Source organism: Microbispora sp. NPDC046933 (assembly GCF_040644635.1).
Taxonomy (GTDB): Bacteria; Actinomycetota; Actinomycetes; order Streptosporangiales; family Streptosporangiaceae; genus Microbispora.
Map to the genome: position 1 here is coordinate 1 of NZ_JBEYWW010000004.1, position 229,405 is coordinate 229,405.

The 229,405-nt window shown below is 71.8% G+C and carries 197 protein-coding genes and 1 pseudogene (1 of these 198 cut by a window edge); 88 read left to right on the forward strand and 110 right to left on the reverse strand.

The window, feature by feature from the left end:
• Positions 1-641 (reverse strand): LysR substrate-binding domain-containing protein (locus tag ABZ857_RS06390; protein WP_357038441.1); only part of this gene is annotated, 641 nt, incomplete at its 3' end.
• A gap of 70 nt (positions 642-711) precedes the next feature.
• Here ABZ857_RS06390 and ABZ857_RS06395 point away from each other — a divergent pair.
• Entirely contained in the window at positions 712-1,743 is a 1,032-nt protein-coding gene (locus ABZ857_RS06395; protein ID WP_357038444.1) for a putative sulfate exporter family transporter, read from the forward strand.
• A gap of 11 nt (positions 1,744-1,754) precedes the next feature.
• Here the strand turns inward: ABZ857_RS06395 and ABZ857_RS06400 are convergent, their stop codons facing one another.
• Together ABZ857_RS06400 and ppdK are read right to left on the reverse strand one after the other, a co-directional pair.
• On the reverse strand, positions 1,755-3,665 hold the full coding sequence (locus tag ABZ857_RS06400; RefSeq protein ID WP_357038447.1) for a M14 family zinc carboxypeptidase: 1,911 nt from the start codon (positions 3,663-3,665) through the stop codon (positions 1,755-1,757).
• A gap of 150 nt (positions 3,666-3,815) precedes the next feature.
• The gene (gene ppdK, locus ABZ857_RS06405; RefSeq protein ID WP_357038450.1) at positions 3,816-6,464 is read right to left on the reverse strand and encodes a pyruvate, phosphate dikinase; all 2,649 of its coding nucleotides are present in this window, start codon (positions 6,462-6,464) and stop codon (positions 3,816-3,818) included.
• 401 nt (positions 6,465-6,865) lie between these two features.
• On the opposite strand from ppdK, the gene ABZ857_RS06410 reads away from it, so the two are divergent.
• Positions 6,866-8,383, forward strand: a complete 1,518-nt coding sequence (locus ABZ857_RS06410) for an alpha/beta hydrolase (protein WP_357038453.1) — start codon at positions 6,866-6,868, stop codon at positions 8,381-8,383.
• 191 nt (positions 8,384-8,574) lie between these two features.
• Here the strand turns inward: ABZ857_RS06410 and ABZ857_RS06415 are convergent, their stop codons facing one another.
• From ABZ857_RS06415 to ABZ857_RS06435, 5 genes and pseudogenes are all read right to left on the reverse strand, one after another.
• On the reverse strand, positions 8,575-9,177 hold the full coding sequence (locus ABZ857_RS06415; RefSeq protein WP_357038456.1) for an ATP-dependent Clp protease proteolytic subunit: 603 nt from the start codon (positions 9,175-9,177) through the stop codon (positions 8,575-8,577).
• A gap of 142 nt (positions 9,178-9,319) precedes the next feature.
• Positions 9,320-9,433 (reverse strand): annotated as a pseudogene (locus tag ABZ857_RS06420) (AraC family transcriptional regulator); the annotation flags it as partial.
• A 1,891-nt stretch (positions 9,434-11,324) separates the two neighbouring features.
• On the reverse strand, positions 11,325-12,734 hold the full coding sequence (locus ABZ857_RS06425; RefSeq protein WP_357038459.1) for a family 43 glycosylhydrolase: 1,410 nt from the start codon (positions 12,732-12,734) through the stop codon (positions 11,325-11,327).
• 24 nt (positions 12,735-12,758) lie between these two features.
• Entirely contained in the window at positions 12,759-15,242 is a 2,484-nt protein-coding gene (locus ABZ857_RS06430) for a beta-L-arabinofuranosidase domain-containing protein (RefSeq protein ID WP_357038462.1), read from the reverse strand.
• Positions 15,243-15,345: 103 nt separating this feature from the next.
• Entirely contained in the window at positions 15,346-18,660 is a 3,315-nt protein-coding gene (locus tag ABZ857_RS06435; RefSeq protein ID WP_357038465.1) for a discoidin domain-containing protein, read from the reverse strand.
• Between the two features lie 221 nt (positions 18,661-18,881).
• On the opposite strand from ABZ857_RS06435, the gene ABZ857_RS06440 reads away from it, so the two are divergent.
• Positions 18,882-19,916: a LacI family DNA-binding transcriptional regulator gene (locus ABZ857_RS06440; protein WP_357038468.1), complete on the forward strand. Its 1,035-nt coding sequence runs from the start codon at positions 18,882-18,884 to the stop codon at positions 19,914-19,916.
• A gap of 67 nt (positions 19,917-19,983) precedes the next feature.
• On the opposite strand, the gene ABZ857_RS06445 is transcribed toward ABZ857_RS06440, so the two are convergent.
• The 4 genes from ABZ857_RS06445 to ABZ857_RS06460 are packed head-to-tail and all read right to left on the reverse strand — an operon-like array spanning position 19,984 to position 24,662.
• Positions 19,984-21,723, reverse strand: a complete 1,740-nt coding sequence (locus tag ABZ857_RS06445; RefSeq protein WP_357038471.1) for a beta-L-arabinofuranosidase domain-containing protein — start codon at positions 21,721-21,723, stop codon at positions 19,984-19,986.
• Positions 21,716-22,498: a carbohydrate ABC transporter permease gene (locus ABZ857_RS06450; RefSeq protein ID WP_357038474.1), complete on the reverse strand. Its 783-nt coding sequence runs from the start codon at positions 22,496-22,498 to the stop codon at positions 21,716-21,718. Before ABZ857_RS06450 ends, ABZ857_RS06445 begins: the two co-directional genes overlap by 8 nt.
• Positions 22,495-23,379: a sugar ABC transporter permease gene (locus ABZ857_RS06455; protein ID WP_357038476.1), complete on the reverse strand. Its 885-nt coding sequence runs from the start codon at positions 23,377-23,379 to the stop codon at positions 22,495-22,497. The genes ABZ857_RS06450 and ABZ857_RS06455 overlap by 4 nt, the downstream gene beginning before the upstream one ends.
• An 8-nt stretch (positions 23,380-23,387) precedes the next feature.
• Complete coding sequence (locus ABZ857_RS06460; RefSeq protein ID WP_357038479.1) at positions 23,388-24,662, reverse strand: sugar ABC transporter substrate-binding protein; 1,275 nt, start codon at positions 24,660-24,662, stop codon at positions 23,388-23,390.
• A gap of 203 nt (positions 24,663-24,865) precedes the next feature.
• Between ABZ857_RS06460 and ABZ857_RS06465 the strand changes: the two genes are divergently transcribed.
• Positions 24,866-25,873 (forward strand): LacI family DNA-binding transcriptional regulator, encoded by a 1,008-nt coding sequence (locus ABZ857_RS06465; protein WP_357038481.1) that lies wholly within the window; start codon positions 24,866-24,868, stop codon positions 25,871-25,873.
• A gap of 179 nt (positions 25,874-26,052) precedes the next feature.
• Positions 26,053-28,221, forward strand: a complete 2,169-nt coding sequence (locus tag ABZ857_RS06470; protein WP_357038484.1) for a DUF6055 domain-containing protein — start codon at positions 26,053-26,055, stop codon at positions 28,219-28,221.
• 106 nt (positions 28,222-28,327) lie between these two features.
• On the opposite strand, the gene ABZ857_RS06475 is transcribed toward ABZ857_RS06470, so the two are convergent.
• On the reverse strand, positions 28,328-29,713 hold the full coding sequence (locus ABZ857_RS06475; protein WP_357038487.1) for a glycine--tRNA ligase: 1,386 nt from the start codon (positions 29,711-29,713) through the stop codon (positions 28,328-28,330).
• 164 nt (positions 29,714-29,877) lie between these two features.
• Entirely contained in the window at positions 29,878-30,195 is a 318-nt protein-coding gene (locus tag ABZ857_RS06480; RefSeq protein WP_357038490.1) for an antibiotic biosynthesis monooxygenase, read from the reverse strand.
• Positions 30,196-30,316: 121 nt separating this feature from the next.
• On the opposite strand from ABZ857_RS06480, the gene ABZ857_RS06485 reads away from it, so the two are divergent.
• The 3 genes from ABZ857_RS06485 to ABZ857_RS06495 all read left to right on the forward strand — a co-directional run bounded on the left by ABZ857_RS06485 (position 30,317) and on the right by ABZ857_RS06495 (position 31,828).
• The gene (locus ABZ857_RS06485; protein ID WP_357038493.1) at positions 30,317-30,739 is read left to right on the forward strand and encodes a DUF6703 family protein; all 423 of its coding nucleotides are present in this window, start codon (positions 30,317-30,319) and stop codon (positions 30,737-30,739) included.
• A gap of 55 nt (positions 30,740-30,794) precedes the next feature.
• Entirely contained in the window at positions 30,795-31,202 is a 408-nt protein-coding gene (locus tag ABZ857_RS06490) for a transcriptional repressor (protein WP_357038496.1), read from the forward strand.
• A gap of 77 nt (positions 31,203-31,279) precedes the next feature.
• Positions 31,280-31,828: a CGNR zinc finger domain-containing protein gene (locus ABZ857_RS06495; protein ID WP_357038499.1), complete on the forward strand. Its 549-nt coding sequence runs from the start codon at positions 31,280-31,282 to the stop codon at positions 31,826-31,828.
• 95 nt (positions 31,829-31,923) lie between these two features.
• On the opposite strand, the gene ABZ857_RS06500 is transcribed toward ABZ857_RS06495, so the two are convergent.
• Together ABZ857_RS06500 and recO are read right to left on the reverse strand one after the other, a co-directional pair.
• Positions 31,924-32,736, reverse strand: a complete 813-nt coding sequence (locus ABZ857_RS06500) for an isoprenyl transferase (protein WP_357038502.1) — start codon at positions 32,734-32,736, stop codon at positions 31,924-31,926.
• 127 nt (positions 32,737-32,863) lie between these two features.
• The gene (recO, locus tag ABZ857_RS06505) at positions 32,864-33,631 is read right to left on the reverse strand and encodes a DNA repair protein RecO (RefSeq protein WP_357038505.1); all 768 of its coding nucleotides are present in this window, start codon (positions 33,629-33,631) and stop codon (positions 32,864-32,866) included.
• Between the two features lie 278 nt (positions 33,632-33,909).
• On the opposite strand from recO, the gene ABZ857_RS06510 reads away from it, so the two are divergent.
• The 3 genes from ABZ857_RS06510 to ABZ857_RS06520 are packed head-to-tail and all read left to right on the forward strand — an operon-like array spanning position 33,910 to position 39,654.
• Positions 33,910-35,499, forward strand: coding sequence for a CDP-alcohol phosphatidyltransferase family protein (locus tag ABZ857_RS06510; RefSeq protein ID WP_357038508.1), 1,590 nt, complete (start codon positions 33,910-33,912; stop codon positions 35,497-35,499).
• The gene (locus ABZ857_RS06515) at positions 35,496-36,206 is read left to right on the forward strand and encodes a DUF5941 domain-containing protein (RefSeq protein WP_357038511.1); all 711 of its coding nucleotides are present in this window, start codon (positions 35,496-35,498) and stop codon (positions 36,204-36,206) included. Before ABZ857_RS06510 ends, ABZ857_RS06515 begins: the two co-directional genes overlap by 4 nt.
• Before the next feature lie 43 nt (positions 36,207-36,249).
• Complete coding sequence (locus ABZ857_RS06520; protein WP_357038514.1) at positions 36,250-39,654, forward strand: BTAD domain-containing putative transcriptional regulator; 3,405 nt, start codon at positions 36,250-36,252, stop codon at positions 39,652-39,654.
• Between the two features lie 19 nt (positions 39,655-39,673).
• On the opposite strand, the gene ABZ857_RS06525 is transcribed toward ABZ857_RS06520, so the two are convergent.
• Entirely contained in the window at positions 39,674-40,168 is a 495-nt protein-coding gene (locus ABZ857_RS06525; protein WP_357038517.1) for an ATP-binding protein, read from the reverse strand.
• A gap of 224 nt (positions 40,169-40,392) precedes the next feature.
• Between ABZ857_RS06525 and ABZ857_RS06530 the strand changes: the two genes are divergently transcribed.
• Positions 40,393-41,292, forward strand: coding sequence for a helix-turn-helix transcriptional regulator (locus ABZ857_RS06530; RefSeq protein ID WP_357038520.1), 900 nt, complete (start codon positions 40,393-40,395; stop codon positions 41,290-41,292).
• 1 nt (position 41,293) lies between these two features.
• Here ABZ857_RS06530 and ABZ857_RS06535 read toward each other — a convergent pair whose 3' ends face one another.
• From ABZ857_RS06535 to ABZ857_RS06545, 3 genes are all read right to left on the reverse strand, one after another.
• Positions 41,294-42,202 (reverse strand): LysR substrate-binding domain-containing protein, encoded by a 909-nt coding sequence (locus tag ABZ857_RS06535; RefSeq protein WP_357038523.1) that lies wholly within the window; start codon positions 42,200-42,202, stop codon positions 41,294-41,296.
• Positions 42,203-42,272: 70 nt separating this feature from the next.
• Positions 42,273-43,001, reverse strand: coding sequence for an ABC transporter permease (locus tag ABZ857_RS06540; RefSeq protein WP_357038525.1), 729 nt, complete (start codon positions 42,999-43,001; stop codon positions 42,273-42,275).
• A complete protein-coding gene (locus ABZ857_RS06545; RefSeq protein WP_357038528.1) occupies positions 42,998-43,741 on the reverse strand; it encodes an ATP-binding cassette domain-containing protein in 744 nt (247 codons plus the stop codon). Before ABZ857_RS06545 ends, ABZ857_RS06540 begins: the two co-directional genes overlap by 4 nt.
• A 65-nt stretch (positions 43,742-43,806) precedes the next feature.
• Between ABZ857_RS06545 and ABZ857_RS06550 the strand changes: the two genes are divergently transcribed.
• A complete protein-coding gene (locus ABZ857_RS06550) occupies positions 43,807-44,535 on the forward strand; it encodes a TetR/AcrR family transcriptional regulator (RefSeq protein WP_357038531.1) in 729 nt (242 codons plus the stop codon).
• A 2-nt stretch (positions 44,536-44,537) separates the two neighbouring features.
• Here ABZ857_RS06550 and ABZ857_RS06555 read toward each other — a convergent pair whose 3' ends face one another.
• Both ABZ857_RS06555 and ABZ857_RS06560 read right to left on the reverse strand, forming a co-directional pair.
• On the reverse strand, positions 44,538-45,191 hold the full coding sequence (locus tag ABZ857_RS06555) for a hypothetical protein (protein ID WP_357038534.1): 654 nt from the start codon (positions 45,189-45,191) through the stop codon (positions 44,538-44,540).
• Positions 45,192-45,268: 77 nt separating this feature from the next.
• Entirely contained in the window at positions 45,269-45,964 is a 696-nt protein-coding gene (locus ABZ857_RS06560; protein ID WP_357038537.1) for a helix-turn-helix domain-containing protein, read from the reverse strand.
• Between the two features lie 100 nt (positions 45,965-46,064).
• On the opposite strand from ABZ857_RS06560, the gene ABZ857_RS06565 reads away from it, so the two are divergent.
• The 3 genes from ABZ857_RS06565 to ABZ857_RS06575 all read left to right on the forward strand — a co-directional run bounded on the left by ABZ857_RS06565 (position 46,065) and on the right by ABZ857_RS06575 (position 48,730).
• Positions 46,065-47,114 carry a DMT family transporter gene (locus ABZ857_RS06565; protein ID WP_357038540.1) on the forward strand — a complete coding sequence of 350 codons (1,050 nt, stop codon included), beginning with the start codon at positions 46,065-46,067 and terminating at the stop codon, positions 47,112-47,114.
• 28 nt (positions 47,115-47,142) lie between these two features.
• Positions 47,143-47,967: an MBL fold metallo-hydrolase gene (locus tag ABZ857_RS06570; RefSeq protein ID WP_357038543.1), complete on the forward strand. Its 825-nt coding sequence runs from the start codon at positions 47,143-47,145 to the stop codon at positions 47,965-47,967.
• A gap of 76 nt (positions 47,968-48,043) precedes the next feature.
• Positions 48,044-48,730: a DsbA family protein gene (locus ABZ857_RS06575; protein ID WP_357038546.1), complete on the forward strand. Its 687-nt coding sequence runs from the start codon at positions 48,044-48,046 to the stop codon at positions 48,728-48,730.
• Between the two features lie 467 nt (positions 48,731-49,197).
• On the opposite strand, the gene ABZ857_RS06580 is transcribed toward ABZ857_RS06575, so the two are convergent.
• Complete coding sequence (locus tag ABZ857_RS06580) at positions 49,198-49,653, reverse strand: hypothetical protein (RefSeq protein ID WP_357039386.1); 456 nt, start codon at positions 49,651-49,653, stop codon at positions 49,198-49,200.
• On the opposite strand from ABZ857_RS06580, the gene ABZ857_RS06585 reads away from it, so the two are divergent.
• From ABZ857_RS06585 to rocD, 4 genes are all read left to right on the forward strand, one after another.
• The gene (locus ABZ857_RS06585; protein ID WP_357039358.1) at positions 49,570-51,390 is read left to right on the forward strand and encodes a DUF222 domain-containing protein; all 1,821 of its coding nucleotides are present in this window, start codon (positions 49,570-49,572) and stop codon (positions 51,388-51,390) included. The genes ABZ857_RS06580 and ABZ857_RS06585 overlap by 84 nt on opposite strands.
• Before the next feature lie 141 nt (positions 51,391-51,531).
• A complete protein-coding gene (locus tag ABZ857_RS06590; RefSeq protein ID WP_357038548.1) occupies positions 51,532-51,981 on the forward strand; it encodes an Lrp/AsnC family transcriptional regulator in 450 nt (149 codons plus the stop codon).
• Positions 51,982-52,088: 107 nt separating this feature from the next.
• Positions 52,089-52,943: a dimethylargininase gene (gene ddaH, locus ABZ857_RS06595; protein ID WP_357038551.1), complete on the forward strand. Its 855-nt coding sequence runs from the start codon at positions 52,089-52,091 to the stop codon at positions 52,941-52,943.
• Entirely contained in the window at positions 52,940-54,154 is a 1,215-nt protein-coding gene (rocD, locus tag ABZ857_RS06600) for an ornithine--oxo-acid transaminase (protein WP_357038554.1), read from the forward strand. Before ddaH ends, rocD begins: the two co-directional genes overlap by 4 nt.
• Here rocD and ABZ857_RS06605 read toward each other — a convergent pair.
• The gene (locus tag ABZ857_RS06605) at positions 54,123-55,706 is read right to left on the reverse strand and encodes an alkaline phosphatase D family protein (protein WP_357038557.1); all 1,584 of its coding nucleotides are present in this window, start codon (positions 55,704-55,706) and stop codon (positions 54,123-54,125) included. The two genes, rocD and ABZ857_RS06605, sit on opposite strands and share 32 nt — an antisense overlap.
• 264 nt (positions 55,707-55,970) lie before the next feature.
• Between ABZ857_RS06605 and ABZ857_RS06610 the strand changes: the two genes are divergently transcribed.
• Entirely contained in the window at positions 55,971-57,308 is a 1,338-nt protein-coding gene (locus ABZ857_RS06610) for a Glu/Leu/Phe/Val dehydrogenase (RefSeq protein WP_357038560.1), read from the forward strand.
• Between the two features lie 87 nt (positions 57,309-57,395).
• Here the strand turns inward: ABZ857_RS06610 and ABZ857_RS06615 are convergent, their stop codons facing one another.
• The 4 genes from ABZ857_RS06615 to ABZ857_RS06630 form a co-directional block, all read right to left on the reverse strand.
• On the reverse strand, positions 57,396-58,112 hold the full coding sequence (locus tag ABZ857_RS06615; protein WP_357038563.1) for a hypothetical protein: 717 nt from the start codon (positions 58,110-58,112) through the stop codon (positions 57,396-57,398).
• Between the two features lie 104 nt (positions 58,113-58,216).
• Entirely contained in the window at positions 58,217-59,128 is a 912-nt protein-coding gene (locus tag ABZ857_RS06620) for a Gfo/Idh/MocA family oxidoreductase (RefSeq protein ID WP_357038566.1), read from the reverse strand.
• A 34-nt stretch (positions 59,129-59,162) separates the two neighbouring features.
• On the reverse strand, positions 59,163-60,092 hold the full coding sequence (locus tag ABZ857_RS06625; protein ID WP_357038569.1) for an NAD-dependent epimerase/dehydratase family protein: 930 nt from the start codon (positions 60,090-60,092) through the stop codon (positions 59,163-59,165).
• Positions 60,093-60,102: 10 nt separating this feature from the next.
• The gene (locus ABZ857_RS06630; RefSeq protein WP_357038572.1) at positions 60,103-60,450 is read right to left on the reverse strand and encodes a YrdB family protein; all 348 of its coding nucleotides are present in this window, start codon (positions 60,448-60,450) and stop codon (positions 60,103-60,105) included.
• A gap of 111 nt (positions 60,451-60,561) precedes the next feature.
• On the opposite strand from ABZ857_RS06630, the gene ABZ857_RS06635 reads away from it, so the two are divergent.
• On the forward strand, positions 60,562-61,260 hold the full coding sequence (locus ABZ857_RS06635; RefSeq protein WP_357038575.1) for a TetR/AcrR family transcriptional regulator: 699 nt from the start codon (positions 60,562-60,564) through the stop codon (positions 61,258-61,260).
• Positions 61,261-61,329: 69 nt separating this feature from the next.
• Here the strand turns inward: ABZ857_RS06635 and ABZ857_RS06640 are convergent, their stop codons facing one another.
• The 4 genes from ABZ857_RS06640 to leuA all read right to left on the reverse strand — a co-directional run bounded on the left by ABZ857_RS06640 (position 61,330) and on the right by leuA (position 67,448).
• A complete protein-coding gene (locus tag ABZ857_RS06640; RefSeq protein ID WP_357038578.1) occupies positions 61,330-61,869 on the reverse strand; it encodes a MarR family transcriptional regulator in 540 nt (179 codons plus the stop codon).
• A gap of 11 nt (positions 61,870-61,880) precedes the next feature.
• Positions 61,881-63,512 carry an FUSC family protein gene (locus ABZ857_RS06645; protein ID WP_357038580.1) on the reverse strand — a complete coding sequence of 544 codons (1,632 nt, stop codon included), beginning with the start codon at positions 63,510-63,512 and terminating at the stop codon, positions 61,881-61,883.
• A 130-nt stretch (positions 63,513-63,642) separates the two neighbouring features.
• On the reverse strand, positions 63,643-65,361 hold the full coding sequence (locus tag ABZ857_RS06650; protein ID WP_357038583.1) for a hypothetical protein: 1,719 nt from the start codon (positions 65,359-65,361) through the stop codon (positions 63,643-63,645).
• Positions 65,362-65,720: 359 nt separating this feature from the next.
• A complete protein-coding gene (gene leuA / locus ABZ857_RS06655; protein WP_357039361.1) occupies positions 65,721-67,448 on the reverse strand; it encodes a 2-isopropylmalate synthase in 1,728 nt (575 codons plus the stop codon).
• 274 nt (positions 67,449-67,722) lie between these two features.
• Here leuA and ABZ857_RS06660 point away from each other — a divergent pair, with 274 nt between their 5' ends.
• A complete protein-coding gene (locus ABZ857_RS06660; protein WP_357038586.1) occupies positions 67,723-67,968 on the forward strand; it encodes a DUF2630 family protein in 246 nt (81 codons plus the stop codon).
• Positions 67,969-68,043: 75 nt separating this feature from the next.
• Positions 68,044-69,096 carry a GNAT family N-acetyltransferase gene (locus ABZ857_RS06665; RefSeq protein WP_357038589.1) on the forward strand — a complete coding sequence of 351 codons (1,053 nt, stop codon included), beginning with the start codon at positions 68,044-68,046 and terminating at the stop codon, positions 69,094-69,096.
• Between the two features lie 15 nt (positions 69,097-69,111).
• On the opposite strand, the gene ABZ857_RS06670 is transcribed toward ABZ857_RS06665, so the two are convergent.
• Positions 69,112-69,750, reverse strand: coding sequence for a DUF1579 family protein (locus ABZ857_RS06670; protein WP_357038592.1), 639 nt, complete (start codon positions 69,748-69,750; stop codon positions 69,112-69,114).
• 212 nt (positions 69,751-69,962) lie between these two features.
• Between ABZ857_RS06670 and ABZ857_RS06675 the strand changes: the two genes are divergently transcribed.
• From ABZ857_RS06675 to ABZ857_RS06695, 5 genes are all read left to right on the forward strand, one after another.
• Positions 69,963-71,873 (forward strand): histidine kinase, encoded by a 1,911-nt coding sequence (locus tag ABZ857_RS06675; RefSeq protein WP_357038595.1) that lies wholly within the window; start codon positions 69,963-69,965, stop codon positions 71,871-71,873.
• Between the two features lie 58 nt (positions 71,874-71,931).
• Complete coding sequence (locus ABZ857_RS06680) at positions 71,932-72,537, forward strand: response regulator transcription factor (RefSeq protein WP_357038598.1); 606 nt, start codon at positions 71,932-71,934, stop codon at positions 72,535-72,537.
• Between the two features lie 210 nt (positions 72,538-72,747).
• Complete coding sequence (locus ABZ857_RS06685) at positions 72,748-73,152, forward strand: hypothetical protein (protein WP_357038601.1); 405 nt, start codon at positions 72,748-72,750, stop codon at positions 73,150-73,152.
• A 28-nt stretch (positions 73,153-73,180) separates the two neighbouring features.
• Complete coding sequence (locus ABZ857_RS06690; protein WP_357038604.1) at positions 73,181-74,017, forward strand: NAD(P)H-binding protein; 837 nt, start codon at positions 73,181-73,183, stop codon at positions 74,015-74,017.
• 233 nt (positions 74,018-74,250) lie between these two features.
• Positions 74,251-75,297, forward strand: a complete 1,047-nt coding sequence (locus ABZ857_RS06695; protein WP_357038607.1) for an alpha/beta hydrolase — start codon at positions 74,251-74,253, stop codon at positions 75,295-75,297.
• Positions 75,298-75,349: 52 nt separating this feature from the next.
• On the opposite strand, the gene ABZ857_RS06700 is transcribed toward ABZ857_RS06695, so the two are convergent.
• The 5 genes from ABZ857_RS06700 to ABZ857_RS06720 form a co-directional block, all read right to left on the reverse strand.
• Entirely contained in the window at positions 75,350-76,528 is a 1,179-nt protein-coding gene (locus ABZ857_RS06700) for a hypothetical protein (RefSeq protein WP_357038609.1), read from the reverse strand.
• A 161-nt stretch (positions 76,529-76,689) separates the two neighbouring features.
• Entirely contained in the window at positions 76,690-76,812 is a 123-nt protein-coding gene (locus ABZ857_RS06705) for a hypothetical protein (RefSeq protein WP_357038612.1), read from the reverse strand.
• 57 nt (positions 76,813-76,869) lie between these two features.
• Positions 76,870-77,967, reverse strand: a complete 1,098-nt coding sequence (locus tag ABZ857_RS06710; RefSeq protein WP_357038615.1) for a ThiF family adenylyltransferase — start codon at positions 77,965-77,967, stop codon at positions 76,870-76,872.
• A 198-nt stretch (positions 77,968-78,165) separates the two neighbouring features.
• Complete coding sequence (locus tag ABZ857_RS06715) at positions 78,166-79,017, reverse strand: SgcJ/EcaC family oxidoreductase (protein WP_357038618.1); 852 nt, start codon at positions 79,015-79,017, stop codon at positions 78,166-78,168.
• 46 nt (positions 79,018-79,063) lie between these two features.
• Positions 79,064-80,176: an RNA polymerase subunit sigma-70 gene (locus ABZ857_RS06720; RefSeq protein WP_357038621.1), complete on the reverse strand. Its 1,113-nt coding sequence runs from the start codon at positions 80,174-80,176 to the stop codon at positions 79,064-79,066.
• Between the two features lie 92 nt (positions 80,177-80,268).
• On the opposite strand from ABZ857_RS06720, the gene ABZ857_RS06725 reads away from it, so the two are divergent.
• The gene (locus tag ABZ857_RS06725; RefSeq protein WP_357038624.1) at positions 80,269-81,867 is read left to right on the forward strand and encodes an OmpA family protein; all 1,599 of its coding nucleotides are present in this window, start codon (positions 80,269-80,271) and stop codon (positions 81,865-81,867) included.
• Positions 81,868-82,164: 297 nt separating this feature from the next.
• Here ABZ857_RS06725 and urtE read toward each other — a convergent pair whose 3' ends face one another.
• From urtE to urtA, 5 genes are read right to left on the reverse strand one after another with little or no spacing between them, the layout of a single operon-like run.
• Positions 82,165-82,857: an urea ABC transporter ATP-binding subunit UrtE gene (gene urtE / locus ABZ857_RS06730; protein WP_357038627.1), complete on the reverse strand. Its 693-nt coding sequence runs from the start codon at positions 82,855-82,857 to the stop codon at positions 82,165-82,167.
• Entirely contained in the window at positions 82,844-83,605 is a 762-nt protein-coding gene (gene urtD / locus ABZ857_RS06735) for an urea ABC transporter ATP-binding protein UrtD (protein WP_357038630.1), read from the reverse strand. The genes urtE and urtD overlap by 14 nt, the downstream gene beginning before the upstream one ends.
• Positions 83,602-84,699 (reverse strand): urea ABC transporter permease subunit UrtC, encoded by a 1,098-nt coding sequence (gene urtC / locus ABZ857_RS06740; protein ID WP_357038633.1) that lies wholly within the window; start codon positions 84,697-84,699, stop codon positions 83,602-83,604. Before urtC ends, urtD begins: the two co-directional genes overlap by 4 nt.
• Positions 84,696-85,550 carry an urea ABC transporter permease subunit UrtB gene (urtB, locus tag ABZ857_RS06745; protein ID WP_357038636.1) on the reverse strand — a complete coding sequence of 285 codons (855 nt, stop codon included), beginning with the start codon at positions 85,548-85,550 and terminating at the stop codon, positions 84,696-84,698. Before urtB ends, urtC begins: the two co-directional genes overlap by 4 nt.
• A gap of 10 nt (positions 85,551-85,560) precedes the next feature.
• Positions 85,561-86,757: an urea ABC transporter substrate-binding protein gene (gene urtA / locus ABZ857_RS06750; protein WP_357038640.1), complete on the reverse strand. Its 1,197-nt coding sequence runs from the start codon at positions 86,755-86,757 to the stop codon at positions 85,561-85,563.
• A gap of 209 nt (positions 86,758-86,966) precedes the next feature.
• Between urtA and ABZ857_RS06755 the strand changes: the two genes are divergently transcribed.
• Genes ABZ857_RS06755 through ABZ857_RS06785 form a run of 7 tightly spaced genes read left to right on the forward strand, consistent with a single transcriptional unit; the run spans position 86,967 to position 92,255 of the window.
• The gene (locus ABZ857_RS06755; RefSeq protein WP_357038642.1) at positions 86,967-87,269 is read left to right on the forward strand and encodes an urease subunit gamma; all 303 of its coding nucleotides are present in this window, start codon (positions 86,967-86,969) and stop codon (positions 87,267-87,269) included.
• On the forward strand, positions 87,266-87,622 hold the full coding sequence (locus ABZ857_RS06760) for an urease subunit beta (protein ID WP_357038644.1): 357 nt from the start codon (positions 87,266-87,268) through the stop codon (positions 87,620-87,622). The genes ABZ857_RS06755 and ABZ857_RS06760 overlap by 4 nt, the downstream gene beginning before the upstream one ends.
• Positions 87,615-89,333 carry an urease subunit alpha gene (locus tag ABZ857_RS06765; protein WP_357038647.1) on the forward strand — a complete coding sequence of 573 codons (1,719 nt, stop codon included), beginning with the start codon at positions 87,615-87,617 and terminating at the stop codon, positions 89,331-89,333. Before ABZ857_RS06760 ends, ABZ857_RS06765 begins: the two co-directional genes overlap by 8 nt.
• A gap of 14 nt (positions 89,334-89,347) precedes the next feature.
• Positions 89,348-90,214: an urease accessory UreF family protein gene (locus tag ABZ857_RS06770; RefSeq protein WP_357038650.1), complete on the forward strand. Its 867-nt coding sequence runs from the start codon at positions 89,348-89,350 to the stop codon at positions 90,212-90,214.
• 43 nt (positions 90,215-90,257) lie between these two features.
• A complete protein-coding gene (gene ureG, locus ABZ857_RS06775; protein WP_357038653.1) occupies positions 90,258-90,983 on the forward strand; it encodes an urease accessory protein UreG in 726 nt (241 codons plus the stop codon).
• A gap of 5 nt (positions 90,984-90,988) precedes the next feature.
• Positions 90,989-91,762, forward strand: coding sequence for an urease accessory protein UreD (locus ABZ857_RS06780; RefSeq protein WP_357038655.1), 774 nt, complete (start codon positions 90,989-90,991; stop codon positions 91,760-91,762).
• A 10-nt stretch (positions 91,763-91,772) separates the two neighbouring features.
• A complete protein-coding gene (locus ABZ857_RS06785; protein ID WP_357038658.1) occupies positions 91,773-92,255 on the forward strand; it encodes a hypothetical protein in 483 nt (160 codons plus the stop codon).
• Between the two features lie 6 nt (positions 92,256-92,261).
• Here the strand turns inward: ABZ857_RS06785 and era are convergent, their stop codons facing one another.
• From era to ABZ857_RS06820, 7 genes are all read right to left on the reverse strand, one after another.
• A complete protein-coding gene (era, locus tag ABZ857_RS06790) occupies positions 92,262-93,173 on the reverse strand; it encodes a GTPase Era (RefSeq protein ID WP_357038661.1) in 912 nt (303 codons plus the stop codon).
• Between the two features lies 1 nt (position 93,174).
• The gene (locus ABZ857_RS06795; RefSeq protein ID WP_357038663.1) at positions 93,175-93,510 is read right to left on the reverse strand and encodes a cytidine deaminase; all 336 of its coding nucleotides are present in this window, start codon (positions 93,508-93,510) and stop codon (positions 93,175-93,177) included.
• A complete protein-coding gene (locus ABZ857_RS06800) occupies positions 93,507-94,166 on the reverse strand; it encodes a hypothetical protein (protein WP_357038666.1) in 660 nt (219 codons plus the stop codon). The genes ABZ857_RS06795 and ABZ857_RS06800 overlap by 4 nt, the downstream gene beginning before the upstream one ends.
• 291 nt (positions 94,167-94,457) lie before the next feature.
• Complete coding sequence (locus ABZ857_RS06805; RefSeq protein ID WP_357038669.1) at positions 94,458-95,753, reverse strand: hemolysin family protein; 1,296 nt, start codon at positions 95,751-95,753, stop codon at positions 94,458-94,460.
• A complete protein-coding gene (ybeY, locus tag ABZ857_RS06810; protein ID WP_079312172.1) occupies positions 95,750-96,223 on the reverse strand; it encodes an rRNA maturation RNase YbeY in 474 nt (157 codons plus the stop codon). Before ybeY ends, ABZ857_RS06805 begins: the two co-directional genes overlap by 4 nt.
• Positions 96,224-96,251: 28 nt before the next feature.
• Positions 96,252-97,274, reverse strand: a complete 1,023-nt coding sequence (locus ABZ857_RS06815) for a PhoH family protein (RefSeq protein WP_357038672.1) — start codon at positions 97,272-97,274, stop codon at positions 96,252-96,254.
• A 53-nt stretch (positions 97,275-97,327) separates the two neighbouring features.
• Entirely contained in the window at positions 97,328-97,672 is a 345-nt protein-coding gene (locus tag ABZ857_RS06820; protein ID WP_310738876.1) for a histidine triad nucleotide-binding protein, read from the reverse strand.
• Positions 97,673-97,917: 245 nt separating this feature from the next.
• Here ABZ857_RS06820 and ABZ857_RS06825 point away from each other — a divergent pair, with 245 nt between their 5' ends.
• The 3 genes from ABZ857_RS06825 to ABZ857_RS06835 all read left to right on the forward strand — a co-directional run bounded on the left by ABZ857_RS06825 (position 97,918) and on the right by ABZ857_RS06835 (position 100,414).
• Complete coding sequence (locus ABZ857_RS06825; protein ID WP_169945498.1) at positions 97,918-98,397, forward strand: SigE family RNA polymerase sigma factor; 480 nt, start codon at positions 97,918-97,920, stop codon at positions 98,395-98,397.
• Positions 98,394-99,062, forward strand: coding sequence for a hypothetical protein (locus ABZ857_RS06830; protein WP_357038675.1), 669 nt, complete (start codon positions 98,394-98,396; stop codon positions 99,060-99,062). The genes ABZ857_RS06825 and ABZ857_RS06830 overlap by 4 nt, the downstream gene beginning before the upstream one ends.
• 152 nt (positions 99,063-99,214) lie before the next feature.
• Complete coding sequence (locus ABZ857_RS06835) at positions 99,215-100,414, forward strand: lipase (RefSeq protein WP_357038678.1); 1,200 nt, start codon at positions 99,215-99,217, stop codon at positions 100,412-100,414.
• A 3-nt stretch (positions 100,415-100,417) separates the two neighbouring features.
• On the opposite strand, the gene ABZ857_RS06840 is transcribed toward ABZ857_RS06835, so the two are convergent.
• Genes ABZ857_RS06840 through hrcA form a run of 3 tightly spaced genes read right to left on the reverse strand, consistent with a single transcriptional unit; the run spans position 100,418 to position 103,312 of the window.
• On the reverse strand, positions 100,418-101,152 hold the full coding sequence (locus ABZ857_RS06840) for a 16S rRNA (uracil(1498)-N(3))-methyltransferase (protein WP_357038681.1): 735 nt from the start codon (positions 101,150-101,152) through the stop codon (positions 100,418-100,420).
• A 9-nt stretch (positions 101,153-101,161) separates the two neighbouring features.
• Complete coding sequence (dnaJ, locus tag ABZ857_RS06845; RefSeq protein ID WP_357038684.1) at positions 101,162-102,298, reverse strand: molecular chaperone DnaJ; 1,137 nt, start codon at positions 102,296-102,298, stop codon at positions 101,162-101,164.
• Entirely contained in the window at positions 102,299-103,312 is a 1,014-nt protein-coding gene (gene hrcA / locus ABZ857_RS06850; RefSeq protein ID WP_357038687.1) for a heat-inducible transcriptional repressor HrcA, read from the reverse strand.
• Between the two features lie 196 nt (positions 103,313-103,508).
• Between hrcA and ABZ857_RS06855 the strand changes: the two genes are divergently transcribed.
• Positions 103,509-104,156, forward strand: coding sequence for a hypothetical protein (locus ABZ857_RS06855; RefSeq protein ID WP_357038690.1), 648 nt, complete (start codon positions 103,509-103,511; stop codon positions 104,154-104,156).
• An 18-nt stretch (positions 104,157-104,174) separates the two neighbouring features.
• Positions 104,175-104,975, forward strand: coding sequence for a DUF3097 domain-containing protein (locus ABZ857_RS06860; protein ID WP_357038693.1), 801 nt, complete (start codon positions 104,175-104,177; stop codon positions 104,973-104,975).
• On the opposite strand, the gene hemW is transcribed toward ABZ857_RS06860, so the two are convergent.
• Entirely contained in the window at positions 104,972-106,192 is a 1,221-nt protein-coding gene (gene hemW, locus ABZ857_RS06865; RefSeq protein ID WP_357038696.1) for a radical SAM family heme chaperone HemW, read from the reverse strand. The genes ABZ857_RS06860 and hemW overlap by 4 nt on opposite strands.
• A 118-nt stretch (positions 106,193-106,310) precedes the next feature.
• Here hemW and ABZ857_RS06870 point away from each other — a divergent pair, with 118 nt between their 5' ends.
• Positions 106,311-107,567 (forward strand): glycoside hydrolase family 18 protein, encoded by a 1,257-nt coding sequence (locus ABZ857_RS06870; protein WP_357038699.1) that lies wholly within the window; start codon positions 106,311-106,313, stop codon positions 107,565-107,567.
• On the opposite strand, the gene ABZ857_RS06875 is transcribed toward ABZ857_RS06870, so the two are convergent.
• Positions 107,536-108,762, reverse strand: a complete 1,227-nt coding sequence (locus tag ABZ857_RS06875; protein ID WP_357038702.1) for a glycosyltransferase 87 family protein — start codon at positions 108,760-108,762, stop codon at positions 107,536-107,538. The two genes, ABZ857_RS06870 and ABZ857_RS06875, sit on opposite strands and share 32 nt — an antisense overlap.
• A 255-nt stretch (positions 108,763-109,017) precedes the next feature.
• Here ABZ857_RS06875 and ABZ857_RS06880 point away from each other — a divergent pair, with 255 nt between their 5' ends.
• The gene (locus ABZ857_RS06880; protein WP_357038704.1) at positions 109,018-109,317 is read left to right on the forward strand and encodes an MFS transporter; all 300 of its coding nucleotides are present in this window, start codon (positions 109,018-109,020) and stop codon (positions 109,315-109,317) included.
• Positions 109,318-109,712: 395 nt separating this feature from the next.
• Here the strand turns inward: ABZ857_RS06880 and lepA are convergent, their stop codons facing one another.
• Positions 109,713-111,536: a translation elongation factor 4 gene (lepA, locus tag ABZ857_RS06885; RefSeq protein WP_357038707.1), complete on the reverse strand. Its 1,824-nt coding sequence runs from the start codon at positions 111,534-111,536 to the stop codon at positions 109,713-109,715.
• A 119-nt stretch (positions 111,537-111,655) separates the two neighbouring features.
• Between lepA and ABZ857_RS06890 the strand changes: the two genes are divergently transcribed.
• Positions 111,656-112,729, forward strand: a complete 1,074-nt coding sequence (locus tag ABZ857_RS06890; RefSeq protein WP_357038711.1) for a hypothetical protein — start codon at positions 111,656-111,658, stop codon at positions 112,727-112,729.
• Positions 112,730-112,865: 136 nt separating this feature from the next.
• Entirely contained in the window at positions 112,866-113,138 is a 273-nt protein-coding gene (rpsT, locus tag ABZ857_RS06895; RefSeq protein ID WP_357038714.1) for a 30S ribosomal protein S20, read from the forward strand.
• Positions 113,139-113,207: 69 nt separating this feature from the next.
• Here rpsT and ABZ857_RS06900 read toward each other — a convergent pair whose 3' ends face one another.
• Positions 113,208-114,416 carry an MFS transporter gene (locus ABZ857_RS06900; RefSeq protein ID WP_357038717.1) on the reverse strand — a complete coding sequence of 403 codons (1,209 nt, stop codon included), beginning with the start codon at positions 114,414-114,416 and terminating at the stop codon, positions 113,208-113,210.
• A gap of 67 nt (positions 114,417-114,483) precedes the next feature.
• Between ABZ857_RS06900 and ABZ857_RS06905 the strand changes: the two genes are divergently transcribed.
• Positions 114,484-114,981 (forward strand): MarR family transcriptional regulator, encoded by a 498-nt coding sequence (locus tag ABZ857_RS06905; RefSeq protein WP_357038719.1) that lies wholly within the window; start codon positions 114,484-114,486, stop codon positions 114,979-114,981.
• Between the two features lie 129 nt (positions 114,982-115,110).
• On the opposite strand, the gene holA is transcribed toward ABZ857_RS06905, so the two are convergent.
• The 7 genes from holA to ABZ857_RS06940 all read right to left on the reverse strand — a co-directional run bounded on the left by holA (position 115,111) and on the right by ABZ857_RS06940 (position 127,600).
• Positions 115,111-116,076: a DNA polymerase III subunit delta gene (gene holA / locus ABZ857_RS06910; protein ID WP_357038722.1), complete on the reverse strand. Its 966-nt coding sequence runs from the start codon at positions 116,074-116,076 to the stop codon at positions 115,111-115,113.
• 113 nt (positions 116,077-116,189) lie between these two features.
• Complete coding sequence (locus tag ABZ857_RS06915; protein ID WP_357038725.1) at positions 116,190-118,616, reverse strand: ComEC/Rec2 family competence protein; 2,427 nt, start codon at positions 118,614-118,616, stop codon at positions 116,190-116,192.
• 233 nt (positions 118,617-118,849) lie between these two features.
• Positions 118,850-119,920 (reverse strand): ComEA family DNA-binding protein, encoded by a 1,071-nt coding sequence (locus ABZ857_RS06920; protein WP_357038728.1) that lies wholly within the window; start codon positions 119,918-119,920, stop codon positions 118,850-118,852.
• A gap of 215 nt (positions 119,921-120,135) precedes the next feature.
• On the reverse strand, positions 120,136-120,990 hold the full coding sequence (locus ABZ857_RS06925) for a DegV family protein (RefSeq protein WP_357038731.1): 855 nt from the start codon (positions 120,988-120,990) through the stop codon (positions 120,136-120,138).
• Positions 120,991-121,052: 62 nt separating this feature from the next.
• Positions 121,053-122,261, reverse strand: coding sequence for an imidazolonepropionase (gene hutI, locus ABZ857_RS06930; RefSeq protein ID WP_357018791.1), 1,209 nt, complete (start codon positions 122,259-122,261; stop codon positions 121,053-121,055).
• 452 nt (positions 122,262-122,713) lie between these two features.
• Positions 122,714-124,117: a GTPase HflX gene (hflX, locus tag ABZ857_RS06935; RefSeq protein WP_357038734.1), complete on the reverse strand. Its 1,404-nt coding sequence runs from the start codon at positions 124,115-124,117 to the stop codon at positions 122,714-122,716.
• A gap of 105 nt (positions 124,118-124,222) precedes the next feature.
• On the reverse strand, positions 124,223-127,600 hold the full coding sequence (locus tag ABZ857_RS06940) for a BTAD domain-containing putative transcriptional regulator (protein ID WP_357038738.1): 3,378 nt from the start codon (positions 127,598-127,600) through the stop codon (positions 124,223-124,225).
• A gap of 171 nt (positions 127,601-127,771) precedes the next feature.
• Here ABZ857_RS06940 and ABZ857_RS06945 point away from each other — a divergent pair, with 171 nt between their 5' ends.
• The gene (locus ABZ857_RS06945) at positions 127,772-129,136 is read left to right on the forward strand and encodes an FAD-binding oxidoreductase (protein WP_357038741.1); all 1,365 of its coding nucleotides are present in this window, start codon (positions 127,772-127,774) and stop codon (positions 129,134-129,136) included.
• 7 nt (positions 129,137-129,143) lie between these two features.
• On the opposite strand, the gene ABZ857_RS06950 is transcribed toward ABZ857_RS06945, so the two are convergent.
• Entirely contained in the window at positions 129,144-132,449 is a 3,306-nt protein-coding gene (locus ABZ857_RS06950; protein WP_357038744.1) for a BTAD domain-containing putative transcriptional regulator, read from the reverse strand.
• Positions 132,450-132,601: 152 nt separating this feature from the next.
• Between ABZ857_RS06950 and ABZ857_RS06955 the strand changes: the two genes are divergently transcribed.
• Positions 132,602-133,954, forward strand: coding sequence for an FAD-binding protein (locus ABZ857_RS06955; protein ID WP_357038747.1), 1,353 nt, complete (start codon positions 132,602-132,604; stop codon positions 133,952-133,954).
• Positions 133,955-133,960: 6 nt separating this feature from the next.
• Here the strand turns inward: ABZ857_RS06955 and ABZ857_RS06960 are convergent, their stop codons facing one another.
• On the reverse strand, positions 133,961-134,641 hold the full coding sequence (locus tag ABZ857_RS06960) for a DUF4097 family beta strand repeat-containing protein (protein ID WP_357038750.1): 681 nt from the start codon (positions 134,639-134,641) through the stop codon (positions 133,961-133,963).
• Positions 134,642-134,788: 147 nt separating this feature from the next.
• Between ABZ857_RS06960 and aceB the strand changes: the two genes are divergently transcribed.
• The 12 genes from aceB (at position 134,789) to ABZ857_RS07020 (ending at position 150,155) form a co-directional block, all read left to right on the forward strand.
• The gene (gene aceB, locus ABZ857_RS06965) at positions 134,789-136,378 is read left to right on the forward strand and encodes a malate synthase A (protein ID WP_357038751.1); all 1,590 of its coding nucleotides are present in this window, start codon (positions 134,789-134,791) and stop codon (positions 136,376-136,378) included.
• Between the two features lie 24 nt (positions 136,379-136,402).
• Positions 136,403-137,854, forward strand: a complete 1,452-nt coding sequence (locus tag ABZ857_RS06970) for an FAD-linked oxidase C-terminal domain-containing protein (protein WP_357038754.1) — start codon at positions 136,403-136,405, stop codon at positions 137,852-137,854.
• Positions 137,854-139,227 (forward strand): FAD-binding oxidoreductase, encoded by a 1,374-nt coding sequence (locus tag ABZ857_RS06975; RefSeq protein WP_357038757.1) that lies wholly within the window; start codon positions 137,854-137,856, stop codon positions 139,225-139,227. The genes ABZ857_RS06970 and ABZ857_RS06975 overlap by 1 nt, the downstream gene beginning before the upstream one ends.
• Positions 139,227-140,477: a heterodisulfide reductase-related iron-sulfur binding cluster gene (locus ABZ857_RS06980; protein WP_357038760.1), complete on the forward strand. Its 1,251-nt coding sequence runs from the start codon at positions 139,227-139,229 to the stop codon at positions 140,475-140,477. The genes ABZ857_RS06975 and ABZ857_RS06980 overlap by 1 nt, the downstream gene beginning before the upstream one ends.
• A gap of 34 nt (positions 140,478-140,511) precedes the next feature.
• Positions 140,512-141,240 (forward strand): IclR family transcriptional regulator, encoded by a 729-nt coding sequence (locus ABZ857_RS06985; RefSeq protein ID WP_357039365.1) that lies wholly within the window; start codon positions 140,512-140,514, stop codon positions 141,238-141,240.
• Between the two features lie 29 nt (positions 141,241-141,269).
• A complete protein-coding gene (locus tag ABZ857_RS06990; RefSeq protein ID WP_357038762.1) occupies positions 141,270-141,488 on the forward strand; it encodes a DUF2277 domain-containing protein in 219 nt (72 codons plus the stop codon).
• Between the two features lie 60 nt (positions 141,489-141,548).
• Positions 141,549-142,217 (forward strand): hypothetical protein, encoded by a 669-nt coding sequence (locus ABZ857_RS06995; RefSeq protein ID WP_357038765.1) that lies wholly within the window; start codon positions 141,549-141,551, stop codon positions 142,215-142,217.
• Positions 142,218-142,317: 100 nt separating this feature from the next.
• Positions 142,318-143,067 carry an RNA polymerase sigma factor gene (locus ABZ857_RS07000; protein ID WP_357038768.1) on the forward strand — a complete coding sequence of 250 codons (750 nt, stop codon included), beginning with the start codon at positions 142,318-142,320 and terminating at the stop codon, positions 143,065-143,067.
• Positions 143,067-144,095 carry a CU044_5270 family protein gene (locus tag ABZ857_RS07005; RefSeq protein WP_357038771.1) on the forward strand — a complete coding sequence of 343 codons (1,029 nt, stop codon included), beginning with the start codon at positions 143,067-143,069 and terminating at the stop codon, positions 144,093-144,095. The genes ABZ857_RS07000 and ABZ857_RS07005 overlap by 1 nt, the downstream gene beginning before the upstream one ends.
• A gap of 78 nt (positions 144,096-144,173) precedes the next feature.
• Entirely contained in the window at positions 144,174-145,583 is a 1,410-nt protein-coding gene (locus ABZ857_RS07010) for an SWIM zinc finger family protein (protein ID WP_357038774.1), read from the forward strand.
• Positions 145,580-148,558 carry a DUF6493 family protein gene (locus ABZ857_RS07015; RefSeq protein ID WP_357038777.1) on the forward strand — a complete coding sequence of 993 codons (2,979 nt, stop codon included), beginning with the start codon at positions 145,580-145,582 and terminating at the stop codon, positions 148,556-148,558. The genes ABZ857_RS07010 and ABZ857_RS07015 overlap by 4 nt, the downstream gene beginning before the upstream one ends.
• Positions 148,559-148,625: 67 nt before the next feature.
• Positions 148,626-150,155, forward strand: coding sequence for a hypothetical protein (locus tag ABZ857_RS07020; protein WP_357038780.1), 1,530 nt, complete (start codon positions 148,626-148,628; stop codon positions 150,153-150,155).
• 9 nt (positions 150,156-150,164) lie between these two features.
• On the opposite strand, the gene ABZ857_RS07025 is transcribed toward ABZ857_RS07020, so the two are convergent.
• From ABZ857_RS07025 to ABZ857_RS07065, 9 genes are all read right to left on the reverse strand, one after another.
• Positions 150,165-150,911: an HNH endonuclease family protein gene (locus tag ABZ857_RS07025; RefSeq protein WP_357038783.1), complete on the reverse strand. Its 747-nt coding sequence runs from the start codon at positions 150,909-150,911 to the stop codon at positions 150,165-150,167.
• 222 nt (positions 150,912-151,133) lie between these two features.
• A complete protein-coding gene (locus ABZ857_RS07030) occupies positions 151,134-152,087 on the reverse strand; it encodes an ABC transporter substrate-binding protein (protein WP_357038786.1) in 954 nt (317 codons plus the stop codon).
• Positions 152,088-152,095: 8 nt separating this feature from the next.
• Complete coding sequence (locus ABZ857_RS07035) at positions 152,096-152,275, reverse strand: helix-turn-helix domain-containing protein (protein WP_357038789.1); 180 nt, start codon at positions 152,273-152,275, stop codon at positions 152,096-152,098.
• Positions 152,276-152,416: 141 nt separating this feature from the next.
• A complete protein-coding gene (locus ABZ857_RS07040; protein WP_357038792.1) occupies positions 152,417-153,178 on the reverse strand; it encodes a glucose 1-dehydrogenase in 762 nt (253 codons plus the stop codon).
• Positions 153,179-153,247: 69 nt separating this feature from the next.
• Entirely contained in the window at positions 153,248-155,530 is a 2,283-nt protein-coding gene (locus ABZ857_RS07045; protein WP_357038795.1) for a tetratricopeptide repeat protein, read from the reverse strand.
• Between the two features lie 138 nt (positions 155,531-155,668).
• A complete protein-coding gene (locus ABZ857_RS07050) occupies positions 155,669-156,436 on the reverse strand; it encodes a hypothetical protein (protein ID WP_357038797.1) in 768 nt (255 codons plus the stop codon).
• Between the two features lie 72 nt (positions 156,437-156,508).
• The gene (gene dapF, locus ABZ857_RS07055; protein WP_357038800.1) at positions 156,509-157,321 is read right to left on the reverse strand and encodes a diaminopimelate epimerase; all 813 of its coding nucleotides are present in this window, start codon (positions 157,319-157,321) and stop codon (positions 156,509-156,511) included.
• Positions 157,322-157,330: 9 nt separating this feature from the next.
• Positions 157,331-158,242, reverse strand: coding sequence for a tRNA (adenosine(37)-N6)-dimethylallyltransferase MiaA (miaA, locus tag ABZ857_RS07060; protein WP_357038803.1), 912 nt, complete (start codon positions 158,240-158,242; stop codon positions 157,331-157,333).
• A 28-nt stretch (positions 158,243-158,270) separates the two neighbouring features.
• Positions 158,271-158,804 (reverse strand): methylated-DNA--[protein]-cysteine S-methyltransferase, encoded by a 534-nt coding sequence (locus tag ABZ857_RS07065; protein WP_357038805.1) that lies wholly within the window; start codon positions 158,802-158,804, stop codon positions 158,271-158,273.
• A 42-nt stretch (positions 158,805-158,846) separates the two neighbouring features.
• Between ABZ857_RS07065 and ABZ857_RS07070 the strand changes: the two genes are divergently transcribed.
• Positions 158,847-159,638 carry a class III extradiol dioxygenase subunit B-like domain-containing protein gene (locus ABZ857_RS07070; RefSeq protein ID WP_357038808.1) on the forward strand — a complete coding sequence of 264 codons (792 nt, stop codon included), beginning with the start codon at positions 158,847-158,849 and terminating at the stop codon, positions 159,636-159,638.
• Here ABZ857_RS07070 and ABZ857_RS07075 read toward each other — a convergent pair.
• The 3 genes from ABZ857_RS07075 to ABZ857_RS07085 form a co-directional block, all read right to left on the reverse strand.
• The gene (locus ABZ857_RS07075; RefSeq protein ID WP_357038810.1) at positions 159,611-160,561 is read right to left on the reverse strand and encodes a ribonuclease Z; all 951 of its coding nucleotides are present in this window, start codon (positions 160,559-160,561) and stop codon (positions 159,611-159,613) included. The two genes, ABZ857_RS07070 and ABZ857_RS07075, sit on opposite strands and share 28 nt — an antisense overlap.
• Before the next feature lie 71 nt (positions 160,562-160,632).
• Positions 160,633-161,109 carry an SRPBCC domain-containing protein gene (locus ABZ857_RS07080; RefSeq protein ID WP_357038813.1) on the reverse strand — a complete coding sequence of 159 codons (477 nt, stop codon included), beginning with the start codon at positions 161,107-161,109 and terminating at the stop codon, positions 160,633-160,635.
• Positions 161,106-161,444 carry a metalloregulator ArsR/SmtB family transcription factor gene (locus ABZ857_RS07085; protein ID WP_357038817.1) on the reverse strand — a complete coding sequence of 113 codons (339 nt, stop codon included), beginning with the start codon at positions 161,442-161,444 and terminating at the stop codon, positions 161,106-161,108. Before ABZ857_RS07085 ends, ABZ857_RS07080 begins: the two co-directional genes overlap by 4 nt.
• A 441-nt stretch (positions 161,445-161,885) precedes the next feature.
• Here ABZ857_RS07085 and ABZ857_RS07090 point away from each other — a divergent pair, with 441 nt between their 5' ends.
• On the forward strand, positions 161,886-162,797 hold the full coding sequence (locus ABZ857_RS07090) for a hypothetical protein (RefSeq protein WP_357038820.1): 912 nt from the start codon (positions 161,886-161,888) through the stop codon (positions 162,795-162,797).
• A 177-nt stretch (positions 162,798-162,974) separates the two neighbouring features.
• Here ABZ857_RS07090 and miaB read toward each other — a convergent pair whose 3' ends face one another.
• Positions 162,975-164,435: a tRNA (N6-isopentenyl adenosine(37)-C2)-methylthiotransferase MiaB gene (gene miaB / locus ABZ857_RS07095; protein WP_357039368.1), complete on the reverse strand. Its 1,461-nt coding sequence runs from the start codon at positions 164,433-164,435 to the stop codon at positions 162,975-162,977.
• 239 nt (positions 164,436-164,674) lie between these two features.
• Between miaB and ABZ857_RS07100 the strand changes: the two genes are divergently transcribed.
• The 3 genes from ABZ857_RS07100 (at position 164,675) to ABZ857_RS07110 (ending at position 168,241) form a co-directional block, all read left to right on the forward strand.
• Complete coding sequence (locus tag ABZ857_RS07100; protein ID WP_357038823.1) at positions 164,675-165,316, forward strand: Uma2 family endonuclease; 642 nt, start codon at positions 164,675-164,677, stop codon at positions 165,314-165,316.
• A gap of 164 nt (positions 165,317-165,480) precedes the next feature.
• Complete coding sequence (locus ABZ857_RS07105) at positions 165,481-167,631, forward strand: sensor histidine kinase (protein WP_357038826.1); 2,151 nt, start codon at positions 165,481-165,483, stop codon at positions 167,629-167,631.
• The gene (locus ABZ857_RS07110; protein ID WP_357038829.1) at positions 167,603-168,241 is read left to right on the forward strand and encodes a response regulator transcription factor; all 639 of its coding nucleotides are present in this window, start codon (positions 167,603-167,605) and stop codon (positions 168,239-168,241) included. The genes ABZ857_RS07105 and ABZ857_RS07110 overlap by 29 nt, the downstream gene beginning before the upstream one ends.
• 118 nt (positions 168,242-168,359) lie before the next feature.
• Here the strand turns inward: ABZ857_RS07110 and ABZ857_RS07115 are convergent, their stop codons facing one another.
• Positions 168,360-169,004, reverse strand: coding sequence for a hypothetical protein (locus ABZ857_RS07115; RefSeq protein WP_357038833.1), 645 nt, complete (start codon positions 169,002-169,004; stop codon positions 168,360-168,362).
• 172 nt (positions 169,005-169,176) lie between these two features.
• Between ABZ857_RS07115 and ABZ857_RS07120 the strand changes: the two genes are divergently transcribed.
• The 6 genes from ABZ857_RS07120 to ABZ857_RS07145 all read left to right on the forward strand — a co-directional run bounded on the left by ABZ857_RS07120 (position 169,177) and on the right by ABZ857_RS07145 (position 175,230).
• On the forward strand, positions 169,177-169,932 hold the full coding sequence (locus ABZ857_RS07120) for an amino acid ABC transporter ATP-binding protein (protein WP_357038836.1): 756 nt from the start codon (positions 169,177-169,179) through the stop codon (positions 169,930-169,932).
• A gap of 73 nt (positions 169,933-170,005) precedes the next feature.
• On the forward strand, positions 170,006-170,839 hold the full coding sequence (locus ABZ857_RS07125; protein WP_357038839.1) for a glutamate ABC transporter substrate-binding protein: 834 nt from the start codon (positions 170,006-170,008) through the stop codon (positions 170,837-170,839).
• 33 nt (positions 170,840-170,872) lie between these two features.
• A complete protein-coding gene (locus ABZ857_RS07130; RefSeq protein WP_079312030.1) occupies positions 170,873-171,544 on the forward strand; it encodes an amino acid ABC transporter permease in 672 nt (223 codons plus the stop codon).
• Positions 171,541-172,419 carry an amino acid ABC transporter permease gene (locus ABZ857_RS07135; RefSeq protein ID WP_357038842.1) on the forward strand — a complete coding sequence of 293 codons (879 nt, stop codon included), beginning with the start codon at positions 171,541-171,543 and terminating at the stop codon, positions 172,417-172,419. The genes ABZ857_RS07130 and ABZ857_RS07135 overlap by 4 nt, the downstream gene beginning before the upstream one ends.
• Before the next feature lie 79 nt (positions 172,420-172,498).
• The gene (locus ABZ857_RS07140) at positions 172,499-173,236 is read left to right on the forward strand and encodes a transporter substrate-binding domain-containing protein (protein ID WP_357038845.1); all 738 of its coding nucleotides are present in this window, start codon (positions 172,499-172,501) and stop codon (positions 173,234-173,236) included.
• A 53-nt stretch (positions 173,237-173,289) separates the two neighbouring features.
• Complete coding sequence (locus tag ABZ857_RS07145; RefSeq protein ID WP_357038847.1) at positions 173,290-175,230, forward strand: prolyl oligopeptidase family serine peptidase; 1,941 nt, start codon at positions 173,290-173,292, stop codon at positions 175,228-175,230.
• A gap of 10 nt (positions 175,231-175,240) precedes the next feature.
• Here ABZ857_RS07145 and ABZ857_RS07150 read toward each other — a convergent pair whose 3' ends face one another.
• Positions 175,241-175,906: a DUF305 domain-containing protein gene (locus tag ABZ857_RS07150; protein ID WP_357038850.1), complete on the reverse strand. Its 666-nt coding sequence runs from the start codon at positions 175,904-175,906 to the stop codon at positions 175,241-175,243.
• A gap of 289 nt (positions 175,907-176,195) precedes the next feature.
• On the opposite strand from ABZ857_RS07150, the gene ABZ857_RS07155 reads away from it, so the two are divergent.
• A complete protein-coding gene (locus tag ABZ857_RS07155) occupies positions 176,196-177,911 on the forward strand; it encodes a hypothetical protein (protein ID WP_357038853.1) in 1,716 nt (571 codons plus the stop codon).
• 337 nt (positions 177,912-178,248) lie between these two features.
• Here ABZ857_RS07155 and rny read toward each other — a convergent pair whose 3' ends face one another.
• From rny to recA, 3 genes are all read right to left on the reverse strand, one after another.
• Complete coding sequence (gene rny, locus ABZ857_RS07160; RefSeq protein WP_357038856.1) at positions 178,249-179,871, reverse strand: ribonuclease Y; 1,623 nt, start codon at positions 179,869-179,871, stop codon at positions 178,249-178,251.
• A gap of 280 nt (positions 179,872-180,151) precedes the next feature.
• Positions 180,152-180,775, reverse strand: coding sequence for a recombination regulator RecX (gene recX, locus ABZ857_RS07165; RefSeq protein ID WP_357039371.1), 624 nt, complete (start codon positions 180,773-180,775; stop codon positions 180,152-180,154).
• A 626-nt stretch (positions 180,776-181,401) separates the two neighbouring features.
• On the reverse strand, positions 181,402-182,502 hold the full coding sequence (gene recA / locus ABZ857_RS07170) for a recombinase RecA (RefSeq protein ID WP_357038859.1): 1,101 nt from the start codon (positions 182,500-182,502) through the stop codon (positions 181,402-181,404).
• A 332-nt stretch (positions 182,503-182,834) separates the two neighbouring features.
• Here recA and ABZ857_RS07175 point away from each other — a divergent pair, with 332 nt between their 5' ends.
• The gene (locus tag ABZ857_RS07175; RefSeq protein WP_357038862.1) at positions 182,835-183,110 is read left to right on the forward strand and encodes a hypothetical protein; all 276 of its coding nucleotides are present in this window, start codon (positions 182,835-182,837) and stop codon (positions 183,108-183,110) included.
• Between the two features lie 25 nt (positions 183,111-183,135).
• Here the strand turns inward: ABZ857_RS07175 and ABZ857_RS07180 are convergent, their stop codons facing one another.
• The 5 genes from ABZ857_RS07180 to ABZ857_RS07200 form a co-directional block, all read right to left on the reverse strand.
• On the reverse strand, positions 183,136-184,221 hold the full coding sequence (locus ABZ857_RS07180) for an ABC transporter permease (RefSeq protein ID WP_357038864.1): 1,086 nt from the start codon (positions 184,219-184,221) through the stop codon (positions 183,136-183,138).
• Entirely contained in the window at positions 184,218-185,096 is an 879-nt protein-coding gene (locus ABZ857_RS07185; RefSeq protein ID WP_357038867.1) for an ATP-binding cassette domain-containing protein, read from the reverse strand. The genes ABZ857_RS07180 and ABZ857_RS07185 overlap by 4 nt, the downstream gene beginning before the upstream one ends.
• Positions 185,089-185,397 (reverse strand): transcriptional regulator, encoded by a 309-nt coding sequence (locus ABZ857_RS07190; RefSeq protein WP_357038870.1) that lies wholly within the window; start codon positions 185,395-185,397, stop codon positions 185,089-185,091. Before ABZ857_RS07190 ends, ABZ857_RS07185 begins: the two co-directional genes overlap by 8 nt.
• Complete coding sequence (locus ABZ857_RS07195; RefSeq protein ID WP_357038873.1) at positions 185,394-185,825, reverse strand: hypothetical protein; 432 nt, start codon at positions 185,823-185,825, stop codon at positions 185,394-185,396. The genes ABZ857_RS07190 and ABZ857_RS07195 overlap by 4 nt, the downstream gene beginning before the upstream one ends.
• Before the next feature lie 204 nt (positions 185,826-186,029).
• Entirely contained in the window at positions 186,030-186,224 is a 195-nt protein-coding gene (locus tag ABZ857_RS07200; RefSeq protein WP_357038876.1) for a DUF3046 domain-containing protein, read from the reverse strand.
• 419 nt (positions 186,225-186,643) lie between these two features.
• Here ABZ857_RS07200 and ABZ857_RS07205 point away from each other — a divergent pair, with 419 nt between their 5' ends.
• A complete protein-coding gene (locus ABZ857_RS07205; RefSeq protein ID WP_357038879.1) occupies positions 186,644-191,833 on the forward strand; it encodes a DEAD/DEAH box helicase in 5,190 nt (1,729 codons plus the stop codon).
• 324 nt (positions 191,834-192,157) lie between these two features.
• On the opposite strand, the gene ABZ857_RS07210 is transcribed toward ABZ857_RS07205, so the two are convergent.
• Entirely contained in the window at positions 192,158-192,841 is a 684-nt protein-coding gene (locus ABZ857_RS07210) for a M15 family metallopeptidase (protein WP_357038882.1), read from the reverse strand.
• Positions 192,842-192,857: 16 nt separating this feature from the next.
• On the reverse strand, positions 192,858-194,030 hold the full coding sequence (locus ABZ857_RS07215) for an ROK family protein (protein ID WP_357038885.1): 1,173 nt from the start codon (positions 194,028-194,030) through the stop codon (positions 192,858-192,860).
• Positions 194,031-194,245: 215 nt separating this feature from the next.
• On the opposite strand from ABZ857_RS07215, the gene ABZ857_RS07220 reads away from it, so the two are divergent.
• The 4 genes from ABZ857_RS07220 to ABZ857_RS07235 all read left to right on the forward strand — a co-directional run bounded on the left by ABZ857_RS07220 (position 194,246) and on the right by ABZ857_RS07235 (position 199,060).
• Complete coding sequence (locus ABZ857_RS07220; RefSeq protein ID WP_357038888.1) at positions 194,246-195,577, forward strand: sugar ABC transporter substrate-binding protein; 1,332 nt, start codon at positions 194,246-194,248, stop codon at positions 195,575-195,577.
• Between the two features lie 3 nt (positions 195,578-195,580).
• Positions 195,581-196,600, forward strand: a complete 1,020-nt coding sequence (locus tag ABZ857_RS07225; protein ID WP_357038891.1) for a sugar ABC transporter permease — start codon at positions 195,581-195,583, stop codon at positions 196,598-196,600.
• Positions 196,597-197,448: a carbohydrate ABC transporter permease gene (locus ABZ857_RS07230; RefSeq protein ID WP_357038894.1), complete on the forward strand. Its 852-nt coding sequence runs from the start codon at positions 196,597-196,599 to the stop codon at positions 197,446-197,448. The genes ABZ857_RS07225 and ABZ857_RS07230 overlap by 4 nt, the downstream gene beginning before the upstream one ends.
• A 121-nt stretch (positions 197,449-197,569) precedes the next feature.
• Positions 197,570-199,060 carry a glycoside hydrolase family 3 N-terminal domain-containing protein gene (locus ABZ857_RS07235; RefSeq protein WP_357038897.1) on the forward strand — a complete coding sequence of 497 codons (1,491 nt, stop codon included), beginning with the start codon at positions 197,570-197,572 and terminating at the stop codon, positions 199,058-199,060.
• Between the two features lie 74 nt (positions 199,061-199,134).
• On the opposite strand, the gene ABZ857_RS07240 is transcribed toward ABZ857_RS07235, so the two are convergent.
• Positions 199,135-200,313, reverse strand: coding sequence for an ROK family transcriptional regulator (locus ABZ857_RS07240; protein WP_357038900.1), 1,179 nt, complete (start codon positions 200,311-200,313; stop codon positions 199,135-199,137).
• Between the two features lie 234 nt (positions 200,314-200,547).
• Here ABZ857_RS07240 and ABZ857_RS07245 point away from each other — a divergent pair, with 234 nt between their 5' ends.
• The 4 genes from ABZ857_RS07245 to ABZ857_RS07260 all read left to right on the forward strand — a co-directional run bounded on the left by ABZ857_RS07245 (position 200,548) and on the right by ABZ857_RS07260 (position 204,212).
• Positions 200,548-202,464 (forward strand): endonuclease/exonuclease/phosphatase family protein, encoded by a 1,917-nt coding sequence (locus ABZ857_RS07245; protein WP_357038902.1) that lies wholly within the window; start codon positions 200,548-200,550, stop codon positions 202,462-202,464.
• Positions 202,465-202,530: 66 nt separating this feature from the next.
• Positions 202,531-202,995, forward strand: a complete 465-nt coding sequence (locus tag ABZ857_RS07250) for an Rrf2 family transcriptional regulator (RefSeq protein ID WP_169979343.1) — start codon at positions 202,531-202,533, stop codon at positions 202,993-202,995.
• A 34-nt stretch (positions 202,996-203,029) separates the two neighbouring features.
• Complete coding sequence (locus ABZ857_RS07255; RefSeq protein ID WP_357038906.1) at positions 203,030-203,815, forward strand: DNA-formamidopyrimidine glycosylase family protein; 786 nt, start codon at positions 203,030-203,032, stop codon at positions 203,813-203,815.
• Positions 203,816-203,900: 85 nt separating this feature from the next.
• The gene (locus tag ABZ857_RS07260) at positions 203,901-204,212 is read left to right on the forward strand and encodes a glyoxalase/bleomycin resistance/dioxygenase family protein (RefSeq protein ID WP_357038909.1); all 312 of its coding nucleotides are present in this window, start codon (positions 203,901-203,903) and stop codon (positions 204,210-204,212) included.
• A 424-nt stretch (positions 204,213-204,636) separates the two neighbouring features.
• Here the strand turns inward: ABZ857_RS07260 and ABZ857_RS07265 are convergent, their stop codons facing one another.
• The 15 genes from ABZ857_RS07265 to ABZ857_RS07335 all read right to left on the reverse strand — a co-directional run bounded on the left by ABZ857_RS07265 (position 204,637) and on the right by ABZ857_RS07335 (position 220,642).
• The gene (locus tag ABZ857_RS07265) at positions 204,637-204,993 is read right to left on the reverse strand and encodes a helix-turn-helix transcriptional regulator (RefSeq protein ID WP_079311978.1); all 357 of its coding nucleotides are present in this window, start codon (positions 204,991-204,993) and stop codon (positions 204,637-204,639) included.
• Between the two features lie 253 nt (positions 204,994-205,246).
• A complete protein-coding gene (locus tag ABZ857_RS07270) occupies positions 205,247-205,741 on the reverse strand; it encodes a nicotinamide-nucleotide amidohydrolase family protein (RefSeq protein WP_357038913.1) in 495 nt (164 codons plus the stop codon).
• Complete coding sequence (pgsA, locus tag ABZ857_RS07275; protein WP_357038916.1) at positions 205,738-206,529, reverse strand: CDP-diacylglycerol--glycerol-3-phosphate 3-phosphatidyltransferase; 792 nt, start codon at positions 206,527-206,529, stop codon at positions 205,738-205,740. The genes ABZ857_RS07270 and pgsA overlap by 4 nt, the downstream gene beginning before the upstream one ends.
• Entirely contained in the window at positions 206,526-207,938 is a 1,413-nt protein-coding gene (gene rimO / locus ABZ857_RS07280; protein WP_357038919.1) for a 30S ribosomal protein S12 methylthiotransferase RimO, read from the reverse strand. Before rimO ends, pgsA begins: the two co-directional genes overlap by 4 nt.
• A gap of 30 nt (positions 207,939-207,968) precedes the next feature.
• Entirely contained in the window at positions 207,969-208,688 is a 720-nt protein-coding gene (locus tag ABZ857_RS07285; protein ID WP_357038922.1) for a helix-turn-helix domain-containing protein, read from the reverse strand.
• Between the two features lie 458 nt (positions 208,689-209,146).
• Positions 209,147-211,690, reverse strand: a complete 2,544-nt coding sequence (locus ABZ857_RS07290; protein ID WP_357038924.1) for a DNA translocase FtsK — start codon at positions 211,688-211,690, stop codon at positions 209,147-209,149.
• Between the two features lie 10 nt (positions 211,691-211,700).
• Complete coding sequence (locus ABZ857_RS07295; RefSeq protein ID WP_357038927.1) at positions 211,701-212,927, reverse strand: hypothetical protein; 1,227 nt, start codon at positions 212,925-212,927, stop codon at positions 211,701-211,703.
• Positions 212,924-213,535 (reverse strand): DUF6879 family protein, encoded by a 612-nt coding sequence (locus ABZ857_RS07300; protein ID WP_357038930.1) that lies wholly within the window; start codon positions 213,533-213,535, stop codon positions 212,924-212,926. The genes ABZ857_RS07295 and ABZ857_RS07300 overlap by 4 nt, the downstream gene beginning before the upstream one ends.
• Before the next feature lie 77 nt (positions 213,536-213,612).
• Positions 213,613-213,738, reverse strand: coding sequence for a hypothetical protein (locus ABZ857_RS07305; RefSeq protein WP_357038933.1), 126 nt, complete (start codon positions 213,736-213,738; stop codon positions 213,613-213,615).
• A 47-nt stretch (positions 213,739-213,785) separates the two neighbouring features.
• Entirely contained in the window at positions 213,786-214,910 is a 1,125-nt protein-coding gene (locus tag ABZ857_RS07310) for a ThiF family adenylyltransferase (RefSeq protein ID WP_357038936.1), read from the reverse strand.
• A 576-nt stretch (positions 214,911-215,486) separates the two neighbouring features.
• Positions 215,487-216,260, reverse strand: a complete 774-nt coding sequence (locus ABZ857_RS07315; protein ID WP_357038939.1) for an IclR family transcriptional regulator — start codon at positions 216,258-216,260, stop codon at positions 215,487-215,489.
• Between the two features lie 29 nt (positions 216,261-216,289).
• Complete coding sequence (locus tag ABZ857_RS07320) at positions 216,290-217,453, reverse strand: enolase C-terminal domain-like protein (RefSeq protein ID WP_357038942.1); 1,164 nt, start codon at positions 217,451-217,453, stop codon at positions 216,290-216,292.
• Positions 217,454-217,546: 93 nt separating this feature from the next.
• On the reverse strand, positions 217,547-218,836 hold the full coding sequence (locus ABZ857_RS07325) for a sugar ABC transporter substrate-binding protein (RefSeq protein WP_357038945.1): 1,290 nt from the start codon (positions 218,834-218,836) through the stop codon (positions 217,547-217,549).
• A 50-nt stretch (positions 218,837-218,886) separates the two neighbouring features.
• Positions 218,887-219,765 carry a carbohydrate ABC transporter permease gene (locus tag ABZ857_RS07330; RefSeq protein WP_357038948.1) on the reverse strand — a complete coding sequence of 293 codons (879 nt, stop codon included), beginning with the start codon at positions 219,763-219,765 and terminating at the stop codon, positions 218,887-218,889.
• A 19-nt stretch (positions 219,766-219,784) separates the two neighbouring features.
• On the reverse strand, positions 219,785-220,642 hold the full coding sequence (locus ABZ857_RS07335) for a sugar ABC transporter permease (protein ID WP_357039374.1): 858 nt from the start codon (positions 220,640-220,642) through the stop codon (positions 219,785-219,787).
• A 246-nt stretch (positions 220,643-220,888) separates the two neighbouring features.
• On the opposite strand from ABZ857_RS07335, the gene ABZ857_RS07340 reads away from it, so the two are divergent.
• Complete coding sequence (locus tag ABZ857_RS07340; protein ID WP_357038951.1) at positions 220,889-221,806, forward strand: 5-dehydro-4-deoxyglucarate dehydratase; 918 nt, start codon at positions 220,889-220,891, stop codon at positions 221,804-221,806.
• A gap of 49 nt (positions 221,807-221,855) precedes the next feature.
• The gene (locus ABZ857_RS07345) at positions 221,856-223,169 is read left to right on the forward strand and encodes a pectate lyase (protein WP_357038954.1); all 1,314 of its coding nucleotides are present in this window, start codon (positions 221,856-221,858) and stop codon (positions 223,167-223,169) included.
• A 66-nt stretch (positions 223,170-223,235) separates the two neighbouring features.
• Here the strand turns inward: ABZ857_RS07345 and ABZ857_RS07350 are convergent, their stop codons facing one another.
• The 3 genes from ABZ857_RS07350 to ABZ857_RS07360 form a co-directional block, all read right to left on the reverse strand.
• Positions 223,236-223,658, reverse strand: coding sequence for a nuclear transport factor 2 family protein (locus ABZ857_RS07350; RefSeq protein ID WP_357038957.1), 423 nt, complete (start codon positions 223,656-223,658; stop codon positions 223,236-223,238).
• A gap of 181 nt (positions 223,659-223,839) precedes the next feature.
• Positions 223,840-225,243: an aldehyde dehydrogenase (NADP(+)) gene (locus tag ABZ857_RS07355; protein WP_357038960.1), complete on the reverse strand. Its 1,404-nt coding sequence runs from the start codon at positions 225,241-225,243 to the stop codon at positions 223,840-223,842.
• A gap of 13 nt (positions 225,244-225,256) precedes the next feature.
• Positions 225,257-226,060, reverse strand: a complete 804-nt coding sequence (locus tag ABZ857_RS07360; protein ID WP_357038963.1) for an NAD(P)-dependent oxidoreductase — start codon at positions 226,058-226,060, stop codon at positions 225,257-225,259.
• A 281-nt stretch (positions 226,061-226,341) separates the two neighbouring features.
• On the opposite strand from ABZ857_RS07360, the gene ABZ857_RS07365 reads away from it, so the two are divergent.
• The 3 genes in view from ABZ857_RS07365 to ABZ857_RS07375 are tightly spaced (at most 8 nt apart) and all read left to right on the forward strand, a layout consistent with a single transcriptional unit that may run on beyond the window.
• A complete protein-coding gene (locus tag ABZ857_RS07365; RefSeq protein WP_357038965.1) occupies positions 226,342-227,244 on the forward strand; it encodes a 5-dehydro-4-deoxyglucarate dehydratase in 903 nt (300 codons plus the stop codon).
• 8 nt (positions 227,245-227,252) lie between these two features.
• Entirely contained in the window at positions 227,253-228,527 is a 1,275-nt protein-coding gene (locus ABZ857_RS07370; RefSeq protein WP_357038968.1) for a glucarate dehydratase family protein, read from the forward strand.
• Positions 228,524-229,405: the 5' portion of a hypothetical protein gene (locus ABZ857_RS07375; RefSeq protein WP_357038971.1), read on the forward strand. Its footprint extends 240 nt past the window's final position; the window shows 882 of its 1,122 coding nt (coding positions 1-882); the start codon lies at positions 228,524-228,526; its stop codon lies off the right edge, out of view. The genes ABZ857_RS07370 and ABZ857_RS07375 overlap by 4 nt, the downstream gene beginning before the upstream one ends.

The following is a 229,405-nucleotide window of genomic DNA, read 5'->3' on the forward strand; positions in this document are numbered from 1 at the left end:
GGGGGGGGGCGGGGGGGGGGGGGGGCCCCGGCCCGGGCCCGGCCCACCACCGGGGGGGCGGCGGCCGGGGGGGCGGGGGGGGGGGGCCCCCCGCCCCCCGCCCACGGGTGTGCCGGGGCCACCACGACGACGAGCCGGTCTTCGGCGACCGGCCAGGACGTCAGCTCCCGCGGCACGACGGGCGACTCGATGAAGCCCGCGTCGATCTCGCCGTCCAGCACCATCCGGCAGACCTCGCCGGAGTTGACCACGCGCAGCCCCACCTCGACGCCGGGCAGCGCGCGGCGCAGCGCCACCAGCCAGCCGGGCATCAGGTATTCCGCGATCGTCATGCTCGCGGCCACCCGTACGCGGGCGTCGCGCCGGGCGCGCAGGGCCTGCACCCCCGTGAGCAGGTCGTTCGCCGCCGCCAGCGCGGCGCGGGCCCAGTCCACGACGACCTGGCCCTGCGGGGTGAGACGCGAGCCCGTGGTCGAGCGGTGCAGCAGCGGCACCCCCAGCTCCCGTTCCAGCGTGTCGAGCCTGCGGCTGGCGGACGCCTGCGTGATGCCGTGCAGCTTCGCCGCCTTCCCGAGGCTGCCCTGCTCCGCGACCAGGAGCAGCAGTTCGAGGCTGGCCAGATCCGGCCACCGTGGGGTCATACGGCAACCGTATGAGGTCTTGCGAAATCGGTGGCTACCGGGGCATAAGGGACTTCGCGACGATCTCCGCATGCTTCCGTCTCTCACGCGGACCGCCGCTGCCCGTTCCACACTTCATTCCAGGCTTCCCGGACTGCTCGTGACGGCCGCCGGGGTGGCACTGGCCACCGCCGTCAACGCGCTCGTCCCCGCCGTCAGCCCGCTGATGGCGGCCCTCGTCCTCGGCGCCGTCACGACCAATCTGGGCGCGGGTTCACCCGCCCTGCGTCCCGGGTTCGAGTTCGCCGCCAGAGTGCCGTTGCGGCTCGGGATCGTCCTCCTCGGCGCGCAGCTCGCCCTTCCCGACGTCCTCGCCCTGGGACTCCCGGTGCTGCTGCTGGTCGTGGTGACGGTCGCCGTGACCTTCTTCGGCACGCAGTGGCTCGGCCGCAGGCTCGGGCTGGGGCGCGAGCTGTCCCTGCTCGTCGCGACCGGTTTCTCCATCTGCGGGGCGGCGGCCGTCGCCGCCATGGACGGTGTCACGGACGGCGACGAGGAGGACGTCATGACCGCGGTCGCCCTGGTGACGCTGTACGGCTCGCTCGCGATCGCCGTCCTGCCCGCGGCCGGGGGCCTCCTGCACCTGTCTCCGGAGGCGTTCGGCGTCTGGGCCGGCGCGAGCGTGCACGAGGTGGCCCAGGTCGTGGCCACTGCGCAGGCCGCGGGCGGGGCGCAGGCCGTGGGCGGGGCGGCGCTCACCAGCGCGGTGGTCGTCAAGCTGACCCGGGTGGTCCTGCTCGCCCCTCTCATCGCCGGGGTCACCCTCTGGCGCCGCCGTACGGCCGCTCCAAGCGAGGGCAGGAGGCCGCCCGTCGTGCCCCTCTTCGTGGCCGGTTTCCTCGCCATGGCGGCCCTGCGCAGCCTCGGCGTCCTGCCGCCCGCGTCGCTGGCGGCGCTGAGGACCGCGGAGACCCTGCTGTTCACCGCCGCGCTGTTCGGCATGGGAGCCGCGGTCCGCCTGCGCGCGCTGCTGCGCACCGGCCGCCGGGCCGTCGCGCTGGGCGCCCTCTCGACGGCCCTCGTCACGCTGGTCGCCCTCGCCGGTGTGACCGTGCTGGCGTGATCTGCGACGGATCAGGTCCTCGTGATCGTCACGTCGTCGACGCCTGCCTCGACGAGGCTGGCGGAGGCCAGGTCGGCCGCCTCGAACTGGATCCGCACGGTCTGGCCGGCCAGCCCGGTCAGCGACGCGGTGGCGACGCTCCACGCGCCGTCCCTGTCGGTGGCCGCGCCGAGCTGCTCGAAGACCGTGCTCGTCGTGCCGCCGATCACCTTCACCCGGAAGTAGTCGGCCGTGGAGGAGTTCGACCCGTGGGCGAGATACCAGGAGAACGACAGCGTGAGCGTCCCCGACGCCGGCAGCGTGATCGGCGGCGACGTGATCGTGGTCACTCCCCCGTCGACGTCGCCGTCCCCGGCGCTCGTCCCGGCGGCGGCTCCGGTGACCAGGTCGTAGCTCCCGCTGACCGTGGTGCCGAGCTGCTTGGCCCCGCTGGACGTGGTCGCGGCGGGGTCGGCGCGCTCCCACACGCCCGAGGTGGCCGTGTCGGCGCCCGCCGCGTTCGCCGTCCAGCCGGTCGCGGTCTCGAAGGTGTCGGAGTAGACGGTCGTGGGCGGCGTGCCGGTGCCGCAGTACGCGGACTCCTTGCCGATGACCCGGTAGACGCAGTCGGCGTTCTGCGTCAGCAGCAGCACGGCGGCCCGGTTGCGGGAGGTCTCCCGGTCGATCACCTCGTCGGGCGGGTAGAAGCCGGGGTTGCTCCCCGTGGGATACATCTCGAACGTGTACGTGAAGATCTTGTACGTGCCCCACATCCAGTCGTCGATCGAGCCGTCGGTGATGTAGAGGTCGCTCGCCTGCTCGGCGGTGTACCCGTTGGTGGCCGCCATGCTCCGGCCGAGCGCGGCGTGCGCGTCCCGGTCGTCCTGCGTCATGCCGGGGCCGGTGTCGGCCGTCGTGTACCCGTACGGCCACAGGACGAGCTCGCTGTAGGTGTGCCAGTCGATGGCCGCCCTGATCTGCTGGACGCCGCCGACCACGCGGCTGCGCACGAAGTCGGCCGCCGCCCTGACCTCGGGGGCCGACTCGGCGGCCGAGCCGCGGTAGGTCTCGCTGGACGGGGTGCCGGAGGAGCCGCCGCAGCAGCCCCACCGGTAGGCCCAGTTGCGGTTGAGGTCGGTGCCGACGCTGGAGGTGCCCGAGCTGGGCTGGCGGTTCTTGCGCCACGACCGGTAGGAGCCGGAGGCGATGTCGTACTCGCCGCCGTCGGGGTTGAGGTCGGGCAGGATCCAGATCTCCCGCGTGTTCACCAGGTCGGTGATCTGGGCGTCGCCGCCGTAGTTGTCGGTGAACAGGCGCAGCAGGTAGATCGCCATCTCGACGGTGAGGTGCTCGCGCGCGTGCTGGTGCGCGGTGAACAGCACCTCCGGCTCGCTCTCGTCGGTGGCCACGTTGTCGCTGATCTTGACGCCCATCAGGTCGCGGCCCTCGTACGAGCGGCCGTAGCTGAACCTGCGGGCGATCGTGGGATGGGCGGCGACGACCTGGTCGACCAGCGTGCTGAGCTCGGCGTAGTTGTGGTAGCCGGAGTCCCCCGAGGGGAAGTCGAAGGTCTGCGGGCCGCCGGCCTCGGCGGGAGGCGCCAGCTCGGTGACCGTGAACCCGAGCCTGCGGATGGCGTCGGCCTCCTGGAGCGTCGCGGTGACGACCAGGCTCCGGCCGTGCACCTCGTCCACGGCGGCCCCCGTGCGGGCCACCGCGCTGCGCTGCGCGACGGTGGCCGGGCCGTCCACCTGGTACTGCCTGGACGGCGACGGCTCCTGACCCGCCTGGCCCGCCTGTCCTGCCACCGAGGTCGTCAGCGACAGGGCCGGCGAAGCGGGGGCGGCACAGAGCAGCGCGGAGAAGACACAAAGCAGCGCGAAGACAGCACGGCGCAGCGCCGCGGCGATCCCCGGCGACGGCAGGCGGCGACGTCTTCTCACTCCACGCCCTCCCTTGCGGTAGGTACGTAGAGTGATCAGTCAGGCGGGCGGCTTCAACGGTCACCGGACCGTGTCGCGCGGCCCGGTGAACCACCCCCACTCCGACCTGGTCATTCCACAACAAGTCCGGATGTTCTGTGGAATTTCAACTCATCGCGTGTCGGACTCCGCACAGGTAAGCGCGGCGCGGCCCGCCTCCAGCCGGGCCACCGGAATGCGGAACGGCGAGCAGGAGACGTAGTCGAGGCCGATCTCGTGGCAGAAGTGGATCGAGTCCGGGTCGCCGCCGTGCTCGCCGCAGATGCCGAGCTTGAGGTCCGGCCGGGTGCGCCTGCCCTCCTCGACCGCGATCCGCATCAGCCGTCCGACGCCCTCCCGGTCGACGGACTCGAACGGCGAGACGCCGAAGACGCCGAGGTCGAGGTACTTGCCGAAGAAGGCGCTCTCCACGTCGTCTCGGGAGAAGCCCCACGTCATCTGGGTGAGGTCGTTGGTGCCGAACGAGAAGAACTCGGCGGCCTCGGCGATCTGCCCGGCCGTCAGCGCCGCCCTCGGCATCTCGATCATCGTGCCGATCGCCGCCTCCACGCCCGCCTCGGCGAGGATCCGCTCCGCCTCCTCCCTGACGATCTCCAGCTCCTGCACGGCGCCGACCAGCGGGATCATGATCTCCGCGCGGGCGCCCTCGACCCGCCGGGCCGCCGTGGCGATGGCCCGCACCTGCATGGCGAACAGGCCGGGGATCGTCAGGCCGAGCCGTACGCCGCGCAGGCCGAGCATCGGGTTCTGCTCGTGCAGCCGCTTGACCGCGTCGAGGAGCCTGCGATCCCGGTCGTCCGCCCCCTCTCCCGCCCGTTCTTCCGCAAGGGCCACCTTCACGGCCAGGTCGGTGAGGTCGGGCAGGAACTCGTGCAGCGGCGGGTCGATCAGCCGGATCGTCACCGGCAGCCCGCGCATCGCCTCGAATATGCCGGTGAAGTCGCCGGTCTGCAGCGGTTCGAGCGCGTCCAGCGCCGCCTGCCGCTCCTCCTCGGTCGTGGCCAGGATCAGGTCCTCCACGAGCCGCCGCCGCTCCCCCAGGAACATGTGCTCCGTACGGCACAGCCCGATGCCCTGGGCGCCGTGGCGGCGGGCGCGGGCGGCGTCCTCGGGGGTGTCGGCGTTGGCCCGTACGGCGAGCCGGCGGACGGAGTCGGCGTGGGTCATGATCCGGTCGACGGCCAGGACCAGCTCGTCCTCGGCGGGCTCGCCCTCGAAATACTCGGCGACCGGCGAGGCGGTGACGGGGACCTCACCGAGGTACACGGCGCCGGTGCTTCCGTCGATCGAGATCACGTCGCCCTCGTTCACGACGACCCCGCCGGGCGCGGTGAAGCGGCGGGCGTGCAGGTCGACGTCCAGCTCCTCGGCCCCGCACACGCAGGTCTTGCCCATGCCGCGGGCCACCACGGCGGCGTGGGAGGTCTTGCCGCCCCTGGAGGTGAGCACGCCTTGAGCCGCGATCATCCCGGCGAGGTCGTCGGGGTTGGTCTCCCGCCGCACGAGGATGACCGCCTCGCCCCGCCCGGCCAGCTCGACGGCCCGCTCGGAACTGAAGACGGCCCTGCCCGCGGCGGCGCCGGGCGAGGCGTTCATGCCGGTGGTCAGCCTGCGGTTGCCGGCCGTCGCGGCGAAGCGGGGGAACATGAGCTGGGCGAGCTGGTCGCCGGTCACCCGCGTGACCGCCTCGTCCATGTCGATCAGGCCCTCGTCCACGAGCTGGGTGGCGATGCAGAAGGCGGCGGCGGCCGTGCGCTTGCCGACCCGGGTCTGCAGCATCCACAGCTTGCCGCGCTCGATCGTGAACTCGATGTCGCACAGGTCGCGGTAGTGCCGCTCCAGCGTCGCCATGATGTCGAGAAGCTCCCGGTAGGCCGCCGGGTTGATGGTCTCCAGCTCCTGCAGGGGGACGGTGTTGCGGATGCCGGCGACGACGTCCTCTCCCTGGGCGTTGCGCAGGTAGTCGCCGTAGACCCCCTGGCGTCCCGAGCCGGGGTCGCGGGTGAAGGCGACCCCGGTGCCGGAGTCCGGGCCCATGTTGCCGAACACCATGGCGACGATGTTGACGGCGGTGCCGAGGTCGGCGGGGATGCGCTCCTGGCGGCGGTAGAGGATCGCGCGCGGGGCGTTCCAGGAGTCGAAGACCGCCCTGACGGCGAGGTCCATCTGCTCCCTGGGGTCGGCGGGGAAGTCGCGGCCCGCCCGCTCCCGGACGATGCCCTTGAAGGTCTCGACCAGCCGCTGGAGATCGGCGGCGTCGAGGTCGGTGTCGTCCCGCTCGCCCTTGAGGTCGTCCATCGCGTCCTCGAACAGCTCGCCGTCGATGCCCAGGACGGTCTTGCCGAACATCTGGATGAGCCTGCGGTAGGAGTCCCACGCGAAGCGGTCGTTGCCCGACTGCTTGGCCAGCCCGAGCACCGAGTCGTCGTTGAGGCCGATGTTGAGGACGGTCTCCATCATGCCGGGCATCGAGAACTTGGCCCCCGACCGGACGCTGACCAGCAGCGGGTCGTCCGGCTGGCCGAGGCGCTTGCCCATCCGCTCCTCGAGGGCGGCGAGGTGCTCGCCGATCTCCCCCTCCAGTCCCTCGGGCATGCCGCCGTGCCCCAGATAGTGGCGGCACGCCTCGGTGGTGATCGTGAAGCCGGGAGGCACGGGGAGCCCGATGTTGGTCATTTCCGCCAGATTGGCGCCCTTGCCACCGAGTAGGTCTTTGAGGTCCTTGTTGCCCTCGGTGAAGTCGTAAACGTACTTGGGCATGCGACGCTCCTTCGCCGACTTCAACAAAACCGCGGACGCGGCCCGCAACCGGACTGTACCTAGGAAAAGCAGCACCAAACCTCACCCTTCGCCACATATGACGTCTAAGCAGGTAGAAGGCATCACAGAGGTCTAATCCAATCAAAGAACCGCCATTTTTCCGATGGCCGCTCAGTGGTATAAACCAATTCGCCGCCAAGGACGACACGAAGGTCCCGAGCAGCAGGAGAGGAAATGGTTTAGACCATTGTCCGGTAAGGCGGAGTTCCGGTGAGTCGGCGGTGCGGTCGCGACGGCGTGCGATATAAACGAGACACCCTCCGAATACAGTCGAACACGGAGGGTTGCCAGTGTCGCGAGCGGTGTCGCGAGACGTATCGGTGCGAGGGGTATCGGCGCGAGTGGCGGCGACGCGGGTGATGGCGGCGCGGGTGATGGCGGCGCGAAGGGTCTGGCCGGTGATGGCGGCGGCGGTCGCCGGGCTCGGCGCGATGACGGCGGCCACCGGCTGCGGGGGCGCGCGGGTCACCCCGGAGGAGTACGCGTCGAGCACGCCCTCCCTGTCCTGGAAGGCGTGCGAGGAGACCGTCTCCTCCTCCGGCTTCGAGTGCGCCACGCTCCAGGTGCCCCTCGACTACGCCAAGCCGGAGGGCAAGAAGATCGGTATCGCCCTGGTCCGGCTGCGGGCCACCGACCAGAGCCGGCGGCTCGGCTCCCTGGTCTTCAACTTCGGCGGTCCCGGGGGATCCGGCATCACCACGCTCATCAACGCGGCCCACGCGTTCTCCACCCTGAACAGCCGCTACGACCTCGTCAGCTTCGACCCGCGCGGCGTGGAACGCAGCAGCGGCGTCCGCTGTCTCAACACCCCCCAGATGGACCAGTACATGAGCAGGGAGCCCAGCGAGGACGTCGCGACCGAGACCAAGCTCGTCAAGGGCTTCGCCCAGGCGTGCGAGCGCAACGCGGGCTGGATCCTGCCCTACGTCGGCACCGTCAACGCGGCACGCGACATGGAGTCGCTGCGCGCGGCCCTCGGCGACCCGCGCCTCAACTTCTTCGGCTTCTCCTACGGCACCCATCTCGGGGCGGTGTACGCCACGCAGTACCCGAAGAAGGTGGGGCGCATGGTGCTCGACTCCGCCGTCGACCCCTCGATCAGCATGCTCGACATGGCCAAGACGCAGGCCCTCGGCTTCCAGAAGGCGTACGAGGACTACCTGGCCGACTGCGCCAAGACGCGGACGAGCTGCCCGCTCGGCGCCGACGCGGCCGCCGCGAACGCCACCGTGCTGAAGCTCCTCGACACCCTGGCCCGCACGCCGGGGAAGGTCGGCTCGCGCACGGTCACCGATGACGTCGCCAGGGTGGGCATCACCCAGGCGCTCTACAGCAAGCTCACCTGGCCGCTGCTCACCGAGGCGCTGGACGAGGGCAGGAAGGGCAAGCTCGACGGCCTGCTCGCGCTGGCCGACCAGTACGGCGGGCGGCAGCCGAACGGCACCTACTCCACCCTGCAGTTCTCGCTGCCGGCGGTGCTGTGCGTCGACAGCACCGACCGGCCGTCGGTCGCCCAGGCCGAGGAGCTGGCCCGGCGGCTGCGGAAGCGGAGCCCGATCTTCGCGCCGACCGCGATCAGCGCGGGGTCGTGCAGCGTCTGGCCGGTGCGCGGGGACGACGCCGCCAGGCACGTCGACGCCACCGGCTCCGGCCCCATCCTGGTGGTCGGGGTGACGAACGACCCGGCCACGCCGTACCAGTGGGCGCCGCGGCTGGCCGACCAGTTGCGCACCGGCGTGCTGCTGACGCTGAACGGCGAGGGCCACGGCGCGTACGGCCAGAACCAGTGCATCGACGACAAGGTCGACGCGTACCTGCTGGAGGGGACGGTCCCGGCCAAGGGGACGCGCTGCGGCTGACGCCTACGTGGTCACAGCGTGACCACGATCCTGCCGTGGACGTTGCTGACACTCGGCGACCTGCGGGCAGCCAGTGCCCTGTGCTGACGCGGACGCGGCCGAAGTAACGGCATTCGTGACCCGGGACCTCGCTCACCTCCGGGCGGCCCGCGGGCGGTAGGCGCACGAGCCCGCCGCCGCGGACCCTACGCTCAAAGCGCCTGTCGCACGGCGCCCAGCCCGGCCACCACGTGGTCGACGATGCCGTACTCCCTGGCCTCCTCGGCGGTGAACCACCTGTCCCGGTCGGAGTCCGCCTCGATGCGTTCGAGCGGCTGACCGGTGTGGAAGGCGATGCGCTCGGCCAGGGTCTTCTTCGTGTGCCGCATCTGCTCGGCCTGGATCGCGATGTCGGCCGCCGTGCCGCCGATGCCGCCGAGCGGCTGGTGCATCATGATTCGCGCGTGCGGCAGGGCGTAGCGCTTGCCCGGCGCGCCGGCGCACAGCAGGAACTGCCCCATCGAGGCGGCCAGGCCCATGCCCACGGTCACGACGTCGTTCGGCACATACTGCATGACGTCGTAAATCGCCAGACCGGCCGACACGGAACCACCAGGGGAATTGATGTAAAGGCTGATGTCCCGCTCGGAGTCCTCCGCGGTCAGCAGCAGCAGTTGCGAGCAGATCCGGTTGGCGATGTCGTCGTCGACCTCCTGGCCGAGCACGACGATGCGCCGTTCCAGCAGCTTACGGCCAAGGTCTCCGGAGGCGAACCGGTCGGCGGCGGGGTCGCCGGAGCGCGCGTGGTAGTCCATCTGGTCTCCCTGTTCCGGTAGTCGGGTTATGCCGCGACATTAGTCCCGGAACCCGGGAAGAGGACTGCCTATTTCACTCTGAGCACATTTTCGCCATCAGCAAATTACGCTACAAGCATATTCGGCCATTAGCGCATTCACGTCAGGGCTCGGCCCGGAACGCACGGCGGTAGGCGCCCGGTGTCGTGCCCATGATGGTGAGGAAGCGCCGGCGGAGGTTGGTGGCCCAGGAGAGCCCGACGCGGCGGGCCCCAGCAGACCGGCGTGCGCCAGCAGGAAGGCGCAAACAGAGCACGCCTGCCTGTATGTGGTCCGCCGTGCAGGACGCCTCGGTCCGCGAACTCTTCCCCGGCATCCGTCTGTGTCCACTGTGGGCCGGGGACGACGGCGCGAAGGCCTTCGTGCTGGAGGTGACCCTCCGCTCCCTGAAGGGGGTGGCTTCTCGCTAGGCCGCTTCCGCAGCGTCGACCAGCGGGTTCCTTCCCGCTTGACGCTGATCGTCTTCACCCGGCCGCGCACCGGGCGGTGCTGATGCACCCGGACATGCCCGATGCCCTGCAGCCGGACGAACGTCGCCGTGGGGTGTTCGGGCTGGCAGTCCCACCGGCAGCCGTCCCAGTCCTTGGGCCAGGTCACCGTGTCGAACCAGCCGCGCCCCTTGAAGCGAGGGAATCCCGGTGTACGGCCCTCACGGACCCGGGTGAAGAACGCACGGAACGCCTTGTCCAACCGGCGCAGCGTGGCCTGCTGGGAGGAGGAGAACGACCACCGGCCCTGACCGCCAGGGTCATCGGCACGAATTTGCTTCAACTCGCCCGACTGATCACCGTACCGAACCCGCACCAGGGTGGTGCGCACCTGACGAGTCACAGGATCATTATCAGCACCGTCCATCCAACCATGCAGGTGAAAGGCATCCGCGATGAGCCCAGAGAGAAAACCAGTCAGGGACGGCATTCCACCCGTCGCCTGAAGGCGACGGTCCTCTGCCGAGGTTCTGATGGATGCGAACATCTGCTGGCAGGGAGTCGACGTCCGCGAGCCGGGTCCCGAAGAGGTTTTCGTGCTCTCCGGCGTCTTCAATGACGGCGAGCGGGACTACCCCGGCCGACTCCTTCATCCACGCCCCTGCGGGTTCCTCACACATCCCGCAGACGACGACGGGCTGCATGCTGTTCCTCTTCTATCCGGAGGGTTAGCATGTTCGCCGTGAAACGTTGACAATACTCGTCCTCATGCTGTGGTTGAAATCCGTGGTCGGCGCAGGCTGAAAGGTTGCCTCTCGTCGGGTGACGGGAGAAGGACACCGCCTCGCCATGCCACTGTGCGCGGCCCCAACCCACAGTGTGTCGATCTGGGCGGCGGGGACGGGTGAACGCCCCGGCCAGGACGGGGAGCACTCATCGCGGTCACGTCGTTCCGGGCTCAGTTGTAGTTTCTTCGCCACTAGTGAACCAGGACCAGGCGATGTAGCCGGTTATCGCCAACCCCGCGCCAACAAAAATGAGGGGGCCGATCCACTGTCCCGGCCCTTCGCCGTAATATGCTCGCCCGTCCACATAAGTCACCCGCAGACTGGCCCCTACTGGCGTTGATCTGTCGAGCCCGCCGATCGATACGTCAGGGATATCCTCACCTCCGTCCGAGGGAGAAAATGTTCCATACCATACACACCCGGCGTGAGCGCAGTCTCGTTGCTCCACCCGCAGTACGCCGGCTGAACCCTCCCCTTGGGCGACCTTCAGGCCAGTCACGAAGCTCTTGATGCCGAAAATTATGAAGCTCAAGCCGATAAGAAACCATAAGAGCAGGAGCAGAGCTGCCGCGAGGTTCCTTATGCCCTTCGCCATGCCCCTTAGTCCTCCACCTGAACCTGTACAGGTTCCAAGGCTTCGAGCATAGCTGGCTTGAAGTGACGGGGTTCCTGGGCGACGACGGAGATCCGGGGCCGACGCCCTAATTTCCGATAATCGTTTGACGGGTCCGTTTTCGTCTGTGCGCGCTGTTCTGGCCGGTCAGGTCCTGCGTGGCTGCCGGCGTACAAGCGGCGGAGACGACGACGGGCTCCACGCTGTTCCTCCTCTATCCGGAGGGTTAGGGGCGGACAAGCGAGCGCCTTCCGGGACCCCGGAAGGCGCTCGCCCGGCTCACGGCGCCAGCGCCTGGACCTCCAGCAGCCCGGTCGAGTAGCCGCTGCGCGAGGTGAAGTTCAGCCGGATCCGCGTGGTGGTGACCGGCGAGAACGTCACGGTGTTGAAGGTGTTGGCGGCCACTCCGCAGGCGCTCGCCCCGGGCACGTTCTGCCAGGCCGACCCGGTCCAGTACTGCACCGAGCAGGACGCCGGCAGGTCGATGCCCTGGTCGTCGTCGAACCAGTAGGCCCGCACCTGGTTCAGCGTGACCGCGCTCGGCCAGTCGTACTGCACCCACTGCGCGCCCTGCTGCGGCCAGTTGCCGTACACCGCGTGGGCCCGGTCGGCTGAACTGGCCGGGGTGTAGCCGTCGTTGATCGCCGCGAGGCTCTCCCAGGAGGACACGTACGACGTCGACGCGGTCGCGGTCAGCGCCTTGTTGGCCGAGGTGCCGCCGCCCCTGGTCTGGATCACCTTCTGGATCGTGCCGTCGGCGTTGAAGTACAGCTTGTCCACGGCGACGGACCGGCGGAAGTTGCCGCCGCCCGGAGCGTCGGCCGTGTGGTAGACCATGTACCACTGCCCGTTGAACTCCACCACCGCCGCGTGGCTCGTGGTGGAGCTCACCTGGTCGAGGATCACGCCCCGCTGCGTCCACGGCCCAAGCGGGTTGCTCGCGGTCGCGTACCGCTGGCAGGCGTAGCTGGACGAGGTGACGCAGCCGTTGGTGTCGTTGGCCGCGTAGACCATGTAGTAGACGCCGTTGCGCTTGAACATCCACGGCGCCTCCCAGTAGTTGGTGAGGCCCTGCGGCGTGACGACCGAGCCGTCCAGCTCGATCATGTTGGACTTGAGCTTGGCCGCCCGCACTCCCCAGTAGCCGCCCCAGTAGATGTACGCCTGCCCGTCGTCGTCGGTGAACACCGTGGGGTCGATGTTCAGCGGCGACGAGTTCGGGGTGCTGTCGCTGATCAGCGGGCCGCCCTTGGCGTCGTGGAACGGGCCGAGCGGGCTGTCGCCGACCGCCACCCCGATGTCCATCCATCCCGCGCCGTTGCCGTTGACCGGGACGTACCAGTAGTACTTCCCGTTGCGCGGCTCCACCTCCCCCGCCCAGGCGTCCGCGCCCGCCCAGGAGAAGTCGGCGATCGACAGCTTCGCCCCGTTGTCGGTCCAGGTGTTCGCGTCCGTCGACGAGAGCACGTGCCAGTCGCGCATGGAGAAGTTGGTCGCTCCCGGCGCCGCCTCGTCGTGCCCGGAGTAGATGTACATCGTGTTCCCCACCACGAGGGCGGCGGGATCGGCCGTGTAGATGGAGGTGATGATCGGGTTGGCGGCGTACGCGCCGCCTGCCAGGACCAGCACCAGCGCGGCCGCGATCGCGACCACCGACGACAGGCGCCGGCGCCATGGGCGTCGTGACATGTGAACTGCCTTTCCGCGAGGGGGTTACAGGCCGGTGGAGAAGAGGTCGGCGATCTCGGCGGCGCTCAGGGCGCGGCTGTGGATCCGCAGCGAGTCGACCGCGCCCCGCAGGTACGGATCGCCGGAGTACTGCGAGCGGCCGACCCAGTTCCGCGTGGTGGCGCCGAGGTCTGCGGGGCGCAGCGTCATCCCCGTGGCGCGGGCCCCCTGAACACCGTCGACGTACAGCGTTCCGGTTCCCCCGGCGGCGGTGACGGTGACATGGGTCCACCTCCCGGCCGGCAGGGCCGTGGGGGCGTCGAGGCGCTGCTCCCCGCCCGATCCGGTGGTGGTGACGGCGAAGCGGGCCGTCCCCGCCGAGCTGCGCGGGGTCAGGAACATGTAGGCCGTGGTGCCGGTGCCGAAGTCGAAGACCCTCGACCACGTGTCGGCCGCGTCCAGCCGGACCCAGAGGGCGACGGAGAAGGCCGTCGCGCCCGCGAGGATGCCGGAGGGCAGCGCCACGTGCTGCCCGCTCCCGCCGAGGCCGGCGGCGTTGCCCGTGCGTCCCGCCGCCCAGGTCGCGCCGCCCGCCAGCGTCGCCGTACGGCCGTTGCCGGTGGCGTCGGCGGCGGTCGTCCCCGAGGTCTCGTCGAAGCGGTAGTGGGCCACGAACGGCGGCGGCGCGGCGGCGACCCTCCAGTAGACCGTGTAGCGCTCCCCGTGCGTCTGGTGGAAGGGCCGCAGGCTCACCTGCCCTGTGCTCGCCGTCGCCGTGTAGCGCAGCGGCGTGCTGGTCGCCGTGATCGTGGCGGGGTCGAGCGCGGGCAGGGCGCCGAGGTTCGTCGTGCCGTACGCGCCCGCGAGCACGATCGGGCCGACCCTGACCGCCTGCACGGTCGCGTCGTCCGGCGCGGACTCGCGCGCCAGCGGGGTGGGCAGGCTCACGTCGACCACGTCCCCGCTGCTCCAGGTGCGGGTGAGGGCGGCGTACGTCCCGGGGGTGAGGGTCAGGGCCTGCGCCGCGCCGTTGACCCGGATCTGGGCTCCCGACGTCCAGGACGGAATGCGGACGCGGAACGTGGCGGCCCCGGAGCCGCTGACCGTCAGCCGGGTCGAGGGTGCCTCGGGGAACGTCGTCTCCTGCCTGATCGTCAGCCCGCGCTCGGCCCAGGTCAGCTCCGAGGGGATGAAGAGGTTGACGTAGAGGGTGTCGCCGGAGTGGAAGTAGACGCTGTCGCCATACTTGGTGTTGCTCTCCATCCCGGTGCCGTGGCAGCAGACGAAGCTGTCGTAGTCGTTGCTGTAGGTCTTGAGCCCGCCCGCCCGCAGCGGCACGTAGTAGCACTGGAAGCCGTGCGCCGAGTTCGGGTCCTGCGAGGCGAGGACGTGGTTGTAGAGCGTCCTTTCGTAGAAGTCCATCAGGTCGGCCCGCGACGGGTCGGTGAGGAACAGCTGCCTGGTGAGCTTGAGCATGTTGTAGGAGTTGCAGCACTCGCAGGTGGTGTCGGACAGCTCGCTCGCGATGCGGTCGGGCGCCTTGAAGTATTCGCCGTTGGAGTTGCCCCCGATGGCGTACGTGTGGTGGCGGGTGACGATGTCCCAGAACGCGACGGCGATGTCGCGGTAGCGGGTCGTGCCGGTCGCGTGGTACTCCCGGATCGCCCCGATCACCTTGGGGATCTGGGTGTTGGCGTGGTAGCCGTTCAGCGCGTCGGTCCCGGCCGCGAGCGGGTCGAAGACCTCGGCGTGGTCGAAGTACTGCGCGGTGGCGAGGTGGGCGGGGTCGCCGGTGAGCTGGTAGAGGTTGGTCAGCACCTCGTTCATGCCGCCGAACTCGGTGTCGAGCATGTTCTGCCGCTGGGTGTAGCCGAGCCGGTCGCAGCGCAGCTTGACCCAGGCGGCCATGCCGAGCAGGACGGTCAGCGCCTGGGCGTTGCCGGTGAGCAGGTGCGCGTCGAGCAGCCCCGCCATGATCTTGTGGAGCGTGTAGTAGGGGGCCCAGACCTGCTGGCGCGCCTCGACGCGGTCGATGAAGCTCTCGGGGAAGGCCGACAGGTAGCCGGCGTTGAACCCGGCGGTGGTCGCGCGGGCCTGGCATTTGGCCAGCTCGGCCACCAGGTAGTCGCTCTTCGTCGTGAACGACGCCGTGCCGGTGGAGGCGTACGCCTGGGACAGCGCGGACAGCAGGTGCCCGGTGGAGTGACCGCGCAGTTCGGTCGTCGGCGACTCCCAGCCGCCGCAGGGCGTGGCGGCCGACGCGAGGCCGACGTTGCGCCGGAAGGTGTGCAGCAGGCGGTCGGGATCGAGGAACGACAGGTAGCTGTGCGTGCGCCCGGCGTTGGCCGCGAACGGCCCGCCGAGCAGGCGCACGGCCGTGAGCGGGAACGCGTAGGCGGCGACGCCGATGTCGGCGCGGGGCGCCATGAACGAGGGGGCCGCCGCGGCGGGGCGGGCGGTCCCGAGGGCGCCGAGCGCGCCCGAGGCGAGCCCGGCCGCGCCGGCCGCGAGCAGGGTTCTGCGGGACACGCTTCTGGGAGGTTCTGGCATGGCTGTCCTGCCTTCCTTGGGCTCGTCTTCCGTCCGAGCAGGGGGGTGCGGGGGAGGCCGCTCGCCTCCCCCGCCTGACGCGTTACGAGCCGTACGCCTTGACTTCGAGCAGCCCGACGGAGTAGCCGGAGGCGCTCTGCAGCAGCACCCGCAGGCGGGTGGTGCTGACGGGGGTGAAGGTCACCGTGTTGTACTGGTTGGCCGCGACCGGATAGCCGCTCGCCCCGGCGACGTCCACGTAGGCGCTGCCGTTCCAGTACTGGAGCTTCCACGACGCCGGCAGGTCGATGCCCTGGTCGTCGTCGAAGAAGTAGACCTGTGCCCGGCCGGCCGTCACCGCCGACGGCCAGGTGAGGGCCGCCCACTGCTCACCCTGGTTGGGCCAGGTGCCCCAGCGCGGGTTGACCGTGTCGTTGGACGACGGCGGGTCGATCCCGTCGTTGATCGCGGCGACCGACTCCCACGACGAGGTGTACGACGCGGAGGGCGTGGCCGACAGGGCGAGGTTCGTGACCGGCGGCGGGTTGGTGCCGCCCCGGTTGTAGATCTTGATCTCGGTGAGCCCGCTCTTGGCTCCCGACGGGTTGGTCATCAGCACCCGCACCCGCTGCGCGGTCACGGGGCTGAACCTGACCAGGTTGTAGTTGCCCTGCGGGGTGGCGGGCGTCTTGGCCTGGCCGCTCACGGTGGTCCAGGTGCTGCCGTCGAGGTACTGGATCTGGTAGGCCGACGGCGGCCGGTAGGCCGTGCTCGCCGGGCGGCTGTCCTTGAAGTAGAGCCTGACCTCGTCGAACGTCTTGGCACTGCCGAAGTTCACCTCGTACCAGTCCTGGGCGTTGGGCGAGCCGGCCGCGCCCCAGAACGGCTCGTTGATGGGGAATCCGTCCACGGCGGAGGCCGTGGTGGTGCCCGAGCCGGTGTAGGAGGCCGACACGGTGGCGCCCTGGGCCAGGTTGGTGAGGTTCGCGGTGATGTCGGCCCCGGCCTTGGCCAGCTCGTCGACCACCCGCGCGTCGGTGTGGACGACCTGCTGTGGCGCCTTCATCCCGGCGACCGCCTGGTTGTACGACACGGTCCCGGTGGCGCCCCCGGTGAAGGTGACCGAGCCGGTCGCGGGGTCCCACACGAACGGCGCGAGCCGGTCCACGGTCACCGCCCGGGAGCCGTTGACGTAGATCGAGTAGCCCTGCGGCACCCCGGCGTAGCGGGTGACGCCGTCGGACGGGTCGTCCCAGACGATCGACAGGTCGGCGTCGCGGTAGCGGATGTTGTTGACGGCGAAGTGGGACCAGCCGATGTCGATCGGCGACAGCTCCACCTTCGCGTCGTCGCGCGGGCGCAGCCCGGCCACGTCCTCGATCAGCGTCCAGTTGGCGCTGCCGAGGATGTTGTGGTGGATCCACGACCGGTAGGTGATCGACGAGCCGTTCCAGTTGGCCCAGAACTCGTTGGCGTCGGGCCAGCGGGTGTCGCCGCCGACGTACTGCGCCCAGGCGTTCCAGTAGAGCAGCTTCTTGTAGTCGTCCTTCGTGATGTAGGAGGTCGGGTAGTTGCGGATGGCCGAGGAGAACAGCCGGAACTGCACGGTCGAGTTGATCGTGGAGAAGTTGTTGCTGCCGGGGTTGCCGGCCGCCGCCGCTGCCGCCTTGTCCTTCTGGTTGGCCGTGTAGAAGGGGAAGACCGGATACTCGGCCGGGTCGGCGAACAGCCGCAGCGCCTCCCGATAGGTCGCCGTGTTCGGCATCAGGCCCACGGCGTACGGATAGAAGTTGTTGATCTCCTTCCACGGGACGAGCGTGTTCGTCGCCACGTGGCGGTGCTCCAGCACCCGGTTCGCCGGGTCCCACAGCACGTTGACCACGGCGTTCTGCACGCGGGTGGCGAGCGCGCGCATCTCCGCCGCCTTCGTGGCGTTGCCGATCACGTCGTACGCCTTGGCGGCGGCCAGGGCCCCGCTGTAGACGTACGCCGACTCGGTGCGGTCGAGGTTGCCGCTGCGCCAGTGGAACGACACGGCGTCGGCGTCGTTGCCGGTGAGGGCGCCCCAGTCGTACTCGATGAGCCCGTTGCCGTCGTGGTCGTAGTAGGAGAGCTGACCCTTGGCGTCGCCCTCGGCGTACTTCGCGAGGTTGGCCGCGACGGCGGGCGGGCCGCCGTGGATCTGGTAGCTGCGCCAGGCCGCCTCACCGATGTACTGCGTGTAGCTGTTGGACCAGTTGGCCGGGTCGCCCGGATTGTCGAGGAACCTGCCGCCCTTGGACACCTGGCCTGCCGACAGCCAGTCGCCGTACGCGTAGAGCGGGGTGCGCAGATACTTCAGGTCGTCGATGTGCATCGGCTGGGTGAGCACGATGGCGTTGTTGTAGCCGAGCGCGCCCTCGACGGAGGTCGGGAACTGGTAGGTCTGGCCGGGCAGGTTCGCGTCGAGGTTGTTGAACCGCATCAGCCACCAGCGGTAGTAGTAGTTCTTCGTGATCGCCGGCTCGGGCGAGTCGAAGTAGGGGATGTTGTCCGCCCACCACCGGTTGTAGGCCCGCACGTGCGTGGCGAACGCGGTGGCGGCGTCGTAGCCCTTGTAGGCGTTGTATTCGCTCAGCGACTCGGGGATCTCGTCGGTGACGAAGCCCATGACGAGCTTCACGGTGACGGTGGCGCCGGCCGCGACCGTCACCGAGCGGTTCAGTCCCCCGCTGGAGACGGAGAACCCGTCGCCCGACAGCCGCGGGCGGATCGTCGTGAGGTTGTTGAAGGCGTTCACGGTGCCGGTCAGCTCGTTGCCGCTGCCCGAGGTGGCGTACGGCGAGGTGGCACGCAGTTGCAGGGTGGTGGAGGCGCTCCCGCCGTTGGTGATCGCCAGGTTGGCCACGGCGACGTTGTTGTCGGTGATGAACTTCGTCTGCTCGATCCGGACGCTGCCGCTGGTGTGGACGCTCTTCCAGTGGCTGGGGGCCTGCTTGCGCTGGGCGGTCTGCTCGGTGAACGTGCCCGGGGTGACGGCGACGGTGAAGGCGCTCTGGTCGTTGATGCTCTCGATGTAGGCGACCTTGCCGGCGAAGCCGAGCGTGCCGGGGGTGTGGGTCTTCATGAACAGGGCCCGGCCGCGCGTCATGAGGATGCCGCCGTCGGCGTCGGAGGGGTCGCTTCCGCCGGTGCGGCTGAGCAGCCGGTCGATCCAGAAGTCGGTGCCGGAGCTCTCGGAGTCGTAGACGGCCCGCAGCATGTTCCCCGTGCTGTAGCCGACAGGCGGCGTGGGGATGGCGGGACCGGTGAACGTGGGATAGCCGATGGTCTGGGCGGCGGAGGCGTCCTGCCTCGGCACCATGAGGGCGCCGATGACGAGGCAGAGCACCACCGCCACGGTCAGGGATCTGAACCGGGGATGGACGAACGCCGGCATCACGTCACCTCCTTCGGGGTGGTGGGGGGACGGTCACCCTGGGGCGGATGCCGCGCTTGAGCCCACGATCGACGCCGAAAAGGTTTTCGGCAACGTTAACTTTCGGTAACGAGATCATCGCGTACGCGGCATTGATGGCGGCGCGCTCACGCGCATATGGTCGGGGCGTGCGGGCGCCTTCTCCCGGCGCCTTTTCTGAAATGGCTTTCGAAAGGATTTCGGTGGGCCGACGTCGTTCCGGAATGGTGACGCTCACCGACGTCGCCGCCTGGGCCGGGGTCTCGGTGGCGACGGCTTCCAAGGCCCTGAACAACCGGGCCGAGGTCGCCGAGGAGACCCGCGCCCGGGTGCGGCGGGCCGCGGCCGAGCTGTCCTTCCGCCCCAACGCGCTCGCCCAGGGGCTGATCTCCGGCCGCACCCGCACCATCGGGCTGCTCACCGACGAGCTCGGCGGGCGCTTCTCCATGCCCGTGCTGCTCGGGGTGGAGAACGCGCTGGGCAACGAGGAGATGTCGGTGGTGCTCTGCGACGCGCGCGGCGACGCCATCCGGCGCCAGCACTACATCCGCACGCTCCTGGCCCGCCAGGTCGACGGGTTCGTCATCCTGGGCGAGAGCAACGACGTGCGGCCGTCCCTCACCCGGGACATCCCCGTGCCCGTGGTCTACGTCTACGGCGAGTCCAGCGATCCCGCCGACCTGTCGATCCTCGCCGACGACACGGGCGGGGCCCGGCTGGCCGCCGGTCACCTCATCGGGCTGCGCCGCCGCCACATCGCCCACATCACGGGCCCCGAGTCCTACCGGGCCGCCCGCGACCGGGCCGCCGCCCTGCGCTCGGCACTGGACGAGGCGGGCCTCGACCTGGCCGGCGGCGAGCCGTTCTTCGGGGAGTGGTCGCGCCGGTGGGGCCGTCACGCCACCCGGATGCTGATCACCGCGGCCCCCGAGGTGGACGCCATCTTCTGCGGCAACGACCAGATCGCCGACGGCGCCTGCGAGGCCCTGGCCGCCCTGGGACGGCGCATCCCCGACGACGTCGCGGTGGTGGGCTACGACAACTGGGAGGCGCTGGCGGCCGACTGCCGCCCGCCGCTGACGACCATCGACCTCAACCTGGAGCAGCTCGGCGCGGCGGCGGTCGAGCACCTGTCGGCCGCCCTCGACGGGCACCGAACGTCCGGCGTCGTCCGGCAGCCGGGGCGGCTGGTGGTTCGGGAGTCGACCGGTCCGCTCCCCCGCCACCCCGGCAACTGAAATTCCCGGAGAATTATCGCTCCGGGCTTATCCGAATTATCTTGGAAAAGGTTTTCGGATGAATCTTTCAGCGGGCCTCCGGCAGCCAGACGCGCATCGTCGCGGGCCCCCGGTTGCCCCAGCGGTGGTAGGGCACGAGCCACAGCACCATCGGCTCCCCCTGCTCCGTGCGGGCCTCCCCGTACGGCCAGCCGTCCTCCTCGGCGACGACGTGGCGGGCGGCGACCTCCAGGGACGGCCCGCGCTCCACCGGCGGCGTGGCGGTGCTGACCTCGATCTCCGACAGCAGCGGCGCGTCTCCGGGCGACTCCGCGCAGTAGACCAGGGGCCCGCGCTCGACCGCGACGCACCCGCGCACCGCGTCGACGTGCGGATCGGCGCGGACCCAGCGCGGGGCCATCGGGATGTCGAGACGGACCTCCTCGCCCTGCCGCCAGGAACGTTCCCACTCCTGAACCCCGCCGCCCGCCCAGCCCGGGACGCGCACCGTGATCCGGCGCGGGTCCGCCGGAGCCTCCTCGACGGTCAGCGTCACCGAGCCCGACCAGGGATATCCCGTGGAGACCCGCACCCGCAGCCCGTCGTGGCCGATGACCGACGGCGTGATGTGCTGGATCTGGATGCCCCGCTCGTCGGCGGTCGCGAGGTAGGCGGGCAGCGAGGCGAAGGTGCGGGCGAGGTTCGTGGGACAGCACGACACCTCGCGCCAGGGGGCGCGCAGCCCGCCCTCCGCACGCGGGCTGACCCCCTCGATCCTCTCCCCGGGCACCCGCACCTGCAGGGGGTTGGCGTAGAAGAACGACTTCCCGTCGAGCGCCGGCCCCGCGGCCACGACGTTGTAGAGCGTGCGCTCGGCCAGGTCGGCGTAGCGGGGGTCGCCGGTCGCCAGCAGCAGGCGGTGGGCCAGCATGACCGACGCCACCCCGGCGCAGGTCTCGTTGTAGGCGCGGTCGGGCGGCAGCTCGTAGTCGTCGCCGAACGCCTCCCCCGAGTGCCGCGAGCCCATGCCGCCGGTCAGGTACGTGCGCCGGGCGACCGTACGCTCCCACTGCCGCTCGACGGTCTCCAGCAGCTCCTTGTCGCCCGTCTCCACGGCCAGGTCCACGACCCCGCAGGCCAGGTAGAGCGCGCGTACGGCATGCCCGCGGAACACCTCGGCCCGCCGTACGGGCAGGTCGTCCTGGAAGTACGCGCGGCCGAACTCGATGTCGGCGAGCGCCGGCAGCCCCCGCCGCTCGACGAACCGGCGGGCCATCTCCAGGTAGCGCTCCGCGCCCGTCTCGCGATAGAGCTCGACCAGGGCCATCTCGATCTCCGGGTGTCCGCAGACGCCCGTGCCCTCCATGAACGTCGCGCAGACGTGGTCGGCGGCGCGGCGGACCACCTCCCACAGCTCGTCCTCGCCGTGCGTGCGCTTACGGGCGATCCCCGCCTGGATCAGGTGGCCGTAGCAGTACAGCTCGTGGCCCCACTCCAGGTCGGTGTACCGCGCGCCGGGCCACTTGGTGTTGAGGTAGCCGTCGGGCTCCTGCGCCGCGGCGACGACGCGGGTCAGTTCCTCGATCCGGGGATCGCCCGCCCAGGCCATCGCCTCCATCAGCTTGTAGACCTCGGAGTCGCTGAACTCGCGTCCGCGCCGCGGCTCGCCCGCGAAGTTGCCGATCCACCCCACCCGCTCCATCCACGTGTGGCAGTGGTCGATGATCGTCTGGGTCGGCTGCGACCCCCAGAACCCGGGGAGCAGGCGGACGTCCGGCAGCCCGAGGGGGCTGCGGGCGCCGGAGGACGGGACGACGGGACTAACCACGCAAGGCTCCTGACATGAATCCGCGGACGTAGTAGCGCTGCAGGACGAGGAAGAGCAGCAGGCAGGGCACCGCCATGACCATGACGCCGGCCTGCAGCATGCCGTAGTCGATCGCGCCGAAGGTCTTCTGCGTCATGCTGACGACGGCGACCGGCAGCGGGAAGCTCGATCCGTCGTTGAGCAGGATCAACGGCGCGAAGAAGTCGTTCCACGAGGCGAGGAACGCGAACAGGCCGACGGTGATCAGTCCGGGCCGCACCGCGGGCAGCAGGATGCCGATCAGCGCGCGCAACGAGCCACAGCCGTCGACCATCGCGGCCTCCTCCAGCTCCCGTGGTACGGCCTCGAAGGAGTTGCGCATCATGTAGGTGGCGAAGGGAAGCTGGAACATCACGAAGACCAGGGCCAGCCCGACCAGGGAGTTCTGCAGCCCGACGTACCCGAGCAGGACGTACAGCGGGATGAGGATGGTGGCGTACGGCACCATGAGGATCGCGAGCGTGGCCAGGAAGAGCAGGTTCTTGCCGGGGAAGCGGAACCGGGCGAACGCGTAGCCGCCGAGCGCCGAGACGACGACGGTGCCGACGACCGTGATCACGGACACCAGCAGGCTGTTGCCGAAGTAGCGCGGCAGGCCCTCGCCGAACCGCGCCATCTGCGCGTAGTTGCCGAGCGTGTAGCCGCCGTCCTGTCCCCGCAGCGAGGACCAGCCGCTCCACAGCAGCGGGAACAGGAACAGCACGGCCAGCGCCGACCGGGACGAGTAGTACCTCATCTCAGGACCTTCAGCTGGAGGGTGTTGAGCGCGACCAGGACGGCCAGCACCACGACGGAGATCGCGGCGGCGCCGCCGAGGTCGAACTTGAAGAACGCGTTGCGGTAGATGACCATCACCATCGAGACCGTGCTGTTGTCGGGCCCGCCGTTGGTGAAGATGAAGAACTGGTCGAAGGCGAGCAGCGACCCGGTGACGCTGAGGATCAGCATCAGCGCGAGGGTGGGGCGCAGCAGCGGCAGCGTGATCTTGGTGAACACCTGCCACCGGGACGCGCCGTCGGACCTGGCCGCCTCGTAGACCTCGACCGGGATGGACTGCAGACCGGTCAGCAGGATCAGCATGTTGAACCCGGCGAAGCGCCACAGCACCAGCATGATCGTGGAGGTCAGGGCCATGTTCGGCGTGCCGGTCCACTTCACGCCGAGGAACCCGAACGGGCCGACGTCGTTGTTGAGCATGCCGTAGAACAGCAGCGCCGCCGCGGCGAACCCGACCGCGCCGGGCAGGAAGAACGCGGTGCGGAAGAAGCCGACCCCGGGCCGGCGCTCCTGCACCAGCAGCGCGAGGCCGAGGGCCAGCGCCGACAGCAGCACCGTGATGATCGCCGTGTACTTCAGCGTGAAGACCACGGCGTCGGGGAACAGCGGGTCGTCGGCGATCTTCGCGTAGTTCGCCGGGGCGTTGAACGTCGGCGCCCCGAGCAGCGGCCACCTGTGCAGCGACATCACGACGACCAGCACGAGCGGGGCGAGGAACAGGGTGAGGACGATCACGGCGGTGGGCGCCGCGTAGGCCATTCCGGCCAGCGCGCGCAGGGTGCCCGGACGGGCCGGGGCGCGTCGGCCCCGGCCCGCACGGGCCGCCGTCACATGGGTCATTCCTGTCATCACTGCTGGAGGGACTGGTTGACGGACTCGTTGAGCGAGGTGACCTTCGAGGCGTCCCCGAAGACGGCCTCACGCGCCAGCCTGAGCCACGGCCCCTGCGGGTCGTTGAACGTCTGGCCGAACTTCAGCGCGTACGGCGTCCTGCCCTTGGCGACGAGCGAGTTGATCAGCACCACCCGCGGGTCGGCGGAGGAGTACTTGTTGTCGGCCAGGTCGGTGCGGGCCACCACGTCCTTGTTCTTGGCCATGACCTCGACCTGGGCCTCGTCGGAGACCGACCAGGACAGGAAGTCCCACGCCTCGTCCGGGTGCTGGGACGTGGCCGAGATGCCGACCGAGTCGCCGCCCACGAACGTGGACTGGCCGCCGTCGGGGCCCGCGATGGGCGCGACACCGATCTTCATGTCCGCCGGCATCGACCCGAGCGTGGTGGACGGCATCGGCATCACGCCGATCTCGCCCTTGGGGAAGAAGCCGGTCCAGGTCGGCCCCTGCTCCTCCTTGGTGGTCGGTCCGGTGACGCCCTTCTCGTGCAGGCTCCGGTAGATCGCGAAGACGTCGGTCATCGGCGGCTTGTCCACCAGCGACTGGGTGCCGTCCTCGTTCATCACGTCGCCGCCCGCGGCCCAGACGGACGGCCAGAACGTGAAGACGTAGCAGCCTCCGCAGTTGCCGCCGAAGAAGGTGCCGTGGACCTTGCCGTCCTTGCCCAGCTTCTCCTGCACGGTGGTGGCCTGCTCGGCGAACTCCTTGAGCGTGGCCGGGCCCTTCTCCGGGTCGAGCCCCGCCTTCTTGTACAGGTCCTTGTTCCAGAACCAGACCGACAGGTCGAGGGTGTGCGGCAGCGTGTACTGCCGGTTCTCGTACGTGCCGAGCCGCATGTGGGAGGGGGCCAGCGCGTCCTTGAACGGGAGCTTGGCGATCCGGTCGGTGACGTCCAGGAACAGGCCCTGGGAGGTGTAGTTGGGCACGAAGATCACGTCGGCGGCGAAGATGTCGGGAAGCTGCTTGGCCCCCGCCGCCGCGGCGATCCTCGGCTGGTAGTTGTCGGTGGGGATGACGGTGAGCTTCACCTGGTTCTTGTGTGTGGCGTTGTAGGCGTCGACCAGGCGCTGGCTCTGCGCCTGGGTGGCGGCGCGGGTCCACATCGTGACGGTGACCGGGCCGCTCGACCCGGCCGATGCCGATCCCGCGGGCTCGCCGCCGCCGCCGCAGGCCGCGAGTGCCGCGGCCAGGAGCGCTGCGGCCGTGATCGCCGGCAGTCGTCTGAACATCGGTGCTCCTTACGGGGGGTGTGCCGTGCTGGGCAGGTGCTCCTCGCGTGAAGATCACGGAAAATGACCTAAAAGGTTTTCGGAAACGTAGCCGCAACATACGCCGCCGTCAATGGCATGCCTAGTCCTTGCGCCATCACGAACTGGCGACTATCTTCGGCAACGCCGTAGTCGCCCTCACTGTGAAAAGGTTTTACGTATCGATGGCTCCTCCGCAACGACCCGCCACGATCACCGACGTGGCCGCCCTCGCGGGGGTCTCGATCGCGACCGCGTCCAAGGCGCTCAACGGCCGGGGACAGGTCCGCGCGGAGACCCGCAGGCGCGTCTTCCAGGCAGCGGAAGAGCTGTCGTTCCAGCCGAACGCGCTGGCCCGCAGCCTGCTGACCGGGCAGACCCGCACCATGGGCCTGCTCACCAGCGACAGCGTCGGCCGTTTCGGCATCCCCGTGCTGCTCGGCGCCGAGGACGCGTTCGGCGCGGGCGAGATGGCGGTGCTGCTGTGCGACGCCCGCGGCGACTCCATCCGCGAGCAGCACCACATCCGCACGCTGCTGGCCCGCCGGGTGGACGGCCTCATCGTCGTGGGCGAGAGCACCGACCCCCGGCCCTCCATCAGCCGCGACCTGCCCGTGCCCGTCGTGTACGCCTACGCGCCGTCCGAGGACCCGGACGACGTGTCGTTCGTGCCCGACGACGTGGACGGCGCGGCGCAGGCCGTGCGGCATCTGGTGACCATCGGCCGGCGCAGGATCGCGCACGTCACCGGCCCGCAGCACTACCAGGCCGCCCAGGACCGGGCGGCCGGGGTGACGCTCGCGCTGGAGGAGGCGGGCCTGCCGATGTCCGGCGGCCAGGTCCTGTACGGCGTGTGGTCGCAGCGCTGGGGACGGCAGGCCGCCGAGGTGGTCCTGCGTGCCGACCCCGAGGTGGACGCCGTCGTCTGCGGCAGCGACCAGATAGCGGCCGGCCTGGTGGAGGCCGCGCGGGAGCGCGGGCGCAGGGTGCCGGAGGACCTCGCGGTGGTCGGCTACGACAACTGGGAGGTCCTGTCCACGGAGACCAGGCCCCCGCTGACCACGGTCGACATGAACCTGGAGGTGCTCGGCCGCACGGCCGCCCAGCACCTGTTCGCGGCGATGGACGGACGTGCTACGCCCGGTGTGCACCGGATGCCGTGCCGTCTGATCATCCGCGAGTCGACCGTCTGAGACGTCACGAGAAGGGAGGTCACCGAACCCACAGGCACGACGAGCACCGGGTCAGGCGGTCAGCTCATCGTTCACGCGCGGCGGGGCCCATGCACGACGGGGCCCATTCACGACAGGGTCCACGCACGGCCGTGGACCGGCCCCCGCGCGCCTCCGAATCCCCCCTCGGAAGGGCGAACATGATCCATCTGATCCGGAGAAAGACCGTCCTGGCACTCGCGGCGCTATGGCTGGCGCTCCTGCCCACGTTCGCCGCGCCCGCGCCCTCGTACGCGGCCACGAAGACCGTGTACATCCCCAGCCGCTGGGCCACCACCGGCGAGGTGCCGTGGAGCAGCGCCAGGACAAAGGAGTCCGCGAACTTCATCCTGCTGTGGGGCGACCGCTCCGGCACCGATCCCCGTAGCGCCCCCTCGCAGTACCGGTTCGACCCGGACAACATGCTGAGCCAGCTGGAGAGCCTCTACTCCTTCTACGTGAACACGATGAAGTTCACGCCGGAGACCGGCTACCTGGCGAAATACAAGATCATCGTGATCGTCACGCAGACGTGGTCGAACGCGCCCCTCAACGACTGGGCGACCGGCGGCTCCGTGGACGGCGTCGTCGGCGTCATCAACATCGCCCCCGCCGCCGCGCAGCCCGGCTCCTGGGGCCTGGCCCACGAGCTCGGGCACGTCTTCCAGAACTACACGTTCCTCGGCCGGTCCGGGTACGGCTTCACCGACCCCTCCGCCGGCACGTTCTGGGAGACCAGCGCCGAGTTCATGGCGATGCAGGTCTACCCGACCACCGCCGCCGGGGACCTCACCCGGTTCCTACGCACCGAGAACCTCTACTGGAGCAGCAGCCGCCACCACTACGGCAACTGGATGCTCATGCAGTACGTCAAGGACCGCGACGGGCTCGCCATGTTCAACCGTCTGTGGAACGAGGCCAGGAACACCGAGCATCCGCTGGAGACCTACCGGCGGATCAGCGGCATCAGCCAGGCCGAGCTGAACACCCGGGCCGGCGAGTACGCGCAGAGGCAGGTGACCTGGGACTACTCCAACCGGGCGAACGTCATGCCGTTCATCAACAGCCTCTATCCGTTCATCACCGCGTACAACGGCGTGCCGGTGGAGGCGGTCAACGCCTCGGCCGGGCACTACCGGATCCCCGACGCGATCGCGCCGTCGGACTACGGCTACAACAAGATCAAGCTCGTCCCGGGCACGGACGGCGGGCTGATCCGGCTGCACTTCAAGGGGCACGTCAACACGGCGGCCCAGTCGGGCTGGACGTACGGCTTCGTGGCGCTCAAGAACGGCGTGCCGAGGTACGGCCCGCTGAGCAGCGCCGCGGACGGCGTGATCAGCTTCCAGACCCAGCCGGGTGAGAAGGAGGTCTACCTCGTCGTCACGGGCACCCCCGGCACCGTCCACCACTGGGCCTACCTCGACGGCTATCCCAAGAACTACCGGTACCCGTACGAGTTCCGGGTCGAGGGCGCCACGCCGTCGGGCTTCGAGCCGGGATACACCCGTCCGGCCGCGCCGGCCGGGGGCCACTGGCACTCCAACGGCGGAGGCTGGGTGGACAACCGGGCGAACGTCGCCGCCACCGCCTACATCGGCCCCCGCGCTGCCGTCTACGGCAACAGCACCGTAAGCGGCAACGCCCGCATCGAGGGCTTGGCCTGGGTCAACAGCGGCGCGACCGTGGGCGGCAACGCGGTGGTGAAGGACAACGCGCTGATCCAGGGCGGGGCGAACCTCAGCGGGACCATCGTGGTCGGCGGGGACGCCGAACTCGCGACCGCCTGCGGCTCGGGCACCTACCTGATGTTCGACCCCGACCGCGGCTGCGACGGCAGAGGCGGGGAGACCGACGTCAATCCGGCGCACGGCACCTTCACCGACGCCGAACTCGCCATCACGCCGGTGACGTCCAGCCCGAGCCCTTCACCCAGCCTGAGCCCCTCCCCCAGCCCGAGCTCCAGCCCCAGTCCCAGCGCGAGCCCCAGTCCCAGCGCGAGCCCGAGCCCGAGCCCGGCGGGCTCCCCGGGTGCGGGCTGCTCCGCCACGTACAAGGTCGCGAACGCGTGGCAGGGCGGCTTCCAGGGTGAGGTCACGGTCACCGCGGGCGGCGCGGCGATCGGCGGCTGGACGGTCACCTGGACCTTCACCGGCGGCCAGGCCGTGACGCAGTCGTGGAACGCGGCGCTGACCGGCAGCGGGTCGTCGGTCACCGCGCGGAACACCGACTGGAACGGCGCGCTCGCGGCCGGCGCGAGCACGACCTTCGGGTTCATCGCGTCCGGGGCGAGCACTCCGGTTCCCACCCTCGCCTGCACGGCCCGATGACACCCGTGCGATGACACTGTTCTGATAACACCGCTCGATGACAGCACCGCCTGACAGCGCGAGGCGCCTGTCCGGAAATTTCCGGACAGGCGCCTCGTCGCGGTGATCAGTCGTTCAGGTGCTGGCGCAGGTACGACTCGACCTGGTCGAGCGCGACCCGCTGCTGGGCCATGGTGTCCCGCTCGCGGATCGTCACGGCCTGGTCCTCCAGGGTGTCGAAGTCGACCGTGATCGCGAACGGCGTGCCGATCTCGTCCTGGCGGCGGTAGCGACGGCCGATGGCCCCCGCGTCGTCGAAGTCGACGTTCCACCGGCGGCGCAGCCGGGCCGCCAGGTCGCGGGCCTTCGGCGACAGGTCGGCGTTGCGCGACAGCGGCAGCACCGCGACCTTCACCGGGGCCAGGCGGTGGTCGAGGCGCATCACGGTCCGCTCCTCCATCACGCCCTTGGCGTTGGGCGCCTCGTCGACGGTGTAGGCGTCGAGGAGGAAGGTCAGCGTCGCCCGGTCCACACCCGCCGCGGGCTCGATGACGTACGGCACGTAGCGCTCGCCCGACTCCTGCTCGAAGAACGACAGGTCGGTGCCGGACGCCTTGCCGTGCGCGGTGAGGTCGAAGTCGGTGCGGTTGGCGATGCCCTCCAGCTCACCCCACTCGCCGCCGGCGAAGTTGAAGCGATACTCGATGTCCACGGTCCGCTTCGAGTAGTGGGACAGCTTCTCCTTCGGGTGCTCGTAGAGCCGGAGGTTGTCCTTGTTGATGCCGAGGTCGACGTACCAGCGCAGGCGCTCGTCGATCCAGTACTGGTGCCACTCCTCGTCCGTGCCGGGCTTGACGAAGAACTCCATCTCCATCTGCTCGAACTCGCGGGTGCGGAAGATGAAGTTGCCCGGGGTGATCTCGTTGCGGAACGACTTTCCGACCTGGCCGATGCCGAACGGGATCTTCTTGCGCGCCGACTGCTGGACGTTCAGGTAGTTGATGAAGATGCCCTGGGCGGTCTCCGGCCGCAGGTACGCCAGGCCCGACTCGTCCTCCACCGGGCCGAGGAACGTCTTCAGCAGGCCGCTGAACTGCCTGGGCTGGGTGAAGGAGCCCTTGTTGCCGCAGTTCGGGCAGGTGATGTCGGCCAGGCCGCCCGCCGGCTCGCTGCCGTGCTTGGCCTCGTACGCCTCGATGAGGTGGTCGGCACGGTAGCGCTTGTGACACGACTGGCACTCGGTGAGCGGGTCGGTGAAGGTCTCGACGTGGCCGCTGGCCTGCCAGACCTCGCGGGCGAGGATGACGCAGGAGTCGAGGCCGACGACGTCGTCGCGGCCCTGCACCATGGCCTTCCACCACTCGCGCTTCACGTTGTTCTTGAGCTCGACACCGAGGGGGCCGTAGTCCCAGGACGCCCGCAGGCCTCCGTAGATCTCGCTCGACGGGAAGACGAGCCCGCGGCGTTTGGCGAGGCTGACGATCGTTTCCAAGACGTCGGTGCGACGTGCCATCAGTGGAACTCCATCCGGCTGGGTGTCGGCGTTGAGATCGGGGTCAGCGGTGCGTTGTTCGCTGAAGCGGGCGGGCCGGCCCGGCCGCCGTGCCGCGGCTGCGGGACGTCCGGCCACCTGCCCGGATCCGTGCTCAAGCTTAGGGGAATCCGGCGCCCCCGCGCTCAAGCCTTGCCCGCGGTTCCCGCGCTCGCCCCCTCGCCCGGCAGTGCGTAGACGCCCTCGAAGGCGCTGGGCTCGTTGATCATAAGGGTCATCAGGGGATACATCACCATACGGGCCGCCGACAGGGCGCGCCGGTAGTAGCCCGCGCCCTCCCACTCGCTGACCACCGCCCACAGGGCCGGCTCGTCCACCGCCCTGCCGATCTGCCCGCGCAGATATCCCGGCTGCGCGGCCAGCAGGTCGAGGATGGCGCGCGCCTGGGCGGCGAACTCGTCGGCGCGGGCGCCCGGCACCGAGTAACGGATCACGGCGAGCATGCCGCCCAGCATGCCACCCCTCGCGTACGCCCGGCCGGGGAGGGGGCGACGCAGGCGGAAGGAGCACAGCGGGCGACGCGACGGGGCGAAGATTGGGCGGACGCACACTAGGCTCGAACGCGTGGGAAGCGAAACCGAACCGCCGCGCCGCCAGGTGCCGGCCCATCCTCTGGCGAGGAAGCCTCCCGCCCGGGGGAACGCGGCGTCCCCGCGGGTGCGGCGGCCGCTGCCGGCGGGCGAGCAGTTCTTCACGCCCGGCGCCACCGGGCTGCGCGCGGCGGTCGAGCGCAAGAGCGCCGCGCCGCTGGTCTTCCTGTTCCAGCAGCCCCGCTGGGTGGTCCCGCTGGTCATGGTGGCCCTGCTGATCGCCGGGCTGGTGGTGCCCGACTGGCGTGGCGGGGTGGCCGTGCTCCCTGTGCTCGCGTTCATCGCCTGGCTGGCCTACCTGTCATGGCCCTCGCTGCGTCCGGTGGGCCGGTTGCTGAGGGTGGCGGCCGGGACGTTCCTGGTCCTCCTCGCCGCCACCCGTTTCGGACTGATCTGACGCGAACCGGCCTAACCTGGTAGGTCGTAGGGCGAAGCCGTACACAGGAGTCCTGATGACGAAGAGCCGTGACGCTGTTCACGAGATCCTCCGCCAGAGCCGGGGGTTCCGCAGCGCGCAGGACGTGTTCGCCGAGATGCGCGCGGTCGGCTCGAAGATCGGCCTGACGACCGTGTACCGGGCGCTCCAGTCGCTCTCCGACGCCGGCCGGGTCGACGTGCTGCGTACCGACGAGGGCGAGTCGGTCTACCGGGCCTGTCAGACCGACACGCATCACCACCACCTCGTGTGCCGGGAGTGCGGGCGCACGGTCGAGGTCGCCGGGCCCGACGTGGAGCGCTGGGCCGAGGTCGTCGGGGCCGAGCACGGCTTCATCGACGTCACCCACACCGTGGAGGTCTTCGGCACCTGTTCCTCGTGCGCTGCGGCCGCCTCGCGCGCGGAGGCGGCCGGAAAGAGCTGACCCCGCCCCGCGCGCGCCCCCCGAGAGGTACGCTGCGTGCGCCGCGACAAGCACCGCCGCGACAAAAGGGAGATGGCGTGCCGTTCAGCCATGACATGGTGTACTCGCTGGCGACGGTGGTGGACCTCATCAACACCGGCGCCGGCGAGCGCGACGGGCTGGCCGAGGTCGGCGACCTGGAGGAGTTCGTCCGCAGGCGGGAGGTCAGCGGAGTCGGGGCGCTGACCCGGCGGGACCTCTCCGAGGTCCGGGCCCTGCGCGAGGAGTTCCACGCCGTGTTCACCGCGCCGGACCAGCCGACGGCGGTCGGCCTGCTCAACACGCTGCTGCGGCGCACCCGCATCACGCCGAGCCTCACCGAGCACGACGGGCACCCCCTCCACGTCCACTACTTCGCGCCGGACGCGTCGGTCGCCGAGCACCTGGCCGCCGACTGCGGCGTCGCGCTCGCCCACGTGCTCGTCGAGAACGAGCGGGACCGCCTGCGCACGTGCGCGGCGCCCGACTGCTCCCACGTCTTCGTGGACGAGTCGAGGAACCGCTCCCGGGTCTACTGCGACAGCCGCACCTGCGGCAACCGCATGCACGTCGCCGCGTACCGGGCCCGCCGCCGCGACGCCTCCTGAGAGGCGGCCCCCGGCGGACCGGCCGGTGCAGGCCGTGCAGGCCGTGCCGCGCGTGGGCGGGGCCGGGCGTGGGCGTGGGCCGGGGCGGGGCCGGGCTACCAGGCCATGCCGGAGTCCTGCGCCACGCCCGAGTCCCGGCCCGCCTCGTTCGGCACGGCCCCGCCGTACCTGCGGTCGCGCTTGGCGTAGATCTCGCACGCCTGCCACAGGTCCCGGCGGTCGAAGTCGGGCCACAACTGGTTGAGGAAGACCATCTCGGCGTACGCGGACTGCCAGAGCAGGAAGTTGGAGGTGCGCTGCTCGCCGGACGATCGCACGAACAGGTCCACGTCCGGGATCTCCGGCTCGTCCAGGTAGCGGGCGAAGACCTTCTCCGATACCTTGCCGGGCTTGACCCGGCCGGCGGCGATGTCACCGGCGAGCCGCACGGCGGCGTCCACGATCTCCGCGCGGCCGCCGTAGTTGACGCAGAACTGGAGGGTCAGCCTGCTGTTGCCGACCGTCATCCGCTCCGCGTCCTCAAGCTCCTTGATCACGCTCTTCCACAGCCGTCCGGGACGCCCGGCCCAGCGCACCCGCACGCCCATCGCGTTGAGCTGGTCGCGGCGCCGGCGGATGACGTCACGGTTGAACCCCATGAGGAAGCGCACCTCGTCCGGCGAGCGCTTCCAGTTCTCCGTGGAGAACGCGTACGCCGACAGATAGGGGATGCCGATCTCGATGGCGCCCTCGATGACGTCGAACAGCGACGCCTCGCCCATCTTGTGCCCCTCGGTCCTGGGCAGCCCGCGCGCCTTGGCCCAGCGGCCGTTGCCGTCCATGACGATCGCCACATGTCGCGGCAGCAGGTCGCGCGGGATGGCGGGCGGAGTGGCACCGGACGGGTGCGGAGAGGGAGGACGGACCATGTACCGAAGGGTATTGCGTCCGGACCGGTCCTCAGGCGCGGGAGACGTGCGGATCCCGTGCGGATCCCGTGCGGATTCCGCGTCACGCGACACCGGGGGACGACCCCCGGACCCCCGCGAGGGCCGCTCAGATGATCCTCGCTTCGCTGCGGGTCATCTGACCTGGCCACTCCCGTTCCACGTGACGCAGCGAGCGGATGCCGTGCTCCAGGTGCCACTGCAGGTACGCGGCGACCAGTCCGCTGCACTCGGCGCGGTGCCGGGGCTCGGAGGCGTCGGCGGCGGCCCAGTCGCCGCGCAGCAGGGCGATCATCAGGGCGATCGTCTCCGCGGCGGGCACGGCGGCACCGGCCGGGCGGCAGGTGCCGCACACCACGCCGCCCGCGACGATCGCGAAGGCGCGCACGGCCTCCGCGCCGCACCGCGCGCACTCCGACAGCGCGGGGGCGTAGCCCGCCACGGCCAGCGAGCGCAGGAAGAACGCGTCGAGCACCAGCCGGGCCTCGTGGCCGCCCTCGGCGAGCGTGCGCAGGCCGCCGACCAGCAGCAGGAACTGGCGCAGCGCCGGCTCCTTCTCCCCCACCGTCAGCCGGTCGGCCGTCTCCAGCATCGCGGTCCCCGCGGTGTATCGGGCGTAGTCGGCCACGATCGCCTCGCCGTACGGGTGCAGGGTCTCGACCTGCGTGATCACGTCGAGCGACCTGCCGCTGTGGAGTTGCAGATCGACGTGGGAGAACGGCTCCAGCCGCGCCCCGAAGCGCGACATGGTCCTGCGCACGCCCTTGGCCACGCCGCGGACCTTGCCGGTGCGCCGGGTGAGGATGGTGATGATGCGGTCGGCCTCACCCAGCTTCTGGGTGCGCAGCACGACGCCCTCGTCCCGGTAGAGGCTCACCCCGCCATCGTATGGGTGCGCGCCTGGCGTCCGCCTCGTCGGACGGACATTCGCCCCGCCGAGGGGCACGACGAGGGCACGAATGGTGAAAATTCGGTAATGATCCGGCGACGATGCCGGGCGACGAACCCTCCCCAAGCTGTACATCCGGGGGCCGTACGGTAAACGTGGGATGCATCGGCTCAACCGAAAGGTCACTAAGCTTTGGCTTCCGGCGGACTTCCCCGCGCCGGTCAAGCCTGAGGGCCTGATCTCCCCCCGTTGTGCGAAAGGTTGCCATGACCCGCGTGGTCCTGCTGGGCGCCCCGCCCGGCCCGATCAGTCCCCCGCCTCCCGGCGGCCAGCCCGCCCTGCCCGCGGCCATCACGCTGAAATCGCTGCCCGGGGCCCCCTCCGCGTACGACAGGCTGCTCGCGCAGGCCGCCGCCCTGGACCCCGAGCCGACGACGATCGCCCGGCCGGGGGACGCCGCCGCCTACCACAGGCCGTACGGCCGGGTCGTGGAGAGCCCGGACGTCGCCGGCGACCTACGCGCGCTGGCCGACCTGGTCGAGGGCGCCGAGGACAACCTGCTCATCCTCCCGGCCGACTCGCTGGTCCACGACGAGCTGATCTACCAGATCACCAAGGCCAAGCGGGGCGCCATCGCGCTGATCGTCCGGCAGGAGCGGGACGAGAACGCGCCGCCGGAGGAGGAGGTGCCGATCGAGGAGGCGGAGCCCGAGATCGGCGAGAAGGTCATCGAGGGGCTGCCCCAGCGCACCCGCGCCGGCCGCGGCCGGATCATCTCCGTCGGCACCGCCTACCACGCGGTGACCCGGCCGAACGCGGCGCTGCTCGGACCGCTCCACCTCCACCAGCGGCACCTCCAGACCCTCGCAGAGGTCGCCCGCGAGCTGGCGGACATGGCCCACCTGTTCGGCCCCGAGGACGACGTGACCGAGCTGCTCGTGCTCGGCCTGGTCCGGCGCGGCGTGTCCGTGGGCCGGCGGGGCCGCCGCGACCTGTTCTTCCGCCGCGTCCGCAGCCAGGCCGAGGCCGACGAGGCTCTGACCGAGATGGCGGGCTTCAACGAGGACCGGGCCCGGCTGAACAACGCCGTGAAGGGCGCCGACGGCTTCTTCACCACGTTCTTCGTCAGCACCTACTCGCGCTTCATCGCCCGCTGGGCCGCCCGCCGCGGGCTCACGCCCAACCAGGTGACCCTGATCTCGATCGCCCTCGGCCTGCTGTCGGCCGGCGCGTTCGCCACCGGCACCCGCTGGGGGGCGGTGGCCGGCGCGGTCCTCATCTACTTCGCGTTCGTCTTCGACTGCGTGGACGGCCAGGTCGCCCGCTACGCGCGCAAGTTCGGCGTGCTCGGCGCCTGGCTGGACGCCACGTTCGACCGGTTCAAGGAGTACGCCGTCTTCGTCGGACTCGCGGTCGGCGCGACGGTGTCCGGGCAGTTCGGCGACGGCGAGGGCGTCTGGACGCTGGCGCTGGTCGCGCTGGCCCTCCAGTCGGTCAAGCACCTGCTGGACTTCTCGTTCGGTGCGGCCAACCGGCGCAAGGCGCCCGTGCCGCTGCCCACGCTGGACCTGACGGTCGCCGACGACCGTCCGCTTCGGGAGGCGCTGGAGCAGCGCAGGGCGAGCCGGAGCACCGGCGTGCGCGGGCTGCTGAAGCTCTGGACCAAGGCCGGCAAGTTCCGTCCGGTCCACTGGGCCCGCAAGATGATCGTCTTCCCCATCGGCGAGCGCTTCGCCGCGATCGCGATCACCGCCGCGTTCTTCAACCCCCGGGTGACGTTCCTCACGCTGATCGTCTGGGGCGGCGTCGCGGCCATCTACACCCTCACCGGACGTCTCCTGAGGTCGCTCGCATGATCACTCAGCCGCAGGCCACCACGCCGCTCCCGGACCCGGACGAGGAGCGCCGCCGCATCCAGACCGCGCGCCTGCTCGCCTACCGCGACGACGGCCCGCTCGCCACCACGCTGAAGGGCCCCCTGGGACGGCTGCTGCCGCCCGTGCCCGCGACCGCGGTGGCGCTGCTCGCGATCGTGGCGCTGGCCGTCGCCGGCGTCCTCACCGACGGCCCGATCCTGCTCGCGCCCGTCGCCGTGCTGCTCGTGCTCGTCCTGCCCACCGCCGGCCGCGACCACCTGGGCCGTTTCGACTGGCTCACTCCCCCGCTGCTGCGGGCGGCCGAGTTCGTGACGATCATCCTGCTCGGGCTGGCCGAGGACACGCCCAAGTGGCTGCTGTTCGTGCTGATCTACGTCATCGGCTACCACACGTACGACACCGTCTACCGCACCCGGCAGGGCATCTGGCCCCCCGCCTGGCTGTACCAGGCCGGGCTGGGCTGGGAGGTCCGCCTGCTGGTCCTGGGCGTGGGCGCCGCCGCCGGATGGCTGACCCCCGTCGCGGCCGTCCTCACGGCGTACCTGCTCGTGCTGTTCGCGATCGAGAGCATCACGAGCTGGGTCCGGCTGGACAAGGCCTCCGCGCAGGCCCAGGCCGACCAGGACCTGGAGCAGTCGCCGGAGGACGCCGCCGAGCAGGTCACCGGCGAGGCCGAGCAGGGCTGACCGGGGTGGGCGGGCCCCGGGCGTGACGGCGAGCTGAGCGGCCATGATCCGCATACGCGTGCTCGGCGCGCTCGAAGCCGAGGTCGACGGCGCGCCCGCCCAGCTCGGCGGGCCGCGCCAGCGCGAGGTGCTGGCGCTGCTCGTGGCGGCCAGGGGGGAGGTCGTCTCGGCCGACCGGCTGATCGACGACCTGTGGCGCGGCGAGCCGCCTGCCAAGGCCCTCGCCTCCCTTCAGACGTACGTCGCCAACCTGCGCAGAGCGCTGGAGCCCGGCCGTCCGCCCAGGACTCCGGCCCGCGTCCTGGTGAGCGCCGCGCCGGGCTACGCGGTGCGGCTGGACGCGCACGACGTGGACGCCTGGCGCTTCGAGCGGATTATCGCCGAGGCGCGCGAGGCGGCCGACAACGATCCCGCGCGGGCCCGCGTGCTCCTCCACGAGGCGCTGGGGTTGTGGCGCGGCGCGGCCTTCGCGGAGGTCGCCGACGAGGGGTGGGCGGCGCCGGAGACCGCGCGGCTGGAGGAGCTGCGGCGAAGCGCCCATGAGCTGCTGGTGGCGGCCACACTGCGCTCGTCCCACCCCGCCGACGCGGTGCCGACGGCCGAGGTGCTCACTCGGCGACAGCCCCTGCGCGAGGAGGGCTGGCGGCTGCTCGCGCTCGCCCTGTGGGGCAGCGGGCGGCAGGCAGACGCGCTGGCCGCGCTGCGCCGGGCCCGCGCGACGCTCTCCGAAGAACTCGGCCTCGACCCCGGCCCCGGACTGAGCGAGCTGGAACAGGCGATCCTGAACCAGCGGACGGACCTGCTCGACGCCGCGCTCCGGCCCGCCTCCCCGCCACACCCGGCGCCGCCGCGTCCCGCTTCCGCCGTCCCGCTGCCGGCCCGCCCGGCGGGGCCTCGAACGGCGGGTCCGGAGCGCACCGAGCTGTTCGTGGGACGCGAGGCCGAGCTGGGGGCGCTGGCGACGGCCGCGGGAGAGGTCCTGTCCGGCCGCCCGGGGATCGCGATCGTGAGCGGCGAGGCCGGCGCCGGAAAGTCGGCGCTGCTCGACCGGCTCCTGGGCGGCCTGTCACCCGAGCACTGGCTCGTCACCGTCGGGCGCTGCCCGGAGGCCGAGGGCGCGCCGCCCGCCTGGGCCTGGGTGGAGGCGCTGCGCCCGCTGGCCGCCGTCGCCCCGCCGGGGGATCACGCGGCCGCGCTGTCCCCCCTGCTCGGCGACGGCCAGGTGGCCGAGGACGCCGCCGCCGGACGGTTCCGCATGCACCGCGCCGTCGCCGCGTGGCTGCGCGAGATCTCCGGCCACGGCCGCGCGCTGGCCGTCGTCCTGGACGACCTGCACCGGGCCGACGGGGAGACGGTGGCGCTGCTGAGCTCACTGGCCGAGGAGCTGACGGGCACTGGCGCCCGGGTCCTGCTCGTCGTGGCGCTGCGTCCCTCCGAGGTGACCGAGACCCACAAGGACGCCCTCGCGGCGCTCGCCCGGCGCCGGCCCGTGCGGGTGCAGCTCGGCGGGCTGTCCCCGGCCGAGGTCGAGACGCTGGTCACGGCCGTGTGCGAGCGGCCGATCGACCGGGCGACGGCGGCCGCGCTGTCCGACCGCACCGGTGGCAATCCCTTCTACGTCTGGGAGAGCGCCCGCCTGCTGGCGAGCGAGGGAACGCTATCGGACGACGTGCCCGAGGGCGTGCGCGACGTGCTGCGGCGCCGCCTGGCCCGGCTGCCCGCGACAGCCGTCGGCGCGCTGCGCCTGGCCGCCGTGGTCGGCCGGGAGGCCGAGGTCGAGGTCCTTGTCCGCGCCTCCGGCACAGGCGAGGACGTCGTGCTCGACGGGCTCGAGGCCGGCCTGATCTCCGGCCTGCTGACAGAGCCGGCCCCGGGACGGGTGCGCTTCGTCCACGCTCTGGTGCGCGACACCCTCTACCAGGACCTGCCGGGAATCCGGCTCGCCCGCATGCACGCCCGCGTCGCCGACGCCCTGCACGCCCTGCATCCGGACCACCTGACCGCCCTGGCCCACCACTACGCGCGGGCCGCCACCTCGGCCACCGCGCTCGCGGCCGTGGACTACTCGGTGCGGGCGGCCGAGCTGGCCACCCGGCGGTACGCCCACGACGCCGCCGTCGAGTCGCTGACGCAGGCGCTGGAGTGCTTCGACCGGGTCCCGGACGCGGCCGACCGGGACGCCAGGCGGGTGGAACTGCTGGGTCTGCTGCTGCGGGCCCAGGTCAGGGCGGGGAACGTCCTGCGGGCCAGGGCGACCCGGCAGCGGGCCGTGGAGATCGCCGAGCAAGCGGGCCGCGAAGACCTGCTCATCGCCGCCTTCACATCCTGGACCGAGTGGGCGCCCTGGTACATCCGGGCCTATCGGCTGTGGGTCGGCGGGGAGGACGACCGCACGGCGGAGTCGCTCACCCGGTTGCTGCGCCGTACGGATCTGGCGCCGGTCACGCGCTGTCTGCTGCTCGCGGCGCTCCTCGGCGAGCTGAGCGGCGAGGACGACCCGCGCGTGGCGGCTGCCGCCCGGGAGGCCGGCGAGCTGGTGGATCGCCTCGACGACCCGGCGATCGAGGCGCTGGCGCTCACGCTGGTCCTCAAGGAGACCTCCTTCGACCGCTCGCCGGAGGTACGGGCGGCGCGCGCCGAGCGGCTGGCCGCCCTCGCCGACGAGCACGACCTGATCGCCTACCGGTGGTACGCGCAGTACACCCTGGGCGCCTTGGCCGCCGTGACCGGCGACGTGGCGGAGCTGCGCCTGCGGCTCGGCCGCAGCATGGAGATCGCCCGCTCCTACCGCCTGGCACAGGCCCTCTCGGTCGGGATGGCCGCCGAGGGGATGCTTGCCCACGTGACGGGGTGCCTGGACGAGGCGGAGCACCTCTACGGCGTCGCGTACGAGAAGATGCGCAGCGAGGGCTGGATGGACGCCGAGGGCATGTACGGGATCGCGCGGGTGACGGTCCGCGTCAGCCGGGGCCGGATCGGCGAACTGGAGCCCACGCTGCGGGCGCTCTCCGGACGGTACGGCCCCCTCGCCGCCGACGCGTACGCGCTGGCGCTGCTCGCGAACGGGCGGACGGACGAGGCGCGGACGGTGCGGGCCCGGACCCCGTTGCGGCAGGACCAGTACTACGCCGTGTTCGCCACCCTGCGGGCCATGACCACCGTCGCGCTCGGCGAGCGGGAGGAGGCGGAGGACCTGATGCGCGATCTGCTGCCCCTGCGCGACCAGTTGGCGGGGGCGGCGTCCATGTGGCTGGCGATGCGACCCGTCGCGCACACGCTGGGCGAGCTCGCCCAGCTGCTCGACCGCCCGGAGGAGGCGGCGGAGCACTTCTCCCACGCCGTCGAGGTGGCTCGCCGCTGGAACGCGCCACTGTGGGAGCGAGAGGCCCGCGCCGCCCTGTCACGGCTCTCCGGCCTCGGAAGGCGGGCCGATCGGGAAGCGGGCTGACCCCCGGAAAGCGGGCCGGTCAGGAGGCGGGCGAGGCGTCGAACAGCGCCCACACCACCTTGCCCCCGCCGTGGGTGAGGATCCACCCCCACGCCGCGGTCAGCGCCTCGACCAGGTGCAGCCCCCGGCCCGACTCCGACAGGTCGCTCCAGGGCGAGACGGCGGGCACCCGTGCGCTGGCGTCGCTCACGCCGCAGCCGATATGAAACCGGTGCTTCACCAGCCTCAGCCTGATCGGCGGGGCCTCCGCGAGGTCGCCGGGAGCGTGCCGCAGCGCGTTCGTCACCAGCTCCGACACCACGATCTGCGCGTCCGGCACGAGGCCGGGTAGGCCCCAGCCGCACAGCGTCCTGGCGGTGAAGTCACGGGCGGCGGCGGCCGACGTGGTGCGCCCGTGGAAGGTGCACGTCGCCGAGGGAGGCAGGGACAAGCCGGCGACGTCGTCCCGCTCGAACATCGAGGTCAACCACGGAGGCGCTGTCGCGGCTCCCGGGCCCGCCAGGTCTGCTGTCATCGCCGATCCCTCAGGTCTCACTCATTACATGATGTGAATTTCCCTGCCGTCGTGTATCTTGCCCTGTGCCTTGCGGATGCAAGCACGCGTGCACGTGCAAATGTCGCGCGTCCCCGACTTTCCGTCGAAGTTCCCAGAAAAGACGGCCTCACCCCGGTCCGGTAGGATGATCGACCCGATTGGTTGACTAGGAATTCTTCCGTAGCGTCGCCGATGGAGACCTCGTGAACGCACAGGCGGCCGGCCCCGCCCCCACACCGGTCGGGATCGCCCGCGGCGGCCCGACGGCCCTGCGGCTTCTGCTCGGCGCCCAGCTCAGGCGGCTGCGCCGGGAGAGCGGCATCACCCCCGAGAAGGCGGCCCGTGCCATCCGCGGGTCGCACGCCAAGATCAGCAGGCTTGAGCTCGGCCGGGTCGGCTTCAAGGAGCGGGACGTCGCCGACCTGCTCACCCTCTACGGCATCACCGACGCCGACGACCGGGCCGTGCTGCTCGACCTGGCGCGGCAGGCGAACATCCCCGGGTGGTGGCACAAGTACAGCGACGTGCTGCCGGGCTGGTTCGAGTTCTACGTCGGCCTGGAGGAGGCGGCGTCCGTCATCCGCTGCTACGAGCTGCAGTTCGTGCCCACGCTGCTGCAGACGCCGGAGTACGCGCGGGCCCTCGTCCTGCGCAGCAGCGCGGGGCGGTCCGCCGACGACGTCGACCGGCGTGTGGACCTGCGGATGCGCCGGCAGGAGCGGCTGACCGGGCCCGAGGCGGCGACCCTGTGGGCCGTGATGGACGAGGGGGCGCTGCGCCGCCCGATCGGCGGCCGGAAGGTGATGCGGGCCCAGCTGGAACACCTCATCGAGGTGACCCGGCAGCCGAACGTCACGCTGCAGATCGTGCCGTTCGACCACGGCGGGCACGCCGCGTGCGGGGGGCCTTTCACGATCCTGCGCTTCGAGGCGCCCGAGCTGCCCGACGTCGTCTACCTGGAGCAGCTCACCAGTGCCCTCTACCTGGACAAGCCCGAGGACACCGAGGCGTACACGCAGGTGATGAACGCGCTGTGCGTGGACGCCAGGCCGGCCACGCAGACCGGCGCGTTCCTGAAGGAACTGCTCGCCGACCTCGGGTGAGCTACCTCCTGGAGAAGAACGCCTGGCAGGTCTCGGCGAAGGCGACCGCCCGGGCGGTGGGCCGCACGCCGCGCACCGAGGCGAGCACGACGTCGAGCGTGGGCACGTCGTCGCTGATCGGGACGCACGCGACCCGGCCGCCGTCGTAGGTCTGGTCGTTGTCGGCCCGCTGGTTGAGTATCGAGTAGCCGTGCCCGCCCGCCACCAGTGAGCGCGCCGTCTCGTAGCTCGACGTACGGAACCGCACGCGCGGCTCGGTGGGATAGATGGCCCGGAAGTAGTCGCGGCTGCGCGGCAGGTCCAGCAGGATCATCGGCTCGGCCGCCAGGTCCGCCAGCGACACCGCCTCCGCCCGGGCCAGCGGATGCTCCGGCGGCAGCAGCGCGTACGGCCTGGCGCGGGTGAGCGTCCGGATGTCGAGGTCGAGGGCGAGATCGATGGCGTAGACGAGGGCGACCTCGCACCGCCCGTCGAGCAGGGCCGACTCCATGGCGGAGATCTCGCCCTCCGCGACGCTGACCCGCACCCCCGGATACCGTTCGGCGAACTCGCGCAGCAACCGGGACAGGTAGAACGGCGCGAGCGTGGTCAGGCAGCCGACGGCGAGCTCACCGGTCAGCGACCCCGCGAGGCCCCGCGCCGACTGGGCGAGCGCGGCGGCGTGGGACAGGAACTCCCGTGCCTCGACGAGGAAGCGCTCGCCCGCGCGGGTCAGCGACAGGCCGCGGGCGTGGTGGCGGATCAGGAGCTGGACCCCCAGCTCCCGCTCCACCTGGGCGATGGCGGCCGAGATCGCCGACTGCGCCACCATGAGCTCTCTGCTGGCCGCGGTCATGCTGCCGAGCTCGGCCGCGGTTACGAAGTAACGCAGCTGGACGAGGGTGAAGTTGACGTCCGCCACGCCACCCATTGTGACCGTCTCCGTGCCCGGCGGCGCCCGCAAACCGGTATGAACTTCGAATGCCTTTTCCTAGCCCTGATCAGGCGTTTTCCCTTTGGAAACGACGGGTGCCCAGGGTAACGCCCAGGACGGCGAAGGCCAGGGACACGACGACCCCCCACACCAGGGCGGACGACGCGTAGGAACCGGCGAACAGCGCGCGCAGCCCCTCCACCGCGTACCGGAACGGCGTGAGCCGCGACACCACGTCGAGCCAGGCGGGGGCGAGCGACATCGGCAGCAGCGCGCCCGACAGCAGCATCAGCGGGACCACCAGGGTGGACATCACGGGCGCGAACAGCTCCTGCCGCAGCGTGAGCGCCGCGGTGTACGACAGCGACGCCATGCCGACCGACAGCACGGTGGTCAGCAGCAGCGCCGCCAGCACCCCCGCGAGCGGCGCCCGCAGGCCCAGCGCGTACGCGGCCACGATGATCGCCACCGCCTGGACCAGCAGCACGACGCTGTCCCTGAGCACCCGGCCGAGCAGCAGCGTCACCCGGCTCACCGGCGTGACCCGCAGCCGTTCGAGCACGCCGAACCGCTGGTCGAAGACGATATTGAAGCCCGCCATTCCCGCGCTCGTCAGCCCGAGCTGCACCAGCAGGCCGGGCACGAGGACGGCCCACGAGCCCACGCCGCTGCGGTCGAACAGCGGGCCGAACAACACGAGGTAGAGGAACGGCTGCAGGGCGCTGAAGACCAGGCCGAACTTGTTGCCGAAGGAGGCGCGCAGGTAGTGCCCGGTCAGGGCGGCGAGGGCGGTCACGCGGCGGCCCCCTCGCGCAGCCCGCGGCCGGTGACGGCGAGGAAGACGTCGTCGAGCGTCCGCGCGCCGTGCTCGGACTTCAGCTGGTCCGGGGTGCCCTCGGCGACGATCCGGCCGTGATCGATGATCAGAACGCGGTCGCAGAGCGCGTCGGCCTCCTCCAGGTAGTGGGTCGTGAGGAAGACCGTCAGGCCGTCCCGCTCGCGCAGCCGCCGCACGTGGTCCCACAGGTTGGCGCGGCTCTGCGGATCGAGCCCGGTCGTGGGCTCGTCGAGGAAGAGCAGCTCGGGCCGGTGGAGCAGGCCCATCGCGATGTCCAGCCGGCGCTTCTGGCCGCCCGACATCGTCGCCGTCGTACGCCCCTCGACCCCGGGCAGGTCCAGCTCGGCGAGCAGCGTGGTCACCCGTTCACGGGCCTGCTCCCTGCTCAGGCCGTACAGGCGGGCCTGGAGCACGAGCTCCTCCCCCACTGGGGAGAACGGCGCGAACGCGCCGCCCTGGGCGACGTAGCCGATGCGGCGGCGTACGGCCGCGGGGTCGGCGAACAGGTCGGCGCCCGCGACCGTGGCGGTGCCGGACGTGGGGCGCAGCAGTGTGGTCAGCATGCGCAGCGTGGTGGTCTTGCCCGCGCCGTTCGGTCCGAGGAAGCCGACGATCTCCCCCGCGGAGACGTCGAGATCGATCCCCCGAACGGCCTCGACCGGGCCGAAGGTCTTGGTGAGCCCTCTGGCGTGAATCATGCTGGGTAGAGTAACACCAAATTTGGTGTCACTTAAAGATTGTGCTCGCCCTTACAATCGAGGGCGTGGAAGAGGGCCTGCGGGAGCGGAAGAAGCGGGAGACGCGGCAGCGCATCGCCGACATCGCGATGGGGCTGTTCCTGCAACGGGGGTTCGACAACGTCACGGTGGCCGAGGTGGCCAGGGCCGCCGACGTGTCGGTCAACACCGTCTTCAACTACTTCCGCACCAAGGAGGACATGTTCCTCGACCGCAGCGAGGAGACCGAGGATTTGCTGGCCCGGGCCGTGCGCGAGCGCCGCGCGGGCGAGACGGCGGTCGAGGCGGTGCGGCGGGACTTCTTCGAGGCCCTCGACGCCGGCGACTGGCGTTACGGGATGAGCGAGGGCGCCGACCTGTTCGCGCAGCGGGTCAGGGAGAGCCCGGCACTGCAGTCACGGGTACGCATGCTCGACGTCCACAGAGAGGAACGGCTGGCCCGGACGCTCGCCGATGAGACCGACGCCGATCCCGACGACCTGACCCCTTGGCTGGTGTCGGCGCAGATCTGCGCCGTCGTCCGCGCGCTGACCCGCCACTTCGCGATGCGGCAGATGGCCGGCGAGGACGCGACGCTGATCAGGGCGGACATCAGGGAGAACGCCGAGCGCGCCTTCGAGCTACTGGAGCGCGGGGTCGGCGACTACTGCACCCGGTGGGACAGATCGCCGTCGACCCCGGTTTCCGGGTCACCGGCGGGGTCGCCGCCGTTCCCGTCGTCCACGCGCGCGGACCTCGCCGGATCGGATCAGTGACTTCACGAGGAAGCCTTCAGGGCGCAGGAGTCCATCCACCACCAGCCCTCGCCGAGAGGGACGACCGGGCAGATCTGCATGCCGAAACCGTCGTAGCGACCCGAGGCTTCGCCCGCGAAATGAGCGAAGCCGATGGAGTCATCCGGAACGCCGATCCAGTCGGGAGCGTACAAGATTGGCTGGCCGCCGCTGTAGCCGAGGGTGGCCACGCGGCAGTTCGCCGAGAGGTAGCACAGCGGACCCGGCAGTTTCGGGCCGTAATAGCCGTCCTGCCCGGTCGTCGGCAGCCTCCCCTGTCGGTACAGCTCGACCACCTGACTGAACGCCGGCCTTTCCACGAAAAATCGTATTCGCGCACGTAGCACCGGATTCGCCAACGCCACCGGGCCTGACGCCAGCCCCAAGACCATCAGGGCCAGCCCGAGCGCGATCGCGACCGGCCGGCGTCCCAGCCCCAGCACGACCATCATGGGCAGGCAGACGGCCAGGAGCGCCGGATACGCCGCCCCCTCCGCGAAGATTCCGAACAGCCACAACGCGCTGTAGACGGGGCCCCTGTGCAGTTCCAGCACCACCATCACGACCGCGGCGACCGCCATGACCAGGAGGGGGATCACCGCGGGGCGGGTGACCCCGGGCTCCTTCGACGAGATCACTCGCCACATGCTAAGCCCGGAATGTGCAGAATTCGTGATGCTCTCGGGGAGAACGACGCTCGCGAGAGCGGCATCCGTCAACTCGCCGGCGCACCGCCCCCCGCGAGCCGGCGAGCGCTCCACACCAGCGCCTCGGTGACGCGGGCCTGCGACAGGCCCAGGACGTGCCGCTGGAACTGGTAGACCTCGGGCGCGAGCGGTGCCAGCACGGCGTCCGCCGTTCCCTCCGGGTCCGGCACTCGCGCCTCGGTCAGCAGCATCCGCACGTGCGCACGCCAGAAGCGGTAGGCGCCGGTGCCGAACCGCGCGCTCCCGGTCTCGGCACCCAGCACGAGGTGCAGGTGCCGCTCCAGCAAGTCGATCATGGCGACGTGGAACGCGGCGAGCCGGTCGGCCGGTGAGGCCCCCGGGCCGAGCGGCGGCGGGCCGCTCAGGATGTGCTCCTGCACCTGCCGCTCGTGCTCGTCCAGGAGGGCCGTCGCGATCGACGCGGGGTCCGGATAGCGCCGGTAGAGCGTGGCCCGGCCCACTCCCGCCGCCTTGGCGATCTCGTCCATCGTGACGTGCCGCGCGTCCCTCGTCGCGAAGAGCTCTTCCGCCGCTTTCAGCACCCGCATGCGGTTGCGCGCCGCGTCCGCCCGTTCCCGCACCGGCGCCGGCCGGCCCGGTTCGAGGTCCAGCACGGGCAGTTCCCGGCCGGCACCGGCCGGCATGGTCCCCTCCGGGGGAACGCGGCCGTTCCTCCGGTTTCCACCGGGATCCGTCAACGCCATGAGGACATGGTAGCCCCTCGGGCAACTATGTGGACACAGCGTCCGGTTCTGGCCTACGCTCATCCGGACACTACGTCCACTTCTGTCGCGGAGGACTGCCATGCATGTCCTGTTCCTCGCCTCGGCACTGCTGGTCGGCTGCTTACTGGCAGTGCAAGCCTCGGTGAACCTCCAGCTCAACAAGGCCGTCGGGACGCCGTACGGCGCCTCGACCCTGCAGCTGAGCGTGGCGACGGCCCTGCTGGCGCTCCTCGCGGTCGCCGCAGGGGCGATCGGCGCGGTCCGCCTCGCGCCCGGTGTCCCGTTCTGGCATCTGCTCGGCGGCCTTGCCAGCCCGCTCTACATCACCAGCGGGATCCTGCTCTTCCCCCGCCTCGGCGCCCTGGCGGCGGCCGGGCTGTTCGTGACCGGCCAGATGTTCGCGTCGCTGGGCCTCGACCTGTTCGGCCTGCTCGGCATCGCGCGCAAGCCGCTCAGCGCCGGCATCGCGCTCGGCGCGCTCGCGGTCCTCGCCGGAATCACGGTGATCATTCGTGGGCAGCGCCCGGCCCTGCCCGCGCAGTCGCCGCCCCCGCCCGCCCCCAGAGTCACGGCGGGACCGGCGCCCGGCGGCGCTGCCGGCGTTCCCGCCCGCGGTGGGACGGCCACCGTCACCGCCCCGGCCCCCGCGGCCGTACGGCGGACCGGCAACCTCGGCCAGACCGGCTGGATCCTGCTGGGCATCGTGGCCGGCGCCGTCCTGCCGGTGCAGGGCGCGGTCAACGCCGCGCTCCGCGAGGACATCCACCAGCCGGTGACCACCGCGATGATCAGCTTCGCCGTGGCCACGATCACCATCGCCGTGGTGCTGGCCGTCCTGCTCGCCACGCGCCGCACGCCGCGCCCGCGGTTCGCCCCGCTGCGCACCATGCCCTGGTGGGGCTGGCTCGGCGGCGCCTGCGCCGCGGCGTACGTCACCGCGACCTTCACGCTCATCCCCACGATCGGCGCCGCCACAACCGTGGCGCTGACCGTGACCGGCCAGCAGGTCGCCTCGGCCGTGATCGACAACTACGGCCTCCTGCGGCTGCCCCGGCGCCCGCTCACCACGCCCCGCCTGTCCGGTCTCGCCCTGCTCATCGCCGGCTCGGTGCTCGTCCAGCTCACCTGAGCGACCACCCGAAGAAGGGACTCCCTCCATGCCCTCCTCCCTGCGCGGTCCGTATCAGGCGGCACCCGGCGTCCACACGCTGCCGTCGTCCCTCCCCATCACCGGGGCGGGCCTGCTGCCGGTGAACGCCTACCTGATCCGCGGTCCGCAGCCGATCCTCGTCGACACCGGCATGGCGATCGACCGCGGGCACTTCGAACAGGCCCTGTGGTCCCTGGTCGACCCGGACGACCTGCGCTGGATCGTGCTCACGCACGACGACCGGGACCACGCGGGCAATCTCAAGGAGATCCTCATGGCCGCGCCGCAGGCCAAGGTCGTCACGAACGGCCTGGCCGTGGCGCGGCTGGGCGAGGAGTGGGACGTGCCCCCGAACCGCGTCCTCCAGGTCAACCCCGGCCGCACCCTCGACCTCGGGGGCAGGATCGTCTCCCTGCTCCGCCCGCCCGCCTACGACTCCCCCTCGACGCTGGCCCTGTACGACCACGCCAGCCGTTCGCTGTTCAGCGCGGACAGCTTCGGCGCGGTCCTGCCGGAGCCGGCGGAGAGCGCCCAGGACGTCCCGGAGATCGACTACCTCGCCGGGATGGCCCTGTTCACCAGGGCCAACGCCCCCTGGACCGCGCTGGCCGACCCGGCCAAGTTCGACGCCGTGCTGGACGAGCTGGTCCGGCTCGACCCGCGGCACATCCTCAGCTCGCACGGCGCCACCGTCGTGGAGCGCACCGAGGCGGTGGTGAAGACCCTGCGCGAGGTGCCCCGCATGACGCCCTGGCTGCCGGACGAGGACGTGCTCGTGGAGGCCGTGCTCGCCAGGCACGAAGGAGCACCGCTCACCGCCGGCACGGCATGACAAACGGCGCGGCACAGACAAACGGCACAGACAAACGGCACAGACAAACGGCCCGACTCAGACAAGGAGAACGTCGATGACGACGACACCGGCCCCCGAGCCCGGCACCATCATCATCTTCTCGGACATCTGGTGCTCTTTCGCGCACATCGCGGTATACCGGCTCCACAAGACCCGAGAACGGCTGGGCCTGACCGGCCGGGTCCGGTTCGACCACCGCGCCTTCCCCCTGGAACTGCTCAACGACGCGCCGAGCCCCCGGCCGGGGACCGACAGCGAGGTGGGCCGGATGGCCGCCCTGGAACCCGACGCGGGGTGGCAGCTGTGGCAGGCGAAGGACTGGCTGTACCCGTCCACGACGCTGCCCGCGCTGGAGGCCGTCCAGGCGGCCAAGGAGCAGGGATTCACCGCGTCCGAGCAGCTCGACCTGGCGCTGCGGAGGGCTTTCTGGGCCGAGTCGCGGTGTATCAGCCACCGCAAGGTCATCCTGGACGCCGCCGCGTCCACCGGCGCGGTGGACGTGGACGCCCTGGCGGCCGCCCTCGACGATGGGCGGGCCCGCCGGGCGCTGTCCATGCAGGCCGCCGTCGCGGCGACCGACCGGGTGAACTGCAGCCCGCACCTGTTCCTTCCGGACGGCACCGACCATGCCAACCCCGGAATCGCGGTCGGCTGGGCCGGCCCGTACGGCATCGGCTGGCCCGTCGTCTCCTCCGACGACCCGAGCGTGTTCGAGGACATCCTCAAGCGCGCCGCCGCCTGACCGAAGCCCCTCCCGGACGGGCGTTGCGCCAGCTGGGGCGTGGTAGTGCCGGGCAATTGCAGGTGCCGTCGCCCTTTTTGGGATAGCTACCCGCGCTATTGGCCCTTTTTCTCGAGGGCGACCTGCTGCTCCAACTATTCGTTTCTCATGGTTGCTCTGAGTGATAAGGCGGTGAGAGAATTCATACAGAATTTCGAATCCATTGAGGGGGTGTGATGAATCTGTTCGACTGTGATTCTGACCGCCCTCGTCGTTCGAATAAAGCCGATGGCGACTGGCGGGATCAGCTGATCGCCGATTCTCCTTTGTGGTCGTCGGAAGGTTCGCTGGCCCGTGACGAATGCCCCGTCGGGCATCTCCCGAGCGACACCCCTGAGAGGCCGCGTTCCGAGAGTCCGCGTTCCGAGAGTCCGCGTTCCGAGAGTCCGCGTGACGGTTCAGGCCATGCCGGTGCGGGCGTTGGCGGTTCAGTCGATGGTGGTCCGACCAATGCGCAAGGCGACGCGGCCACGGTCGGCTCTGCCGCGAGTAGCGGCGCTGACGGCACCGGCGCTGCCAGGGCTGGCGCGGCGGATGCCGCCGGTGCTGTCGGCGACGCTGCCGGGGGCGCTGGTGCCTGCGGCAGTGGTCGTGGTGGTCGCGGCGCGGATGGTGCCGGTCCTGCCGGCGATGATGCCGAGGCCGGCTTGGGTGATGCGGGTGCCGGTCGCGGGAACGCCGGTCGCGGCAGGGTCCAGTCGTCGTGGGTGTTGGTGGCCTCGTTGCGGGAGTCGGCGCAGGCGTTGGCGCTGACGCCGGTGCCCGAAGATGCGGACATCTGCCTGGCCGAGGCTGAGGAGTTGCTGTTCGCGCGGGATCGGATCACGTGCGCGCTGGCCGGGCGCGTCGGGCGGGTGGACCGGGCGGGGCAGGTCAAGCAGCATGGGCATGCCTCCACCCGTAGCTGGTTACGCACCGTGGGTGGGATGAGTGCTGCGGGGGCGGGCCGGTTGTTGACCGTGGCGGTGGAGCTGGCCCGGTTGCCGCGGGTGCGGGAGGCGTTCGAGGCCGGGGCTTTGGCCGCGGGAGTGGTGGAGGCCATCTGCGCCGCCGTCGCCGGCCTGAGTGATGAGCAGGTGGGGCTGGCGGAGCCGATCCTGCTGGAGTTGGCGGGTAAGGCAGGCGCGGCGGAGGTGGCCAAAGCGGGCCGGTATCTGCGAGCGGTGCTCGACCCCGACGGGCAGGAACGCGATGAGCAGGCCGATTATGCGCGGCGGTTTTTGACGGTCCGCACCGGCAAAGGTGGTGGGCTGGAGGGGGAGTTCTATCTGCCTCGTGAGGCCGCCGCCCGGCTGCGGGCGTTGCTGGACGCCTATGCCAGGCCGCGGGTCGAGGGCGATGATCGGCCGCTGCGGGTGCGGCAGGCGGATGCGTTGATCGCGTTGCTGGAGCAGAAAATCGCTGCCGAGCTTCTGGTCCTGGTCAACGCCGAATCCCTCCCCGCCGACCCGGTCAACGACACCATTGACGACACCGAGGTCCCCGGGGACCGCTGGGAGACCGGCGACGTCGAAGACGCCGGGGATGCCGAGAACCCCCGGGACACCGACCAGCACACCGAGAACGCCCAGCACATCGAGAACGCCCAGCACATCGAGGGCGGCCGGGCCACCGGCGACGTCGAGGACGCCGGGGATGCCGAAGACGCCCAAGATAGCCGCGACCTCGGGGAAGGCCGGGACGGGCCGGGCACCGGTGCCCCACCCGACTGCAGGCCCGGCGACGCCAAAGGGACGGACCAAGCCGTCGGCGCCGGTGCCGCGGGCCTCGTCGACACGCCCGGAGACGCTGCCCCGGGTGCGGACCACGGTTGCATTGACCACGGTTGCATTGACCACGGTTGCATTGACCACGGTTGCGTTGACCACGGTTGTGCCGACCACGGCCACGAGCGCCGGGGGCACGGCGAGAGCGCGTGCGGGTGCGGCGGTGGAGCGCAGCGGTCGCCGGGCGCGTCGCCGAGGACACCACTCGAAACAGCGGGAGGAGCGCCGGAGACGCCGGGCGCGCTCAGCCCAGGGCAAGAGACAGACCCGAATGCGGGGCCGGATGCGGGGCCGGATGCGGGGCCGGAGCCGGGAGCAGACCCGGAAGCAGACCCGGAAGCGCAGTCGGGGGCGCCACCGGGGACAGGCTCTGGAGCAGGGCCGGGGGCCTTGTTCGGGGCCGCGCCGGGGACGGTGCCGGGGTTGCCGATGCTGGGGTTGCCGGCGCCGGGGTTGCTGCTGGCCACCGGGCAGGTGCTGCCGGTCTCCGGCGTGCACCGCCTGGCCCGCACCAGCAGCCTGGTGCGGCTGGTGATGGACGCCGACGGGCAGGTGCTCGACATGGGCCGCAAAGTCCGCCTGGCCACCCCCGCCCAACGACGGGCGATCTTCGCCCGCTACGCCACCTGCTGGATCGACGGCTGCCCACTGCCCGCCACGATGTGCCAGATCGACCACGCCGACAACTGGAGCACCGGCGGCCTGACCGACCTGAAACTGCTCGGCCCCGCCTGCCAGTTCCACAACCGCGACCGCTACCAGCACCCCGAGCGCTACACCCGCCACACTGTCGGCAAGGACCGCTGGGCCTTCACCTACCACAACCCCGTCAGAACCCGCAGGCTGCGGATTTAGGGCGCTGTCCGCAAACGATCAGACGGTCAACCGCCACCGACAATCCATACCTGACGCCTTACGCATGTCATCGCAGCCGTGGACGGGGTGGCACGCCGGGCGCGGGGGCATGCCGGACGCCGCGGCTGTATACAGGTCCACGTGAAGTTGGACGAGCTCGATCGCGCCATCATCCGGGCCCTCGTCGAGGACGCCCGAGCGACGTACGCCGAGATAGGCGCTCAAGTGGGGCTGTCGGCTCCGGCCGTGAAGAGGCGGGTCGACCGGCTCATCGCCAGCGGCGCGATCACCGGCTTCAGCGCCCGGGTGGAGCCGTCGGCCCTCGGCTGGACCACCGAGGCGTACGTCGAACTGTACTGCCGCGGCAAGACCTCCCCGGCGGAGATCGGCATGGCCGTGTCCCGGCACCCGGAGGTCGTCTCGGCCTGCACGGTCACCGGCGAGGCCGACGCGCTGCTGCACATCCGCGCGACCGACGTGCGGCACGTCGAGCGGGTGATCGAACGCCTGGCGGCAGAGCCGTTCGTGGTCCGCACCAAGAGCTCGATCGTGCTGTCGCGGCTGATTAACGGATCGCTGCAAAACGGGTGAAGGACGCAACCGATCCACACGTGATCGCAACGCGGGCGCATTGGATTGTCGCCCTCCGATTCCTACGCTGAAGTCCCGTTCACCCGGTTTCCCGCTTGGAGTCGACGATGACACTCGCGCCAGCCACCGAGACCACGGACAGTGGTCGTACGGGCACGGCCCGGCATTTCCTGATGTGCCGGCCCGAGTTCTTCACGGTCTCGTATTCCATCAACCCGTGGATGCATCCCGAGAAGGGCGCCGACACGGCCAGGGCGTTGCGGCAGTGGGACAGCCTCCGGCAGGCGTACGAGGGGCTCGGCCACCGCGTCAGCCTGATCGACCCGATCGAGGGCCTGCCGGACATGGTGTTCGCCGCGAACGGCGCGCTCGTCGTGGACGGACGGGTCTACGGGGCCAGGTTCGCCCACCCGGAACGCGCCGCCGAGGGCCCCGCCTACCTGCGGTGGTTCGTCGAACGGGGATACGAGACACTGGAGGCGTCCTTCACCAACGAGGGCGAGGGCGACTACCTCACGCTCGACGAGATGATCCTGGCCGGGACGGGCTTCCGCACCGACGTGGCGGCGCACATGGAGGCCCAGGAGTTCCTCGGCCGCCCGGTCGTCACGCTGCGCCTGGTCGACCCGAGGTACTACCACCTCGACACCGCTCTGTTTCCGCTGGACGGCCACAACGTGGCGTACTATCCGGAGGCGTTCAGCGAGGGCAGCAGGAAGGTGCTGCGGCGGCTGTTCCCCGACGCCGTGATCGCCACGTCCGCGGACGCGGAGGTGCTGGGCCTCAACGCGGTGAGCGACGGCCGCAACGTCGTCGTCAACGCCGAGGCGACCGGGCTGATCCTGGAACTCAAGCGCCGTGGCTTCGAGGTCGTCCCGGTGGACCTCGGCGAGCTGCGCAAGGCCGGCGGCGGGCCCAAGTGCTGCACCCTCGAGATCCGGCCGAACAGGGAGATTCGATGAACAGCGAGGAACTGATCCGGCTCAGCGAGAGCCACAGCGCGCACAACTACCACCCGCTGCCCGTCGTGATCAGCTCGGCCGAGGGCGCCTGGGTCACCGACGTGGAGGGCAAGCGGTATCTCGACTGCCTGGCCGGCTACTCCTCGCTGAACTTCGGCCACGGCAACCCCGCGATCCTCGCGGCGGCCCGCGAGCAGCTCGACCGGCTGACGCTGACCAGCCGGGCGTTCTACCACGACCGGTTCGCCGCGTTCGTGACCGGCCTTTCCGAGCTGTGCGGCAAGGACATGGTCCTGCCGATGAACACCGGCGCGGAGGCTGTCGAGACCGCCGTCAAGGTCGCCCGCAAGTGGGGCTACGAGGTCAAGGGCGTCGCCCCCGACCAGGCCAACATCGTCGTGATGGAGGACAACTTCCACGGCCGCACCACGACCATCGTGGGCTTCTCCACCGACCCGGAGTCCCGGGACGGCTTCGGCCCCTTCTCCCCCGGCTTCCGGATCGTCAAGTACGGCTCCGCCGAGGCGGTCAGGGAGGCGATCGACGAGAACACGGTGGCCGTGCTGCTCGAACCGATCCAGGGCGAGGCCGGCGTGCTGGTCCCGCCGGACGGCTACCTGGCCGCGGTCCGGGAGATCTGCACCGACAACAACGTGCTGTTCGTGGCCGACGAGATCCAGTCGGGCCTCGGCCGCACCGGCGACACGTTCGCCTGCGACCACGAGCGCGTCGTCCCCGACCTGTACGTGCTGGGCAAGGCCCTCGGCGGCGGCGTGGTCCCGGTCTCCGCGGTCGTCGCGAACACCGACGTCATGGGCGTGATCGGGCCCGGCCAGCACGGTTCCACCTTCGGCGGCAACCCGCTGGCGTGCGCCGTCGGCGACGCGGTGATCGGGCTGCTGCGGACCGGCGACTACCAGGCCAGGGCCCGCGAGCTCGGCGCGTTCCTGCACGCGCGCCTGGCGGACCTCGGCCGCCAGGAACACGGCGTGGTGGCGGTGCGCGGGCGCGGGCTGTGGGCGGGCATCGACATCGACCCCTCGCTCGGCACCGGACGGCAGATCAGCGAGGCGCTCATGCGCCGCGGCGTGCTCGTCAAGGACACGCACGGCTCGACGATCCGCCTCGCGCCACCCCTCGTCGTCTCCCGGGACGACCTGGCCTGGGCGCTGGACCAGCTCAGCGCGGTGCTGCGGGAGGCTCGGGCCTGATCCGCACCGTGTCCTGATCGCCGGTGTCGGTGAACCACGTCACCGTGGCCTCTCCGGGCGCCAGGTCGATGGCGGTCATCATGTTGGGGAACCAGGGTCCCTTGCTGATCCGCCACCGCAACGGCGCCCGGGGAATGCCCCCGGCCCTCGCCAGCACCCCGCCGAGCACACCCGCGAGCCCGAACGACGCCACGATGTTGGCGAAGCGCAGCGTGCGGCTCAGCGGGTTGCGGATCGGCGAGCAGACGATCTGGTGGACGCGCCCCCCGCCCCGGCGCCGTACGGACGCCATGTAGGAGTAGTGGACGTCGCCCGACAGCAGCAGGACGGTCGCGGGCGGCCTGCCCCGGCCGCCCGAGGCGACCTCCAGCACCACCCGCGCGAGCTCCTCGAACGACCGGCGGAAGGCCCCCCAGTGCTCCAGGTCGAGAAACTGCCGCACCCGCTCGCCCCACCGCGCCGCCCGGCGGCCCCAGCTGCCGTCGCAGACCGCCTCGTTCCAGCTCTCCACGTGGTGGATCCCGGCGGGCAGCAGGATCGGCAGCGAGGACCCGACGAGCAGGTGGTCGAAGTCGCCGGTGGCGTGCTTGTCGAACCAGTCCCACTCGCCCGGGTCGAGCATCCGCCGGCGTCCCGGCTCCAGCACCCGGGCGCTGCGGCTGTCCAGCACGATCAGCCGGGTGCCGCCCAGGTCCCTGTGGTAGCTCCAGCGCACCGAGCCGGGCTCCTTGTCGGCCCGCCGGGCGAAGGCGTCGAGCGCCTCGTCGCCGCCGCCCGCCCGCAGCGCGGCCAGCACGGGATCGGCCGCCCGCTCGGCCGGGGGCAGATTCCCCAGGTGCTGGTAGATGTAGTACGAGCCGAGCGCGGAGACGATGCGCCGCCCCCACCAGGGCACCTCGGCCATCTGCCCGCGCCAGACGTCCGAGGTGTTCCAGTCGTCCCTGACGTCGTGGTCATCGAAGATCATCAGGGTGGGGACCGTGGCCATCAGCCAGCGGACCGGAGGGTCGGACCACGCCTGCCGGTACAGCTCGGCGTACTCCTCGAAGTCGACGACCTCCTCGGGTCCTTCGTCCCTGCGCCCGGCGATGAACTCCTTCATGTCCGGGGTGAGCTCGTCGGCGTACACCTGGTCGCCCAGCAGCAGGATCAGGTCGGGCCGCTCGTCCGGCGACTCCATCAGGCGCAGGCCGTACGCCCGCAGGACGTCCGGGCCGTGCGTGCGCACGTACGGCTCCTCGTGCGGGACGCTGGTGCGGCAGGAGCCGAAGATCAGCCGGTCGAGGCGGGTCAGCGGGCGGATCACGCTGGGCGGCAGGCCCTCCTCAGGCCACACCCGCCGGTCGTCGAGCTCCACCTCGTAGGCCACCGGGCCCTCGATGCCGACGTCGAGCAGGGCGTAGTGGTGGCCGTGCACCGTGAAGGTGCGCTCCTCGGTGCAGGCGTCGCCGGCGCGCACGCGGACCGTGCAGGGCTCGGAGGTCTCCACCCAGACGGTCGCGGCGGCCGCGTCCACGTGACGCAGCAGCGGGCCCAGCACAAGTTCCGGCACGCCCCATGTCTACTTGCAAACCCTGTCTACCGCAAAAGGATGGCAAAGCAGGACTTGGGGCTCATCCATCCGTCCGCGTGCACTACCTATGCGCCGGAACGGCGAAAACCCGCCCGGCGATCTCCGTATTGGCCTATATCGCGATCACCCGGTGCACGGTTTGATCCAGATGTCGCTCCTCCCGGTCCGCCTTCGCAGCCGTCAACGACGACGGCACGCGAGGTCCGGGGGACGGCCACTATTCCGACAGGAGTACAACAGAACATGACCATCACGGACTTCCCGACAACGGCGTCGGGGGTTCGGTCTCCGATCCCCGATCCCCGATTCACCAACGCCGGTCAGCCCACGCCCGGTGAGCGTGCCCTCGCCGCCGCCCGCTTCCAGCTCGCCGAGGCGTCCCGCTTCCTCGGCCTCGACGACGGCATGCACCACATGCTCGCCACGCCCCGCCGCTCGCTGACGGTCTCGGTGCCCGTACGGCGCGAGGACGGCCGCCTGGAGGTGGTGCAGGGCCACCGCGTGCAGCACAACCTGTCGCGCGGCCCGGCCAAGGGCGGCATCCGCTTCCACCCCGCCACCGACCTCGCCGAGGTCACCGCCCTCGCCATGTGGATGACGTGGAAGTGCGCCCTCGTCGGCATCCCGTACGGCGGGGCCAAGGGCGGCGTCGCGGTCGACCCGGCCACGCTGACCACCCGCGAGCTGGAACGCGTCACCCGGCGCTACGTCAACGAGATCCTGCCGCTCATCGGCCCGGAGAAGGACATCCCCGCGCCCGACGTGGGCACCGACGAGCAGACCATGGCCTGGATCATGGACACCTACAGCGCGAACGCGGGCTACTCCGTCCCGGGCGTGGTGACCGGCAAGCCCACGGCCCTCGGCGGCTCGCTGGGCCGCGCGGGCGCGACCTCGCGCGGGGTGCAGATCGCCGCGCTGCAGGCGCTGGCCCAGACGAGCGGGGCGCGATCCCCCGAGGGCACGACCGTGGCGGTGCAGGGCTTCGGCAAGGTGGGCGCGCTCGCCGCGCAGTATCTCGCCGACGCCGGCTGCCGTGTCGTGGCCGTCTCCGACGCGGGCGGCGCGGTCGTCCGGTCCTCCGGCCTCGACGTCGCCGCACTGCGCGCCCACGCGGCCGAGACCGGGACGGTCCACGGTTACCGCGACGCCGACCCGCTCTCCCGCGAGGAGCTGCTGGAGCTCGACGTGGACGTGCTGGTGCCGGCCGCGCTCGAAGGCGTGATCACCGCGGACAACGCGCCGCGCGTGCGGGCCCGCCTGGTCGTGGAGGGCGCCAACGGGCCCACCACGCCCGAGGCCGACCTGATCCTGGCCGGCAACGGGGTCACGGTGGTCCCCGACATCCTGGCCAACGCCGGCGGGGTGATCGTGTCCTACCTGGAGTGGGTGCAGAACACCCAGGCGTACTCCTGGAGCGCCGGAGAGGTCGAGGTGAAGCTCCGCGACCTTATGGAGAACGCCTACCGGGCGGTCGCGGACCTGGCCGAGGAGCGTGACCTCACGCTCCGCCAGGCCGCCCACGCGATCGGGGTGGGGCGGGTGGCCGAGGCCCACCGGATGCGGGGCCTCTACCCCTGACGCCCCCGAGGCGCTTCGAAGACGGCGACGATGACCGCCTCCCGGGAATATGCGGCTTCCGGGAGGCGGTCAGGCCGGCCCCGCGGGTCAGCTCTTCTTGGGTGAACCCTGGCAGCGGACGGGATACAGGGCCTCGACGAACGGGTTTCCGTAACCGAGCGCCTCGAGGCGGACGACTCCGCTGTACCTCGGCTCCCGGGTCCAGTGGGCGGCCTGCACCTTCGCGTATCCGCTGGGCGGCACCGTGCCGGTGTAGTAGGACCCGGGCACCCCGTCGATGACCCATCGCCAGGTGAGCTGGGCTCCCCCGGGAGCGCGGAAGGTGCCGTGAGCGGTCACGTAGGGCGCCTCGAGGCAGTCACCGTAGTAGGCCATCGGGGTGAACCCGACGATGCCCACGCCGCCGGACGGGACGTCCACCTGCTGGCAGGTGATGCTGTAGGGCGCTTCCCTGAAGGGCATGTTCTCGTTCAGCACCTCGATGCGTACGGTGCCGGTGACGCTGGTCGTGGTGTTGTTGCTGTACCAGAGATCTCCGATCGTCTGCCTCAGGCCGGCCCTGATCTGCTGGGTCCTGGTGACTCCCGGCTTGCCGTCGACGACCAGGCGGTAGCTGACGGTGGTGTCGCGGTCCGTCATGACCAGCGCGTCCGCCCTGAAGCCCCCCACGGGCGGGCACTGGCCCTGGTGGACGGGCGCCAGGATGTACGGCATGGTCAGCTGGGCGACCGCCGTGGCGGCCGCGGCGGGAGTCGCGGTCAGAAGGCCGCCGAGCAGTAGGGCGGCCAGCAGGATTCTCCTCATGCGGGCATGATCGGCGCGGCTTCTGACAAGCCTCTTGGATCTGGCTTGGAACCCCCGGCGCCGGACCGCTGAGGCGGTGGTGAGGGCTGGTCCCCCGCTTCGGATCAGCGGCACGAGGTGGTCGCGGCGCCCGTCGCGGCTCTCACGACCTCCTCGCACAGCTCGTGGGTCAGCAGGGCGTCGTCGGCCGTGAGGATCCGCCCCTCCCGGACCGCGGCGAGGAACTCTCCGACGATCTGCTCGATGCCGCGCTGGCGGGTCGCCGGGACCCAGTCCCCCCGCCTCGTGACGGTCTCGCCGCCGGCGAAGTCGACCACGTCGCCGAGGTTGACGACGCGCCGCTTCCCGCCGTCGCCCATGACCTCGCACGTCTCCTCGGCGGCGCCGCTGGTGCGGCTCATCACGCCGACGGCGGTGAACCCGTCGCCGCCCAGCGTCAGCACCACGTGTTCGAGCAGGCCGTCGCGCACCCTGGTCCTGACCGCAGTGCCGGTGATCGGCCCCGGGGCGAGGAAGCGCAGCGTGTCGGCCACGTGGACGAAGTCGTCGAAGATCACGGTCCGCGGGTCGCCGGGCAGGTCACGCCGGTTCTTCTGCATCACGACCACGTCGCGCGGCAGGTCGCGCAGGGCCGCGTACGCCGGGGCGTGCCTGCGGTTGAACCCGACCATCAGCGACCTGTCCCGCTCCCGTGCCAGCCGTACGAGCCCGGCGGAGGCGGCGGCGTCGTAGGCGAGGGGCTTGTCCACGTAGACGTGCACGCCCGCCTCCAGCAGCGCGGTCACGATGGGGACGTGGGCGGCGGTGGCCGCGTGCACGAAGGCCGCGTCGATCCCGGCCTCGACGAGGCCGTCCAGGGAGGTGAAGCGCGCGCCGATCCGGTACGCGTCGCCGAGCCGGTCGAGAGCCGCCCGGTCGCGGGTGCACAGCAGCGGCTCGATGCCCGGCGTCGCCGCCAGCACCGGCAGGTACGCCTTCTCCGCGATGTCTCCCAGGCCGACGATCCCGACTCTCATGCCGGGGAGACTACCGCCGCCCTTCCGGCGCCTCTCAGCGCCCCCGCCACCATGCCGCCGTCCGCTTCGCCCCGTCCTCGACCGGCGTCGGCGCGAACCCGAGGACCTCCTGGGAGGTGGAGGAGTCGAGCACGTACGGCCGGTCGAACTGGTAGCGGGTCTCCCCCAGCTCGCGCAGGAACGGCGATACGAGGCCCCCCGCCTTCAGCATCCACGCCGGCAGCCGCCGCAGGCGCGGCGCCGGGACGCCCCCGGCCTCACACACCATCTCGGCGAACCGCCGCATCGTGAAGGGCGGCGCGGTCGGGACGTGCCAGGGCCGGCCCCACGCGCGCTCCTCCTCGGCGGCCGCCGCCAGCGCCCGCACGACATCGGGCAGATATGTCCAGCTGTGCGGGATGTCGGGGTCACTCACGACGGTGGCGGGCTTGCCCGCGAGCAGGGGCTCCAGGAGCCGGGGCCCCAGGTATGACTGGTCGGACGACCGCGGCCCGTAGTAGTCCGAGCCGCGCACCTCCGTGACCCGCACCCGGCCGGCCTCGTGGGCCGCCCGCATCTCCTCCCACATCCGCGCCCGGACCATGCCCTTGGTGCCCGTCGCGGCGAGCGGCAGGTCCTCGGTCATCGGCCCTTCCACCGGCCCGTACCCGTACAGGTTGCCCAGCGTGACCAGGACGGCCCCGGACGACTCGGCGGCGGCCAGCAGCGAGGCCGCGATCGGCGGCCAGTCCAGGGGCCACCGGTGATAGCGCGGGTTGGCGCAGTTGTACAGCGCGTCGGCCCCCTCGGTGAGCCGCCGCATCACTCCGGCGTCGGCCGCGTCCGCCGCGACCGGCGATATCCCCGGACGCTTCGGGCCCGAGCCCGAACGGGTGACGAGGGTCACCTCGTGCCCGCGCTCCGCCAGCGTCTCGGCGAGCCCGCCGCCGACCTGTCCCGCTCCGACGATCACATGCCTGCCCATCGCTTCTCCTTCAGACCTGATCCGTCAGCAGCCGCAGCACGCCGTCCACGACGTACACGACCGCGAACACGACACCCGCCGTGACGAGGCCGGAGGCCGCCAGCGCGGCCGCCCCCGCCCCGAACCACACAACCTCGAAGGCGGCCCGGGCGAGACCGTGCAACTGGTGCGGCGCCTTGCCACCCGCCATGAACAACCCCCAAAGCGTGGCGAACACCGCCGGCCCACCGAGGCCCAGAAGGATCTTGACCAGCACGTTCGCCTCCAGGGTGAACCCCCAGTAGGCCAGCGAGATCAGCACGCCCAGCTCCAGGAAGAACATCACTGCGGGGATCACGCCCTTGGCCACGGTGAGCATCGGCACTCCTTGCGTTCATTGCTCTGTTTCGAGAGCAATGCTCTCTTATTGGAGGGACTTCGTCAAGAGCGCTGCTCTCTAATCGCTCAGGTGCTCTGTTAGCCTGGCCGCATGAATGCGAGCCGTACCGCGCGGGAGCGGGTGAGAGCGGAGCTGATCAGGGAGATCACGGACATCGCCCGGCGACAGCTGGCGACCGAAGGGGCCGCGGGCCTGTCCCTGCGGGCGGTGGCCCGGGAGATGGGGATGGTCTCGTCGGCGATCTACCGCTACTTCCCCAGCCGCGACGACCTGCTGACCGCGCTGATCATCGACGGGTACAACGCGATCGGGGAGGCCGTCGAGCGCGCCGACGGCTCTTGCGCCCGCGACGACTTCACCGGGCGCTGGCATGCCGTCTGCCGGGCCGTACGCGAGTGGGCCCTGGCCCATCCGCACGAGTACGCCCTGCTGTACGGCTCACCCGTGCCGGGCTACCGGGCGCCGGACGACACCATCGCGCCGGCGGTGCGGGACACGGCCGTGTTCGGGCGGATCGTCGCCGACGCCCACCGCGCGGGCAAGCTCGTCCCTCCCCCGATCTGCCCGCCGCCGCCCGCGATCCTGGCCGAGGACGCCGAGGTCGTACGGTCGCTGATACCGGACGCGCCGGACGACGTGATCACGCGGGCGATCGTCGCGTGGACGGGCCTTTTCGGGATGGTCAGCTTCGAACTCTTCGGCCAGTTCAACAACACGATCACCCACCGGGCCGAGCTGTTCGAGCACAACATGACCTGCCTGGCCCGCCTCGTCGGCCTGCCCGAGTAGGAGCACGACTCGGCTTCGCCCGAGCAGCCCGCGCCGATCCGGGTTCTGCCGGGGCCTGGCTTGCTTCGATCAGGGCTGGCGGGCGCCGAGGCGTCCTTCCAGCAGGAGGAGCAGCTCGCCGAGCAGGTCTCCCAGCTCCCGCCGCCGGTCGGCGCCCATCGCCGCCAGGAGATCGCCCTCGTAACGCAGCTGCCGCGGCAGGAGCCGGTCGGTGAGCGCACGGCCCTCGTCGGTGAGCGCGAGGTGGGAGACCCGCCGGTCGCGCTCGTCGGGGCGGCGGCTCACCAGCCCGCGCTCCTCCAGGACCCGCAGCCGCTTGGTGACGGCCGCCCCCGAGGCGAAGGTCTCCCTGGCGATCTGACTCGGCGTGAGCTCCCGGTCGAGCCGGCGCAGGGCTGCGAGGACGTCGAACTCCGGCCGGGTGAGCCCGTACTCCCCGAGGGGCGCGTCGCCGGCCTGCTGGAGCAGCAGGACACACCGGGTGAGGCGGCCGATCACGGCGATCGGCGCGGTGTCCAGCTCGGGGTGGACACGCCGCCACTGACGCATCACCTGCGCGACGACGTCCTCTGCGACGCTCTCGGGCGCCTCCTCGGCGATGTCCTCCACGCCCCGATTCCTCAGCCCTGGGTCCGTTCGCAGCCGACTCTATCCCGAGCCGCCGCGGCCATCCTCGCCAGCAGGCGATGCCCCTCGTGCTCGGCCCGGGCGACCTGCTCCTCCGGCAGCGCGCGCTGCCACCACTCGCCGGCCGCGACGTCGGAGGCGCGGCGCAGCTCCACCAGGGCGTCCACGAGCATGCCGCGGACCCGCGCGGTCTCTCCCGGCTCACCGGTGCCCAGAGCCAGCAGACGCCGGGCGGCCGCCTGGGCATCGGCCACACGCCGCAGCGCCGCGTCGATCCGCCCGGCGCTGCGGCGGTTGGTCACCAGCAGGCAGCCGAGCAGGCCCGCCGCGACGCCCACGGCCGTGTCCAGCCAGCGGTCGCTGACCAGCCGCCACGCGGGCTGATAGCCGGGCAGCTCGGTGAGCAGGAGAGCCATCGGCGTCACGCACACCGTGCCCAGCCAGTAGTTGCGGGTCATCAGCGCCTCGGTGCAGAACTGCAGGGCCAGCGTGAGCAGGACCAGGGCGAGCGCGCCCGTACGGCCGACCGGCAGGAGCGCCGTGAAGACGAGCAGGCCGACCACGCTGCCGAGAGCCCGCTGCAGGGCCCGTTGCCACGACAGCGTGGCGTTGGCCTGGAAGACGGACGCGGCCGTGACCACCGCCCAGTAGGGGTGGCCGACTCCCGCCGCCAGCGAGACCAGCCCGGCGAGGGCGGATCCGACGGCGACGCGTACGCCGATCGGGAACAGCGGGGAGGCGGGGTGGAACATGCTCAGCAGGCCGGGCCCGCCCGGCGCCGCCCGTTCCAGCGCGATGCCCGCGAGCCCGGCGGCCTCCGTCTCACCGAGACTCACCTCGGGCACCGGCCGGTTGCGGCGCACGTCGGCCGCCCAGCTCGCGAAGCGACCCGCCTCGTCGCGGGACACGGCCGGGAGGGACGCCTCCACCCGGGCCAGGAGGCGTTCGAGCGCGTGCCTGCCCGGCCCCTCGGGCGACGGGAGCAGCGTGTGCCATGCCGCGTTCACCGCCGCCGCCGCGTCGTGCCGGGCGCGGGCGACCCCCGTCCCCTCCGCGTGGGCGAGCCGTACGGCGGCCTCCAGGGCGCGGGCCACCGCCGTGCGCTGCGGCCCTTCGGGCCGTACGAGCGCGGGAGCCATGCAGACCAGCCAGGCCAGCGCCGCGGCGGCCGCGACGAGCGCGAGGTGGAGGGGGATCTCGCCGAGCCGCTGCGGCAGGAAGGCGCAGGTCGCGCTCATGAACGTGAAGATCAGATTGCCCGGCGGGCCGATCCGGGCGGCGTCGCACGCCACCTTGTGCGCGGCGGCCAGCAGCGCCGCCACGCCGACCAGGACGGGCGCCGACCGGGTGAGCCCGGCCGCGGTGAGCGCGACGCCCACGCTGGCGACCATGCCCGCCGTCACGCCGAGCAGGGTTCGGGCCCGCACCCGGTACGGCAGGCCGTGCGCGTAGAGGGCGCACATGGCTCCGGCGGAGGTGTAGACGGCCAGGTCCAGGCGGTCCAGCAGGAGCAGGACCGTGTCCGGCACGGCGAGTGCGATCACCGCGCTGAGCGCGTGCTTGTGCCAGACGTCGCCCAGCCCGCCGATCCGGAACACTCCCCGCAACGGCAGCCGCCCTCGCATCGCCGGCCTCATGATCCCCCGTTCTTTCGCAAGTGTTTTACTCGTGAAAGATACCAGCCCGCGAACGACTCGACCCCGCCGCCACGGGGGTCTACCTGCGCCTTATTCGAGCCCAGCCCCGGCCTCCCGCTCATGACTTCAGCTTGAGCCTCTTCCTCGACGCCCCCGGGAACACGACGACCAGGTGCTGCTCCTCTCCCGCATCGTCGACCCGCACATAGACACGGAGCCGGTAGCGGCCCTTCCCCGCGATCGCCAGGTTCGGCATCGGGGCACCCGCGCCCACGTCTCCGCCCTCGCCCATCTCCGGCACGGTGAGCTTGCCGCTGCGGCTGACGATCGGCACCTCGTTGACCTGCTCCCACCCGGCCGTCCGCGGTGGCGGCGGGGTGCGGAAGGCCTTCACAGTGAGGCACAGATCAGAGACGTCTTCGACATGCCCGATGAGCACCGCGCTGCCGGCCACCCCCAAGAGGGTGCTGTCGTCGTCGAGCTTGTCCATCGCCTGCTCCTCCATCTCGCCGGCCGCGTCGTCTTCGGGGTCGTGGACCAGATAGCCGGGATCGCCGTCCACGAACAGGAAGTATTTGGCCGTCGCCTGGACGACACCCTTCGTCCGGGGCCACGGGTCGCGGCACTTCGCGTTCTCCTCGGCGATGTAGGCGGCGTTCGCCGCCTGCGCCTCCTTGGTCGACCGCAGCAGCTCGGGACGGGTCGCGCCGACGATCTCCGGGCAGACGTAGACGAGGTCCCACGGGTCCGCGCCCCAGGCGGACCGCGCGCTCCCGGCCCTCGTCAGAATCGCCTCCTGCTCGTCGCGGTCCTTCGCACGGCACAGCGCCCGCCCGTACGCGAGGATCTGCTGGTCCGACAGGCTGTCGGGGAACATGGGCGGGACTCCGCCATCTGTGCTCCGCGCCCGGCACAGGAACGCGGCGTCGCGTTCCGCGGGTTTCAGGTCGCCGAAGCTGGGCCGGTCATAACAGTCCATCGACCAGCCGGTGTAGGTGAGGTGCGGGGTCTGCTCCGGGTGGATCAGCGCGATGATCGGCAGTACGGCCACGGCCGCCACCGCGACGCGGATCACGCGCCGCCGGGCGGGCGGAAGGTCCGCCGGGCGGCCCTCGGCGGGCAGTTCACGGGCGGTCGCCGCGATCCACACGACGCTGACGAGTTCCACCGCGTCCATCATGACCAGCACCGCCAGATGGCCGCTGGAGATCCTGCTGAAGAGAACGTTGAGCGGGATCACCAGCGCGTAGACGCCCACCGACAACCACCCGGCGGCCTGCGTGCCGCGGCTCCACCGGCCGTCGCGCCACTGCCCGACGACCGTGATGGCGGTCGCCGCCACTCCGCCCAGTATCAAGCCCAGTTCGACGACGCCGCCCGACCCAAGCTCTGGCAGGTCGAGTGCGTCGAGCAGTTCGTCGGCCGCCCCGGCCAGCTCGACCGCGAACATCGCTCCGGCCGCCGCACGCAGCACGCGGGACCGCCAGCGGATGACGAGCAGGAAGAGGACGTCGATCGCGGTCCACAGCACGAGCTGGAATGCCGCGTCGACCGCGTCGGGGAGCAGCGCGATCGGATACCACAGCACGAGGCCGTACGCCACTGCCAGATACAGCAGTCGGCGCAGCGCCTTCTCCCGGCGGTCCAGCGGTCCCGGCGCGGGGGCACGCAGGATCAGCCACAGGAGCGCGGCCTTCACCGGAGCGGCCACGAGCAGCGCCACAGTCGTCGGGGTGTCGAATTCGCCTCGTACGTAGAACTCCACATAGGCCGGCGGCGACCATTCGACGGCCACCCAGAGCCAGGCGTCACCCAGCACCAGGCCCGCGACCGCCACCGCAAGGACCAGACCTACTAATCCAATCCTGATAATCCGCCAGGAACTATCCGAAGGCACGGGACGCGATCTTAGTGCGGCACCGCCGTACAGGCCCCGTGTGGTTGATCAGCCGCGAGCGCCCGCCGGGGTGGGGGTCGGCTTTTGCGTGATCCATTGTGCCCGTGGCTGTGGATCGTGGCGGGCCACATCAATCATGAGACATGCGAAAGGCGGCAGTCGGGGATCTCCCGGTTGCCGCCTTTCGCGTATTCACGACAGCCTTTTGGGCTGATCAGGGCATATGCTTGCGATTTTGTGCAAGGTCATGGGCAGTGAGACCGCAGGTCCTGCCGCGTCACTGCAAGAATCAGGGGACGTCAGGCGCGGGTGGCGCGGTTGACGGCGGAGATGATGGCCTTGAGCGAGGCGGTCGTCGTGTTCGCGTCGATGCCGACGCCCCACAGGACCTGCGTGCCGTTCGGCCCGCCGACCTCGCACTCCACGTACGACGCGGCCTTGGCGTCGGCGCCCGCGCTCATCGCGTGCTCGGTGTAGTCGAGGACCCGCACCGGCACCCCGATGTTCTCCAGCGCGTCGCAGAAGGCCGAGATGGGGCCGTTGCCGACGCCCTCGATCTCCCGGATCTGGCCGTCGACCCGCAGGTCGGCGCTGATCGCGTCCTTGTCGTCCACGGTGGAGGTGTGCCGGTGGGCCAGCAGGCCCAGGCGGCCCCAGGGCCGGGACGCGTTGGGCAGGTACTCGTCGGAGAACAGCTCCCACATCTCGCCCGCGGTCACCTCGCCGCCCTCGGCGTCCGTACGGGCCTGGATGACGCGGGAGAACTCGATCTGCAGGCGGCGCGGCAGGTCGAGCTGGTGGTCGGCCTTCATGATGTAGGCGACGCCGCCCTTGCCCGACTGGCTGTTGACGCGGATCACGGCCTCGTACGTGCGGCCGATGTCCTTGGGGTCGATCGGCAGGTACGGCACGGCCCACGTGAACTGGTCGACCGGCACCCCGGCGGCGGCCGCGTCGCGCTCCAGGTGCTCGAAGCCCTTCTTGATGGCGTCCTGGTGGGAGCCGGAGAAGGCCGTGTAGACCAGCTCGCCGCCCCACGGGTGGCGGGGGTGCACGGGCAGCTGGTTGCAGTGCTCGACCACCCGCCGGATCTCGTCCATGTCCGAGAAGTCGATCTCCGGGTCGATGCCCTGGGAGAACAGGTTCATGCCCAGCGTGACCAGGCAGACGTTGCCGGTCCGCTCGCCGTTGCCGAACAGGCAGCCCTCGATGCGGTCGGCGCCGGCCATGTAGCCCAGCTCGGCGGCGGCGACGGCGGTGCCGCGGTCGTTGTGCGGGTGCAGGGACAGCACGATCGAGTCCCGGTACGCCAGGTTGCGGTGCATCCACTCGATCTGGTCGGCGTACACGTTGGGGGTGGCCATCTCGACCGTCGCCGGCAGGTTGACGATCACCTTGCGGTCGGGGGTGGGCTGCCACACGTCGTTGACGGCGTTGCAGACCTCGACGGCGTACTCCAGCTCGGTGCCGGTGAAGGACTCGGGCGAGTACTGGAAGTAGATCTCCGTGCCCTCCGTCTCGGCCGCCAGCTTCTTGCACAGCTTGGCGCCCTCGACGGCGATGGCGGTGATGCCGTCCCTGTCCTGGCCGAAGACGACCCGGCGCTGGAGGGTGGAGGTGGAGTTGTAGAGGTGGACGATCGCCTGGCGGGCGCCACGCAGCGACTCGAAGGTCCGCTCGATCAGCTCGGGCCGGGCCTGCGTCAGCACCTGGATGACCACGTCGGAGGGGATGCGCTCCTCTTCGATGATCTGGCGGACGAAGTCGTAGTCGGTCTGCGACGCCGCCGGGAAGCCGACCTCGATCTCCTTGTAGCCCATCCGCACCAGCAGGTCGAACATCTTCAGCTTGCGGTCGGCGTCCATCGGGTCGATCAGCGCCTGGTTGCCGTCGCGCAGGTCCACCGCGCACCAGCGGGGCGCCTTCGTGATGACCTTGTCGGGCCAGGTGCGGTCGGTCAGCCGTACGGGCTCGAACGGCGTGTAGCGCTGGAACGGCATGGGACTGGGCTGCTGCTCATTCATGATTGCTCCTCGTCGGGCGCACGGCGAGCCCCGGGCACGACGTTGCCGTCGGTTCGTGAGGGAGGGGCGCCGTTGGATGAAACCAGGGCGGCCGACGCGCATGACTCTCGCACCGCGGCGAGGGAGCCGGCCTCTTACAGGCCCTCGCCGCGGCGGATAAGAAGGAGTCCGCGCAGCATGCCAAGCAGGTTAGCAGACGCCCTGGACCGGGTGAGACACCCGATCACATTTCGAGACGGAGCACCAGGTTAGGGTGACTCGTGACGAAGGAGGCCCCATGAAGGACGACGAGATCCTGAAGCGGATCAGCGAGCTGGTCGACGAGGAGCACTCGCTGCGCGAACGCCTGGTCGCGGGCGAGCTGACCTCGGAGGAGGAGCACGACAGGATCGCCTCCCTGGAGGAGCAGCTCGACCGCTGCTGGGACCTGCTGCGCCGGCGCCGCGCCCGGCGCGACGTCGGCGAGGACCCCGACTTCGCCTCCCCCCGCCCGGTCAACGAGGTCGAGAACTACCTGCAGTAGAGCGCTCACCCGCCACCGTTCCACGATGTGAAAAACAGTCGCGTTCCTGACAAGGTGTGCGAAATTCTTGTCGGCATGCGGATGATGCGCGTCGCCCCCGTCGGAAACGACGCCGAGCAGGAAGAAGACGAGCCGGCCGGCCCGGCGGGCCACTCCCCTCTGGCCGTTCTGTATGACATCGCGCGGGCCTGCGACCATCCGGGTCCGGCGATGTCGTGGCGGCACTTCTCGGCGAGCCTCCTGAGCGGGCCCGGCGGCGAGCGGGCCGAGGCATGGGTGGCGCGCGACGACGGCCGAGCCACCGCCGGCCAGGTCGTCGATGGGCGAGTCGTCGGCGGCTACGTCCTCCACCTCCCGGAGGACGACAACACCCACATCGCCATGCTCCGCCTGATGACGCATCCCCTGCGCCGGCGTGAGGGCGTCGGCAGCATGCTGCTCGACCACGCCATCGGCCGCGCGCGCGACGAGGGCAGGCGCGTCGTGATCGCCGAGGCCGCCGCGGACGGGCCGGGCACGGCGTTCGCCAAGGCCCGCGGATTCTCCCCGGCCTCCACCGAGACCCGGCTGGTGCTCGACCTGCGCACGGCGGACTGGTCCGGCCTCGAACTCCTCCGCGCCCGCGCCGTACGGCACGCCACGGGCTACTCGCTCGAACGGTGGGCCGGGCCGACCCCCGACGACCTGCTCGACGACATGGCCCGCCTGGCTGAGGGCATGAACGACGAGCCGCTGGGCGACCTCGCGATGGAGGACCAGCGGTGGACCGCCGACCGCGTACGCGCCCGCGAGGAGATGCTCGCTCGGGCGGGCCTGCGGACGTACACGTTGATCGCCCGGCACACGACCAGCGGAGAGCCGGCGGGGTTCACCCAGATCACGGTGGACGCCGAGCGGCCGGAGGGATGGGCCCGCCAGGGCGCGACCACCGTCCTCCCGCCGCACCGCGGCCGGCGGCTCGGCCTGGTGCTCAAGCTCGCCAACATCACCTGGCTCCGCGCCTGCGAGCCGTCCGCCGAGCGTGTGATCACGTGGAACTCCGTCGCCAACCCGCACATGCTGGCCATCAACGAGGCGATGGGCTTCGAGATCTTCGACACCTGGCACCAGTGGCAGCTCGACATCTGACCGGGGACGGCGGGCCTACTTCGTCTTCCGGGTGTAGACGACGCGGTCGACCAGCCGCTCCGGCTGGCCGGGCGGGGTGAAGTACAGGTCGAAGGTGTGCCGGTCGTTCGACCTGATGGTGATCACGGTGCGCATCGGTATGGTCTTCCCGACGTACTCGGGGCCGAGCACGCCGGGGTCGGTGAACGTCCCGGGCAGCGACAGCACGTCGCCGACCTCGGAGAGGGCGGGGCCGCGGTAGGTCATCGCGGTGGGGGTGACGCTGTCGAAGGTGGTCCACTCGTAGCGCCGGTCGATGGTGGAGAAGCCGAGGATCCCCAGCCGGTAGTAGGGGTGGCCGCCCAGGACGCCCTCGGCCTCCTCTTCCAGGAACCGGCCGCCCGTCTTGGCGATCCATCGCGTCCTGACCGTGATGTCGCGGGAGACGACCGGCTTGCCGTCGCCGCCGAGAAGGTAGTTGTACTTCGTGGCCTTCCAGGTGCCGACCAGCGGGTCGAGCCGGCGATGGAAAGGCCCCGCCTCGAGCGGGCCGGCGGGCGCGCTCTGGGTCCGGACGGCGGTCGCGGGGACCGGCGCCGTGGCGGCGGCCGGCGTGCCGGTCAGGGCCAGTACGGCCGCGGCCGAGACGACGGACAGGGACAGTCTCTTCAGCATGGGTGTCTCCATGGGCTGCGAGGGGCCGGCAGACGAGGTGGTGTGGCCGCGCCGACGTGAAATGATCTCGGGCCGCGGGCTGGCCAGGGCTCTCGTGCGCCGGGCCGGCGGCGGGACGTACGGGATCATGACATCGGGGAAAGCGGGGCTGATAGTGTCCCGGTCATCGGCTAGATGTGCATTTCGCACGGTTCACGGGAGGGTCCCGGCGAGTGGGGCGAACCGCGGACGACCTTCCGCTCCGGCTGGCCAGGGCCATGTTGTGGGCCTCGTTCGGCATCCTCGTCTACATCCGCGCGTTCAGCGGTCTGGACAACGGCGCCGGTCCGCTCGGCGTGCTGCTCCCGATGGCGTCCTATCCGCCGCTCGTCGCGCTGGCGCTGTGGTGCTGGAGCCCAGCCGTCCGCTACCGGCTCTTCGCCGCCGTGGTGCTGCTCTACTTCCTGCCGTTCCCGTTCGTCGGCCAGTCCTGGGACTGGATGCCGTGGACCGTGGCCGCCGCCGCGCTGTGCGCGCTCCCCACACGGATCGCCTGGCCGCTGTTCGTCCTCAGCGTGGCCGCGGCCGGCGCGTCGGTCTTCCTCCTCGGCTTCGACGCCGCTCCCGGGCAGGAGATCCAGGCAGGCGTCGGCTACATGATCGTCACGGCGGACGACGGTCTCATCGTCTTCGGCCTGTCCAGGCTCGTCATGGCCGTCACGAGACTTCACCAGACTCGCGAGGAACTGGCTCGGACGGCCCTGTCGAGGGAACGGCTGCGGCTGGACGGAGAGCTGCGGCACCTGCTCGGCGGGAAACTCCAGGCGATCGCGTTCCGGATGCGGACCGCGGCCCGGCAGGAGCCGGAGGAGGCGCGGCACTCCCTCCGGGAAGGGATCGAACTCGCGCGGCGCACCCTGGCGGAGGTGCGCGGCACGGCCGGCGCCTACCGCGCCGACGCCCCCGAGAAGATCTCGCCGCGGATCGAGTCGCCGCGGCTGGCGCGACGTGTGCTGCTCGCGGTCCTGGTCATCCAATGCCTGCTCGTCCTGAAGACCCTGGCCTACGTCCGCCCCGGCGACTGGCCGGCCTTCGCCTTCGCCGCCGTCCTGCTCGTCGTCATCGCGGTCCTCCAGGTGCTCCCGCAGTCGCGGACGGTGCTGGTCGCGCAGAGCCTGCTGATCCTGCTGCCCCTGCCCGTCTTCCCCGACGCCTGGGACCGCCTGCTGAGCGTCTTCACCGGCAAACTGCTGCTCAACGTGCGGCCGCCGCGCTCCTGGGCGATCGTCGGGGTCGTCCTGGGCGGGCACCTCGTCTGGTTCCTGCACCGCGTCGACAGCAGTTTCCTCTTCATCGACGACCTTCCCGCCGCGCTGAGCAACTTCGGCGGCCACGTCATGATCATGTGGCTGGTCTACTGCCTCGGGCGGCTGAGCGGGCTCCTCGCGGTGCTGGAGCGCGCACGGCACGAGCTCGCCGAGGCGGCGGTGCGCCGCGAACGACTGCGGATCGCCGGTGACCTGCACGACATCCTGGGCTACAGCCTGTCGGCGGTCGCCCTCAAGGGTGAGGTGGCGGAACACCTGCTCGGCGCCGACCCCGCCAGGGCCAGGACCCAGATCGCCGCACTGGGCTCACTGGTCGACCGGGCCCTGGTGGAGCTCGACTCCATCACCGGCGACCGGGTCGAGCTGCGGTTGAGCGTCGAGATCGACGCCGCCCGCGAGGTGCTGGCGGACGCGGGGATCGAGGCGGCGGTGCGCGTCGAGACGGGTCGGATTCCGGCGGCGGTCGACACCGCCCTGGCCGCGGTGCTCCGTGAAGGCGTCACCAACGTCCTGCGTCACAGTCGGGCCCGCACCTGCGAGATCACCGTTTCGGTCACGGCTGGCGGCGTACGGTTGCGGCTGGTCAACGACGGCGCCGCCGTACTGGAGGGACCGGAGCGGCCGGAACGGCGCGGCACCGGGCTCGACAGCATCGCGGCGCGGACCAGCGGGCGGGTGACGGCGGGACACCGCGCGGGTGACAGCTTCGAGGTGCTCGCCGAGTTCCCTGCACCGGCCGAACCCGATGGCGGTCCGGAGGGCTTCCACCCGGTCGCGGGCACCTCGGCTCTCCCGGAGTTGAGACCGCTGGCATGATCCTGTCGATCGGATGCCGGTCGAGGCCGTTCGTTCGAGGGCCGGGAGGGTGATGCGCGTGATTCGCGTCCTCATCGCGGAGGACATGCACATCCTCCGCGAAGCGCTGGTCGAGCTGCTGTCGCTGCACGACGACATCGAGGTGGTGGCGGGGGTGGCCTCCGGCCTGGAGATCGTGCCCGCGGCGCTGGAGCACCGGCCCGACGTGGCCGTGATCGACATCGACCTGCCGGGGCTGGACGGCGTGACCGCGGCGGCCGAGCTGCGAAGGGCGCTGCCCGGATGCGCCGTCCTGATCCTGACGGCGCTGACCAAACCGGGCGTCCTGCGCAGGGCGCTGGGCGTCCAGGTCGCAGGCTTCGTTCCGAAGGACATCCGGCCGGCCGAGCTCGCCGCGGCGATCAGGACCGTCGCGGCGGGGGGACGAGCGGTGGACCCGTCGCTGGCGCTGGTCGCGCTGGAGGCGCCGGAAAGCCCGCTCAGCCAGCGCGAGACGGAGGTGCTGCGCATGTCGGCCACGGGCGCGCAGCCCGCCGAGATCGCCGAGCGGCTCTTCCTGACCTACGGCACGGTGCGCAACTATCTCACCTCGGCGGTGGCCAAGCTGGGGGCCCGCAACCGGGTCGACGCCATCCGGATCGCCACCGAGTCCGGCTGGATCTAGCCGTGTGCGAAATGCACATCGGCCCGGTTACTGGGGCACTAACGGCCTTTTCCAGCCTCCTGCCACGATTCCGGTGAACCCAGATCCACCGAACGGCCTCCGCCGCGTTCCGCGGTCATGGCCGCCTTGTGAGCCAGGAGATTTCATGGGAAAGACGGGCAACGCCCCGCCGCAGCGGGCGGCGGCCCTCGCAGGCGCCGGGGCGCTCTGATGGAGCCCACCGAAGTCCTGCCGATCGTCGCGATCCTGTCGATCGTCACCGTCGAGTTCGGCGGGCACGCGCTGCTGCGTTTCGTCACCACGGACCGCGACAGGCTCGGGGCCCTCCGCGAACGCTTCTTCCGCGCCGGTCACGCGCACGCGGGTGTGCTCCTGGTGCTCTCACTCGTCTATCTGCTGTACCTGCCCCGCGCCGGCTTCCCCGACGGCCTGGAATGGCTGTGCGGCGCCGCCCTGCTCGCCGGGGTGCTGGCCCAGTCGGGCGGATTCTTCCTCCACCTCGGCATCGGTGAGGAGGGCCGGGGCTCGTACGGCACGGCGCTCACGCGGACCGGCGCCCTGCTCCTCGCGGCCGCGCTCATCGCCCTGGCGGCCGGACTCATCCGGGCCGCGTAGACCGCTCTGCAGACGAACGGAGATGTGCATGATCCTGGTGACCGGCGCGACCGGGAACGTCGGCTCGGAACTGGTCACGGCGCTGCTGGGGGCGGGTGAACGGGTGCGGGCGCTCGTCCGGAACCCCGGGGACGCCGCCCTGCCCCCTGACGCGGAGCCCGTCGGCGGCGACCTCAACCGTCCGGAGAGCCTGACCGATGCGTTCGACGGTGTCCGCCGTGTGTTCCTGCTGCCCGGCTACGACGACATGCCCGGCCTGCTGGCCCGCGCCCGCCAGGCCGGGGTGGAGCGGATCGTGCTGCTGACGGGCGGCTCGGCCGCGCTCGAGGACATGACCAACGCCGTCTCCCGCTACATGACCCTCTCCGAGCGGGCCGTGCGAACATCCGGCCTGCCCTGGACCATCCTGAGGCCGAGGTCGTTCATGTCCAACGCCCTGCGCTGGCTGCCTCAGCTCGAGGCCGGCGACGTGGTGCGCGTGCCGTTCGCCGGCGTGCGCACCGCCGCCGTCGATCCCTTCGACATCGCCGCCGTCGCGGCACGGGCGCTGCTGGACGACGGGCACGACGGCCTGATCCACGAAGTGACCGGCCCGCAGGCGCTGCTGCCCGCCGACCAGGTCGCCGTCCTCGCCACGGTGCTCGGCAGGGATCTGCGCTGCGAAGGCCTGGCGAACGCCGAGGCCCGGGCCGAGATGGAGGCGCGGATGCCCGCGCAGTACGTCGACGCGTTCTTCCGGTTCTTCGCCGACGGCACGCTGGACGAGTCGCGAGTCCACCCCACGGTGCGGGAGGTGACCGGACGCCCGCCCCGCACCTTCGAGCAATGGGCGAACGCCCACGCCGACGCCTTTCGCAAGATCTAGGACGCCCTCAACCGCAGAAACCTCCAGCACCTGGCACCGGTGGTCCCGGACGCCAGGCCGGCCACGACCGCGCCGAGGCGTCCACGCCCACTTCCCATCCGCCCTTTTGGATCGTCATTGATTTGGTGACCGAACTCGCTGTACGAATAGCGGAGTCAAGGTGATCCAAGGCGCGACCGCCGCTCTCGTCCCTCCTACGGGAATCATCGAAGAACCGGCGCAAGTGGAGTGTGATGAACCGCTCGATCCGTATCAGGGGGATCATCGTCAAGGCGCTGGCCGGGCTCGTTTCAGGAGCGATCGCCGGGGCCGCCATGAGCGCCGTCTACCAGACCTACGGAGCCCGGCGTGATCGCCGCCGGTTTCCTCCCCCCGGACGGATGGTCGACGTCGGTGGCCGGCGGATCCACCTGTGGACCGCGGGCACGGGCTCGCCGACCGTCGTCATCGTGCCCGGGCTCGGCGAGCCGGGTTTGAACTGGGCCGCCCTGTTACCCGAACTGGCGGTGGAGTCGTCGGTCGTCCTGTACGACCGCGCCGGACTCGGGTGGAGCGACCCGTCCCCGTGGGCGGCGACGGCGCTGGGAGCCGCCCGCGACCTGCGGCGCGCGCTGGACGAGGCGGGCATCGCTCCGCCGTACGTTCTGGTGGGGCATTCGGCCGGGGGGAACATCGTCCGGCTGTTCGCAGCCGAAAGACCCGGCGCCGTGGCAGCGGTCGTCCTTGTCGATTCCAGCCATCCCGAGCAGATCCGCCTGCTGCACGGGACGAGAGCCGGCATCGCCCGGGAGATGCTGCGCTCGCGCCTGACACCGCTGGGGCTTCGGCGCCTGGCCTTCGACGCCGGATGGAGCGACCGCGCCCGCCGCGAGGCCGAGACCCGGCGCCTGCCGTCGAAGCTCCTGTCCACCAGGATCGCCTTCGACCTCAGCGACCGGCAACGCCGCGCGGAGTTGCGTGAGGCGGCGGCCGCGATCACCGTCAACCCCGTGCAGGTCCGCCGCCGAGCGCCGAGCCTGGGGGCGGTTCCGCTCACCGTCGTCTCCTCCAGCCCGGACGAACCGCCGGGCGCCGATATGAACGCGGTCGCCGAACAGCGCCGCTTCTACTCCGTCTGGTCTCCACTCCAGGCCGACCTGGTACGGCTGTCCTCGAACGCCGTACACGTCGTCGCGGAGCATGCGGGGCATCACATCCACCGGGACCGGCCGGAGCTGGTCGTCAAGGTGATACTCGACCACGTTCGGCGAGTCCGGATCGAGGCCGGGCGCGATGGTTGACCGGCACCGGTGCAAGCCGGCCGCGAGAACCGTTCCGGTGCCGGTCAGGCGCTCACACTCCGGTTCCCCTGCGGCGGAAACGACGACCGTGACGGCGCCACCAGGCACGTAGCCAAAGCAGCTGGGTCGTCGCCAGCAGCGTCAGGACCACCACGGCGTCCAGCGCCTCCGACGGGCCGCGGGGAGAGATCAAGGTCTGCGTCGCGCGGACCACCAGGGTCACCGTCACCGGAAGAGTGATGGCCGCGAAGACGCCGAGGCAGGCGATCGTCCCGCCCACCAGCACCACTCCGTAGACGACCAGCCAGCGGCGCTCGCGCCGACTCACCTGGGTGATCGGGCCGGGGCGACCGCGCCCCAGCAGGCGCCTCAGCCCGTGCCGGACATAGGCGACGACGTCGCCGTACATGTTGCGGCAGCCCGTCAGATCCTGCAGCACGAAGTACAGGTCCGTGCGCATGAACACGCAGGCCTGGGTGGCCAGCATGGCCATGCCGGTGAGCAGCGCGATCGAGTACGCCGGATGCGGACCCGTCAGGACGCCGAGGATCACGCACGCCGCGCACAGGGCGATGTCCACCGCGATCCCGGAGAGATACACGGTGAGCCGCACCCGGCGCGGCGCCAGCCAGACACCCGAGACATCGGTCTGCACCGCCAGGAACTGAAGCCTCGTGCCGAAGGTGACCCGTCCGGGAACCCCCGCCGCTCGAGCGGTCACCAGATGCGCCAGCTCGTGGACGAAAAGCATCAGCCAGCCGATCGCGATCCGCGTGAACAGCACGGCCGCACCGCTCGGGCTCCACAGGATCGCGCGCCAGCTCGGCAGCAACGCGGGTTGCCTGACCAGCAGGATCACGCCGACCGCGATCAGCGCCGCAACGCAGATGTGCAGGACGGGATTCAGCGTCCAGCGGACGCTGCCCGGGCGTAACCAAGGAAAGGTCGGACGCGGCGGATCCGGCGCCGGGACGGGTTCGCCGTCGATGGCGGCCACCAGCCCCGAGTCCGTCAGCTGCCGAACGAAGGAGTCGATGTCCAGTTTGCAGCCGGTCTCCTGCCGAAGCCGCGTCTGCGTCTCCCCGATGGGGAGACCGTCCTGCAGCAGCCGCAGAGCTCGCATGCCGACCTCGGGCAGGGCCACGAAATCGCCGGTCGCGACACGCCCGACGATCCACTCCCCCCGGTCCAGGCGTACGCCGAGCTCGTGCAGCACGACCCTGCCGGTCATTGTTTTGAAACGGCGGAAAGAACAGTCGCGAAAATCATTCGTCTCCAGGAGAATCGCGGTTCTCGTCGCACGTCCGGCATGCGCTACGTTCCCTGCTCATCGTTTTCCCGAGTGACGTGCGGCTGAGCCGGAATATCCCGGCTCAGCCGCGACGGCCCCGCCTACTGGCCGTGGCTGTTGCTCTCCAGCATCGTCGTCTCGATCTTGTCAAGCTTACGGATCGAGATGGCCTGCAACTCCTCGGAATCGTCCGATACAGGATGCGTTTCGCGTTCCTCTGCCACGAGAACTTCCCCTCAGTTCTGTTTCGGGCCACGAGGTTTCGAAGCCCCAACGCAGAATCATGATCGATCCACAGAAGATGTCAAGGGATGACAATTGGTGCAACCGGCACGCGACGGAGGTTGGAAGACGTCGTAGTCTCCGAGCACCGCGAGATTCATGGCTCGCAACGTCCCGGGCATCGGATCCGGCACACCCGTGATGAGAGAGACGACGGATTGTGCGACCATCTGGCCGCTGATTCCCGCCGAGAATGCGATCACGCCGGGACCGCCGAGATCGACGTCCATTCCCGGTCGTCGTTTGGCTATCGCCTGCGCACTCACACACTCGTAACAGGCGCCCCGCGGCGGTGCGAAGACGCCGCAGGTGACGACAGGGCCGGAGTAACCGCCGCCGGCCCATGGCACTCCCGCGGCGGCGCAGGCCCGGCTGGCCCAGACCTTGATGTTCTCCACGCCTCGGGGCTCGTCCGCGCATAGCGCCAGGACATCGTAGCCCTCCACGAGCCGGGAAAGGTCGCCCTGGCTCTCGGCCCTTACCCGTGAGCGCGTGACGGTGACATCGGAGTTGACCCGGCCGATCCGGTCCGCGGCGACATCCGCCTTGAACTGGCCGACGTCGTCCTCCGTGTAAAGGATCTGGCGGTTCAGATTTGACAAGTCGATCCGGTCCGGATCGACGCAGTGGATTTCCCCGACTCCTACCGCGGCCAGTGCCCACGCGACGTGCGAACCGGTGCCGCCCAGACCGAGGACGACCGCACGGGAACGCTTCAACTTGAGCTGAAGCTCCCAATCGTGGGCCCGTGGGGTGAGATCGACGCGCCGGAAGAACGCTCGGCTTCTGCTGTAACGATCGAGCTCTCGTTCGCTGAGCTCTGACGGGGTGGTGGCGGCGGCGTCCTCGATATAACCCGAGGCCGTCAAAGCTGCGACAATCGCCGCCGCCCGCGCCTGGGAAAGGTCGGCGAATCGTTCTGACAGCAGCGTCGCGATGGTATCCGGGTCGCGAGTCCCGTCCATCAGTCGCAGCGCCGCCCACACCCAGCCCGCCGGATCGTCGATCTCGGCAGCGATGCCGTAGGTTTCGCCACCGATTCGGATGGTCCCGCCGTCAAGCCTGTACGGCCTGTGCTCGGGCTTCACTTTGGGCATGCGATATCTACGCGTCATCCGCGGCACTCCCCGTCCCGGAAACCTTCTGATCATCAGATGGCTGATTCCAGGCTGTCAACCTCTGTCCTAGAACACGGAATAAATGCTGTTCCTGCTCATCGGCACTTGCTTGAGGCGGCTGACAGGCTGATTTCGGGATTGATCTGCCGTGACAGCCCGGCAACTGACCAGGGCCGGCTAGGGGCGCAGACCGGTCCTGGCCTCGCCGGTGTCCGGATCGTACGGAAAGGAGAGATGCTGGTGGATCATCACCCAGGCGCCGTCTCTCCTCTCGAACACCCGGGTTCCGCGTGACCACGTCTCGTCGCTCTCGCCGCCGGCCTGCTCGACCCGGACGCGGTTGAGCCCCCACGCGACGGCCAGGTCCTGCCTGACCAGGATCTTCAGATCGGGGACGTCCCAGCTCACACCGTCCTGGGCGGCGTCGAGGCCGCGCGCGCAGACCTCACGCACCGCCTCGACGCCGCGATGCTGCAGCGGCTGGTCGTGCTCGTAGGAGACGACATCGCCGGCGATGCCCTCCATCAGGCCGTCCAGGTCCTTGGCGGCGGTGCCGGCGAACCACCGGCGGTGCAGTTCGCGCACCTCCTCCTCGGCCGCGGCGGAGCCGGCGTCCGGCTCGACGTACGGAAACGAGTGGTGCTCGTGGGCGACCACCCATCGGCCGTCCTGCCTGCGCAGGCCGAGCGTCAGCCGCAGCCGCATCCGCGGGTTCGCCGCGAGCTCCTCCGGGCTGCCGCAGCGCAGCAGGGCGTGGGCGAAGGCGACGTCCTCCCCCGCGGTCACGTCCAGCGACTCGATCTCGAAGCAGGCGCCCTGTGCCTGCCAAACCTGTGCCTGCCAGGCGAAGAAGGGCGGCCACGTCTCGCGGTAGGCGTCCAGGCCGCGCACGCCCTCGTACGGCGGCGGCACGTCGAACATCACGATGTCGCCGGCGTGGTCGGCGACCACCCCCTCGATGTCGCCGCGGCGGACCGCCTCGGCCCAGCGCTCGATCAGGTCGCGGATTCGCTCGTGGTCATCGGCCATCGGCTCGATCCTTCCGGGTTGACGCGCTGATGCTTTCTGTCAGCACCTACAACCCGCGCGGCGCGCGAAACTCATCGGTCGAGGCGGGCGTCAGCTCCGCCGGCAGGCCGAACGCCGGCAGATGGGCGTCCAGGAACGAGACCACCTCGGCGATCAGCGGTCCGCGCAGGGCGAGCAGGTCCAGGCCCGCGGCGGCGTAGACGCCGCGGTCGTCGTCCCAGAGGTACGTGCCGAACGCGACCTGCCCGTTCGCCCGCGCCGGCAGGAAGCGCCAGCGGCGGTTCCGCGCCGCCTCCAGCAGGAAGCCGCGGATGCCGTCGTGCCCGTGATACCAGGCCGTCAGCGGCGGCATCGAGTACTTCGCGTCGTGGGTCAGCATCGCCACGATCGCGTCCACGTCCGCGGCCTCCCACGCGGCGGCGTACCGCCGGGCCGTCTCCCGCCACGCCGGTTCGCCGAGCAGGCCGAGGGTCCGCTGCTGGCCGGCGGGCGGGACCAGGCGGCCGAGCGTGCCGCGGGCCCGCTGCAGCGCGCTGTTGACCGCGGCGACGGTCGTCTCCAGCAGGCCGGCGACCTCACCGGCGCCGTAGCCGAGGACGTCGCGCAGCAGCAGCACGGCCCGCTGCCGAGCCGGCAGGTGCTGCAGCGCGGCGACGAAGGCCAGCTCCACGCTCTCCAGCGCCACGGCGCGCGCCTCCGGGCTCAGCTCGGCCGTCCAGCTCATCAGCCGGTCGGGGAACGGCTCGACCCACGCCGCCTCGGCCGCCGGAGCGCCTCCCGGGCTCAGATCGGCGGGCAGCTCGCGCCGCCCGCGCCGCTCGATGAGCGTCAGCGACCTGTTCGTCGCGATCGCGTACAGCCAGGGCCGTAGGGAGCCCCGGTTCTCGGATCCAGGGTCCTCGGATCCACGGGCCTCCAATCCACGGGCCTCCAATCCACGGTCCTCGAACCGCGGCAGGGCACGCCACGCCCGGTCCAGCGTGTCCTGGACGACGTCCTCCGCGTCGTGAACCGATCCCAGCATCCGATAGCAGTGGGCGCGCAGCTCGTCCCGCAGCGGCCCGACCAGGCGCCCGAAGGCGTCGCCGTCACCGGAGCGGGCCGCGGCCAGCAGTTCCGCGCCGGACTGCCCCGTCCCGTCCATGAGATCCTCGTCCACCGTCCCATCCTCGCTCCGTGCGCGGTCCGTGGCGCGACCGAGTAAGAATCTTGGAGAATGCCGCGCTCTTGGGAGGACAGGGGACGAGAATCATGCTCAGGTCGAATCCGGAACGGCAGGGGATCGCACGCGTGGGAGGCGGGCTGGCCGCCCTTCTCGTCGCGTTGTCCGGATGCACCGGCGACGTCGAGCCCACCGGCGGCTCGGACGAGCGGAAGACACCCGGCGTCACCGCCCACAGCCCCACCCCCGACGGCACCCCAGGGCCTGCGCGGACCCTGGGCAGGGCGGTGCCCATGGCACACCGGCAGGGTCCCGCGCACGTCGAGGTCGTCGCCCTGAACCGGACGTCGGCCACCACGGTGACCGGCCAGTTCAAGGTCGTCAACGATGGTCAGACCGGGCTCGACCTGTCGATCAGCCTGTTCGAGGGCGGAAGGGGGGCGGACAGCAGCTCGCTGGTCGCCGGCGGCATCGGACTGCTCGACGGCCGGGGCAGCAAGCTGTACATGCCGCTGTCCACCACCGGCCACACGTGCCTGTGCTCCTCGCTGGCCGGCACGACGATCGCGCCGGGCGAATCGGTGGACATCCACGCGGTGTTCCCCGCACCTCCGCGGGACGTGCGGCACGTGACGGTGACGATGCCGCTGACCGTGCCGGTCCAGGACGTGCCGATCGCGGACGGCCCGCTCCGGCCGGCGGCGGACCAGACGATCGATCCGGCGTCGGCGGACCTGGCGCCGCCGCGGGTGCTCACCGTGCACAGCAGGGCCGAGGGCGACGAGCGGTCGGTGGACGAGGACGCCGACGGCCGCGCCGTACGGCTGTCGGCCGATGTGCTGTTCGCCCTGAACAAGGCGGACCTGACCCCACGGGCGAGCGCGCTGCTGAAGGAGGTGGCCGAGCAGATCGACGCCTCCGGGGACACCACGGTCGAGGTCGACGGTTACACCGACACCACGGGGAACGACGCCATCAACCAGCCGTTGTCGGAGCGGCGCGCCAAGGCCGTGGCCGACCGGCTCAGGACGCTGGTCACCCGGGGCGGCGTCACCTTCCGGACCGCCGGCCACGGCTCGGCGGACCCGGTGGCCTCCAACGCCTCGGAGGAGGGACGGCGCAAGAACCGGCGGGTCACCGTCCGGTTCACGCCTCCGCCGCCCTCGTCGCCCTCGTCGCCCTCATCGTCCGCCACGGGTCAGTCCTCGGGCGGGCAGCCCTTCCAGTGGACGCCCGGCGAGGCCCCGGTGTCCGGCGGCGCCGCGTTCACCGCCGACGGCGCCAAGGATCTCCAGGTCGAGGTCAACAGCGCGCATCGCGACTCCACAGGCCTGACCACCGTGGTCTGGACCGTTCGCAACACCGGGCAGTCCGACGCTGAGCTGCAGTCGGCGTTCGAGCAGGATCAGCGGTATCACGGCATGTTCAGCCCCTCCCCGAGCGGCACCGACGGCGTCACCGTGCTCGATCGGTCCGCCAAGATCTGGTACTACCCGTTGCGCGACTCCGGCGGGCAATGCGTGTGCACGTCCATGTCCCGCACCGCCGCCAAGAGAACTCTGGCGCCCGGAGAGAGCGTCACCTACGCCGGTGTCTACCGGCTGCCCGCCGAGGTGCGCAGCGTGGACGTCGACTTCCCCTGGTACGGCGCGGCGGGCGCGCGGGTCGAGGGAGTCGCGATCGGATAGCCGGCGCTCCACACGGCAGGCTCACGTAGCAGGCTCACGTGGCAGGCTCCGCATGACAGGCTCCACGTGGCAGGCTCCGCATGACAGGAGGAAGCGGTCGGGCCGTGCGCAGTGCCGGGTCCGGACGGCCCCCACCGCCCAAGCGGTGCGGAGCCTCCGGCGCGGCCGAAGGCGTTCACACGTGCGATCGCTTCCTCCCTTCCAGCTTAGGTCGTGCCTGGCGGATCACGCCCTGCCACGCGTGGCCCAGGCTCGCGGCGGACAAGCATTCGTCAGACGCTCCCCAAGCGCCGGGGGTCAGACGGACAACAGCCGGTGAACCTCCGCGTCCCGCAGTTCCTCGGCCGCGCCGCTGCGGACCACCCGTCCGGCGTCGAGGATCACGAACGCGTCGGCCAGCCGCAGCGCGAGGTCCAGGTACTGCTCCACCAGCAGGATCGCGAGTCCGGCCGCGTGCAGGCGTTCGACGGCCTCCTCGATCTCCAGGATGATCGAGGGCTGGATGCCCTCGGTCGGCTCGTCCAGAATCAGCAGCTTCGGCCGGGTGACCAGGGCCCGGGCCATCGCGAGCTGCTGCTGCTGGCCGCCGGACAGGAAGCCCGCCGGCCGTTTGAGCAGCGGCTTGAGCCGGGGGAAGACCTCCAGGGCCTCCTCCAGCGCCGCCCGGTCCCGGTGCGCGGACGCCTCCAGCGTGACCAGGAGGTTGTCCATCACGCTGAGCTGGGGGAAGGTCTCGTGCCCCTGCGGCACGTAGCCCATGCCGAGCCGTACGCGCTGGTCGGGGCGCAGCCGGGTGACGTCCCTGCCCTCGAACGTCACCCTCCCGCCGGTCGCCGGCAGCACGCCCATGACGGTGTCGAGCAGGGTGGTCTTGCCGACCCCGTTGCGGCCCATCACGCAGACGAGGCGGCCCGCGGGCACCTCCAGTGAGACGCCGAAGAGCACCCGGGCGCGGCCGTACCCCGACTCCAGTCCCTCAACGGACAGCATCCTCGGCACCCTCCCGCGCCCGTCCCAAGTAGATCTCCTGCACGCGCGGGTCGGCCCGCACCTGCTCCACCGAGCCCTCCGTCAGCACCCTGCCCTCGTGCAGCACGGTGACCTGGGAGGCGTAGCGGCGCAGGAACTCCATGTCGTGCTCGACCACGACCACGGTGTGGTCGCGGGCGACCTCGGTGAGCAGTTCTCCGGTGCGCTCGCGCTCGCCGGAGGACATGCCGGCGACCGGCTCGTCGAGCAGCAGCAGCCGGGGCCGCTGGACGATCAGCATGCCGATCTCCAGCCACTGCCGCTGCCCGTGGGACAGCACCCCGGCCCTGCTGCCCGCGAGCCCGGCCAGGCCGGTGGTCTCCAGCGCCGCCGCGACCTCCTCCGACACCCCGCGCCTGCGGCGCAGCAGCGACCAGAGGGGGCGGCGGAACGACGCGGCGAGGTCCAGGTTCTCCAGCACGGTCAGTTCCTCGAAGACCACCGAGGTCTGGAAGGTGCGGCCCACGCCGAGCCGGACGATCTCGTGCTCCCTGCGGCCCGCGAGGTCGTGTCCCTCGAACCGCACCGAGCCCTCGGTGGGCCTGGTCAGGCCCGTGATCACGTCGATGAGGGTGGTCTTCCCCGCGCCGTTCGGCCCGATCAGGAAGCGCAGCTCGCCCCGGCCGACGGTCAGGTCCACCCCGTCGAGCGCGCGGAAGCCGCCGAAGGCGACCTCCAGAGCCCGGATTTCCAGAAGCGGTTCGGTCACGTCCGTGCCTCCCTTCTCCGTACGAGATTGGCGGCCAGGCCCGCGATGCCCCTGGGCGCCAGCGTCATGACGAGCACGAACAGGGCGCCCTGCAGGTAGAGCCAGGCGTCCGGAAGCTCCTCGCTGAAGTAGGTCCGCGCGTATCCCATGACGACCGCGCCGAGCACCGCGCCGGCCAGCGCGAACCTGCCGCCGACCGCCACCGCGACGACGAGTTCGAGCGAGGGGACGACGCCGAGCAGGGCCGGCGAGATGATGCCGACCACGGGCACGAACAGCGCCCCCGCGATGCCGGTCATGCCCGCCGAGACGGCGAAGGTCAGCGTCTTCACGGTGGCCGGGTCGTAGCCGAGGAAGCGCACGCGGTCCTCGCCGTCCCTCACCGCCAGCAGCAGCCGCCCGAACCGGCTGCGGACGAGTTGCCGCGCGCCCAGGTAAAGCGCCCCGAGCACGGCCGCCACGAGCAGGTAGAGGCCCCGCTGGGTCTCGTCGGCCGCCACGTCGTGGCCGAAGAAGTCGAAGAAGTTGGTCAGGCCGTTCGTGCCGCCGGTCAGCCCCTGCTGCCCGACCAGCAGGATCACCAGCGCCGCCGCCAGCGCCTGGGTGAGGATCGCGAAGTACGCCCCGCGTACGCGCTGGCGGAACACCAGCGTGCCGAGCAGCAGCGCGACCGCGACCGGCAGCACGACGACCATGGCCAGCGCGAAGACCGGGTTGCCGAACGGCTTCCACAGCGCCGGCAGCTTCTCCACCCCGCTCCAGACCATGAAGTCGGGCAGGTCCCCGCCGGCGTCGTTGAGCTTGAGATACATGCCCATCGCGTAGCCGCCGAGGCCGAAGAACACCCCCTGCCCGAGCGTGAGCATGCCGCCCTGCCCCCAGGCGAGGCCGATGCCGAGCGCCACGATCGCGTAGCAGAGATACTTGGCCAGCAGGCCGAGGCGGAACGGCTCCAGCAGCAGCGGCGCCGCCACCAGGGCGAGCACCGCCACGGCCGAGAACACCGCCGCGAAGGCCGCCGGGCCCCGCCATCGCCGTACGGTTCCGTCCGGCGGTGCCTCGCCCGGCCGTACGGGCATCGCGGGGGCCGTCATGTCAGCGCCCGCGACCGGACGAAGAACAGCCCCTGCGGCCGGACCTGCAGGAAGCCGATGATCGCCACGAAGACCACCACCTTGGCGAGGCTGGCGTCGCTCCAGAACTCGGCGTAGGAGTTCAGCAGGCCGAGGCCGGCCGCGGCCAGCACCGCGCCGCGGAGCTGTCCCAGGCCGCCCGCGACGACCACGAGGAACGCGTCCACGATGTAGTACGTGCCGAGCGCGGGGCCGACCGGCCCGATCAGCGTGAGGGCGACCCCCGCGACCCCGGCGAGGCCGGAGCCGATGAAGAACGTCCGCTGGTCGACCCGCCCGGTGTCGATGCCGCTCGTCGCCGCGAGCCTCCGGTTCTGCATCACCGCCCGCATGCGCCGCCCCTGCCCGGTTTTGTTCATGTACGCCCAGATCGCGAGCACCGACGCCGCGGCGAGCGCCATGATGAACAGCCGGTTGTACGGCAGGATCCCGATGCCGCCGCGCAGCCAGGCGGGCGAGGCGACCTGCACGTTGGGCGCCCCGAACAGGTCCCGGGCCAGTTGCTGGAGCATCAGGCTGACGCCCCAGGTGAGCAGCAGCGTGTCCAGCGGGCGGCCGTAGAAGCGCCGGATCAGCGTGCGTTCGAGGACCAGGCCCATGAGCCCGGCGACCACGAACGCGGCCGGGAGGGCGACCAGGAAGCCCACGCCCTGGAGCAGGTAGGCCGTGTAGGCCCCCGCCATGATGAACTCGCCGTGGGCCATGTTGACCACACCCATCTGCCCGAACGTGAACGTCAGCCCGAGGGCGATCAGCAGCAGGACCGCTCCGATCGACAACCCGATCGGCAGCTGGTTGAGCACTCCCTCCATGTCGGCCCCGTCAGACCAGGCCGCCGGCCCAGGAGTACGTCTTGAGGTAGGGATCCGGCTTGATGGGCTCGCCGGAGTTCCAGACCTCCTTGATCTGGCCGTCCGGCTGGACGACCCCGATGCGCGCGGTCTTGTAGACGTGCTGGTTGTCGCCGTCGATGGTGACCCTGCCCTCGGGACGGTCCAGGGACACGCCCCCGGCGGCCTTCTTGACGGCCTCCACGTCGGTGGTTCCGGCCTTCCTGACGGCCTCGGCCCACAGGTAGACGGCGTTGTATCCGGCCTCCATCGGGTCGGAGGTCACCTTGTCGGCGCCGTACTTCGCCTTGAACGCGGCGACGAACCTCTCGTTGGCCGGGGTGTCGGTCGTCTGGTAGTAGTTCCAGGCCACGAGGTGCCCGGCGACGTTGTCGACCCCGATGCCCCTGACCTCCTCCTCGGCCACGGACACCGACATGACCGGCATCTGGTCGGCGCCGATCCCGGTGCTCTTGAGCTGCTTGAAGAACGCGACGTTGCTGTCGCCGTTCAGGGTGTTGAAGACGGCGTCCGGCTTCGCCTCGACGATCTTGTTCACCAGCGTGCTGTATTCGGTGTGCCCGAGCGGGGTGTACTCCTCGCCGAGGATCTCCATCCCGTTCGCCGCGGCGTACGCCTTGATGATTTTGTTCGCCGTTCTCGGGAAGACGTAGTCGCTGCCGACGAGGAAGAGCTTTTTCTTGCCCTTCTCCTTCAGGTAGTCGAGGCCGGGGACGATCTGCTGGTTGGTCGTCGCGCCCGTGTAGAAGATGTACGGCGAGCTTTCCAGGCCCTCGTACTGGACCGGGTACCACAGCAGCGCCTTGCGCTTTTCGAAGACGGGGAGCATCGCCTTGCGGCTCGCCGACGTCCAGCCGCCGAAGACGGTGGCGACCTTGTCCTGCGCGATGAGCTTGGTGGCCTTCTCCGCGAACGTCGGCCAGTCGGACGCGCCGTCCTCCACGACGGGCTCCAGTTTCTTGCCCAGCACGCCGCCCGCCGCGTTGATCTCCTCGATCGCGAGCAGCTCCGCGTCCCTGACCGTGACCTCGCTGATGGCCATCGTGCCGCTGAGGGAGTGCAGGATGCCGACTTTTATGCGATTAGAACCCTCGGATGAGGTGGATGTACCATTCGTGGAGGATTGTCCGCCACAAGCCGCGAGTGTCGTGGCCGCGAGCGCGAACACCGCTCCGGTGCGCCATAATCTCCGCAATTACCTCTCCCTTGCCGCTACGGTCCCCGCGCCGATCCGTCTGCCGTCAAGGTGAGCGCATCGTATTTCCCGGGGAAATCCCGGCGGTTAACAACTCATTAGCGAAGGCTCACCGCCGTCCGGATACGCATACGAAATGACCGGGTAACGCGGGGGAAACGCCGGGTACTTATCGTCCCGCCATGCGGCTCACTCCACACGAACAGGAACGGCTCCTCATCCACGTCGCCGCGGGGGTGGCCCGCGAGCGCAAGGAGCGCGGCCTTCGCCTCAACCATCCGGAGGCGACGGCCCTCATCGCGTCCTTCCTCCTGGAAGGCGCCCGCGACGGCCGCAGCGTCGCCGACCTGATGGACGCCGGCCGCAAGGTCCTTCGGCGCGAGGACGTCATGGAGGGCGTGCCCGAGATGCTGGAGTCCGTCCAGATCGAGGCCACCTTCCCCGACGGCACCAAGCTCGTCACCGTCCACACCCCGATCGCATGAGCGAGCGAAGCGAGCGAACCGGTGAGCACGGCATCCCGGGCGAGATCCTCTGCGGCGAGGGCGACGTGCCGCTGAACCCCGGCAGGGAGCGGATCACCCTGAGAGTCGTCAACACGGCCGACCGGCCGGTGCAGGTCGGGTCGCACTACCACTTCGCCGCCGCCAACCCGGGCCTGGAGTTCGACCGGGAGGCGGCCTGGGGCACCCGCCTCGACATCCCGGCGGGCACCGCGGTCAGGTTCGAGCCCGGGGTGGAGCGCGACGTCACGCTGGTCCCGATCGCGGGCCACCGCGTCGTACCGGGCCTTCGTCCCGAGTGGGCCGGGCCGCTCGACGGGAGGGCCGATGTCTAGCGTCGAACGCTCCCGCTACGCCGCGCTGTACGGCCCGACCACCGGCGACCGGGTGCGCCTGGCCGACACCGACCTGTACGTCGAGGTGACCGACGACCTGTCGATGGGGCCCGCGGGGGCGGGCGACGAGGCCGTGTTCGGCGGCGGCAAGGTCATCCGCGAGTCGATGGGGCAGGCGCGCACCACGAGGGCCGAGGGCGCGGCCGACCTGGTCATCACCGGCGCGGTCATCCTCGACCACTGGGGCGTGGTCAAGGCCGACATCGGCGTCCGCGACGGCCGGATCGCCGCCATCGGCAAGGCCGGCAACCCCGACACGATGGACGGCGTCCACCCGGACCTCGTCATCGGACCGTCCACCGAGATCCTCGCGGCCAACGGCAAGATCGTCACCGCGGGCGCGGTCGACTCCCACGTCCACCTGATCTGCCCGCAGATCCTCGACGAGGCGCTCGCCTCGGGTATCACCACGGTCGTCGGCGGCGGCACCGGACCCGCCGAGGGCACGAAGGCCACCACCGTCACCGGCACCTGGTATCTCGGCCGGATGCTGGAGTCGCTGGACACCTATCCGGTCAACGTGGCCCTGCTCGGCAAGGGCAACACGGTCAGCGAGGAGGGCCTGCTCGAACAGCTCAGGGCCGGGGCGTCGGGCTTCAAGCTGCACGAGGACTGGGGCACGACCCCCGCCGCCATCGACGCCTGCCTTCGGGTGTGCGACGCCACCGGCGTGCAGGTCGCCATCCACACCGACACGCTGAACGAGGCGGGGTTCGTGGAGTCGACGCTGCGGGCCGTCGCGGGCCGGGCGATCCACGCCTACCACACCGAGGGAGCGGGAGGCGGCCACGCCCCGGACATCATCACGGTCGTCTCCCACGCCAACGTGCTGCCGTCCTCCACCAACCCGACCCGGCCGCACACCGTCAACACCCACCACGAGCACCTGGACATGCTCATGGTGTGCCACCACCTCAACCCCGCCATCCCGGAGGACCTGGCGTTCGCCGAGTCGCGGATCAGGCCGACGACGATGGCGGCCGAGGACGTCCTGCACGACGTGGGCGCGATCTCGATGATCGGCTCGGACTCCCAGGCGATGGGCCGGGTCGGCGAGACGATCATTCGCACCTGGCAGACGGCGCACGTGATGAAGCGGCGCCGCGGCGCGCTGGCGGGCGACGGCCCGGCCGACAACCTCCGCGCCCGCCGGTACGTCGCCAAGTACACGATCAACCCCGCGATCGCCCACGGCCTGGACGCGGAGATCGGCTCGGTGGAGCCAGGCAAGCTCGCCGACCTCGTGCTGTGGAGCCCGGCCTTCTTCGGGGTCAAGCCGGACCTCGTCGTCAAGGGCGGCGTCATCGCGTACGCGCAGATGGGCGACGCGAACGCGTCGATCCCGACGCCGCAGCCCGTGCTCCCCCGGCCGATGTTCGGCGCGGCCCCGGCCACCGCCGCCGCGACCTCGCTGCACTTCGTCGCGCCGCTCGCGCTTGAGGACGGTCTGGCGGACCGCCTGGCCGTCGGCAGGCGGCTGGTCCCGGTGGCCGACGTCCGCGCCCGGCGCAAGGACGCGATGCCGCTCAACGACGCCCTGCCGGACATCCGGGTGGATCCCGACACCTTCGCCGTGCACGTGGACGGCGAGCTGATCGAGCCCGCCCCGGCCGAGTCGCTGCCGATGGCGCAGCGCTACTTCCTCTTCTGACGGTGCACGTGGGCATGGAAGGGGACGCGGCCCTGCTGCTGCTGGCCGACTCCCGGCTGCCTGCGGGCGGGCACGCCCATTCGGGCGGCGTGGAGGAGGCCGTACGGCGGGGCGCGGTGACCGGCGCGGGCGACCTGGCGCGGTTCCTGCGCGGCAGGCTCGCCACCGCCGGCCTCGTCACCGCCGCCCTCGCCGCCGCCGCGTGCGAGCTGGCCGCCTCCGAAGCCGTCAGCTGGGGACGCACCGGCTCCGGAACCGCCGCGGACGGCCGCCGCGGCACCGGCCAGGAACCCGGCGCCACCCCTGACGCGGCGGCACGGTACGTCTGGAGGCCGCCCGGAGCTGACGGCGCCGACGGCGCCGGGCTGTGGCGGCGGCTTGACGCCGAGGCCGACGCCCGGACCGCCTCTCCCGCGCAGCGGGAGGCCGCCAGGACCCAGGGGCGGCTCCTGCTGCGCACGGCGCGCCGGATGTGGCCCTCGGCCGCCCTGGACACGCTCGCGCGGGCCGTGCCGGAGGGCCCGCACCACCCCGTCGCGTTCGGTGCGGCGGCGGCCTCGGCGGGCTGCGCGCCCCGCCAGGCCGCGCTGGCCGCCGCCTACACCTCGGTCACCGGCCCGGCCACGGCCGCGGTGCGGCTCCTCGGCCTCGACCCGGTCACCGTCCACCGCCTGCTCGCCGGCCTCGTCCCCGCGCTCGAGGGCGCGGCCCGCGCCGCCTGCGCGTCGCTCGACGACGCGATTCCGCCGGACGAAACGCCGGACGAGTGCGGGGCGGGACAGCACCTGGGATGGCACGCGCTGCCGGGGCACAGCGCGCCCGCGCTCGACCTCCTGGCGGAGGGACACCTGACCAACCCGATGAAGCTTTTCGTCTCCTGACGTCCCCGCACCGGCCACCGCTGAAGAAAGAGCAGGTACCCACATGGGCGCTCACCACGACGACCTCCACGACGCGGCCGAGCCACACGGGCGGGCACTCCGCCTCGGCATCGGCGGGCCGGTCGGCAGCGGCAAGACCGCCCTGGTGGCGGCGCTGTGCCGCACTCTCGGGCCGTCCCTGCGGCTCGGGGTCGTGACCAACGACATCTACACCACCGAGGACGCCGACTTCCTGCGCCGCGCCGGGGTCATCGACCCCGAGCGGATCCTCGCCGTGCAGACCGGCTGCTGCCCGCACACCGCCATCCGCGACGACATCGCCGCCAACCTGGACGCCGTCGAGACGCTGGAGGAGCGGTTCGGGCCGCTCGACCTCGTGATCGTCGAGAGCGGCGGCGACAACCTCACCGCCACGTTCAGCCGCGGCCTGGCCGACCGGCAGATCTTCGTGCTCGACGTGTCGGGCGGCGACAAGGTGCCCCGCAAGGGCGGGCCGGGGGTGACCTCCGCCGACCTGCTCGTGGTCAACAAGACCGACCTCGCGCCGATGGTCGGCGCCGACCTGACCGTGATGTCCCGCGACGCGGCGGCCGTACGGGACGGCAAGCCGGTGCTGTTCACGTCGATCAGGGAGGACAGGGGCGCTCAGACCGTCGCGGACTGGGTGGTGAACATGGTCGGCGCCTGGCGGCACGAGCACGGCGAACCGCACCGCCACGCCGCCCGCGGCGCCGTCCAGAGCGCCGTCCAGCAGGCCCCGGCGTCCTGACCGTCATGACGGCCGTCACCGCGCGTGCGCTGATCAGGACGGAGGCCGCGAGCGGAGGCCGGACCCGGCTGGAGACGCTCCGGTCCGACCCGCCGCTGACGCTGCGGCAGACCGGCCCGCGGCGGGTCCATCTGGTCTCGACGGGCGCCGGCCCGCTGCGCGGCGACCACCTCGAACTCGGCGTGGACGTCGCCCCCGGCACGTCGCTCGAGGTCCGCTCGGTGGCCGCCACGCTGGTGCTGCCCGGTCTCGCGGACACCCCCTCGGTCATGGTCGTGCGGGCGCGGGTCGGCGCGGGCGCCACCCTGCACTTCTCCCCCGAACCGACCGTCCTCGCCGCCGGATGCGCCCACCGACTCCTCGTACGGCTCTCGCTCGCCGAGGACGCCACGGTCTTCTGGCGGGAGGAGATCGTCTTCGGGCGGCACGGCGAACGGCCGGGACGCGGCCACGCGCGGTTCGACGCGACCGTGGACGGACGGCCGCTGCTCCGCCAGGACCTCCTCGTGGGCGAGGAGGCGGTGGACGGCGGCCCGGCCGTCTACGGGGACGCCCGGTGCGTCGGCTCGACCCTCCTCGCGGGACCCGCCTGGGCGCCGCCCGCCGGGCCGGACGCCAGGCACGAGCGGCGCGCCGTGCTGGGAGACGGCTGGGCGGCGCTGCCGCTGGCCGGCCCCGGCGTGCAGGTCTGCGCGCTCGGCACGGACGCGGTCCAGCTCAGGGAGCGGCTACGGCACGGCGAAGCCGCGGGGGCTGAAACCGGCCGCCGCGCGCCGTAGCCTGGTGATCGTGTCGGAACCCACGCAGCATCCCGGCGGACCGAGGCGAGGCACCAGCGTGGCCGGCGTCCTGCGGGCCGCCGGCGTGTTCGTCGCGGGGTTCGCGCTGGCCGTGACCGCGCTGCTCCCGTGGGCGGGCCTCACCGCCGAGTTCGGCATCCTCGACGCGTCGCTCACGCACGCGGTGCGCGGCGTGGACGCGGGCCCCGGCTGGTTCGTGCTGGGCGCGGGGATCACGGCGATGCTGCTCGGCGTGCTCGGCGCGGCGCGAAGCTGGCTGTTCACCGGGCTGGCGATCCTGCCCGGCGCGGTGGCCGCCTTCGCGCTGGCCATGTTCCTCGCCGACCCGCGCGACCTCGTGGGCCGGCTCGACTTCCAGGTCTCCGGGCTGCTGCGGGTGCACCCGACGATCCAGTACGGCTGGTTCGCCGGCCTGCTGGCCTCGGTCGCGCTGGCCGTCCTGGCCGCCGCCGCGCTGCTGCGCCGCCGGTGACGGCCGTCAGTCGTAGAAGCCGAGACGCCGCAGCTGCTTGGGGTCGCGCTGCCACTCCTTGGCGACCTTGACCCGCAGGTCGAGGTAGACCCGGGTGCCGAGCAGCGCCTCGATCTGCTGCCGGGCGCGGGTGCCCACGTCCTTGAGCCTCGTGCCGCCCGGGCCGATCACGATCGCCTTCTGCGAGGGCCGCTCGACGAACATGTGGGCGTACACGTCGAGGAGGTCGTCGCGGCCCTCCCGGGGGTGCATCTCCTCCACGACCACCGCGATCGAGTGGGGCAGCTCGTCGCGCACGCCCTCCAGCGCGGCCTCCCGGATCAGCTCGGCGACCAGCACCTGCTCCGGCTCGTCGGTCAGCTCCCCGCCGGCGTACAGCGGGGGCGACTCCGGCAGCCGCTTGACGAGCACGTCGGCGAGGACGTCGAGCTGCTCGCCGCCCTGCGCGGACACCGGGACGATCTCGGCGAACTCGGCCAGCGCGGACACCGCGAGAAGCTGGTGCGCGACCTGCTCGCGGGTGGCCAGGTCGCACTTGGTGACGACCGCCACCACCGGGGTCTTCTTGACGGCCGCGAGCTTGTCGACGATGAACCGGTCACCCTTGCCGATCGGCTCGTTCGCCGGGACGCAGAACCCGATGACGTCGACCTCGGTGAGCGTGGACAGCACCAGGCTGTCCAGCCGCTCCCCCAGGAGCGTGCGGGGACGGTGGAATCCGGGGGTGTCCACGATCACCAGCTGGGCGTCCGGCCGGTGGACGATGCCGCGGATGGCCCGCCGCGTGGTCTGCGGCTTGGACGAGGTGATCGCCACCTTGGTGCCGACCAGGGCGTTCATCAGGGTGGACTTGCCGACGTTGGGCCTGCCGACGAAGCAGGCGAAGCCCGCACGGAAACCGCTGGGTTCGGCGTCCACGTCAGATGTACCGGCCCTTCAGCGAACCGTCCGGGCCGGCCAGGAACAGCGTGCCGTTGCCCATGTCCTCGATGACGGCCAGGTCCTGCTCCGCCGGGTCGTCGGCCTCGGTGACGACCGCCGCCGCCTCGAGGGACTTCGCCCCGCTGGACACGGCCATGGCCACGGCCGCCTGGAGGGCCGAGAGCCGGAGCGAGGGCAGCGCCACCGTGGTCGCGGCGTACGTCCGGCCGGTCTCGTCGCGCACCGCGGCGCCCTCGGGGGTGCCGCCGCGCGCCCGCGCCGACCTGGCCAGCGTGATGATCTTGTTGTCCTCGGGGTCCAGCGTCTGTGTCACGCGTCAAGCGTACCGACCTCGCGGACGAGCAGCCGTGTCAGTTCGGCCGTACGGGCCGGATCGGGCGGGGTCAGGCCCGCGTGCACGAGCGCGATCAGCGTGTGGCCCGAGCGGGCGACGACCATGTGCATGCGGTAGGGGTAGCCGCCGACCCGCCCGGACAGGGCCCGGCCCGCCGCGCCGGCCCCGCCGATGCCGGGCAGCGGCGTCCGCGCGGCCGCCAGGCGGTCGTACGGCGTGCCGCCGTCGGCCGTCGCGCAGTGGGAGAGGGCGTCGCGGAGCACGGCGAGATGCCCGGCCGCCTCGCCGCCGTCGTAGACGGCGACGCCGACACCGGCAAGCTCGCCCGCGTGTACGCCCTGGTAGGTGGCGGCGGTCGTGCCGCTGAGCCCCTCGCGCGGGGGCCTGCCCGCGGCCGCGTCGAACAGCAGGCGGCACGCGCGGGTGCGGGGACGGAACGGCGGGCGCCAGGGCGCCCGCGCGTGGCTGAAGAACCCGTCGGGAAGGCCGTCCATCCGGCCGAGCACCGTCCGCGGACGGCTCGCGTCTCCCGCCGTGCCGGGGGCCCGGACGGCGGGGTGCGTGACCCCGCCCGTGCCGCAGGCGCCGGTGGCCAGGACCAGGCAGCCCGTGACGGCCGCGTGGACGATGCGCATACCCGCCTCCCCGCTTTGCCGGAGGTTTCCTTCCCCGTACCGCGAGCGGGTAATCACATTGCGTAATCAATACGGGCTCTCATCAATACGGGGCTCCCACCCTGAACCGGGTGAGAGCCCCGCACCGATTACGGATCCCCCATGGGAGGCTCCGGTGCGCCGCGAACCCCCTCCCGGCGCGCCGGACTCCCCAACGAGGCGCCCCGAACCCCTTCTGAGCGCCTGGGACAACAGTGGCCGGGCGCGCTTGCAGCTCGCTTGAAGGACGCTTGCAGGCCCGAAGGCGCCGCGTCACTCGTGGTCGGCGCCGGCGGCCACGACCTCGTCGCCCGTCGCGGGCTCCTCCCGGCGCACGACGACCGTGCTGATCCGGTTGCGGCGTCCCGCCAGGTTCTCGGCCGTCAGGCGCAGGCCGCCGACCACCGCCTCCGAGCCCGCGATCGGCACCCGGCCCAGGGCGTGCGCCAGCAGGCCGCCGACCGTGTCGACGTCATCGACCTCGATCTCCGTGTCGAACAGCTCGCCGAGCTCGTCGACCGGGAGCCGCGCGGTCACCCGCACCGCCCCGTCGTCCAGCCACTCGACCCGCGGGGCCTCCTGGTCGTACTCGTCGGCGATCTCACCGACGATCTCCTCGATGACGTCCTCGATGGTGACGAGGCCGGCGGTGCCGCCGTACTCGTCGATGACGATGGCGAGGTGGATCTGCCGCGCCTGCATCTCACGCAGCAGCTCGTCGATCGGCTTGCTCTCCGGCACGTACGTCGCGGGGCGCATGAGCTCGTCCACCCGCGTGCCGCCGTCGCCGGTGTCCTGGATGCGGCGGACGATGTCCTTGAGATAGGCGATGCCCACCACGTCGTCCTCGTTCTCCCCCACCACGGGGATGCGGGAGAAGCCGCTGCGCAGGGCCAGCGAGAGCACCTGGTTCAGCGTCTTGCCGCGCTCGATGAAGACCATGTCGGTGCGCGGCACCATCACCTCGCGCACCAGCGTGTCGCCGAGCTCGAAGACCGAGTGGATCATCTCTCGCTCGTCGGGCTCGATGACCCGGCGCTGCTCGGCCAGGTCGACGAGGTCGCGCAGCTCGGCCTCGGAGGTGAACGGGCCCTCGCGGAAGCCCTTGCCCGGGGTGAGCGCGTTGCCCAGCAGGATCAGCAGCTCGGGCAGCGGGCCGAAGATCCGGGTCAGGCCGTACACGATGGGCGCGCTCGCCAGCGCCACCGGCTCGGCGTGCTGGCGGCCGAGCGTACGCGGCATGACCCCGACGATGACGTAGCTCACCAGGATCATCACCACGGCCGCCAGGGCGTACGCCTGCCCGCGGTCGCCGAGCCAGTCGATGAACAGCAGCGTCGTGATCACCGTGGCGACGAGCTCACAGCTCAGGCGCAGCAGGAGCACCAGGTTGAGGTAGCGCGGCGGGTCGGCGACGATCGCCTGCAGCCGCACCGCGCCGCGCCGCGCCTCCTTGACGAACTCCTCCGCGCGCACCCTGGAAATGCGGGTCAGCGCCGTCTCCGCACTCGCCAGCAGGCCGCCGGCCACGATCAGGAAGACGGCGGACAGCAGCCAGCCGTTGCTCACGGCTTACGCCGCACCTCCCGCCAGGCGCCGAGCAGTTCGTCCTGCAGCCCGAACATCTCGGCGTGCTCCTCGGGCTCGGCGTGGTCGTAGCCGAGCAGGTGCAGGATGCCGTGCGTGCACAGCAGCTCCAGCTCGTCCTGCGCGCTGTGCCCGGCCTCGGCGGCCTGCTTGGCCGCCACCTGGGGGCACAGCACCACGTCGCCGAGCAGCGCCGGATCGGGGGACGCGTCCTCGTCCCGGCCGCCGACGTTGGGCCGCAGCTCGTCCATGGGGAAGGCCAGCACGTCGGTCGGGCCCGGCTCCCCCATCCACTGCTCGTGCAGCTCGGCCATCGCCGCCTCGTCGATCACCAGGATCGACAGCTCGGCCAGCGGGTTGATCCCCATCCGGCCGAGGACGTGCCCGGCCAGCTCGACCAGCGCCGACTCGTCGACCTCGACGCCGGACTCGTTGGCCACCTCGATGCTCACGGGGTCTCCTCACCCGTCATGGTCGTGCTCACCGCCGGTTGTTCCGCGGCCGCTTGTTGATCGCGCGCGGCTCGGAGGCCATCGCGGCGTCGTAACGGCCGTAGGCGTCGACGATGTCGCTCACCAGCTTGTGCCGTACGACGTCGGCGCTGGTCAGCCTGCTGAAATGGATGTCCTCGATGCCCTCGAGGATGTGCTGGACGACCTTCAGGCCGCTGTCCTGGCCGCCGGGCAGGTCGATCTGGGTCACGTCGCCGGTGACCACGATCTTGGAGTTGAACCCGAGCCTGGTCAGGAACATCTTCATCTGCTCGGGCGAGGTGTTCTGCGCCTCGTCCAGGATGATGAAGGCGTCGTTGAGCGTCCGTCCGCGCATGTAGGCGAGCGGCGCGACCTCGATCGTCCCGGCCGACATCAGGCGGGGGATCGAGTCGGGGTCGAGCATGTCGTGCAGCGCGTCGTACAGCGGCCGCAGGTACGGGTCGATCTTCTCGTAGAGCGTGCCGGGCAGGAAGCCGAGCCGCTCCCCCGCCTCGACGGCGGGGCGGGTGAGGATGATCCGGTTGACCCGCTTGTTCTGCAGGGCCTTCACGGCCTTCGCCATCGCCAGGTACGTCTTGCCGGTGCCGGCGGGGCCGATGCCGAAGACGATGGTGTGCCTGTCGATCGCGTCGACGTACCTCTTCTGGTTGACCGTCTTCGGGCGGATGGTGCGGCCCCGCGCGGACAGGATGTCCAGGGACAGGACCTCGGCCGGACGGTCGGTGGCCTGCCGCAGCATGTGGATGCTGCGCTCGACGGCGTCGGGGGACAACTCGGCACCCGAGCCGACCAGCTCCACCAGCTCCTCGAAGAGGCGCACGACGACGCCGCTCTCCTCGGGACTGCCGGTGATCGTGATCTCGTTGCCCCGCACGTGGATGTCGGCGCCGAAGGCGCCTTCGATGACCCGCAGCAGCTCGTCACCCGACCCGAGGAGGCTGACCATCGGCTGCCCCTCGGGGATGACTACCTTGGCCTGGGTCTTGTGGATGTGCTGTGACTCGGACATGGGCGGCCCTTGCGGCCCTGATCGCCTCCCTAGTTCCCTTTCATGCTAGCCGCTCAGCCGGGGGGCCAGGTGAGGCCTCGGCCGCCGAGCACGTGCGCGTGGACGTGGAAGACCGTCTGCCCGGCCCCCGGCCCGGTGTTGAACACGATCCGGTAACCGGTCTCGGCCACGCCCTCCTGTACGGCCACCGCGTGGCAGGCCTTGAGCAGGTCGTCGGCCAGGCCGTCGTCGGCCGCGGCCAGCACGGCGGCGTTCTCGTGATGGGCCTTGGGCACGACGAGGACGTGTGTGGGGGCCTGCGGGTTGATGTCGCGGAAGGCCAGCGCCCGCCCGGCCTCCAGGACGATGTCCGCCGGGACCTCCTTGGCCACGATCTTGCAGAAGAGGCAGTCGCTCACGCGCGAAAGCCTAGCCGTTGGCGGTAGTTGATGACTGCAATGATCCCCCCGGCTAGGGTGAGTGTGCGAGACTGCACCCAGAAAACCCCCCTAGTGTCGGGCGAGGACACCGCTGGGCCATGCCCCCTCATGATTCGGAAGAACGTAAACCCCCCGGGGATGACGAGCGTCTTATCGATGTGACCACCGAGACCCTCGTGGCCGACAGGTCGTTGGGGACGGTGCCCGTCGGATGGGACGCCGACATGGCCGTGACAGCGCTCTACAGCGCTCACTATCGGTCACTGGTGCGTCTCGCCGTGCTGCTGGTGCGTGACGTGGCCAGCGCGGAAGAGGTCGTTCAGGACGCGTTCGTCGCCATCCACGGCGCCTGGCGCAGGCTGAGGGACACCGACAAGGCACTGGCCTACCTGCGTCAATCGGTCGTGAACCGATCGCGTTCCGTGCTTCGGCACCGCGCGGTCGTCGAGAAGTACGCGCCGAAGGGGCTGCCGGACGCGCCGAGCGCGGAGAACGGCGCGATCGGTGAACTGGAGCGCTCGGCCGTCATCGAGGCGCTCCGCGGCTTACCCACCCGCCAGCGCGAGGCGCTGGTGCTGCGATACTACGGCGACCTGTCGGAGGCCGAGATCGCACACGCGATGGGGATCAGCAAGGGCGCGGTGAAGAGTCACACGGCCCGCGGCATGGCCGCACTACGGATGGCACTGGAGCAGTTCTCATGACCTTCCCGCCCGACGACGAGTACGGCGAGTTGCTCCGCCGTGCCCTGCGCGCGGAGGCGGACTCGGTCGTGCCGTCTCCCGATGGACTCGAGATCATCCGCAGGCGCATCGACCAGCGCGGCCTGCGCGGCGTGCGGAACATGCTGTGGTGGCGGGTCGGAGCGGCCGCCGCAGGGGCCGTGCTCGTGGCGGGCGCGGTCGTGATGGCCGTCCCCGGCCTGCGCGACCAGGTGGCACAGTCCACGGGCATCGACACGGCCAGCGACGAGCGTGAGGACAGGAGGGACACCTCGACGGTGACCCGGCCGCCCAACCTGGCGCCCTCACGGCCGGTCGTGATCGTGCCCGTCACCCCCAGCCCGTCCCGCGCACGGCCCACCCCGTCCCCGACGCACAGCACGAGCACGAGCGCCAGGCCGTCGCCGTCGCCGTCCGATCCCTGCGTCACGCCCACCTCCCAGCCGGGCGTGATCGAGCCCGACGCGGCCCTCCCGCCGACGTGCTCGCCGACGTCGGTGACGCAGCCGCCCGTGGTGACGCCCTCGGTCTCGCACCGCCCCTCGACGGCTCCGCCCACGACGTCCGCGCCCGCGGTCACCCCGAGCCCGACGCCCACGGAGACCGCCACGCCCAACTCGGCGACCGAGACGCCCGCCGCCCCCTGACCCGGCCCGCCGGTCATCCTGGAGTATGACGGGCGGTCGCCCGATCACCGAGGGTCGCACCGCGAGATCGTCACGCGGCCGGAGGGCGTCGCGCCTCCTCCTTGGAATCCTGATCACGCAACTGACAGCGATCAGGATGAAAGAGGCGAGACATGCCTGAAATGTGGCGGAGGCGAGCGGGCGCGCTCGGCGCGGCCCTGGCCCTCACGATGGTGGCCGCCGTCCCGGCGGCGTCCGCGGCGCCGGTGGCTGTGACGACGGCGCCGGGCGTTTCGACGGTCGCCGGGATCCGGCTCTCCCTACCCGCCCCGTCGGGGCCGCTGCCGGTCGGCACGGTCTCCCTGCGCCTGGTGGACCGGTCACGTCCCGACCCATGGGTGAAGGGACGGGCGTACCGGGAGGTGATGGTGAGCGTCTGGTATCCCGCCACCCGCGCGCCGGGACATCCGGTGTCCCCGCACCTGCCGCCACTGGTCGCCGCCGACTTCGACGCCACCTTGGCGCCCGACTTCCTCGGCGTACGGCCCGGCCAGGTGAACTGGGCGGCGACCCGCACGCACGCCCGCCTGGACGCGCCCGTGCGGCGCAGGTCCGGCGGCTACCCGGTGGTGCTCTACTCCCCCGGCTACATGGTGCCGCGCTCGCTGGGCACGCTCGCCGCGGAGGACCTGGCCTCGCGTGGCTACGTGGTCGTCACCGTGGACCACACCTACGAGGCGGCGGCCGTCGAGTTCCCCGGCGGGCGGCTGGAGCGGACCAGGGTGCGGGCGGACGACATGGACGACGCGATGAAGGCCCTCGACGTCAAGGTGGCGGACCTGCGGTTCGTCCTCGACGTGATCACCGCGCGACGGGCCGGGCTGCCCTCCCGGCTGGTCAAGGCGCTGGACACCACCCGCGTGGCGGCCATGGGCTTCTCCATGGGCGGCGCGGCGGTGGCGCGGCTGATGTACGCCGACCACCGGGTGAAGGCGGGCGTGAACCTCGACGGCTCGCTCTTCGGCGAGGTGACCGAGCGCGGCCTCGACGCCCCGTTCCTGCAACTGGCCGCCGACGAGCACGACGACCCTTCCTGGGTGACGTTCAGGAAGCATCGCCGGGGCTGGAAGCACGACCTGCGGCTCGCCGGAGCGAAGCACTACTCCTTCACCGACATGCAGGCGCTGGTCCCGCGGATCTCGGACCGCCTGGGCACGCCGTCCGAGATCGTCGGAACCGTCGACCCGGTCCGCTCGGTCGCGGCCCAGCGCGCCTACGTGGCCGCGTTCCTCGACCTGCAGTTGAAGGGCCGCACGACCCGCCTGTTCGACGGGCCGAGCCCCGCGTTCCCGGAGATGAGCTTCCTCGGCTAGTCCTCACCAGCGGCCGCAGCGGGACAGCAGGACGGCCGCCGCGGCCACGCCCGCCGTGGAGGTGCGCAGCACCGTCGGCCCCAGCAGGGCCGGCGTGGCTCCCGCGGCCCGCAACGCGGCGATCTCCTCCTCGGTGACGCCGCCCTCCGGGCCGACGACCATCACGATGTCGCCCGGCTCCTCCGGCAGGGGCAGGCGGCTCAGCGGCTCGGCGGCCTCCTCGTGCAGCACGACCGCGAACGCCGCCGCGGAGACGAGCGAGCGGACCCCGGCGGTCGTGGCCTGCTCGGTCACCTCCGGCAGGTGGAAGCGCCGGGCCTGCTTGGCCGCCTCGCGGGCCGTGCCGCGCCAGCGGGCCAGGGCCTTGGCCGCCCGGTCGCCCTTCCACTGGGTAACGCAGCGGGCGGCCGCCCACGGGACGATCACGTCGACCCCGGCCTCGGTCATCATCTCGACCGCGAGCTCACCCCGGTCGCCCTTGGGCAGGCCCTGGACGACCACCAGCCTCGGCCGGGGCGGCGGGACCTCGAACCGGCGCAGCACCTCGGCGGTCAGCGAGTCCTTGCCGGCCGCCGTGACCGTGCACTCGGCCACCCGCCCCGCGCCGTCCGTCAGGTCGATCCGCTCCCCCGGGCGCAGGCGGCGTACGGCGGCGGCGTGCCGCCCCTCCGGCCCGTCGAGGACGATCGTGCCCGCCGCCTGGCCTGCCGCGTCCGACAGGAACACGGGAACACTCATCAGATCAGCTCAGCGGCCGTTGAAGGCGTCCCGCAGGCGGGAGAAGAAGCCCTGCTGGCCCGGGGAGAACTTGCCGGGCGGCCGCTCCTCCCCGCGCAGCTTCGCCAGCTCGCGCAGCAGTTCCTCCTGCTGCGGCTCGAGCTTGGTCGGCGTCTCGACGTTCACGTGGATCAGCAGGTCGCCCCTGCCGGTCTCGTTGAGCCGCTGGACGCCCTTGCCGTACAGGGGGATGACCTGGCCGGCCTGGGTGCCCGGCCGCACGTCGATCTCCTCGGCGCCGTCGAGCGTCTCGATCGTGATCGAGGTGCCGAGCGCGGCGGCGGTCATCGGGATGTGGACCGTGCAGTGCAGGTCGTCGCCGCGCCGCTCGAAGATCTGGTGCGGCCGCTCGACGATCTCCAGGAACAGGTCTCCGGCGGGGCCGCCGCCGGGGCCGACCTCGCCCTCGCCGGCGAGCTGGATGTGCGTGCCGTCCTCGACGCCCGCCGGGATCCTGACCTTGATCGTGCGCCGGGTCCTGACCCGTCCCTCGCCCGAGCACTCCATGCAGGGGTGCCGGATGACGCTGCCGTACCCGCCGCACTGGGGGCAGGGGCGGGAGGTCATGACCTGGCCCAGGAACGAGCGGGTCACCTGCGAGACCTCGCCGCGCCCGTGGCACATGTCACAGGTGTCGGGGTGGGTGCCGGCCGCCGCTCCGGAGCCCTGGCAGACGTCGCAGACGACGGCGGTGTCGACCACGATCTCCCTGGTCGTGCCGAAGGCCGCCTCCGCCAGGTCGAGCTCGACCCGGATGGTGGCATTGCGGCCCCGGCGAGCGCGAGAGCGGGGCCCCCGCGCGGCGCCCGCCGACCCGAAGAAGGCGTCCATGATGTCGCTGAACGGGAAGCCCGCCCCGAAGCCGGCGCCCCCGGCACCCGCGCCGGCGCCGGCGAACGGGTCGGCGCCCATGTCGTACATGCGGCGCTTGCCCGCGTCGGACAGCACCTCGTACGCCTGGTTGATCTCCTTGAACCGCTCCTGGGTCTCCGGATCGGGGTTGACGTCCGGGTGCAGCTCACGGGCGAGACGGCGATACGCCTTCTTGATCTCTTCCTGGCTGGCGTCGCGCCGTACGCCAAGGGTCGCGTAGTAGTCGTTGGACACTTATGACCCCGCCAGGATCTGGCCGACGTAACGCGCCACCGCGCGCACCGCACCCATCGTCACCGGATAGTCCATTCGTGTCGGGCCCAGCACTCCGAGCCGGGCCAGTTCCTTGTCGCCCGAACCGTATCCGGCGGCCACGATAGAGGTGCCGCGCAGCCCGCTGTAGGGGTTCTCGGATCCGATGCGGACGGTCAGTTCGGACAGCCCGCGGGTCTCCCCCAGCAGGCGGATGAGGACGACCTGCTCCTCCAGCGCCTCCAGCACGTCCCGCAGGCCGATGCTGAAGTCGGCGGCGGCGAGGTTCGCCGTACCGCCAAAGACGATCTTCTCCTCGTGCCGCTCGACGAGTGTCTCGAGCAGCACCGACAGGATCGTGGCCGCCGCCGGCCTGTCCTCGGGAGGCAGGCGGTCGGGAACGTCGGCCACGGTCTCGGGCACCTGGGACAGGCCGCAGCCGTCCAGGCACGCGTTGAGCACGGCGCGCAGGTTCGCGATCCGGTCGTCGGCGATGGCCTCCGGCAGGTCGACGACCCGCTGCTCGACCCGTCCCGTGTTGGTGATCAGCACCAGCATGACCCGGCGCTCCGCGAGCGGGACGATCTCCACATGGCGCACCGACGACCTGGTGAGCGAGGGGTACTGGACCACCGCGACCTGCCGGGTGAGCTGCGCGAGCAGCCGCACCGTGCGCATGACGATCTCGTCGAGGTCCACGGCCCCGGCGAGGAAGGTCTCGATGGCCCTGCGCTCCGCGCCCGACAGCGGCTTGATCTGCGACAGCCGGTCGACGAACAGGCGGTATCCCTTGTCCGTCGGCACCCTGCCGGCACTGGTGTGCGGCTGGGTGATGTATCCCTGCTCCTCCAGCGCCGCCATGTCGTTGCGGATCGTCGCCGGGGAGACGCCGAGGTTGTGCCTGTCCGCCAGGGCCTTGGACCCCACCGGCTCGTTGGTGGACACGTAGTCCTCGACGATGGCGCGCAGGACGGCGAGCTTGCGGTCGTCGAGCAATGTGTCACCTCCCTGTGCCTGGAAACACCGACTCTGGCACTCTGTGTTCCCGAGTGCCAAGTGTACGGCTACCACCCCACGTGGTGCGATAACGCAGGGGGTACCAAGACAGCGCAGGGGGTACCAAGACAGCGCAGGGCACCAGGACAAGCGAGCTGCAAATCGACCACAAGCCGCATGGTCGACCCTTGGTTCCATGCACGAGAACCAGATCCCCGATGTGACCATGAGGGTGCCCCGCCCCATGCCCCCGGCCGACGCGACCTTGCGGATGCCGCACCCCTTTCCCCCGCCGTACGGCGGATCCCGGCCGATCCGGCCCCGCCTGCTGTGGATCTTCCTCTCCTGGGTGCTCTTCGTCGTCCTGCTGGTGGCGGGCGTCGGCGGGTTCGCCGGCGGCCTGTTCTCCACGCTCGGCGACGCCGCGCCCACGACGACCTTCTCCGGCGGGCAGTCGGTGAACGTCGCGCTCGACCCCGCGGACACGCCGGCGATCTACGCGGCCGTCGACCAGCCCACCGACGTCCGCTGCCAGCTCGGCGACGGCTCCGACCCGCGGGTGCGGCTGACCCGGCCTGCCGTCCCCCAGTCCGTCACGCTGAACGGCACGACCTGGGAATTGCTGTTCGAGGCCGGCGTCCCGGCGGCGGGCACCTACCAGCTCGCCTGTGAGGGCGACGGGGTGCGGTTCGGCGTCGGCAAGCAGCTCGTCGGCGGGGTCGGCATGCTGGTGGGCGGCGCGATCGCGCTGCTGGCGCTGCCCACGGTCGGCTTCCTGGCCGCGGTGATCGTGACGATCGTCGTGCTCGCGCGCCGCTCCGCGGCCCGGCGCCGCCTGGCGTGATTTGCTAGCGTTCCCCGCATGTACGGGCGGGACGTGCTTTCCGGAGACTGGCGGCGGCCACGGCGGGGGCAGATCCCCGAGATCCCGGCCGAGCCCGACCTCGTGGTCGAGGACGCCGAGGGCCGCTTCTGCGGCGCGGTGGTGGCCTGCGACAAGGAGGCCGTGACGCTGGAGGACCGGTTCGGCCGGCGGCGGGTGTTCCCACTGACGCCCGCCGGATTCCTCCTCGAAGGCGAACCGGTGACGCTGGTGCGTCCCCAGGCCGGCCCGAAGGGGCCGCTGCGGAGCGCCTCGGGATCGATCGCGGTCGAGGGCCTGCGCGCGCAGGTCGCCAGGGAGAGCCGCATCTACGTGGAGGGCGTCCACGACGCCTCGCTGGTCGAGAAGATCTGGGGGCACGACCTGCGGGTGGAGGGCGTCGTCGTCGAGTACCTGGAGGGCGTGGACGACCTCCCGGCCATCGTCGAGGAGTTCGGCCCCGAGCCGGGCAGGCGGCTCGGCGTGCTCGTGGACCACCTGGTGCCCGGCTCGAAGGAGAGCCGCATCGCCGCCCGGGTGTCCGGGGACGACGTGCTCGTCGTCGGGCATCCGTTCGTCGACATCTGGCAGGCGGTCAAGCCCCGCGCGCTCGGCATCCCCGCCTGGCCGGACGTGCCGCGCGGCGTGCCCTGGAAGGAGGGCGTGATCGCCGCCCTCGGCTGGCGGATGGACCCCCAGGAGGCGTGGCGGCACATCCTGGGCCGGGTCACGACCTACGCCGACCTGGAGCCCGAACTGCTCGGCCGCGTGGAAGAACTGATCGACTTCGTGACGGCCTAAGGCGTGAGGTCCCGGACCACGGCGTCGGCGAGCAGCCTGCCGCGCAGCGTGAGCACGGCCCGGCCCGCCTTGAACGCCTCCACCTCCAGCAGTCCGTCCGCCAAGGCCCGCGCACACGCCGTACGCGCCTCGGGGGCGAGGCCGGCGAGCGGGAAGCCCGAGGCGAGGCGCAGCTCCAGCATGACCCGTTCGACGGCCCTGTCCTCCACCGGCAGCACCTCCCGGGCGTGCGCGGGCGAGGCCCCGGCCGCCAGGCGGGCGGCGTACGCCGCGGGGTGCTTGACGTTCCACCAGCGGGTGCCGCCCACATGGCTGTGCGCACCGGGGCCTGCCCCCCACCAGTCGCCGCCGGTCCAGTACAGCAGGTTGTGGCGGCAGCGGGCCTCGTCGCCCGCGGCCCAGTTGGAGATCTCGTACCAGCGCAGTCCGGCGGCGGTCAGCATCTCCTCGGCGATCAGGTAGCGATCGGCCGCCACGTCGTCGTCCGGCATCGGCAGCTCGCCGCGGCGGATCCGGGCGGCGAGCCGGGTGCCGTCCTCGACGATCAGGGAGTACGCCGAGACGTGGTCGGGCCCGGCGGCCAGCGCGGCCTCCAGGGAGGCCCGCCAGTCGTCCTCGCTCTCCCCCGGCGTGCCGTAGATCAGGTCCAGGTTGACGTGCTCGAACCCGGCCGCGCGGGCCTCCAGTACGGCCTCGGCGGGCCGGCCGGGGGTGTGCCGCCGGTCGAGCACGGCGAGGACGTGCTCGCCCGCGCTCTGCATGCCGAAGCTCACGCGGGTGAACCCGCCCGCCCGCAGCTCCTTCAGGTAGGCCGGGTCCACGGACTCGGGGTTGGCCTCGGTCGTCACCTCGGCGTCGGGCCGCAGGCCGAACTCCTCGCCGATGGCGTCGAGAATCCGTACGAGGTCGGCGGCGGGCAGCAGGGTCGGCGTGCCGCCGCCGAAGAAGACGGTCTCCACGGGCGGGGCCGCGTCTCCGAGCACGCGCCGGGCCAGCCGTATCTCCTCGACCGCGGTGGCGGCGTAGTCCCGCTGCGCGGCGCCGGGCCCCAGCTCGGCGGCCGTGTAGGTGTTGAAGTCGCAGTAGCCGCAGCGCGTCGCGCAGAACGGCACGTGCACGTAGAAACCGAACGGACGGGAGCCGAGCCCGTCGAGGGCCCCGGACGGCAGCTCGCCGCTCGTGGGGACGGGATCGCCGTCGGGAAGCACTGAAGGCACGCTCTCCAGTCTGCCGCCACTCGCACCCTGCCATTGACGCCCTGATCACCGCGGTCTACGATCGCGGCAATTTACAGGAAACTTTCCTAAAAAATGCGCTCGGGAGGCCGGCGTGCTCATGAGAAGGACCCTCGCCGTGGCGGTCGCCGCCACCCTGACGGCCGGCTTGGTGCCGTCCGCCGCCCAGGCGAGTGCGGGCGAGGAGCGGTACAAGCGGGTCGCCTACTTCATCCAGTGGGGAATCTACGGGCGGAACTTCCACGTGAAGGACGTGGACGCCAGCGGCGCCGCCGCGAAGCTGACCCACCTCAACTACGCCTTCGGGTTCGTCGGCCCCGAGGGCACCTGCTACTCCGCCGACCCCTGGGCCGACTGGCAGCGCCCCGTGCCCGCCGAGCAGAGCGTCGACGGCGCCGCCGACACCGACGACCAGCCGCTCAAGGGCAACCTCAACCAGCTCAAGAAACTCAAGGCCCGCCACCCCGGCCTCAAGGTCCTCATCTCCCTCGGCGGCTGGACCGGCTCCAAGTACTTCTCCGACGCCGTCCTCACCTCCGAATCCCGGGCCAAGCTCGCCGCCTCCTGCGTCGACCTGTGGCTCAAGGGCGACCTGCCCGGCCTGCCCCCCGGCGCCGCCGCCGGCGTGTTCGACGGCATCGACCTCGACTGGGAATGGCCCGGCTCCGCCGGCAACGACGGCAACGTCATCCGCCCCGAGGACAAGCAGAACCTCACCCTGTTCCTCGCCGAACTGCGCCGCCAGATGAAGGCGTACGACCGGCACGACGAGCTCACCGCCTTCCTCCCCGCCGCCGCCGCGAAGATCGACGCCGGATTCGAGGTCCGCAAGGTCTTCGACCAGCTCGACTTCGCCACCGTCCAGGGCTACGACCTGCACGGCCCCTGGGAGAACCGCACCGGCCACCAGGCCAACCTGCTCACCGACCGCCGCGACCCCAACGACGTCAAGTTCAGCGTCGACCAGACCGTACGCGACTACACCGGACGCGGCGCGCCCAAGCGGAAGATCGTCATCGGCGTCCCCGCCTACGGCCAGGGCTGGACCGGCGTCACCTCCGGCGGCGACGGCCGCTACGCCACGGCCGCCGGCCCCGCCCCCGGCACCTGGGCCCCCGGCAGCGACGACTACAAGAACCTCGTCAACAAGCCCGGCAAGCGCTACCGCGACCTGCTCACCGGCACCCAGTGGCTCTACGACGGCAACGAGTTCTGGTCCTACGACGACCCCGCCGTCATGCTCCAGAAGGCCGCCTACATCCGCCTCAAGGGCCTCGGCGGCTCCATGCTCTGGTCCATCGACCAGGACGACGCCAAAGCCTCCCTCACGTCGGCCCTCTACTCCGTTCTGCGCTGACCGGCGTCTCGGGGAGGGGGCCGCCGCGACTCCCTCCCTCGGCGTCGCCTGACCCGCGCCTTCTTTGCCGCCAATCGCTCCGGCCAAAATAAACCGCAAGCGCCAGCAATGTCGACAATCCGCTGAGCACATAACTTCCCGTCAGCAACATCAGCCACATTCCGGCGTGGGATGGATATATTAGAAGTGTCGCCAGGGCGATATATCCAGGCAGTAGAAAGATGAACCACAAGAGCCCCACGCCCACCTTCTCGAGCGTAGCGTCTACGCGCTGAGCGCGCCGCGCCCAGAGCACCATAAGCGGTATGCACCAGACCCAGTGGTGCGGCCAAGAAACGGGCGAGACAAGCAGCCCCACGATGGCGCAGACGGTGATTCCGGCGAGCTCGCCCGCCTTCTTCGCGGTCCATGCGGCGACCAGGAGTCCACCCATGCCGACCACCGCGCACAGGGCGAGCCAGAGAGGCACGGCAGGCCAAGAGCCGGGCATGAACATAAGCACGCCCCGAAGCGATTGATTGAAGAAGTCCGCGTCCTGCCCGGCGACCACCCGTTGCGTGTCGAAAAATGCGCCACCCCAGTAATCATGCGAATCGGCGGGCAGCAGCAGAAATCCGAGGATTACCGTGCCGAGAAAGCCAAGTCCAGCCATCAGGGCGGCCCGGAAACGACGCGTGACAAGAAGATAGGGGATGAATATCAGTGGGGTGAGCTTGATACCGGCGGCAATGCCCGTTCCCATGCCGCGCCACTTTTCTTTGCCGTGCGTCAGATCCACAACTATCACCAGTAGCAGAATAATACCTATTTGCCCATTCCACAGCGTTAGCGTTACTGGGTACAAGGGAAGTGCCGCGATAACAACCAGCAACGTGTGAGCCGCCCGGCGACTACGGCGCTTTACCGCAGTACGGCCGACGAGAATCCATATCACCACCTCAAGGGCGAGTATGGAGATCAGCACCCAGAGGGCGACGGCAATCTCCCTTCCAACCAAGGCGAGAGGCGTGAACAGCATTGCCGCGAAGGGTGAATAGGTAAACTTCAGCCGCCTTTCACCTATGATCAAGTCATAGACAGAGTTATGCCGCAGTACCGCCGCTCCGCCCTCCCGGTAAACCTCCAGATCAATCCAGCCCTCCGCATAGACCGAGTTGAAGACGAAGGCTGTCAGCGCGCCACTCAACGCGATCAATACTCCACATGCTATTTGGAAGGAGCCGCCACCTCTCTTGCCCGAACGAATTCGCGGACCGGCTGACACTGAAGAAGGCATGGCAACTCCCGACTTAGCTGCAGTGCACGCTAGCCACGCCCGCTTGTCGAAAGCTTGTCCTGCCCTGCTTGTGCCGGCCGTTCCGGATCGAGTTCGTTTCAGCCTGGAATTGCCGGTCCGGGCTCTGGTGTGATCCGTCGAGCGTAGGCCGACCGGTCGATCCTGTTCCTGGCGTTGCCCCGGATCAACCAGGCCCTCACGCCGACCGCCGGCCTGTGGATATTGGACGTCTACGGCTTCGCCGTCGGCTCCCTGCTGGTCACGTTCGGCAACATCGGCGACCGGCACGGCCGGCCGAGGTTGCTTTTGGTCGGCGCGACGGCCTTCGGCATCGGATCCACGGCGGCGGCGTTCGCGCCGAACCCCGAGCTTCTGATCGTCGCCGGTGGGCTGATGGGAGTAGCGGGCGCGACTCTCCTGCCATCGGCTCTGGCCGTGTTGAGCGAACTGTTCAGCGACCCACGGCGCTGCTGACATGCTTCGCCCGCAGGCAGCGGGTCCTGCGGCATCCGTTGATCGAGTTCCCGCTCTTCCTCGGCCGCGTCTTCACGGTCGCGATCACCACCGGCTTGTTGCCGCCGGCCAGGTACGCGGTCGTGGCAGACCCTCGTAAAGGCCTCGCCTGTTGACCGCTGTGCTGTACGGCCCGTGTACGGGCCAATGGCGGGTGCCATCGTGCGCCGCAGCCAATGGCGGGTGCCATCGTGCGCCGCAGCTTGTCCGCGTGCGCTTCACCCAGCCGCCTCGTCCAGCAAGTTGCGGAACACCACGCACGGGATGCGGGGGCGGTGACCTCCAGGACGCCAAACGTTAACGGATGGTCACGTTTCTCCGCGATTCTAATAAGTTATGGTCAAACGAGACGGCGCCTACTTCTTGTTCTTGTCCGGGGCCTCGGACGAGAGGGCGGCGACGAAGGCCTCCTGGGGGACCTCCACCCGGCCGACCATCTTCATCCGCTTCTTGCCTTCCTTCTGCTTCTCCAGCAGCTTGCGCTTACGGCTGATGTCACCGCCGTAGCACTTGGCGAGGACGTCCTTGCGTATGGCGCGGATGTTCTCCCGCGCGATGACGCGGGCGCCGATCGCGGCCTGGATGGGCACCTCGAACTGCTGCCGCGGGATGAGCTCCTTGAGCTTCTTGGCCATCTCCACCCCGTAGGCGTACGCCTTCTCGCGGTGGACGATCGCGCTGAACGCGTCCACGGTCTCGCCCTGCAGCAGGATGTCCACCTTGACCAGGTCGGCCTCCTGCTCGCCGGACGGCTCGTAGTCGAGCGAGGCGTACCCGCGGGTCTTCGACTTGAGCTGGTCGAAGAAGTCGAAGATGATCTCGCCGAGCGGGAGCGTGTAGCGGATCTCGACCCGGTCCTCCGACAGGTAGTCCATGCCCTGGAGCTGCCCGCGGCGGCCCTGGCACAGCTCCATGATCGCGCCGATGAACTCGGCCGGCGCGAGCACCGTGGCCTTCACCACCGGCTCGAAGATCTGGCCGATCTTCCCGGCCGGGAACTCCGAGGGGTTCGTGACGACGTGCTCCCTGCCGTCCTCCATGATCACCCGGTAGATGACGTTGGGCGAGGTCGAGATCAGCGACAGGTTGAACTCGCGCTCCAGCCGCTCACGGACGATCTCCATGTGCAGCAGGCCGAGGAAGCCGCAGCGGAAGCCGAAGCCGAGCGCCGCCGACGTCTCCGGCTCGTACACGAGCGCGGCGTCGTTCAGCCGCAGCTTGTCGAGGGCCTCGCGCAGCTCGGGATAGTCGTCGCCGTCGATCGGATAGAGCCCGGAGTAGACCATCGGCTTGGGATGCTCGTAGCCGCCGAGGGCCTCCGCGGCGGGCTTGGCCGCGTTGGTGACCGTGTCGCCGACGCGTGACTGGCGCACGTCCTTCACACCGGTGATCAGGTAGCCCACCTCGCCGACGCCGAGCCCCTTGTCGGACGGCATGGGCTCGGGCGAGATGACGCCGATCTCCAGCAGCTCGTGCTGCGCGCCGGTGGACATCATCAGCACGCGCTCGCGCTTGGACAGGTGGCCGTCGACCACCCTGACGTACGTCACGACGCCCCGGTAGGTGTCGTACACCGAGTCGAAGATCAGCGCCCGCGCGGGGACGTCGGCGTTCCCGACCGGCGCCGGGACGTTCTCCACGACGTGGTCGAGCAGCTCCTTGACCCCCACGCCGGTCTTGCCGGACACGCGCAGGACGTCCGCGGGGTCGCAGCCGATCAGGCCCGCGATCTCCTCGGCGTACTTGTCCGGCTGCGCGGCGGGCAGGTCGATCTTGTTGAGCACCGGGATGATGTGGAGGTCGGCGTTCATGGCCAGGTAGAGGTTGGCCAGCGTCTGGGCCTCGATGCCCTGCGCCGCGTCGACCAGCAGGATCGCGCCCTCGCACGCCTCCAGCGACCGGGACACCTCGTAGGTGAAGTCCACGTGACCCGGCGTGTCGATCATGTTGAGGACATGGCCGTTCCACGGGAGCCGCACGGCCTGCGACTTGATGGTGATGCCCCGCTCCCGCTCGATGTCCATGCGGTCGAGGTACTGCGCGCGCATCGACCTGTCGTCCACCACGCCGGTCAGCTGCAGCATGCGGTCGGCGAGGGTCGACTTGCCATGGTCGATGTGCGCGATGATGCAGAAGTTGCGGATCAACGCGGGGTCGGTCTGGCCAGGCTGAGTGCGCACCGAGGTCCGTTTCGACAAGATGATTGACTGCTGATCGGGTGGGCCGTCCGCCTCGTCTCGCGCTCGGCGGGCCCTCCCGAGGCTGGCGGACCAGCCACCCTCCATGGTGGCATGTCCGGGTGCTTGCCTTGACCACCAGACGTGTTCTGCGATTAACCGCCGTCGTCGTGGCCGTGCCGCTCGCGCTCGGCCTGGCCGGCGCCGCCGCGCTTCGCCTGCAGTTCGCCGGAACGCCGGCCGGCTGGGCCGGGACGACCGGCCACGACGCCCTGTGGATGGGCCACGCGTGGGTGGACGGCCGCCGCACCGAGGCCGACGTGCGGGCCCTCGCCGTACGGCTGCGCGCGAGCGGGATCAGGGACGTGTACGTCCACAGCGGGCCGTTCAAGTACGACGGAACCCTGCCACCCGACCGCTACGCCAACGCCGGAAATTTCCTGAAATGGTGGCGGAAGAACGTGCCCGGCGTCCGGGTGTCGGCCTGGCTCGGCCAGACCGTCAACGACAACGGCAAGCCCCACCTGAGCCTGGCCGACCCGGCGACGCGGGCCCGCGTCGTGGCGGGCGCCCGCGACCTGGCCACCCTGGGGTTCGACGGGATCCACTACGACTTCGAGCCGGTCTCCGACGGGGACGGGCCGTTCCTCGGCGTGCTGCGGGAGACGCGGGCGGCCATCGGCGCCCGGCTGTTGTCGGTCGCCACGCAGCAGATCGAGCCGCTGACCGGCCTGCGCGCCCCCACCGCCCTGGCGATCGGCCACGACAAGTACTGGACGCCGGACTACTTCCGCCAGGTCGCCGATCTCACCGACCAGGTCGCGATCATGACGTACGACTCGTGGACGCCCTTGCAGTCGCTGTACGGCGGCTACGTCGCGCGGCAGGCCGCCCTCGGCCTGGACCTCGTGCCCGAGGACAAGACCCTCCTCATCGGGGCTCCGGCGTACCACGACCACGGCGTGGCGTACGGCGACTGGGCCGAGAGCGTCGAGGCCGCGGCCGAGGGCGCGCGGCTCGCGCTCAGCGAGCACGGCCCCCGCGCCGAGTTCGGCCTCGCCCTGTACGTCGACTTCGCGGCCACGGAGCAGGACTGGGCGGAGTACGAGAGGGTCTGGGTGCGCGGCGGCGCCGGAGGGGCCGTCGAGTCGCGGGGGCGGGCCGATGTGCGGTCGACTGCGGCCGTGCCGCGATAGCATGAGCGGGGCGGCCCGTCGTCGTGAATTTGAGCGGCGACCCGGGCTGTTGGTATCCTGTCCAACTGCGTGTGGCGCGCCCTCTCACCAGCCCGCGCGCCCCATCCGACCGAGACTTAACACTGAGGCTTTCTTCGTGGCGAACATCAAGTCCCAGATCAAGCGCAACCGGCAGAACGAGAAGCGCCGGCTGCGCAACAAGGCCGTCAAGTCGTCCCTGAAGACCGCGGTCCGCAAGTTCCGCGAGGCCGCCGACCAGGGCAACGTCGACGACGCCCTCGTCGCGCTCAAGGCCGCGTCCCGGCAGCTCGACAAGGCCGTCAGCAAGGGCGTCATTCACAAGAACCAGGCCGCCAACCGGAAGTCGGCGATCGCCAAGCGCGCCGCCACCCTGCAGGCCGCCAAGTAGCTCACACCGAGCGCACGCCGCATCTCCCCTCGGGGGGATGCGGCGTTTTCGCGTGCCCGGCGCCGGACGTCAGGCCGGCACGGGCGGCTGGGCCGCCTCCTCCGTCGTACGCCGCCTGACCTCGGGCAGCGCGAGCACGGCCAGGTTGACCGCGGCCACCAGCACCGCCGCCGTGATCAGCGGAAGCGCGGCCCCGGCCCAGGCGGCGAGCGGGGCGGCCGCGGCGAGCCCGAGGGGCCGGGCCGCGTAGGAGATGAGCGCGTCGAACGAGTCCACCCGGCCGAGGGCCTGGGGCTCCACACGCTGCTGCACGACCGTCTCCCACAGCGGCGCCAGCATCCCCACGCCCAGCATGGCGACGACGTACGCGGCGGTGACGACCACGGCCGGTGCGGGGAGCGCCGCGGGGAACGCGAAGGCGACGAGCGGGCACGCGTAGACCGCCGCCCCGACCGCCGCGACGGCGAGAGGCCGCCGGATCGGCAGCCTGGGGGCCACGAACACCCCGAGCATCGTCGCCGCCGTTCCCGCCTGCGCGACGACCACCCAGACGGCCTCCCCACCCAGGTCGCGTACGGCGATGACCGGGCCGAGGGTCAGCAGGACGCCCGCTCCGAGATGCCAGACGCCGTGCCCGGCCACGCTGATCAGGAACCAGCGGTGCCGCCTCGCCTCCCGCCATCCTTCCCGCAGGTCGCCCAGGAAGTGGTCGCGGCGGGTCACCGGACGGGGAGCAGTGACCAGGCCGCCCAGCGTGACCGCGGACCCGGCGAACAGGGCCCCGGTCAGCAGGAAGGACCAGCCCGGCCCGAGCCACAGCGTCAGACCTCCGGCGAGCGCGGGGCCCGCGATCTGGGCGAGGCCGCCGGCTACTCCGATGTGGGCGTTCACCCGCAGCCTGCGCTCAGCTGGGACCACACCGGTGACCAGCGGCGACACCGCCGGGACCCCGAAGGCCACCGCCGCTCCGGTGAGCGCCGCGAAGCCCGCGATGACGGCCACGCTGGGACGTCCGAGGAGGAGCAGCGACCCCAGCGCCACCTGGGCGACGCAGCGGGCCAGGTCGGCCACGAGGATCACGCGCCTTGGCGTGAAGCGATCCGCCACCACTCCGCCGATCGGGAGCAGCAGGAGCATGGGCAGCATCTCGGCGGCGAGGACGACGCCGAGATCGAGCGCGGAGCCGGTCACCCTGATGACGGCGAGGGTGAGCCCGGTGGGGACGAGGGCGGTGGCGAGCGACGCGACCGTCCGCCCGGCGATCAGACGTGCAATCATGAGCGGGAAAGGTATTTCGCCAGCGAAGCTTTCGTCAACGTATTTTTGTTCGACGTATGGTTCTCCTGTGGACGACTCGGTGGACCGGCACATCGCGCGGTGGCGCGGGAGGGCGCCCTTCGACGAACGCGTGGAGGCGATCGTCACGCGCATGCAGTTCCTGGTGAAGCACCTGGCCCAGGCGAAGGACACGGCGCTCGCCGCGGTTGGCCTGCAGGACTTCGAGTACGAGACCCTGCATTGGCTCGGCGCCCGGGGAGAAGGCGGCCGGGCCACTCCGTCGGAGCTCGCCGCCGAGCTGAAGGTCTCTCCCGCCGGTATGACGGGCCGCCTGGACACCCTGGAGAAGGCGGGGCTCGTCCGGCGCGTCCGCAGTGCGGAAGACCGCCGCCGGGTGGATGTGGAGCTGACGAGCGAGGGCCGCGCGCTCTGGCTCAAGGCGATGGACCTGCGGGGCGAGGTCGAGGACGCGATGGTGGGCGTGCTGGGGCCGGACGACCAGGACGTCCTCGCGGCGCTGCTCAAGCGGATGCTGCTGCGCATGGAGAACCCGGGCACCACCTGAGCCGATCGACGGGAGCGGCTCGGCAGGCGGCACCGTGCGGCGCGACGACGGCCGCACCCGGACCGGCCCGGCGGGAACGGCCGGTCGGCGGGAAGACCAGGCCGATGGAACCGATGTGGCCAGAGCGGCTCAGCGGGTGCCGCGACTGGCCACGATCGTGTGGACGGCCTTCTCCAGCGCGTACGCCGGGTCGGTGCCGCCGCCCTTGACCTGCTCGTCGGCGGCGGCCACGGCCTGCAGGGCGGCGGAGATCCCCTCCGGCCCCCAGCCGGCCAGCTGGCGCTTCACCCGGTCGATCTTCCAGGGCGGCATGCCCACGTGGCTCGCGAGCTGGCCGCCGCGCAGGTTGCGGGGCGCGCCGCCCACCTTGGCGAGCGAGCGCAGGCCTCCCGCCAGCGCGCTGACGATCAGCACCGGCGCCACGCCCGTGGCGAGCGCCCACCGGACCTGTTCCAGCGCCTCCCCCAGGCGGCCCTCGATCGCCAGGTCGGCGATGGTGAAGCCGCTCACCTCTGCGCGTCCCCGGTAGTACTTCGCGACCGCCGCCTCGTCGATGTTCTTGCCCTCGGTGTCGAAGGCGAGCTGGTTGCACGCGGCCGCCAGTTCGCGCAGGTCGCTGCCCACGGCGTCGAGCAGCGCCTGGGCGGCGGCGGGCGAGATCGAGCGGCCCTCTCTGCGGACCTCGGCCTTGATGAAGTCGAGCCGCTCTCCCGCCTTGGTCGGCTTGGCCACGGTGACGACGTCGGCGCCCGCCTTCTTCACGCCGTCCACCAGGGCCTTCCCCTTGACGCCGCCGGGATGGGCCAGCACGAGCACCGTGTCGTCGGCCGGATGAGCGGTGTATTTCACGATCTCCGCGATGACGTCCTTCGAGAGGTCCTGAGCCCCGCGGATCACGATGACCGACCGGTCACCGAACAAGGAGGGGGAAGCGAGGCCGGTCAGCTCCCCCGGCTCCACCTTGCTCCCCTGCAGGTCGTTCAGCTCCGCCCCCGGGTCCTCGGCGCGTACCGCCGCCACGATGGAGCCGACGGCGCGATCGGCCAGGAACTCCTCGTCGCCGACGACCAGGGTCACGGGTGCTGGATTCGCCATGTGACGCAGCATGCCACGCCCGCGCGGCCACGGCACATCCGCCGCCCTCCCATGCATGCGACGGAGGCCGGCCAACGCCGTGGGAGCCGCGCAGGCGCCTCACGCGTCGTTCGTCACTTGCCTCGCACGACCACGGCCAGGCGCCCGTGGGCGGCGACGACGGCGATGTCCCCCGACAGGTCCGTACGGTAGGGCCGCATGCCGAGCCAGCGCAGGCGCCGCAGCGTCAGCGGGGCGGGATGCCCGTAGTCGTTCACCGCGCCGACGCTGATCAGGGCGGCCCGCGCGCCGGTGGCGGCGAGAAAGGCCGGTGCCTGCCGGGACGACCCGTGGTGAGGCACTTTCAGCACGTCGACCCGTGGCAGGCCGTGGCGCAACAGGGCTTCCTGCGCCTCCGTCTCCAGGTCTCCGGCGAGCAGGGCCGCCCCCAGAAGCGGCCCCGACGCCGGTTGCGTTCCGGGCCCTCCCGGCGCTGCGGGCGCGCCGTGTGCCGGAGCCGGGCCGTGTGGTGCCGCGGGCTGCTCGGACCAGCGGACCAGCAGCACGACGCTGGCGTTGTTGGCCGTCGTCCCCTCGCCCTGCCCTCGCGGCGCGACGCCGGCCTCGGGGGCGAGCACGGTGATCTCGCTGGGCCCGAACCGCCAGCGCATCCCGGGGACGGCCTGCCATTCCGGAATCCTGGCCGTCCTGAGTTGCGCGGAGACGCGGCCGGCCTCACCCTCCGGCACGCGGCCCGGGCTCACGACCACCGCCCCCACCGCACGGCGGCGCAGCACCCCCGGCAGCCCGCCGACGTGATCGAGGTGGGGGTGGGTGAGGACGACGAGCGGCACCTTCCGCACCCCGAGAGCACGCAGGCATCGATCGGCGGCACCCGGCTGCGGCCCGGCGTCGACCACCACGGCCCGGCCTGGACCGGCCGCCAGCACCAGGGCGTCCCCCTGGCCGACGTCGCAGACGACCAGCAGCCACCCCGGCGGCGGCCACGGCGACACCACCGGCATCGCCACGAGAGCGGCGAGCAAGGCTCCCGCCGTGAGCGCCGCCACCAGACGCCTGCGCGCACGGCCCCGCAGGACGAGCCATCCGGTGACGCCCGCCGCCGCGAGCGCGGCGACGCCCGCCGCTCCTCCGAGCCACTCGGCCGAGGCGAACGGAAGGTCCGCCGCCCGCTGCGCCACCGCGATGATCCAGCCCACGGCCCACCCGGCGGGGCGCACCAGCAACCGGGCCAGGTCGATGCTCACCGGGGCGATCACGGCGGCCCCGAACCCCAGCACCGTCGCGGGCGCCACCGCGGGCTCCGCGAGCAGGTTGGCCGGGATCGCGGCCAGGTCGAGGCGCCCGGACATCAGCACCAGCAGCGGCGTGACGGCCGCCTGGGCCGCGGTGGTCACGGCCAGGGCCTCGGCGAGCAGGCGGGGCACCCGGCGCGCCGTCAGACGGTCACGCCACCGGGGTGCGAGGACCAGGATGCCGCCGGTCGCGAACACCGACAGGGCGAAGCCCCACTGCCGGGCCAGCCCGGGATCGAACACGACCAGCCCGAGCACGGTCGCCGACAGGGCGGCGACGCCGTCCCGGGTGCGACCCGTGCCGAGGGCCACGGCGGCGACCGTTCCCATGACGAGGGCTCGCAGCACGCTCGGCGACGGTCTCGCCACGACCGAGAACGCGATCATCGCGACGACCGCGACGGCGGCCCGCAGGGCCAGGGGCAGGCCGGCGAAGCGCCCGAGCACCAGCACGGCGCCCGCCACGATCGCGAGGTTGGTGCCGGACACGGCCGTGAGGTGGCCGAGCCCCGCCGTCGCCAGGTCGAGCCGCACCTCCTCGTCCAGGCGTGACACGTCGCCGACGACCAGGCCGGGCAACAGCCCGCGCTGGTCGTCCGGCAGCACGTCGCTCGCCTCGCGCAGGCCCGCGCGCAGCGCTCCGGCCGCACGCTGCACGGCCGAGGGCGCGCCGATCGGCTCCGGCGGGCCCCGGACGAGCACCACGGCCGCGACCGGTTCACCCGGCTCGGCCGGGCTCAACCGCCCGCGGACCCTGACCCGCTGGCTCGGCAACAGCGGACGCCACCCGTCGGCGGGACCGAGCAGCACGACGGGCACGTCCACGGCGTACCGCTCCTGAGCGGCCGACACGAGCAGCATCCGGGCCCGGACGACCGCCGTCTCCCGCCGGGCGACCCCGCCCTGGTGCGGCCGGATGCGCGGGTCGTCGGTGATCTCGGCCTCGCCGGTCACCGTGACGCCCCGGCGGGCGAGGTCCGGCACCGGCCCGGTCGTCACCCCGTGGACGGTGAACGCCGTCACCGTGGCGGTCACGGCCACGGACGCGAGCACCGCCAGCGCGACCCTGGCGGCCGCCGGTGCTCCCGTGGGGTCCGCCGCGCTGTTCCTGCGCCGCGCCGCCGCCCACGTGACGGCGCCCGCGACAGCGGCGGCGAGCGCCACGGCGGCTCCGGCGACGGCGGGGCAGCCGAGCAGCACGAGCGCCGTGAGCCACGCGGCCACCGCCGGAGCGGCCAGAGCCACCGGACCGGAGCCCGTCCTGCCGCGCTCCGGCCCGTCATGCCCCGACCCGTCGCGGGGGAGCCGGTCGTGGCCTTGCCCGTCATGCCCCGACCCGTCATGCCGTGACCGGCCGTGGGGCAGCCGGTCGCGGCCCCACCCGTCATGCCCCGGCCGGTCGTGGCCCGTCTCGCCTGAACCTCCGGCACCGGCCCTGATCCCCGTCCCCGCCCGGGTCCCGAGGGCATCACCGGCGGTCACACGGAGACCTTGTCGCGCATCTCGGCGAACTTCCTGTCTCCGATGCCAGGGACGTCCTTCAACTGGTCGACGCTCCGGAAACCTCCGTGGGCGTCCCGGTAGTCGACGATCCGCTGCGCGATCACGCCACCGATCCCCGGCAGCGCGTCGAGTTGCTCGGCGGTGGCGGTGTTGAGGTTCACCACCCCGGCACCCGGCACCATGCTCGGATCAGGGCCCGAAACGGGGCCCGCACCGGCTGTCGCCGGGCCTCCGGCGACGATCTGCTCACCGTCCACCAGACGCCGGGCCAGGTTGATCCCGCCTGGGTTCGCGCCCTTCCGGAGACCTCCCGCGGCCTCGATCGCGTCGGCGACCCGCGAGCCGGACGCGAGGACGAACACGCCGGGCTTGCGCACCTTGCCCGTCACGTAAACCACGACTCGTGCCGATACGCCGGGTGTGGCGGCCGTGGTGCCACCGGAACCCGCGAGGTAGGCCGTCGCGCCCGCCCCGGCGCCGGCTCCGGGGTCCGACGTCGAGCGCGAGGCCGCGCCTGATGCCGCTCCCGGGCCGGCGGGGTCGGCGGCAGGGCGGAGCTCGCGAACCGCGGCGGCCGGGAGCGGCGGGGCGATCGGCTCGGCCACCGGCCTCGACCGCCAGGCCAGGACCCCGGTGACGATCGCGGCGAGCAGCCCGGCGGCCACCAGCACCCGCAGCCCGGGCATGCCCGGGTCGAGCCGTGGCAGGGCACGGCCGAGAGCCGCCCGTCCGAGCGTCCGCAGGTCCCGCGCGGACGTCCCCGGCCCGTCCACGCCTCCTTCCCACCGATCCGTGACCTCCTCGGGCAGGTCGGAGGTCTCCTCCCGGTAAAGGCCGTCCTCGGCCTCCATCGGAGGATCCGGCACGCGGGTCTCCGTACGGACGATGTGGGGAGCGCCGAACGAGGGCGGCGGTCCGGGCGGGGACGGCGTCGACCGCAGGCGGCCGGACGGAGGAACCGGATCGAGCGGACGCAACAGCCCGCGCAGGCGGGACTCGCCGACGACGACGCCGCCTACGGCCCCGCGAGACTCCTTGCTTCGCACGCCAAGGACGGTAGGCAGATCTCAGGACCCGCCCGGCGCCGAACGCGATTCTGTGGACAACCGCGAACGGGCGTGGCGGCCTGCCCACGACCTGGCGCGGCACGCGCGGCGCGGGTGGGCGAGGGCGCGGCGGTGCGGGTGGGCGGCACGGCACGCGCGGCGGGGGGCGAGGCGCGCGGCGGTGCGGGTGGAATCTGCTGATCTGCCTGGAAGGCTCAGTCCGCCGCGGCGGGGGCCACCGTGACGCCGAGCATGCCGGGGCCGACGTGGGCGCCGAGGACGGGACCGATCTCGGCCACCCACATCCGTACGAGCCTGGGCAGCCGTGCCGTCAGGCCCTTGGTGAGCGCCTCGGCCCGCTCGGCCGCCATCAGGTGCTGCACGGCCACGTCGACCGGCCGGTCCCCGGCCACATCGACGGCCAGGTCCTCCAGGCGGGCCAGGGCACGGCTCGCGGTGCGGACCTTCTCCAGGACGCCGATCTCGCCGTCGGCCATGCGCAGCAGCGGTTTGATCGACAGCGCCGACCCCAGGAGGTTGGTCACCCGGCCGATGCGGCCGCCGTGCCGCAGGTAGTCGAGCGTCTCCACGTAGAAGAACGTGCTGGCGGCAGCGGCCCGCCGCCGGGCCACGCCGGCCACCTCGGCGGCCGGGGCTCCCGCCACGGCCGCCCGCGCGGCGGCCAGCACCGCGAAGCCGAGGCCCATGGCGATCGACCCGCTGTCGACGACCTCGACCGGCACAGGGGCGTCACGCGCGGCGAGACGTGCGGAATCCGCGGTGCCGGACAGCCCGCCGGACAGGTGAACGGAGACGACCGCGGCTGCGCCGTTCGCGGCGGCCCGCCGGTAGGCGTCCGCGAAGCGCTCGGGGGCCGGCCGCGAGGTGACGATCGGCGAGCGGCCTTTGAGGGCGTGCGCGAGAAGACCGGCGTCGAACGGGGTGACGTCGTCGATCTCGCGATCCCCCAGGATCACCTGCACCGGTACGACGGTGATGTTCCATCTGCCGGTCGCCTCGGCGCCGAGGTACGCCGTGGAGTCCGTGACGACAGCGACAGATGGTGACATATCGCGAGATTACCCAGCGATGATCGCCTGGCAACCTCTTCGTGAACGTTCAGGCCACGGGGTTACTGGACCGGTACGCCGCCCCGCCAGACGCGGCGCGGCTTGAGACCGAACGACCAGGCGAACGCGCCCTCGTGGTCGGCGTCCCACTGGACGATGTCGGCCAGGCGGCCGGGAGCGAGGATGCCGCGGTCGGGAGCGCCGAGGACCTGGGCGCCGCCCAGCGTGGCGGCCCGCAGGGCGTCTCCGACGCTCATCCCGAACGCCGCCACGGCGAGGCTGATGACCAGGGACATCGAGGTGATGCCGCAGTGGCCGGGGTTGTGGTCGCTGCCGAGCGCCACCGGGACGCCTTGGGCCAGCATGCGGCGCACCGGCGGAAGGTGGCCCACCTGCAGGGCCGCGCCCGGGCAGACGACGGCGGGCACGCCGTACCTCGCCATCAGGGCGACGTCCTCGTCCGAGGCGTGGTGGAGCAGGTCGGCGGAGGCGCAGCCCATCTCGGCCGCGAGCTGGACGGCGCCGCGCCGGTTGTAGGCGCCCGCGTGGATGCGCGGCAGCAGCCCGACGTTGCGGCCGGAGGCCAGCACCCAGCGGGCCTCCTCCGCGGTGAAGTGGCCGTCGTCGCAGTAGACGTCCACGCTGTCGGCCCCGGCGCCGGCGGCGTCCGCGCACCACGAGGCCACGGCCTCGACGTAGTCGCGCTGGCGGCCGAAGTATTCCGGCGGCACCACGTGGGCGGCCAGGAACGTGACGTGGACCCGCGGCATCATCGGCTCTTTCTCGAGCTCGCGCAGCAGCCGCACGTCGGCCAGCTCGCCGTCGCGGGTCAGGTGGTAGCCGGTCTTGGCCTCGACGGTCGTGGTGCCGCCGAGCAGCCACTCGCGCAGCCGCTCACGGACTCCGTTGCACAGCGTCCAGGGGTCGGTGCCGCGCGTCACGGTGACGGTCGAGCCGATGCCGCCGCCCGCCGCCGCGATGGCCGAGGAGCTGGACCCTCCCGAACGCATCGCCATCTCGGCGTACCGGTTGCCGGCGTACACGGGGTGGGTGTGCGCGTCGATGAGGCCGGGCGTGACGAGCGCTCCGCCGAGGTTCTCCACGTGGTCGACGTCGACGATGTCGTCCACGACTCCCGGGACGCTCTGCGGGAGGTCGGCGGCGCGGCCGACCCACGCGATCCGGTCGTTGTGCACCAGGATCGCGGCGTTGCTGCACACATCGTGCCCGGTCCAGAGCCGGCCGATGTTGGTGAGAAGGCGAACGGTCATCGGACCACCTGCCGGGCACACCCGGACGACGAAAGGCCCCCGCCTGCGGGCGCCTGGCCCGCCGGGTCCGCTTCGTGTCCGGACGTCATTGGGGGGTCTCCTGCCTCATCGCGCACCGATGTTGTGCGATGACCCTACCGCCGGGATCTCGAACCCGGGCGATTCAGTTCAGTTACGGTATTTCACGGGTGGGCTCGATGTACAGGGTTAGCGACAGAAACGCCCGTCGGCCTCATGCGCATCGCAGCGCATCATTCGTCTCACACGCTGCGGCGAGGTCAGGATCGACGAATCCGATCCGATGTCCGCGAACGCCTTGGATAGGGTGACCACACTGCCTGGAGTCATGTTGTTACCCACGCCATAAGGTCCCATTAGGCTTTCCTTATCGTAGCAAGGGCAACCGCTGGCGGGCCACCGACACGCCGGAGGTGACCCGCCGATGAGAGGCGTCAGACGGTCTCGACGGGCTTGGCCACCCGGTCCAGCTCCGCGTACAGGTCGGCGAAGACCCGGGCATGCAGGATCGTGCCGTCGCCGGTGTGCTCCAGCGACAGGACCTCGCCCTCGCTGTGCGCCCGTGCGATCAGGTCGCCCCTGTCGTACGGCACCAGCAGCCTGACCTCGTGGTCGAGGCGGGGAAGCTCGCGCTCGATCACGGACATCAGCTCGCCGATCCCCGTCCCGGTGCGGGCCGACACGACGACGCTGTGCCGCTCCTTCATCGTCAGCCGGGTCAGCACGACCGGGTCGGCGGCGTCGGCCTTGTTGACGACCACGATCTCCGGGATGTCCCGCGCGCCCTCGATCTCGGCCAGCACCTCGCGGACGGCCGCGATCTGCGACTCGGGGTCGGGGTGCGACCCGTCCACCACGTGGAGGATCAGGTCGGCGTCCGCCACCTCCTCCAGCGTCGAGCGGAACGCCTCGACGAGCTGGTGGGGCAGGTGCCGTACGAAGCCGACCGTGTCGGCCAGCGTGAACAGGCGGCCCTCGGGCGTGCGGGCCTTGCGCACCGTCGGGTCGAGGGTCGCGAACAGCGCGTCCTCGACCAGCACGCCCGCCCCGGTCAGCCGGTTGAGCAGCGACGACTTGCCGGCGTTGGTGTATCCGGCGATCGCCACGGCCGGCACCTCGCGGGCCTGCCGGCGGTGCCGCATGGTCTGCCGCGCGGTCGACATCTCCTTGATCTGCCGCCGCAGCTTGGCCATCCGCTCGCGGATCCGCCGCCGGTCCAGCTCGATCTTGGTCTCACCGGGGCCGCGGCCGCCGATGCCGACGCCGCCGGCGGCGCGACCGCCGACCTGGCGGGACAGGTTGCCGCCCCAGCCTCGCAGGCGCGGCAGCAGGTACTGCAGCTGCGCCAGCTCGACCTGCGCCTTGCCCTCGCGGCTCTTGGCGTGCTGCGCGAAGATGTCGAGGATCAGCGCGGTCCGGTCGATGACCTTGACCTTCACGACCTCTTCGAGCTGACGGAGCTGGCCGGGGGTCAGCTCGCCGTCGCAGATCACGGTGTCGGCGCCGCCGGCGGCCACGATGTCCCGCAGCTCGATCGCCTTGCCCGATCCGATGTAGGTGGCGGGGTCGGGCCGGTCGCGGCGCTGGATCAGGCCCTCCAGCACCTGCGATCCGGCGGTCTCGGCCAGGAGCTTCAGCTCCTGCAGCGAGTTCTCCGCGTCCAGCGCGGTGCCGCCCGCCCAGACGCCGACCAGCACGACACGCTCCAGCCGGAGCTGCCGGTACTCGACTTCGGTGATGTCTTCGAGCTCTGTCGACAGACCCACGACGCGGCGGAGCGCCTGGCGCTCTTCCAGTTCGTAATCGCCCACGGCGAGGTCTTCGGGCTCGTTTCGCATATATGTCATCTCTACTAGACAGAACAGTCGGACACCCCGATGCCTTCCCGGCCCCCGGATGCCTCCCGTCGATGGTGACACGACCCCCGGGACGTACGCACTCCCTTATGCGCCCAGCTCTTCCAGGAGTCGCGCGCTCTGCTCCGCCCAGTAGCCCAGCCCCAGGCGGAGATGGATCTCGTGGGCCCGGCGGGCGTGGTCGAGGGCCCGTTCCCGGTCGCCCCTCGCCACCGACAGCATCGCCAGCGCCTGGTGGATGGAGCCCCAGCCGGCCGTGCCGTGGCCGTGCAGGGCCAGCCGGTCCGCGTACGGCGCCAGCATGTCGTACAGGCCCGAGGGGTCGGGGACCCCGAGCTGAGCCGCCACGTACGACCAGATGACGGCGACGAACTCCCCCGACCAGTCGTCGGGGACCGTCGTCCCCCATCGGGCGATCAGGCTCCTGGCCAGCTCGCGATCGCCCACGTCGAGCGCCGCGAGCACGGCTATGGGACGCAGCGGGTCGTTCTGCGGCTGCGACGCCGCCGTGATGACCTCCTCGAGGATCTCGGCGACCCTGCCCTGTCCCCGCCGGCAGGTGTAGAGCATGGTCGGCCGCACGACGCCCAGGCCCCACATGCTGCTGTCGCCGAAGACCTCGCCGAGCTCGCCGACGAGGTCTTCGACCTCGTCCCAGCGGCCCTCCAGGGTCAGCCGCGCGGCCTCGGCGATGCGCACCATGGCCGTCAGCTCAGAGCTTCTGACCTCCTGCAGCAGATACTTGGCGCGGGCCAGATCCCGGTCCCATTCGGCCAGCTCTCCCGCCCTGAACAGGCACGACATCCGGCGCACCCGGGCCACGATCTCAGCCGCGGCGGGAAGATCGGGCACCGCGAGCATCTCATCGGCGGCCCGGCGGCGCTCGTTCTCCCGCTCCGGCACCCAGGAAGCGATCATGTAGTTGTTGAGCACCTGGAGGAGCAGGGCGGGGTCGCCTATCCTCCGGGCGATCTCCACGGCCTCCACCACCATCGCCTCGCCCTCCGCCCGGCGAGGCCCGTAGTTGAGCTCGATGCCGAGGGTGCCGAGCAGTGCCGCCCGGTGAGCGTCGTCCAGCGGGCCCGCCAGCAGGTTTTCGAGGAGGGCGACCGTGTGCTCGTCGACCACTCCGTACGACCGCCAGTTCCAGACGCTGAGAGTGCCGAACACGGTCAAGGCCTCCACCAGGGCCACCCGGTCGCCCGTGTCCTCCGCCAGTGCGATGGCCTCCTCGAGTGCCCCCTGCGCCCGCACGGCGTCCCCGACGACGCGCAGCGACCGGCCCAGTTCGATCAGCAGGCGGCACCGCCTGGCCGGGTCGCGCCTGCCGAGGGCGAGCAGCGCCTTGTCCCACAGCTCGACCGCCTCGTCGTACGCGCGCTGCGCGGTCGCCTGCCTGGCCGCCCTGGCGGCGTAGTCGACGGCCTTGCCGGCTCCCCCGACCCGCGCGGCCGTGGCGAAGTGGTGGGCGAGGACGGGCAGGCGCGCCGCCCCGTCGCCACCCGGCAGCGGCGCCGGCAGGGACTCCAGGGCCTCCGCCACGCTCAGGTGGAACCTGGCCTTCTCCAGGCGGCCGAGCCCCGCGTAGAGCGCGTCGCGCACCAGGGCGTGGGAGAAGCGGTAGTCGAAGCCGCCCGGCGCCTCGGCCAGGATGCCGACGGCGACGGCGGGTTCCAGCAGCGACATCACCTCCTCGGCGGGGGTTCCCGTGCTCGCCTCCAGCACGTCGAGGCTGACGTCGCGGCCCAGGACGGCGGCGCGGCGCAGCAGGTCCCTGGTGAGGTCGGGCAGCCGCGCGACCCTCCGCTCGATGACCTCCATGACGCCTTCCGGCACGCCCAGCGACGCGGCGTCGAGCCGGTGCTCGCTGCCGAGCAGCCGCAGCAGCTCGCCGAGGTAGAAGGGGTTGCCGCCGGTGCGCCGGTAGAGCACCTCGGCGAGCGCGGGGTCGGTCAGGTCGTGCCGCCGCAGGAACGCGGCGACCTCCTCCGCGGTGAACGGCGCGAGGGCGAGGCGCTCGGTGCCGGGCTCGCGGGTGAGGGCGGCGAGGGTGTCGCGCAGCCGCTCGGGCTCCCTGCCGGGCTCCGGCCGTACGGTGGCCAGCACCAGCACGGGCCTGCGGTGCAGCTCGGCCGCGAGGAAGGCGAGCAGCCGCAGGGAGGCGGCGTCCGCCGCGTGGAGGTCGTCCAGCACCACCAGCGTCGGCGTGCCGGACTGGGCGAGCGCGGCCAGCACGCCCTCGTACAGCTCGAAGAGCGCGGCCTCCGGATCGGCGGCGGCCCCGCCCTCGCCCGCGAGGAGCCGCGCCGCGGCACGGCCCCGCTCCCCCAGCTCGCGCAGCGCCTGCAGCCAGGGCCAGAACGGCGGGGCCGCCTCGGCCTCCATGCAGCGGCCCCACACGACCGCGACACCGCGCGCCTCGGCCTCCTCGGCGGCGAGCTGGGCCAGCCTGGTCTTGCCGATCCCCGCCTCGCCGGTCACCAGCAGCACCCCGCCGCGGCCCCGCCGTACGGCGCCGAGCCGTTCGCCGAGACGGGCGAGCTCGTGCCTGCGCGCGACGAGGGCCGCGGACGGCGACGGCGGCTCGGCGGCCGGGAGGGACGGCGTCTCCTCCGGCGCGTCCACCGGCGTGTCCACCCGCGGCGCGGCGGCCGGCCGCGCGTCGGCGGGCGCTTCCAGGGGCGCGGGCGCGTCCAGGGCCGGCGACTGCTCCAGCACGGCCTGCTCCAGTCGCCGCAGCTCCGGGCCGGGTTGCAGGCCCATCTCCTCGTCGAGCAGGGCGCGCACCCGGCGCAGCGCGCCGAGCGCGTCGGTCTGCCTGCCCGACCGGTAGAGGGCGAGGACGAGCAGGCTCCACAGCCGCTCGCGGTACGGGTACGCCTCGACCAGCCGCTCCAGGTCGGCCACGCACGAGGGCCCGTCGCCCAGGGCGAGCCTGGCCTCGAACCGGTCCTCGACCGCCACCGCCCGCAGCTCGGTCAGGCGCGCGATGACGGGCTCGGCGAACTCGTAGGCCGCGAACTCGGCGAGCGGTTCGCCCCGCCACGTCTCCAGCGCCCTGTCGATCACCCCGAGCACCGCGGCGTACTCGCGCCGGGCGAGCGCCCTGCGGCCGTCCTCCACCCAGGAGACGAAGCGTACGAGGTCGACTTGGCCGGGCGCGACGGACAGCAGGTAGCCGGGCTCGCGCGTGAGCAGCACGGCCGGGGGCGTGCGCGGCCGGCGTCCCGGCTCCAGCACCTTGCGCAGGTTCGAGACGTACGACTGCAGCGTCGCGGTGGCACTGGAGGGCGGCTCGTCCGCCCACAGCTCGTCGATCAGCCGGTCGAGGGAGACGATCCTGCCGGGTTCCAGGGCGAGGACGGCGAGCACCGCCCGCTGCTTGCGCGGACCGAGGTCGAGGACGCGGCCGTCGCCGCCGGTGACCTCGAAGGGGCCGAGCAGCCGGAAGGACAGCGAGTTCATGACCAAAAACCCCTCTGATCGCTGCGGCAAGCGTAGAGCCGGGACGACCCCCACCGGAACGGTCCACTTGGGGGCGACTTGGACGGTCTCCAAGCCACGCCCATGCCCGCTCCGATCGCCGTGCTCCACGGTGGTCCCACACGAGGAAGCCCACGATGTGGAGGGGAAGAGATGAACCAGATGAAGGCGCTCGGCGCCGATCTCCGCCGGGTGGTGCGCGGCCGGGTGCTGGTGCACGGCGACGAGGGCTTCGACGAGAGCCGGCGCCCCTGGGACCTGGCCGTCGACCAGCGGGTCGCGGCGGTCGTCGAGGCGCGGGACGCGCACGACGTCGCGGCCGTGGTCGGCTACGCGGGCCTCGCCGGGCTGCGCGTCGCCACCCAGCCGAACGGGCACGCCCCGGCCGCCTTCGACGACGCGATCCTGCTGCGCACCACGGCGATGCGCGGCCTGACCGTACGGCCGGAGGAGCGGGTGGCCCGGGTGGAGGCCGGCGTCTCCTGGGGCGAGGTGCTCACGGCGGCGGGTGAGCACGGGCTGACGCCGCTGGCGGGCAGCACGGGGGCCGTCAGCGCCACCGGCTTCACCCTGGGCGGGGGCCTGAGCTGGTTCGGGCGCAAGTACGGCTTCGCCGCCGACAGCGTACGCGCGTTCGAGGTCGTGGACGCCTCCGGCGAGCACGCGACCGTCACGGCCGGCAGCGACCCCGAGCTGTTCTGGGCGCTGCGCGGCGGCGGGGGCGACTTCGCGGTGGTCACCGCGATGGAGTTCGACCTGCACCCGGCGCCGGTGCTGTACGGCGGGCGGATCCTGTGGCCGGCCAAGCGGGCCGCGGAGGTGCTGGCCGCCTTCCGCGCCACCACGGCCGAGGCGCCCGAGGAGCTGACGGTCTGGTTCCACCTGCTGCAGTTCCCGCCGCTGCCCGAGCTGCCCGAGCCGCTGCGCGGCCTGTCGGCCGTGACGATCGACGTCACCTACCTGGGCGACCCGGACGAGGCGCGGGCCCTGCTGCACCGGTTCGACCGGATTCCCGAGCCCGTCTTCGACACGCGCGGCCGGATGCCGGTGGCGAACCTGGCGGACATCTGCGCGGAGCCCACCGACCCGACGCCCGCGCGGCTGCGCTCCGAGCTGCTCACCGGGCTCGGCGACGCCGACGCGGCGGCGATGCTGGCCGCCGCGGGGCCCGGCTCCATCGCGCCGCTCGCCTACGTGCAGATCCGCCACCTCGGCGGTGCGCTCGCCCGGGTGGACGAGAAGGGCGGAGCCTGCGGCCACATCGCGGAGCCTTACCTGCTGAGCACGCTCGGCGTGCTCGCGGCGCCCGGCATGGAGGAGGCGATCCGGGGGCGGCAGTCGGCCGTCGCGGACGCGGTGGCGGGGGTCGCGAGCGGCCGCACGCCCTACACCTTCCTCGGCCACGGGGAGCCGGCGGCGTCCGCCTTCCCCGCCGAGATCCTGACCCGCCTCCGGGAGATCAAGCGCCGCCGCGACCCGCAGGGCGTGCTCCTCGCCAACCACCCCGTCCTCGGGTGACGGCGGCTCATCCCTCCAGTTCCGCCAGGAGCCGCGTGCTCTCCCCCGCCCAGTGGTCGAGTCCCAGGCGCAGGTGGGTCTCGTGGGCCCGGCGCGCGTGGCGCAGGGCGAGGCCGCGCTCGCCCATGGCGTCCGCCAGCCCGGCCAGGACCAGGTGGGTGGAGCCCCAGCCGGCGCCGCCCATGCCGCTGACCACGAGTCGTTCCCCGTACGGCGCGAGCCTGCGGTAGAGGGCGGCGGGGTCGGGCACGCCGAGCCGGGCGGCGACGTGGCCCCACACGACGACGATGAACTCGGCGGTCCAGTCGTCGCGGATCTCGCCGCTCCAGCGCTCGGCCAGCCGCCGGGCGAGCGCGGTGTCGCCCGCGTCGAGGGCGGCCAGCGCGGCGGCCGGGCGCAGCGGCACCATGTCGGGGTCGTGCGCCCGGGACACGAGCCGGTCGGCGATCTCGTCCACCCGGCCCTGCCCACGGCGGCAGGTGTAGAGGGTGATCAGGCCGGGGTAGTCGAGGCCCCACATGCTGAACCCGGCGATCAGCGCGGTGAACTCCTCGGCGAGGCGTTCGGCCTCCGCCCAGTCGCCACGCATCGTCCGGCCGGCGGTCTCGGCGATCCGCACCATCCCGGTCATCTCGGGACGCCTGATCTCGTCGGCCAGCCGCGTGCAGCGGGCCAGGTCGCGGTCCCACTCCGCGAGCTCGCCCGCCCGCAGCAGATGCGCCATGTGGAAGACGCGGGCGACGGCCTCCGCCGGCGCGTCCAGGGGAAGGGCGAGCATCTCCTCGACCGCCCCGCGGCGTTCGTCCTCCCGCTCGGAGACCCAGGCGGCCATCACGTAGTTGTTGAGCGAGCGGGCCAGCAGGCGGGGGTCGCCGGTGCGCCGGGCCAACCGCACGCCGTCGGCCGCCAGCCGCTCCCCCTCGGCCCTGCGCGGCGAGTAGTACAGCTCCAGGCCCAGGGTGCCCAGCAGGGTGGCCCGCTCCGCGTCGCCGAGCGGCTCCTTCAGCAGGCCCTCCAGCAGGGCGACCGACTCGTCGTCCACGACGCCGTAGTGGCGCCAGTTCCACACCGACATGCCGCCGAACACGGTGACGGCCTCGATCAGCGTCGCGCGTTCGCCGATCCCGGCGGCGAGGCCGATCGCCTCCTCCAGGGCCGACCTCGCCCCGGCGACGTCGCCGACCGCGCGCAGCGCCTCGCCGCGGCGCACCAGCAGCGCGCAGCGCCGGGCGGGGTCCGCCGGACCGAGGGCGGCAAGGGCCCTGCCCCACCAGTCCACCGCCTCGTCGTACGCACAGCCGGCGGCGGCCTGCCGGGCGGCCAGGGCCGCGTACTCCACCGCCTTGGCGGCGCCGCCCGCCCGGGCGGCCGCCACGAAGTGGTGGGCGAGCACGGACGCCTCGACCCCCGCAAGCGTCTCCAGCGCCTCCCCCGCGCGCAGGTGCAGCCGCGCCGCGCGCACCCGGCCGAGACCGGCGTAGAGGGCGTCGCGGACGAGGGCGTGCGAGAACCGGTAATCGAAGCCGGGCGCCTCGACGAGCAGCCCCGTCGCCACGGCCGGTTCGAGCCGTGGCATCACCTCCTCCGCGCCCACGCCGCAGGCGGCCTCCAGCGCGTCGAGGCTCACCTCGCGGCCGAGTACGGCGGCCGCCTCCAGCAGCGCACGGGTCTCCTCCGGCAGCCGTGCGACGCGGCGGCCGATGACCTCGCGCACCCCCTCGGGCACGCCGACCGAGGCGGCGTCGAGCCGGTGCTCGCTGCCCAGCAGCCGGATCAGCTCGCCCAGATAGAAGGGGTTGCCCCCGGTGCGCTCGTGCAGCAGCGCGGCGAGCCGCGTGTCCGGCAGGTGGCGTCCGGCCAGGTAGGCGGCCACGTCCTCAGGGGTGAACGGCGGCAGCGTGAGACGCTCCGCGCCGCGTTCGCGGGCGAGCGCGGCCAGCGTGTCGCGCAGTTGCTCGGGGTCGCCGCCCGGCTCCGGACGGATCGTCGCCAGCACCAGCACCGGCGACCGGTGCAGCTCCCCGGCCGCGAACGCGAGCAGGCGCAGGGACGACGCGTCGGCCCAGTGGAGGTCGTCAAGGACGACGAGCGCCGGCCCCGCCGCCCGCAGGGCGGCGGCCACCCGCTCGTGCAGCTCGAACAGCGCGGCGCCGGGGTCGCCGCCGGGTGCCTGTCCCGGCGTGCCCCCGGACAGGGCGGCCAGCGCGTCCGCCGCCTCCGGGCCGAGGTCGCGCAGCACCCGCAGCCACGGCCAGAAGGCGGGGGCGCCGGTGTCCTCGGCGCAGCGGCCCCAGGCGACCGCCATCCCCAGGGCGGCCGCCTCGTCGGCCGCCGCCTCCGCCAGGCGGGTCTTGCCGATGCCCGCCTCCCCGGCGACCAGCAGCACGCCGCCCCGGCCGCGCCGGGCCTCGGCCAGGCGGGCGGCCACGCGTCCGAGCTGCTCGCGCCGGGCGACGAGCCCGTCGTGGACGACCGGTCCCGGCGCGGTCCCGGGTGGAACGGCCGCCACCGGCGCGGCGGCGGGGGCGAGCAGGACGATCCCGGGGCCGTCGAGGTCCGGCGACTGGCCGAAGACGGCCTGCTCGAGCCGCCGCAGCTCGGGGCCGGGTTCCAGGCCGAGTTCCCCGGCGAGCAGCGCCCTGACCCTGCGCAGCGCGGCGAGGGCGTCGGCCTGCCGTCCGGACCGGTAGAGGGCGAGCACGAGCAGGCTCCACAGCCGCTCCCGGTAGGGGTGGTCCTCCACCAGGCGTTCGAGGTCGGGCACGCACGATCCCGCGTCACCGAGCGCCAGCCGGGCCTCGAACCAGTGCTCCGTGGCCGTGGCGCGCAGCTCGGTCAGCCGCGCCACGACCGGCTGGGCGAACTCGTAAGCGGTGAACTCGGCGAGCGGCTCGCCCCGCCACGTCTCCAGCGCGGCGCGCAGCGACTCGGCCGCGGCCGCGTGCTCACCCCGGGCGAGCACGCGCCCGCCCTCCTCGGCCAGCGCGGTGAAGCGGACCAGGTCCACCTGGCCGGGCGCCACCGCCAGCAGGTAGCCGGGCTCGCGGGTGACCAGCACCTTCGGCGGCGTGCGCGGCGGCCGGTCCGGTTCGAGCGCCCGGCGGAGCTGGGAGACGTACCCCTGCAGGGTCCCGGTCGCGCTCGACGGCGCCTCGCCCGACCACAGCTCGTCGATGAGGCGGTCGAGGGAGACCACGCGGCCCGGCTCCAGCGCGAGCACGGCCAGCACGGCCCGCTGCTTGGGCGTGCCCAAATCGACGGCCCGCCCGGTGCCGTCGGTGACCTCGAGCGGGCCGAACAGCCGAAAGTCCATGGTTCCCCATCGCGAGACATGTACCGGAAATCAGATTCCTACCGTAGGGCCAGAGGATTCCGAGCCGATTCCTAATCATCGACAAACGGGATGTAGCAGGGTTGATCGCGAGCGGGGCCGCCCGGCGCCGCCGGACGCAGCAGGAGGAGAGCGTGACAACCCTGGGAACCGACCTTCGCCGTACGGTGCGCGGGCAGGTCCTCGTCCCCGGCGACGACGGCTTCGAGGCCGCCCGGCTGCCGTGGAATCGGGCGGTCGACCAGCGGGTGGCCGCGGTCGTGGAGGTCGAGGACGCGGCGGACGCCGCCGCGGTGGTCCGTTACGCCAGGCTGGCCGGCCTCGCCGTCGCGGCGCAGCCGAGCGGGCACGGCGCCACCACCCGGCTCGACGGGACGATCCTGGTCCGCACCGGACGGCTGCGCGACGTGGAGGTCCTGCCGGAGCGGCGGACCGCCCGCGTCGAGGCCGGCGTGCAGTGGGGCGAGCTGCTGACCGCGACCGGCAAGCACGGGCTGACCGGCCTGCCCGGCAGCTCCCCCGTCGTCAGCGTCACCGGCTACACGCTCGGCGGCGGGCTCGGGTGGTTCGCCCGCAGGCACGGCTGGGCGGCCGGCGCCGTACGCGCCTTCGACGTGGTCGGCGCGGACGGCACGCAGGCCCGCGTGACGGCCGACTCCGACCCCGACCTCTTCTGGGCGCTGCGCGGCGGCGGAGGCGACTTCGCGCTGGTGACGGCGATGGAGCTGGACCTGCACCCGGCGCCGCTGCTGTACGGCGGGCGCATGCTGTGGCCCGCCGACCGGGCGGCGGAGGTGCTCGCCGCCTACCGGGAGGTGACCGCGGCGGCGCCCGCGGAGCTGACCGTCTGGTTCGCGATGGTGAAGTTCCCGCCGGTGCCCCAGGTGCCCGAGCCGCTGCGCGGGCTCGCCGCGGTCGCGGTGGACTCGACGTTCCTCGGCGGTGAGGAGGAGGGGCGTGACCTGCTCCGGCGGATCGAGGACATCCCGGGCCTGATGCGCGACACCCGCGCGGCCATGCCGCTGGACGCCCTGGGCGGCATCTGCGCCGAGCCGACCCAGCCGGTGCCCGGGGCGGGCCGCGCCGAACTGCTGACCGGGCTCGGCGACGCCGTGGCCGACGACCTGCTCGCGGCCGTGGGCGGCATCGCTCCCCTCGCCACGGTGCAGGTGCGCCACCTGGGCGGCGCGCTGAGCAGGCCCGCCGACGGCGGCGGGGCGTGCGGGCACATCGCCGAACCGTACCTGCTGAGCATGATCGGGCCGGTCCTTTCGCCTGAGGGCGGGCAGGCGGTCGCCGCGCGGCTGACGGAGATCGCGCGGGCGATGGCGCCGCACACGACCGGCCGCAAGCCGTTCACCTACCTGAACGGCGGCGAGAAGGCCGCCTCCGCGTTCGACGCGGACACGCTGGCCCGGCTGCGCGAGATCAAGCGCCGCCGCGACCCCGACGGCGTCTTCCGCGCCAACCAGCCGGTGCTCGCCTGACGGCGATCACAGCTTGCGCACCTCGGCGTCGCCCGATCCGGTCCTGACCGTGATCGTGTGCGGCGCCGAGTCGTCGTGCGCCACCTCGACCGTGCGGTCGCCGCTCCCGGTCGACGCGTTGACGTTGTAGGCGCCGTTCGGCACCCAGAGCCGGCCGTCGCCCGATCCGGTCACGGCCTGCACCTGGTCGGGTACGGCGGTGAACCGCAGCGTGATGTCCCCCGAGCCCGTGCGGGTGTTGACCTGCTTGGCGGCGAGCCCCCGCGCGTCGACGTCGCCCGAGCCGGTGGAGGCGTTCACCTGGCCGGTCAGGTCGCGCAGCGTGATGTCTCCCGACGCGGTGTCGATCTTCATGGTGAGACCGCGCGGCACCTCCACCTTGTAGTCCACCGAGCAGTCGCCGCACTTGTACGCCAGCGTGAGCGTGTCACCGTCGACGGAATGGCCGTTCGCGGGCTTGTCCCCGCGCCAGTGCAGGGTCTCGGTGACGTGGACGCCCGACCTGTCGCTCTCGTTCACCACCACGTCGCCCGACCCGGTGTGGGCGTCGAGGACGGCCACCTTGTCCGTCACGTCGTAGGACTCCACGGCCTGCTGCCCGCCGAAGCCGATCCGCACGTCGCATGCCGTCACGACGAGGCTCATTCCCAGGACGGCCCCCGCGACGGCCATCGTCTTGTGTCTCATGTCCTCGATCTTCGTCCATGCGTGCGGCGTCTCCCATCAGGGAATCCCCCGAGCGCCCCCTGAGGAATGCCCTGGCGTTGACCCCCGGCTATCCCCTGAAGTAGCGTCGATTCCACCATTCAGAACTATTTTTCCGGAAGGTGGAAAATGACGGAAGGCGTCGAGATCACAGGCCCCCTGCTGGACCGGTTCGACGAGATCCTCACTCCCGAGGCCCTCGGCTTCGTGGCCACCTTGCAGCGCGAGTTCGACCCCAGGCGCAGGGAACTGCTGGCCGCCCGTCAGGCGCGGCAGGAGGAGCTGTCCGCGGGCGGCATGCTCGACTTCCTTCCCGAGACCGCCCACGTCCGCGAGTCGGAGTGGCGGGTCGCCCCGCCCGCGCCGGGGCTGGAGGACCGCCGGGTCGAGATCACCGGTCCTGTCGACCGCAAGATGACGATCAACGCGCTCAACTCCGGCGCCAAGGTCTGGCTGGCCGACTTCGAGGACGCCAACTCCCCGACATGGGAGAACACGATCAACGGGCAGCTCAACCTGCGCGACGCCCTCGACCGTACGATCGACTTCGAGTCCGGCGGCAAGACGTACGCGCTGCGGCCGGACGAGGAGCTGGCCACGATCGTGGTCCGGCCGCGCGGCTGGCACCTGCCGGAAAAGCACATCCTGGTGGACGGCGCCCGGATGTCGGGGTCGCTGCTCGACTTCGGCCTCTACTTCTTCCACTGCGCGCAGCGGCAGATCGGCAAGGGCCGCGGGCCGTACTTCTACCTGCCGAAGATGGAGTCTCACCTGGAGGCGCGGCTCTGGAACGACGTGTTCCTCCGGGCCCAGGAGCTACTCGGCGTTCCCCGGGGGACGATCCGGGCGACCGTGCTGATCGAGACCTACCCGGCCGCGTTCGAGATGGAGGAGATCCTCTACGAGCTGCGCGAGCACTCCGCGGGCCTCAACGCCGGCCGCTGGGACTACTTGTTCAGCGTCATCAAGAAGTTCCGCACCCGGGGGCGGGAGTTCCTGCTGCCCGAGCGCAACGCGGTGACGATGACCGCGCCGTTCATGCGGGCCTACACCGAACTGCTGGTGCGCACCTGTCACAAGCGCGGCGCGCACGCGATCGGCGGCATGGCGGCCTTCATCCCCTCCCGCCGCGACCCCGAGGTCAACAAGGTGGCGCTGGAAAAGGTGCGGGCCGACAAGACCCGCGAGTCGGGCGACGGCTTCGACGGCTCCTGGGTGGCCCACCCCGACCTCGTGCCGATCTGCCGCGAGGTGTTCGACGGCGTGCTCGGCGACCGGCCCAACCAGCTCGACCGGCTGCGTGAGGACGTCCACGTCACGGCCGAGGACCTGTTGTCGGTGTCCAAGACCCCGGGCGAGATCACCGAGGCCGGGCTGCGCAACAACGTGGACGTCGGCCTGCGCTACCTGGCGGCCTGGATGGGCGGCAACGGCGCGGCGGCGATCCACAACCTGATGGAGGACGCGGCGACCGCCGAGATCTCCCGCTCGCAGGTCTGGCAGTGGATCCACAACGACATCACGCTGGCCGACACCGGCGCGGTGGTGACACGGGAGCTCGTCGAGCGGATCATCGAGGAGGAGCTGGCCGGGATCGCCGCCGGGCCGGGCTACGACGAGAAGCTCTACGCGCAGGCAACGGCGCTGTTCAAGGAGGTCGCCCTTGACGACGACTTCGCGGAGTTCCTTACGCTTCCTGCGTACGAGCGAATGCCGTGACGATGTGAGGGGAAGCGGGAGCCGATGTCCGAGCTCGAACGGCTGACGGCACGGCTGGCGGCCGTGCTCCCGCCGGACGCCGTCATCACCGACCCCGTACGGCTGCGCACCTACGAGTGCGACGGGCTGACCGTCCACCGGGCGACCCCCGGGGTGGTCGTGCTGCCCGGGACGGCCGAGCAGGTCGCGGCGGTCGTACGGCTGTGCGGCGAGCACGGCGTGCCGTTCGTCGCCCGCGGGTCGGGCACCGGCCTGTCGGGCGGCGCCCTCCCCCGCACGGACGGCGTGCTGATCGTCACCTCCCGCATGCGGCGGATCGTCGAGATCGACATCCCGAACCGCCGGGCCGTGGTGGAGCCCGGGGTGACGAACCTGGCGATCACCGAGGCGGTGCGCGACCGGGGCTATTACTACGCCCCCGACCCCTCCAGCCAGCAGGTCTGCTCGATCGGCGGCAACGTGGCGGAGAACTCGGGCGGCGCGCACTGCCTCAAGTACGGCTTCACGGTCAACCACGTGCTCGCCGCCGAGATCGTCACGCCGGACGGGGAGATCGTGGAGCTGTCGGCCCAGGACCCCGGCTACGACCTGCTCGGCGCGTTCATCGGCTCGGAGGGCACGCTGGGCATCGCCACCAAGATCACCGTACGGCTGTCGCGGGCGCCCGAGGCGGTCACGACCCTGCTCGCCGCCTTCACCGGCATCGAGGCCGGCGGGCACGCGGTGTCGGCGATCATCGCGGCGGGCGTCGTGCCGGCCGCCATCGAGATGATGGACGCGCTGGCGATCGAGGCGGCCGAGGCCGCCGTCCACTGCCGCTACCCCGCCGGTGCGGGAGCCGTACTCGTGGTGGAGCTGGACGGCCCCCGTGCCGAGGTCGAGCATCAGTTCGCCGAAGTGGAGCGGATCTGCCGCGACAGCGGCGCCTTCGAGATCCGGGTGGCCGCCTCCGCCGAGGAGCGGGCGGCCATCTGGAAGGGCCGCAAGTCGGCGTTCGCCGCCGTGGGCCGGATCAGCCCGGCGTACATCGTGCAGGACGGCGTGGTGCCGCGGACCGCGCTGCCGCGCGTGCTCGCGGGGATCGACCGGCTGCAGGAGGAGTACGGCATCCGCGTGGCCAACGTCTTCCACGCGGGCGACGGCAACCTCCACCCCCTCGTGCTGTTCGACGACTCCGTGCCCGGCGAGGCCGAGCGCGCCGAGGCCGTCAGCGGGCGCATCCTCGACCTGTGCGTCGAGCACGGCGGGTCGATCACCGGGGAGCACGGCGTCGGCGTGGACAAGGCCCGTTACATGCCCCGGATGTTCACCGAGGACGACCTCGACACCATGCAACTCGTGCGGTGCGCGTTCGACCCCCGGGGGCTGGCCAACCCCGGCAAGGTCTTCCCCACCCCGCGCCTGTGCGGGGAGGCGCCGGGAGTGCGCAGGGGCGCGCATCCCCTGGTCGAGGCCGGTCTGGCGGAGCAGTTCTGATGGCCGCGCGGGACGTCCGGGACGCGCTGGAGGCGACCGGTGTGGCCGTGCGCACGGCCGGCGACGGGGACGAGGTCGCGGGTGTGCGGCCGCGCTGGGTGGCGCTGCCCGAGTCGGCCGAGGAGATCGCGGCCGTGATGCGGGTGTGCGCCGCGCACGACCTGGCCGCCGTCGCGACGGGCGGCGGGACCAAGCTGCACTGGGGCGCGCGGCCCACCCGATGCGACGTGCTCGTGGACCTGTGCTGCATGAACCGGGTGCTTGAGCACGCGGCGGGCGACCTGGTCGTCCGGGCGCAGGCCGGGGTGACCGTCGAGGCGCTGGCGCGGACCCTCGCCGAGGGAGGTCAGGAGCTCGCGCTCGACGTGCCCGTGCCGGGCACCACGGTCGGCGGGCTGCTGGCCACCGGCATCGCCGGGCCGCGCAGGTTCCGCCACGGCACGGCCCGCGACCTGCTCATCGGCGTCACGGTCGTGCTCGCCGACGGCACCATCGCCAAGTCGGGCGGGAAGGTCGTCAAGAACGTCGCAGGATACGACCTCGGCAAGCTGTTCACCGGCTCGTTCGGCACACTCGGGATCATCGCGGACGCCACCTTCCGCCTCCATCCCCTGCCCGCCGCCCGCGCCTGGGTGACGTTCGCCGTCGAACGTCCGGTGACGGAGACCGTCGAGCCCTACGTGTACGAGGGCAGGACGTTGGACACCACGAGCATCGACGCGGCCGCGGCCCTGCACGCCGTGATCCCGGCGGTGACCGAGTCACCACTGGAGCCGAGCGCGGTGGAAGTGGACTGGCCCGACGTGGCGGGCCCCTGCACCGTGGCGGTCCTGGTGGAGGGCGCCGCCGCGGCCGAGCGCGCCAAGGCGCTGTGCAGCCTCGTCGGCGACGCCACGGGCGGGGTGGTCCAGGTGAGCGAGGAGCCGCCGCCGTGGTGGGGACGCCTGCCCGAGCCGCCGGGCCCGGACGAGCCGCCGGGCCATGAGGGCCGAGACGCGGACGGCGGGGAGATCCTGCTGGAGGTCAGGAACACCCCCTATCGGCTGGCCGGGAGCTTCGTCGAGCCCTTCTGCGCGGCCCGCACGGCGGACGTGCGCGCGGCGGTGCGCGGTTCCCTGGCCTCGCACGTGTTCCACGTCGCGCTGCCGCCGGACACCGAACCCGGCCGTGTCGCCGGCTTCACCGGCGTGTTGCGCGACGACATGGAGGCGGACGGCGAGGGCCGCGTCGTCGTGCTGGCCGCGCCGCGGGAGGCCGCGCGTCGCCTCGACCGGTGGGGACATGTCGGCGCGCTGCCGCTGATGCGGCGGGTCAAGGAGCGGTTCGATCCCGATCGCCGGCTGTCCCCCGGTCGTTTCGTCGGAGGCATCTGATGGATCCGGAGCTGATCAAGGACTGCGTGCACTGCGGGTTCTGCCTGCCCACCTGCCCGACGTACGTGCTGTGGGGCGAGGAGATGGACTCGCCGCGCGGGCGCATCCACCTCATGGGCCAGCACGTCGAGGGAACGCCGCTCACCGACGCGATGGCCGGCCACTTCGACGCCTGCCTGGGCTGCATGGCGTGCGTCACCGCGTGCCCGTCCGGGGTGCGGTACGACCGGCTGATCGAGCAGACGCGTGCCGTCGTCGAGCGTGAGCACGTGCGCCGCCCGGACGAGCGCGCGATCCGGGCGCTGGTGTTCGCGCTGTTCCCCTACCGGCGCAGGCTGCGGGCGATGCGGCTGCCCATGCGGCTGAGCAGGCGCCTGCGGCCGTTCCTCGAACGGGTGAACCCCTCACTCGGCGCGATGGCCGAGCTGGCGCCCGCCGTCCCCCGGCCCGTACGGCTGCCGCCGCTGGTGCGGGCAAGGCGACGGCGCAGGGCGCGGGTCGGCCTGCTCACCGGCTGCGTGCAGGGCGAGTTCTTCCCGCAGGTCAACGCGGCGACGGCCCGGGTGCTCGCGCTGGAGGGCTGCGACGTGGTGATCCCGCCCCGGCAGGGCTGCTGCGGGGCGCTGTCGCTGCACTCGGGCCGCGAGGCAGAGGCGCGGAGGTTCGCCCGCCGCACGATCGCCGTCTTCGAGCGGGCCGGCGTGGACGCCGTGGTGGTGAACGCGGCGGGCTGCGGGTCGAGCATGAAGGACTACGCCGAGGTGCTGGCCGGCGAGCCCGCCTGGGCGGCCCGCGCCAAGGCGCTGCGGACTCGCGACCTGGCGGAGTTCCTGACCGAGCTGGGACCGGCCGCCGAGCGCCACCCGCTGCCGGTCACGGTCGCCTACCACGACGCCTGCCACCTGGCCCACGCCCAGGGCGTGCGCGCCCAGCCGCGTGAGCTGCTGCGCGCGATCCCCGAGCTGGAGCTGCGGGAGGTCGAGGAGTCCGCGATCTGCTGCGGGTCGGCCGGCACCTACAACCTCTTCCAGCCGGAGGCGGCCCGGGAGCTGGGCGACCGCAAGGCCGAGCGGGTGCTCGCCACCGGTGCGAGCCTGCTGGTGTCGGCCAACCCGGGATGCACGATGCAGATCGCGGCCGCCGTCCGCAGGGCGGGCAAGGGGGAGATCCGGGTCGCCCACACGGCCGAGGTGCTCGACGCCTCGCTGCGCGGCCTCGAACCCGGCATGCTGGGACGGTTCCCGCTTTAAGGATGGCACCGCCGAGGAGGAGGGCGCGTTGAGCGTGCAGAGCGTCGACCGGGCGCTGGACGTGCTCGAAGCACTGTCCGAGCACGGCGGCCAGGCCGGCCTGTCGGAGATCGCCGCCAGGACCGGCCTGCCGTACGGGACGATCCACCGGCTGTTACAGACGCTGCTGGCCCGGGGGTACGTCCGGCAGGAGTCCGACCGGCGCTACGCCCTCGGCGGCGCGCTCGTGCGGATCGGCGGCGTGGCCGAGCGGATGCTCGCGGTCTGGGCCGAGCCCTACCTCGCGAGGCTGGTGGAGCTGTCCGGCGAGACCGCCAACCTCGCCGTTCTGGAGGGCGACTACGTCGTCTACGTGGCCCAGGTGCCCTCGCCGCGCAGGCTGCGGATGTTCGCCGAGGTCGGCCGCCGGGTGCTGCCGCACAGCACGGCCGTCGGCAAGGCCCTGCTCGCCGGGCGGGACGACGCGGAGGCGGTGTTCCGGCGCACCGGGCTGCCCCGCCGTACGGACCGGACGATCACGGCGGTCGGCGAGCTGCTGGAGGAGCTCGGCCGGGTGCGCGCCCGGGGATACGCGCTCGACCTGGGCGAGGAGGAGAGCGGGGTCCATTGCATGGCCGTGCCCGTTCACGACGGCGGGCGGACCTTCGCGGCGATGTCGGTGTCCGGACCGGCCGAGCGCATCGACGCGGTCGACCGCGAGGAGCTGGCCGCGATGCTGCGCAAGGTGGCCGAGGACTTCGGCGCCGCCGTCTTCCGCTCCTGAGCGCGTCACGGATCGGCCAGTATGGGGTCATGTGCCGAAGCATCAAGACCCTGCGCCCGCCGTTCACCGACGAGGTGACCGAGGAGGACATCCGGGCGGCGGCCCTGCAGTACGTCCGCAAGATCTCCGGCTTCCGCGCCCCCGCCGCGCACAACGCCGAGGCGTTCGACGGCGCGGTCGAGGAGATCACGCGGGCCAGCACGGCGCTGCTGGCCTCCCTCCAGGTCCGCGGCTCGGCCGCCCGGTAGCACGGGGATCCAAGCGGGGGGTCCAAGCGAACCACAAGTGCCGGGCGGGACAGTGGCCGCATGGGACTGATCTCCGACTTCCTCGTGGCCCGGCGGCTGCGCAAAGGGCCCACGCTGCTGCTGCCGTACGCGCCCGATCCCGCGACCCTGCTGGAGACGGTGCGCCTGCACGACCCGCAGGCCAGGCCGTACGGGCGGGGCTTCAAGATCGGCGAGAACGTGGAGCTGCGCGGGCCGGTCGAGCTGACCCCGGAGCTGGCGGCCAGGGCGGGTCTCCCCGCGGGCTGGGCGACCGCGTTCTTCGCCCGCAACATCGACAGCGAGGCGGGCGGCGACTTCTCGCGGCCGAGCCTGCTCGTGCGGGGCCTGGCCGAGCGGCTCGGCGGCCGGGAGCACCCGGAGTGCCAGGAGCCGCCGGAGGACCTGGCCGAGGTCACCGGCGGGCGGCTCATCCCCGTTGACGAGGTGATCGGCGTGCTCGCGGACGACGTGCCCGGCCTGGCCGTCGCGACGGTGACCGACGCCGGCACCACGCTGCTCACCAGCGCCGAGAGCCCGATCGAGGTCTTCGTCACCGAATGGGACGCCGACGACGTGACGTACGAGCTGTCCGCGGACGGCGGTTACGGCAGGGACGTTCCCGCCACCGCCCGGCGGGCCGCGCTCGCGATAGCCGAGCGCACGGGTGGGGTGGCCCGCGACCACAACGGGTTCCTCATCACCGGCTGAGCACGTCGGGTGGAACCGGCTCGCCGCGTCCGGCGGAGTAGGGGCGGAGGGCGCGACGGCGCCCACGGAAGGAATCCCCTATGAACGGACGAAACGGGTGGTGAGGACGGTCTCCGGCGACACGCGCTTCCCCACGGTCGCCGCGGATCGCGAACCCGGCGGCTCTCGCGACGCCTCGGAGCAAACCTCCCGGAACCGGACCGAGGCATGCGACGCCGGGCCGAACGGCACCGGGCTGAATGCCACACGGCCCGACGACACCGAGCCGAGCGACACCGGGCCCGACGACGCCGAGCCGAGCGACGCGGGGTTGATCGAGGCGTCGCTGACCGCGCCGGAGCGGTTCGCCGGCGTCTTCGACCGGCACGCGGACGAGATCCACGCCTACGCCGGTCGCCGTCTCGGCCCCGAGCACGCCGACGACGTGACGGCGGAGACGTTCCTCGTGGCGTTCCGCAAGCGGCACCGCTACGACACCTCCCGGCCGGACGCCCGGCCCTGGCTGTACGGCATCGCCGGCAACCTCATCTCCGGGCACCGCCGGTCGGAGGTGCGCCGGCTGCGGGCGCTCGCCCGCGCACCGCACGACGCCCGTGAGCGGGGCTCACACGAGGAGGAGCGCGGGGCGGAGCGGGCGAGCGCCGCCGCCCTGCGGCCCGCCCTCGCCGCCGCGCTGGCCAGGCTGTCGGCCGCCGAGCGCGACCTGCTCCTGCTGGTCGCCTGGGCCGACCTCTCCTACGAGGAGGCGGCCGAGGCGCTGAAGATCCCCATCGGCACGGTCCGCTCGCGCCTGCACCGCGTGCGCGCGAAGCTGCGCCGCCATCTCGACCTTCCCGAGGAGAACGTGTGATGACCGACGAGATCGACCTGGTGGCGCGGCAGCGGCCCGACGTCGCGCCCTACTCCCCGGCGGCCAAGGCGGCCGTACGGCGGCGGCTGACCGGCCCCGCGGGCCGTCCCGCCCGCCCGCGCCCGCGTCCGTACCTGCTTCTGGCGGGCGGGACGGCGCTGCTCGCCGCGGCGGGCGTCGCCGCCGTCACCACCGTGCTGACGGAACCGGCGGCCCGGCCGGCGAAGGTGAGCCCGGGAGTCGTGACGCTGCCGAAGGTGTCGGCCATGTCGGCCGAGGAGGTGCTGGGCAGGGCGGCCCGCGCGGTGACCGACCTGTCGCCGCGCGACGACCAGTTCGTCAAGGTCGGCTCGCAGACGATGTACGAGGCCGACGTGTTCGGCGAGGACGAGAAGGAGTCCCGCTACCTCTACCGGACGAAGCGGACGATCTGGTTGTCCGCCGACGGCACGAGGGACGGCGCGCTGAAGATCGAATATCTGGAGCCCCACGCCTACCCCGGCTGGCCGATCCCGCCGGATGCCTACAAGGAGAAGGGCACCGAGTGGATGCTGCTCCCCGCCTGCAACAGCGTGCGGGACACCGCCTACACGAGCCTGAAGAAGCTGCCGGCCGACCCGGAGAAGATGCGCGCCTACCTGTACGACCGGCCGCACGGTGACAATCCGCCCGACACGGGGGCGTGGACGGCCGTCGGCGACCTGCTGCGGGAGACGTACGTGCCGGCGCCCCAGCGCGCGGCGCTGTTCAAGGCCGCCGCCACGATCCCCGGGGTCACGGTGACCGAGAACGCCGAGGACGCGGCGGGACGGACCGGCATCGGCGTCGGCCGGGTCTCCGGCGGGGTGCGTGAGGAGATCATCTTCGACCCGTCCACCTACGAGCTGCTCGGGGAGCGCGGCATCGTGGTGGACGAGAAGGAGGCGAAGGCGCCCACCGGCAGCCTGGTGGCCTCGACCGCCCAGCTGGAGGTCACGGTCGACGACGCCGCGCCCGAGGTGAAGGACCCCCACTCCGGCTGCCTCTGATCCCCCGCTCGTACGGCCCGCCGCCCGGTGGGCCGTACGAGCGGCGATTTGTCGGTGGTGATCTCTAGCCTCCGGCACATGACAAACGCGACGCAGGCGTACAGCTACGCCGCGCCTTCGATGCTGGTGGACGGACGTCTCGGGCTGTCGACGTCCGGAGGCAGGGCCCTGAGCGGTCCCGCCGTCGCGCCGAGGTTCTTCAGCGGGGTCGTCGCTCAGGCGGCGCCCGCGGCGGCCTGCCTGCTGGGTGTGGCCGACGTGGCCCTCACCCGCTATCACCAGCCGCGTCCCGGGTGGACCAGGGACCCGGTCGTCACCTGCGGGGGCGATCGGCTGCGCTTCGAGTCGTTCTCCGCCTGCGGCGGCGTGTACGCCAGGCTCGACCTGCTGGGGGACGCCCTTGACGGCGAGGTGTTCGACCGGGGGACGACGAACGTCGACGTCAACGGCCCGCTGCGGGAGGCGCTGGCCAGGGTGGGCGCACGTGACCCGCTCCACCTCGGGGTCGGCGCGGACGAGCTGACCGTGACCACGCTCGACGGCGCGGTCGTGGAGAAGAAGGTGCCGCTGCCCGAGCGGTGGCTGCGGGGGTTCGCCGAGGTGCAGGTGATCGCGGCGCGCATGGACCTGCGGGCCGAGCTGCCCGGCATGAGCGCGGTGCGGTTCCTGCGGTCCCTGCCCAAGCGGGCGACGGCCGACCTGTGGGTCGCTCCCGTGGGCCGCGAGCTGCGCGTCGCCGACCGGCCCGGCGCGGGCGCGGTGTGCCTGTCCGGCGTGGGCCGCCTGGCGACACTGCTGCCCCTGCTCCGTTTCGCCAGGAGCCTCAAGGTGTACGGCCCGGCGGCGCCGGACGGCCCGGCGTCGAGCGCGTGGGAGCTGGAGCTGCCCGGAATGCGCTACACGCTCGTGCTGTCGCCGGAGCGCTGGCGCGGCTTCTCCGGAGAGGGCGCGGTGCTGGCCGACCTCGCGACCGACGAGGCGGAGGCCGACGCCGACGTGGTGGGCATGCTGCTCAACTTCGAGCCCGAGGTGGAGATCGGCCTGCTGGCCGACCGCGCAGGGCTGTCCTCCACGCGCGTGCGGGCCGCCCTCACGCAGCTCGGCACGGCCGGCCGTGTCGGCTACGACCTGTCGGAGGCGGCGTACTTCCACCGCGAGCTGCCCTACGACAGGGAGCACGTGCAGCACCTCAACCCCCGGCTGACGGCCGCGCGGGCGCTGGCCGAGGCCGGCGCCGTGGAGATCACGGGCGCCACGGCGCGCGTACGGACCGACGGCGGGGTGCGGGAGGTCGGCCTGGCCGACGGGTCGTGCACCTGCCCCTGGTGGTGGGACCACCGCGGCTCACGAGGGCCCTGCAAACACGTCCTCGCCGCGAGGATCGCCGCCCGCGCCACGACCGTGAGCGCCCCAGGGAACGGCGCAGGGAACGGCGCGGGGAACGGCGCGGGGAACGGCGTCGAGACCGGCGTGGAGGGGTCCCTGTGAGCGTCTGGCAGGAGGTGCGCGGCCTGGTCACGGACCGCAGGACGAGGGAGCTGGCCGACCGGGTGATCGCGCTCGGCGACACCGAGCGCGCCGAGGTGGCCGGCAGGCTGCCGGGGTTGCTCGAGGAACTGCGCGAGACCGCCATCCGGACGGGCCGGGAAGAGCTGCCGGGCGACGACCTCGCCGAGGAGGACGAATGGGTGGCCTGGGAGCGCCGCATGGCCGCGCGCGAGGCGCTCCCCCAGTTCGGAGAGGCGCTGCGGATCGCGGGCGCCGGCACGATCTCCGGCCCGGCCGCCGCCGTCGCCTGGCTCACCCGCCGCGAGCTCTACCAGCGGTGGGCACAGGCGCCTGACCCGGCCCAGGTGGTCCGCGTGCTGGCCGCCCGCCCCGCCGCGTGGCAGGCCGACGTGGCGGACCGGCTCTGCCGGAAGATCCGTACGGCGGACGACCGTGTCGCCCCGCTCGCGCTGGCACTGCTGCGGGCATCCGGCTCCGAGCCGCCCGCGCACGACCCGCTCGTGGTCGCGTGGCTGACCTTCGGACCGCGAGACGACGATCCGCTGCTCGGCACGCTGCTGCCGCGGATCTTCGAGGCCGAGGGCGCGGGCCGCGCCCTGCGCGAGGAGCGGCTCACACCCTCGCCCACCCCGTGGCTCTCCCTGGTCCGGCGGCTCCTGCGCGGCGGACGGGTGTCGCGGGCGGAGCTCCTGGACGGCTGCGTGAGCCGGTTCCTGCGTGGCGGCGACGCCGCCGACCTGCGCTTCTTCGTGCGCCTGCACGAGCTGATCGACCCGGCGCCGCACGAGGCGGCCGAACGGGCCCGCGACTACCTGCGGCTGCTGCCCGCCTCCCCCGGTCCGGTCGCCGAGCTGGCCCTGACCCAGATCCGCAGCACCGGCCCCCACGACGACGCCGACGTCGAGGAGGCGATCGAGGCGCTGACCTTCCGGCCCGAGGCCAAGCTGGCCCGTGCCGGCCTGACCTGGCTGGACCAGGAGGTGCGGCAGGAGCCCGCACGCGCGGGGAGACTGGCTCCCGCGCTCGTCACCGCGCTCGCGCACACCTCCGACGAGGTGCGGCGGCGAGCCGTCCGGATCGCGCTCAGGCACGCCGCCGCGTTCGGCGCGGACGCGAAGCTGGTCGCCGATGCCGTCCCGCACCTTCCGTCCGATCTCGGCCGGGAGCTGGCCGCCGTGTTCGGGGGCGAAGTCGCGGCCGAGGAGACGACGGAGCCGTTCACCCCCGCGCCGCTGCCTGTCCTCCCCACGCCCGGCCCGTTCCCCGCACCGACCGTGGACCGGGCCCCGAGGGAACTCCACGGGTGGGTGCCGTTCGAGCAGTGGCTCGCCGGCTTCGTCGAGGGGGTGGGCAGGGATCGTGCGGCCCTGCGAGACAGGCTCGTCCCCGCCTTCCAGAGTTTCTTTCCCCACCTGTACGGAAGGGAGCGCTGGCTCGATCCGGACGCCTGGACCGCCGCCCTGGCGAAGGAGGTGATCGCTCCCGGTACCGATCCCGGCGTGCCCGATCCGGAGCCCGTCGATCCCTGGGCGGGGTCGAGCTTCTCCGTACACGTCAGGCCGGCGCCGCCCGAGGAGGACGACGAATCCGAGCATGAGCACGAGCACGGATCGGAGGACGGGGCCGCGCCCGAGCCGGCTTTCGGCAACCTGCCGGAGCACGTCCGGGAGGAGATCTTCCGCCAGATCCTGGAGCTCGGCGTCTCCGCCGAACGGGTGGCGGCGATGCGCGACGGCCTGCCCGTGCCTCCGCGCGATCCCGGCGAGCCGAGGTTCCGCGTGGGGATCATGTATTCGGGTTTGCGGCCCCTGTTCGGCAAGCCCCGGGAGCCGGACCCCGCGGTGGAGTTCCGCCGCCGCAACCGGCTGCCGGAACCCGCGCACGTCTCCCCGCCGCACATGTTCCTGCTGCACCGGCTCAGCGAGATCTACAGGGCGCTGCGAGAAGGGACGTTGCCACCCGTGCTGCTGGCGACGCCGACGGTGATGACCGGGCACCTCGACCCCGGAGTGCTGGTGGACCGGCTGGAGCTGTGCGCCGCCGCGGGAGCGGAACCGCTGCCCGCCGATCTGCAGCAGGCGCTGCTGCGGCTGCCGAGGGGAAACCACCCCCTCGCCGCCGAACGCGCCGGGCGCGTGGGATCGAGGGCGGCGTCGGCCGTCGCCGCCTGGCTCGCCCGGGGCGGCCTGCCCGACCCGGAGGCGGGGCTGAAGTGGGCCTACATCGAGGGCGCGCACGAGCACCTGTTCGAGGAGCGTGCTCCGGGGCGCGTCGACCAGATACGGCTGGTGCCGGTGCTGCGAGCCGAGCCCACCGGGCACGACCTCATCGACGAGTTGCTGCGCGAGCCGTCGAAGTGGCGGTGGGACAACCACGGCGAGGTCATGAGCTGGTGGCCGTCGATCCTCCCGTCGCACCGTGAGGTCGTCTCCGTCAACTATCTGCCCCACCTGCTCTACCAGTGGAACCACCCCGGGGTCTATCCGGCGTACCTGGAGGCAGTGGCGGACGCCGAGGGCCCGCTCGGGGACGCGACCGCGCTCATCGTGGCCTACTTCCTGGCCGAGCGTCGCCCGGACCCGGTCCCGTTGCTGCTGCGGATGACGAGCCGGGGAGACCTGCCCGCCGAGGCGGTCGGCCGTCAGCTCGCGCTGCTGATCCGCCGCACCTGGTTCGAGACCCGGCCGGTGCTGGCATCGCTGCGGGAGGCCGCGCATCAGGGAGCGCACGAGCAGGTGTGGGAGATCTTGAGGACCCTGCTGCCGGATCTGCTGCCCTCCGGCGGAGAGCGGCCGAACGTCACTCATACCGAGGCGGTGGCGCTCGCCGCCGACGTGGCGACCTGGGCGGGTGCCCGCGGTGAGATCCCGGTCGTGTCGGCGCACGCCGCCACCGGCAGGAGAAGCCGCTTCGCCCGCGAATGCGGGCGCCTGCGTGACCTGCTCGCCGGATGACGCCGGGCGCTGCCACCGGAAGCGATCTCCCCTAAGATCGTCTTCCTTGTCACGGGAGGGGCGCGAAGTGTTCCGTCGGCGTGCGGGCTGGATCGCGGCCGGGGTCTACCTCGCGGTGTCGGCCGTCGGCGCCGTGGTCACGGCCGTCACCGGGCGTCTCGACGCCCTCTGGGCGGCCGTCCTGTGGTATCCGCTCGACGGCTACTCCTCGAACGGCCTCACCGACTCGCCCACCGCCGGCATGGCGGCGGCGGTGGGGCTCTTCGCGATCCTCGCGCTCAAGACCTGGATGCTCCGCCAGGTCTTCACCTTCTCCCCGCGCGCGCCCCGGCCGGCCGACAGGCGGACGGTCTGGCTGCGGCGCCTGCTGTACCTGGCCGTGGCCCACACCCTGATCCTCCGGCTGCCGGCCGCGCTGCTCCCCGGCGTCCTCGCCGAGGCGCTCACCGTGGGCCTGTGGTGCCCGCTGCAGGTGCTGTTCGCGCTGACCCTCCGCGGATGGCCCCGGGTGTTCGCGCTCGTCTCCGCCTGGCCGGGGTCCGCGGGCCTGGCGGTGATCGCGATGGACGAGGTTCCCGGGGTGCGGGCGCCCCGGATCCTCCTGCTCGCCTGCCTGGTCATGGCGGCGGTCTGGCAGGTGGCCGTCCTGTTCGGCCAGCACCGCGACGGCCGATGGAGCCGCGACACCGTCACGGCCGGCTGGCGCCACGTCACCGTGACGCTCGCGATCCCCCTCGCCGCCATCGGCGTCAACTGGGCGTTCGTCTACGACGCCGAACCGCTGACGGCCATGCTGGAGGAGTTCGACGTCTTCCTTGCGGTGTGGCTGGCCCGCTCCGCCCGCGAACTCGCCGGCCCGCGCGGCACGTCCCCCGAGCGTACGCCGCTCCGCCCGCCCGGGCCGCCCCGGCCGGTCGTGCTGGCGGCCGTCCTGCTGCCGTTCCTCGTGCTGGTCGGGCCGGAGCAGACCGTGCACCACACCTACGGCGACGGGTGGTACGGCGCCTGGGAGCCCGGACCGCCGCGGCCGGAGGCCCCGCTGTCCGAGGCCCCGCTGTCCGAAAAGGGGGCACGCGCGGACACCGGGAGCGACGTCGCGGAGGCCAACGCCCGCTGCCGGGACCCCTGGCCACGGCTGCGGGCCCGGCGGCAGGGCACGGCCGCGTACTTCCTGTTCGAGGGCGGCGGCTACTACGTCCACGACCCCGGCGACACCACCGAGGGTGAGGACCCCTATGCGGCCGTGGACGACGGGTTCCTCGGCGCTGCGGGCAGCTCCGCGGTCGTGATGACGTACGGCGAGAACGAGCCGATGTGCCTGACCGTGAAGGCGTTCGGCTCCGCTCCCCCGCTGCGGCTGAAGGGCTGGGACCAGGTGGCCGAGGTCGGCGTGGTCAGCCGCAGCGGCCGCCTGGAGGTGCCCTCGTACGCCGACGGCGGCGACGAGGGCGCCGGGGCCCGGCTGCCGAACCTGGCGGTGAAGGGCCCCGGACGCTACCGGCTGCGCGTCTACGCCCGGGGGCTCGAAGGCAGCGTCGAGGAGCACCTGGTCGTCGCCTTCCCCGGCCGGGCGGTCAGGAAGATCTCCTACCGGTGACCCGGCGACCTACGTGCACTGCTCCAGCATGGCCGCCTTGTCGGCGGAGGTCACCGGAAGGTCGTACTTGAGGGCGACCTGGGCGAACCGCACGGCGTAGGAGCAGCGGATGTCACGGCTGGGCGGCAGCCAGGTGGCCGGGCCCGAGTCGCCCTTGGAGCCGTTCGTGGAGCCGTCCACGGGGATCAGGTTGAGCGGGTCGTTCGCGATCTGCTTGCGCTTGCTCTCGCTCCACCGCGACGCGCCCATCTGCCAGTCGTACGACAGGGGCATGACGTGGTCGATCTGGACCTCCGCCGCGTGCGACTTGCTCCAGTCGATGGTCTTGCCGGTGTACGGGTCGTACAGGGTCATGGAGACGATGACGCAGTTCGACCCGCTGCGATACTTGAGGTCCCGGCCGTCCCGCTTGAGCAGGTCGTTGCGGGTGTCGCAGCCGTTGCGCCCCCACGGGACGTCGTCCACGTTGTCGGCCCAGGCGTAGCCGAACTTGTCGCGGTCGTAGCCGGTCTTCGACCCCCGGCCCTTCGTCGCCACCTTGTCGATCAGTTCGCGGGCCTTCGCCCGGTCCTTGTCCGACGTGATGGCCTTCAGGCCGGGGCCGGTGCCGTCGGGGTTGTCAAGCGGATTGACGCCCTGCCCCGTCCCCGAACCGCCCTTCGCGCCGCCGCTCGTGCCGCTGCCCAGGTCCGTGAGGTCGCCACTGGGATCCAGCGCCGGTCCGCAACCCGCCAGTACGGCCACCACAACCGACATTCCGGCGATCAACCGGATACCACGCCCGCCCACTGCCACCCCTAGGTAATGAAATATCCCCCCCAGATATAGCAAAGTGCAAAAAGATGGCAAAGGAGGCGCGCACGCGCGCCCGCGAGCGGACCGGTGGACGTCTCGCAGTCGCCGGCGGCGGAGAGCCGCGGGAAAGGCGAAGGGCGTGGCACGCCGTGCGCGCCACGCCCCTCGACCAGGCCCGGTGGATCAGATGGCCGGGATCCAGTCCTGCCAGACGATCTTGTTGGCCTCGACCCACTTGCGGGCGGCGTTCTCCGCGCTCATCTTGTTCTCGGCCATGTCGTAGGCCACGGCGTTCTGGTCGTCGTTGGTCCAGGCGAAGTTCTTGATCAGTTCGTACGCCTTGCCGCCGGTCTGGGCGAACCTCACGCTGACGACCTTGTCGAGCAGGTACGGCGGGTAGTCGCACTTGATCGTCTTGACGTCGTCGTCACACCCGATCGCGTACGGCGGAAGGTTGATCTTGACGAGCTTGAGCTGGTTGAACAGCCACTGCGGCTCGTAGAAGTACATCAGCAGCGGGGTCTCGTCCTCGGTGGCCTTGCGGGCCGCCGCGATCAGCGCGTCCTCGCTGCCGGAGTAGACCACCTTGTACGGCAGTTTCAGGTTCTTGATGAGCGCCTCGTCGTTCGTCACGAAGGACTTGTCGCCGGCGAGGAACTGGCCCAGGCCGTCGCTCTTGTCGGTCTTGAACAGGTCCTTGTACTTGACCAGGTTGCGCCAGTCCGTAATGTCTGGATATTTCTGGACCATCCACTCGGGGACGTACCACCCGATGACGCCCTTGTTGCCGTTCTCACCCGCGGTGATCGCGACCTTCTTGTCTTCGATGTACTCCTTTTTCAGCTCTGGGTGGTTCCAGTTCTCCAGGACGACGTCGACCGTCCCCTTCTCGAAGCCCTTCCAGGAGTCCGCCTCGCCGCTCTCGATCCTCTCGACCTTGTAGCCGAGCTCGTGCTCCAGGAGATAGGCGACGACCGCGGCGCTGGCCTCGTAGCCGGTCCAGGCGTTGATCGCCAGTCGCACGGTCTTCGTACCGCCCCCGGCGCCCGCCCCGGCGGCGCCGTCCGAACTCCCGCCACCGCAGGCGGTCATGGCCAGCGCGAGCGTCAGCACGCCGGCAAGGACACGGATCCTCATATCTGACCTCACCTGATGTCGTACGGGCGGCGAACGTGAGCGGCGGGGCCCGGCGGCCCGGCCACGTGGGCGTCGGTTCGTGCGCGCAGCCCGTCGTTGAACACCACCCGCGCGCACCCGAACGCCTCGGCCGGCACGGCCCGCCGGCCGGAGGCCGGGCAGAGGCGGAGGTCACACCGGAGCCGCACGTCATGGTTTTACCATCGGTTGATCGGCGACTACGCAGCGTTAGAACAAGTAGGCATGGCGCATCCCCGTCCGGGGGGCGTACCGGGCGGTGAGGGCGCGGCGGTGTCAGGTGAGGAGGGCCGGTCCGCCGGGCGGCGGTGTCAGGTGACGAGGATTCCGCCGTCCACCGGGATGACCGCACCCGTGACGTACGAACCGGCGTCGGAGGCGAGGAAGACGGCGGCGGCGGCGAGCTCCTCCGGGTCGCCCGAGCGCTTCATCAGGACCCGCTGCTCCCGCATGCGGTCGAGGTAGCCTCCAGGATACTGCTCGGTCATCTCCGAGTCGAAGAAGCCCGGCTCCAGGCAGTTGACCCGGATGCCCCGGCGCGAGGTCCACTGCTGGGCGAGGTCGCGGGTGAGCCCGGCGACGGCGGCCTTCGACGCGCTGTAGGCCGCCTGCGGCAGCCCGGCCGTGGTCTCGCCGAGCACGCTTCCGATGTTGACGATCGACGAGCCCGGCCGCATGACCCGGGCGCAGGCCTGGGCCATCCAGTACGTGCCGTTCAGGTTGACGTCGAGCACGCGGCGGAACTCGCCGGGCGTCTCCCGCAGGGCGGGCACGGCCGTGCCGACGCCCGCGTTGTTGATCAGCACGTCGACGCGGCCGAACTCGGCCATGGCCGCGTCGACCAGGGCCTGGCACTCCTCGGGGACCGACACGTCGGTCAGGACCGCCAGGCAGCGGCGGCCGGTCTCCTCGACCAGCCGCCGGGTCCGCTCCAGGCCCTCGGCACGGCGGGCCCCGATCACCACGTCGGCGCCCGCCTCCGCCAGGCCCCTGGCGAAGGCGACGCCAAGCCCCGACGAGGCCCCCGTCACGATGGCCACCTTGCCGTCAAGACGGAACCGGTCCAGGATCACGCCGCCTCCTCGCTCAAGAATCGAACCCGACTCTAGAGCAAGGTTTCGCCAGGTTGTGGGGCGGGCGGATCAGAGGCCGTACTCCTTGGAGATACGCTCATGCCGCTCGGCCTCGATGCCCACCTCGCGGGCGAGGTCGAGCCACGCCAGCGGGTGGGACCACTGCTCCGTGACGTCGTCGAGAACGGCGTCCAGCTCCGCCGGCCGCACGCTGGGCGGGATCGCGATCCAGCCGAACACGCCGGGAAGCTGCTCACCGGTGGCCGGGTGGGTCACGCGGTAGTTCTCGTCGCTGTAGACCCACATCGGCCAGCCTCGCTCGGCGAGGACCTCGTTGAACTCGGCCCACTCGTCCTCGGAGGGCGCCGCGCCGTCGAAGAACCAGCTCGTGTAGCCGCCCGGGCGCAGCATCGTCACCCCGGCGAACGGGATGACGAAGCTCTCCCGCTCCTGCTCGTTCTCCGGGATCGGCTCCAGCGGCCGGGGGTCGATCACGACGACGTCGCCCGCGTTGTACTCCATGCCGCGCGGCTGCGGGATCGCCAGGCGGGCGGTGGCCGGGCCGGTCCGTACGGCGAGCACCTCCCGCTGGGTGCCGTCGGGGGCGGGGAGGATCACCCGGACCAGGTGCCACTCCTCCTCGATCGGGCCCTCTCCCGGCTCGATCGGCATGCCGAGCTTGGCGCCCGCGGCGCGCACGGTCGCCCAGTCCTCCACGGCGGTGGACAGGACGATGAGCCGCCAGACGTCCTCCTCCTCGCCCTCGCCGGAGTCGAGCAGCGGCCTGAGGATCTCTGCCGCCTTGGCGTTGTCGCCGAGCTGCTGGACGGCGCCCGACCACAGGCGGCGCGCCTCCAGCCCGCCCTCGTGGGCGACCGCCTGCTCGGCCTCGGCCGCCGTCTCCTCCCACCGCTCGCGCGCGCGGTGGAGCCGGGCGAGCGCGAGGTGCGAACGGGTCTCCGGCAGCCGGGCCGCCAGGGTTTCCACCCGCTCGTCCTGCTGGGCCTCGATGAGCAGGCCGGTGAGGTAGGAGATGTCCTCGTCGTCGGCGGCGGCCGGGTCGCCGTCCTCGACGATCGTCTTCCAGTAGATGTCGGCGCCCACCGGGGCGTACCCGAGGAACCCGAGCGTCGTGGTGTGACGCCGGGTGGCCTCGAGATCGGTGCCGGACAGCGGCCACAGCCAGCCCACCCACCGCTCGGGGTCGGCCGTGCGGCCGTCGGCGGCGTCGAAGTAGGCCACCAGCTCGTCGCGGGGGCCGGGCGGCGGCAGCTCCTTGGCGGCGTCGGCCGCGGCGCGCAGCTCGGCCACCCGCTCGGCCAGTCCCTCGGTGACGCGGAGGTCGGCGATCGCGGCCTCGGCGTAGTCGGCCAGCAGGCGGGCCTGCCACAGGCCCTGCCGGGCCACCGCCAGGTGTCCGGCGGTCAGTGCGAGCTCGAACCGGGCGCGGTGGCCGCCGACGCTCTCGAAGTAGGCGATCCACTGGCGCAGGATGCGGCCGAGCTGCCAGGTGTTGGCGATCGAGCCGCCGGAGACGAGCATGCGGACGGTGCGCGCCCACTCCACCCATTCACGCGCGTGGTCGCCCACCACGTCGAGGTCGGGCAGGGCGTCCACGGCCTCCTGCAGACGGCCGAGGGTCGCCAGCACCTGCGACCTGAGCAGGGCCTCACGGCGGCCCTTCGCGACCGGGTCGTCCGGCTTGAAGCCGGTCGAGGCGTCGAGCGCGGCCAAGGCGTCGTCAGGGCGTCCGGCGGCGAGCAGCGCCCGCGCGGAGGCGGCGCCCAGCTCCCAGCTCGCCTCGCGTTCCCGGCCGCGCAGGCGCTCGACCGCCGCCTCGGCGTACGCGACGGCCTCGGCCGCCTGGCCCGCGTCGATCAGGGCCGTGACGTACTGCGTGGCCAGGCCGGAGAAGGCGAGGGAGTCCGGGCCGACGCCGTCGAGGGCCGCGCCGAGGGCGGCCAGCCGGGTCTCGGCGTAGCCGGGGCCGTCGGTGTTGGCCTGGGCCATCGCCAGGGCCTCCACGGCGCCGGGGGCGGCCGGACAGTCGCGGACGTCGTCACGCTGGGCGAATTCCGTCAGCGCGGCGGCGTCGTCGAGCGCGACCGCGCCGATCGCCCGGTCGCCGACCCGGCCGATCAGGTGCCAGTAGCGCGCGAAGAACTCCAGCCACGGCTTCTCCAGGGTCTCGGCGTGCTGCGCGATCGCCGGCGCCACGACGTCGAGCTGGGTGAAACGGCCCTCCAGCGCCTGCGCGGGCACGTCACCCAGCGCCATGGCCAGCCCCGTGTTGCCCGCCTCGTGCAGTTCACGCTGGGTGCCACCGACCCAGGCCCAGATGTCCACGTCCATGAGCAGTCAGTCTGCCAGGTCGCCGACCTTGACCCAAACAGCACGCCGACCCGAACAGCACACCGGCCCGAAACAACACGCCAGCCCGAAACAACACGCCGGCCCGAAACAGCAGGCGGCCTTCGGCGTACGGGCGCGTCAGCGTGCGCGGGCCGCCTGGGACGCCTCCCGCAGCAGGCCGCAGAGCTCGGCGAGCTCCGCCGGGCCGAGCGCCGCGTACGCGCGGGCGACGAGATCGTCGGTCAGCTCCTCCGCCCTGGCCCTGCGCTCCGCCGCCTCCGCCGGCGGCTCCGGGTACGGCTCGGGCCAGGCGAGGAAACGGGCCACGTCGGAGGTGCGGTCGTACGGGATCGGAGTCCCGGTGTTGTCCGCGCCGACGAGGGTGGCCTCCAGCGGGTCGAGACCGAGCGCCACCACGCCCGTCGCATGCCGGGCGCCGCGCAGTTCCCGTACGACGTGGAGCAGGTGGGCGGCCAGGGCAGGCCCGCCGCCTGGCCGCGGCATGGCCCGCCATCCGGCGAACAGCGGCGCGCACAACGGGTCCGCGCCGTCGGCGACGGCGGCGAGCAGCTCCGCCAGCCGGTCGGCCTTCCCGAGCCCGGCGAGCCTGCGCCGCCCCCAGTCGTGACAGGCCCCGGCGTAGAGCGCGGCGGCCTCCTCGGCCGGGAGCTCGCGCCCGCCCTCCCACGACTCGCGGACGTGCCCGGCCGGGAAGAAGACGACCGCCGCGAGCACGACATCGGCGTCCACCTCGCCGAGGACGCCGCACCTGCCCCGGAAGTACATCTCCCGTGGACCGAGGCCGTGGCGCTCGCAGAGCGCCTTGACCTCCCGGGAGAGCATGAAGCCCCCGCCGAGGGCCCCGATGGCCGCCTTCGTCTCCACCACCGCGTCACGCGGGTCCATGCGCCCTCCTCGGTCTAATCTCCAGACCCAGGGTGGCGGATCAGAACAAGGTTCTGCAAGTTCCTGAAACGATCAGAGGACGGCGGGCCACTCGCCCGAGGCGACGAGGACGGCGGGCCCGGACAGGTAGCTCGTGTCCTCCTCCAGCGTGACGGTGACCGTGCCGCCGAGGACCCGGACCTCCCAGGTGCCGGTGGTCTCCCCCGCGGCGCGGGCGGCGGCGACGGCCGTCGCGACGGCCCCGGTGCCGCACGAGCGCGTCTCCCCCGAGCCCCGCTCGTGCACCCGCATGGACACCTTGTGGTCGCCCACGGCGTTGAAGATCTCGACGTTGACACCCTGGGGGTAGACCTCGCGGTCGAAGTCCGGCTCGCGGCCGAGGTCGAACCCGGCCACCGGCTCCTCCACCACGCAGGCCAGGTGGGGGTTGCCCATGTTCACGTTCACGCCGCGACACTCGCGCCCGTCGATGACGGCGCGGCTCTCCCCCAGCACCCGCGGCCTGCCCATGTCCACGGTCACGTCGCCCGACGCGCCGAGCCGTACGCGCTTGACGCCCCCGCGGGTGGCGACGGCGAACTCGCCGGGCGCCGCGAGGCCCGCGTCCACGAGGTAGCGGGCGAAGACCCGGACGCCGTTGCCGCACATCTCGGCGATGCCGCCGTCCGCGTTGCGGTAGTCCATGAACCACTCGGCCTCGCCGGCCTGCCCGGCCACCTCCGGGCAGAGCTTGGTGCGCACGACGCGCAGCACCCCGTCGGCGCCGATGCCCGCGCGCCGGTCGCACAGCGCCGCGACGTCCCGCGCGGACAGGTCCAGCGTGCCGTCGGCGTCCGGCAGGATGACGAAGTCGTTCTCGGTGCCGTGGCCCTTCACAAACCGCATGGCAGAAGTCTAGGAGGCGCCGGTGATCACGCCGATCGCGCGGTCGGCCAGGTCGGGCGCGTCGAACGGCAGCCACACCACCCGGGGGTCGCGGCGGAACCACGACTCCTGCCGCCGGGCGAACCTGCGGGTGGCGCGCACCGTCTCCTCCCGTGCCTGCTCCTCGGTCCACTCCCCGGAGAGGAAGCGCAGCACCTGCGCGTAGCCGAGCGCCCGGCTGGCGGTCCTGCCCTCGGCGAGGCCGCGCGCGGCGAGCGCGCGCACCTCGTCCACCAGCCCGGCCTCCCACATGAGGGCGACCCTGCGCTCGATCCGCTCGTCCAGAACCGGCCGCGGCACCTCGACGCCGATCTGCACGCTGTCGTAGACCGCGTCGTACGACGGCATCGTGGCCGAGAACGGCCGCCCGGACAGCTCGATGACCTCCAGCGCCCGGACGATCCTGCGGCCGTTGCTCGGCAGGATGTTCTCCGCGGCCACCGGGTCGAGGCCCTTGAGCCGTTCGTACAAGGGCGCCGGGCCGGTCGCGGCGAGCTCCTTCTCCAGCCGGGCCCGCACGTCCGGGTCGGTCCCCGGGAACTCCAGGTCGTCGATGGCGGCGCGGACGTAGAGACCGGAGCCGCCCGCGAGCACGGGCACCCGGCCGCGGGAGCGCAGGTCCTCGATCAGGGGGCGGACGAGCCGTTGATACTCGGCCACGCTGGCGGTCCGCGTCACCGGCCAGATGTCCAGCAGGTGATGGGGCACGCCGCGCCGCTCCCGCGCCGAGAGCTTGGCCGTGCCGATGTCCATGCCCTCGTAGAGCTGCATGGAGTCGGTGTTGATCACCTCGCCGCCCAGGCGGAGCGCGAGCTCGACCGCCAGGTCGGACTTGCCCGCCGCGGTCGCGCCCACGACGGCGATCACAGGTAGTTGCCCCACACCCTCCAGTGTCCCAGCGGCGGGGAGGTCACATGTCCCAGTCGAGGGTGGGCGGCAGGTGGCCTTCGAGGGTGAGCAGCCACCGCTTGGACTCCACCCCCTCGCCGCCGCTGAAGCCGCCGAGCCCGTTGCTCGCGACGACCCGGTGGCACGGCACGATGATCGGGATCGGGTTGGCGCCCATGATCGAGCCGATGGCCCGCGCCGGGACCCCCGTGCCGCTCCGCTCCGCCAGCTCCCCGTACGTCACCACCTCGCCGTACGGGACGGTGGCGAACAACGTGCCGAGGACCTGCCGCTGGAGCGGCGACATGAGCCGCCAGTCGACCGGGACGCGGAAATCCTTCAGCTCGCCCCGGAAGTACGCCGCCAGCTCCTGCCTCGCGACGGCCGTACGGACCGGGTCGTCGGCGACGGCCATCCCGAGGCGGTCGGCGATGCGCTCCCTGAGCTGGGGCCCGTCCCGGAAGTGCGTCGCGGCGACCCCGTCCTCGGTGACGGCGGCGAGCACGTCGCCCAGCCGGGTCGGTACGGCCGCGAACGCCACCGTGCTGCTGTCCATGCGTCCCATTCTGCGCGTGACCGGGCGAGGTAGGGTGATCGGGTGCTGGTCGCCGCTGCCGTCTGCCCGCATCCTCCGCTGCTCGTCCCGCAGGTCGCCGGGGCCGCCGCACCCGAACTCGACGACCTGCGCTCGGCCTGTGCCGCCGCGGTCGGCTCGCTCGTGGACGCCCGCCCCGACGTGCTGGCCGTGATCGGCGGCGCGGACGTCACCGCGTCCTTCCCCGGTGACGCGGCGGGGTCGCTGCGCCCGTGGGGCCCCGGCGTGCGGGTGGGCGAGGGAGAGCCGGTCCTGCCCCTGTCGCTCACGATCGGCCGCTGGCTGGTGGAGCGGGCGTGCGGCGCGGATTCCGACGCCGCGGCCGGTCCGCTGCCGGCCGGCGGGGCCTCCCCGGACGCCGCTCCGGATGGCCCGGCGCCGGGCGGCACGGCACCGGCCGGGCTTCCCGTCCTGCGGTTCGAGGCGGTCGGGTTCGACGCGTCGCCGGCCGAGTGCGCCGCGCTGGGCCGGCGCCTGGCGGACTCGGCACGTCGGGTCGCGCTGCTGGTCATGGGTGACGGCTCGGCCAGGCTCACCGAGAAGGCGCCCGGCTACGTGCACCCTGGCGCCGTGCCGTACGACCGCATGCTCGCCGGCGCGTTCGCCTCCGGCGACGCCGATCGTCTGCTGGGCCTCGACCCGGGCGAGGCGCGGGAGATGTGGGCGGCGGGCCGGGCGGCCTTCCAGGTGCTCGGCGGCGCGGCGCGGGGGGCGCCCCCGCCTGCCGCCTCCGAGCTGCCGTACGACGGCGCGCCGTACGGTGTGGGCTACTTCGTCGCCTGCTGGACCTGGTAGTCCGCACGCTTCGGCACGGGGACGCGCATGAGGTCGCGCGCCGTCACGATGTCCCCCGCGTAGGACTTGCGCACCTCGTCCACGAAGCGCGGCTCGTCCGCCGTCGTGTACCGCTCGGAGAAGTGCGTGAGCACCAGCCGCCGCACCCCGCAGGCCGCCGCGATCCGGCCCGCCTGGGCCGCCGTCAGGTGCCCGTACTGCGCGGCCATCGCGCTCTCCTCCGACAGGAACGTCGACTCGATCACCAGCAGGTCCACACCGTCGGCCAGGGCGAACGCGCCGTCGCACAGGCGGGTGTCCATCACGAAGGCGGCGCTCTGGCCAGGCCTGGGAGCGCTGCACTCGTCCAGCGTCACGACGGAGCCGTCCGGCATCGTGAGCGACCCGCGCCGCTGCAGCTCCCCGATCATCGGTCCGCGCACGCCCCGCCTGGCCAGTTCCCCGGGCAGCATGCGGCGCCCGCCCGGCTCGTCCACCCGATAGCCGTACGACTGGACGGGATGCGACAGCGGCCGGGCGGTCAGCGTCACGGGCCCCGACGGCCAGCGGACCACCTCGCCGGAGACCGGCCGCGGCATGATCACATCGGTGTCGGCGAAGGCCGACGCGTTGCGCAGCCTGCGCCAGTAGATCTCCCCGCTCGCCGGGTAGGCCGCCCGCACCTCGTGGTTCACCTTGTCCCTGGCGATCCGCTGCACCACGCCGGGCACCCCCAGACAGTGGTCGCCGTGGAAGTGGGTGACGCAGATCCAGGTGACGTCATGGGCGCTCACGCCGGCGTGCAGCATCTGCCGCTGCGTGCCCTCGCCCGGATCGAACAGGAAGCCCTCACCGTCCCAGCGCAGCAGGTAACCGTTGTGGTTGCGGTGGCGGGTGGGCACCGCGCTGGAGGTGCCGAGGACGACCAGTTCACGAACGGACACACCGCCGATGCTAGGCGTTCGCCCCGCTCTCGCTCCCACGAGAGGAGGCGACCGCCGCACCAGGGTGATCTTCAGCTCCCGTTCATGCTCTCGGCGAAAGCGGCCAGCTGGCCGGTGACCGAACCCCAGCCCTCGGCGAAGCCGAGCTTCTCGTGATGAGCGCGGCTCTCCGGGTCGCCGTGCCGGACGACCACCCGGTAGTCCGTGCCGTCCGGGTGGTCGTTCATAGTGATCGTGGCGGTCATCACGACCGGGGCGGGATTCGCGGGACGCCATGTGCTGTCGACCGCGTTGGTGAACACGATCCGCTCGAGTTCGTCGACGGCGAGGAAACACGCGTCCAGGTGCGGGACGAACGCCGCTCCGTCGTCGCTCAGCCGCGTCACGAACGCCCCGCCGGGCCGTAGGTCCAGGCGGTCCACCCGGCAGCGCGTCGGAGCCGGGACCCACCACTGCTCGAGCCGGGACGGGTCGGTCCAGGCGCTCCACACGCTCGCGCGCGGCGCGCGGATGATCCGCTCCAGGCCGAGGTCGAGGTCGGGATTCACTGACTGTTCTCCTTCGGGTCGGTGACGAACCGCTCGAGGCGGTCGGTGCGCTCCTCCCAGATCCGGCGCTGCTCCGCGAGCCAATCGCCGACGAGGGCGAGTCGCTCGCGGTTGAGCATGCAGGTGCGCACCCGTCCGGACTTGACGGTGCGGATGAGCCCGCTCGATTCGAGCGTCCGTACGTGCTTCATGAACGAGGGGAGGGTCATCGGGAACTCCCGGGCGAGGTCGCCGACACTCGCGGGCCCGCGGCCGAGGCGCCGGACGACGGCTCGCCGGGTCGGGTCGGCGAGGGCGACGAACACGCCGTCGAGTTGCGCCGAATGCTGTGCCATGAGGCTAAGTATCCAGGCGAGAGGATAGTTAGCGCAAGGGCTAAGTGTCGAGTCGGGCCGGCGGACTCGGTGGCCGGACACCACCGTCCGCCCGGACGCCGCGTCCGGTCACCGTCCGGTTCACACGAGGCGACACAGAACGGCGACCGCTCCTCGAATACGGACAACAGTCCGAGCACCCGAGACGAATACGAGAGGGCCACCGCCTTCGCTGGAGGGCGTCCGGTTTCACGATTCCCGTCTGACGCGATCGGCATGTGAAAGGCTTGATCGGCACGACTTGGTCAGGGCAAACACATAACACGGATATTTCACCGGATTCTTCCCGAGATGACATATCTGGAGTTCCCAGAAATCGGGAAAACCGGCGCTGAAATTCATACGCGACAGGCAGACTGGGGAAATCGGAAGCGACAGACCGCCGCATGGAAGAATACGACCTTGCCGGATTTCTCCCCCACTCCACGGCACCGGCGCGACGGTCATCCCGTCCTCGCCCTGACGGGCGTGGTCGGCGTGACCGCGATCGCCGGACTCGGCGTCGTGCTGGCCGTCCTGCCCGGCCAGAACCCGGCGTCCCCTACCGGCAGGCCGGTGGCCGCCGATCTGCGTCTCGGACGACATCAGCCCCTGGACGCCCGCTCTCGGCCGGCACCGGGACTCCCCGCCGCGGGCCCCTTCTACCCGCCGCCCCACGCCGCGCCGCGCACCTCCGGAGATCCCGCGCCGGAGCGCCGGGAGGAGACGGCGGAAGAAGCGGCGACACGAGACGGCCCGGAGCGAGACCGGGCGGCTGGTGAGCGCGGCGCGCTGCCGCCCGGTCACGAGGCGGGAGCGGCGCGATCGCCCGGGCACGAGACCGGAGCGGCGCGATCGCCCGAACGCCGTCCGCGGGCGGCGAACCCCTCCTCGCGATCCCGGCCACCCTCGCCACCCTCGCCGCCCTCGCCGATCTCGTCGGCGCGGCGCGGCGGAGGCGGCTCAACCGGTACGGCGGCCCGCTCCGGGACGGGGGAAGCGCACCGGCCGCGACCCGCCCGGATGGCGCCGCCGGACACCCCGAAGCCGGCCGCACGTGGCTCCGTGACCGGCGACCCGGCGGCCGGGAACACAGCGGGCACGAACACGGCGGGCAAGAACACGGCGGCGAAGGACACCGTGGCCAAGGACACGGCGGCCCGGAACTCCGCGACCCCGAACTCGGCTGCACGGGACACCGGCGCGCGGAACGCGGGCGTGCCCCGCGCCGAGGCGGACGGCACGACCCGCGCCCGGATCCAGGACCCCTGCCTGCGGTTCGACGACCTGCGGCGCGACTACTGCTACGAGGTTCTGCGCCGCCTCGCCCGGTGATCCGGGAGAACCGGCCGTCGCCTCCGGAAACGGCGAACCTGCCGTCGCCGGAAGCAACGCAAAACCGCCGAACCGTGCCCTCGCCGGAAGCGGTGCGGGACCGCCGGCCCCTCCGAGCCGAGGTCGGGCACCGTTCCTCCGGCGGGCGTCGCGGTCAGGCGCTCGGCCCGCGGCAGATCAGACGGCCGAGCAGGCGGGCGGCTCTGCGGGGAGCGGAGCGGGACGGCCGATGGTGGGCATTCCCAGGCTGACCGCGTTGCCCCGCTGCGGGGCGGCCTGCCGGGCCTCCCAGGCGTCGCCCGCGCGGGTCCGCCGTACGGACAGGACCTTGTCGGCCACCAGGTGGTGCGGCGCGGCGTAGGTCACCTCGACCGTGACCATGTCGCCGGGACGGGCGTCGGCCGCGGCATCGGCGGCGGCGAGGTGGACGAGGCGGTTGTCCGCCGCGCGGCCGGACAGGCGGTGGGTCGCGTCGTCCTTGCGGCCCTCACCCTCGGCGACCAGCACCTCCAGGGTGCGCCCGACCTGCTTCCTGTTCTCCTCCCAGGAGATCTCCTCCTGGAGGGCCACCAGCCGCTCGTACCGCTCCTGGACGACGGCCTTGGGCACCTGGTCCTCCATCGTCGCGGCCGGGGTGCCGGGGCGGATGGAGTACTGGAACGTGAACGCGTTGGCGAAGCGCGACTGCCGCACGACGTCGAGGGTCTGCTGGAAGTCCTCCTCGGTCTCGCCGGGGAAGCCCACGATGATGTCGGTCGAGATCGCGGCGTCCGGCATGGCGGCCCGGACCCGCTCGATGATCCCGAGGTAGCGCTCGGACCGGTACGACCGGCGCATGGCCTTGAGGACGTGGTCGGAGCCGGACTGCAGCGGCATGTGCAGCTGGTGCATCACGTTCGGCGTCTCGGCCATGGCGGCGATCACGTCGTCGGTGAAGGCGGCCGGGTGGGGCGAGGTGAAGCGGACCCGCTCCAGGCCCTCGATATCCCCGCAGGCCCGCAGCAGCTTGCCGAACGCCAGCCGGTCGCCGAACTCCACGCCGTAGGTGTTGACGTTCTGGCCGAGCAGGGTGATCTCCAGGACGCCCTGGTCGACGAGCGTGCGCACCTCGTTGAGGATGTCGCCGGGACGGCGGTCCTTCTCCTTGCCGCGCAGCGACGGCACGATGCAGAACGTGCAGGTGTTGTTGCACCCGACCGAGATCGCCACCCAGGCCGCGTAGGCCGACTCGCGGCGGCTCGGCAGCGTGGAGGGGAAGGTCTCCAGGGACTCCTTGATCTCGACCTGGGCCTCTTCGGCGATCCGGGCCCGCTCCAGCAGCACCGGCAGCGACCCGATGTTGTGGGTGCCGAAGACGACGTCCACCCAGGGGGCGCGGCGGACGATCTCGCCCTGGTCCTTCTGCGCCAGGCACCCGCCGACCGCGATCTGCATGCCCTTGCGGGCCATCTTGATCGGCCGCAGATGGCCCAGGTTGCCGTAGAGCCGGTTGTCGGCGTTCTCGCGTACGGCGCAGGTGTTGAACACGACGACGTCCGGCGTCTCCCCCTCGGCCGCGCGGACGTATCCCGCGTCCTCCAGCAGCCCGGACAGCCGCTCCGAGTCGTGCACGTTCATCTGGCAGCCGTAGGTCCGCACCTCGTAGGTCCGGGTCGCGCCCTCGGCGCCCTGTGTCGTCGTCGCGCCTTCGGCGCCCTGTGTCGTCACAGTCTGTGTGGTCGCAGTCATCGCACTACAAGGGTAGGCGCTTCCCCACCCCCACCCGTACCGGCAGCATTGCGCATTCAACGAAGCACACAGAGTGACGATAGAGTGCGACGACGAACGCATGCGACACTGAGAACGGACCTATTGCTGAGAGGTGAGCCTCGATGGCGATGCCCGCACGATCCACGGAGGCGCCGATGCAGGCCCACGAGGCGCGGGCGGCCAGGAGCCCTTGGCGGGTCCCAGGTGAGCTGGGTGTCGAGGAGTGGTTCGAGCTCAACGCGCAGGCGGACGACGGCAGCCGCTACGAGCTCATCGACGGGAGTCTCATCGTGTCCCCCGCACCGCTCCCGATGCACCAGTGGATCGGCGACAACCTGCGTGCGGCCCTCCAGGAGGCCGCGCCCCGGGATCTGGTGGTGATCACGGCGACCGGACTGCTTCTCGACGGCAGACCCGGGGTCATCCCTGACGTCATGGCCGTGGAAAGACAGCCGATCCGCGAGGGCGCGTCGGTCGTCCGGCCTGAGTGGGTGCGCCTGGTCGTGGAGATCGTCTCGCGGTCCACCACCATGACCGATCGAGTGGTGAAGCCCGCCAAGTACGCCGAGGCCGGCATCCCCTGTTTCTGGCGGGTCGAGACCCACCCCTTCCGCGGGCAGGCCGCCGATCGTCTCCCCGTGGTGCTCACTCATCGGCTCGACGAGAACGGCCAATACCAGCTGACCCACCGGGTCGGGGCCGGCGAGGCGGTCGCGGTGGCCGAGCCGTTCAAGGTGACCGTCGACCCCGAGGCGCTCGCGCGAGTGTGACACCGGGGGTTCTCCGGCCGCCGCCGTGCGGTCCCGCCCGGCTCGTACGGGAATGTCCTGGGACATCGTCCTGTCCGTCCGGGCATATCGGTCGTTAGCCTGGCCCCGACCCCTGAGGCGCGCGGAAAGGCGGCGCGCCGGAGGCGGGCGGGAAGGAACAGGCGGTGCGGCGTACGGGATGGGCGGTGTGCGTGCTCAGCCTGCTCCTGGTCGTCGCGGCCCTGGTGCTCGGCCACCGCAACGGCGCCGGGCTGTTCGCCCAGAGCCACCTCCTCTTCGTCGCCGCCTGCGCGCTGGTCGGCGGCCTGATCACGGCCGCACGTCCGGGCAACGTCGTCGGGTGGCTGATGGCGGCCTGCGGCCTGTGCTTCGCGCTGCTGGACGCGACCGGGCACTACGCGCTGGCCGGGCTGCCGCTCGCGACCCCGATGGCCTGGCCGCAGACGTGGCTGTGGGTCCCCGCCAACCTGTCGGTCGCCGCCGTGCCGGCGTTCTTCCCGTCGGGACGGCCGGCCTCGCCCGGGTGGCGGGCGGCCCTGTGGGTGCTCGCCGCGGTCGCCGCGCTGATGACCGCGCTGAGCGCCCTGCTGCCCGGCCCCAGCCACCAGCTCGGCTGGGGCACCCCGCTTCCCAACCCGCTCGCGGTTCCCGCGCTCGCCGCCGTCTCCCCGTTCGTCGAGCCGCTGACGACCGGGCTCATGGGCGCCCTGTTCGTGGCGGGCGCGGCCGGTCTCGTACGGCGGGCCCGGCGCGGAGACGCCGACGAACGGGTCCAGCTCAAGTGGCTCGCCTACGCCGCAGGACTCGCCGGACTGATCGTCGCGGGGCGGCTGGCCGCGGGGCTGTCCGACGGCGACCCCCGCTCCATCTGGCCCGTCACCAGCCCCTTCTGGGAGCTCCTCGGGACGTTCGCGGCCTGCCTGCTCCCGGCCGCCGCCGCGGTGGCGGTGCTGCGGCACGGCCTGTTCGACATCGACCTCGTCATCAACCGCACGCTCGTCTACGTGCTGCTGTCGGCGTGCGTGTTCGGCGGCTACGTGCTCGTGGTCACCTATCTCGGGGCCGTGTTCCGCGCGGCGGACGGGCTGCCGGTGTCGGTGGCCGCCGCCGGGGTGGTCGCCCTGGTCTTCGCGCCGCTGCGCGAGCGGCTGCAACGCGCCGTCAACCTGGTGATGTACGGCAGACGCGACGACCCGTACGCGGCGCTGGCCCTGCTGGGCAGGCGCCTGGAGGAGGCGGCGGAGCCGGGTGCGGTGCTCGCCGCGGCGGCCAGGTCGGTGGCGGAGGCGCTGCGCCTGCCGCACGTCGCGGTCGAGGTCGCCGGTGGACCGACCCACGCGTACGGCATGCCCTCCTCCGGCACAGTACGGCTGCCGCTCCTGCACCGGAGCGAGCCGGTGGGCGAGCTGGTCCTGTCCCCGCGCCCGGGTGAGAGCGGTCTCGGCGCCAGGGACCGCCGGGTTCTCGCCGACCTCGCCCGGCAGACGGGGATCGCCGTGCACGCCGTACGGCTGTCGGCGGACCTGCAGCGCTCGCGCGAACGGCTGGTGACGGCCCGCGAGGAGGAGCGGCGGCGGCTACGCCGCGACCTGCACGACGGCCTCGGGCCGACCCTGGCGGCGTTGACCATGCGGGCGGAGGCCGTGCAGGACATCGTGCGCGATCCGGACGCCCTGGCGATGCTCGAAGAGATCATGACGGACGCCCGCACGGCGATGGCCGACGTGCGGACGCTGGTGGAGGGGCTGCGGCCACCGGCCCTCGACACGCTGGGCCTGGCCGGGGCGATCAGGTCGCACGCGGCCCGGCTGCCCGGCGTCGAGGTCGACGCCGAGATCGACGGGGCTCTCCCGGTGCTGCCCGCGGCCGTGGAGGTGGCGGCGTACCGGATCGTGGCCGAGGCGCTGGCGAACGCGCGCCGCCACGCGGGGGCCGGGCGGGTGCGCGTACGGCTCGGCATGACCGGCGACGGCGTGCTCGAAGTGGAGGTCGCCGACGAGGGCGGCGAGCCGTACGCGGACGGCGGAGCGGCGCCCACCCGGTCGGGGGTCGGCACGGCGTCGATGCGCGAGCGGGCGGCCGAGCTCGGCGGCACCTGCGTGATCGGCCCGCGGCCCGGGGGCGGGACGCGGGTGCTGGCCCGCCTCCCGGCCCACGACACGGCCCACGACACGGGCCAGACCACGGCCCACGACGCCGTGCAGGACAGGGCGCGGGACACGGTGCGGGACACGGCCCACGACACGGCGCAGAGAACGGTGCGGGACACGAGACGGGAGGCGGGCGATGGAGCCGATCCGCGTGCTGCTGGTTGACGACCACGCGGCCTTCCGTGCGGGGCTCCGCGCGCTCCTGCGGCCGGTGGAGGAGATGGAGGTCGCCGACGAGGCGGCGAGCGGCGAGCAGGCCCTCGCCCTCCTTCCCCGCGTGCAGCCCGACGTCGTGCTGATGGACCTCGCCATGCCCGGCATGGGCGGGGTGGCCGCGACGGAGCGGATCACGAGGGACAACCCGCACGTGCGGGTCCTCGTGCTCAGCATGGCGGACGACGACGACGCGGTCTTCGCGGCGCTGCGCGCAGGAGCGCGCGGGTACGTGCTCAAGGGTGCCCGGCGGGCCGAACTCGTGCGTGCGATCCGGGCCGTGGCCGAGGGCGAGGCGATCTTCGGCCCCGCCCTCGCCGGACGGCTGATGGGCTACTTCTCCGGCCTCGGCAGGGAGCCGGAGCCGAGCTTTCCCGAACTCACCCCGCGTGAGCGGGAGATCCTGGGCCTGGTCGCGGGCCACCTGACGAACGTCCAGATCGCGGCCCGGCTCGGGCTGAGCCAGAAGACCGTGCGCAACCACGTGTCCAGCATCTTCGCGAAGCTGCGCGTGGCCGACCGCGCCGAGGCGATCATGCGGGCCAGGGATTCGGGCCTCTAGCTTGACCGTCAACCTGCGCGTCGTGGACGTGGGCCGGCGGCCTGCTTGGATTCTGGCTTCTTCGCGTGGCTTTCGCGCTGAGTCGCGAGGACCTCAGCGCCGGAGGACGAGAACCGGCTCACGAGGCGCGCCACTCATCCAGGGGCATGCGCAGAACCTTCAGGGCGACCGCGCCGAAAGCGGCGAGATGGAACAGCGACCCGATGGCCTGAACGGCCGGCGGCTGCTCCATCGTGAGGAACGGCCCGCAGACGCCCGCGAGCGCCGCCACCGGCACCCACCACGACGCCCGCCGCACCGCCGCCAGGCCCGCCAGGAGCACCAGCAGGCCCACGTGGGTGAGGAAGCCCGGCAGGAGGACGCCGTACACGAACCCGCCGAGCGCGCCGGCCACCTCGGTCACCCGGACGGCCGTGGCGTCCGGGAGGCTGAGCGCCAGCGCCAGGTCGTAGAAGTCGGTCATGAACAGGCAGGCGGCGGTGACCGCGCCGGTCAGTCCGACCGCCGCGCCGATGTTGCCGGTACGCGGCGCGCGGCGGCGCAGCAGATGGGCGAGTCCGAGGATCACCGGGACCAGGCAGACGGTCGCCCACTGGAACAGCAGCGCGCTGGCCTGCACCTGCACGGGGCCGGCGCGGAACACCGCGGGATCGTGCTCGGTGCCCGGCGGCGAGGTCAGGAAGGCCAGGCCCAGCAGGACGGGCCACGCCAGCATGGCGGTTCCCGCGACGGTCTTACGGAACAGATCGGGATTTTTCAGCATCTGTGCTCCTGCACGACGAGAGGTCGGCAGGAGCCAAGCGGAACCGCGTCCCGGGCCGCATGGGCGGGCGTACGGACAAACCGGGAGTGATGTCCTGAGCAGCCGGGATGTGATCTATTCGGTACCGGCCCGTTAGTGACTCTGCAGCCTTGACCCCCCTACGTTGTTGACCATGACGGAGATCAGTGGTTCCGACCCGCTTGTCAGGCTGGAGGGAGTCAACAAGCATTTCGGTCCCCTGCATGTGCTCAGGGACATCGACCTGAGCGTGGGCCGGGGCGAGGTGGTCGTCGTCATCGGCCCGTCCGGCAGCGGCAAGTCGACGCTGTGCCGGGTGATCAACCGCCTGGAGACCATCGACACCGGGACCATCGTCTTCGACGGGCGGGAGCTGCCCGCGGAGGGCAGGGCTCTGGCCCGCCTGCGCTCCGAGGTCGGGATGGTGTTCCAGTCCTTCAACCTCTTCTCCCACAAGACGATCCTGGAGAACGTCACGCTCGGCCCGACCAGGGTCCGGAAGATCTCCCGGCAGCAGGCCGAGCAGCGGGGCATGGAACTGCTCGAACGGGTCGGCATCGCCTCACAGGCGGGCAAGTATCCCGCCCAGTTGTCCGGCGGCCAGCAGCAGCGCGCGGCCATCGCCCGCGCGCTGGCCATGGACCCCAAGATGATCCTTTTCGACGAGCCCACCTCGGCCCTCGACCCCGAGATGGTCCAGGAGGTGCTCGACGTGATGACCGGCCTGGCCAGGGACGGCATGACGATGATGGTCGTCACCCACGAGATGGGCTTCGCCCGCCGGGCGGCCAACCGGATCGTGTTCATGGCCGACGGCCAGATCGTCGAGGAGGGGACGCCCTCGGAGTTCTTCACCCAGCCGAGCACCGAGCGCGCCCGCGACTTCCTCTCCAAGATCCTCACTCACTGATCCTCAGCTCACTGATCCCAGCTCACTGATCCCAGCTCACGACAAGCTCCACAAGAAGCGAAAGGTGACGCGGATGCGATTCGGAGCCGGCCTGCTCGCGCTGGCCGCCCTGGCCACAGGCCTGACAGCCTGCGGCAACTCCGGTGCGGACTCGATAGCCGACAAGGCCAAGAACGACAAGAAGCTCGTGATCGGCATCAAGATCGACCAGCCGGGCTGGGGGCTGAAGAAGCCCGACGGCAGCTACGGCGGGTTCGACGTCGACGTGGCGAAGTACGTCGCCAAGGAACTCGGCGTGCCGGAGAGCGGGATCACGTTCAAGGAGGCCCAGTCGGCCAACCGTGAGCCGTTCATCCAGCAGGGCCAGGTGGACATGGTCGTGGCGACCTACTCCATCACCGACGAGCGCAAGAAGAAGATCTCCTTCGCCGGGCCGTACCTGGTCACCGGGCAGGACATCCTCGTCCGTGCCGACGACACCTCGATCACCGGGGTCGACTCCCTCAAGGACAAGAAGGTCTGCGGCGCCCAGGGCTCGTCGTCGCCGAAGCGGCTCGCCGAGAAGTTCGGCGCGGAGTGGGAGTCCAAGAACCTCACCCAGCAGCAGGGCTACGGCGCGTGCCTGCCGCTGCTGCAGAACAAGCAGGTCGACGCCATCTCCACCGACGCGACGATCCTCGCCGGCTTCGCCGCCCAGTTCCCCGGCCAGTTCAAGCTGATCGGCCAGCCGTTCAGCGAGGAGAAGTACGGCATCGGCATCAAGCTGGACGACAAGGCCGGCCGCGACGCGATCAACAACGCGATCGAGAAGTTCTTCAAGGACGGCAGCTGGCGCAAGGCCCTCGACGCCAACCTCGGCGAGTTCGGCAAGTACTTCACCTCGCCGCCGTCCGTCGAAAGGTACTAGAGCACCGATAGCGGCACTGGAAGGAGGCCGGCGGTGGAGGCCGTCGTCGACGAGCTTCCCGTCATCCTCGGCGCGTTCTGGCTGACGGTGAAGCTCACGGTGGTCAGCGGGGTGATCTCGCTGGTCTGGGGGATCGTGCTGGCGGCCATGCGCGTCAGTCCGCTGCCGGTGCTGCGAGGGGCGGGCGCGCTGTACGTCAACGTGCTGCGCAACACGCCCCTCACACTGATCATCGTGTTCTGCGGTCTCGGCCTGGGCACGGTGATGAACGTCCAGTTCTCCCGGGACGACCTGTCGCTCAACAGCTTCTGGCTGTCGATCATCGGGTTGTCGGCCTACACCTCCGCCTTCGTGTGCGAGGTCGTGCGGTCCGGGATCAACACCGTGCCGCTCGGGCAGGCGGAGGCGGCCCGGGCGATCGGGCTGACGTTCCTGCAGACGCTCCGCCTGGTGATCCTCCCCCAGGCGGTGCGCACGGTCATCGCGCCGCTCGGAAGCCTGCTGAACGCGCTGGTCAAGAACACGACGGTCGCGGCCGCGATCGGCGTCATGGAGGCGGCGCTGCGGATGAAGAACCTGTTCGACGCCCACGGAGACGCGATCATCCCCATCTTCCTCGGCTTCGCCGCCGGGTTCGTCGTGCTGACCCTTCCCATGAACCTGCTGTCCGGCCGGCTGGCCCGCCGCCTGGCGGTGGTCCGATGACCGAGCGCGGCGCCAGCGTCCTCTACGACGTCCCGGGCCCGCGGGCCCGCCTGCGCAACAACGTGCTGACGCTCGCGTTCGGCGTCGTACTGCTGCTGGTCGCGTACTTCGTGTGGGCGAAGTTCGACGAGAAGGGCCAGTGGGACGGCAACCTGTGGCAGCCGTTCCTGCGGGCCGACACCTGGACCGAGCTGATCCTGCCCGGCCTGTTCAACACGCTGGCCGCCGCCGCGGTCGCCGCGGTGCTCGCGCTGCTGTTCGGGGCCGTGTTCGGCATCGCCCGCCTGTCGGATCACCGCTGGGTGCGGATCCCGGCCGCGGTGGTCGTCGAGGCCTTCCGCGCGGTCCCGGTGCTCATGCTGATCTTCTTCGCCCAGTACGGCGGGAGCCTGGCCGGGCTGGTCGTGACCGAGTTCGCGGCCGTGGTCTTCGGTCTCACGGTCTACAACGGGTCGGTCCTGGCCGAGATCGTGCGCGCGGGCATCCTCGCCGTGCCGCGCGGCCAGGCCGAGGCCGGATCCGCCATCGGCCTGCGCAAGAACCAGGTGATGCGGCTGATCCTGCTGCCGCAGGCGGTCACCGCGATGATGCCCGCGATCGTCAGCCAGCTCGTGGTGCTGCTCAAGGACACGGCGCTCGGGTTCGTCGTGGCGTACGCCGACCTGCTGAACGCGGGCGCCCGCGTGGTGCCGGCCAACTACGCCAACCTGATCCCCTCGGTCATCGTCATCGCGGCGGTCTACATCGCGATCAACCTGGCGCTGGGCTACCTCGCCACCTGGCTGGAGCGGCGCAGCAGGCGCAGCCGCAAGGTCGCGGCCGACCCGGCCGCCGCCGAGGAGGCCGCGGGCGGCGAGGTCGCGTTGATGCGCTGACCTGTAGGGCTCGCGGGTCAAGGGATCTTTGCCGTGTCGCTGCTGGCGGAGGGACGCGTGCGACCTCGATATTGAGCGCGTGTGGCGTGGCGTTGCCGTGGTCGGCGTCCTGGCGGCCGCGTTCCTGACCGGCGGGTGCGGGAACGACGGCACGCTGGTGGTCGGCGTGCGTCCCGGGCAGCCGGGCCTGGTCACCCGGCTCCCCGACGGGCGCTACACCGGCTTCGACGTCGAGGTCGCGCAGTACGTCGCCCGGGCGCTCGGCTACCGCGACGACCAGGTCGTCTACACGCTCGACCCCACGCGGGCCGATCTCGTCGTCGGCGCCACCGGCCCGCCGGGCTCCCGGTACGTCGCCGGCCCCTACCTCGTCACCAGCACCGACATCCTCGTCCGGGCCGGCGACCTGTCCATCCGCCGCCCGCGCGACCTCGCCCGCAAACGCGTCTGCGCCACGCGGGAGTCCGCCGAACCGCTCGTGAAGAGGTTCGGCACCCGGTGGCGGCAGTTCTTCCTCGCCGAGGCGAACCTGCCCGCGGCCTGTGCGCCGCTGCTGGCCTCCGGCCGGACCGACGCGATCGTGGCCGACGCCCCCGTGCTCGCCGGGCTTTCGGCGCAGTACCCCGGCAGGTTCCGGTTCAGCGGCAGGCCCCTGGCCACGGAGAAGTACGGCATCGCCACCGGAACGCCCGCGCTGCGCGACCAGGTCGAGGAGGCGCTGCGCCGGATGTTCGAGGACGGCACCTGGAAGCGGACGGTCATCGACCAGCTCGGCGCGCTCGCCACCCGCTACACCACTCCCCCGTCCCTCGACTGATGGGTTGCCGCATTCCCGCCCCCGGGAGCGGGCCCGTCCGGCAGGATGCGGTCATGCCCCCCACGCCTGGCCCGAGGCCGTTCTCGCCACGGCCGTCGCCCATCTCCACCACCGACGTCGCACGCACCGGTCTGCGGCTCGGCTTCCCGACCGTGCTGGGGCGGGAGACGTGGTGGGAGGAGGACCGCCCGGCCGAGGGCGGCCGCCGTACGGTCGTCCACCGGGCCGCCGACGGCGCCCTCACCGACCTGCTTCCCGCGCCCTGGGACGCCCGTACGCGCGTCCACGAGTACGGCGGGCGGTCCTATGCCGTCGTCCCCGGCCACGGGATCGTCTTCGCGCACCACCCCGACCAGCGGCTCTATCTCGCCCGGCCCCGCGCCGGCGGCGAGCCGGGCCTGGGCACGGAGCGGCCCCGCCCGATCACGCCGGAGCCCGACGAGCCGGGCGCGCTGCGCTATGCCGACCTGCGGGTCCAGGACGGCGCGGGCGGCCCGGACGGCCCGCGGGTGTGGTGCGTCAGGGAACGCCACCACCAGGACGCCACGGTCACCCGTTCGATCGTGTCCGTGGAGCCGACCGGGGCCGGCGAGATCGCCGAGTGGGTCGCCGGCAGCGACTTCTACGCGTCGCCCACGCCGTCCCCCGACGGCAGCCACCTCGCCTACATCTGCTGGAACCACCCGCGCATGCCCTGGACCGGCACCGAGCTGCGGGTCACGCGGCTGTCCGACGGCGCCACGTGGACGGTGATGGGCGGGCCGGCCGAGTCGGTCCTCGCGCCGCTGTGGTGCGACGAGCGGCGCCTGTACGCCATCTCCGACCGGTCCGGCTGGTGGAACCTCTACCGGGCCGACATGTCCGGCTCGTCGTGCGAGGCCCTCTGCCCGGCGGAGGAGGAGTTCGCCGGGCCGCTGTGGCAGCTCGGCGGCCTGCCGTACGCCGCGCTGGGCGACGGGCGACTCGCCGTGCTGCACGGGCGCGGCGACCTGCGCCTGGGCGTCCTCGACCCGGAGACGGGCACGCTGACCGACCTCGACGTCCCCTACCCGGGGTGGGCGCCGGTGCTGGACGCGGACGGCGACGTGCTCGTGGGCATCGGCTACGGGCCGGACGCGCCGCGCTCGGTCGTCCGGATCGACCCCGCCGCCGGCGGCGCGGAGGCGGTGCGGCGAGAGATCGACGAGCTTCCCGGCGCCGCAGTCCTCCCGATGCCCCGTGCGGTGGAGTTCGGGGCCGTGGAGTTCGGGGCCGTGGAGTTCGACACCGCGTCCGGCACGAGCGTGCACGCGTACCTGTATCCGCCGCAGCAGGCGGACGAGGGCGGCGCGCCGTACGTCGTGTTCGTGCACGGCGGGCCGACCGCGCACGCGACGAGCGAGCTCAGCCTGGAGAAGGCGTTCTTCACCAGCCGCGGCATCGGCGTGATCGACGTCAACTACGGCGGATCCAGCGGGTACGGCCGGGCCTACCGGGAGCGCCTGCGCGGCCGGTGGGGCGTGACCGACGTGGAGGACGTGGTGGCCGCGGCGAAGTGGCTGGTCGCCGAGGGCCTCGCCGACCCCGGCAGGATCGCCGTACGCGGGGGGAGCGCGGGCGGGTGGACGGTCATGGCCGCCTGCGGCGCGTCGGACGTCTTCGCGGGCGGCGTCTCGGTGGCGGGCGTCAGTGCGCTCGCGCCGCTCGTCGCGGCCACCCACGACTTCGAGTCGCGGTACGTGGAGTGGCTGGTCGGTCCCGAGGACCGGTACGGCGAGCGTGAGCCGCTGGCCCGGGCCGACCAGGTGAACTGTCCCATGCTGCTCATGCAGGGGCTCGCCGACCCGGTCGTGCCGCCGGCCCAGTCGCGGGCGTTCGCCGAGCGCCTGATGGCGCGGGGCGTGCCCTGCACCTATCTGACGTTCGAGGGCGAGGCCCACGGGTTCCGGCGGCTGGAGACCAAGGCGGCGGCGCTCGCCGCCGAGCTGTCGTTCTACCTGCAGATCTTCCGGTGAACGGAGCCGGTCACCCGTCCGTCCCCGAGAGAAGCGTGCGCATCCGGTCGATCTCGATGCGCTGGTCCGCGTCGACATGGGTGACGAACTGGTTGATCTCCGACTCCTCGCCTCCCCCGTCGCCGAAGAGCCGCTCCACCATCGTCAGCGCTCCCAGGTGGTGCTGGATCATGTATTCGTAGAAGAGCCGGTCGAACCGCGCCCCCTTGGCCTGCTCCAGTTCGGCGAACTGCTCCTCGCTGAGCATGCCGGGCATGAGCGCCGCGCCGCCGTGGTCGTGCCCCGCGCCGGAGCCCACGCTCGGCACCTGCTGGAGCCGGGTCCTGAGCCAGCGCACCATCAGGTCGATCTCGTCCTGCTGGGAGATCTCGATCCGCTTCGCGAAACGCGGGAGGTCCTTGCTCGCGCTGCGGCCGGCGACGAGCGCGGTCATGCGCAGGGCCTGGGAATGATGCCGGACCATCCCCTGCATGAACCGCACGTCCGCGTCGGTGTACTCCCGGCTGTCGGAGCCCGGCACCTCGTCGGCAGGCATGACCTTGCTGCCCTGGCCCGGCGCGCCCGGCTGCACGACGTTCACCTTGGGCGGTTCGGCGGTCTCGGCCGTACAGGCGCTGATCGCGGCAGCGGCGAGCACGAGCGCGAGAAGCTGCCGGAACGAGGTGGAGGAGATCATGGCCTGCACTCGCTTCTTTGGCGGTTGGGGGGATACCGGCCAAACCGGAGGATGTGTAGGGGTATAGCACATTCACCCCAGATTCAGTTAGTGTCCCCCAAACGCCGCGTAGATCTTTTGGAGGCTGGGCCGGGCCCCGGGATCTGTCGCACGCGCAATGGGTCACGCCGGCAAGACCAGAAAAGGAGGGGTGCGACCCTTGAGAATCAGCCGTGCGGCAGCACGTTGGGGGCGTGCTGGATTAAGGAAGGTCGGAGTCGTCGCCGCAGGGGCGGTCCTGGTGGGCCTCATGCCCGCCACGGCCATGGCGAGCGACACCGATCCACGAGCCGGCCTGGGGGCCGGATGGCTGGATGCCCAGCAGGCGAGCCAGGGGCTGGAGCTTCTGGCCCACCGGGACAAGCCGGAGGGCTTCTACCAGGCCTCGAGCCCGGGCAACTCGTCGTACGCGAACTCGGACATGGCATTCAGCGGCAAGTACGCGTTCGTCGGCAACTACACCGGTTTCAACATCTACGACGTCTCCACGCCCTCGAACCCGGTCCTGACCACCTCTGTGGTGTGCCCGGGCGGCCAGGGCGACCTGTCGGTGTACGGCAACCTGCTGTTCATGTCGGTGGAGGAGACCCGGGGCCGGATCGACTGCGGCACGCAGGGCGCGAGCGGCACCGTCAACCCGGACCGCTTCCGCGGCGTCCGGGTCTTCGACATCAGTGACATCAGCAAGCCGGTCCAGGTGGCGGCCGTCCAGACCTGCCGCGGCTCGCACACGCACACCCTGGTCACCAGCAAGAACGACCCCGGCAACGTGTACGTCTACGTGCAGGGCACGGCGAGCATCCGCTCGGGTTCCGAGCTCGCGGGCTGCGCCAACACCGCGGCGACCGACCCGAACACGGCCCAGTGGCGTATCGAGGTCATCAAGGTGCCGGTGGCCGCACCGCAGAACGCGGCGATCGTCTCCACGCCGCGGCTGTTCACCGACCCGGAGACCGGGGCGATCAACGGTCTGCAGAACACCCCGCAGACGCCGCGGCACCCGTCCGGCTCGGCCTGGTCTCCGTCGCCCGTCACCACCCACTGCCACGACATCACGGCCTACCCTGAGCTCGGCCTCGCGGCCGGGGCGTGCGCGGGCAACGGGCTCCTGATCGACATCTCCGACCCGGCCAACCCCAAGCGGCTCGACGCGGTGACGGACCCGAACTTCGCGTACTGGCACTCGGCCACGTTCAACAACGACGGGACCAAGGTCGTCTTCACGGACGAGTGGGGCGGCGGCAGCGGGGCGCGTTGCCGGGTCACGGACGAACCGTCGTGGGGCGCGGACGCCATCTTCGACATCGTCGACGGCAAGCTGAAGTTCCGCAGCTACTACAAGCTGCCGGTGCCGCAGACGAACCAGGAGAACTGCGTCGCGCACAACGGGTCGCTCGTTCCCGTGCCCGGCCGGGACATCATGGTCCAGGCCTGGTATCAGGGCGGCGTCTCGGTGTTCGACTTCACCGACTCGGCCAACCCGCATGAGATCGCGTACTTCGACCGCGGCCCGGTCAGCGCGGCCTCTCTGCTCCTCGGTGGTTTCTGGTCCGCGTACTACTACAACGGCCATGTGTACGGCAGCGAGATCGCCCGCGGGTTCGACGCGTTCGCGCTGACCCCGAGCGAGCACCTGGACCAGGCCGAGATCGACGCGGCGGCCACGGCCACCTTCGACCGGTTCAACACACAGCAGCAGCCCCGGGTGACGTGGCCGGCGAGCTTCCCGCTGGTGCGCGCGTACTACGCGCAGGCACTGCGCACCGGCACCATGCCCGCCGACACCGCCGCCAACGTGCGGAAGTTCGTCGACCGGGCCGAGCGGTTCACGAGCGGTCCGCAGAAGAAGGCCGCCGTGGCGCAGCTCCGGGCCGTCTCCCACCAGCTCGACACCTCCGTCGGCACGCAGGCGACGCTGGCGAAGGCGCTCAACGACCTCGCCGACGCGCTCAGCCTCAAGGCTTAGCGACCCGATGAGGGGGCGTCCCACCGGGGCGTCCCCGCACGACACGGGCCCCCGCCCAACAGTGGGCGGGGGCCCGTTGCCTTGGCGGGCATGTGGCCCTCTGGGGGCCGTCCTGGGCTCCGGCGGGGTGTGGCTCAATCACCCGCCCGCACGGTAGCCGTCAGCGGGACCCTTCGCCACGAGCGCCGGGGTCAGGCGGGCCCCGCCGGCGCGAGACCTGCCGGCGCGAGACCTGCCGGCGGGGGCTCTACCAGATGAGGCATTACCGGCCGAGGCTTGACCGCGCGAGGCATTACCGGCCGAGGCTTGACCGCGCAAGGCTTGACCGCGCGAGGCTTTACCGGGCGAACTCCGTGGCGCGGGACTCGCGGACCACGGTGATCCGGATCTGGCCGGGGTAGGTCAGCTCCTCCTCCACCTGCTTGGCGACGTCCCTGGCGATGACCTGGGCCTGGATGTCGTCCACGTTCTCGGGCCGGACCATGACCCGGATCTCCCGGCCCGCCTGCATGGCGAAGACCTTGTCCACCCCCTCGTACGACTGGGCGATCTCCTCCAGGCGCTCCAGCCGCTTGACGTACGCCTCCAGGGACTCGCGCCGGGCGCCGGGGCGGCTGCCGCTGATCGCGTCCGCGGCCTGGGTGAGGACCGCCTCGACGGTCCTGACCTCCACCTCGTTGTGGTGCGCCTCGATGGCGTGGACGACGTCCTCGTGCTCGCCGTACCGCCGGGCGATCTCCGCGCCGATCATCGCGTGGCTGCCCTCGACCTCGTGGGTGAGCGCCTTGCCGATGTCGTGCAGGAGCGCACAGCGCTTGACAAGGTCACGGTCGAGCCGCAGCTCGGAGGCCATGATCCCGGCGATGTGCGCCGACTCGATCAGGTGCTTCAGGACGTTCTGGCCGTAGGAGGTGCGGTAGCGGAGCTGGCCGAGCAGGGTGACCAGCTCGGGGTGCATCTCGGTGATGCCCAGCTCGACCAGCGCGTCCTCTCCCGCCCGCACGCACAGGTCCCGCACCTCGGCCTTGCTGCGCTCGTACGCCTCCTCGATGCGCTGGGGGTGGATCCGGCCGTCGAGCACGAGCTTCTCCAGCGTGAGCCTGGCCGTCTCCCGGCGGACCGGGTCGAAACACGACAGCAGCACCGCCTCCGGCGTGTCGTCGATGATCAGGTTGACCCCGGTGGTGGACTCGAAGGCCCTGATGTTGCGGCCCTCGCGGCCGATGATGCGGCCCTTCATCTCGTCGCCGGGCAGGTGGAGGACGCTCACCACCGACTCGGCCGTCTGCTCGGTGGCGACCCGCTGCACGGCCAGCGTCACGATCTTGCAGGCGCGCTTCTCGCCCTCCCGCCGGGCCTCGCTCTCGATCTCCCGGACGATCAGCGCGGCCTCGCGCTTGGCCTGGTTCTCGATCTCCTTGACCAGCTCCGCCTTGGCCTGCTCGGCCGTCAGGCCGGCGACCCGCTGCAGGATCTCCTGCCGCCGCTCGGCCACCCGCTCCAGCTCCTCGCGACGGTCGGCCAGCTCGGTCTCGGTCTCGGCCAGCTTGCGGGCCCGCTCGGTCTGCCTGCGCGCCTCCTCGTCGAGCCGCTGCTCCCGCTCGGCCAGCCGGTTCTCACGCCGTTCGAGGTCGGAGCGCAGCTCCTTGAGCTCCGTCTTGAGGATCCGCGCCTCCTCCTCGACCTCCTTGCGCATCAGCGCGGCGCTCTCGGCGAGTGTCTCCGACTTCCTGAGAATCTCCCCCGCGTCACGCTCCGCCTTCGTGCGGATCTCCTCGGCCTCGCGTCTGGCCCGGTCGAGTTCCTCGTTGACCTCGGCCTTCACCTCGGCGAGCTGCTCGGGCGAGGGGCCGGACGGTGCGACGACGCCGGTGCGGCGCATGACTATGACGAGGGCGGCGATCATCACGAGAGCCAGCAGCACCACCGCAACCGCAAGAACGATCACGATCGTGTCCATGCGCGCTCACCCCTCACGACAACTCTTGGCAGAGGTCACACGCGCAGCACGGCAGCGCCCGGTGGCGTCACCAGGACAAATATCGTCGCAATGCCCGGGCACCCCGAGGGGCGACCGATATGGCCCGAAGGCCGGTCAATGTCTCTCGTCCGTCGTGGTACACCGTTATGGCAATCCGCGCTGCGCGGAGTAACTCCTCACTGCGGTCGAGATTAAGCGTCAGAGAGGTAACGAGCAAGCAAAGATGCCCTGTCAAGTGACTTTTGCGTGGTGCTATGGCTCACTCGAAGGTATCCGGAAGCCCATCTGACGGGCTGCCTTCGGCCTCGATCGCCTCTCGGACCACCCGGAAGGCAAGGCCCGGCGAGTAGCCCTTGCGGGCCAGCATGCCGACCAATCTTCGCATGCGCGCCTGCGGCTCCACCCCGCGGGTGGCGGCCAGTTTTCGATCCACCAGCCTGCGCGCGGTCTCTGCCTCCTCGTCCGGATCGAGTCGCTCGACGGCGTCCTTGACCGTCTCCTCGGCCACGCCGCGCTGCCGCAGTTCCTGGGCGAGCGCGCGGCGGGCGAGCCCGCGACCGGCGTGCCGGGAGCTCACCCAGGCGGCGGCGAACGCCTCGTCGTCGATGAGCCCGACCTCCGAGAACCGCTCCAGCACGGCGTTCGCCGCGTCCTCGGGCACGTCCCGCTTGCGCAGGGCCTCCGCGAGCTGGGCCCGGGTCCTGGGCGCCATCGTCAGCAACCGCAGGCAGATGGCTCTGGCCACCGCCTCGGGGTCGGCCGACGGCCCCGCGCTCGCCGCCGTGCCCTCCTGCGGCCCGTCGGGAAGCCATCCGCCGGACCGCTCACGCTCTCCCCGGTCTCTCGGCGTCCCCCGCTCTCCCGGCGCCCCCTGGTCCCTCAGCCCTGGCCGGTCGCCCCGCCGACGGCTACGTCCCTGACGACGCCGCCCTCCGGCCCCGCCGGCCTCCCGACCCGCGTCGTCCCGCCCCCAGAAGCCGCCACCGCCGAAGCTCTCGGCGCCGCCGGAATCGCGCGAGCCGCGCCCGCCGCGGAAGCCGTCCGAGTCGCCGAAGCCGCGCTCGTCGCGGAAGGCACCATCGAAGCTCTCGGCCCCGCCGAAGCCCTCGGCCCCGCCGAAGCTCTCGGGCTGGTCCGGATCCTGGGCACGGCCCCGGGCGTCGAACTCGCCCGAACGGCGTCCTCGGCGAGCCCGGCGGCCTTCGCCGCCGGAGCGTGCCGGCCCGCGGGCACCGGTCTCCCAGGTGCCGTTCTTCCCGGCGTCGTTCTCCCAGGTGTTGTTCTTCCCGGTGCCGTTCTTCCAGGTGTTGTTCTTCCCGGCGTCGTCGGGGCCTGCGTCAACGCGGGTCTCGCGTCTGCGGATCTCCGCACGCAGGGCGGCGATCGTCGCGGACGCGTCCTCGGCCGACCCGGGCGGCTCGTCGGCCGGCCCCCAGGGTCCCGAGTTCCAGTCCCCCGGCCCGATCTCGTCGTCCGCGCCGGGGGGCTCGTCGCGCCTCATGCCTGCGCTCAGACGTCACCCGGCTTGGGCGCGCTGGCCGCCTTGCTTCCCCTGCCGGACGTGGGGGCGGGCGGCGCCGCCGGAGCGGCGGGCGGCTCGCTCGGCGTGTCGAGCCGCGGCCCGACACCGAGCTTCTCCTTGATCTTCTTCTCGATCTCGTTGGCGATGTCGGGGTTGTTCTTCAGGAAGTTGCGGGCGTTCTCCTTGCCCTGCCCGAGCTGGTCGCCCTCGTACGTGTACCAGGCGCCGGCCTTGCGCACGAACCCGTGCTCGACGCCCATGTCGATCAGCCCGCCCTCGCGGGAGATGCCGATGCCGTACAGGATGTCGAAGTCGGCCTGACGGAAGGGCGGGGCCATCTTGTTCTTGACGACCTTCACCCGGGTCCGGTTGCCGACCGGCTCGGTGCCGTCCTTGAGCGTCTCGATCCTGCGCACGTCCAGCCGCACCGACGCGTAGAACTTCAGCGCCTTACCACCCGTGGTGGTCTCGGGGCTTCCGAACATGACGCCGATCTTCTCGCGGAGCTGGTTGATGAAGATGGCGGTCGTCCGGGTCTGGTTCAGGGCGCCGGCGACCTTGCGCAGGGCCTGCGACATGAGGCGGGCCTGGAGGCCGACGTGGCTGTCGCCCATCTCGCCCTCGATCTCGGCCTTCGGCACGAGGGCCGCCACCGAGTCGATCACGATGATGTCGACGGCGCCGGAGCGGATCAGCATGTCCGCGATCTCGAGTGCCTGCTCACCGGTGTCCGGCTGGGAGACGAGCAACGCGTCGACGTCGACCCCCAGCTTCTTCGCGTACTCGGGGTCGAGGGCGTGCTCGGCGTCGATGAACGCGGCGATGCCGCCGCCCCTCTGGGCGTTGGCCACCGCGTGCAGGGAGACCGTCGTCTTACCGGAGGACTCGGGGCCGTACACCTCGACGATCCTGCCGCGGGGGTAGCCGCCGATGCCGAGGGCGACGTCGAGAGCGATAGAACCGGTGGGGATGACCTCGACCGGGGCACGCGCGTCGTCTCCGAGGCGCATGACGCTGCCCTTGCCGAACTGCCGCTCGATTTGCGCGAGGGCGGTCTCAAGGGCCTTCTCGCGGTCGTTGATTGCCATTGGGTGCCCCCTGGAGGGTGGTCGTCTGCATCGGTCACCGAAAAGCTACGGGGTGCCACCGACATTTTCCGGAGCTTCCCGCACGCCGCCCCGAAAGGCGGGCCGGGAGTCTGTCGCGCCCCGGCGCCGTGACGGCGCGCACCCCGGCGGCGACCAGTCCAATATAGCCGAACGACTGTTCGATCACATGCCCGAACCGCCGCCCCGCGCGGCGGGCGAACGGGACCCCAACCGCGCCGTTACATTCCCGGGCGTTACTCTGCCATGGTTGTCAGCGCGCTGACCTGGGACGATCCTTGTAGCAAAGCTGGATCTCCCGCTGGAGGGGCCACGTGACGGGCACCGGCGACTACAGCGGACAGCGCCTGGCCCACCTTGAGGCGCTGGCGGCGCGGCTCCCCGAGCACGGCCTCTCCGCGCGACTGCTCGGCACGGACGATCCGGTCCTGTCCGTCTGGCACCCGGGCACCGGCAGGCAGACGATCGTCTTCGCGACGCCCGCCGCGGAAGGGTGGATGTTCCTGTGGGCCCCGGGCGGCCAGGAGAGCGCCGACGATCCCGGCCGTGCGGCCGAACTGATCGGCCGGACGCTCTCCCGGCACCCCTGATCCTCCGGCTGACGCCCCCGCCCGGTCAGCGGACGACCTCGCCCAGCTTGACCCTGGCGCCGGTGCGGAGCACCGCCCGCCGGTAGACCCGGGCCGCGCCCAGCAGGACGGCCACCACGGCCACGACCATGAGCGCTCCGGCGATGAGGATCTCCCCCATCGGCACGTCGGCGGCCGCCGTACGCACGGGCATGACCATCGAGGAGAACGGCGGCACGAACGACAGCACGCGCGCGACCGTGCCCGCCGGCTCGACGGCGGCGAAGTAGGCCGTCAGGTAGGTGAGCGTCATGAGCATGGTCATCGGCGTCAGGACGCTGTTGAGCTCCTCCTGCCGTGACACCAGGGAGCCGAAGGCGGCGGCGAGCGCCGAGAAGAAGGCGTAGCCCAGCACGAACCAGACGACCGCGCTGACCACGATTCCCCCTGTTCCGGGCGGCAGGTCGGCCGTGAAGCCGGTCGCGAACGACGCCGACAGACCGGCGGCGATGACCACGACGAGGTTGACCAGCCCCAGCGAGCCCAGTCCGACGATCTTGCCGCCCAGGAGCTGCCAGGGACGCACCGAGGTGAGCAGGATCTCCACGATGCGGCTGCCCTTCTCCTCCACCACGCCCATGGCGACGAACATCGAGGAGTAGATGAGCAGGAAGAACAGCACCATCACGATCAGCGTGGCGATGCCGGTGCGCACGCCCTGGTAGCGGGCGTCGGCGCCGACCGACTCCACCGTCAGCGGCGTGATCGTGAGACCGGCCGCCTTGATCTGGGCGTCGCGGTGGGCGCTCTCCAGGATCAACCCCAGCCGCTGGTCGAGTTCGCCGTTCGCGAGGACCTTGTCCCCGTTGATCAGGGCCGCGTCGAGGTCCCCGTCGATCACGGCCTTCCGCGCGGCCGCCTCGTCCGGATACCGCGAGTACGCGAGCTGAGCTGCGGGCGGGGGCGCGTCGCCCACCACGCCGACGTCGTAGGTGTCGTCGCCGCCCAGCACCTTGGGCAGGAACGCGAGCGCCGCCACCAGGACCGCGCTGACCGCCAGACTGATCAGGTACGACCTGGTCCGGATGCGCGTGCGGATCTCCCGCTGGGCCACCAGCCACAGCCCGTTCATGCCACCGCCTCCCTGAAGATCTCGGCCAGCGTCGGCTGCCTGCGGCCGAAGTGCTCCACCCTGCCCGCCCCGATCGCCGTACGCAGGATGTCCTGGTCGTCGCCCTCCTCGCACAGCAGGACGTCGCGGCCGCCCTCGCGGGTCAGCTCGCCGGGCAGGCCGTCGGCCCAGCCGGGCGCGGCGTCCCTGACCACGACTCGCAGCACCCCGCGGCCTTCCCGCTCGCGCAGCTCGCCGACCGGTCCGTACGCCACCATGCGGCCCGACGAGATGATGCCGACCGAGTCGCAGAGCCGTTCGACCAGGTCGAGCTGGTGACTGGAGAAGATCACCGGCACGCCCGCGGCGGCGCGGTCCTTGAGCACCTCCGCGAGCGCGTCGACCGCCAGCGGGTCGAGGCCCGAGAACGGCTCGTCGAGGATCAGGACCGCCGGCTCGTGGACGAGCGCGACGGCGAGCTGCACCCGCTGCTGGTTGCCGAGCGACAGCGCCTCCACGGCGTCGTCGCGCCGCTCGACCAGGCCGAGCCGTTCGATCAGGGCGGCGGTGGCCGAGCGCGCGGTGGCCGGGGCGAGCCCGTGGAGCCTGCCGAAGTATTCGATCTGCTCGGCGACCTTCATCTTCTGGTAGAGGCCGCGCTCCTCCGGCATGTAGCCGAACGTGCGGCGGGCGTCGTACGTCACCGGGCGCCCGTCGAGGCGCACCTCGCCGGAGTCGGCGTCGAGCACGCCCATGATGATCCGCATCGTCGTCGTCTTGCCCGCGCCGTTGGCGCCGACGAACCCGAACGTCTCGCCCGGCCGTACGGTGAAGCCGACCCCGTCGAGGGCGGTCTTGTCTCCATAGCGTTTGCGCAGGCCGTCGATCTCAAGCACGGGGGGTCGCCTCCACAATTCGTCGCAGAACGTCCATGTATGTGTCGAAGGCCGTACGCCCCCGATCGGTCAGCGAGAGCCAGGTCCGCGCGCGCTTGCCGACGAAGGTCTTCTCCACCCGGACGTAGCCGGCCTCTTCTAGCGTGAGGATGTGCTTGCTGAGCAGCGAGTCACTGACCTCGATGGTGTCGCGGAGGAACCGGAAGTCGGCCTTGTCGGCCGCGGCCAGAGCAGCCACGATCGAAAGCCGCACCGGCGCGTGGATGATCTCGTCGAGCTCGTGGCGCGGGTGGGCGGTCATCGGTTCCTCGTCACGCGGAGGCCGCCGTACACCAGGGGCAGCCCGGCGAGCACCGACAGCGCGGCGAACACCGCCGTCCAGCCCGCCGTGGGCCGATCGGGCAACAGCCAGACACCGACGACGAACGGTGCCAGCATCGTCGCCACGTACGCGGCCGAGACCGGCCCGTTGATCCGCTTCATCAGCCGGTCGTGGACCCGCAGGCGGGCCCAGTACACGCACAGGGCGACCGTCAGCACGATCCACCCGAGCCCTGCGATCAACGGCAGCGGATGGCCGCCGAGGAATATCGCCGGCCAGTAGACCATCGTGGCCAGTCCCACGAACAGGTACGCCCGTCCGGGCCCGCGCGAGGAATGCCGGACCCGCCGCCCCACGCGCCCGATCTCCTGGAGAGCCTCATCCGGAGTGAAATGGTCTCCGCTCACTGCTTCCTCCGTGTTCATCCGCTCAACACGCTAGCAAGCACTCAACCGACGTTCAAGTGGTTGCCGTAGGCGACGGAGCACAGGGGTGATGGACGGAGCGGCACGTGACGGGGTCACGCCGCCGTGGTCACGTGGTGGAGTCGGCGGAGACCGCCGCCGAGCGGTAGCCGCCGGCGCGGTCTGCCGGCAGGCGGAGAAAGGGGGTCAGCGTAGCTTGGGGTCCACGTCGACCTCCTGGCAGACGGCCTGCCAGACCTGCTTGGCCGCCACGCCCTCCGCGAGGGCCTGCTCGACCGTGCGCCCGCCGAGCCCGGCGATGACGTAGTCCTTCGCCCACGACTCCGCGTACGCCTCGCCGAAGTGGCGGCGCATCCTGTTCCAGAAGTCTGTGAGGCGCATGCGTTCAGTATGACGCCGCGGCCGGGATGAGCCGTCCCGGCCGCTGCGCCGCGATCGCTTCCGCCGGCGGGAGGCGGCGTCACGTGACGCGGGTGCCGTACATCTCGCCGAGCGGGTCGGCGAGCAGTTCCAGCCGGGCGCCGTCCGGGTCCTGGAACAGCAGCCGTCTTCGCCGGCTGACCCGTTCCGCGCGGTCCGCCCGCAGGCCCTCGTGCCACGGCTGGCGGGCCTGGCGGGCGCGGTCCTGCCGGTCGATACGGCTCCCCCGCCGGGCATGTCGTTCTCCCTCCGCCGGACCATGTCGTCACGTCGCACGGGATCACGCCTGCCGGGGCCGCCTTGCCCCACTCTTGCCGCTCACCTGGTGACGGGATGGCGGCACGGCGTTTTCTGTCGGTGGGGCGATGCATGATGGGCAGGTGGGTGCGCTCGACTGCTTCAGCCCGGTGACCAGGGAGTGGTTCGCCGGCGCCTTCGCGACGCCGACCACCGCGCAGGAGGGCGCGTGGTCGTCGATCGCGCGGGGCGAGAACACGCTCGTGGTCGCTCCCACCGGGTCCGGCAAGACGCTCGCCGCCTTCCTGTGGGCCATCGATCGCCTCGCCGTCGAGCACACGGCGGTCCCGGCCTCGCCGCGAAACGTGGCGGCGCAGGAGGAGCGGCACGGCGGAACCGGCGCGGAGCGGCACGGCGAACCTGTGGCGGGGCGGGCCGTCGGCCGCGGCGGCGCGCGACGCGGCCGGAAGGACGGGGATCCGCCCCGGCAGTGCCGGGTCGTGTACGTCTCCCCCCTGAAGGCCCTCGCGGTGGACGTCGAGCGGAACCTGCGGGCCCCGCTCACGGGCATCCGGCAGACGGCGCTGCGGATGGGACTGCCCGCCTCTGACATCTCGGTGGCCATCCGCTCCGGAGACACCGCGGCCGAGGACCGGCGCCGCTTCGCCGCCCGGCCCTCCGACATCCTGATCACGACGCCCGAGTCCCTGTTCCTGATCCTCACCTCGCAGGCGCGCGAGGCGCTGCGCGGCGTCGAGACCGTGATCGTGGACGAGGTCCACGCCGTCGCGGGGACCAAGCGCGGGGCGCACCTCGCGCTGACGCTGGAGCGGCTCGACGCCCTGCTGCCCGCTCCGGCCCAGCGCATCGGACTGTCGGCGACCGTACGGCCGGTCGAGGAGGTGGCGACGTTCCTCGGCGGGTCCCGCCCGGCCACGGTCGTGCAGCCGCCCTCCGAGAAGGTCATCGAGGTCGACGTCGTGGTCCCGGTGGAGGACATGACCGAGCTTGCGCCGCCTCCGCCCGGGGCTGACGGCGAGTCGCCGGAGCACCGGAGGAGCATCTGGCCGCATGTCGAGGAGCACCTTCTCGACCTGATCGAGGCCCATCGGTCCACGATCGTCTTCGCCAACTCGCGTCGTCTGTCGGAGCGCCTGTGCACCCGGCTCAACGAGCTCGCCTGGGAACGCCGGACCGCCCACGCGCGGGGCGAGGGTCCGGGCCAGGCGGATCCGGCCCACTGGGCGGAGGCCTTCGAGGAGTTGCACGCGCAGTGGTCGGACCGGCGCGAAGGATCTGACACCCAACACGCGGACGCCGAGCGCGGGGACAGCGCGCACGAAGACAGCACGTACAAAGACAGCACGCACGGGGACAGCGCGCACGAAGACACCGGGCGGACGGACGCTCTATGGCCTGATGCCCAGCGCGGGGATGCCCGGCGGACCAGCCCGGCGGCCATGCCGTCGGAGATGATGGCCCAGGCGGGAGCCTCGGGCGGCGCGATCCCCGAGGTGGTGCGGGCGCATCACGGCTCCGTCTCCAAGGAGGAGCGGTCCCAGATCGAGGAGGCGCTGAAGTCGGGCCGCCTGCCTGCGGTGGTCGCCACCTCCAGCCTGGAGCTGGGCATCGACATGGGGTCGGTCGACCTGGTGGCCTGTGTCGAGGCGCCGCCCAGCGTGGCGAGCGGCCTGCAGCGCATCGGCCGCGCCGGGCACCAGGTCGGGGCCGTTTCCCGAGGCGTGATCTTCCCCAAGTACCGGGGCGACCTGGTCCAGACGGCCGTCGTGGCCGAGCGCATGCGTACGGGGCAGATCGAGGAGATCCGCTATCCGCGCAATCCCCTCGACGTGCTGGCCCAGCAGATCGTCGCGATGACCGCGCTCGACGAGTGGACGGTCGACTCGCTGGAGACGCTGGTGCGCCGGGCCGCGCCGTACGCCACGCTGCCGCGCGGCGCGCTGGAGGCGACGCTCGACATGCTCGCCGGGCGCTACCCGAGCGAGGAGTTCGCCGAACTGCGGCCTCGCATCGTGTGGGACCGGGTGACGGGCACCCTCCATGGCCGTCCCGGGGCCCAGCGGCTGGCGGTGACGAACGGGGGCACCATCCCCGACCGCGGGCTGTTCGGCGTGTTCCTGGTGGGCGACAAGGCGTCGCGCGTGGGCGAGCTGGACGAGGAGATGGTCTACGAGTCCCGCGTCGGCGACGTGTTCGTGCTGGGCGCGACCTCGTGGCGGATCGAGGACATCACCGCCGACCGGGTCCTGGTCTCCCCCGCCCCCGGGCAACCGGGCAAGCTGCCGTTCTGGCACGGGGACGCACCTGGCCGCCCCGCCGAGCTGGGCCGGGCGATCGGCGCGTTCCTCCGTGAGCTGTCGGCCGCCGGAGCGGGCGGCCGGGGCGACGGGGCGGCGGCGCGCGAGCGGATCCGCGCGGCGGGGCTCGACGACTACGCCGTCGGCAACCTGCTCGCCTACCTGACCGAGCAGCGGGAGGCGACGGGCTATGTGCCCGACGACCGCACGCTCGTGGTCGAGCGGTTCCACGACGAGCTGGGCGACTGGCGTGTGGTGATCCACTCCCCCTTCGGCGCGCGGGTCCACGCCCCCTGGGCGCTCGCCATCGGACGGCGGCTGCGCGAGCGGTACGGCGTCGACGTCCAGGCCGTCCACTCCGACGACGGGATCGTGCTGCGCGTGCCCGACACCTTCGAGGACGCGCCGACCGACGTCGCGGTGTTCGACGCCGAGGAGATCGAGCAGGTCGTGATCGAGGAGCTGGGGGGCTCCGCCCTGTTCGCCTCCCGGTTCCGGGAGTGCGCCGGACGCGCCCTCCTGCTGCCCCGCCGCTCGCCCGGCAGGCGCAGTCCCCTGTGGCAGCAGCGCCAGCGGGCGGCCCACCTGCTCGGGGTAGCGAGCAAGTACGCCGGGTTCCCGGTCGTGCTGGAGACGATGCGCGAGTGCCTGCAGGACGTCTTCGACGTGCCGGGCCTGGTGGAGCTCATGCGGGACGTCGCCGCCCGCCGGGTGCGGGTGGTCGAGGTGGAGACCTCCCAGGCGTCCCCGTTCGCGGCGTCGCTGCTGTTCAACTACATCGGCGCGTTCATGTACGAGGGTGACGCGCCGCTGGCCGAGCGGCGGGCGCAGGCACTCGCCCTCGACACCGCGCTCCTCGCCGAGCTCATGGGGCAGGCCGACCTGCGGGAGCTGCTCGACCCGGATGTCGTCGCCGAGACCGAGCGGGAGCTGGCGCGGCTGGACAGGCCGTTGCGCGACGCCGAGGATCTGGCCGACCTGCTGCGCTCGCACGGCCCGCTGCTCGCCCAGGACGTCTCGATCCGCGAGGGCGACCCCGCCTGGCTCGCCGACCTGGAACGGGCCCGCCGGGCCATCCGGGTGCGCGTGGCGGGCCACGAGCAATGGGCCGCGGTGGAGGACGCCTGGCGCCTGCGCGACGCGCTCGGGGTGCCGTTGCCGGTGGGCGTCCCGCACGAGTTCCTCGAAGCGCCCCTCGCCGGTGGGCCCGGCGGACCGGGCCGGGCCGCCGCTCCCGATCCGCTCGGTGACCTGGTCGCGCGCCACGCCCGCACCCGCGGGCCGTTCTCCTCCGGCACGGCCGCCGCGCGCTTCGGCGTGGGCGTCGCGGTGGTGGACGAGGCGCTGCGCCGTCTCGCGGCGGCGGGCAGGGTGGTCGCGGGCGAGTTCCGCCCCGGGGGCAGGGGCGAGGAGTGGTGCGACGCCGGGGTGCTTCGGCTGCTGCGGCGCCGGTCGCTGGCGCGGCTCCGCAAGGAGGTCGAACCGGTCCCCCCGGAGACGCTGGCGGCGTTCCTGCCCGCCTGGCACGGCATCACACCGCAGAGCGTCACGCCGACCGGCGATGGGCAGGGCGGGAACGGCAACGCGCAGTGGGCTCAGGGCGGGCGGGGGCGTCCGGCGCGGCAGGACGACCCCGCGCGGCCCGAGGGATGGCATGCGGGTCCGGTCCGGCAGGAGGGCCACGGCTCGGCGCGGGCCATGGACGCTCTCATCACGGCGATCGAACGGTTGCAGGGAGCGGCCGTCCCCGCGTCCGCACTGGAGTCGCTGGTGCTCCCCGCGCGAGTGCCCGGATACTCCCCCGCCCTGCTCGACGAGCTGACCTCGTCCGGGGAGGTCGTCTGGGTGGGCCAGGGGTCCCTGCCCGGCGGCGACGGGTGGGTCGGTCTCTACTTCGCCGACACCGCACCTCTGCTGCTCCCCGCTCCTTCGGAGATCACCATGACTCCGCTGCACGAGCAGATCCTGGAGATCCTCAGCGGGGGCGGTGCGCTGTTCTTCCGCGAGCTGTCCAACCGGGTCGCGGCGGCGGCGCTCGGCGACGACGCGCCGCCCCCATCCGGCCTGGACGCCGCCTCGGCCCGCCGGGCCAGAATCCTCGGCCGTGTCCCGGAGGGGGCGGCGGGCGTCGCGCGTGCGAGCGCGGTGCCGGACGACACGACACTCGCGGCGGCGCTGTGGGACCTCGTCTGGGCGGGCCGGATCACCGGTGACACGCTCGCCCCGCTCCGCTCGACGCTGGGCACCGGACGGCCCGCCCACCGTCCGGCGGCGACCAGGCGCCGCCGCGCGGTGCTGCCGACGAGAAGCGGCCCGCCGACCGTGAGCGGCCGATGGTGGCTGCTGCCCTCGCCGTCGGCCGACGCCACCCAGCGAGCGCACGCGCAGGCCGAAGTCCTGCTGGAACGGCACGGCGTGCTGACCAGGGGCGGCGTCACGGCCGAGCGCCTGCCCGGTGGGTTCTCCGCCGTCTACCAGGTGTTGCGCGCCTTCGAGGAGAGCGGCCGGTGCCGCCGGGGCTACTTCGTCGAGGGCCTGGGCGGCGCGCAGTTCGCCCTGCCGGGTGCGGTCGATCGCATGCGCGCCATGTCCTCCCCGCATCCCGCTCCGGCCGAGGACCTGTGGTCGATCCCCGCCCCGCCGCCGTCCCGCCGTGTGGTCGTGCTCGCGGCGACCGACCCGGCCAACCCGTACGGCGCGGCCCTGCCCTGGCCGGACCGCACGGACGACGTGACCCACAAGCCGGGCCGCAAGGCCGGCGCGCTGGTGGTGCTGGTGGAGGGTGCGCTGATCCTCTACGTCGAGCGCGGTGGGAAGACCCTGCTCTCGTCCGGGCCGGAGGAGGACCTGCGGCCGGCCGTGCAGGCCCTGGCCGTCGCGGTGAAGCGGGGGGCGCTGGGGAAGCTGACGGTCGAGCGGGCGGACGGCACCGCCATCGCCGACTCACCCCTGGCAGAGGCCCTGGAAGCGGCCGGGTTCCACCCCACCCCCCGTGGTCTGCGCATCCGCGCCTGACCGAGGGCCGGCCGACGTCGTCACGCCGTCGGTCCGCGTCGGGGCACGGTGCCGTGCCACGGCCGCCACCAGGGTGCCGGCGGAGACGACGACGATGCCCGCGCCGAAGATCTGGAATGTCGCGGCCGTTCCCAGCCGGTGCACGGCGAACCCCGCGAAGTCCGTCGGCGTGACTCCGATGGAGTATCGCCGGGCTTTTCACAGCCGCCCCGGATCCGCCGTGTGACGCTCCGCGGGCCGATGTCTACGGGTTCAGGTACGGCCGGCAGGCCCCGGCGACCGCCACCGGCCACAGCAGGTCCAGCGACGAGGCCGCCCCGATCCCTACAGTTCGACGGGGCCGTAGATGGCGGCGGGGGCGCGGCGGGTCATGGCCCAGTAGCGGTCGCCGTACGACCAGTGCCACCACTCGGTCGGGTAGTTGACCAGCCCGGCCGCCTCCAGGGCCGCACGCAGGACGTCGCGGTTGCGCCGCGCCTCGGCTCCCACGGGGGCGGCGGTGTAGCACGCGCCGCCGCTCTGCTCGGGGGTCGCGTTGACCGCCGTGCCCATGTCGAGCTCCACCCCGTCGTCGCCGCACAGCGTGAGGTCGACGGCCGCGCCCGCCGTGTGCGGGGCCACCTCGATCGGCGAGACGTACCGGCTCGCGGCGACGTGCAGCTCCGCATCCGGCATCTGGGGGAACGCCGCCCGCAACTCGTCCTTGTACTCCTCGAAGTACTTCCTCTGCAGCGCCGGCGGGCGGTAGCCCTCGACCACGACCAGGTTGCATCCGGCGGGCAGGCGCTCCTGGGCCTCCTCCAGACGGGCGAGCAGGCCCTCGCGCAGGTGAGCGTAGGCCCCGGCGGGGTCGGCGAGCCGCCCGTCCACCCGCAGCCGCCCCCGTACGTCGCTCAGCTTCTCCCCGCACTCGTTCACTTGGATGGAGGTCACGCGGGGATCGGAGATGAGCACCGGGCCCTCGGCGAGGCCGGGCACGGTGGAGCGATCATTCGGAGAGTCGGGCATGAGGATCAACCTACCGTCAGACAGTGTCCGAGAAGACCTCTTCACGTGCTCGGTCCAGTGCCGCGACGATCGCACCCATGAGAACGGGATTGCCCTCCACTCCGGTCGCCACCACCGTGGGACGGCTCGGGCACACCCGCGCCACCGCCTCCTCGACGCGCTCCGCGAGGTGAACGCCGCCGGCCCTGCCCACGTCACCGCCGAGCACGACGAGGCCCGGGTCGAGGACCACGGAGACCGCCGCGACCCCGACCGCGAGACGTCCGGCCAGGTCCTCGACGAAGGCGTCGTTGCCGGCGTTCATGGCCGTACGGACCAGGTCGGCCACCTCGGCATCCCGGAGGTCGGCGGCGAGGCCGTGCGCGCGGGCCAGGTTCCACAGCGCCTCTCCTCCGACGAGGCGCTGGAAGGAGCCGGTCTGCGGCGCGGTGACCGCGCTCGGCAGCGGCTCCCCGGGGACGGGCAGCCAGCCGATCTCGCCCGCACCGCCGGTGATGCCGCGGTGCAGCCGGCCGCCGAGCATGACGCCGAGGCCCTGGCCGACGCCGGTCCACAGGATCACGAAGTCGTCGGCGCCCCGCGCGGCGCCGTACGTCTGCTCGGCGAGGGCCGCCAGGTTGACGTCGTTCTCGATGATCACGCATTCGCCGAGCAGGGTGCGCAGCCCGGCCAGGATGCCGACGTGCCAGGTGGGCAGGTCGACCGAGTAGCGCACGTCGCCGGTGAGCGGATCGACCACCCCGCGCGTGCCGATGACGAAGCAACGCAGCCGGGTGAGCTCTATCCCGGCCGTCCCGCAGGCCCGCTGGACGGCCTCGTGGACGATGCGCACGGGGTCGCTGGCCTCGCTCGGGTCCACGGTCACCTGGGCGACGACCGTGCCGGTGATGTCGGCGACGGCGGCCGTGACGCTGTCCGGCAGCACCTCCAGCCCCGCGACGTACGCACTGGAGGGGTTGACCCCGTACAGCGCGGCGTTGGGGCCGCGCCCGCCGGGGCGCTCCCCCGCGGCCGTGACCAGCCCGCGCGTCTCCAGCCGGGCCAGGAGCTGGCCGGATGTGACCTTGGACAGCCCGGTAAGCTCTCCCAACTCGGCCCTGGTCAGCGGGCCCCTGGAGATGAGGAGTTCCAATGCCGCGCGGTCGTTGATCTGCCGAAGCAGCCGAGGCGTACCCGGTCGTTGAGGCACCGGCTGGTTCCCCTCTCGTCACGATCCGCTAACGCGGTCTTTTTTATAAGAAAGTTTCTTGTTAGTTTATCGCCAGCCAGCCCGGAGGCAACCGATCAGCCTCGGGACGCCAGAGCGCCGACCGAAAGGAGAGCGCCTTCCAGCAGGTGAGCGGCCCGCCGACACCCCCCACGAGGCGCACCCCCGACGCGAAGCCGGGAAGGGAGAGACCCATCGTGAAGATCGTGAAGATCGCGGTCGCGACCACTGCGACCGCTGCCCTGGCCCTGGGACTCGCAGCTTGCTCGAGCGACGACTCCGGAAGCACGACAGCCCCGTCGTCCTCCGCCGCCGCGAGCGGTCCCAAGTTCGCCGGCCAGACTCTTACCGTGTGGCGACTCGGTGCCCCCACCGACGTCTTCACCAAATACATGGACGACCTGAACGCCAAGTTCAAGGAGAAGACGGGCGCCGAGGCGAAGGTCCAGTGGATCCCCTGGCCCGACGCCCAGAAGAAGTGGACCACCGCGCTCGCCGGCGGTGAGGGCCCGGACGTCACCGAGTTCGGCAACGACCAGGTCGCCGCCTGGGTGGCCCAGGACGCGCTCGCCGACATCACCGACGCCGCGAAGAGCGACCCCGAGCTCCAGCAGATCCCGCAGAACCTGTGGAGCTACGAGACCATCGACGGCAAGATCTACGCCGTGCCGTGGGGCGGCGGCACCCGCGCCGTCCTGTACCGCAAGGACTGGTTCGACAAGCTCGGCATCGAGGTCCCCAAGACCTGGGACGACCTGGTCGCGGCAGCCAAGAAGATCGTGGACAAGCAGGGCAAGGACGTCGACGGCTTCGCCTTCAACGGCGGCTCCGACGCGAACATGTCGCTGTCGCCGTTCGTCTGGTCCGCCGGCGGTGACTTCGCCAAGTTCGAGGGCGGCAAGTGGGTGGGCCAGCTCACCCAGCCGGGCTTCAAGGAGGGCTTCCAGTTCTACACGGACCTGGTCTCCAAGGACGGCGTGTCCGGCAAGGGCCGCCTGACGCAGAACTCCGTCGACATCGCCCAGCGCTTCGCCGCCGGCAAGGTCGGCATGTACGTCACCGGCGGGTGGGACATCGCCGCCATCAAGGAGCAGAGCAAGGGCAAGGTCGACGAGTCGAAGATGGGCTTCTTCTCGCTGCCCGCCAAGGACGGCTCCGGCCCGGCCCCGGCCTTCCAGGGCGGCAACGACATCGCCGTCTGGAAGGACGCCAAGAACCCCGAGCTCGCCCTCGAGTACGTCAAGCTCGCCGCGGGCAAGGAGTTCGGCGTCCGGTACGCCAAGGAGGGCGGCCTGCTCCCGCTCTACCCCGACGCGCTCGCCGAGATGGGCAGCGACCCCGCACAGAAGCCGTTCACGGACACCTTCAAGGTCGCCAAGGGCTTCCCGGCCAGCCCCAACTGGGCCGAGGCCAACGACACCAAGGCCGTCCTGCAGAACGCGGCGCGTGAGGTGATCGAGGGCAAGAAGAACGTCGACCAGGCTCTGGCGGACGCGAACACCGAGCTTGAGACGATCCTCAACCAGTAGATCATGACTCACACGTCAACCCTCGCCCGGGGCGGAGCCGACACCTCCGCCCCGTCGCGGCGCAGTCGCAAGCGGACGCGCCGGTCGGGGCTCCCCCCGAAGGCCGTCCCGTACGTCCTGCTCCTGCCGGGCTTCCTGGTCATCGCGGTGCTGCTCCTCTACCCGATGTACCAGATGGTCGAGATGTCCTTCCACAAGGTCGGGCTCCGGCAGATCAAGGCCGTCAACCCCGCGCCCGCCGACTTCGTCGGCCTGGACAACTACAACAGCGTCCTCGGCTCGCCCCTGTTCTGGACGTCGCTGCGCAACACGGTGGTCTTCGCCCTCATCACCGTCGCACTGACGCTCGTCCTCGGAACGCTGGTCGGCCTGCTGCTGAACCGCCTCGGTAGCAAGATGTCCACGTTCGTGATCGTCGGCATCATGGCCGCCTGGGCCACGCCTCCGACCGCGCAGGCCATCGTGTGGAAGTGGCTGTTCGACTCGGACGCCGGCGTCGTCAACTGGACACTGAACCTCCTGCCCGACTGGCTGTCGAACCTGCTGTTCGGCCGCTCGGACTGGAGCGGGCAGCCCTGGTTCAACGACACGTCCACGCTCTACTTCGTGCTGATCGTGGCCGTGGTGTGGGCGTCGTTCCCGTTCATCGCGGTGTCGGTGCTCGCCGGTCTGAAGAGCATCCCGTCGGAGCTGTACGAGGCGGCGAAGATGGACGGCTCCAGCGCGGTCACCACGTTCAGGAGGATCACGCTTCCGCTGCTCAAGCCGGTGTTCTCGGTGCTGGTCGTGCTGTCGATCATCTGGGACTTCAAGGTGTTCACCCAGCTCTACCTGCTGGCGGGCGGCACCACGAACCGGGACGCGTTCAACCTCTCACTGTGGAGCTACGCCGAGGCGTTCGGCGGCAGCGCGCCGAAGCTCGGCCTCGGCGCCGCCATCGCGGTCGTGCTGACCGTGATCCTGCTGCTGATCACCCTCGTCTACGTCCGGCAGATCGTGAAGACGGAGGACGACATCCGATGAACCCGCTCGCGCGCAGGAGGCTCGTGCAGGTCGCGCTGAACGCGGCCGGGATCGCGGTGTTCCTCTTCGCGGTCTTCCCCGTCTACTGGATGGTCGCCACGGCCTTCAAGCCGAACGACCAGATCTTCACCACGAGCTTCATCCCGTTCCCCAGCCCGCCGTCGCTGGACCACGTCCAGCGGGTCTTCACCAAGGGCGTGGGCGAGCTCCCCATCTGGCAGTACCTGCTGAACAGCACGATCGTGGCGCTCAGCGCCGTCGTGCTCGGCGCGGTCTTCGCGCTGCTCGCGGCGACGGCGGTGGCGCGCTTCCGCTTCCGCTTCCGCACCTCGTTCCTGATCCTGCTGCTGATCGTGCAGATGGTGCCGGCCGAGGCGCTGCTGATCCCGCTGTTCACCATGGTCAAGCGGATCGGCCTGTACGACCAGCTGCTGGGCCTGATCGTGATCAACGTCGGCCTGACGCTGCCGTTCTCCGTCTGGATGCTGCGCACGTTCGTCGCGGCCGTGCCCAAGGAGCTGGAAGAGGCGTCGTGGATCGACGGCGCCGGCCGGTTCACCACCTTCTGGCGGGTGCTGTTCCCGCTGGTCGCGCCGGGCCTGGTGGCGACGAGCATCTTCGCCTTCATCACCACCTGGAACGAGTTCGTCTTCGCCCTGACCCTCATCAACGACCAGGGCAAGTACACGATGCCGGTCGCCCTGAAGTTCTTCGTCGGCCAGCGGTCGACCGACTGGGGCGGCATCATGGCCGCCTCCACTCTGATGACCATCCCGGTCCTCGTCTTCTTCCTGCTGGTCCAGCGGCGGATGGTCTCCGGCCTCGTCGCGGGCGCGGTCAAGGGATAACCCCACCGCCGCCGGCACCCCGCTCTCCCGAAGGCCGCCGGTACGGCCACCGCACCCGGTGGCCGTACGGGCCCTGCCCGCGCGCCCTCACATCTACTGTCACCTAAGGAGCCGAGACACCATGTCCGCCACCCGCGACCCCCTGGCGGGGGCCGCCGACATGTCCACGCGTACCGGCGACCGGGGCCTGCACCGGCTCGCGGCGGGCGCACTGCTGATCTCGTTCCGGGGCACCACCGCGCCGGACTGGGTCCTGCGCGGCCTTGAGGACGGTCTGGGCGGCGTCTGCCTCTTCGGCTTCAACGTCGCCGAGGGCGAGCAGGTCGCCGCGCTCAGCGCCCGCCTGAACGAGGCGGGACGCCCGGTCGTCTCCCTGGACGAGGAGGGCGGGGACGTCACCCGGCTGGCCTACCACACCGGAAGCGCCTACCCGGGCAACGCGGCGCTCGGCGCGGTGGACGACGTGGCCCTGACCGAGCGGGTCTACCACGCGATGGCCGCGGACCTGGCGCGGTGCGGCGTGAACCTCGACATGGGCCCGGTGGCCGACGTCAACACCGCCGACGACAACCCGATCATCGGCACCCGGTCGTTCGGCTCCTCGCCTGACCTCGTGGCACGGCACACCGTCGCCGCCGTACGCGGCCTGCAGTCGGCGGGGATCGCCGCCTGTGTGAAGCACTTCCCCGGCCACGGCGCCACCCATCAGGACTCCCACCTGGAGATCCCGCTGGTGGACGCCTCGTTCGACCTGCTCAGGGAGCGCGAGCTGGTCCCGTTCATCGCGGCGATCGAGGCCGGCGCGAAGTCCATCATGTCGGCGCACGTGGCGGTCCCCGACCTGACCGGGACGCTGCCCGCCACGCTGAGCTGGGAGACGCTGACCCGGCTGCTGCGGCGCGAGATGGGCTATGACGGCGTCGTGATCACCGACGCCCTCGACATGCACGCGATCAGCAGGAGCGTGGGGCTCGCGGAGGGCGCGGTGATGGCCCTGGCCGCGGGCGCCGACCTGCTGTGCCTCGGGCCGCTGCCCACGCCGGAGGACGTCCGGGGCATGGTGGACCACATCGTGGACGCCGTCGCCGAGGGCAGGCTCACGGCCCAGCGGCTGGAGGAGGCCGCCGCGCGGGTGGAACGGCTGCGCGACTGGTTCGGCGCGTCGCACGAGCGCGGGGAGGCGGCGGAGAGCGACGTCGTCGGCCTCGACGCCGCCCGCCGCGCCGTGTCGCTGACCGGCTCGGCGGGGCCGCTGGTCGATCCGTTCGTGGTCGAGATCGACACGCCGCCGACGATCGCGGTGGGCGAGGTGCCCTGGGGGATCGCGCCGTGGCTGCCGCAGGCCGAGATCGTCCGGGTCAAGCCGGAGGAGGCCGACGCCGGGGCGCTGCTCGGCCGGTCCCGGGATCGCTCGCTGATCCTGGTCGTCAAGGACGCCCACCGGCATGCGCGCAGCCGCGACCTGGTCTCCGCGCTGCTCGCCGCCCGTCCTGACGCCGTCGTGGTGGAGATGGGCCTGCCGATCTGGCGGCCCGACGCAGGGGCCTACATCGCGACGTACGGCGCGGCCCGCGCCAACGCTCAGGCGGCCGTCGAGCTGCTCACCGCGTGAACGCCTCGGGCACCGCCGCCGTCCCGGGACGGGCGCGCCGCCACGGCCCGCGGGGGCCTGACGGCGCAGCCTCCTCAGGAGGTGAAGATCTCTTCCCTGGCCTGGTCGAGCGCGGCGAGGACGGCGCCACGCAGCACCGGGTTGCCCTCCACCTGGCTCGTGACGACCTGCGGCGGGACCGGGCAGATACGCGCCACCGCCTCCTCCACCCGGGTGGTCAGGGCCGACCCGCCGGCCCGGCAGACCTCCCCCGCCAGCACCACGAGACCGGGGTCGAGCACCACGCACACCGACGCCACGCCGAGCGCGAGCCGCGAGGCGACCTCGTCGAGCAGGGGCTCGCCCGCCGCCCCGGCCGCGACGGCCGCGGTCACGCAGTCGGCGGCGGTGTCCCCGGCGAAGCCGTGCCCGCGGGCCAGCTCGGTGACGGCCTCGGAGCTGACCAGCGACTGCAGGCCGCCCCCGAGCGACGGCAGACGCCCGGGGACCGCCCTGACGTCGTCGGCGAGCGGCACCCCGGGCACCGGGAGGTAGCCGATCTCCCCCGCGCTCCCCGACCGGCCCCGGTGCAGCCGTCCGCCCAGCACGACGGCAAGGCCGATGCCCCGGCCCACCCACACGAGCACGAAGTCGTCCACCTCCTGGGCGGAGCCCTTCGCGCGTTCGGCGATCGCGGCGAGGTTGACGTCGTTCTCGATCGTGACGTCCCGGCGCAGGTCGCGTGCGAGCGCCTCGTGGATGCCCTCGTGCCACTGCGGCAGGTCGAAGGAGAACCGCACGTCCCCGGTGCGGGGATCGACGACGCCCGGCGTGCCGATCACCACGCCGCGCAGCCGCGACAGCGCCACCTTCGCGCTCCTGCAGGCCTTCACCACGGCCGTGTGCACGAGCGAGACCGGGTCGTCCTGTTCCTCGGGGGATGCCGTCACCTCGGCCACCACGTCGCCGTTGATGTCGGCGATCGCCGCCGACACCCGGTCGGGCCCCACCTCGAGCCCCGCGACGTACGCGCAGGAGGCGATCACGCCGTACAACGCGGCGTTCGGCCCCCGGTTTCCCGCCTGCTCCCCCACGACCTCCACCAGGCCGCGCTCCTCCAGACGCGCCAGCGTCTGGGACGCGGTGACCTTGGACAGGCCGGTCAGCTCCCCGATCCGGCCGCGCGTCAGGGGACCAGAGGCGAGCAGCAGTTCCAGGGCGGCCCGGTCGTTGATCTCCCGGAGCAGCCGGGGCACGCCAGGACGTCGCTCCATGCTCCTGCTTCCCATCGTCTGAGTCTCCGGCTCGCCGTCGGTGCGCCCACGCACGCCCCTCCGGTTCGCTCGGCCCCCGGTGGCGCTTCGGTCATGCACGCCCGTGAATGAATAACAAGGTTTAAAGCAAGCTTAGCGAGCAGACAAGTGCGGGGGATCGCCCCAGGTCGACGTTATTGGTAACGCTCCCATGTTTCATGAGGATGGCTCTCATATGAGCCCGAAGGGAGCGCCATGACCGAGACGGCCGGGCAACCGCACACCACACCGACCCGCGGACTTTCCGCTCCCCCGTGGCCGCTGGTCATGCTCGTGACAGGTGTCGCACTCCTGTTCGACGTGGTGCGGGTGTTCCTGCCGTCCCTCATCACCCTGTACGGCAGGGCGGGCGAGACCGATCCCGCGAGTATGGGGATGTACGCCGCGCTCTGGTTCGTCCTGCCGTTCGCCGCCGTCCCCGCGGCGCGGCTCCTGTCGCCCCGCATCGTCGGGGCGGCGGGCGCGGTGGCGCTCGCCGCGGCCCGGCTCGGCCTGCAGGCCGCGGACGGGGGCACGCCCCAGCTTCTGCTCGCCTCCGCCGGGGTCACGGCGGGCCTGGTCTTCCTCTACGGCTGCGCGCGGACGACGGCGGGCACATGGGTGCCGGCCGGGCTGATGGGCGGCCTGGCCGCCGCGTCGATCGTCCACCTGGCCCTCGACCGGGTGGACCTCGTCTGGCGGGACGGGCCGCTGCCCTGGCTCGCCATCGTGGCGCTCTGCGTCGCCTTCCTGTGGTCCGTACGGCTCTCGCCCGCGTCGCCCGGCCCCGCCCCGGCGGCCGTGTGGTTCGCCTTCGGACCGATGCTCATGCTCGCGGGGATGTACTGCGGCGGCCCCGCCACGTTCGCACAGGACACCGGGCAGCACAGCGCGCCCTTCACGGCCCTGGCGGTCGCGTTCCAGGTCGCGGCGCTGTGCGCGGCCGTCGTATGCGCCTGGACGACGTCGTGGGGCTGGACGGCGGGGCTCTTCCTGGTCGCCGGGGTGGCGACGGCGGAGGCAGGTGAGCAGGGCCCCGCGGCCCTCGTGACGACGGTCGCCCTCGGAGCCTGCGCCGGCGCCGCCGGACAGCACGAGGGCGCCGCCGCGGAGAGCGCGGGCAGGCGCGGGGGCGTCGCGGTGCTGTGCGGGATGCTCGTGTTCCTGGTCGGGGCGTTCCTCTACTACGCGGCCTTCGACGCCGACCTGGGGTTCCCCAACGCGCTGGTCCCGGTGGCGGTCGCCGTCCTGGTCGCCGCCGTCGCCGTACGCGCGGCCCGGCGGCACCGGACCGCCGGGATCGATGCACAGGCGGCACGGCGGGCGCCGCGGCGATGGGGATCGATCACGGTGTCGCTGGCCCTGCTGACCGGCCTCCTCACCTGGCAGTCGCCGCCCGCCACGAGGACGATCACGGGGAACGAGTTCACGCTCGTGGCGTACAACATCCGGATGGGCTTCGGGCTCGGCGGGCGGCTCGACCTCGACCGCATCGCCGCCTGGGCCGCGACGCGGCGTCCCGACGTGGTGCTGCTCAGCGAGGTGGACCGGGGCTGGCTGCTGAACGGCGGGCACGACGACCTGGCGAGAATCGCCCGCGGCCTGGGCATGCGCTACTACTTCGCCCCCGCCGCGGACCGCCTCTGGGGCGACGCGCTGCTCACGAACCTGCCCGTCACCGAGATCGGCTCGACCCGGCTGGGGCGGCACGGCTACCCGACCGGCGCCCAGGCCCAGTCGATCGTGCTGGACGTCGGCGACCACGAGGTGGGGATCGTGAACACGCACCTGCAGGAGCCGCGCGGGCAGGCGCCCGAGGTGGCGGCGATCGCACGGCGGCTCGCCGCGAACACCCTCCCGCCCGGCACCGGTGTGGCCGATCCTCGACCGGTGATCGTGGCGGGAGACCTCAACACGACGCCGTCCGATCCCCAGATGCGCGTGCTGGAGGCCGCGGGCCTGTCCGACCCGCTGCGGGCGTTCGGCGACCCGCCGACCTCGCCCGCCGATGCCCCCGTACGGCGCATCGACCACGTGCTGATCTCGGACGGGCTCACCGCGGTGGCGGCCGACGCGCCCCGGGTGCCGTTCTCCGACCACCTCCCGGTCGTCGTACGGCTGCGCCTGAATTAGGCCCGGCCGGGCCCTGTTGGCAGGCGGGCGTCCTACCGATGCCAACCAGGCGGGATAATCGACTACATGCGACTTTCTGCCCGTGTCGACTACGCCCTCCGTGCCGCCGCCGAACTCGCCGCGGCGGGTGAGGGACCCACCACGGTGGGCGAGCTGGCCAAGGAGCAGGAGATGCCCCCCAAATATCTGGAGAACATCCTGCTGCAGATGCGCCGCGCCGGACTGGTGCGCGGGCAGCGGGGCCCAGAGGGGGGCTATGTCCTGGCACGGCCGGCCAGCCAGATCTCGCTCGCCGACGTGATCCGCGCGGTGGACGGGCCGCTGGCCAACGTGCGGGGCGAGCGGCCCGAGCACGTCGGCTACCAGGGCGCCGCCCAGGCGCTGCAGCAGGTGTGGATCGCGCTGCGAGCGAGTGAGCGGGCCATCCTCGAAGAGGTCAACCTGGAGCAGATCGCCAAGGGCGAGCTGCCGCCCCGGGTGACCGAGCTCGCCGCCGACCCGGCGGCGTGGGACTCGCACATGCCGGTGTGAGCCGCCCGTCCCCGATCCTCCCGGGAGGAGAGCCGTGCCGGAGGGTGACGCCGTCTACCGGACCGCCAAGCGGCTCAGGCAGGCCCTCGACGGCCTGAGGCTGACCCGCAGCGACTTCCGGGTGCCCCGGTACGCCACCGCCGATCTGCGCGGCAGGACCGTGCTGACGACGATCTCGCGCGGCAAGCACCTCCTGACCCGGGTGGAGGGCGGGCTCACGGTCCACACGCACCTGCGCATGGAGGGAAGCTGGCGGGTGGGCCCGGCGGGCCGCCCGGCGCCGAGGGGCGACGTGGTCCGGCTGATCCTCGCCAACACCCGGTGGCAGGCGGTCGGCACGCGGCTGGGGATGGTCGATCTCGTGCCGACCGACCGTGAGGAGCGGGTCGTGGGGCATCTCGGCCCGGACCTGCTCGGCCCGGACTGGGACGCCGCCCTGGCCGTACGCAACCTGCTGCGCGCCCCGCAGCGGTCGATCGGGGAGGCGCTGCTCGACCAGCGCGACCTGGCCGGCATCGGCACGATCTGGCGCGCCGAGACGCTGTACGCCGCGCGGGTGTCCCCCTGGCGTCCGGTGGGGTCGATCCCGCCGGACGAACTGGAGGCGCTGGTCTCGGTCGCCCACCGTCTGATGGACGCGAGCAAGGACGCGCCGCTCCCGGTGACGACGGGCGATCCGCGCCCCGGGCGGTCCCTGCTCGTGTACGGCAGGGCACGCCGCCCGTGCCCCCGGTGCGGCAGCCCGATCAGCGGCGGGGAGATGGGACCACAGCCGTCCGAACGGCTGATCTACTGGTGCCCCGCCTGCCAACGAGACTGAGAACGCTCCCGGGACACCTCCGACGGGCGTCCCCGCGACCGCCCTGATCGACAATTGGGCAGTACTCGCACACGAAGGGGTTCCCGTGCCGGCCGCCACCGCCCGCGTGACGCTGCTCGTCCTCTACACCGATCGGCTGGAGGAGTGCCAGGCCTTCTATGGCGCGCTCGGCGTCGAATTCACCCGGGAGCGGCACGGCCGAGGCCCGCAGCACTACGCCGCCGTCCTGGCCGACGGCACGGTGTTCGAGTTGTACCCGGCGACCACCGGGCGCAGAACCGGAGCCGTACGGCTCGGTCTCCACGTGGACGGCGCCACCACCCAGCCGCGGCTGGGGCCCGGCCGGCACCTCCTGACCGACCCGGACGGCAGGGTGGTCGAGATCCAGGCGTCGTGATCACGGCGGTCAGGGCGAGGGCGACCCCGGGACGGAGGCCGGGATGGGGCCGCCAGGCCGCGAGGAGACGAGGCACCTGACCAGGCGCCACGGACCAGGCGCCACGAGACCGCGGCACAGGAGAGACAGGGTGAACGAACGAACGTGGCCGAGCGGGAACGGGTCGAACGGGCACGTCGGGAACGGAAACGGACCTGCGAGGGCCAGGCGCCCGCCCCTGGGATCGGGACAGGGCACCCGGGTCCGGGTCGACCCGGACTGCGAGCGCGGGGCCACGCCTGATCTTCTTACCGGGCGTGTCCTGTCGGGCCGTGTCTTATCGGGACCGTGTCTTTTAGGGACCGTGTCTTATGGGGCCTGGGGGACGGTCAGGCGAGGTCGCGGCGACACCGACCGCCGGCGCGGCGGGGCGTCCAGACGCCGCCTAGGCGGCGACCATGTCCTTGACCTCGGGGAAACCCTCGAATTCCGGCCCTGAGGGGACGGTCTCGGGGATGGGCAGGCGCTCGTGCTCGGGCAGCTCTGCCAGCACGGGGGCGGCCTGCAGCTCGGCCAGCGCGAACTGATCGGACACCTCGCGCAACACCTGGGACAGCGGGACCCCGAGCGCGCCGCAGATCGAGGCGAGCAGCTCGGAGGAGGCTTCCTTCTGACCGCGCTCGACCTCGGACAGATAGCCGAGTGAGACACGCGCCAGCGTGGAGACCTCGCGAAGGGTGCGATTCTGCCGCACCCGCAGCCGCCGCAGCACGTCACCGAGCAGCTGACGCAGCAGGATCATCTGTCGCTCCCTCCCCAGGGGGGGCGCCTTCACGACGCCTCGCGCGGTGGGCTCATGTCGCCCCTTCTTCATCTGCCCTTCGTACATACGCCTCGCCGTCATCATCGGTTCGCTCGGCCCCTTCGCCGGGCGTGCGCCTGTCTTGCTCCTCGCCGATGGCTCACGGACCTCACTCACAGCTCCACCGTACCTGTAGAGGGCGACACCGCGGCAGACCGAGGCGAGCATGTTCGCTGGGGACGTAACGCGGTAATCACCCCGAATGTTCCCCCAAATTTGCCTTCAGCACACCTTCCAGCAGGTTCAATGCCTCCTGACAGGTGGCGTTTCTGATCGCGTCCCTGTTTCCGGTCAAGCGCAGGTCACGGTGCCAGAGGCGCTCCTGCGGCCCCGCGAGGGCGATGTGGACCGTGCCGACCGGCTTGCCGTCCTGGGGATCGGGGCCGGCGACCCCGGTCACCGCCAGGCCGTAGTCGGAGTCTGTGAGCTTGCGCACTCCCGCGGCCATGGCCGCGGCCACGTCGGGGTGCACCGCCCCCTCCCTCTCCAGGAGATCGAAGGGCACGTCGAGGAGGCTCGCCTTGAGGTCCGTGGCGTAGGCGATCACCCCGCCCCGGAAGGCGGCCGAGGCGCCCATCGGACCGGTCATCGTGGCCCCGATCAGGCCGCCCGTGAGCGACTCCGCCACGGCGACCGTCGCGCCCTGGCGGACCAGCAGGGACAGCACCTCGCTCGCCACGCCCATCATCCGGTTCGCGCGCTCCTCGCCACCTGCCGCAGCCGCACCGCCCGCACCACGTAGTCGGCGCCGGTCCCCACCGTGACCACCAGGGCGAGCCCCATCGCCGCCCACCTGGCCAGGTCGGGCACGCCCGGCACGATGTAGAGGGCGATGGCCACGATCTGCAACACGGTCTTCACCTTGCCCCCGTAACTGGCCGGGATAACCCCGTGCCGGATCACGAGGAAGCGCAGCAGCGTCACCCCCGCCTCGCGGGCGATGATCACCAGGGTGACCCACCACGGGATCTCGCCGAGATACGAGAGGCTGAGCAGAGCGGCGCCGATCAGCGCCTTGTCCGCGATCGGGTCGGCGATCTTCCCGAAGTCGGTGATCAGCGCGTACTTCCTGGCGAGCCAGCCGTCGAGCTGGTCGGTGAGGGACGCGAGCAGGAAGACGCCGAGGGCCGCCAGCCGCCAGACCTGCCCGTCGACGAACAGGAAGACGGTGAAGACGGGGACGATCGCCAGCCGGGCGATGGTCAGGACGTTCGCGATGTTCCAGGTGCTGACGTGGTGTGCCGGGCCCTCTCCGGCCACGCCCGCGGACGGCTGCTCGGGTGCGGTGAGGCCGTCGTCCGGCGGGCCGTCCGGCGTCGCGCCGGGCTCCTCGTGGACGCCGGCCCCCGCCTGCGGGGCGGGCGCAGGGGTCACCACCGGCGCGGCGGGCACGGCGGCGACCGGCGGCGCCGCGGGCTCCGGTGTCACCTCTCCCGGACCCGCCACGTCCACCGGCGGCTCACCGCGCTCGGTCATGTGCCTGCCTTGATCCGGGCGATGAGGTCGACCCCCTCGGAGTCGACGGCGACCGCCTGGACGATCTGGCCGGGGACCAGGCCGATTCCCTGGACCGTGACCGCGCCGTCCACCTCGGGGCCCTGGTGCGCCGCCCGGCCCTCGTATCCGCCGTCGCCGAGGTCCTCCTCGATCAGGACCTCCAGCTCGGTGCCGATGCGCTCCTCGGCCCGCTGGGTGGTCAGCTCCTCGGCGAGCTCGGTCAACGTCGCGACCCGCTCGTCGATCACGTCCTGGTCGAGCTTGCCCTCGAAGCCGTACGCCTCGGTGCCCTCCTCGTCGGAGTAGCCGAAGACGCCGATGACGTCCAGCCTGGCCTCCTCGAGGAAGCCCACCAGCTCGTCGAACTCCTCCTGGGTCTCCCCCGGGAACCCCACGATGAAGTTGGACCTGACGCCCGCCTCGGGCGCGCGGTCGCGGATCTGCGCGAGCAGGTCCAGGAACCGCTTGGGATCGCCGAAGCGCCGCATCCGCCGCAGCACGGTTCCGCTGGCGTGCTGGAAGGACAGGTCGAAGTAGGGCGCGACCCCCTCGGTGGAGGCGATCACGTCGAGCAGCCCGGGCCGCAGCTCGGCGGGCTGCAGGTAGCTGACCCGGACCCGCTCGATGCCCTCGGTCGCGGCCAGGAGGGGCAGCAGCTTCTCCAGCGCGCGCAGGTCGCCCAGGTCCTTGCCGTACGACGTGGAGTTCTCGCTGACCAGCACGAGCTCCTTGACGCCCTGCCCGGCCAGCCAGGCGGCCTCGGCGAGCAGGTCCTCCGGCCGGCGGGAGACGTACGAGCCGCGGAAGGCGGGGATCGCGCAGAACGTGCAGCGCCGGTCGCAGCCCGACGCGAGCTTGAGCGAGGCGACCGGGCCGCCGGTGAGCCGCTTGCGCAGCGTACGCGGGCCGCTGGCGGGGGCCACACCCTCGGGGAGCGCGTCGTCCTGGCCGTGGCCCGGGATGTGCGCCCGGGCGGCCGAGCGCTCCACCGGCGTGATCGGCAGCAGCGTACGGCGGTCCCGCGGCGAGTGCGGGACCAGAGGCCTGCCCGCGAGGACGTCGTCGAGACGCTCCCCGATCTCGGCGTAGTCGTCGAAGGAGATCACGGTCGCCTCGGGCAGGGCGTCGGCGAGCTGCGCGCCGTATCGCTCGGCCATGCAGCCCGCCGCCACCACCTTCGCGCCCGAGTCGGCCGCGGCGAGGAGGGTGTCGATCGAGTCCTTCTTCGCCGAATCGATGAAGCCGCACGTGTTGACGACGACGACGTCGGGATCGTCGTCATCGGTGTGCCAGCCGGCGGCCTCCAGCCGCGCGGCCAGCTCCTCGGAGTCGACCTCGTTGCGGGCGCAGCCCAGCGTGATCAGCGATACGGTTCGGCGAGAAGACATGATGCGAACTACGGTATCGGCAGTCGGCGATTAACGGGGACTCGGGCCGTCCGCCTCGAAGGTCCGCCGGACCATCTGTCCGTCCTTGCCCGGCGTGCCGAGGTCCCTTCCGTTGACCTCCAGCCGGACCGCCCCCGCGTCGCCGATGGTCACCCGCATCCGGTCCTTGGCCGAATACGTCGTGGTCTTCCCCTCGGGCAGCGTCCCCTGGAAGATCTCGTGGCCCTTGGCGTCCTTCACGTTGACGTAGGCCGGCTTGCGCGCGGTGAACTTCACGACCACGAGGCCGGGCGCGACGGCCTCCTCGATGGTCTTCTTCTCGTGGCCCCTCTCGTGGCGCGCGTGCGCGTGCGGCGCGTTCACCGGAAGCTGGGCGGCCGTCGGGCCCGTCTTCCCGCCGGAGCCCCCGACGATCCGCGCGATGACGACGACCGCGACGATGGCCAGGGCGACCGCGACGGCCATCGTCCACCTGGGGGTCCTGCGGGCCCGCTCGCCCACGTCGCCCCTGAACACGGCCGACGCCCTGACCGGTGACACGTTGTCGGCGTTCTCCTGCTCGTACTGCCGCAGGATCTCGTCCGGGTCCAGGCCGAGGTCGGAGGCGAGGGTCCGGATGTGCCCGCGCGCGTAGAAGTCGCCCACCGAGAAGTCATCGTGCTCGAAGCGTTCGATGACGGTCTCGCGGACCCGCGTGCGCTCGCTGAGCTGACGCACGGTCAGCCCGGCGCGCTCACGGGCTTCGGCCAAAACAGCACCAACGCTCATCGTTCCGCCCCCCTGTCGTCAACCGCACCGTCGTCCGGCTCGCCCCACGATGCGTGGTTAGTCACATTCAATCAGCAACTGACTACGGAGGGTACCCATAGGTGGACGCGGAGCAACGCGACCTCAGCGGGCGGCGTGCGCGTCGTGAGCGACGATCTCCAGACGGCGCGCCGGTTCCCTTCGTCCCGCCGGCGACCACCGCGTGGCGGCCTTCCAGCGGGAGAGCCCCAGGTAGGGCATGATTCTTCCGGCGAGCCGGTGGTCGTCGACGGCCGCACCGGCGAGCGGTCGACGGCCCCGGCTACGTCTTCGCGGCCGGGCCCGCGGCGGGACCGGTCATGCGGCAGCGGTACGAACGCGCACCGGAGATCACAGCGTCCGAACCGGCCTGATCATGGACGGCGGCTCGCCGCACCGGGCCGTCCTCGCACCGTCCCCGTTCAGCCGGTCTCCCCGCGCAGCTCGGCGAGCAGGCCGGGCAGGTCGTCGGGCTTGACCAGCACCTCCCGTGCCTTGGACCCCTCACTCGGGCCGACCACGTTGCGGCTCTCCAGCAGGTCCATCAGCCGCCCGGCCTTGGCGAAGCCGACGCGCAGCTTGCGCTGGAGCATGGACGTGGAGCCGAACTGGGTCGACACGATCAGCTCGGCGGCCTGGATCAGCAGGTCGAGGTCGTCGCCGATCTCCTCGTCGACCTCCCGCTTCGCGGCGGCGGGCGCGGCGACGTCCTCGCGGTACTCGGCCTGCATCTGAACCTTGCAGTGGGCGACAACCTCCGCGATCTCCTTCTCGGAGACGAACGCGTTCTGCAGCCGCATCGGCTTGCTCGCGCCCATCGGCAGGAACAGCGCGTCGCCCTGCCCGACGAGCTTCTCGGCTCCCGGCTGGTCGAGGATGACCCGCGAGTCGGCGAGCGAGGAGGTCGCGAACGCCAGCCGCGAGGGCACGTTCGCCTTGATCAGGCCGGTGACGACGTCCACGGACGGCCGCTGGGTGGCGATGACCAGGTGGATGCCGGCGGCCCGGGCGAGCTGCGTGATGCGGACGATCGAGTCCTCCACGTCGCGCGGCGCGACCATCATCAGGTCGGCCAGCTCGTCCACGATCACCAGCAGGTACGGGTACGGCTGGTAGACGCGCTCGCTGCCCGGCGGCGGCACCAGCTTGCCCGCGCGCACGGCCTTGTTGAAGTCGTCCACGTGCCGGAAACCGCTGGCCGCGAGGTCGTCGTACCGCCGGTCCATCTCCCCCACCACCCATTCGAGGGCCTCGGCGGCCTTCTTCGGGTTGGTGATGATGGGCGTGATGAGGTGCGGGATGCCCTCGTACGAGCTGAGCTCGACCCGCTTGGGGTCGACCAGCACCATGCGGACCTCGTCGGGCGTGGCCCGCATGAGGATCGAGGAGATCAGCCCGTTGATGCAGGTCGACTTGCCCGCGCCGGTGGCGCCCGCGATGAGGATGTGCGGCATCTTGGCCAGGTTGGCCACGATGGTGCGGCCCTCGACGTCCTTGCCGAGCCCCACGATCATCGGGTGGTGGTCGGCCTGGGCCACCGGCGAGCGCAGCACGTCGCCCAGCGAGACGAGGTCCTTGTCCGTGTTCGGGATCTCCACGCCGATCGCCGACTTGCCCGGGATCGGGGACAGGATCCGCACGTCGGCCGACTTCACCGCGTACGCGATGTTCTTGGTGAGCGCCGTGACCTTCTCGACCTTGACCGCCGGGCCCAGCTCGATCTCGTACCTGGTCACCGTCGGGCCGCGGGTGAACCCGACCACCTGCGCGTCGATGGCGAACTGCTCCAGCACGCTGCTCAGCGCGTCCACGACGACCTTGTTGGCCTTGGTCTGCGGCTTGGGCGCGCTGCCCGGCCGCAGCAGCGCGAGGTCCGGCAGCGTGTACGGCCCCTCCTGACTGGACAGGACGAGCTGCTCCACCTTGCGCGGCGCGGGGGTCGGCAGCGGGGGCTGCGGCGCCGGCTTGGGGACCTCCATCTCCGGCTCGGTGGGCTCGGCCGAGTCCGCGACGTCGTCCACCAGGCCCGGGACGATCTCCGGCGAGTGCTCCTTCTCCGACAGCACGGGCGTGTCGTACGGCTTGACGCTGTCGCCGCCCTCGGCGTCGCGTCCGCCGCCCTGCGGCTTGCGGGTGCGCTTCCTGGCCGGGGCCGGGGTCTTGCGGGGCTCCCCGGTCTCCTCCGGCCGCTGGAAGAGCATGTGCTGGATCTCGGCGAGACGCTCGGGGATGCGGTGGATCGGGGTCGCGGTGATCACGAGCAGGCCGAAGCCGGACAGCATCAGCAGCAGCGGGATCGTGATGAACGCCGGCAGGATGCTCGACGGCGGAGCCGAGACGATGAAACCGACCATGCCGCCCGCCGCCGACACGTTGTCCATGCCGTCGTTGGGCCCGCCCGAGGGGTACGGCGTGCCGTGGGCGACGTGCACGATCCCGAGGATCCCGGCCAGCAGCATGGTCCAGCCGATGCCCATCCTGCCGGTCTCGGCGTTCTGGTCGGGGTGGCGCAGCAGCCGCCAGGCGAGCAGCGCGAGCAGCACGGGCACCGCCCAGGTGAGTGATCCCACCGACCCGCGCACGACGGCGTCGACGAACGCGGCGAAGCCCGTCTTGGTGTCCCGCCAGGTCAGGGCGGCGAGCACGATGGCGCCGGCGAGCACCGACAGCCCCTGCCCGTCGCGGCGGTGCATGGGGTCGAGGTCGCGGACTCCCTGCCCGAGCGCCCGTGCCGCCGCGCCCACGCTGTTCGCCACCAGCATCCACACGCCGACGACGACCTTGCCGATCATGAGGAAGACCCAGCTGATCGGGTCGTGACCGGTGGCGACCGGCCGTTTGGGCGCGGGCCTGGGCGCCGCCCTGCCTCGGGAACCCGCCGGGGATCGCTTCGGGGAAGCCGTACGGGATCCGGAGCGCGACGCGGGTCGCTTGCCGGACCCCTGTCCGGACGTACGGGTGGCCATGATGCCGAAGTTACTCGTAAGGCGAGGAGATATCCGGAAGGCTCGCCGAGCGGGCAGCCCGCGCCCGTCCCGCGACGAACCGTCTCACCCGTGGCCCGTGCCTGCGGACCCAGGCCCTCACCCACACACCCTGGTAGCCGATGACGACCCCCAGCGTCGCCAGGGCGTCGACGGCGCCGACCGCGTCGTCGTGCCGCACGAGCACGTCAAGCGACCGGGCGACCAACGCGACGGTGAAGGGCACGGAGATCAGCAGGAAGACCCCGAGGCAGAGCCCCGTTCCGGCGACGAGGAGCGCGCTGTAGAGCCGGACGAACCGGCGCTGCCGTGGCTCCAGCCCGGCGAGCGGATCCGCGGTGGACACCCGGGCGGCCCGGCGAAGCAGATGCAGGAGGAAGGCGGTCGCGTCGGCGTAGAGGTTGCGGCACCGCGCCAGGTCCTGAACCAGGAAATACAGGTCGGTGCGCATGAAGATGAAGAACTGCAACGCCAGCCCCGTCATCTCGGTGAGAGCGATGACGGACAGCAGCACGTTGCCGCCGGACAGCGCCATCGTCAGCAGACAGCCGGCGAGGACGCTCGCGTCCACCGCGATCCCCGCGAGGTAGACGGTCAGGCGGATCCGCCGCTCGGCGAGCCAGATGCCGGAGACATCGGTCTGCGCGGCCAGGAACTGAAGCCGTGTGTCCACGCGAATGCGCCCCGGGACTCCCGCGGCCCGCGCGGTGAGAAGGTGGGCGAACTCGTGAAGTGAGACCAGTATCGCCACCAGGGCGACTTCACTCAGCAGGACCAGCGTGCCGTGCTCGCTCCAGAGCAAGGAGCGCCACCGGGGAACGACGTCGGGCCGGAGCGCCGCGGCGACGAATCCGCTGAGCACAAGCAGGCCGAGCAGGCAGTGCAGCACCGGGCTCAGCGTCCATCGCACCATCCCCTTCGTTATCCAGGGAAGCGACGGCGCGCGGGTGCCGGTGTCGGCGAAGACCCGATCGCCGATCGAGGCCACCATCCCCACGGCCGCCAGGTCGTGCACGAACGCGGACACGTCGAGATCCGCCCTCAGCTCGGTTTTGAGCTCTTCGCGTGTCTCGGAAATCGTCCGCCCGCTGTCGAGCAGTTCGATCGCGCGCTTTCCGGCACGGGGCACCGCGATACACACACCGGTCTCGACTCGCCCGACGATCCATCCGTCCTCGTCCTCGCGGAATCCCAGAGGACGCAGCCGGACACGCGTCATCGCGCTTCTACGCCGATCCCGGGCGGGGGCAGCGGCGCGACCCGCTCCTCCACGTAGGTCAGCAGGTCTTCGCCTCGCTCGTACAAAGAGGACACGATCGAACCCCATGCTCTGACCGCTTCGGCATCGTCCGTCCTCCGCGCGCCGACACACGTGCCGCCCTTGTCGTACTGAACGTGGTACATGTGCCTTCCGGGAAATATGACGAGTTCCGGAAGGGGACCGTCCGTCTCGATATCGGCCACCTCGCGGGCATCCAGAACCCTGCCGCGCTCTCCCAGGCGCATGCGCAGGGCGAGGAGGTGAAGTTCCCACTGCAGGTACGCGGTGAGCGGCGTCTCGACGACACGCAGGCGCCGCAGCTCCCCTCTGGCGGGAAGATCGGCGGCGATCGTTTCACGTGCCGCCTCCAGCAGCTCGAGAGACCGCTGCCAGTCTCCCTCACGCATGGCGTTCCAGCTCGGATTCGGCCCTTCGTCGAATTCCTGCGCGCGCTCCAGCTTCCAGATCACGCCGTCGACGTCGTGGAAGACTTCCAGGAAATCCGCCGCATACTCCTTCATGGGCAGCATCGTGCCCGGCACGGCCTCCAGCCGGGGTATTTTCATGCCTCACCCTCATTCGTTTTCGCAAGTGCAGTGGTCCGGATGGCGACTCGGAAATCGTCCATCCGGACCACGGTCGGTCAGCTATTCGAGTTCCCGCTGTAGGTCTGCGTGGTCTCGATCCTGTCGAGCAGCCGGATCGAAATCTTTCCGGCCGCGTCCTCGATCTCGGCGGTCTCCTGCACCAACGGCTCCTGTCGCTCCATTTCCACCTCCTCTCGTCCGATTACTCGTCACATTAATCCGGGCCATATTAGGTGTCAATGCCGGCGTTTCGATTTCCGCTCCGCCGCAAAGCGCAGCCGGCACATCCCGGCGAGGCCGAATGGAGTGTGTACACATGCTGTTCGGGAGCAATCAGATTTATTCCGGTAACGTGGCTGCGGAGCGTCACCGGAATGCCGGCCACCATCGAGATGACAGCCTGCGCGGTGAGATGGCCGGAAATACCGGCGGACGGTGCCAGCACCCCGGGACCGCCGAGGTCGACGTGAACCCCGGGCGTCAACGTCGCTTCGATGGTCGCGGTGAGGCATTCGTAACACGGTCCGTCAGCGGTGAAGACCCCCACGCTGACGAGGGGACCGCGATACCCGCCGACGGCCCAGGGCACCCCCGCCATCAGACACGCCCGGTTGGCCCAGATCCGGATGCTGTCCCCGCCCCGGGGTTCGTCCGCGCAGAGGGCGAGCGCGTCGAAACCGGCCAGCAGCGCGGACAGATCCGCCCTGCTCTCGACGGCCCGGGTCTCCCCGGTCACGTGGACACTCGAATTGATCCGCCCGAGACGACGCACCACCACGTCGGCCTTCGGTTTCCCGATGTCCGCCTCGGTGAACAGCGCCTGCCGGGTGAGATTCGACAACTCCACCACGTCGCGGTCGACGCAGTGGATTCTCCCGACACCCGCGGCGGCCAACGCCCAGGCGGCATGGCTGCCGGTGCCACCGAGTCCCAGGACCAGCACGCGAGCGCGCTTCAGCGCGACCTGCGCTTCCCATCCATGCGCCCGGGGGACGAGATCCACCCAGCGAAAGAACGCCAGATTCCGGGAATACCGCTCTCTCTCCGCCGCGCTGAGATCACTCGGCGGCCGGGCCGCCGCGTCCTCCAGGTAGCCCGATTTCAGCAGCAGGTCCACGATGCCGGCGGCGTCCGCCCGCCTCAGGCCGGGGAACAACCCGCACAGATGATCGGCGACGTCAGAGGGCGTGCGGGTTCCGTCCATCGCCGACAACGCGGCCCATGCGTGACCGTGGGGATCCGATATCTCCGCGGCGATCCCGTAGACGGAGCCGCCGATTCGAATCCTGTCCTGCCCGAATCTGTACGGCCGATGCTCGGCCTTCACCCTCGGCAATCGCACGCCGACCTCCACCGGCGGAGGAGAAGATTACGACACAGGAAACTACCGATCTAGATTGTTTCCGGTCAATATCTGACGGCAGAATACGATGAGTGCACGGCCCCGCACCGTGCGAATTATCCGAAGGCCGAGAAGCGGTCGGCCGTTATATACGCCGGAGGTCGCTGAGCTGCCCGGCCGCGGAAACACACCGCGCGTACACCGTTTCCCTATTCGCCGGGCCGCCCCGCCGCGCCGGGATCGAGAAATCTAGATAAATCTAGATTTCGGAAGAACGGCCGTCTAGAAATCGCCGTGGCGGTGCCCGGCGAGCCGCTCGTGGTGTTCGCTCGTGGTGGTCGCTCATGGTGTTCTCCGCGGCGGACCGGCTCGACGTGGCCGGTTCGTTCCGCCTGTCGTTCCCGGGGGCCGCGCGGCGGCGATCCGCGAACGGGCAACACGACGGAGATCGACGCGCGGGCAGCACGACGGAGATCCGCGAACGGACAGCACGACGTCCCGGCTCGGGCCGCTGGGCGGGACATCCTCGCCGGGACGCTCTCGGGCCTCCTCGCGCCGGGCGAGGGCTCCTGCGCCCGTGCGGGCGCGTCAGTAGGCGCGGCGCTGCCGCATGGCCGAGCGCTCGATGCGCTCACGCGCCTCCAGCAGGCAGGAGGCGATCTCCTTCTCCCGCTCCGGGGTCAGGCGCGGGATCGGCACGGAGCAGCTGATGGCGTCGCGCGGCGGGTCGCTGATGTGCAGCGCCACGCCGAAGCACCGCAGTCCCTCGGTGTTCTCCTCGCGGTCCACCGCGTAGCCCTGCTTGCGCACCCGGCGCAGGTCGACCAGCAGCTCCTCGGCGTCCACGATCGTGTGGGCCGTCAGCGAGGGCAGCTCGGCGGGCAGGATCGCGCGCACCTCGTCGTCGTCCCTGCTCGCCAGGATCGCCTTGCCGAGCGACGTGGTGCTCGCCGGCAGGCGGCGGCCCACCCGCGAGAACGGCCGCAGGTAGTGCCGCGAGGCGCGCGTGGCGAGGTACACGACGTCGAAGTGGTCGAGACGGGCGAGGTGCACCGTCTCCCCCGTGACCTCGGCCAGCCAGTCCAGGGCGTCGTGCGCGAGCTGGACCACCGGGTCGCCGTCGATGTACGTCGCCCCGACCAGCAGAGCCCGCATGCCGATCCGGTAGAGCGTGCCGGTGACGTCGGTCTCGATCCATCCGAGGTCGACCAGCGTGCGCAGCAAGGCGTGCAGGCTGCTCTTGGGGTAGCCCAGCTTGCCCTGAAGGTCGGTGAGGCTGTGCAGTCCGGGATACTGCGCGAAGAAGTCGAGCAGCTCGACCGTCCGGAGTGCCGACTTCACGTGCGGCACGGGTTCCGCCATGTGTACCTCCCTGACCCGCTGTACGCCTCCTATTGTGAGCCGGTTCCCCAGGAGGCGACCGTCCGGGAGGCGATGTAGTCCATATCCAGATCATCCCCCAGACCGGGAGTGTCCGGCATCCGCACCTTTCCGTCGGCGAGCGGGTCGACGATCGACCGCAGGTGCGGGGCGGGCGTGTCGTAGTCCGAGTGCGGGTGCAGCAGCCCCCGTTCGTACCACTGCCCGCACAGCGTGGCGCCGATCACGGCCAGGGCGCCGGAGCCGTTGCCGTGGATCTCGCAGTCCATGCCGAACGACTCGGCCAGGTGGACCGCCTTGATCGCCGGGATGATCCCGCCGGAGCCGACCACGCCGACCCTGAGGATGTCACAGGCCCCCGCGGCCACCCACTCCGCCCGCGCCATGTGCTTGCCCCAGGAGGTCTCCGGCCCGAGGATCGGCGTCCTGAGCTGGTCGGCGAGCCATCGGTACGACTGCACCGACGCCTCCTCCATCGGCTCCTCGTACCAGGCGAAGTTCAGCTCGTCGAGCGCCCGGCCGAGGGTCAGGGCCTCGGAGCGGGAGTACCAGTGGTTGCTGTCGAGCATGAGCGCCACATCCGGCCCCACCGCCTCGCGGACCGCGGCGCACGCCTCGATGTCGCGGTCCACGCCGTACGGCATGGGCGGCATCCAGGTGTGCAGCTTGATCCCGCGGTAGCCGCGGGAGACGAGTTCCTTGGCGAAGGCGGCGTAGTCGTCGGGGGTGGCCAGGCCGCCGGGGATGTCGTCGCCGCACATCGTGCTCGCGTAGGCGGGCACCTCGGAGCGGGCGCCGCCGAGGAGCTTCCAGACCGGCAGGCCGAGCTTGCGCCCGGCGAGGTCCCACAGGGCCTGGTCGGCGGCGCTGAGCGCCCGGTCGGACAGGTTGCCCTGGGCGCCCCGCTGGCGGCGGGCGACGCGGTGCCACAGCCGCTCCCGGTCGAGGCTGTCCTGACCGATCAGCGCCGGCCCGATGTGGCCGGTGATCACCGCCTCCCTGACGGTGTCCGGCGCCGCCAGGCAGTATCCGGTCGCGCCGTCGCTGTCGGTGATGGCCAGCAGCGCCTCCCGCACATCCCGGGGCAGGCCGGGATGCCGGTGGCCGTGCCCGTCCACCACGGACTTCGTGACCGTGGTGAAGACCGTGACGATGACGCGTTCGACGACCGCCATGGACTCTTCCCTTCTCTTCGGTGCTGGAGGGGCCGGAGGGCCGGTGCGCGGTCAGGGACGCACCGGCCCGGTCCCGGGACGCGGCGGCGGTTGTCAGCCGCCGGTCGCCTTCTTCCATTCGGCCTGGGCGTCGGTCAGCTTCTGCGCCAGGGTGTCGAGGAACTCCTGGGGCTTCATCTGCCCGAGCAGCACCTTCTGGAAGAGGGGCTCGGTGTCGGCCTTGGTGATGGAGGAGAACTGCGGCAGGTAGTAGGGCGGGGACACGACCTGGGTGTTCGGGTCGTTCAGCGTGTCGACGGCCGTCTTGAGGTGCTGCAGGCCCTGTAGCCAGGAGTCGCCCTGTGCCTCGGTGTTGGCCGGGATCTGGCCCGTCTGCTGGTTCCAGTAGCTGTTGCTGTCGTGGGAGACCAGGAACTCCACGAACTTCCAGGCGGCGTCCTTGTGCTCGCTGTTCTTGAAGACCGCGAAGCCGTCAACCGGGTTGGCGACGATGGTCCGCTTGCCGCCGGGGCCGGTCGGCAGCGCGAACGCGCCGATCTTGTCCTTGCCGTGCGCCTTGACGTGGTCGTTGTAGGAGCCCAGGTTGTGGTGCATCATCGCGATCTTCCCGGTGCCGAACGCGGCGACCATCTTCGGGAAGTCGTTGGTGACGTCGGCCTCGGGGGTGTCCTTCTTGTACAGCCCGGCCATCCTGGTGAGGAACTCGACGTTCTTCGGGTCGTTGACCGTGCTCTTGCCGGAGGCGTCGAAGAACTCGCCCACGCCCGAGTAGGAGTACATCTCGGCGAGGATCTGGAAGATCGAGCCGGCGCCGCCGCGGATGGTGTAGCCGTACTGGTCGGGCTTCTTGGTCAGCTCGTCGGCGTCCTTGAAGAACTCGTCCCAGGTGTTCGGCGCCTGCTGGAGCTTGTCCTTCAGATACCACACCACGTCCATGTTGGAGGTGTTGGGCACCAGGTAGAGCTTGCCGTCGGGCACGGTCTTGCGGACCGAGTCGAGCATCGGCGTGGCCAGCTTGCCGTTCACCGAACTCTTGGCCAGCCACTCGTCCGCCGGCTCCAGCGCCTGCTGGCCGGTCAGGTTGGCCAGGTACGACGTGGTGACGCCGCCGACGTCGGGGGTGTCCCCGCCCGCGACGGCGGTGTCGTACTTCTGCTGGACCGAGGCGATCGGGACGCCGACGTACTCGACGTGGATCGAGGGGTTGGCCGCCTCGAACCGCTTGATCAGCTCCTGGTAGATCGGGGTGCGGGCACCCCCGTTGTTGTCCCAGAACGTGATGGTCGTCTTGCCCGAGCCCTCGTCGGAACCCGAGTCCGACCCACATCCGGTAGCGGTGACGGCGAGGACGGCGAGCGCCGCCCAGGCCACTTTCATCTTCATGGTTCCTCCTGCTTACGACAGGCTGCTCTCGACAGTTGATTGGGGGGGTGCTATCCCTTGACCGCGCCGGCGCTGATGCCGTGCACGAGATAGCGCTGGACCACTGCGAACACGCAGACCACCGGCAGAGCGGCGACGACGCCTCCTGCCGCCAGGGCCCCGAAGTCGGCGCTGTACTCCCCGATCGTGTAGCTGAGCCCGACGGGGATCGTGAAGCTGTCCTGCTTGCTGACGAACATCAGCGCGAACAGGAAGTTGTTCCACGTGTGGATGAAGGCGAACGACCCCACGGCGATGAGGCCGGGCCGCAGCTGCGGCAGCACGATCGCGAGGAAGCCGCGGAACCGGGTGCAGCCGTCGACCATCGCGGCCTCCTCGACCGTGAACGGCACGGCCGAGATGAACCCGCTCATCAGGATGATCGACAGGGGCAGGTTGAAGACGGTGTCGGCGACGATGAGGCTGGCCAGGCTGTTGATCAGGCCGAGCGACTTGAAGATCGAGAACAGCGGGATCAGCATCATCGCGCCGGGGATGAACTGGGTGCACAGCAGCACGACCATGAAAAGACTCCGGCCGCGGAACCGGTAACGCGACAGCGCGTACCCGCCCATGACCGCGACGACCGTGGTGAACAGCAGCGACCAGACCCCGACGATCACGCTGTTCTTGAAGAACACCGCGTAGCCGATGTCGTTCCAGACGGTCTCGAAGTGCTCGAAGGTGATCGGCCAGGGCACCGGGTCGGTCGATCCCGCCGGCCGCAGGGCGAAGACGAGCATCCAGTAGAACGGCACGAGCGTGAAGACCAGGTACATCCCGAGGGGGACGTAGAGCCGCAGCACGCGGCCGGGATCGCGCCTCTTCCGTCGGCGGGCCCCCGCGGGCACCGCTCGGGTGCGCGGGCGGGTCATCACGTCGGCGCTCATTGCGAAACCCCTCGCCTCTTCATCGGTCCTCTCCGAACCGGCTGAGCCGCAGGTAGAGGATGGAGCAGAACAGCAGGATCACGAAGCCCGCCATCGTCAGCGCGGAGCCGTACCCGAAGTCCTTGGAGTCGACGGCGCGCTGCGCGACGTACAGGGGCAGCGTCATCGTCGCCTGCGCGGGACCGCCGCCGGTGAGCGTGTAGAGCAGGTCGACGTTGTTGAACTCCCAGACCCCGCGCAGCAGCGTGGCCAGCACGATCGCGTCCCGCAGGTGCGGCAGCGTGACGTGGAGGAAGCGCCTGGTCCGCCCGGCGCCGTCCACCGCGGCCGCCTCGTAGAGCTCGCCCGGAATGCCCTGGAGGCCGGCGAGCAGGAGGATCGCGAAGAACGGCACGCCACGCCACAGTTCGGTCACCACCACGGCCGGGAAGACCGTGTCGGGGTTGCCGAGGACCGCCGCCTCGGGCTGCCCGAGGAAGCGCAGCACCCCGGTGCTCGGCGTGTAGAGCAGGATCCAGATGCCCGTCGTCAGCACCCCGGAGACGGCCCAGGGGGAGAAGACGAGCGACCGGGCGAGCCCCCGGCCGATGAAACTTTCATTGACGATCAGGGCCAGGGCCAGCCCGAGGATCAGCTGGAGGCCGATCTCGGCGACCACCCATTTGGCGGTGAACGCCAGGCTGTGCCAGAAGACCTCGTCCTCGAACAACATCCGCCGGAAATTGTCGAGACCGGCGAAGCCGTCCGCCCATGGCCGGGTGAGGTTGCGGTGCTGCAGGCTGTAGTACGCGACGCTGCCGATGGGGTAGACGAGGAACGCGGCGATGAGCGCGACCGTCGGTGAGATCAGCAGGTACGGCACGGCCCTGCGGCGCATCGTCGTCACCGGCGCATCTCCTCTGTGACTCTTCCGGAACTCCGTTCAAGACATATTCCTGAACTTCGTTCACAAGCGTGGACGGATCAACGGTGATGTTCCGGCCTCGGTCCTGTCAAGGACCCGTGTCCTATTCGAAACATTCGCCCTCTTGGGGTGCGCGTCTTGACCGGGCGCCGCCGCGCACCGTACGGTCCGGGTGTTCACGAATATGAATTTGGTTCAGAGCTATGACGGAGGATGCCGGTGACGTTCGACGGCCTGCTGTTCTTCCCGGTCACGCCGTGCGACGAGGAGGAGCGGCTCGACCTCGAGGTGTTCCGCCGGCACGTGCGGCAGGGCGTCGAGGCGGGGTGCGGCGCGGTGTTCGCCTGCTGCGGCACCGGCGAGTTCCCCTCGCTCGGCCTGCGTGACTACGCCGCCTGCGTGGCCGCGGCCGTCGAGGAGGCGGCCGGACGCGTCCCGGTCGTCGCCGGGACCGGCTACGGCACCGCGATGGCCCTGGAGTTCGCCAGGGCGGCCGAGGACGGCGGGGCCTCGGCCCTGCTCGCGCTGCCGCCGTACCTCGTGCAGGCGGGCCAGCACGGCCTGCGCCGCCACTACGAGGCGATCGCGGACGGCACCCGGCTGCCGATCATCCTCTACCAGCGGGACAACGCCGTCTTCGAGCCAGAGACGGTCGCGGCGCTCGCGGAGCACCCGGGCGTCATCGGGCTCAAGGACGGCTACGGCGACCTCGGCCTCATGCGCCGGATCATCGAGGCCGCCCCGCCCGGCATGCTCTACTTCAACGGCCTTCCGACCGCGGAGCTGTCCCAGCTCGGCTACCGGGACCTCGGGGTGGTCCGCTACTCCTCCGCCGTCTTCTGCTTTCTCCCCGACCTCGCGCTCGCCTGCTACCAGGCGCTGCGGGACGGCCGCGACGACGTCGCCGACCGTCTGATCGAGGGGTTCTACCGGCCCCTGGTCGACCTGCGGCGCGAGGGTCCGGGGTACGCCGTCTCACTCATCAAGGCGGGTGTGCGCCTGCGTGGTCTGGACGTGGGACCCGTCCGCCGGCCGCTGTCCGATCCCAGCCCCGAGCACCTCGACAGGCTCGCCGCGCTGATCGACCGCGGTCTCGCCCTTCTCGACGAACTGGAGCGGTCGCCCAACCCGGCCTGAGCGCCGGGCGAGGAGTTCTCGGGGGAGCGACCGCGGAACGGAGACAGTCATGCCCGGAAGATCCCTACTGCTGTCGGCCGCCCTCGCGGTCACGGCCGCCGTCCCCGTGCTGGGAGCGGGCCCCGCCGGGGCGGCCACCCCGCCGGCCGGGAAGCCGGCCGACCCGCCCGTCGAACTGGGCCGGCAGACGCTGCCCGCGAACGACGGCTGGGCCTCGGCCGGCACCGGCACCACGGGCGGCGCGGCGGCCCCCGCCGCGAACGTCCGCGTGGTCACCGACCGCGCCGGCCTGGTCGCGGCCCTCGCCTCCCCCGGCCCCCGCGTCATCTACGTCAAGGGCGTCATCGACGTCGACAAGACCTGCGCGGACTTCGCCACCGGCGGCTACACCCTGGCCGGCTACCTCGCGGCGTACGACCCGGCGGTGTGGGGCAGGGACACCGAGCCGTCCGGGCCCATGGAGGACGCGCGGGCGGCCTCCGCCGCGGCGCAGACGAAGTACATCAAGCTCAAGGTGCCGTCCAACACCACGATCGTGGGCCTGCCGGGAGCGACCATCCGGCACATCAACCTGCACGTGGACAAGGCGGACAACGTCATCATCCGCAACATCCGGTTCGAGGACGCGGCCGACTGCTTCCCCCAGTGGGACCCCACCGACGGCGCCGAGGGCAACTGGAACTCCCTGTACGACAACATCTCGGTGACCGGCTCGACCCACGTCTGGATCGACCACAACAGCTTCACCGACGGTGACAACCCGGACTCGAACCAGCCGGTCTACTTCGGCCGGCCTTACCAGGTGCACGACGGGCAGGCGGACATCACGAGCGCGTCCGACTTCGTGACCGTGTCCTGGAACAAGTTCTCCGACCACGACAAGACCATGCTGATCGGCTCCACCAACAACCCCGCCAACGACCGGGGCAAGCTCAGCGTCACGGTGCACCACAATGAGTTCAACGGCAACCTCCAGCGGCTGCCGCGCGTGCGGTTCGGCAAGGTGCACGTCTACAACAACTACTACCAGGTGCCCGACGCCGAGCCGTTCGAGTACGCGCTGGGTGTGGGGGTGGAGTCCCAGATCTACGCGGAGAACAACTACTTCCGGCTGAGCCGGAGCGTGGACCCGGCCGACCTGCTCTACAACTGGGGCGGCACGGCGCTGACGGCCAAGGGCAACCTGCTGCGGGTCGGCGGCAAGGAACAGCCGGTCGACCTGGTCGCCGCCTACAACGCGAAGAACGACCCCGACCTCGGCGCCGACGCGGGCTGGACGCCGACCCTGCACACGGGGATCGACCCCGCCGAGACCGTGCGCAGGGAGGTCTCCCGGCACGCCGGGGCCGGCGAGATCCACTGACGACCGGCGGCGCGTGGCCCCTCCGGACCCGGAGGGGCCACGCGTCCGCGCTCGCGTCAGGATCAATCACAGGCTGAGGCGCGACAGCGGCAGCCCGAGCTGGAGATACAGCTCCAGCTGGTCGTAGAAGACCTGCTGGTTGACGATCATGCCGCCCTGGCACGCGAAGAACCAGCAGCACCGCACGCTGACATACCGCCCGGTGCCCTGGAGCACATCGCCCGTGGTGAGCGGGAACGGCCCGGTGTGCCTGCCGGTCCCCACCGCGGCGACCGCCGTGGCCTCGCCGGCCATGACCTTCTGCAACACCGTGACGTGCACGTCCGGGAACGCCTGCCAGATGGCGGTGTGATAGGAGGCCACGTCCGAGCGGCCCTCCACCGGCCCGCCCGGCCCCACCGCGACCGGCTTGGCGCAGAAGCACTCCATGACCCCGTCCAGGTCGTGGGCGTTGTACGCGCTGAAATATCGGTCCACCACGTCGACCACAGCGAGACCCCCGATTCCCGCACCTGGGAGTCCAGGCTATCGAGACGCCCCGCCGATCACCCGGGGCGGGCGTCCGGAGCGAGCAGGCGGACCTGCGCCCTTTCCCGCCGATATCCCGGCTGCCGCGTTTCCGCGCCGCTTCCCCGGAGCGGAAGCGGCGCGGAAACGCGCGCGGGCGGCGTCAGACGCGCGGGCGGCCGTCCACCCGTTGCGGCACGCCGAGGGGGTTGTCGTCGCGCAGCTCCGGCGGCAGCAGGTCGTGCGGCCAGTCCTGGTACGCCACGGGGGTCGTCCACCGTCTGATCGAGGCCGCGCCGACGGAGGTGTGCGCCGGGGCGGTGGAGGCGGGCCAGGGACCGCCGTGATGCATCGCCCAGCAGACGGCGACGCCGGTCGGCCAGCCGTTCCAGATGAGCCGCCCGGCCAGCCGGCGCAGGACCGGCACGAGGTCGCGGGCCTCCTCGGGCCCGGCCGCGTGGACGGTCGCGGTCAGCGACCCGGGCAGCCGGCGCAGCACGGCGGGCAGGTCGGCGGGGTCGCGGTAGCGGACGACGATCGCCGACGGGCCGAAGCACTCCTCCCCCAGCTCGGGCAGCCCGTCCGCGAACGCCTGCAGGTCGGCGGCGAAGACCTGCGGGGTGATGCCGTCCACCGCGCCCCCGCCGGCCAGCACGGGGAGCCGCTCGGCCAGCCGGCCGGACGCCCGCAGGTAGCCTTCGCGGATCTTGGCGGTCAGCATGGGCCCGCCGGTGGTGCCGGCGACCGCCTCGGCGACGGCCTGCTCGTACCCTCCTTCCGCGGGGACGAACAGCAGGCCGGGGTTGGTGCAGAACTGTCCCACCCCCAGCGTCAGCGAGGCCGCGAACCCGGAGGCCACCTCGGCGGGGTCGGCCGAGGGCAGCACGACGACCGGGTTGACGCTACCCAGCTCGCCGTAGAACGGGATGGGGTCGGGCCGCTCGTCGATCAGCTTCCGGATCGCCTTCCCGCCCGCGAGCGAGCCGGTGAAGCCGGCCGCCGTGACGAGCGGGTGCTGCACCAGCGGGGCCCCCGCCTCGAACCCGTGCACGAGCCCGAGCAGGTCGGGGTCGGGCAGGGCCTGCCGTACGACGGAGGCGGTCAGGTCGGAGGTGCGGGGATGCCCCTCGTGGGCCTTGACCACGACCGGGCAGCCGGCCGCGAGCGCCGACACCGTGTCGCCGCCCGCCACCGAGAACGCGAAGGGGAAGTTGCTGGCCGCGAAGACGGCCACGACGCCGAGCGGGTGGTTCATCCGGCGCACGTCGGGACGCGGCGGGGTGGCGCCGGGGTCGGGGTGGTCGATCACGGCCTCGACCCATCCGCCGTCCCGCAGGACGTCGGCGAACAGCCGGAACTGCGCGGCCGTGCGGGCGATCTCGCCGCGCAGCCGCGCCTCCGGCAGCCGGGTCTCCTCGGCGGCGGCCGGCCACAGCTCCTCGGCGTGCTTGAGCAGGGCGTCGGCGACGCCTTCGAGCACGGTGGCGCGCTCGGCCGGGGGCGTCGTCCGCCACGCCTCGCCCGCGGCGGCGGCCCGCTCGACCGCTCCCTGAACGGCATGGTTCACCTGGTTGGTCACCTCATCCCCCCGCCGTGAGGTTCTCGACGTCGTAGCGGGGGCCGCAGAACGCCCCGCCGACCAGCGAGTGCGGCAGCTCGCCGAGGTCGGGCTCACCGTGCTCGGCGATCAGCTTCTCGGCGTAGGCCTCCGAGTCGTCCTTGGGCTCGTAGCCGATGGCCCGGCCCTCCTCCAGTGACCACCAGCGGCGCGTGTTGGCCGACACGCCCCACACCACGTGGAAGCCGTCGGCCGCCAGCGACGCCTCGACCAGCCGGGCGCAGTCGTCCGGGGACAGCCAGGTCGACAGCATGCGTACGTCCTTGGGCTGCTCGAAGCACGATCCGATGCGCAGGCAGGTCACCTGCATGCCGTACCGGTCGTGGTAGAGCGAGCCGAGCGCCTCCTTGGTCACCTTGCTCACGCCGTAGAAGGTGTCCGGGCGCGGGAACAGGTAGTCGGGGGCCTCGCCGGCGCTGCGCGGGAAGAACCCGACCGCGTGGTTGCTGCTGGCCAGCACGACGTGGCGCACTCCGGCCCGCCTCGCGGCCTCCAGCACCACGTAGGTGCCGTTGATGTTGACCTGCAGGATGTCCGCCCACGGCTGTTCGAGGCTGTGGCCGCCCAGGTGGAGCACCGCGTCCACGCCGTCCATCGCCGCGTCCATCGCCTCCGGGTCGGTGATGTCGGCGGTCACCGCCTCCTCACCCCGCCCCGCCTCCAGCGGGACGACGTCGAGCAGGCGCAGCACGCGCCCCTCCCTGGCCAGCCGGGGTCGCAGCAGGGTGCCGACGCCGCCCGCCGCGCCGGTCATGAGAATTCGCATGTGCCTCAGTCTCCCAGCAATCCCTGAGTGTTCACAAGTACGGGCATGATTCACATATCTGACCCGAGATCGCTTCTTGACCCACCCGCCGCCGGCCGGCGGCGCGGTGGCGGACCTCGCCTGAAGGCCGCCCAGGCGTCCGACGGCCGCCACTACGGCGGGGCAGACCAGCGGCCCGGCCAGAGGCTGACGAAGTTGACTTTCGCGGAATCACCCAGCTAGCTTCGTGGACATATTTAAGAACTTTGTCCATGTATATGGACACCCGAGGGAGTGGGCGGATGCAGCTCGACGGCGTTCTCTTCTTTCCGGTCACACCGTTCGGCACGGACGGTGAGCTGGCCGAGGACGTGCTGGCCAAGCACGTGATCCAAGGGGTGACCGAGGGCGCGGGCGGGGTGTTCGCCGCCTGCGGCACGGGCGAGTTCAACGCCCTGGGCATCGACGAGTACGCGCGGGTGGTGCGGATCGCCGTCGAGTCGACCGGCGGGCGGGTCCCCGTCCTGTCCGGCGCCGGCGGCTCGCTCCCGTTCGCCCGGGAGTGCGCGCGCAGGGCCGCCGAGGCGGGCGCGGACGGCCTGCTGCTGCTGCCGCCCTACCTGGTCAGCGCCCCCGCCGACGGGCTGGTGCGCTACGTCCGCGAGGTCGCGGCGTCCACCGACCTGCCGATCATCGTCTACCAGCGGGCCAACGCCCGCTTCACGGCCGCCGCCGCGGCGGCGCTGACCGGGATCCCCAACGTCGTCGGGTTCAAGGACGGCCTCGGCGACATCGACGCCATGCAGCGCATCGTCCTCGCCGTACGGGAGGCGAGCGACCGCGACTTCACCTTCTTCAACGGGCTGCCGACAGCGGAGATGACCGTGCCCGCCTACCGGGGGATCGGCGTGAGCCTGTACTCCTCCGCCGTGTTCTGCTTCCTCCCCGAGGTGGCGCTGGCCTTCCACAAGGCCGTGACCACCGGGGACGACGACCTCGTCCGGCGTCTGCTCGCCGGTTTCTACCGCCCGCTGGTCGAGCTGCGCGACCTCGTGCCCGGCTACGCCGTCTCGCTCGTCAAGGCGGGCGTCGCCCTGCGCGGCCTCGACGTGGGCCGGGTGCGGCCGCCGCTGGTCGACGCGGCCCCCGAGCACGTCGCCCGGCTGGAGAAGCTGATCGCGACCGGACTGGACATCGTCGGGTGAGGAGCCGGATGAGGATTCGCGAGATCAACGTCACGCCGGTCGCCTTCCGCGACCCGCCGCTGCTCAACGCCGCCGGTGTCCACGAGCCGTGGGCGCTGCGCACGGTCGTCGAGGTCGTCACCGACGAGGGGCTGACCGGCCTGGGGGAGACCTACGGCGACCTCGACCACCTCGTGCGGGTGCGGGCCGCCGCCGAGGCGCTGATCGGCCACGACGTCTACGGCCACAACGCGATGTACGCCACCGTGGCCGGTCTCGTCGGGGCCGACGTCGTCACCGACCTGCACGGCCTGACCGGCACCTCCTCGCGGGCCAAGACCGTCGACCGGATCTTCTCCCCCTTCGAGGTCGCCTGCCTGGACATCCGCGGCAAGGCGGCGGGCCGGCCCGTCGTGGACCTGCTCGGCGGCAGGGTGCGCGACGCCGTGCCGTACAGCGCCTACCTGTTCTACAAGTGGGCGGGCCATCCGGGCGCGCCGGAGGACGGCTTCGGCGCCGCACTCGACCCCGAGGGGGTGGTCGAGCAGGCCCGCCTGCTGATCGGCCGGTACGGCTTCCGCTCGATCAAGCTCAAGGGCGGCGTGTTCCCGCCCGAGCAGGAGGTCGAGGCGATCCGCGCGCTGCGGGACGCCTTCCCCGAACACCCGCTGCGCCTCGACCCCAACGCCGTCTGGAGCGTGGAGACCTCGATCCGGGTGGGCCGCGAGCTCGACGGCGTGCTCGAATACCTGGAGGACCCCACCGAGGGCATCGAGGGCATGGCCCGGGTCGCGGCCGAGGTGCCGATGCCGCTCGCCACGAACATGTGCGTCGTCACCCCCGAGCACATCCCTCCGGCCGTACGCCAGGGAGCCATCGGCGTGCTGCTCACCGACCACCACTACTGGGGCGGTCTGGTGCGCTCGGCGCACATCGCCACGCTGTGCGAGACCTTCGGCATCGAGCTGTCCATGCACTCCAACTCCCACCTCGGCATCAGCCTGGCCGCGATGACCCATCTTGCCGCCGCCACCCCGGCGGTCACCCACGCCTGCGACACCCACACCCCCTGGCAGGACGGCCAGGACGTGGTCGCCCCATCTTCGGGCGGTAAAGGCGGGCTGCGGTTCGTGAACGGCGCGGTCCCGGTGCCGGACGGCCCGGGGCTCGGGGTGGAACTCGACCGCGACGCCCTCGCAATCATGAACGAGCAGTATGAGAAGTGCGGGGTCCGCTCCCGCGACGACACGACGTACATGAGGTCCGTCGACCCGTCCTTCTCCGCACGGAGGCCACGCTGGTGAACGTCATCTACGCCTACCCCTGGGACATCGTCGGCGACCCCGGCGCCGCCGCCCGCCTCAAGGCGCTCGGCGTCGACGCCGTGGCGCTCGCCGCGTCCTACCACACCACCCGCGCGGCGACCCCCGCCCATCCGGCCCACCGGCTGGTCGAGGCGCGGCACGCCGCCTGCTACGTCCCCGTACGCGAGGAGGCGTGGAAGGGCAACCGGCTGGTGCCGGGCACACCGTCGTGGATGGCGTCGGCCGACCCGTTCGGTGAGGCCAGGGACGCCCTGCGCGCCGCGGGCCTGCCGGTCCAGGCGTGGACCGTGCTGACCCACAACACGCTGCTCGGCTCGGCCAACCCCGACCTGGTCGTCACCAACGCCTTCGGTGAGCTCTATCCGTACGCGCTGTGCCCGGCGGCGGCCGACGTGCGCGACTACTGCCGCACGCTGGTCCACGAGGTCGTCGAGGCCGGCGACCCGGACGCGCTGATCCTGGAGGCGTGCGGCGCGCTCGGCTTCCGCCACGGCGGCCACCACGAGAAGACCGACGGCGCGGACTGGTCGCCCGCGCAGATCGCGCTGCTGTCGCTGTGCTTCTGCGCGGGCTGCGTACGCCGCTACGAGGCGGCCGGGCTGGACGTCGCCGAAGTGCGAGCCCGGGTCAGGGCGGGCGTCGACGGCGCGCCGGGCTCGGTCGAGGACGCGCTCGGCGACCTGGCCGTCCCGATGCGCGACCTGCGCGCAGGGCTGGCGGGCGAACTGCGCGACCTGCTGCTCGCCGAGGCCAGGGCGGTGCGGCCGGACCTGAAGATCGCCCTGCACGCCAACGCCGACCCGTGGGCGACCGGCCCGTTCGCGACCGTCCCCGAGGGGGTGGACGTGGACCTGCTC

Bases quoted from the DNA above. Each gene is read 5' to 3' on its own strand.
- ABZ857_RS06635 (WP_357038575.1), top strand. From the start codon at position 60,562: ATGAATGCGAGCCGTACCGCGCGGGAGCGGGTGAGAGCGGAGCTGATC.
- ABZ857_RS07145 (WP_357038847.1), top strand. From the start codon at position 173,290: ATGCCCCCCACGCCTGGCCCGAGGCCGTTCTCGCCACGGCCGTCGCCC.
- ABZ857_RS06690 (WP_357038604.1), top strand. From the start codon at position 73,181: ATGATCCTGGTGACCGGCGCGACCGGGAACGTCGGCTCGGAACTGGTC.
- ABZ857_RS06510 (WP_357038508.1), top strand. From the start codon at position 33,910: ATGACCCGCGTGGTCCTGCTGGGCGCCCCGCCCGGCCCGATCAGTCCC.
- ABZ857_RS06465 (WP_357038481.1), top strand. From the start codon at position 24,866: ATGGCTCCTCCGCAACGACCCGCCACGATCACCGACGTGGCCGCCCTC.
- ABZ857_RS07250 (WP_169979343.1), top strand. From the start codon at position 202,531: ATGCGACTTTCTGCCCGTGTCGACTACGCCCTCCGTGCCGCCGCCGAA.
- ABZ857_RS06435 (WP_357038465.1), bottom strand. From the start codon at position 18,660: ATGCCGGCGTTCGTCCATCCCCGGTTCAGATCCCTGACCGTGGCGGTG.
- ABZ857_RS06520 (WP_357038514.1), top strand. From the start codon at position 36,250: ATGATCCGCATACGCGTGCTCGGCGCGCTCGAAGCCGAGGTCGACGGC.
- ABZ857_RS07315 (WP_357038939.1), bottom strand. From the start codon at position 216,260: ATGGCGGAACCCGTGCCGCACGTGAAGTCGGCACTCCGGACGGTCGAG.
- ABZ857_RS07100 (WP_357038823.1), top strand. From the start codon at position 164,675: ATGCCCGCACGATCCACGGAGGCGCCGATGCAGGCCCACGAGGCGCGG.
- ABZ857_RS07155 (WP_357038853.1), top strand. From the start codon at position 176,196: ATGCCCGCCACGGCCATGGCGAGCGACACCGATCCACGAGCCGGCCTG.
- ABZ857_RS06475 (WP_357038487.1), bottom strand. From the start codon at position 29,713: ATGGCACGTCGCACCGACGTCTTGGAAACGATCGTCAGCCTCGCCAAA.
- ABZ857_RS06620 (WP_357038566.1), bottom strand. From the start codon at position 59,128: ATGAGAGTCGGGATCGTCGGCCTGGGAGACATCGCGGAGAAGGCGTAC.
- ABZ857_RS07330 (WP_357038948.1), bottom strand. From the start codon at position 219,765: ATGAGCGCCGACGTGATGACCCGCCCGCGCACCCGAGCGGTGCCCGCG.
- ABZ857_RS06535 (WP_357038523.1), bottom strand. From the start codon at position 42,202: ATGGGTGGCGTGGCGGACGTCAACTTCACCCTCGTCCAGCTGCGTTAC.
- ABZ857_RS07200 (WP_357038876.1), bottom strand. From the start codon at position 186,224: ATGCGCCTCACAGACTTCTGGAACAGGATGCGCCGCCACTTCGGCGAG.
- ABZ857_RS06480 (WP_357038490.1), bottom strand. From the start codon at position 30,195: ATGCTCGCCGTGATCCGTTACTCGGTGCCGGGCGCCCGCGCCGACGAG.
- ABZ857_RS06960 (WP_357038750.1), bottom strand. From the start codon at position 134,641: ATGAGACACAAGACGATGGCCGTCGCGGGGGCCGTCCTGGGAATGAGC.
- ABZ857_RS07270 (WP_357038913.1), bottom strand. From the start codon at position 205,741: ATGATGGGCGTGGCGAGCGAGGTGCTGTCCCTGCTGGTCCGCCAGGGC.
- ABZ857_RS06525 (WP_357038517.1), bottom strand. From the start codon at position 40,168: ATGACAGCAGACCTGGCGGGCCCGGGAGCCGCGACAGCGCCTCCGTGG.
- ABZ857_RS06940 (WP_357038738.1), bottom strand. From the start codon at position 127,600: ATGAACTCGCTGTCCTTCCGGCTGCTCGGCCCCTTCGAGGTCACCGGC.
- hflX (WP_357038734.1), bottom strand. From the start codon at position 124,117: ATGCGAAACGAGCCCGAAGACCTCGCCGTGGGCGATTACGAACTGGAA.
- ABZ857_RS07150 (WP_357038850.1), bottom strand. From the start codon at position 175,906: ATGATCTCCTCCACCTCGTTCCGGCAGCTTCTCGCGCTCGTGCTCGCC.
- ABZ857_RS07300 (WP_357038930.1), bottom strand. From the start codon at position 213,535: ATGAAAATACCCCGGCTGGAGGCCGTGCCGGGCACGATGCTGCCCATG.
- ABZ857_RS07050 (WP_357038797.1), bottom strand. From the start codon at position 156,436: ATGGACCCGCGTGACGCGGTGGTGGAGACGAAGGCGGCCATCGGGGCC.
- ddaH (WP_357038551.1), top strand. From the start codon at position 52,089: ATGACACTCGCGCCAGCCACCGAGACCACGGACAGTGGTCGTACGGGC.
- pgsA (WP_357038916.1), bottom strand. From the start codon at position 206,529: ATGACCGAGCGCGGTGAGCCGCCGGTGGACGTGGCGGGTCCGGGAGAG.
- ABZ857_RS07125 (WP_357038839.1), top strand. From the start codon at position 170,006: ATGCGATTCGGAGCCGGCCTGCTCGCGCTGGCCGCCCTGGCCACAGGC.
- ABZ857_RS07230 (WP_357038894.1), top strand. From the start codon at position 196,597: ATGAACCCGCTCGCGCGCAGGAGGCTCGTGCAGGTCGCGCTGAACGCG.
- ABZ857_RS07360 (WP_357038963.1), bottom strand. From the start codon at position 226,060: ATGCGAATTCTCATGACCGGCGCGGCGGGCGGCGTCGGCACCCTGCTG.
- ABZ857_RS06450 (WP_357038474.1), bottom strand. From the start codon at position 22,498: ATGAGGTACTACTCGTCCCGGTCGGCGCTGGCCGTGCTGTTCCTGTTC.
- ABZ857_RS06945 (WP_357038741.1), top strand. From the start codon at position 127,772: ATGAACCAGATGAAGGCGCTCGGCGCCGATCTCCGCCGGGTGGTGCGC.
- ABZ857_RS06855 (WP_357038690.1), top strand. From the start codon at position 103,509: ATGCACGAGAACCAGATCCCCGATGTGACCATGAGGGTGCCCCGCCCC.
- ABZ857_RS06695 (WP_357038607.1), top strand. From the start codon at position 74,251: ATGAACCGCTCGATCCGTATCAGGGGGATCATCGTCAAGGCGCTGGCC.
- ABZ857_RS07190 (WP_357038870.1), bottom strand. From the start codon at position 185,397: ATGACCGCCCACCCGCGCCACGAGCTCGACGAGATCATCCACGCGCCG.
- ABZ857_RS07305 (WP_357038933.1), bottom strand. From the start codon at position 213,738: ATGGAGCGACAGGAGCCGTTGGTGCAGGAGACCGCCGAGATCGAGGAC.
- ABZ857_RS07115 (WP_357038833.1), bottom strand. From the start codon at position 169,004: ATGCTGAAAAATCCCGATCTGTTCCGTAAGACCGTCGCGGGAACCGCC.
- ABZ857_RS06665 (WP_357038589.1), top strand. From the start codon at position 68,044: ATGCGGATGATGCGCGTCGCCCCCGTCGGAAACGACGCCGAGCAGGAA.
- ABZ857_RS06755 (WP_357038642.1), top strand. From the start codon at position 86,967: ATGCGGCTCACTCCACACGAACAGGAACGGCTCCTCATCCACGTCGCC.
- ABZ857_RS07320 (WP_357038942.1), bottom strand. From the start codon at position 217,453: ATGGCGGTCGTCGAACGCGTCATCGTCACGGTCTTCACCACGGTCACG.
- ABZ857_RS07345 (WP_357038954.1), top strand. From the start codon at position 221,856: ATGCCCGGAAGATCCCTACTGCTGTCGGCCGCCCTCGCGGTCACGGCC.
- urtB (WP_357038636.1), bottom strand. From the start codon at position 85,550: ATGGAGGGAGTGCTCAACCAGCTGCCGATCGGGTTGTCGATCGGAGCG.
- ABZ857_RS06815 (WP_357038672.1), bottom strand. From the start codon at position 97,274: ATGTCCGAGTCACAGCACATCCACAAGACCCAGGCCAAGGTAGTCATC.
- ABZ857_RS07030 (WP_357038786.1), bottom strand. From the start codon at position 152,087: ATGAGGATCCGTGTCCTTGCCGGCGTGCTGACGCTCGCGCTGGCCATG.
- ABZ857_RS06800 (WP_357038666.1), bottom strand. From the start codon at position 94,166: ATGCGCATCGTCCACGCGGCCGTCACGGGCTGCCTGGTCCTGGCCACC.
- ABZ857_RS07235 (WP_357038897.1), top strand. From the start codon at position 197,570: ATGTCCGCCACCCGCGACCCCCTGGCGGGGGCCGCCGACATGTCCACG.
- ABZ857_RS06580 (WP_357039386.1), bottom strand. From the start codon at position 49,653: ATGCTGCTTGACCTGCCCCGCCCGGTCCACCCGCCCGACGCGCCCGGC.
- ABZ857_RS06780 (WP_357038655.1), top strand. From the start codon at position 90,989: ATGACGGCCGTCACCGCGCGTGCGCTGATCAGGACGGAGGCCGCGAGC.
- ABZ857_RS07005 (WP_357038771.1), top strand. From the start codon at position 143,067: ATGACCGACGAGATCGACCTGGTGGCGCGGCAGCGGCCCGACGTCGCG.
- ABZ857_RS06830 (WP_357038675.1), top strand. From the start codon at position 98,394: ATGACCTTCCCGCCCGACGACGAGTACGGCGAGTTGCTCCGCCGTGCC.
- dapF (WP_357038800.1), bottom strand. From the start codon at position 157,321: ATGCGGTTTGTGAAGGGCCACGGCACCGAGAACGACTTCGTCATCCTG.
- ABZ857_RS07065 (WP_357038805.1), bottom strand. From the start codon at position 158,804: ATGGACAGCAGCACGGTGGCGTTCGCGGCCGTACCGACCCGGCTGGGC.
- hutI (WP_357018791.1), bottom strand. From the start codon at position 122,261: ATGACCGTTCGCCTTCTCACCAACATCGGCCGGCTCTGGACCGGGCAC.
- ABZ857_RS06840 (WP_357038681.1), bottom strand. From the start codon at position 101,152: ATGAGTGTTCCCGTGTTCCTGTCGGACGCGGCAGGCCAGGCGGCGGGC.
- holA (WP_357038722.1), bottom strand. From the start codon at position 116,076: ATGGCGAATCCAGCACCCGTGACCCTGGTCGTCGGCGACGAGGAGTTC.
- ABZ857_RS06500 (WP_357038502.1), bottom strand. From the start codon at position 32,736: ATGGTCCGTCCTCCCTCTCCGCACCCGTCCGGTGCCACTCCGCCCGCC.
- ABZ857_RS06970 (WP_357038754.1), top strand. From the start codon at position 136,403: ATGTCCGAGCTCGAACGGCTGACGGCACGGCTGGCGGCCGTGCTCCCG.
- ABZ857_RS06760 (WP_357038644.1), top strand. From the start codon at position 87,266: ATGAGCGAGCGAAGCGAGCGAACCGGTGAGCACGGCATCCCGGGCGAG.
- ABZ857_RS06835 (WP_357038678.1), top strand. From the start codon at position 99,215: ATGCCTGAAATGTGGCGGAGGCGAGCGGGCGCGCTCGGCGCGGCCCTG.
- ABZ857_RS06490 (WP_357038496.1), top strand. From the start codon at position 30,795: ATGACGAAGAGCCGTGACGCTGTTCACGAGATCCTCCGCCAGAGCCGG.
- ABZ857_RS07325 (WP_357038945.1), bottom strand. From the start codon at position 218,836: ATGAAGATGAAAGTGGCCTGGGCGGCGCTCGCCGTCCTCGCCGTCACC.
- ABZ857_RS06560 (WP_357038537.1), bottom strand. From the start codon at position 45,964: ATGGCGTTGACGGATCCCGGTGGAAACCGGAGGAACGGCCGCGTTCCC.
- ABZ857_RS07025 (WP_357038783.1), bottom strand. From the start codon at position 150,911: ATGTCGGTTGTGGTGGCCGTACTGGCGGGTTGCGGACCGGCGCTGGAT.
- ABZ857_RS07295 (WP_357038927.1), bottom strand. From the start codon at position 212,927: ATGACGCGTGTCCGGCTGCGTCCTCTGGGATTCCGCGAGGACGAGGAC.
- ABZ857_RS06565 (WP_357038540.1), top strand. From the start codon at position 46,065: ATGCATGTCCTGTTCCTCGCCTCGGCACTGCTGGTCGGCTGCTTACTG.
- aceB (WP_357038751.1), top strand. From the start codon at position 134,789: ATGACGGAAGGCGTCGAGATCACAGGCCCCCTGCTGGACCGGTTCGAC.
- ABZ857_RS06710 (WP_357038615.1), bottom strand. From the start codon at position 77,967: ATGCCCAAAGTGAAGCCCGAGCACAGGCCGTACAGGCTTGACGGCGGG.
- ABZ857_RS06545 (WP_357038528.1), bottom strand. From the start codon at position 43,741: ATGATTCACGCCAGAGGGCTCACCAAGACCTTCGGCCCGGTCGAGGCC.
- ABZ857_RS06980 (WP_357038760.1), top strand. From the start codon at position 139,227: ATGGATCCGGAGCTGATCAAGGACTGCGTGCACTGCGGGTTCTGCCTG.
- ABZ857_RS07290 (WP_357038924.1), bottom strand. From the start codon at position 211,690: ATGGCCACCCGTACGTCCGGACAGGGGTCCGGCAAGCGACCCGCGTCG.
- ABZ857_RS06725 (WP_357038624.1), top strand. From the start codon at position 80,269: ATGCTCAGGTCGAATCCGGAACGGCAGGGGATCGCACGCGTGGGAGGC.
- ABZ857_RS06570 (WP_357038543.1), top strand. From the start codon at position 47,143: ATGCCCTCCTCCCTGCGCGGTCCGTATCAGGCGGCACCCGGCGTCCAC.
- ABZ857_RS06900 (WP_357038717.1), bottom strand. From the start codon at position 114,416: ATGATTGCACGTCTGATCGCCGGGCGGACGGTCGCGTCGCTCGCCACC.
- ABZ857_RS07370 (WP_357038968.1), top strand. From the start codon at position 227,253: ATGAGGATTCGCGAGATCAACGTCACGCCGGTCGCCTTCCGCGACCCG.
- ABZ857_RS07010 (WP_357038774.1), top strand. From the start codon at position 144,174: ATGACAAACGCGACGCAGGCGTACAGCTACGCCGCGCCTTCGATGCTG.
- urtC (WP_357038633.1), bottom strand. From the start codon at position 84,699: ATGACGGCCCCCGCGATGCCCGTACGGCCGGGCGAGGCACCGCCGGAC.
- ABZ857_RS07085 (WP_357038817.1), bottom strand. From the start codon at position 161,444: ATGGCACAGCATTCGGCGCAACTCGACGGCGTGTTCGTCGCCCTCGCC.
- rocD (WP_357038554.1), top strand. From the start codon at position 52,940: ATGAACAGCGAGGAACTGATCCGGCTCAGCGAGAGCCACAGCGCGCAC.
- ABZ857_RS07110 (WP_357038829.1), top strand. From the start codon at position 167,603: ATGGAGCCGATCCGCGTGCTGCTGGTTGACGACCACGCGGCCTTCCGT.
- rimO (WP_357038919.1), bottom strand. From the start codon at position 207,938: ATGTCTTCTCGCCGAACCGTATCGCTGATCACGCTGGGCTGCGCCCGC.
- ABZ857_RS06825 (WP_169945498.1), top strand. From the start codon at position 97,918: ATGGCCGTGACAGCGCTCTACAGCGCTCACTATCGGTCACTGGTGCGT.
- ABZ857_RS06950 (WP_357038744.1), bottom strand. From the start codon at position 132,449: ATGGACTTTCGGCTGTTCGGCCCGCTCGAGGTCACCGACGGCACCGGG.
- ABZ857_RS06990 (WP_357038762.1), top strand. From the start codon at position 141,270: ATGTGCCGAAGCATCAAGACCCTGCGCCCGCCGTTCACCGACGAGGTG.
- ABZ857_RS06700 (WP_357038609.1), bottom strand. From the start codon at position 76,528: ATGACCGGCAGGGTCGTGCTGCACGAGCTCGGCGTACGCCTGGACCGG.
- ABZ857_RS06770 (WP_357038650.1), top strand. From the start codon at position 89,348: ATGGAAGGGGACGCGGCCCTGCTGCTGCTGGCCGACTCCCGGCTGCCT.
- rny (WP_357038856.1), bottom strand. From the start codon at position 179,871: ATGGACACGATCGTGATCGTTCTTGCGGTTGCGGTGGTGCTGCTGGCT.
- ABZ857_RS07180 (WP_357038864.1), bottom strand. From the start codon at position 184,221: ATGAACGGGCTGTGGCTGGTGGCCCAGCGGGAGATCCGCACGCGCATC.
- ABZ857_RS07210 (WP_357038882.1), bottom strand. From the start codon at position 192,841: ATGCCCGACTCTCCGAATGATCGCTCCACCGTGCCCGGCCTCGCCGAG.
- ABZ857_RS06765 (WP_357038647.1), top strand. From the start codon at position 87,615: ATGTCTAGCGTCGAACGCTCCCGCTACGCCGCGCTGTACGGCCCGACC.
- ABZ857_RS06685 (WP_357038601.1), top strand. From the start codon at position 72,748: ATGGAGCCCACCGAAGTCCTGCCGATCGTCGCGATCCTGTCGATCGTC.
- ABZ857_RS07045 (WP_357038795.1), bottom strand. From the start codon at position 155,530: ATGGACGTGGACATCTGGGCCTGGGTCGGTGGCACCCAGCGTGAACTG.
- ABZ857_RS06630 (WP_357038572.1), bottom strand. From the start codon at position 60,450: ATGCTCACCGTGGCCAAGGGCGTGATCCCCGCAGTGATGTTCTTCCTG.
- ABZ857_RS06415 (WP_357038456.1), bottom strand. From the start codon at position 9,177: ATGGACTACCACGCGCGCTCCGGCGACCCCGCCGCCGACCGGTTCGCC.
- ABZ857_RS06995 (WP_357038765.1), top strand. From the start codon at position 141,549: ATGGGACTGATCTCCGACTTCCTCGTGGCCCGGCGGCTGCGCAAAGGG.
- ABZ857_RS07120 (WP_357038836.1), top strand. From the start codon at position 169,177: ATGACGGAGATCAGTGGTTCCGACCCGCTTGTCAGGCTGGAGGGAGTC.
- ABZ857_RS07240 (WP_357038900.1), bottom strand. From the start codon at position 200,313: ATGGAGCGACGTCCTGGCGTGCCCCGGCTGCTCCGGGAGATCAACGAC.
- ABZ857_RS06715 (WP_357038618.1), bottom strand. From the start codon at position 79,017: ATGGCCGATGACCACGAGCGAATCCGCGACCTGATCGAGCGCTGGGCC.
- recA (WP_357038859.1), bottom strand. From the start codon at position 182,502: ATGGCAATCAACGACCGCGAGAAGGCCCTTGAGACCGCCCTCGCGCAA.
- ABZ857_RS06395 (WP_357038444.1), top strand. From the start codon at position 712: ATGCTTCCGTCTCTCACGCGGACCGCCGCTGCCCGTTCCACACTTCAT.
- ABZ857_RS07135 (WP_357038842.1), top strand. From the start codon at position 171,541: ATGACCGAGCGCGGCGCCAGCGTCCTCTACGACGTCCCGGGCCCGCGG.
- ureG (WP_357038653.1), top strand. From the start codon at position 90,258: ATGGGCGCTCACCACGACGACCTCCACGACGCGGCCGAGCCACACGGG.
- ABZ857_RS06670 (WP_357038592.1), bottom strand. From the start codon at position 69,750: ATGCTGAAGAGACTGTCCCTGTCCGTCGTCTCGGCCGCGGCCGTACTG.
- ABZ857_RS07225 (WP_357038891.1), top strand. From the start codon at position 195,581: ATGACTCACACGTCAACCCTCGCCCGGGGCGGAGCCGACACCTCCGCC.
- ABZ857_RS06425 (WP_357038459.1), bottom strand. From the start codon at position 12,734: ATGTCACGACGCCCATGGCGCCGGCGCCTGTCGTCGGTGGTCGCGATC.
- ABZ857_RS06860 (WP_357038693.1), top strand. From the start codon at position 104,175: ATGTACGGGCGGGACGTGCTTTCCGGAGACTGGCGGCGGCCACGGCGG.
- ABZ857_RS06645 (WP_357038580.1), bottom strand. From the start codon at position 63,512: ATGCGAGGGCGGCTGCCGTTGCGGGGAGTGTTCCGGATCGGCGGGCTG.
- urtE (WP_357038627.1), bottom strand. From the start codon at position 82,857: ATGCTGTCCGTTGAGGGACTGGAGTCGGGGTACGGCCGCGCCCGGGTG.
- ABZ857_RS06660 (WP_357038586.1), top strand. From the start codon at position 67,723: ATGAAGGACGACGAGATCCTGAAGCGGATCAGCGAGCTGGTCGACGAG.
- ABZ857_RS06460 (WP_357038479.1), bottom strand. From the start codon at position 24,662: ATGTTCAGACGACTGCCGGCGATCACGGCCGCAGCGCTCCTGGCCGCG.
- ABZ857_RS06975 (WP_357038757.1), top strand. From the start codon at position 137,854: ATGGCCGCGCGGGACGTCCGGGACGCGCTGGAGGCGACCGGTGTGGCC.
- ABZ857_RS06610 (WP_357038560.1), top strand. From the start codon at position 55,971: ATGACCATCACGGACTTCCCGACAACGGCGTCGGGGGTTCGGTCTCCG.
- ppdK (WP_357038450.1), bottom strand. From the start codon at position 6,464: ATGCCCAAGTACGTTTACGACTTCACCGAGGGCAACAAGGACCTCAAA.
- ABZ857_RS06925 (WP_357038731.1), bottom strand. From the start codon at position 120,990: ATGTCACCATCTGTCGCTGTCGTCACGGACTCCACGGCGTACCTCGGC.
- ABZ857_RS06615 (WP_357038563.1), bottom strand. From the start codon at position 58,112: ATGAGGAGAATCCTGCTGGCCGCCCTACTGCTCGGCGGCCTTCTGACC.
- ABZ857_RS07265 (WP_079311978.1), bottom strand. From the start codon at position 204,993: ATGATCCTGCTGCGTCAGCTGCTCGGTGACGTGCTGCGGCGGCTGCGG.
- ABZ857_RS07335 (WP_357039374.1), bottom strand. From the start codon at position 220,642: ATGCGCCGCAGGGCCGTGCCGTACCTGCTGATCTCACCGACGGTCGCG.
- ABZ857_RS06625 (WP_357038569.1), bottom strand. From the start codon at position 60,092: ATGGGCAGGCATGTGATCGTCGGAGCGGGACAGGTCGGCGGCGGGCTC.
- ABZ857_RS06455 (WP_357038476.1), bottom strand. From the start codon at position 23,379: ATGACCCATGTGACGGCGGCCCGTGCGGGCCGGGGCCGACGCGCCCCG.
- ABZ857_RS06470 (WP_357038484.1), top strand. From the start codon at position 26,053: ATGATCCATCTGATCCGGAGAAAGACCGTCCTGGCACTCGCGGCGCTA.
- ABZ857_RS06870 (WP_357038699.1), top strand. From the start codon at position 106,311: ATGAGAAGGACCCTCGCCGTGGCGGTCGCCGCCACCCTGACGGCCGGC.
- ABZ857_RS06575 (WP_357038546.1), top strand. From the start codon at position 48,044: ATGACGACGACACCGGCCCCCGAGCCCGGCACCATCATCATCTTCTCG.
- ABZ857_RS06515 (WP_357038511.1), top strand. From the start codon at position 35,496: ATGATCACTCAGCCGCAGGCCACCACGCCGCTCCCGGACCCGGACGAG.
- ABZ857_RS07245 (WP_357038902.1), top strand. From the start codon at position 200,548: ATGACCGAGACGGCCGGGCAACCGCACACCACACCGACCCGCGGACTT.
- ABZ857_RS07365 (WP_357038965.1), top strand. From the start codon at position 226,342: ATGCAGCTCGACGGCGTTCTCTTCTTTCCGGTCACACCGTTCGGCACG.